Below are 230,686 nucleotides of genomic sequence, written 5' to 3' on the forward strand. Positions count from 1 at the left end.
CTTAAGGGTCGAACAAGCCCTTGAAAAGAACGCGGAAGTCATTGGTGCCAATTGCCCCTTCTGCATTACGATGTTGGAAGACGGCATCAAGGATAAAGTTGATACCGATAAGCAAACCGTACGAGTTGTTGATCCGGCAGAGCTTATCGCTAAGATGATCAGTTAATATCTCGAGACCAATTCGAATCAATTCAGTTTAAAATTAATTAAATTTATATTGGATATCCATGAACAGTAGCAGAATTAGTACAAGCAAATATGTATCTTTAGATAAAGCAACTTATGCACTATTTTTAAGCACTTGAGTAGATCTAATTTCAAGGAGGCTGCCCATGAAAGCGTGTGAAGGGACAATTCAAAGATTTACCTCAACAGGCCAAGATAGTGGTATAAAAGAACTTCAAAATCATGAGAACGCAGATTATCAATTAATCTACAATAATCTAATTGCTAAGCATATTCAAGCTTGTGGAGAAATTCCGGAAGCAATGGACATTCAAGTCATTAACAAGATCCTTACCCTTAATGGCGAGAATATAACTCCACTCGGTCTTGTTAATGTAAGTCTAGAATATTTAGCAAGAATCCTGACCTTCGCAAAAAGGCAAGGGATTCAATGGCAGATTGATAGCCGAGAACACACTGATACTAATTTTAAGAAACTGTCTCACTTCACGGTCAAGGTCGATTGTCCTCGAGATGATTTTATGACAATGGCCAAAGGCTGTGGATACAGGTATTAGATGATAACCTGAGTTAGTGTGATCCCCCTCAAATTCTGCTTATGACTAAAGGCGTCCCATTTGGGACGCCTTTAGTTATGCGCCACAAATAGGTCTATGATCGATTCATAATTATCTCATCAGCAAAAAGTTGCTGATTGACTCAATTGAGTATTTGCTTGTGCTTTTTCAAGCAGTACTTGCAGAAGTTTCAAGATTGATCTTTTCGTTAGATTATCAGCCAGCTTACCATCCTGATCAAATTTTTTGGCTGCATTTGTTATTAAGACCTTCGGAGTTCTAACTGTTTGCGAGTGAAGCTTAAAACAAACTTGTCGAAGATGATACTGGACACGAGCTCCCCCTAACATATCTGGTGAAGCACTCATAATTGCCAATGGTTTACCGCTTAATGGCAAATCATTTCCCCTGGAAGCCCAATCCAAAGCATTTTTCAAAACCGGGGGAATGGAATAATTGTACTCGGGAGTTGATATTAGAATAGCATCTGCCTCAGCAACTTTTCTTTTAAAATCCAATACTGTTTGAGGTACACCTTCCGCCTCAACATCTTCATTAAAAAACGGGATTGGAGATAAATCCACTATTTCCAAAGTGGCCCATTCGGGAAGCAGCTCAGCTGCTGCATGTAAGGCTGCCAAATTATAGGACTTTTCTCGCAGGCTTCCAGTTAACCCAATAATCTTTATCATTTTAGTCATTAAAAGCCCTCCCCTTTTAGTATTACATAATATGTAGGCATTGTTGCAAAAGTCAGTATACTTTAAACATTCAACATTTTTGGTATATTTCCTTCTCCTTAAAAAAATAATTTTGACAATTATAAATCTTTAAAATTAAAAAGTTAAGCCGAACTTAACTTGTCTGGCTTAACTTATACGAAACATCGCCTATGTTTAACATAAGAATTAAATTGTTCTCCGCCGAATTATGAAGATATCCTTCTTTCCCAATCCATACCATGGTTATATTGTACGGATTGAGCTTTTATCTTGGATCTCGCTCGCTCTCCACTCACCCTCTCTCTAGCTCGTTTATATTTATAGCTGTGTCCCAGATCCATTGCCTCCTGGGCTTCGAATGGGGATTCGACTCTTAAAGTACTGAGATAAAAGACGAGAGATCCTATAACGGCTGAGACGATCGCTAAAACATAATAAATCGTCGCAAGATATAAATTGAAACTATCGTCAAAGGTATAAATTTGTCCTGGATTAAACATCAAGTTTCTGGAATAGGCAAATCCGTAGAACATTAAAGAAGCAATATAACAAACGACTGTAACTTTGGGCATTATTACACCTCCGCCTCAATAACTGGTCTTCGCCGATCAAGGAAGGAAATACAGCGACTACACTATTAAGAACCTAGTCATTTTTCAAGATAGCAGATTCCTTTTATTCAGGGATGTGTCTATGTATTAGATAATATATTAAGAAAATAAAGAGACCTATAATACATTACACTTTAGCACAATATACTAGTACATTTATTTGGCTTTTGTTCGAACCTATGTTCTTATTATACCTCTATCTTAAATGAATAGCAACAATTTCTATCCACGTAATCCCCACAAAACTATACTATTGATATAGATATCCTCCTATCCTCCTGTCCTTTTCTTGAAACAAAATGATTTAACGGCATAATTATTCAGTGTTGAACCTTGCTTGCTGCAAATAAAAAACAAACGTCCGAAAAACCAAACGCTTTTTTAAACCTATTGAAATTCAAATGTGCAATCAGCATGGAGTAGGACTGATCGAATAAACTTATAAAAGATGCCCACGATGAAACAATAAATCCTCAGCAAAGGAAAAAGTCTATATTTTGGGGAGAAATCCAGAGAGTATATGATATATTTTCTCCCCTCTAAAATTCACACAAAATCCTCTTCCCTTTTGTGTATTTATTTGTGTATTTATTTATTTACTCTTAAAGGTGCGCCCCCCCTATCAAAAAACCCATCAAACCTTCCGTCAGAGGGAATAAAAAAATCTTAGGCCGCTCTATCAACGTTACACACTCAATGTGTGTTTCGCCGTAAAGGTGATAATTATACTCGAAAATGTTATTTTACGCAAAGGTTAGACCCCCTTAAGAAAGGGGGGCGTTTTGGTTGCGGGATAACTACTTCTCTTGCAGCAATCGGGGTAACTACTCCATTATCCACTGTTGCTATATTATTATCACCATTCATCCAGATAAGGTCCTGGTTCGTTACATTTGTCGGTTCAATAGTTGCCTTCAGTGTTCCTGTTGATCTGCCCGCTTCTAATGTCATTGGAGACTGATCGAGGGATACACCTGTTTCTTCTATATTTTATGGTGCTACTTCATTTGATGGTACTGGTTCATTCACTACCACTTTACATATTGCTGTCTTTCCGTTTTTGGTTGTTACAGTAATTACCACTTCACCTGAAGCAATCGGGGTAACAACTCCATTGTTAACTGTTGCAATCTTATCATCACTACTTGTCCATATAGGATCCTGGTTCGTTGCATTTGTCGGTTCAATAGTTGCCTTCAGTGTTCCCGTTGGTCCGCCCGCTTCTAATGTCATTACAGACTGATCGAGCAATACACCAGTTTCTTCTATGGTCGCCGATACTTCCTTTGATGGTGCTGCTTCATTTGTTGGCACTACTTCATTTGATGGCACTAATTCATTTGATGGTACTGCCTCATTTGATGGTACTGCCCCATTTGATGGTACTGCTCCATTTGATGGTACTGCTCCATTTGATGGTACTGCTCCATTTGATGGTACTGCCTCATTTACTGTTACAGTACATGTTGCTGTCTTGCCATCTTTTGTTCTTGCAGTAATAGTTGCCTTACCCGCAGAAATCCCCTTAACAACACCTTCTTCATCAACAGTTGCTACGGAACTATCCGAAGATTGGAATGTGATATTATCTTCTGCAATTATTGTGCTTGTAGCATCCGAATCTTGAAGATTTACTAAAGTATTATGAGTTTCTCCTATATTAAGATTATATGAGGTACTATCCAAGGCAATACTCTGTACTGCATTTTCCTTCAAAGTATTTGGAATACTTAAATCAATCATAAATATGTATGAATTTTCGTAATTATCTTTACTTCTTTCTAACCATACAATCTTATTTCCTGAAATACTGGGATTTTGACATTCCCTAATAGTTGAATAAAGTATATCTAATTTTGAAGTTGAAATATCGTACATACAAATATCGTTAGTTCCATCAAATTTAATATCTAACCAAGTTACTTTATCGCCATCGAGCGAAATTTTTTCTACATTTGCACTTACATCTGCAATTTTTTTCGTAGATCCATCTAACAGATTATATAAGTATATTTCTTTTCCAACTTTATTTCCCTTAAGCCATACAATAAAATTATCGCTGATAACCGGTGATGTATGATCAGAATTATCAGTTGTCAGTTGTACTTCTTTACTTGATTTAGCTGAAGAAATTTCATTCATAGAAATATTCCAATTGCTATCTTCAGCACTTTCCTTATCCTGCCATACTACTTTATTCCCACCTATTCTTGGATTTATCTGATTAGGTGAGTTACTTCGGGATACTGTTCTTATCTTTTTGGTTTGCAGGTCATATACGCGTACATAATGATTATCTTTATAAGTATACTCCCAGGCTATTTTATCACCCGAAATTACCGGATTCGATTGGAGTATGGAAGCGCCTTGTTTTAGTGAAGTAATTGGGGTTTCAATTCCTGTAGTTATATCATAATAATAAATATCTGCAGACAACCCATTTCTATAGTCCTCCCAAACTATCTTATCTTTATTAATCATAGGATTTTTTTGGTTTTCTTTATCCGATGTGATTTGTTTTTCTTCTTTTGTCCCCAAGTCATACAAATAAATATCAGCATTTCCGCTTCTATAATCTGTCCATACTATTCTATTGCATGCTATACTTGGCGTGTCCTTAATACTATTGGCTAACGCAATAGGTCTTGCCGACACAGACTCGATTGAACCATTATCTAGAGCATAGGAAGAATTTACATAATAAGAACCCGAAATTACAAGTGAACTTATAATTATCCCTAATAACTTTTTGCTTAGATTATTAAAAATACTTTTATTCATATAATTCACCCTTTCATGATTTTAATTCAAATTAAATCTATTTGTTCGCACCCCCTAAGATTCCCGAAATTAGCAAAAGAATAAAAAACGTCTGCTTGATGTCTAATAATAAATTGTAAGTTTACTTATTCGAAACATTATTAAAAGTCATCTAAGGAAAAACTAATTCTGTTATTACTAGGAAAAATATTTAGCAGATATGTTTTAGCATAATATTTGATAATTACATTTAGTGCTGTTGCCTTAGTTTTTAAACTAGCGTCTTTTTTGATTTCGGCATTATAATTAGTATTTAAATACTCTATACTATCGTTAATAACATCATTTCTTGATTTTGTGCAAACAACAGAATTATTTGTCCAGTCATATATAATATAGCTATCGTAATTTATCTGGTATATGACTTCTGTATAATTATTCCTATTTTCCGCAATAATTTTATTTTTTTTAAAGCTGGTAGGATATCCACTATCGATACTATAGGCAAATACCCCGTTTTTTAGAAGGCTCTTATAAATTGTGCCATAGTTTCCCTTTTGTTTGATATATTGATTTATTTTCAATAAATTATGAACTGGTGAATGCCTGTAATAGTCAAATAATATACTGCCAAATAACGAATTAATTGTCCAACTAAATAAAATTAAGAATGCTATACCAATAAATGAACTCGATGTGGTGAAAAAGTTCCCACTTTTTAAGATTGCTTTATTGAACAGAGAAATTATTACCGTAGAAAGAACTATTCCTAAAGGATAATAGATCGAAGGAAAAAATTGAGCTACAGTTGGAAAAAGATCAAATGACATTAATGTAAAATAAACAAAAGTGAAAAATAGTATTATTAATACATTTAGCAATATTTTAAGCCTCATATTAGGCCCCCTTAGATAACCTGTAATGATAAGTCTACCTATTCTGATAGACTTATCATTACGTCCTTTATCAATTATTAATATAATCAATAACTTTATTAATTGTTTCAATACGATGTTGATTTTGTGAATGAAAATTATTTTGAACCCAATGGCCAAATATAGTGTCAATTGTCATAGATGTTTTATTTACTGGAACAAGCCCGGTTCTTTCTTCATCAGATGGAAATCGTATGCCAAATTGACTCTGATTGTTCACGACATTATCGCCACCAATCATCGTAAAGTCAAAAACTATATCATCACGATGACCATATTTTGCATAGAATCCCTCCGCAATACTATTTCTAAAGTTTGTGAAATTACTCGAATCCAAATTCACATCAAACGACAATGTTTTATCTTTTAGATCATCTGGTAAAAATTCGGGACCAACATCATCATAGCCGGCAATAAAATAATATTTATCGCCAGGTGAATTTTCAATTTTCGTCTGATCTGTTTGATGTGTAACCGCATAATTTCCTTTTGCGTTGTAATACCACTTCTCAGAGCTTTCAAAACCCGTGCCGCCATAAATTTTAGCTGAAGGATCAAGATCAACATCACACGGAATAAATAGAGGGGTCCATTCTGAAAGATCAGCTTCTCCACTTCCCCAATGAGGTGTGTCTATAGTAATTAGTTTATTGACATTGTCTGAACCACCTAGATTTTCAATATAGTAACGAGATACTAATCCTCCCATACTGTGTGCAATTATATTAAATTTTGCATTATGAGTAAGCTGATCATTAATTGTGGGATAAATGTAGCCAGCAAGATCGTCATCAGACATATGGTTTAATAAACTTTCAATATAACCTTTGAATTTTTCTGCATTTAAATATACCATATCCTGATTGGGGTAATTGAATGCAAATAAATTCTTATTAGGTTTATAACCTTTCCATTCTAATTCATAGCCAATATTCTCTTGTAACGTTTTGCTCCCATCACTATTAACTATATTGGTTATTTCTTGTGCCTTATAATCTGTAAATGACCAAGTTCCCGAAGAGTCTAAATCACTTCCATATTCGTTATTTAAATTATGTCCATATGCGTACAGATTGGTTTGTACTCCGAAACATGCGTAAGTGTTATCAGTTCTTCCGTGCAATAGCATAACCGGTGTTTTGAATGGTATTAATGGATTTAGATCTTTACTATCATTATATCCGTCTCCATCTGTATCAGCATTGGCTGGGTTGGATTTAAATGAATAAACCTTAATAGTGGTTGGGTCTGGTAAGAAAGGCATGTCTATTACTAGATCTGTCGGTTCACATGTTAAAAGTTCTTGAGAATCTGGTATCCCATCACTATCCGAATCAGTTGATAAATCTGTCGCTTCCGGAGCTTTGAGCAATTTGACGTTTTCCAAGTTTGCTAAGCAGATCCAGTATCCATCATTTACAGTACTAGCGATTTTATCTTTTAATGTATCCAGCAAATCCGAAAAGTCGCTATAAATATCTCCGAAAATACCATTTGTATCAATATATAAGTTCTCATAATCTGCTTGATCATATGGATCACCAATTACCGATACTATGATATTATCAGACTTAAGCTTAGAAATTTCTTCATCCATTGATGGGATTCCAAAGTTATTATTCACTTTATAGTTAGCATCTGTTACAAGAATAATAAACTTTGTGGCATTTGTTCTAAAGCTCATTTGTCTGGTAGTCTCCAATGCATCAACTGCACATTCAGGGGTATCTCCGCCTCCGGAAGCTCCAAGTTTACTTAATTCATCTTTAAATTTATCAACATCCGTATACCACTCATCTTTAACATCTTTGTGAACTTTAGTAGAATCAAGACCGTCGCATGTAATGTCTTTATAATCCACCAATCCTAAATGTAGAGATACTTTGGCGCTATTTAAGTTCGTAACAAAACTTGCTATATTATTTTTAACATTTTCAATATTATCTCCCATAGAACCTGTTGTATCTACGCAAAATACTATATCAGCCTGACCGTTGACCGTACCATCATTACTACCCATGTCAGCAAATATCTTTTTTACGTTTATAACCATATACCTGCTAAAATGGGTTACTTCTGCAGAAAGTGAATTGTTTATGGGATCAATTGTCGTTTTTACTTGGTTCATTTTCCCTTCATCATCAAGCCAGAATATACTGTAATTGTTTATATAAGAATCTGACAGTTGATTTTTATCTAGAGTAAATGTAATAGTAGCATGGTCAAATTTCTTATCAAAATGTACGTCAATTGGATGTCCAACGATTGCACGATTATTAACTAACAACGGATCGTTAATATCATCATTTACGATAATGTCATTATTAATATCTCCTGCAGATGTAATTGAAATATCCGGTTTAACAGGATTATCGTCAGTTAATAGGCCTACAGAATAACGACTTAAATCTACTTTTTGCGTAGTTTTTTCTAAAGAGTCAATGGTACCATTACCATCAGTATCTTGCATTAGCGGATCAAAGCCTAGTTTGATTTCGCTACCGTCACTTAGTTGGTCACCATCAGTATCTGTCATGAGCGGATTGGTTTTATACACATTGATTTCATCATTATCACTTAATCCATCACCATCAGTATCTGATTTAAATGGGTTAGTGTTATTTAAATACTCATTTAGATTATTTAATCCATCACTATCAAAATCTTCTAATGCATCACTAGTTCCATTATCATTGCTGTCAGTTTTAGTTGGATCCGTACCTAAAACTGACACTTCATAGCCATCCGGTAGTCCATCATTGTCAGTATCCGGATTATTAGGATCAGAGGCGATTTTTTTCTCATAATCGTCAGGCAACCCATCATTATCGCTATCTGTCTGGCCTGCTGATACTATACCATCTATAACAAAACTACTAACCTCATTGGACTCTACTATTGAATTGTCATTTTTTATTGCCTGTAACTTATATTTATATACCCCTGAAGCATTCAATTGTATGTCTTTGTAAGAATTCTCAACAATATTACCGGCAATTGCTGAATAAGTGCTGCTATTTATTTTTCTTAAAACAGTATATTCCTTATAACAATCGACCTTATCCCAGCTTAGTAAAATGGATCCTCCTGATTCACTTATTGAAAGAAATGGGTTGTTTGAAGTTGGGGATGTGCTGCCTCCATAACCACCACTGCTAACACTTAATACTGTAATTTTTCTGGAAATTGTCTTCGTTACATCACCAATTTGGGCTTCAACAGTAACAGTATAGTCTCCAGCTGTATTTGGTAAAGTCCAAGTATTTGTTGCCCCACTCTTATTAGCTAATGTACCTCCAGTTGCAGACCAGGCAAATGTAACATCACTTTTGTTCGATTTAACTTCTAACGATACTTGTGTGCTCGGATTAAAATTTGATAGGGAGGATTGTGAATTATTTACCCAATTTAGAGTTAATGAATTACTATTAATATTTTTTAACGAATTGACTATATCATCCGAAACTACAGCTTTACCTCCCAGAATATAAACAGTACTAATATTATCTTTAATGGTGCATAAATAGTTTGATACATTGGAAGGTATATTTGTATCAACCAAAAGTAACGAACTGTTAGCCTGAGCTGCCATAACACCACCTGCTAAAGCATCAGGAAAATTAAGTCCTGTGGCTAAGAATAAGTGATTATTATCTGTTTTTAAACCTTGAGCTACAGCTATTGCTGTCTCGTATCGATCATTACCCCAATAACGAGTTGGATTCATATTGTATTCTTTCAAACTTTCTTCTAACCTTTCAGAGATAACCGCCTTTCCGCCAATTATATAAGTAGAAGTTACATTCAAATCTTGTAATGCTTTTAAAGTCTCTGTAGGTAATTCATTTGTTTCTGTTAGAAGGATGGGCACATCATTGTAAGCCGCCCAACTGGATACAGCTAAAGCATCTGGGAAATTTTCTCCGTAGGCTAATACTGCTTTTCCATTGCTGAAGCCTAGTTCCTGAGCTATTAATGACGCGGTGTCGTACCGATCTACTCCACCTAGTCTTTTCACATCACGACCTTTATCCTTTAATTCACTTTCTACCGTTTCGGGTATTACTACTGGCCCCCCTAAAATGTAAATCTTTTGAGGGTTAAGTCGGATAATTTCCGCCTCAGTATCCTTATTTAAACTAGTTCCATCTGTTAACAACAACGGCGCGTTGAGCTTATGCGCAAGAGGAACCCCTGCTAACGCATCTGGAAAATCATTTCCTCTTGCCAGTATTACTGTTCCTGATCCTTGAGGATACATTTGCTTTGATATTGCAATTGCTGTTTGATACCGATCATTGCCTGCTATCCTTTCAATTTTAGTTTCTTTTGTTACCGCTACATTCTTTCCATCATTTTGAACTTGATCTGCAAAAGCAGGCGAAATTGTCCACGGAATCATCAAAATGCACAAAACAACAGCGATAATTTGTTGAAAAGAACCATGAATCCCACCCTTTTTTTTAAATGTTTTACTCTTTTTTAGTACCATTCCTCTCATCCTTTCTTCTCTTGAATATCTCATTGTTTTGAGTTTTCTACTATCCAATTAATTTGAACGCAAAAAAATAAGACCGCCTAATTTAGCAGTCGAACTATCATAGCACCCAACAGTACCGTAGACTTCCAACTTTGCGTCCCAACTTTTCAGTTGGTTTGCCCAGGTTCACAGTTATTTAAATGTTCACAATTTACTCACAATCTAGGTATAACTATAATATTTAATAGCGAACATTGTCTACCATTTTTATCCAACATGTTTTTCTGAATAAATCCAATTTATTGAATTTTGAGCATGTTTCTGCACACTTTTTGTTTCTTTCGACTGCGAAATTTTTCAATTATATTAAATTAACCACAGGTCATAACTAAACCTCAAGGTATCCATTGTATGTAATCAGATCATAAAGAGCCGCGGTCAGTCCCTAAAGCATTTGAAAAAATAATTAATTTTAGGATAAATAACGCGATACGTTATTGGTTAACACCACTCCGCAAAGGTCGCGTTGGCACCAAAAACCGAAAAAGCCCCTCACAACGATTCGTAGATGATTCTGTCAATGTAGATCCCTTAAATCACAATATTGATATTCCGGTGCTTGCTCGCATTCAATTCCATGAGTGCCGACATAAAAGCCGCTCAAAAACTTGAATCTTTATTTCAACGCAAAAAGAGCATAAAAAGAACAGGCTTGAATGCCTGTTTTTCTTTCCTCCATAGGTATTGTTAAGTTTATTGGGGATTCTTTTGGTCATACGTCCCAAAATGTCCCCAAACGCCAGTTTAATACATTAACTGTATAAATCAAAAACCCGCAATTGCTTGCGGGAGTAAAGCCTATTTGGTGCGCCACCGCGGGATCGAACCGCGGACCTGCCGATTAAGAGTCGGATGCTCTACCAGCTGAGCTAGTGGCGCAATAACAACAATAATTAGTATACTCATGTTCCTAATGATAGTCAAGCTTTTTTTTAAAACTAGTTTTGTTTATCCCATACCTACCCTTTTCAATCCGCTTTCGCTTTATCTTAGCAATGCTCAGGGTCACTTGCGATATTTAAGATCGCCTGGGCATAAACTTTGGTCGTTAACAGCACGTTATTGATAGAAATATATTCATCAGCACAATGTATCACTTCAGGTTCACCTGGGAAAACAGGACCAAAAGCCACGCCCTGAGGGAGCGCTTTAGCATACGTTCCTCCGCCAATAGCAAAAGCGTATGGTTCGAGACCAGTTACATCTGCATAGGCTTTCAACAGTGATTTCACTAGTTCACTATCCTTGGGAACATGATGAGCTTTTTGATGGCTAAGAATTTCTAAAGTAAATCCCTCACCCCGAATAATTTTTTCGATCGGCTGCAAAACATCTTCTTGCTTGTATGTTACAGGATAGCGAATATCAAGAACAAAGCGCAGGTGATCCGAAGCCAATTCAAAGATTCCCAGGTTAAGAGATAATTGACCAGAGGGTTCGTCTCTGAAAGCAATGCCAAATCCTTCTCCGAAGAAGCCTTTTCCCGGATACATTAACATGAACTCAAGAATTTGTTGCTCCGCAGAAGTTAGAGGCAATTGCTGCAAATATTTCATGGCAAAGATAACGGCATTCTTTCCTTTCTCCGGAAGACTGCCATGAGCTCCTATCCCTTTAAAACTAATTATGATCTCCGAAGTTTCCTTTTGATTCTTGATTTCAGCCCCCACTCCCTCAGGGAAAACGAAGGAATTCAAGGACTGAACGATCAACTCATGATCAAGCCCTCGCAAAATAACTCCACAAAGGTCGGGAACAATATTTGCTCGTTCTCCCCCACGAATACTGACAAGATGCGGTAAAGAAGCCTCAAAGGCCTTTTTTAATTCCAGATGAAGAATTCCCTTTTCGGCGTGAATCAGAGGAAATTCAGCGTCCGGTGCAAAACCAATATAGGGAACCTCTTCTTTTTTCAAATAGTAATCCATATCTGCCCAACCTGATTCCTCATCCGTACCTAAAATTAAACGAACTCGCTTATTCAAAGGGATATTAGCATCTTTAATAGCCTTCATAGCAAATAGAGCTGCTAAAGTCGGCCCTTTATCATCCAGAGCGCCACGCCCGTAGATTTTTCCATCAACGATGGCTGCACTGTAAGGTGGAACCGACCAACCATCCCCTTCCGGTACAACGTCTAAATGTCCCAATATTCCTAAGAGATCTCCACTACCCATTTCAATATGACCCGCATATCCATCAACATTTTTAACTTCAAAGCCAAGTTCCTTTCCCAATTTCAAAGTCCAATCCAAGGCTTCTTGAATTCCAGGTCCAAAAGGAGATCCTGGGGCTGCATGAGCTGCATCCTTTACGCTCTTAATTTGAATACAATCCCGAATCGCTGAAATTATGTCTTCTTTCATTGTTTCAATTTGATGATCAAGACGCATGATTTACCATTCCTCCGTGTTTTTGCTTATTTCTCAACCATATCCTATCATACCTAAGGACACAGTTAAAATTGAAACTTAGGATGTCTTCTGGAAAAAACTAGGGCTTTAAAGGCGAAAACTTGATTTCAATTATTGTCCCTTTGTTTACTATATTGCCGGCCTGAGGATTTTGTTGAATCACGAGACCGCTCCCGGTAAAATTGAAATGCAGCCCGGATTTTGCCAGTTCATCCCCAGCTTCACGTATTGTCATTCCTGTTAAATCCGGAATAATAACTTCTCCGTTCCCCGGTGATCGTTTGGGAATTATCGGTTTTGGCAAAGGCCGGATCGGAGAATCATCCGCTGTAAAAGGTATGATGCTTGGGGTATTCTGGGCTGCAGGAATACCGTAATATTGAAGTACACCTTCAATTATTGCCTTTGCCGGAGGGCCTCCTAAAGTTCCGCCTTGATGCCCTTCCTCACCTTTTGGAGTATCAATAATAACCAAGACTGCGATTTTGGGATTCTCGGCAGGAGCAAAGGCAACAAATGAAGCTATGAAGTCTGTTGCAGAATATCCCCCGGTACTGGGATCTACTTTTTGCGCTGTTCCGGTTTTACCTGCAACCCTAATCCCGGGAATTTGAGCGAGGTGGCCAGTTCCAGCAGTTACAACTTGTTCAAGAATATTCGTCATTTGTGTCGCCGTTGTCCGAGATACCACTTGGCGTATGGGAATTGGCTTTTGCTGTTGAATTACTTCTCCCTCGGGTGTTTTAACGGCATCTACGATATACGGACGATATAAGGTTCCTCCATTGGCAACAGCCGATATTGCAGTTAATAATTGAATAGGTGTCACTAAATTAGCTTGTCCAAAAGACATAGTTGCCAATTCCAAATCTCGCACATTCTCTCGAGGAACAAGCAAACCACGTTCCTCACCTGATACATCAATTCCGGTTTTTGAGCCAAAGCCAAAGGCCTTTAAATATGTATAGAAAGTACTTTTGCTTAGTTTTAGTCCAACCTGAGCTAAGACAACATTCGAGGACAATTGCATGCCTTCAGTAAGGGTAGGATTACCATGTGGTTTTTGATCAGAATCCCAGTTCGTGATTAAACGAGGGCCTACTCGCAAATATCCCGGATCAGGAAATGTCTCATCTGTAGATATAACGCCTTCTTCTAAAGCACTGCAGCCGGTGATAATTTTAAATGTGGAACCTGGTTCATAAGACATACTAATCGCCAGGTTTCGTCGTTCTTCCGGCGATGACGTAAGGTAATTTGTAGGATCGAAGGTCGGACGTGAACCTAAGCCTAAAATACGACCGCTCATTGGATCCATGGCTAAAATCGTCACTCTGTCAGCCTTTGTACTTTGCTGCAAATGATCTAATTGTTGTTCGATCAAATATTGAATTGTTGAGTCTAAGGTAAGAACTAAACAATTGCCCGGACGAGAAGGATTATTTTGGTCAATTGTCTCAATGATAGAACGTGCTCGAGTGTCCTGCTCCAAAGACTGAAAACCAGGCATGCCAAATAAAACTTTATCATAATAAGACTCAATACCTTCGGCGCCATGTCCCCCCAAATTAACGATTCCTAGAGCTGAAGCGGCTAAGCTTCCCATGGGATAAACTCGTTTTTCTTCTTCATTCATTCCGACTCCTGGAATTTTCAAAGCCATAACTTGATTAGCTTTCTGTAGATCCACTTGATGAGCGAGGCTAACCCACGATAATTTTTTATTAAGTTTATCAAGAATGTTTTCGGCATTAAGATCTAAGATTTCCGCAAGCTCTTGAGCCACTTGTTCTTTGGTATTGCTGAATTTCTTCTGAGCTATTAGGTTCCTTAGAGTATTCGGATCTGCATAGATTTCTTTAACAGGAACGCTCTGGGCTAAAACGTTCCCCTGAGCATCATAAATTGAACCACGTTTAGGCTGAAGACGTTTATCTGCAGTTCTGCGTTCAATTCCTTTAGCTTGTAGATCGGATGCTTGTATAACTTGAAGAACAAGCAGTCTCCCTACAACCAAGACGATTAGAAGAAAAATTCCGGCATATACCCAATAATCTCGTGAAAAATAATGTCTAACATTTTTCTTCCCTTTCACCAAAAATGCTCCATCCTCCTCAACTATCTATAACCGCAATGGATATGCACTCATTATCTAAAATAACATAAGCTATATAAAACTGAAAGGAGTTATTACTATGAATAGCCCTCAAGAAATTGCAACCCGAATCACCGAGGCTTGGTTAAATGCCTTTGCCACAATAACTAAAGAATTAGGTCATGTCGACCAACATATTCCTACTCCCCAAGAAGTGAGTGAATTCTTTACTGAGATTCATCGAACCGCCCAAAAGACGAATACATAGGAATTGATTACTAACATCAAAGAGCTTACGCTTTCTTAACTAACGATGGCAATTAATTAAAGCCACCTCGCTAAGAAACCGCAAGCTCTTGATAATAGTTTGTCCTTAGATGGGTGGAAACTATGCTTGTAAGAAAGAGGTATTTTTATGAAAGTTTGGTACTCTTAGGTTGCGCGAAGGTTTTCCAGGAGAAAATGAGACCCATTAACATTCCAGTAAAAAGTCCTCCTAAATGCGCAAAATTATCAATTCCCGGCTGCCAAAAGCCAAAGCCAAGGTTTACCAAAATAACAATCACAAGGTTCATTCCCAGACCGGATTTCCACAGATACGGTCGTTTGTAAATAAAAAGCAACTGGGCTCCTAAGAGGCCCATAATTGCCCCTGAAGCGCCCGCCGAAAGAGCCGGCGAAAACAAAAAGCTCGCTAATGATCCTCCCAGACCGCTTAACATATAAATTGCAAAATACTTTCCATGCCCATAACTTTGTTCCGTCACAGGCCCTAATGCCCATAAAGCATATAAATTGAAAGCTAGATGCAGGATGCCAATATGAATAAACATCGAGGTCAATAAGCGCCACACTTGACCCGCTTGAATTAGAGAATTAACTTTAGCGCCGAAGGTGATTAAGACATCTGGATTTGTTGACCCACCTGCTAAAGTCAGAAGCAAAAAAACTATGACATTAACTCCCAACAGAACATAAGTAAAATAAGGCGTCGATAGCTTTGGAGATTGAGGTTCAACATTCAGCGTAATTGGAGTTCCGCTGGCAATTTGCTGCAACATATTGGGAATATCCCGCTTTTTCGTCGGTGGAAAAGGAAATAGATTCCCCATTTCCAGATCCCAATACCATAATTGGATACCCGGAAAACGATGTTTCTTTAACTGCGCTGAATCAAACCCTGTGGGACAAAAAACAATTGCGTCCCAGAGTGGAATATTAAATTCAGAGATCTTAATCATTATATCATCGGGCATCTCATTTATATATCCAAAGATAAGACCTCGCGGCTGAGAGTCAGAGACAGCACAAAACCAGTTTCCCGCTAGAGTGCCTACATTCCAGCCTGACCGTTTTAAACTATCAATAATTTTTTCAACCATACTATCTCCTTAGGTTTTATACTTCTCCAATTACCCCCCGAAGCAGACTTAGAATGCCATAATCATTTTTACCTGACCCATAACCCACATTCTGAATAACCATTTCCGGGAAATCACTCTGTTGAGCTAAAGCCTTCATGAGAGATGCTCCTGTTGGTGTAATAAGTTCACCCGTAATGCCAGATTCTCTGAATTTAAAGCCCCTTAGCAGCATCAGAGTCGCAGGGGCCGGCAGAGGCAGCGTTCCATGAGCACATTGAACAAAGCCTTTTGACCAAGGAAGAGTAGGAACACGAATTTCCTCAATGTCTAAAAGATCAAGAGCGATGCAGGTCCCAACGATATCGACAAGAGAGTCCACTGCCCCTACTTCATGAAAGTGAACTTTATCGAGAGTTGTCCCATGAACTCTGGCTTCTGCTTCAGCTAAAACATCAAACACTCGTAAAGCGTTTTTTTGAGAACGTTCGGATAAAGAACCTGACAAGATCATGTTCTGAATATCCGGAAGAAACCGATTATGATTGTGGTCATGAGTATGATCATGTTTATGGCAATGATCATGTTCGGGGCTATGATCGTGTTCGTGTTCGTGATTGTGATTGTGATCATGTTCGTTTTCATGACTATGATCGCTTTCGTGTTGGAGCTCGTTTAGTATTACAACATCGATGTCTGTCGCTTGAATGCCTTGAACTTGACGCGAACGGACATCCAGTCGAAATTCGTTCAAACCTATAGAATGTAATTGTTCAATAATCTTCTCCGGGTCCGCACCTAAGGCTATTAAAGACCCCAAAGCCATATCTCCGCTAATACCTGCAAATGTATCCCAAAAAAGAATTTTCAAATTGAGGCTCCTCTCAATGATTTTTGTTTACTCTGCGAATAATTGTTGACGCTAAAGAAGCCGCCCCAAAACCATTATCAATATTTACAACGCCTACTCCTGAAGCACAGCTGTTCAGCATGCTGAGTAATGCTGCCAGCCCTTGAAAATGAGCACCATACCCAACACTTGTCGGCACGGCTATCACCGGCTGCTCGACTAAACCGCCGACAACACTCGCTAAAGCACCTTCCATTCCTGCCACAACAATCAAGACATCTGCACTATCCATAGTCTCTCGTTGAGCAAGAAGGCGATGAAGCCCCGCAACACCAACATCAAAAATTGTTTCTACGTCATGACCCATATAACGGGCTGTAAGCCAAGCCTCCCGAGCTACAGGCAAATCAGCTGTACCGGCAGTCATGATAAGAATTTTTCCTGGAATTGTTGGCTCTTCCAAGGGCAGCAACAGGAGGCAGCGTGCCAGTGAATCATACTGAGCATCGGGGAAATGATGCAGTATTATATCAGCATGTTCAGGGATAAGCCGAGTTGCCAGGACATTCCGAGATTTAGCGCCTAAATGTTTCAAGATGGAAACAATTTGCTCAGGCTGCTTCCCTTGACAAAAGACAACTTCAGATTGTCCTGTTCTTAATGCTCGATGATGATCTAAGCGGGCAAACCCTAGATCCTCAAAGGGCAATTCCTTCAATTGGTTTAAAGCCTGCTCTGGGGTACAATTTCCTGATTTAACAGCTTCGAGGAGAGTTTTAAGGGTTTCCTCATCCATTTAGTTCCCCTCCTTCTGGTTATGATTTAAACTACCCGAACGAAGTCCTTCTAAATCTAGCGTTACAAATTTAAAACCTAACGTTTTAATGGCTTCTGTAATTTCAGTATAATGTTGGAAAAAAGACGCAAATTCTGGGGTCGGAATCTCAATACGCCCTATGTCTTTATGTGCCCTTACGCGACATTCGTCAAAGCCAAAGCTGACTAGAATAGCCTCAGCCTGAGCAATTCTAGATAATAATTCAACGGATATGGCATCACCGTAAGGAACTCTTGAAGCAAGGCAGGCCATTGATGGCTTGTCCCAAGTCAGTAAATTCCGTCGCCGAGATAAAGCCCGGATCTCTTCCTTAGTAAGACCAACCGCCAGCAAGGGGCTTTTAATCTTTAATTCTTTTAGAGCCTTTCTTCCAGGACGATAATCTTGGTCATCGGAAGCATTCGTTCCTTCAATTAAGTTAGAATATCCTAATTGTTTGCTTAGCGACAGGAATGTCTCAAATAATTCTTTTTTACAAAAGTAACATCGGTCCGGTGGATTATCTCGAAACGGTTGTAACTCCATAATGTCAATATCAATCACTTCGATAGGGAAGTGGTATGTTTGAGCTAACAATAGAGCGGAGTTCTGCTCTTCGCCGGAAATCATCGGGCCACGTGCAAAAACTGCTTTACAGTTTTGCCCTAAAGCCTCCTGGGTTATAGCCATGAGATAAGTAGAATCGACACCGCCCGAAAAGGCTACAAGGACGTTTTTATAGGATTTTATCAGGCTAATAAGCTTGGTTTCTTTGTTTAAAGTTTCTTTGTTGAGTGTTACTTCCATGGTTATACTCCCTTCCACTCTATTCTACCGATCGTTTAAATGACTGTCAAAGAAACTTTGAAGAAGCAAAATCTGCAAATTAAAAGGACGTTTTTGGTGGGAACCACTCCCACATGTAGAAGGGGGGATTTTCAGTTGGATAAAAATCCTGGTAAAAAAGAACAGGGGTTAACCTCCCTGCTCTTGAACCAAAACTATGTTTTAATAGTTATTGTGTTTAACCATTCTTCCAGGAAACCCCAAAACCACCTCTTGGATATTTCCAGATTATGTTGCCATAAGGGCAGCCAATGAGACATGTACCGCACTCAAGACATCCTTCATACCCTACAGAAATTCTCTTCTCCTCTTCGTCCCAATCATAAACATGAGCTGGGCAAAAGCGAGTACAAGGTTTATCTTGACATTGGTTCAGACAAACTTTTGGATCGCTGATTTTAATATGATTTAATTTATCAGTATTAAATCGCACTAAATAAAGTTTATCGTCTAATTTCATAGTAATGCCCTCCATGCCCCATAGATATCTTTAATAATACCACCTTTTGATCGTTGTTCGAAGAGCATTTGCATTATTTCCTTCTGGCGTTGTTTCTTAGGTGTCCCATCAGCCGTTAAATACATTTTGGCGGCTTTGGAAAACATTTTGGGATAAATCTTTAAAAGATGAGGGTTATTCTCAAAGAATTCACCCATATGACGATAATGGTAAAGGTCTTTTAAAACGAAAGAATCACGCAATCGAGCTTCATAAACCGCCATTGCTTGATCACTGACATCCCCCGCTTTGATCGCTTGAGCTGCAACTTCGCCGGCAATTTTCCCTGATATCATGGCAAGATTTGACCCTTCGCGGTTCAGCGAATTCATAAGCATAGCGGTGTCCCCTACTACCATAACTCCCTGACGATGTAGTCTTGGGACTTGAGTATAACCGCCCTCCGGTATCAGATGAGCAAGGTACTCCTTGGTTTCACCGCCTTGCAGAAGACGCTTAACATAGGGTTTTGCTTTTAGATTTTCCAAAAGATCATTAGGTGTCCATTGTTCACGAATCACAGATGCTAAAATTGCTCCAACTCCGATAGATATGGAATCCTTATTCGTATAGATAAATCCCACACCCATCATGCCTGCAGTGGAATCTCCGTAGAGTTCGATAGTAGCCCCTTGTCCTTCATCGAGACAGAAACGATCTTCAATCTTTTCTTTGGGCAGGGCAATAACTTCTTTAACAGTGACAGCTACGGAGGCTGGTTTCAAAGGTTTAGCCAACCCGGTTTTAACAGCAAGAAAGTTATTTACTCCTTCGGCAATAATGACGACTTTTGCTCCCAAATCCCCCTCAACTCGACCTGTCCGAACTCCTACAACGTTACCGTTTTGATATAAAAGATCTTCAACTAATGTTTCTGTAATAATCATTACACCGGCTTTTTCAGCTTGCTGAGCAAGCCAGCGGTCAAATTTAACCCGTAAGATCGAATGGGCGTTATAAGGTTCCTTCGCCCAATCCGGATCTCGATACCCCGCCAGTATCGATTCATCCCCACTTAACATAGCGAGTCTCTGTTCTATAATGGGGCGTTCTAAGGGTGCCTCTTTCCAAAACTCTGGCACTACCATATCCGTAGCCTTAGTATAAAGGATACCACCCATTACATTTTTCGTGCCGGGATAATCCCCGCGTTCAATGACTAATGTTTTCATACCTCCATTAGCAGCACTAATTGCGGCAGATAGGCCAGCAGGACCGCCTCCGACGATAATTACATCAAAGTTTTCCATGGTTGCCCCTCCTTAATTAGCCACGCCATGCTGAAGGCGTTTTTTAAATTCTGAAGTCATTGCAGGCACGATCTGGAATAAATCTCCGACAATTCCGTAGTTTGCAACTTTTAATATGGGAGCTTCGGGATCATTATTGATGGCAATGATAAAATCGGATGTTTCCATACCTACCAAATGCTGAATAGCACCGGAAATCCCAATGGCTATATATACTTTAGGACGAACAGTGACGCCTGATTGACCTACTTGCTGATCATGGCTTAGCCAACCCGCTTCCACAGCCCCGCGAGTTCCTGCCAGAGTAGCACCTAAAACTTCTGCCAATTCTTCTGCTATAACTAAATTCCGTTTGGCAGCAATCCCCAAACCTACCGAAACGATAATTTCAGCTTTATCAAGAAAAGCGCTTCTGGCATCAGCTGCTATAAACTCCAGGACTTTTGTGCGAATGTCACTTTCACTTAAGCTGAATTCTTCCCGAATTAATTCTCCTTCTCGACCTTCTACTCGCTCTGGCATTTCCATCACTCTCGGACGAACCGTCGCCATTTGCGGGCGTCTTGCGCGACAAAGAATTGTCGCCATGATATTTCCTCCGAATGCAGGCCGGGTTTGCTGCAGGAGTTTTGTCTCCGGATCGATTCCTAATACGGTACAATCGGCAGTTAAACCGGTTTGCATCTTAGTAGCAACAGCCGGGAACACATCTCGTCCCATTGATGTCGCACCCATTAAAATAATTTCTGGTTGATATTTTCGCACGAGACTCGTAATTGCCTCTGCATAAGGTTCTGTTCGATAGTCTTTAAGAACTTCATGATCTATAACATAGAGTTTTTCGGCGCCATAGGCAAACGCTGCGGGAATAACATCGTCAACTTGATAACCGGTAATTACGCCGCAAAGTTCAGACCCAAGGGAATCCGCAAGTTTTCGGCCCTCGCCCAATAACTCCCAGGATACCGGAGCAACTCTCCCATTGTTATATTCAATGATAACCCAAACCCCGCTCCAAACATCTCCCCCTGTAACCGGAGTCACTTGAGAACGGATAGTTTTTTTCTCATTTCCATGAGCATAATCGCTGACAGATTCAGGTAAAGGCTCCTTTAGATTAAACCTTGAACCAACCTCAGAAGACAGTTCGTCTTTTGAGTCCTGAGGAATAGAAAGAGATAAAGCATTCGTTGGGCAAACTTTAACACAACTACCCAAGTCTTTGCATTTATTTGGGTCCGGAGTAGCTAAACCGTCAACTAAATCAATAGCTTCAAGGGAACATTCCATAACGCAGGCTCCGCAGCCAATACACTTTGTCTTATCTACAGCAACTGTCATTAACGTTTTCCTCCCTTCATAAGGGGATTAACCATGATGACATTTTGTTGGAAAAGCTTTTGAACGACCGAAGCAGCGGTCCCCGCCGGATCGTTTTGCCCATCAATGATCTCTCCGCCAGAACGTCCCGGAGGGGCAAAAATTCGCGAAACACTCGTAGGAGATCCCTTAAGGCCCATTTGAGTTAGATCAAATGATAAAGAGTTTACATTCCATAGTTCAGGTTCATAAGCGGCGGCTTTCATCATGTTGGGTAATGTCGCATAGCGTATATCGTTCAGTTCTTTTTCGACGGTAATTAAAGCAGGAAGCTGAGCTTGAACGATTTGCCGTCCACTTTCCGTTTTTCGCTCAACCGTCACGCTCGTGTCTGTCAGTTCCCTAATTCTGATAGCATAGGTCAATTGGGGAAAACCGAGGCGTTGGGCGATACCGGGTCCTGTTTGAGCAGTATCGCCATCAATTGCTTCTTTTCCGGCAAACACCAGATCGATGGGGTCCGTCTCATGAATCGTTTTAAGAGCCGTTGAAATAATATAAGCTGTTGCCAAGGAGTCTGAACCGCCAAAAGCGCGATCACTTAGAAGAATTCCTCGATCAGCACCAAAAGACATTGCTTTTTTTAATGCTTCTTTCGCTTGGGGTGGACCCATACTGACGATAGTAACTTTTCCGCCAACTTTATCCTTCAAACGAATTGCTTCTTCCAGACCATGGGCATCGTAGGGATTGATAATTGACGGTACTCCTTCACGCATGAGGGTATTAGTATGGGGATCTATTCGAACTTCTGAGGTATCTGGTACTTGTTTTAGGCAGACGACAAAGTGCACAGCGCATTCCACCCTTATTTTTTAATAATTTCAAATTGATTAGAGTTATAAATTCTTGTCCAATTACAGCATAGTACAACCCCCATAAATTATCAAGTTTTGACTTGTTTTCTTAATTAGCCATTAGGATCATGAGCAATTAATATCAACTCTGATGTTCCGTAAGATACTTTTCAACTTCAACGGCTGCAAGAGCTCCATCTCCGACAGCTGTTGCCACTTGACGTAATGGTGTATCACGAATATCACCGACTGCATACACACCTTCAATATTTGTCTGCAGATATTGATTAGTATATATATACCCTCGTTCATTGGTTTTTATCTCACCGTTCAAAAATTGGTCATTGGGATCGGTCCCGACATAAATAAATACCCCATCAGCCTGAATTTCCTTCGTTGTTGAATCGAGAACATTACGTAGGCGCACTCCTTCAACATGATCCGAACCAAGAATCTCCTCGACAACGTAATTTAATTCAAAGCGCATTTTCGAATTGCCTCTTGCCCGGTCAATGAGGATTTGTGAAGCCCGAAAGCCCTCACGCCGATGAATAAGAATAACTTCCTCCGCAAATTTTGTCAGGTAGGCGCCTTCTTCAAGGGCCGCATCTCCCCCGCCTACAACGATAACCTTTTTGCCTCGAAAAAAAGCACCGTCACAAGTTGCACAATAAGACACGCCTCTGCCTCTAAATTGATCTTCCCCCGGAACATTCAACAATCTTGGTTTTGAACCAGCAGCGATAATTACCGACTTTGTTTCAAGAACAGAACTATCAGTATGAATCTTTTTAACCGTTTCTTTAAGGTCAAGAGTTTTGACTTCTTCATAAATAAATTCGACGCCGAAGGACAAGGCTTGCTGATGGAATGAATTCATCAGCTCATAACCATTAACCCCCTCTGGAAATCCCGGATAGTTCTCAATTTTTTCCGTTGAAGCCGCTTGTCCGCCGGGCATTGCTAATTCAACGATGGCTGCCTTAAGACCTCCTCGGGAAGCATAAATTCCTGCAGTCAGACCCGCAGGGCCGGCTCCAACTATTATTACGTCATACATTATTAAACAACTCCTCTTAATGCTCTTCAATATACCCCTCACGGGTATTATATGTTTTAGTATACCATAACAAGACTAAATTTAGAAAGACTCTAATCACAATTTATAAAAATTTTGGAAGGGATTTTTATTTCTTGGGAAGAATATATGGAATACTAGTTATAGATCTTAACGATGATGATGGGTTTTAGCCATAGTTTTAAAGGAGGAATCTTTATTGCAACGTTTCATCAAAATCCTTGTAGGGATTATCTTTATTGCGGCTTTACTAAAGGCTTCAAGCGGCTTATATGAAGATTGGTTATGGTTTAAGGATCTAGGTTATTCACAGCTTTTCTGGACGCCACTCTTAAGCAAGGTTATTTTTCAAGCTGTCAACGGAACGATTCTCTTCATTTTTATAGCTGGGACATTATTCTCCATACGCCATGCCATCGTAACATTTGTGAATGAACGTCTGCGTCTTCGTTTACGTTTAGTCCAAGATATGAATCGCCCGGTTTTAAGCTTATCCCAGCGCAGAGTAACAATTTGGCTCCTCATTATTTCAGTCGTTATAAGTTTCGGAGTAAGTTTTATTGCCGGGTTTACCGGATGGTTAGATGTTCTATCCTTTATCCATGCCACACCTTTTGGGCAAACTGATCCTATATTTGGGAAGGATTTGGCATTTTATTTTTTTCAATTGCCTTTTTTAAGAACCTTTTTTAACGCCTTCTTTGCTCCCCTATTTCTCCTCACCTTATTTACTACGATTTTCTATATCGTAACGAGAGTACTAAAACTTCATTCCCTCAAATTTTGGCGTAAGGGAGCAGTGGAAATTACTCCTGGGGCTCGCCGTCACCTTGCCATATTAATATGTATTCTTTTTGCCTTAAAAGCCTTCGGTTATTATCTTGACATTTTTCAGCTACTTTATTCTATCCACGGCCATGTTGTAGGTGCAGGCTATACAGATTTAACGGCTACCCTGCCTGCCCTTAAAATCTTAATTGTGATCAGCATAATAGGCTTTGTTCTAGCCATTGTTGCCCAAACATTTAAAGATCTTCGCTTACTAACAGTCCCGGTTGCAGGGGTTATTGCTGTTGGAATCGTAATTTACGGCATATTTCCTAATCTATTGCAGTCCTTTGTAGTAATTCCAAATGAGTTGACCAAAGAACAACCCTACATCCAAAATGAAATTGCCATGACTCGATTCGGTTATGGATTAAATCATATTTCTGAGGTTAATTATCCCGGAAACACGCCGATTACTTTAAGCAGTTTAAAGGCCGATCAAGGTACTTTGAACAATATTAGACTTAATGATACCCGCCCCTTGCTGCAAACATTTACCCAAAAACAAGGAATTCGCCTCTACTACAAATTTAACGATATCGATATCGACCGTTATACGGTTAATGGTGAGTATCGCCAGGTTATGTTAGGCCCCAGAGAAATATCCACACCGGACTTAGATCCCAAGGCTCAAACCTTTGTAAACTTACGTTTCAAATATACTCACGGTTATGGTGCTGCCGCGTCTTTTGCCAATGCTGTAGGGCCTGAGGGATTACCGTCCTTTGCAATTAGCGATATCCCCCCTGTCACTGATTTTCCTGAACTGAAGCTAAAAGAACCACGCATCTATTACGGTGAACTTACCAATGATTGGGTTGTTGCCGATACTTCGGTTAAAGAGTTTGATTATCCTCAAGGGGATACAAATTCTGAAACCTCTTATAACGGAAAAACAGGAATTCCCTTTACCCCTATTAATAAGTTTATGCTTTCCCTCAGCCATGGAACATTACGATTCTATCTTGCCAGCGAGGTAACAGCAAATAGCAAGATGCTTATTTACCGCAATATTAAAGAACGGGTTCAAAAATTAGCACCCTTTCTAACCTATGATTCCGATCCTTATATGGTCATCGATAATGGCCGTCTTAAGTGGATTATCGATGCTTATACCACATCAGATGCCTTGCCGTATTCGAATAAATACCCCGACCAAGATTTCAACTACATCCGAAACTCTGTCAAAGTCGTCATTGATGCTGACGACGGAACCGTCGATTTTTATGCTATTGATCCTCAAGATCCTATTCTAAAAACATACATGAGCATTTTCCCCGGAGTGTTCAAAGATTTTGCCAGTTTTCCGGCGTCTTTAAAAAGTCACCTGCGTTATCCTGAAACCTTATTCACTATCCAAAGTAACATGCTTAAAACATTTCATATGACAGATCCTTCCGTTTTCTACAATAAAGAAGATGCCTGGGATATTGCCAAAGAACTTTACCAAGCCAAACCTCAAAGTGTTGATCCTTATTATACGATTATGACAATTCCCGGAGAAACAAAACCTGAGTTTGTCCTTATGTTGCCCTTTACCCCGGCTTCCAGTGAATCAAATTCTCGCAACAACATGGTAGCTTGGATGGCGGCACGAATGGACGGCTCACATTATGGCCAGCTCATGCTCTTTGAACTCCCTAAGAGTATCGAAATCGACGGACCTTTGCAGATTGAATCACGCATTGATCAAGATCCGGATATTTCAAGACAATTGTCGCTTTGGGATCAAAAAGGATCCAGCGTCATTCGCGGAAACCTCTTAGCTCTGCCGATCGGCGGAAACTTCCTCTATGTTGAACCGATTTATCTGCAATCAGACAAAGGCGGAAGCATCCCTGAAATGAAACGAGTCGTTCTCGCATACGAGGATCAGTTAGTAATGACGGATAATGTGGGTTCAGCGTTAACTCAAATCTTTGGAGAGGGAGCACCTCAGCCAACTACTCCAGGACAGCAACAAAGTGCCCCTCCGCCGACCACTCCATCAGGGACTGAAACCCCGAGCAGTCAATCTCAATCAATTTCCTCGATACTAGATCAAATGAACCAAATTCGTGACTTACTTGACAATTTAGAAACTCAACTTAAAGACTTACAAAGTTCATCAAGCCCTAAGCAGTGAACTGGGCGTCTTACGATTGATATAACATAGACCTAACGTTATAAAAACATCGCTTTAGAATTACTTAAAGAAATTTAAAAGGAGCGCTCGCAGGCGCTCCTTTTGTATGATTACTAAAGTATGGACTTCTCAAAGAAAGTTTTCTTCGCCCATGAACGTGAACTCATGAACACCCGGCACCCTTGCTTCAGAGATATTTGTTTATTCTTTAGATTTAAGCGGCTGCAATACGGCCTGAGTTGAATCCCCGTTCTTGGTAAGCTGAACTAATTCCGCCCCATCAACAGAAACATAATTTTCGTCCCCTTGCAATTTAACTTCCGAGAGATTCCCTTTAGTGATAATATTAGCAGTTTGATCATTATAGACAATAACTTGTCCGTCGGCTCCAATTAAAGTCCGTACAGAATCGTCATAAGGTATGGTTCCTTCCCAAAGAGTATCAAGTGAAGGATTGCTCGTAACATGGGTAAGGTCATCGGTAGTTTTGATTTTGACAAGTCGATTGTTTTCTATTTCACCGATATAAACACTGCCATCCCTTATACCTAAAATTTGATCAGAATTATTATTAGAAATCACTACACGCTTTGAACCATCTAAGGCGATAACTTCATGCTTGGACCCAACTTTACTATCAAGGTATAGAGTCCCATAACGATCAGAAGCCGCCATATTATCGATAGTTTCACCTGATTTACTTAGTGTTTTGACGTTTTTCATAACATCAATTTCCAGCAGCAATTCAGACTGTGCACTTTTTACAGTTAGATACATCAAATTTGTGAACGTTGAAACGACGCATTCTTCGATCGTTCCACCTGCGGGAAAATTATCAATCGTTTGATTAAATCGATCGTCCGGTGCCGTCGAATCATCATCACTGTCCGGAAGGTCGAGAGAATATAACTCCGTTAATTGGGGATTGTTGTAATGTTTTACGACGTACGGCTTAGCAGGCTGCCCTTTCGTGGATTCTTTTGTGGTGCTGTTGCTGTTCGTTTTATCGCTTGACTTATCCGTAGTTTTGGAATTAGCTTTTTCATTGGGATCTTCTGTTTTAGGTTCTGTCGTCGATGGTGTCTGTACCTTTGATTGTGAAGTCTGACCTGAAGTCTTTGACTGATTTTGAGTAGGGTAAACGGTTTCTAGGGTATAGGGGTTCGGGTTTGCCTTAGCATAAAAATAGAGTAGTGTATTTCTGTCTGGCAGCCATTGATAGGTTAAAACTCCCAATGAGCTGCTGTTTCCAGAAGGAGGAGCCTTCTCGAACACAACCTTCTGCTTTTTAAGATTAAAAACCTTGAGAGTACCATCTTCGGAATATGCAATATAGTCTTTTGCGTAGGAAACCTGAACGTTTTGGAGATTCGATCCAGGGATAGTAGCTTTAAGCAGAGTAGTGATAATTTTAGGACTTTGATCTGGTGTGATTACTTGCTGTATTTTATGATTTAAATAAGAATATCCCCCATATTGCACTAATAAGGAAATTAATGTCCAAACGGCAACAGTACGTAGCTTCTTCATGAAATTTCTCCTTTACACCAGGATTGCTTATTAAGGGGTTACAACAAAAGCTGTTGGGATATAACGTTCGCCAAAAATGTCCCACAACTTGTTTTGGACTTTCCCATCATAGACGAGTTCAGAAGAAGAACCGCCATCCAGGTTAACAGCATTTACAGCATGATAATCGTTAAAGACATTCATGAGATCTCGCAGCGTTGCTCCAATGCTCCAAGTTGGTTGACGTCCATCAATTACTACGAAAATTACAGTTCCATCGGCCGTTTGTCCGATTCCTGTTCTTGGGGCTATCCCCCATCCTCCATCGCCTTGTATCACAGACTTGCCGTTGACAATCAGGTTTGGCCCAAAGGAAACAGCTTCTTGAATATGTTTTTCTTCCAATTGACTCGCAGTCATATCTCCAATAACAAAGTTACCTTGATCATCGAAGCCTACAATATTTACCTTTTGATTTCCGACATTGTTATGGACCAATTTGCCATTTTGAACAGTCAGCCCGTCGGGAAAGGCTCCATTGCCTTTACCATTGGGATCATAAAATCCTCCTGCGTTAATTCCGGCAATTGCTCCCATATCTTGAACCAAGTCACTAACCCGTTCTCCCGTTGTGCCAATTTGCTTTGTCACTGCCAGCTTAATTCGCTTGGGATCTTTAATCAACATAACTTTTCCTTTGAAACTCGGACCTTTAATATCTTCAATGGTAATTCCTGAGGTTGCGTCATTGACAACGCTGCTGCGTGATATATCTTGACTAGTCAAAACTCCATTGCCATAGCCACTTTCCATGATTTTATCTATTTCATCTTGTGACAAAAAGGCTTTGACAAACTGTGGATGACGTGAAGTATATACCGAACCTACCGCTACAGTTTTAAGGGACTGAAATGGCCCCCAGAACAGAACAAAGGGCGCAAGAATTACAGCAAGAATAAGATTATAGACTAAAAAGGCTAAAATCTTCTTGATTCTAATTGTTCGCTTTTTCTTCATAAGAATTGTTTTCCCCTTCTCCATTGATCTTAAATTAAAAAATTCTCTAAAAAACAAAGCCGCATTTTTTGCGGCCTCGAACCCTTATTTGACCTTTATGACTTATTTACCCCGCTTTTTCAATTCAGATATCAACTTCCATATAGAATAAAGAATTAAGACTAAATAAAAGTATACACTGATCTGAATTGAAGACCATTGAGAAGTTCCTTGATAAACCTCGACGAACTGAATAAGTAACCCTGACGCCATACCAACAATAATAATTGTCCACAAATAAATTGCAACACCATATTTTTTGCGTTTTGAAAAATAATACAAATAAAGCACTACGCAAAGAACAAATATACTTCTTAAAACCATTAATAATATTGACATTCTTCAGCCTCATTCGTCATTAAAATATACCCACAACGCCGTCTTAAGTATAACAAATCATATTAATTCAATCAAGGATTGTCTCCAAGATATCTATAATCAATGTGATAACTTTTGTCCTCTGCACAGCCTGACGAACGAAAAAAAGCCGATAATACGGCTCATAGAACTTATCACTTTATTCCTTACTCTGGATTCACTTCAATCCTGTATGTCAAATCTGCCGCTTTATCAATCATATTGGCAACGCTGCAGTATTTTTCCATAGAAAGCTGAACGGCCCGACGCAACTTATCCTCTGGAAGAGATTCACCCCAAAATTTATAGACAACCTCGATATCTTTAAATACTTTAGGATGATCGCTGGCCCTTTCCCCTTCTACCGTTGCCTCAAATCGCTGCGGCTTGACTTGCATTTTCTCAAGGATAGATACGATATCCATTCCGCTGCAGCCTGCTATAGCCATTAAAAGGAGCTCCATCGGATTAGAACCAAGTCCTGAACCGCCGGCAGTAACAGCTGTATCAATATGAGTCATAGCTTTTGAACTTCCTTCACCTTGAAAGTGCATACCCTTAATATGTTTCACGGTTACTTTCATAAAAAAACTCCTTTCAACTTTTTTAATCGTCAGACGGCTCCCACTTCTACAAGTGAGAGTGGTTCAGCTTAGCTGAACGAGTTCACTCGAAATTCGAAACAGGTTCGATGATCTAAAATGTAGGTGCCCAGACCCCTTTAATAACTTCTTGAGCAACCTTCCTCAGGGACTTACGCGTTGTCATCGCATGATCACGAAGAGCTTTATAAGCATCTTGTTCTGAAATACCTTGCTGCTGAATGATAGACAACATAGCTTGGAATAATAGTTTCCGCGTCTTAAGGTCTTCTTCTAAACGCTGCAGTTGCTGATAGTGTTCTGATTCACGTTGATAGCGATGCTCTGCCATTTGAATACCTGCAACTATTTCCAAAACACGCCAGGGATAAACAGCAACATGATGGGCATCAGCTTCTATGACTTCGGGAAGGACATAATGCTCTTCCTGAGTTAAGACAACCACAATAGGGCATAAATGCTGCAATACAAGATTTTGAAGGACTTCCGATGAACTTAAACCGCGAAGATTCCATCCCATAATTACAAGATCAGGTTCAAAGCGATGTATAAAACGCAAGGCCTCCATGCCGTTATCGGTTGTCGCTAGAAGTTGATAATTTGCTAAGGGCAACATAGATTTTATTTCTTGATTTAAAGCAGACTTACCTGATACTAATATAGCCCTTTTCATTCGAATTTCACCCATTTCAATCCCGAAATTAATTACCAATAATACCGCGATATGCAAAAATATTCAAGATAGTTTAATAGTTCTCCAATTCATCGACATTAATATGTAATTACCTTCTAATGAAAAAACGCTCGAAGGGAGCGTTTTTTTATATTTATTTAGCTACAGCGCCAATATGATCATCAGCTGCGCAGAACTCCGGATCTTGCTGAATTGTAGACGAATTATATTTAACGGAATTCATTCTCAGCGGGAATACAAGAACAAATAAGGCAATACCCCCAAAGGCAAAAGCCAAATGCTGTACCGTTAACAATGTAAATACAAACGGAATCAAGTTAGAAGGAGTCCCTATAGCAAAGCTAAAGGGCTGAATTAGTTTTAAATTAGCATTTTGAAGTTCATCCTGAGTTACATCAGAGATAGGTTTTTTATCCGACGGAATCCAAACCGGCTTATCCGTATTTTTAACAGATTGAATGATTTTCTGACCGACTTTATAAAAGGGATCAACTGAGGAAAAATAAATAAATCCTTTTGTGGTATAAATTTTATCGAGCTCAACAGGTGTACCCGTAATGCTTGCTTTGGTATTAGTGGTTTCTATACGTAAAATATCATTTTTATCTATATTTACAGGTCCTTGATCAGTTATCACAGTATACAAATCACCGGCAACTAATTCAATATTGGATACTTTAACATTGAGGAGCCTTATGCCAACCATTGACAGGAAGATCACTAATAAGCTCACTATGATCATAGCTCCCGCCATCCGTTCGCGATCGAACTGTCTTTCTTTATTTAACAACTTTGACACGTCCTTTTCTTATCTTCTAGAAGTACTTCTAGTTTTACCACAAAACTCATTTTACTATAAATTATTTTGTGAAACAAACTTTTTATAAATTCATCCATAAGATCAATCTATGAAAAAAGAAGGCATAGTAGCCTTCTTTTTGAAAATCCTATCATTATCACAGGCTCAGGAGCCCTAAGAAAGGAGATTGAACTTTCGGAACATAAACTTATTAAATGGTTGTAAAACGCTTTCTCCTCCGATCTTGTAAATAATCAAGCACCCGTTGAGGAGAAGTATTGAGAATCTGATCTTCTAAGATCCCAACTTCTTCAATCAATTGCAGAGATCGATCGAAAACCCCTACCCGATCCCAAAAGTGAGCATCGCTGCCAATAATAATAGGGCCTTTATATTTTGCCATATAACTCGCGAAGCGATGACAATTCTCCTGAGTCTCTTTTTTTCCGGCTGCAAGAGAGCTGTTATTAATTTCAACCGGAAGTTGTAATTGAGCTGACATATAAGCGATCTTTTCTAAGTCTAATTCAAACTCCGGTCGGCCTGGATGAACCATCATGTCGGTAAACGGGTTTTCCATGGCTTTAATATACGCTTGGGTGTTTTGTTCAATTGTTCCACCCGGATAACATTGGACATGAAGGCCGGCTAAGACAAGTTTCATTCGGGTTAAATAGTTTACGGGTACATCAAGTTCACCTTCATGGTTAATAATATTGGCCTCGACTCCCGGTAAGATCCTTACTCCGTGAAGTTCTTCGGGTAAAATTGCTAAATTTCCGAAATGATATAAAGAAGGTGCCCCTAACATAGTGGGGCCATGATCCGTCATCCCTAATAATTGTAATCCTTTCCGCGAAGCAGCTAAGGCATTTTCGGAAATCGTGCTATAGGCATGTCCACTGGAAATCGTATGCGTATGTAAATCAACTAACATCTTCATCGGATTCACCTCAGGTTTATTATACCTCCAAATTGCTGTTAAGCAAAATTCAGGCAAATGCTGAAAAGGGACTATATCCACACGTATAGCCCCTCATCTATTTCTTGCTAAGTTGTCAGTTACAGCTAGTATAATACCTATTGCTTGTTCGTTGCAGCTGGAGCCTTAACGGTTGAATCGACAATGAAACGAAAACTGGCTTCCGTGGCTTGATCTACCCCGCCGGCAGGATTGGGTTTAATTCTTACAATCATCATATGTTGCCCGGCAGTCGCATTTTTGCCAAGGGCATCACCCAAACATTTTATCTGGCGAAAAGCAACTCGTGCTTTAGTACCCGGTTCCAAAGAAGGCAATACGCCGGGAGAAATTACTTTTTTGGTTTCATCACCTGCCAGAGAGACTTGCAATTCAACGGGTATGTTTGTCATTTTTTTAGCAGTTGTATTCTGAACAGTTACAATTAGATCAAAGGTTTTACTAGTTATTACTTGCGCGCCTTTTAAAGTAACATTGCCGTAATTCAGATCTTTCACAACTGAAGCCGGTTCTACATTTACCCCCAACATTTGAATTTCAGGTGTACCAGTTACGCTTGATCCGCTCGTTTGTTTCGTCTGCCAGAATGAATACCCGGCAAGTCCAATTAGACAAATTAATAAGACACTGGTTAGCATTACGAGATATTTACGATTAAGAGCTATAATTTTAGTCAAAGCTGACAACCTCCTATACTTCAGATTTATTCTATAAAAAAACTATGCATGTCCTTTTAAAGACATGCATAGTTTTAAAAAATTTTTATGGATTTTAAATTACTGAACGTTACTTTTTAACTTCACGATCCTGATAGATCTGATGACGAATGTCTCTCTCCACAGTTAAGCGAAAAATGCGCGATGACTGAATAATTCTTGAAGTAGTACGTACCCCTAAATATTCTTCCATCTCCTCAAGGGTCAGATTCGAAGTGAAGATGGTAGGAAGTTGATCATTCATACGATAGTTAATTATGGAATAAAGTCGATTTCTTGTCCAATCAGTATAATTATGCGCGCCCAAATCGTCAAGGATTAGAACTGGTATTGTTCTCGCCGTATCAAGCAAATCCAATTCATTGACATCTGATTTGTACGTTGCTCGTAATTCATCTAAAAGATCTGGCACAACTAAAAATAAAACCTGTTTTTGCGCTTCCATAAGTTCATTGGCAATTGCAGCAGCTAGAAATGTTTTACCAGACCCAACCGGACCCGTAAACATTATTCCAAGAGCATGAGGATTTTTCCGACATTCTTCCACGAAACTTTGAGAAGCGCGCAAGGCCTTTATGGCGCTTTCATGGTGAATTTGATCTCCAACATTTGAACGATAATAATCAAACTTAAAGTTTTTAAAACGGCATTTTTTTAATTCTCGAGATATACGTGCGGTTCGAAATTGATTATCTAATTTCTTTAATTTCATACAGCTGCAAGGAAAAGCAACATCTCCTTCCAGCAAAATGCCTCTATCTTGGCAAAGAGGACATTTATACGTTTCAGAAGGTTGATGACATTCCTCCGGTTCATTAGTTTGAGTTCTTAAAGAATTCTCTTTCACCTGTGAATTCTCATATATGTTTATAGCCGTATTAGATTCTGGCGATAGTCCCTTATTGGCCAAGATATCACTGATACGTTTCATTCAATTAATACCCTCCCAACCGGCCTATTCTCTTAAAGATAAAAGTTGTCATATTTGTTTGGAGAAGTTTTAGATCCTTGTTTTTTAGGCCTTGAAGCTTTTTTCTCTTGCCGAGCTTGAAAATAAGCATCCTCAGCTTCTACTTCCGTCTTCGTCCGTAATCCTTTTTTCTCCCATTCTCGAAGTATCGAATCTAAATACCTAAAGTTTCGGATTCCTGCGCTAACTCCTCGCCTTAACGCTTCAATGATTAGTTCTTCAGAAAAATGAGTTGAAAGCCAACGATCTATGTTCTCGCATTCAATACTTGTTAGAGGTCTTCCAAGTTCTTGTTCAAAAACGCGAACTAAATTTTCCATAGACGATTTAACAGGAGTTGGGGCAGGCGTCGATTGAATTTGCCGTAAGGTTCGTTCTTCTTCTAATTGTTGAGAACGTTCAATGGCCCACAAGTCCGCAAGTTCATCAATTAAACCAACAAAACGATAACTATTTAGCCACTTTTGTTCAGTAGAATTCCAGTATCGTTCGATTGCCAGTAAATTTCGCTCTACCAAATGGCCAACACTTTCTTCGATTTCCGTTAAAGTTGCACTCATACGAGCAGCTAAGGAAGCTAAGGTCGGATATGGATTGGTCTCGGCTTCACAGAGAATCTGAATTAAGACCATAACTTCACGATCTGTTATACCAATTGATTTATAGTGAGTTAATAGATATTTAGGAACTGAAACGACTCCAGAAAAGAAAAGAGCTTGTGTAAAGCTCCCATAAACACTTGTCTTATTGTTCATGTGTAAGATCACTCCCTGTTTACATCCATGAAAGAACCATGAAAAACCAATATAAATATTCCTTGATTATTCTCGCTTTTAAACGATATTCCTGCTTAAAAGCCAAAGACTTGACTCCAGAAAAATCGAATTAGCCGATATCTAAGAGTCATTAGTGATATTGTATTTCCATATTTTAGGAGGATTTTTTCTCCCTTTGGCGTATATAGTCTCTAAAGAAACTAAGGAGGCCAACTTTATGGAGTTCCGCCAAGAACTTATTCAGATCGTCGAAAAGTCAGGCGCCCATCCCGCCTGGGGGATCAAACATTGTTTCAGGGTATATCATTTGGCAAAGGAACTATCCTCCCATCTAATGCTTGATGATGAGGTGTTATTTGCTGCAGCAATGCTTCATGATACAGGGAAATACCCTATCTATGCTATTAAAAATGTCGACCATGCATTACGCTCAAAAGGAGTGGCTGCTAACCTTTTACAACAAATGATGTTCTCTCCCGATAAATTACCTTTGATTTTAGATGCTGTTGAAAATCACATGTATTATTCCGAACCGGGGCGCTGTGACGAGGCTGTATATTTACGCGAGTCTGACATACTGGATAACCTGGGAAATATCGGCTTAATGAGATTATTTAGCTGCGTAGGGCAAGACGAATTAATCCAAACACCTGAGCAAGCTCTTGAACGGGCTCGACTCTTTGCCGACGCTTTGCCTGATAAAGTATCCACCAAATCCGGGAAACGATTGGCTATTAAGCGACGTGAAGAAACCCTCCGCTTCCTTGCCGGAATCAAACGCCAAACGGCAGAGTTTGCCTGGATCTAGTGAACTCGTTCAGCTAAAGCCGAACATCGGGGCTTCAGATATAATAATGTCAAGTGAACATTATTGCCGAGCCGCCTTCCCCAATAGGAATACTTAGCGGCGAAGGAGGACTCTACCCCACCTGAAGTTTATGAAGGACCCACCCCCACTTATAGAAGTGGGGGTCTTAAAAACTAGATAAAACAATTACCTTGATAAGAGTACATTAATTCATTCTATTTGCGCCGATTGCCCTTCTCTTGATCTTCGAGCCAACGGGTTAAGCCCTCAAGCAGTTGTATAACCCGGTCATAATTGCGAGCGCGATTACCTTCATCAAGAATCTTTTTAAGACGATGTCGAAGTCTAATGTAAGCTCTGTTAACTTGCGCTCGTGAATGATGAGATTCCAGACGGCTTGTCCGCTTCGTTGGTAAGGATACGGGCTGTGGTTTTGATTCTTTGCCAGGGTGTTCTGCAGAAAGAGCTTGATTCGCCTCTCCAGTCTTAGCCGCAGTATTCTCCGATATCCATGGTTTGTCAGGAGCATGTCGAACAAACTGATCAGATATATATTCAAATACTTCTCCTAATTGAGGGATAACTGGTGTCGTTCCGAATAGTTCCTTAATCTTCTCAGCAAACGCAGTTTGAGCCTCTAATTCTCCGTGAATCAGAACAATCTGCTCTGCCTTTTTCCCTAAAAGTGACAACCACTGAAGAAGTTCGGCTTGATCGGCATGGGCAGATAAGCCATCCATATGCCCTATGCGGGCTTTGACCGCAACTTTCTCTCCGTGAATAGTAACTGTTTCTACGCCTTCAGAAAGAAGTCTGCCAAGAGTTCCTTGGGCCTGGTAACCAACAAACAACACAGTGGCATTACTGCGCCATAAATTATGCTTTAAATGATGTTTAATTCTACCGGCATCAGCCATTCCACTGGCAGCAATTATAATAGCTCCGCCTTCTATTTCATTAAGAGCCATGGATTCTTCAGCAGTTTGGCTGAAATGTACATTTGCAAGTGTAAGGGGACTGCTTCCCTGTTTAATAAGCTCCCGAGTTTCCAAATCAAAGTGTTCTGTATTTTCCTGAAATATCTTAGTTGCAGCTATTGCTAAGGGACTATCTATATACACAGGCAGAATCGGAATTCGATGTTCATCCTGCAGTTTACGGAGATAATATAGAAGATCTTGCGTACGCTCTATAGCAAATGCCGGAATAATTAAATTTCCTCCAGCTTCATAGGTGGAGCGAATCGTTTCGGCAAGTTGTTCCGCACGATCCGTCACCTTGCCAAGTTCGTCATGAAGACGGTCCCCATAGGTCGTTTCCATAATCACGATTTCAGCATCACTTAAAATACTTGGGTCTTCGAGATAGGGTTGATTAACATTACCAATATCGCCGGAAAAAACAATGGATTTATTAAAGTCTGCTTCATTTACATGAAGTACAACATGTGCAGAACCTAAAATATGTCCCGCATCATATAGTTCAAAGGATATGGTTGGAACCAAATTGACGAGTTCGTGATAGGATATGGGCTGAAAATATGACAGGGTGTCCAAAGCATCCTGAACGGTATAAATAGGAACCAACGGCTTTAGTCCGGCTCTCTCTCGTTTTCTATTTTTTCGTTCAATCTCCATCTCTTGAATGTGACCGCTATCAGGCAACATGATAGAACACAACTTTATTGTCTCTGGGGTTGCCCATATTTTACCTTTAAATCCAGATTTAACAAGTTTCGGAAGCATACCTGAATGGTCTGTATGAGCATGGGTCAAAATAACAGCATCCAGACTGGAAGGATTATAGGGAAAGTCTCCATAGTTCAACTCTTTAAGTGCCTTTGAGCCCTGAAACATTCCACAGTCAATTAAAATTCGTGATTTATCGGATTCCACAAGATATGATGATCCAGTTACAACTTGAGCTGCACCAAAAAAATTAATCTTCATGAATAATCCTCCACTTATTAAAGTCTGAAAACTGTAATGACCTTTAACTATTTGAGTTTATTTCATCTTACCTTTTAGAGGCTTATTTAGCAATAGACTACTATTATTTTGTATTTTAATCCAGTTGAATCAATTTAAGTTTAACAGCCTTCAGTGCTGCTTGAGTCCGATCTTCCACTTCCAATTTCCTATAAATACTGGACAAATGATTTTTCACTGTCTTTTCACTTATAAACAAAGCAACCCCAATTTCTCGATTCGAAGATCCTTGAACCACATAATGAAGAATCTCTAATTCCCGATCACTAAGACCACATGTATTCTTTACCGGTGGTTGGGACAGTTGTCCCATCAACTTTCCAGTAACAGCCGGCGACAAAATCGGTTCACCGTTATATACCTTGTATATAGACTCTATCAGTGTCTTCGAGTCCACATCTTTGAGTAAATATCCTGCAACACCGATTTGCAGTACTTGAAAAACTTTATCGTCAGAATCATCAACTGTAAGGACTAAAATACCAATGTCAGGTTTCTCCCGACGAATGACTCGCCCCGCTTCTAAGCCATTAACCCCTGGCATATTCAGATCCATCAACAAAATATCGAATTCCGAAGTACGTGCAATATTTATGGCACCTTGTCCATCTCCAACTTCTGCCACGACTTTAATTCCATCTTCAAATTCCAAAATACGACGCAACCCCTCTCGCAAAAGAGGGTGATCATCTGCGATAACTATTCGTATCATGGGTTGTCCCCCCTCTCAAGCCTTGATGGAATTGAAAATTCGATAATTGTACCTTTCCCGCAACAAGATTGAATCGAAAAACGTCCATAAAACATTTCTACTCGTTCCCGCATACCTATAAGACCGAAATGCTCTCCTGGCGTCATCATTGTTGAATCAACATCAAAACCTTTACCATAATCCTGAATTCGAGCTGAGGTCCAATCGTCTTGAAAATTTAGAGCTATCTTTACTTTAGATGAGTGCGCATGTTTAGCTACATTGGTGATGCCTTCTTGGATTAATCGGAAAAGAGCCACTTCCATTGTTGGAAGAAGCCTTTTTTCAGATCCTTCAATACGCAATTCGCATTCAATTCCATAGGTCTCACTGAAATTATCCAGATATTTGGAAATTGCTGTAATCAGTCCCAAGTCATCCAGGGCCATAGGACGCAAATCAAAAATAATTCGTCGGATGTCTTGAAGGTTTGCCCGAACTAAATTTTTCAGATCCATAAGTTCTGCCTTTACACGACTGGGATCATACTCTAACAACCTTTCAGCGATCTCTAGGCGTAAAACGATATTAGCGAGGGTTTGAGCCGGTCCATCATGTATTTCTCGGGCAACACGCCGTCTTTCGTCTTCCTGCGCTTTTATAACTCGCAAACCCAGTTCTTGACGTTGTTCGTGGTTTTGAAAATTAAGGGCTCCCTCAATCCCACCTTGTAATAAACTAATCGCCATACTTACCTGGGTCATTAAGTTTTGAGCCCGTTCAATAGTCGCTTGCATCTGATTTAAGGATCGTTCCAACTCATCCCTTCGCTTACGTAATTGCGCTTCTTTTGATTGCAGAAGCTGCAATGTTACCTGGGCATCTTTTGCTTCTGCATAAGCTTCAATCATTTCCTTTTGAGTATAATTTTGAAAGGATTTATTTACTTCCATTAGTATCAAGCGTTTTTGTCTATCAACTTTTTCTTGAGCATCCACCCGAGAAATGATCTCAGAAATATCTGACTTTAGCTGAGAGAGCTCATTAGTCAACCGTAGGGTCTCATTGCGCGATGTTTCCGCTATAAAAAAAATCTCCTCTTTCCCCGATTCAATCGCGGCCAAAGTATTTTTTATAATTTCTCCCAACTTATCAGACAAAAAATAAACCTCTTTTCATAGTGTAATGTCGTATTTTTATAGTAATGTCATATTACAAAATAATATAATAATTATTCGACAAAGAAATAGTATTTCCTACTACCTGGTAATAAAAAAACCGTTATTTCACGGGTGGTTTTCCTTTCCGACGTAAAATCTGTCGTATTCCTCTCTCCACTCGGCGTGGGTATAATAGGTCTTCAAAACTGCAAATAAATGTCTTCCATCCTTGTCGATTTAATAGTTTCGCATTACAAAAATTATTGGGATCATCCAAACAAATCAGCAAATCCTCTATGTTGGCGAAAACCGGTTGATTAGCGACCTTCATATTCCATTGAATTGATTTGCCAGGATAGATTGATTTTAATACATACTCTAACCGCTCTTTTGCTTCGTCGCTTTGGGATCTGCGATCGGCAGCCTTATCATCATCCCTTTGTTGTAAGTTCATAGAATCTTGCAGAGATTCTATGACTTCTTGCGGCTCTTGATAATCCTCAACGATATTTACTAAGGCAAGAGCTGGAGCTATGTTTTCTATACATTCCTCAAAGTCCTCATCTTTGTGAATAGCTAATTCTTCAGCACTTTCAAATTCTTGATTTGAGGATGTTGATTGGCCGAAATCATGATCAGCGTCTTCACTTGGTATAGGAAACCCCGGCTCAGAAATTTCCTCGTTCCTTGCGGTTTTTATGACCTGGGAGATCCCTTCCGCTAACATACGTCCCTTTATGTCATTAAAGGAGGGAAAGTTATTTATAATCTTCTTAGCGGGGAGCTGTTGTTCGATAAGTTGCTTAACCCCCTCCTCAAGGTATTCCGGTGGAAATATAGCGATACTTTGCAGTAACATTGTAAGCTTGACAACAATTTGACATCCTTTGTCAAACTCCGTTTCAGCGTCCACACCTTTTAAAAGACAAACTGTAAAAATCTTTTCGGTAATTTGCTCAAGCCATTCATGAATTCGAGGATCATTGTGGAAATACGTTTCCAAAAGGTCCACCTCCAGATTTAGTTTCTGTAGATAGCTATGCTTGTATCTCCTTTGATATGAATAGAAATGAGTTCAAATAAAAAACTCCCCAGATTTTGAGGAGTTTTTTATTTGAACTCATTTTTTATTGAAACTTATTTGTTCTTTCGTCATTAGTTCATTCGTTAACATTTTTATGATAACTTGTAGAGAAGGCAAAGCGTTATCTAGAGCGGAAAACTTTCAAATAAGAGTCAGCGTAAATGCTCTTATTTAGCAGGATTTGAGCCGTTGCAGCCACATCAACCAGATCATCATCATTAGCATCCATAATGGCAGCATCAAGTCCGCAAGCAATAGCCATTGCCAGATATGTTCTATTAATCAAATTGCGATCAGGTGACTTTTGGGATACATTTGATAAGCCAAGAACAGTACGGGGAGCCGGATCAGCTAACATTTTCACTTGACGCAAGCTTTCTAAAACCTCAGGCGCATGTTCCTGGGCAACATTAACCGGGAGAATTAAGGGATCGATGAAAAGATCTTCCATTCTCAGCCCGTATTCATCAGCTGCCGCCACTAATTCCATGGCAAAGGCTACCCGGTTTTCCGAGTCTTTGGGAATGCCCTTTTTATCCATAGTTAAGCCAATAACACCGGCATTATACTGAATGGCCATTGGAAATACACGTTCGATTTTAACTTGCTCAGCAGGGCACGAATTGATAATTGCAGGACGTTTACAGACCTTCAAGCCTGCTTCGATAGCATTGTAATTCGTGGAATCAAGGACCAAGGGCAAATCTGATACTTCTTGGATAACATTGACCATCCACTCATAGGCTTCAACACGTTCCTCTGTCGGAATGGCTGGGCCGGAGTTAACGTCCAGATAATGAGCTCCGCCTTCTTGTTGTTTTACTGCCCAGTGCTGAATTGGTTTAGGATCTTTATTACGAAGGGCATTTCCAATGTCAGTAAACATTCCATTGATACGTTCTCCAAAAATAAGCATTAAATCACGACCTTTCATTATTATCAGACCGATATTACAGAAAGTCTAAAATTATGAGCAAACGTTGAAAAAGGTTATTTACTCATCATATCTGCTATGTTTTTCTGGACTAAACGCACCGCAGCGGGATTACGCATAATAAGAACGCTGGCACCAGCTTGGAGCATTGCCGAAGCCGTCATGGCCTCCCAAAGAACGCCTCTGTCTTGAAGATCTCCCCATCCTGGGAACTCCTCAGCCGAAGCATTCGCCTCTTTGCACCGGTTAGACTCATAGCCGACCGTACAAATCATAGGCATCGAGAGCATCTTGTCGTTAGCTAAAGAACCTAAGCGAGCACGCTCCATAATTGAATAAGCATATTCGATTCCAAAGCCAAGTCCACCAATCATTGGATCGATGACAATTTTATTGAGTGGCAAACCCATTTCATTAATTAAAATATTAAGCTGTTTGCAGATATTTATATCGAGAGGAGAACGGGCAATAATCGTATGCTTATGAACCATTGCTGCGGCAGTAATCGATTTATAGTTATCCTGCTCCGCAAGTCCGAGAAGGAGATTCTCTCCCGCAGCCGCTTCAGCAATGACAGCCATGATTTCATTATTCTTTTCATCATTTTCACACCCGACGACAATCAGAGGAACTCCAACAGCTGCCAAAACCTCTTTCACAATCCGGGCACAATCCTCAGGAGACCGATTTTCTCCATCGGGATCAGCACCGTTTAACTTTAAGTAAATTAAATCAGCGTTAAATTCTTCTACACATTTTTTAGCCCATGCAGCAGGATTATTAAGAACATCTCCAAATTGGCTCATTATTGACTCACTCCATGCAGGAACTATATCATTGACCTCCATGGCAATAACTGGACGGTTTTTCAATTCTCCTTCAAAGTGAAGAAACGGCAAAGCACTGTCTCCGCCCACAGTGACGGTTGAAGTTCGAGTTCCTCCTTGTTCAGAAGTTGCACCGAGGACAACCTCTCCGACTTTACTTGTATATCTCTCTTTTACTAATGCAACGGACATGAACTTCTCTCCTTTCTAGTTAAAGATTCCGGCACGATTCAAAATGCTTTGTACAGCCTTGACCGAGACGGCATCATCTGGTAAATCGAATAATGGCTTTCCTGCCAAGTCATATTCCACAACCATAGGATCAAGCGGAATATCCCCTAATAAGGTGAGACCTGTTTGCGCAATTTCTTCTTTGAGCAATTCTAGACTGTCAGCATTTGTCTTGGTGACAATTAAATATAAGTTTCCAACTGCAGATTTTAGGCCCTGAATAAGCTCATAGACTCTTCGAGCTGAACGGATTCCTCTTGCTGACGAATCACTGATCACAAACATGTCGTCAATATGAGGAATTGTCCGACGGCTAATGTGTTCAAGACCTGCCTCGGAATCAACAACTACATAATTATAACCTTCTCCGATATCCTCAAGATGTTTGCGCAGGATGTCGTTTGGATAACAGTAGCATCCTGCTCCCTGTGGTCCACCCATGACAAGAAGATCTATATCCTTAGTCTCTACCAGGGCCTGTTGAAGTTTATACTCGATAAAAATATTTTTGGGCATTCCTGTGGGAATTGCTTTAGGATCTTTACTTTGTTCAAGCACATCCGAAATAGTCCCTGTAACTTGTAAACCTAAAGCCTCATCCAGATTTGCATTAGGGTCGGCATCAACGGCAAGAATAGAAATTTTCTTTCTTTGTTGAACCATTTGTTTTAACAATAATGCAGTAAATGTCGTTTTCCCTACCCCGCCTTTACCTGCAACTGCTATATATTTTGCCATTTAAAAGACCTCCATTTTACCCTTAATGACAAGATGGAAATAGGGATAAGTCGGTATGAGGCAAAAACAAAGCGGATACATACTCGTCCATAAATGTTGCCCCAACCGATAGTTCAACATAAGTCATTTTACGTCCTAACTCTTCCGCTTCCCGCCAGGCAGCTTGAGATAATAAGGCCAACCTTGCTCCTTTTACAGAAGAATTTCCGATGAATTCAAACCGTTCCGGTTCAAGATCGGGCAATAAACCTATTTGTACGGAATCATGAACATTGAGGTAATTACCAAAACCGCCGGCGATCACGATACGGCCGATCATTTCAATATCGACGGCAACCATATTAAGCAAAGAACGAATCCCGGCATAAACAGCGCCTTTGGCACGAATGATGTTTTTTACATCATTTTCAGTAATGACAACGTCTTTTTTTCCACCTGCTTGGTGTGCCCAAGCTAAGACAAATTCTTTGTCATCAGCAGTCGCCCGTAAGCGTTCAGAGCCTGAGGGATGGCCCAATTGAAAGTTTCCTGCCCGGTCAATAATACCGACACTCAGTAATTTGGCCACGCAATCAACGAGTCCTGAACCGCAGATTCCGACCGGCAAACATTTTCCAATTACTTTAAGAGATACATCCAGAGTATCAGAATCTACAACGACCCGCTCGATGGCCCCAGGCATGGCTCTCATGCCAAAGGTTATCCCGCCCCCTTCAAAGCTCGGACCGGCAGAACATGCGCAAGATACAAGCCAATCCTGATTGCCGAGAACAATTTCACCGTTAGTGCCAATATCGATAAATAATGTTATGTCTTCTCCGTTGGCTAAATCGGTAATTAAGGTTCCCGCAACAATGTCTCCGCCAACATAACTTGCAACCGAAGGATAGCAGTGAACTAATGCCTCGGGTAACATATGCAGACCAGCATCACGGGCCGTAACAGAAGGTACAGTTGACATAGTCGGAATATAGGGTTCAAGTCGAATGTACTTTGGGTCAACACCTAAAAACAACTGGGTCATCGTTGTGTTCCCTGCCACCACGGCACTTGCAATATCTTTTGGACTGATTGAATGGCGGTTTAGAAGTTTATCCAGAAGGTCATTGATGGTTTCTAGAACAGCATGACGTATCGCTTGTAAGTTTTCTTCATTTTCGACGGCAAAAACGATCCGAGAAATAACATCGTCTCCGTATCGAGCTTGCTTATTGTAGGATCCCTGCTGATCAACAATCTGACCACTGGCAAGTTCTATTAAATAAACTACGACAGTAGTTGTGCCAATATCAATGGCCAGCCCAAAAAGAGGGTTATCATGACCTGCTCCAACATTTGTAACCGTAAAACCAGATTCGAGATCTGTTAAAGTGACTGAGACGTCCCAATTGGCTTGGCGCAGCGTTTCAGGCAAATGTTGAAGAACTGATAAGGGAATGTAGATTGGTTTATCTCCAGCTTTGAGAACACGCCGAAGTTCCATATGAAGCCGAGCCCAATCACTGGTATTTTCCGTCAAAGTTGGAGCCGACAGCACTATTCTTTGTTTTGTTGCCAGAGGGTGATGCCCAAACTTTTCAAGCAAATCATGTTCGCTTTCCCGTAAAAGTCCTTTTTGTGAATCTCCTAATAAGACCTGGTGTTCTTGGAGCCTGGATTCAGGAGGCACCTCAATGGTCATGTCTCCTTGAACAATCGTTTTGCAGGCTAGCCGAACTCCGTTGGAAAGTTGTTCAGGCGTGAGGTTTCCAGTCCCTATTACTTGAGGTTCCCCATTCAGAACGACTACTTTACAGGCACCGCATGTTCCTTTACCTCCGCACCCTGATTTAATAAATATTTCAGCTTGAGCTGCTGCGGTGAGCAACGATGTTCCTATTTCAACTTGAATAATGCGGTCATCGGGCATGAATTTGATTTCGGGCATCTTATTCACATCCTTAATCTACTGAAAAATCCCTTTTACAAATCGGGTACAAACTCTAAAGCAATGCTATCCGGATTTGCCATGACTGAACTAATTAATAATTAAATTGAACCCCCTTACCTAATTTCCGGACAAAATTACCCTAATTGTGATTTGGCAAAAGAAATGATGCCACTGGATTCACGAGGACCAACAACTACTTTCCAGCCGGTTAATTCCCCCAGTTTACCGGATATCACGGCGACATAACCGGGAATAATGATATTTCGATGTTTTACTTTATCGGCAATACCACTAGCTTCCATGGCCTGAGCAATTTTCTCCGGTTCAAATTTTCCTGCTGCATAAGCTGTAAGCACTGAAGTTCCATCCGTATCAATAGGAAGTATATAACTTGGAATCTTCGTTGCCTCGACTTCACCTTCCACGCTGTAATAAGTTAAGGAGAAGTTCGTCGTAATATAGAATGGAGAGTTTTCATTCACATCTCCCACGGTATGAAGCTTTGGTTCAACCTGAATGGGTTTCTGAGGATCGGTGTAAAGGTTTTGCCGTAAGGTCATTAGTGGTAAAATATGAGCTTTGGTACTTGTGTTTAAAACAATGGCGCTGGCATATTTAGCCACATAAACTGAAGCTTCCATTATTTCATCCAGGGGTTCCGGATTACTGGTATAAGCAACTACCGGATAACCAAAGGGCCGGAATTTCTTCTTGATCGCTAAACGACGAAGATGAGTCAGATTCGCCAAGGTTTCTACCGGCTTTCTCGAGCCTGGATCTAAAACGAACTCTTTATAACCTAAAGCCTGAGCTTTCTCGGCAAGATCATTCAAAGCGTCTAGGCCATCAGCTTTTAATATGACAGGGACCGAATTTTCCTTAGCAAGATTAACCATAGCTTCATAGTTTTCTGCTGTTGCCTCACCGACTAAGGGTTTGCGGGCCGCTAAAGGTACAAGGGCTGCTTTCAGCGCTGCTGGATCGCTGCTTAGCAAAAGCAAGGATTTATCAGTACCTGCAGCCACCATACCAGCTACTTTTTCAAAACGTGATGCATCTCCAGATTCATGAACAACAGCAACTCCATCGATAGAATAGTGAAGGCCGACACGATCGAATTCTAAACCGTTAATCTCTTGAACCTTCGCTTCTACATCGGCATCACTTAATGCATCTGAGACACGAATCAGCAACGTCGTGGGATGATAAAAGGTCTTGTCATGACGGAAAAGAACATTTTCGTCTCCAAGGACTGAGTCTTTGCCAAATTTGATAGCTTTAATAGGAGGGGCAGAGGCTGAATCCAAGGCCTCTTTAGCTGCTGCCGTGACATACGGGCAGGTGTCTAATGCCGCTTTGCCTGAAGCTAAAGCCATGGCAAACGCAAGACAAGTTGGTACTCCACACTCTCCGCAGTTTTTCTTTGGTAATTGCTTATAAATTTCTAAACCTGTTAGTGCCATATTTAAACCCCTTTCTTATTGAGTATGGTAGGAAGCAGACTCGAAGGCCCCTGGGCTTTAAAAACGGGGCCTTAAGTCATAGATCTTTGGCGTTACATTAATGGATCAAGATTGAAGCAGGGATGTCCATTTTCCTCGAGGAAAGGTATTATTTCCTCAGCCGTCGTTCCGACGGACTCGTCTGCAATTTTATCGATAAAGTCTGCACCTATTCCTTCATCAATTGAACGCTGCACAAAATCTTCACGTAAGAATTCCTTTAGTTCTTTAGGCATCCAGATAATACGAGCAATTCCGCCGTCTGCGGGAATAAACTTTTTACTGAGAATATAGGAACGTCCAATGCCCATAAAGCCGGGAGTCTGCATTCCTCCGCCGCAAGTTCCGGCTAACGTTGAAAAAGTCATTCCGCTGGGAGTCATTCCGGAGTGTTCGCGAGTTGTGATCATAAGGCCATTTGCCTCCGGAACAATAGCCATAATGGCTTCAAAGCAACCACAGGAAGTCATTGGCCGATCCATTAAGGTATAAAGATTAACCTCTTCCAGAGTATTATTCGAAGCTTTATATAAGTAATCGTTACAGGACTGCCACATTCCCTTTAAGTCGTCAATGGCCAGTCCCTTAGGAATTGGCTGATTAGGACCATTGGGCGCGATTTCATGAGATGCTTTAGCATCCAACCAACTCACCGCACCACAGAGACCAACCCGTTCCGGTGTAACAATACAAACGTGATTGGGGGCAAAAGACTGGCAAAGCAAACAAGAATAAAAGTCTTCAACAGATTCATCGGTCAGACTCCTCATGCGGTCGTCGCGGGCCTTATAACGTTCGCGGGCAAGAACAATGCCTTCATCGACAGCTGCCTGATCGAGCATGATGGTGACTTCAACCCGGTCAATAATAGCCGGGAATTCTTCCTTTAATTTTGCAATTAAAAGTTCTCCAAAGTGTTTCATTAAGAAACCTTTTGCCCGGGCATCTTTGGAAATCCGTACCCAACACAAATCCCGCTGTGCTACGTGCCAAACGCCTTCGCCATAATTTGCGAAATAGTGAATTCTGCGTTCAAAAACCCCTTCGAAGTCAGACTGCATCTTGCGTCCGTAAATATCAACTTTAATTCCTAAAGGAAGTTTAGATCCCTCAGGGACAGTATCAATATCTGGCCCGATCACAGTGACTCGACCGTCTTCGATATTGTCGGGACCTACCATTTGAACAAGCTCGAACGCAGTTGTTCGCCCGCCGCCAAATTCAACGTAGGTATCCCCTTTGCGAATGGTTTCACCTTCGAAGGCCGGACCGAAGTTAACCGGAATGGGCAGCTCGATATTTGTTAATTTAATGCCCCGAACTTCCAAGGCTAAAGGAACTAATTTCTCATAATCAGGCTCGGAAATATACCAATCGGGGATTTGCATATCTTCACCAAGAGTTTGATCTGTCAGAACTGGGAAGCCCATAAAAATCGCGCCCATTTCTGCAGCCACTTTTACATCATCAAGTTCTCCAAGATGCAGAACGAAAGCCCGAACCCTACGGCGCTGGTAATCACGATGATTTTCTCGTTCCCCTGCAGGAATACCACCAAAAGCAAGACCTGCCCTGAAAGCGTAATTTACTGCATGAATTACCTGTGTAAAGTTTCCTAAAGGAAAAGCAATGTAATCCTCACCGATTTTAACGTTCTCTTCCAGTAATTGCTCAATAACCTCGTCGCACAGGAAGATCATAAATCCTTTGCCCATTAAATTATCAATAATTTTCTTAGCAGCTTTTGAATCTTTAGCTCGCCCAAGGATAACCGCCACGCCCGGAATAGTCCAGTCAACCATCTTGATACCGTGTTTCCGAACGACAGGGTCACCTAAGAATCCTGTCCACGGTTTAACTTTAGGTTCATCGCCTCTAAGATAATGAATCGTCTCAATAACTTCAGCGGCATAAAGAACGGACTCACCCCAAAGTCTGGCATTTTCAAACGTAAGTTCCGTGCGAACCTGATTACGCAAGCGGTTAAGAATTGGAACTAATTCACCCAGCGTGGTCACCTTTTCACCGGAAAGACATGTGATGACTGGGAGATAATAAGCGGTATCAGGATAACCAATCAACTGAGCTTCACCATAATCTTTGATAGCACGATTAAGAAGAATTTCAGCATAGGTCATGGCAATTACAGTTCCATCATAAGCTTTGCGCAATAATTTTTTCGGTTGATTATTTGGGTCCTTAATAGCTTCTTCATATATTTGTTCCATTGACATCAGACATTCCTCCTTTCTTACCAGCCTTGAGCAATTGGGGTCTCATTTTTCTCTGCTGTTTTCTTATGGATATTAAGTTTCCACGTCCGATACTCCAAAGCATTGAGAAGTTTTTGTGCACCAATAACCGGATCTACTTCAAAAATAAAGTTTCCTCCAAAAACATCATGGGCAATTTGAGTGGTAATACCATAAACCAAATCGCTACCTTCAACAGGCGGCAAACTTCCTACATGTGTCGGCAATCCTAAAGTGACACACCATGTCCCAATAGCAACCGCTTTTTCATGCATAGCTTCGGGAGCTGAGGCCACAAAGGGCACTTTTGGTATATCAACCCCGAGTTCATTGGCCATGGCAACAGCTAAATCTGAAGCTCTGCTATTGTCAACACACGAACCGACATGGAAAACCAAGGGCAAGCCTGTCGTCAGCTGAGGATTGGCATTTTCTAACATTTTCAAGAAAGATTTAAGTCCCTCTCCTGCATAGGCATCGACTGCCAGAGGTGACATTAGACCAAACTTCGCGAAGGCTCCGGCTGAACAACCTGTTGCTATGACAAAAACGTCATTTTTCACAAGTTCCTTTAAGATAGCAACGTGAGATTCGTCTTGGGTTCGCTTCAAGTTGTTACATCCGGCCATTAAGGCAACTCCCTTAATTTGTCCGCTCAAAATTGCATCGGTGAGAACAGAGATCGGTCGTTCGGGACATACTTTAGAGAAAATGTCTGTGAGAGCTTCAATGCTGAAACCGGCAACCAGTTTATGTCGTTCATTAGGAATGGAAATTTTATTCGGATCCCGCTGTTTATAGGCTTCAATAGCGATGTTAACAAGTTTCTGAGCATCTTCCATTGCAGTTTCTGGTTTAAAGGCGAGATGTTGAGCCCCTGGAGTTTTCATAATACCTTCTGTGGTAATAACTTTAGTATGGAAACATTCCGCAGCTGTTTGGACTGACGGATAAATACATTGAATATCAACCACCATGGCGTCTAAGGCACCGGTCATGATAGCCATTTCTTGTGAAGCGGAAGAAGTTGCTAAATAGACCCCTTCTCTCATGAGCAATTCATTTCCCGTACAGCAAATTCCGACAACGTTAATTCCTTCAGCACCAACTTTTTGCGCTTCTGCCTTCATTTTTCGAGCTGCTGCAACGACCATCTCACTAAGGACTGGATTGTGGCCATGAACTGCAATATTCACCATTTTAGGATCGATTACCCCAAGATTCGCTTCAGAAACGATAGGTTCGGGAATTCCAAACAAAACATCGCTGAGAGTAGTTCCCACATATTCTCCGGCTAAATCAGCCAGAGCAGTTTTAATTCCGCCGAAAATAATATTTACAGGATCATTGTCAACACCCATTGCCGTTTGGGCAATTAATTCAGTAACGGTACCATCAATTGCTTTGGGCATAACATTGGTATGCTGAAATTTATTACGACGCCCTTGGGTCATGAAGGAATCGAGAAAAGCTAAAGGACGATCTTGGTAGCGGCCAAAATCCGCATATCCCAGTTCCACAACATCTTTAAGAATTTCTTTATCCTCTCGATCAAGAGTTGAGATCCCTAACTTTTGAGCTAATTTATGCAGTTTAGCCGTTGATTTTATTTCATAATCCGGGGCGTGACCTTCTACTAAAGCATGAGCGGTATGAAGAACATGGCGTGCGTGCTCCGAGTGAGATGCTGCTCCTCCGGCAATCAGACGTACGAGATTACGAGAAACAATGGTATAGGCAGATGCACCGCAAATTCCGCGGCTGCCAGGACCTTCTTCCTTTTTAACCCGACAAGGACCAGCGATACAAATTCTGCAGCATACACCTTTGTAACCAAAGGTGCACTGCGGTTGTTGAGCTACTACGCGGTCAAAAACTGTTTCGATGTTTTTACCTTCCAGCATTTTTAGCATTTGCAGGGTACCAGGATCTGATGTACGAACAGGATTTTTCGGATCAACAACTCTTGGTGCATCCGATGGTCGGGCAGTATGGGTTAAATCCCGATATCTAGGCATGTTACAACCTCCTCTTTAATAAGATCCTCTTCTCATACTCTTATTGCTGCTAATGAAAACTCCTGTCATCTCCCTTCATCAATAATTTTTTCATAAATTGTATTGAGCTGAACTCCCAGAGACCCTTCAGGCGATGGAATACTGCCTGTATTGATGGACATTTCCAACAGTTCGTCACTGTAAGGGATGATGCCAACCAGTTGCTCTGTAGAAAAGTGGTCTCTAAGAAACTTTTCATCGTTCACATTACGAATTTTGTTGCCTATAACAACGATACGAGGAATTCCTAGCTCATGAGCAAGTTGTTGAATTACACGGACAGTTTGCACACTCACCTTGGATGGTTCTGTAACAATTGCTAAAACATCAACACCTAAAGCTGTTCCTCGTGTTAATTGTTCTATTCCAGCACCCATATCAAGAATTACGGTATCCTTTTCTCCGAGAATAAGAGAATTAACCAAGGCCTGCAGAAAACTGTTTTCCTTGCAATAGCAAGAAGTACCGCCGCCTTTAATATTCCCCATCCGAAAAAAACGAAGTTGTCCCAGAGAGACACTGTAATCATCTAAGATATCATCGACATTAGGATTTAGTGGATAAAATGCACCAGTCCCACCCATGCGCTCTTCTATAAGTTCCTTCATATCAACAATAGCTTTCAAATTCGCCAGTACCTCATCAGGAAATCCCAATATCGTCCCCAAGCTTGCATCGGGGTCTGCGTCAACTGCTAGTACGGTAATACCCTTTTCCACTAACCAACGGGCAAAATTTGCAGTAAAGGTGGTTTTCCCAACTCCACCTTTACCGGAGATTGCGATTTTCATCTGTCTACCACTCCTTTAGCTGCTATATGCAAGCATTTCCTGGAACAAGCTTTGGGTATATAGTTATATTCTTTTTTTCTTTGTTTAATCCTGCAAACATTCTGAATTTATTTTAATATTTTTACTTTTCCATAAAGTAAGAAGTCAATATTGATTAAAATATTCTGTAAATCCACAATATTCTGTAAATAATGTACTCCTGTTTTAGTATTTGAAATACATTTTCATTTTTGCAGTTCTATGTATTTGAGTAATGATCTTAATTACTCTTTGGAGTTCCTGAAGTAAATCATGCAGACAGAGGTTTAACGTAATCATTGTATCCTTAAAACCTAAGTAAGCTGGAATTTCCAGCTCACAATAGCGGCCAAGGTTAAAAGCCAATCCAAATGCACCTGTTCCGACATGAGTTGCATGACAGCACCTGTTTCGAATAATCTTACTTCATGTTCTGGAAAGCGCGATTTAAGTTTCTCCATAAGTCCTTCTCCTCTTTTTGGAATATTGACATGCATTACACATATCCGAAAACGTATTTCACTCGATATTGCTCTCATTAATTCATCGAGAACCCGCTGCCAAGCCCTTGACAGGGAACACACTTTATCAAACACATTCGATCTGAGCCTTCTGCAACTGCACCGCCAGGTTAATTGTCATTTTGGCAGATCTTATAGTACCTCATCAAGAAAGGCTCCAACAGATGGCTAGGAAGTTGTTGATAAACTATTAATATGATTAAGCTTTTCGAAATATTGCTCATTCGATAATTCTGTTTCTGGGAATGTCTCCATGCCGATAATCTCTGAAAGAGGGACAAAAATAATGTTGACAGGAGCAAAGGGGTTTGTTATTATAGTATTCGTTCTGATAAACGAGTTACGGGGCGTAGCGCAGTTTGGTAGCGCGCTTGGTTCGGGACCAAGAGGCCGTGGGTTCGAATCCCGTCGCCCCGACCATCTGGTATTAGCGGATCTCCAGTTTTGGAGATCCTTTATTTTTGGGTCATTTGACCCTATTTTGACCCTTTCAATTTTTAAGGAAAAAAAATCCTTTTCTTTAGCAATTATTTTAATCCCTAATGGTTAATTATGTAAACACCAATTTCCTTTATTATGAAATAACAGATCTTTAACAATAAATTTCTCGCCCAATGACACATAATAGAGTTTCTTAATCTTAAAGCGATACTTCTACGAATTTTCCCAGAATCCATTTCGTACAACTCCATCTCAGATCTGGTGACATTAATAACTTGTACTAATCCCCGCTCTCTGCCAATTTTTTTCGAGTCGTATTCTCGGTTCGGCGATTTTCATGATCCTTACATTTGCGCATTGTAAAAGGAGAGCTACTGCTCTCCTTTTACCTTCTCCAAAGCTTAATGTGAAAAGAGGTCCTTCGATTAAATCAAGAAGGATATTTTTATGTGAATTACATGAAAATAGACTAAAATTGCTTTTGACTTATTATAACATTTTGTGATAAAAAGTACATTGGTAACCTAAATCCAATTTATACTTGGAAATGAGTTTTCTTGAAACATATCCGTGCTGGAATCGCAATTATGACAATTCTTTTACTCTGGACTTCAAGTATCATATGTGCTAAAACTTCTAAGGCGGATCAAGGAAATAAGTTGTTAAAAAGCGATTTATTTGTCCAAATTCGAATTGGTTAAATATTTTTCATTGTTTCAATTGAGTGCTACAATAGATGTACCAAACTTGGTGTATAAATTAGATGTACTATAATCCAAAGATAAAGTACTGAGAAGGAGCCTAATATGTTAGAGGGAAAGAAAATCAAGATTCGCCCGATTGAAGAGGATGACATCGATATTATCTACCAATGGTTAAGCGATGAGGAAATTAATTATTGGTCAAGTGGAGCTTGGCCGCTAAATACTCTTTATTCAAAAGATCAAATCATTGAAAAGTTTCTCGACGGCCCTTCTGACGTTTACCGATACGCAATTTTGAATGAAAAGAACTTATTGATTGGCACCATTGGTTTTAAAGAACTCAATGTTCCTGGTCGTTCGACAACCCTGTTTATTGTTATTGGTGACAAATCATATTGGGGCAGGGGCTACGGAACAGATGCTATTATAACCTTTGTCCGTTTTCTCTTTACTCAATGGAACTTTCATAGGATTTCATTGGATACCTGGGACGAAAACCTTCGAGCAATCAGAGCCTACGAAAAAGTTGGCTTTAAAATCGAAGGACGCCAGCGAGAGGCACGCTACGTACTTGGAAATTATCATGATGCTGTCCTTATGGGATTATTGCGTGATGAATTTTTGACCCTTCACGGAAAATTATAGGTTGCCAAATCGCTGGACCTGGGGTACACTATAATCAAATTTAATAATATACTATCCTCTGGGGTTGGGTGAAATTCCCTATCGGCGGTACAGCCCGCGAGCCTTTTTGGCAGATCCGGTTTAATTCCGGAGCCGACAGTATAGTCTGGATGAGAAGAGGAATAGATTAAAAAATGCGTCTTTTTTTACGCTTTTTTACTATGACTTTTAGCTCAACACTCGAGGATAGCGAGTGTTTTTTTATTTCCTAATTATTGGCTATGATCCTTGATGGTATTTACGATTTTTGGGGGAAACTATCTTAAAAAGTTTCAGAAAGGAATTGTATGCAACGGGAAACTTTTCAAAAATCAACAGATGAAACTTATATGTCTGAAGCTATTAAACTGGCAGCTCAGGCCTTAGGGAGAACCAGTCCGAACCCAATGGTCGGATGTGTTCTCGTCAAAAATGATCAAATCGTCGGGCGGGGCTACCACCAAAAAGCCGGAACTCCTCATGCCGAAGTCCATGCTTTGTCAGAAGCTCAGGATCAAGCCAAGGATGCTACAGTTTATGTTACTTTAGAACCTTGCTCACATTTCGGCCGAACCCCGCCCTGCTCTGACGCTCTAATTAAGGCAGGCGTCAAACGTGTTGTTGTAGCTATGCAAGATCCCAATCCTCTCGTTGCAGGTCGCGGAATTCAACGATTACGTGAAGCGGGGATTCAAGTTGACGTGGGAGTATTGCAGCATGAGGCTGCATCATTAAATGAAGCATTTTGCAAAGCAATAACCACAACTATGCCTTTCGTCCTTTACAAGACAGCCTTAACTCTAGACGGAAAAATTGCCACTGAAACCGGGGATTCCCGCTGGGTGAGCAGCGAGATCTCTCGCCAATACGTCCACCACTTACGTGATCAATACGATGTTATCCTTGTTGGCAGTGAAACAATCCTTCACGACAACCCAGCACTAACCTGCCGCTTACCCGGCGGTCGAGATCCTATTCGGCTAGTTGTTGACGGCAGATGCCGTTTAGCTGAAGACTCACAGGTTCTCACCTCCTCCGCCGAAAGCCCTTGTATTATTGCTACAACAAAGGCAGCACCAACTGAAAAGCTCAGTCGATTGCAAAAGCTTAAGAACGTTGAAATCTGGCAATATGATACGTCACGTTATGTTCCACTTAAGCAAATGCTTAAAGATCTCTTTCGCCGAGGATGGATCAGTATCTTACTAGAAGGCGGTGGTCGTTTGGCAGGTTCTCTTATTGAAAATGAGTGTGTTGACAAATTAGAATGTTTCATCGCACCTAAATTAGTAGGAGGAAATGGCCCCTCTCCCCTTTCCGGCTTGAACATCCAATTGATGAAAGATGCCATTGAGCTCTATGACCTCCAGGTAGATATGAATTTTAGAGATATTCATGTAACAGGCTATTTTAAGCCACATGACATTAGCCAGTAACAGATGCTTTGAAGGAGGATACATGTGTTTACCGGAATTGTTGAAGAACTAGGTATTGTCCGTGATCTTCGCCTCTTACCAGACTCCGGAAGGCTTACGCTGCAGGGAAAGAAAGTCCTTGAGGGAACCCAATTGGGAGACAGTATTGCTGTCAATGGAGTTTGCCTAACAGTAATACATCAAAGCAGTGAAAAATTTACCGTCGATGTGATGGCTGAAACTCTAGCTAAAACGAATCTTGGCGATTTGAAGAGCGGCAGCCGAGTAAATTTAGAAAGGGCCCTCCAACTCCAAACCCGCTTGGGAGGACATCTAGTGAGCGGACATGTTGATGGCGTTGGTTCAATTCGCAAGATAACTCCTTGGGGTATAGCTCAACTTCTCGAAATCACTGCCCCCTCCACTCTTCTTTCCTTCATTTTGCCCAAAGGATCTATTGCTATTGACGGAATTTCACTAACCGTTGTCGATGTGGAACATGATTACTTTTCAGTTTCTCTTATTCCTCACACTTCCCAAGAAACCACTTTAGGCATAAAAAAAATTGGCTCAAGCGTTAATTTGGAAACTGACCTCATAGGGAAATATGTTGCCCGTTTTATGGGACTTAACCGAGTTGGAGATACCAAAGAAGATCTTACTATGACATTTTTGGCGGAAAATGGTTTTGCTTAGAGACTAAGAATAGCGAATTTAAATTTAGAAGGAGTTGACCGTCATGCAATTTAATACCATTGAAGAAGCTATAGAAGATATCCGTCAAGGAAAAATGATCGTCATGGTCGACGATGAAGATCGGGAAAATGAAGGGGACTTAGTTATGGCTGCTGAGTTAGCAACTCCCGAAGCCATCAATTTTATGGCAACCTTCGGCCGAGGGCTGATTTGTGTTCCTATGACCAAGGAGCGTATTCAAGCCTTAGAGCTCCAACCCATGGTTACACATAATACTGACCCTCATGGAACTGCTTTTACAGTCAGTGTCGACGCCTCGGATAGTTCAACAGGAATTTCCGCCTTTGAACGTGCTCATACCGTAACAGTTCTTATGAATCCCGCCAGTACCCCTGAGGATTTGCATCGTCCCGGTCATATCTTCCCCCTTCAAGCTCGGGAAGGCGGAGTACTTGTACGGGCAGGTCATACCGAAGGTGCAGTTGATTTAGCTCGTCTTGCCGGATTGAAACCTGCAGGTGTTATCTGTGAGATCATGAACGAAAATGGAACCATGGCTCGAGTCCCTGATCTGCAAATTTTTGTGGAGAAACACAGCCTGAAAATCGTCACTCTTAAAGACCTTATCGCATATCGACGTCAATCCGAGAAGCTAATAGAACGAGGGGAAACTATTCACCTCCCCACAGATTTTGGTGATTTCCGTGCCGTCGGTTACCTGAGTGTCATCGATCAAAAAGAACATTTAGCTCTCGTTAAAGGAAACGTTGATGACGGAAAACCTGTTCTTGTCAGGGTACATTCGGAATGTCTTACGGGTGATGTATTCCATTCCCGCCGTTGTGACTGCGGCGATCAACTTGCAGCAGCATTAGAAGAAATTGAACGCGAAGGCCGCGGCGTTTTGCTTTATATGAGACAAGAAGGCCGTGGAATTGGTCTTCTTAACAAACTCAAGGCTTATAAGCTTCAAGAAGAAGGCAAAGATACCGTTGAGGCAAATCTAGCTTTAGGATTTCCTGAAGACTTACGCGATTATGGAGTTGGTGCCCAAATATTGGCAGATCTTGGCATTTCTAAAGTACGCTTAATGACAAACAATCCAAGGAAAATTGTTGGCCTTGAAGGATACGGTTTAAAGGTTGCCGAACGGGTTCCTGTTGAAATACCTTCCAAACCCGAAAATCTAAAGTATCTCTGTACAAAGAAAACGAAATTAGGCCATTATTTATCAGCTGTTCACTAACAGCTATGGTCTAAAAACTGCTTAAAAAGAAAGGATGTATAATAACATTATGAAAACCTTCGAAGGAAAACTGTTAGCTCAAGAATTGAAAGTTGGAATTGTAGCAGCTCGATTTAATGAATTTATTACGAGCAAACTGGTCAGCGGTGCTTTAGATGCTTTAAGACGTCACGGTGCTCTTGAAGAGAATATAGAATTAGCCTGGGTTCCGGGAGCCTTTGAAATTCCGCTTGTCGCCCAAACAATGGCCAATTCTAAACAATACGATGCTGTTATCTGCCTTGGCGCGGTTATTCGCGGAGCTACTCCCCATTTTGATTTAGTAAGTAACGAGGTTAGCAAAGGAATTGCACAAGTTGGTCTGCAAAGTGGAATTCCGGTTATTTTTGGAGTTTTGTCAACGGACAGCATAGAACAAGCTATTGAACGTGCAGGAACAAAAGCCGGCAACAAAGGTTTTGATGCTGCGATGACCGCAATCGAGACTGCCAATCTTCTTAAGTCTTTTAAGTGAACTTCTTCAGCTAAAGCTGAGCATCGGGGCTTCGGTGACGAAAGTGTCTCATAGACACTTTCACCGAAAGCGCCAAGCCCATAACGAATGTTATCGCGCTGCAGGATGGACTCCCCCCCACCGAAACAGGTATGGGAACCGCTCCCACTTGTGGAAGCGGGAGTCTTACGCTTGAAACGGCGGCAAATTATCTTTAGTAAGATATGGATGATCGTCCACTAAAAATTCCTTGTCAAATATGTCATTCTTAATTAAACTCAATGTGAAGCATGATGACTAGCTTTTAACAAGGAGTTGAGTGCCATGTCTTTAAAAGACAACGAGATTATAGATGAAACGTCGATGCTTGAGGCAGCGCGCTCAGGGAATAAAGAAGCATTAAATCAATTAATTGAGTACTACGAACCAGAAGTTCGTATTATCGCCTGTAAATATTTTCTGCCCAGGGCGGATTATGATGATCTCATCCAAGAGGGACGGATAGCGATATACAGAGCGGTTTTATCATATGACGACCATTTAAATATTCCTTTCCTCCATTTCTTAAGAATGGTCATAAAGCGCAAATTGATTGATAGTATTCGAAAATATACCCGTAATAAACATGTCAATCTGAACAATGCTTATTCCCTAAACAATGCTATTTCCGAATCTGAGGAAACGAGTTTTATGGCTCTTCTGCCGAATGCCGAAGACCCGGCTACGACTGTTATTGCTAACGAGGAAACTCGTTCAATTATTAACGATATAAATCGTGATCTGTCTAATCTTGAACGAATCGTCTTTGAACATTATTTTCTTCAAGGATTTAAGCAGCGAGAATTGTCCGAACAGCTGGGGCTTCATCCCAAATCTTTGGACAATGCTATCCAACGTATTAGACGAAAAACAGTTCTTTATCGTTCTCGGCAAATAGCTGGTTAAATTTCAACCATGCGGAGGAGTTTCTTGATGCTTTCCTTTTCCAGTTTCGTTTTCTCCTGTCGAATGCGTCTTGCAAAATTAAAACATCATAAATTAGCTGTTAGTTTGAGTATTTTAACCTTACTTTCAGCCACTATTTTAGGGCCGCCTCTCTATGAGGAAAGTTGGCTCGACCCTTTCTCTACACTCGGTCTATCTAATCGCGAGTTTCACCCTCATGCAATCACAATGCTTGGCATGATTTATGCAAACGATCCATATCATCCCTATTATTACACGAACCAAAAGGAAATCAGTTCGTTTATACATGACCTGCAACAAGCCACTCCCATTACCGGATCCCAGATTCCTAAAGATTTGAAGAAGCAACCTATCGAGTTTTTCACCTTACATCGTTCTCCTTCTAAATTTCATTCAGAAGAGGATTATGCACTGCAATACTACCCTCAAAAAGGAATTGTTCGTTTTGAGAATCAATTATTTCAAATTAATGATGCTACTGTTAATTTACTAACACAAATTGTCGAGGACAAGACTCCCGGTTGGTGGAAATTTTAAAGTGTCATGACAACAAACTCTTGAAATACTCTCTATTTCATAATAAAATTGGGCTGTAACAAACTGGTAAGTTTTGTTACAGCCCCTTTTACATACGCTTGTTTAGGCAATGCCACCATTTTGATTAATTAATTTACTCGCCTTACTATGTGCATTGGTGGCTTCGTTCGCTAAACGTAAGTAGATATTTCTTAAATCGCCGTGATGAGCCCGAGTTGCTAAGGTCATATAGCCCATGGCAGCACTTGCGGCATCTTTTTCATAATCATAAAGCATATCCAAATCAGTAAAGTCGCCCATTCTAATTCCCCCTTTTCTACTGGATTTCGTTAAATCCCTTCTTGAAGTACCCTATAACGTCTTCCAAACCTTTGGCCTGCTCCTTAAAAAATCCCTTTACAGCAGGATCTTTGGCCATTTCATGGTACATAAGGCACTTTTTCATGGCTGTTTCGTTTTCAATGATGCTTCGAGTCAGCATACCTTGATCTAGAAGTTTTTTCATTTCCATCTCATTGAGTTGCATTTTTTGGTCCCTCCTTCTTGGAACTTATTCCATATAACAGTTTCAGGATTTGTAAAATCACTAAAAATTATTCACAAAACCAAAACTTCTTCTTTAAATAACTGGACAAACGCCCATACCGCTGTACTTTTTCTTGAAGAGATGTTTCATTATCTAAATAGAGAGGGAGGCTTTTAAGATTTGGAAATGCCGGACTTTAAACGAGTAATCCGTGGCTATGAACCGGAAGCTGTCGATCAAGCTTGGGCTGAAACAGATCATCAGTTATCCGAAGCAAATGCTGCTAATAAAGAACTTCGTTTGCAAATTAATAACCTGCGGGAGCAAAATACAGAATGGGGAAATCGTCTTAAAAGTTATGAAACGATGGAAAGTGACTTAAGAGACGCTTTACTGAGTGCCCAGAGAGTAGCTAATCAAATTCGCGAAGAAGCCGATAAACATGCTGAAACTTTGATTAAATCGGCACGAGATGAAAGTGACGCCATCATCAGCGAAGCGAACCGTCTTGCAGAAGAAAGGAAAACAGAAATGGAGGCAGACCTCGTCGAAAAAAGGCATGAGATTATTCAATTGCAAGAAGAAATTAAAGCATTAATAACTAAAAAAGATGAACTCCAAAACCTTGTTGAACAAAGCATTCAACATTTAGAAATTGTTCAAAACTTATTAGGTAATCCTTCCCAAACTCAAACTTTATTGCAGCAGGAGAAAGGCTCTTGAACTGGTTCAAGAGCCTTTCTCATACTATAACCTTTACCTTTAGTAACTAAAGTTGTCACAACCGTAATCCATACTTATTCCAACGCTCATCAACTAATTTGATTGTAGCTTCATCGGGAAGGACTTCGCCAGGGTAATCCGGCTTCATTCGGGCATCGACTAAAATGGGCCCATGATAAATAAGGCGATGATGTCTGACTTCTGTAGAAGCATAAATATCGTGAGCTGGGTCAAAACGAGTAAAAACTTGCCATAAAAAGCCTGTAACGTCAAGGGCTAAATCAAGGTCATCAACTAAGACAAGAAAGGGCCAGTTCTTAAAAGGTTCATCTTCAAGATGAGTCAAAACATCCCTGGCCAATTCTGGTGCGTCTTTAAACGATTGGGACTCTAATATTAAACAGCCGGCACAAAATGGTCTAATGCGGGAAACGCCAGGCAGCTTTCCGGCGTCAAATTGTCGGGGCAAATCTCGTTTTGCACTTCCTAAGCCAAGCAAAATTGCTTTGCTGCCATGGTTTAGTCTACGCCCTGTATAGTCTAAAGTATCCATGGAAGTTTCGCTTAATATCATAAGATCAGATTCCGGTTCAAAGCGGGCGAGGACAGTTTCAAATAAGAGTTTAAAATTCTGCAGATCCAGTTGTACATCCGTTAGAATCAGGAATTTTGTTAAGGTTAGCTGCCCTTCCCCAAGAATTCTAAAGGCGTGAGCCAACGCTTCCCGGCGATAACTTTCTCGAACAATAGCGGCAGCCAAAGCATGAAAACCAGTCTCTGCATAAGTCCAGAGTGCCTTTACTCCAGTCATGACCATCGGAAACATTGGAGACAAGAGGGACTGTAAATATTCGCCGATAAAATAATCTTCTTGACGAGGTTTACCAACAACCGTTGCAGGATAAATGGCATCTCGTCTATGGTAGATTGCCTGAACGTTGAAAACGGGAAAATCGTGTGTTAATGAATAATAACCATAATGATCTCCAAAAGGGCCCTCAGGCCTGCGGACAAAGGGAGAAACCTTACCGCAAATGGCAAACTCAGCCTCTGCAATGAGCGGGTGAGGATGAGAAGGAATATCAACTCGAGAGAGCTTTTCTCCCATCAAAAAAGAGGCAAAAATTAACTCAGGCAGCATTTCAGGAAGCGGCGCTATAGCAGCAAGGATCAAAGCCGGCGGGCCTCCCAAAAAAAGAGTTGTAGGAAGGTCTTGTTCGAGCTGTTCTGCTTCAAAATAATGAAACCCTCCCCCTTTATGTATTTGCCAGTGGATTCCTGTCTCTTGCTGATTGTAGATCTGGATTCGATACATGCCAAGATTATGTTCTTTCGTCACAGGATGCTCAGTGTATACCAAAGGCAAGGTCACAAAAGGACCGCCATCTTCGGGCCAACTCGTCAATACAGGAAGACGAGTTAAATCAACGGACTTCTCCTGAATTTCAAGAACAGGAGCTTTTCCCGATTTCATAGAACGCAGACCGCTTTTGGCCAGAGAGATAATCCACTCCTTTTCCTGCCAAAGCAGCGACGGTTTTGGCGGAAGCAGGCGATTTAGAGCAGCTACCGCTCTTTGAACAATTTCTTCCGGCTTTGGCCCAACAGCTAAATCAACTCTTTGCCGTGTACCAAATAAATTAGTCACAACTGGAAATTTACTGCCTTTTACTCGTTTGAATAATAGGGCAGGCCCTTCTGCTTGAATAACTCGGCGGTGAATTTCAGCGAGCTCCAGGTATGGGTCAACTTCTGCCTCAATTTCTATGATTTGCTTTTCCTGTTTAAGAGTCGTGATAAACTGACGTAAATTGGAATGCATAAAACACCTTCTTCAATAGTATCATTGGAGCTATGGTTTAGTTTCAGTGAGAAGTCTCTGAAACCCCATCTGATTCCAGGAAATTCAATACAGTTCGAGTAAGATTGTTACAATTCTGTATAATTTGACCTAATTCCTGCGAATTCAAGAGATCCGAATGGATACCTGCAGTGATGGTCACAGGAAACAAAATTGCCTGTGCAAGTGCTTCGGCCATAGTTCGGGCAACTTCTACATCTTTATGCCCCGGAACCGGTGTAATATAGACATCTGAACTCCACCCCTCTCCTTGCAAACTTTGACGGGGCAGAGCAAGAACAACCCCACCAACATGAGGCTTTTCTCCTCCTGTTAAAAGACCTTGCAGTCCATTGCCTGTATCGATAAGAGTTAGCAGTACTTGACAGCGTCCCACTCCTTCTTGCCACTGATATGACATTAATTCTGAATGTTTATCAAGCATTATTGAACCTCCCCACCTCTCTGTTTAACATCTATTCCGCTTTATTATACAATTTGGTCTTAATTATAGACAAGTTTTTGCTGCATTGTTAACCATGTTTGGAGGTTATAAAGAAACCTTCGGCTCCGCCTTTCTTTGTCAAAGCGGAAGCCAAAGGTTTTTATCAATATCTGAATAGACCAACTATGGTTTTAAGTTGATAAAGCTCTAAATATATAGTCCCCTGCAGCATCAATTTCAACTACTATTTTTTGCCCATCTTTTATCTCAGCCTGTAATAATTTAAGTGCCAAGGGGTTCTGGAGATGTTGTTGAATAACACGTTTCAGCGGCCTTGCTCCATAAACAGGATCATAACCTTCGTTGGCCAGTTGCTGCAAGGCCTGATCTGTTATCTCTAAGGATATATTACGTTCATGCAAACGTTTGCGTAAATGGCCCAGTTGAATCTCAACAATTTGTCCAATGTGTGCCCGATCAAGAGGATGAAAGACGATGACTTCGTCAAGACGATTAAGGAATTCAGGGCGAAAATGCTGCCGTAATTCTTCGTTGATGGCTGAACGAACTTCTTCCTGGGGAGCATTTCTGCGGGATAGTTCCTGAATTATAGGACTGCCAATATTACTCGTTAAAATAACTACGGTATTTTTAAAGTTGACAATTCTTCCCTGACCATCGGTAAGCCGTCCGTCATCCAAGAGTTGTAACAATACATTGGTTACATCACTATGGGCCTTCTCCGTTTCATCAAATAAAATAACACTATAGGGCTTACGACGTACGGCTTCCGTTAATTGACCACCTTCCTCATAACCAACATAGCCGGGAGGAGCTCCGATCAGACGAGCTACCGTGTGCTTCTCCATATACTCCGACATGTCGATCCGCACTAATGCTTGATCATCATCAAAGAGGAACTCCGCTAGGGCTCGTGCCAATTCTGTTTTGCCCACTCCGGTAGGCCCCAAGAAAAGGAAAGAACCTAAGGGGCGATTAGGGTCCTGCAGACCGGCACGGGCTCGTCGAACGGCATCTGAAACGGCGCGTACAGCCTCATCCTGTCCAATCACTCGTTGATGAATTCGTTCCTCCATCTGGACAAGTTTCTCCATCTCGCTTTCCATCAATTTGGAAACAGGAACATGGGTCCAAGTAGCTACAATTTCGGCAATATCTTGCTCTACTACTTCTTGCTTTAACAGAGAATCTTGTTTACTCTGGAGCTTTTCTTCTTCATCCTTTAAGTTTTTCTCCAGGCTGGGAATTATCCCGTATTGTAATTCTGCTGCTTTATTATAGTCTAATTGTTGTTGAGCTTGTTCCATAAGATTTCGAGAACGATCCACTTCTTCTTTAAGCTGTTGAATCTTCGTCAGGATTTCCCGTTCGCCCTGCAGTTGAGCCTCTAGAGCTGACCGTTCCTCTTTAAGATTAGCAAGTTCTTTTTCGATTTTGCCTAAACGCTCTTTGCTTGCTTCATCTTTCTCCTTCTTGAGGGCTTCCCGTTCAATTTCCAGCTGCATAATTCGGCGTTTAATTTGGTCTAACTCATAAGGATCACTCGTTATTTCCATCCGCATCCGTGCAGCGGCCTCATCAATTAAATCAATGGCCTTGTCAGGCAGAAAACGATCACTGATATAGCGATCCGACAGTACTGCAGCCGCAATAATCGCTCCATCGGTTATGCGAACCCCGTGATGCGTTTCATAACGTTCCTTTAAACCTCTTAGAATTGAAATAGTATCTTCCACACTAGGAGCATCAACAATAATCGGCTGAAAACGACGCTCCAGAGCAGCATCTTTCTCGATATGCTTACGATATTCTGCCAGAGTAGTAGCTCCAAGCATGCTTAGTTCTCCGCGAGCTAACATAGGCTTCAGCATATTACTGGCATCCATGGCTCCTTCAGCTGCCCCCGCACCCACGACCGTGTGCAATTCATCAATAAACAAAATTACATCGTCACGATTGTGAATTTCTTTCAGGACTGCTTTTAAGCGTTCTTCAAATTCCCCGCGATATTTAGCCCCAGCAATCATCGTTCCAAGATCAAGGGCGATGACTTGTTTATCTTTAATTGCCTTGGGGACGTCACCGCGAACAATTCTTTGAGCTAGCCCCTCAACAATCGCGGTCTTTCCGACTCCTGGTTCTCCAATCAACACCGGATTGTTTTTAGTTCGTCGAGATAGAGTTTGGATCACCCGACGAATTACCTCATCCCGTCCGATGACAGGATCTAAACGTCCGCGTTTAGCCTGCTCAACTAAATTCAAACCGTATTGTTCCAAAGCAGCATAGGTCCCTTCTGGGTTTGGGCTTGTTACCCGCTGTGTTCCTCTCACTTCCCGCAAGGCTTGAAGTAGATTTTCCCGAGTTAATCCAACTTGTTTAAGAACCTTTTCGGCGGCTCCTCCGGCCTTTTCCAGAATGGATAACAGGATATGCTCAGTGCTTACATATTCATCGCCAAAGGTTGACATTTCGTCATGAGCCGCAACCAAGACTGTCCGTAAGCGGGGAGATATTGTAATTTGAAGGTTCCCGCCGCTTATGCGCGAAAATTGGTTTATTTCTTGACGCAGGGATTGAACAAGAACCCCAACTGCCAGATTCAGTTTTGCTAAGACTTGGGGAACCACGCCGTCTCCCTGTTCCAGAAGTGAAAGCAGTAAATGTTCCGGTTCAACCTGACTGTTTCCGTTCCGTTCTGTCAATGCTTGCGCCTGAGCAATTGCTTCTTGGGATTTTTGAGTAAATCGATTTGTATCAAATGCCATGGTTACACTCTCCTCTCTAAATTAAAGTTAAATAAGAATGTTTACTCGGTTATACCCCGTTTTTGAGCTAATTCACGAAGGGCATCAAGTTCTTGTGGATTCAAATTTTCCGGAAGTACGATTGATAATTCCGCTAACAGGGCTCCGTATTGGTGGGGTTGTTCTAATTTTGGCATTCCTTTTCCCTTCAAGCGAAACTTTTTCCCACTTTGAGATAAAGGTGGAATTTTAAGAAGGACTTCCCCGCCAAAGGTCGGAACGCGAACTTCCCCCCCAAGGATTGCCTTATAAAAATCGACCGGCAAAATAATTTTTAAGTCATCACCATCTCTGCTGAAACGTGGATCGTCGCTGACCGTAATATTTAGATAAAGGTTTCCTGCAGGACCCCCAGCAATCCCAGGACCGCCTTGTCCGGCCAAGCGAACCTTTGACCCCATCCTTACACCTTTGGGAATCTTAGCCTCAATTTGCTTTTCTCCAGTTCTAATAACCCTTTTAGTGCCATTGTACGCTTCCTCCAAGGTCACTTGGACATCAACGTCAAGATCTTGACCGGCACGCGATCTAACCCCTGTCGAACTGCCACCAAAGCCAAAGGATTGTCCCCCTCCGAAAAGAGTCGAGAAGAAATCCGAAAAACCATCTGCTCCATAAAAGCCCCCAGAACGAGCTGAACCCCCGAACATTTCTGCAAACTCTTCGGGAGACATGGTATAAGTCTGATGTCCGCCATCACCGGGATGTGCCTGCCATCGGCCCCAATCGAAATCACCGCGTCCGCCGCGCTTCTGCCATTGTTGATAATCCTGCTTCAATTCGTCATACTTTCGCCGTTTCTCAGGATCACTAATTGCTTGATAAGCCTCACTGACCTCTTTAAATTTAGCTTCAGCCGATTTGTCTCCCGGATTTACGTCGGGATGATACTTCTTAGCAAGCTTTTGGTAAGCTTTTTTAATCGTTTTATCATCCGCATCAGGAGAGACCCCCAGAATTTCGTAATAATCTTTAAAATCCATAGTACCACCTCAAATGATCAAACTTTCCACGTCATGATTTATGAGAACTTCCCCTATATTGTCTAAACTTAAAATGCTGCGCTTGGGATATATTGGTTTTATTTTTCCTTGACACTTAGATTATATTCTCTTTTTTGGCGAAGGTCAATAATGGTCAGATATTATCATAAGAATTATTCTTTAATAGCCAACATTATTAATAGAAAAAAGTATGCCTTGAGTAATTACCCAAAACATACCATAATTAACAAACTATTATCTTTAACGAAAACTTCTTTACCATTTAACTGATTTGATCATCCTCAGCAGACGATAATTCTGAGTGAACTCGTTCAGCTAAAGCTGAACATCGGGGCTTCAGATACAATAATGTCCAGTGGACATTATTGCCAAGCCGCCTTTCCCAATAGGAATTCTTAGCGGCGAAGGAGGACTCTACCCCACCTGAAGTTAACGAAGGTCCCACCCCCCTTATAGAAGTGGAGGTCTTAAACACTGGATAAATTGAGCCCAATCTATTTTGAGCGTATTAGAGCGATGCGGTTCATGACGTTGTCTTTGACCAAGCGCAGTAACTCCTCTGCAGACGATTGTGAATCTGCTTTTACGGAGAAATAGAACTTGATCTTAGGTTCTGTTCCAGATGGCCGAACCATAACAAACCCGCCTCCTGCAAAGGAAAATCTCAAAACATTGGAACGCGGAAGTGTTAGGGGATAGGATTGACCTGAAACAAGGTTCTTACCAATTTGTTGCTCATAATCATCGATTTTTTCAATCTGATTACCGCATATTTCACGGATTTCCTCCTGACGAAGTGAGTCCATAATCCGTACCATTTCTTCTTGGCCCCGATGGCCTTCTAAGGTCAAAGATTCCTGAGAATCAAGGTAATACCCATACATTTGGTAAATGGTTTCCAAAACTTCAAAAAGGCTGCGATGTTCCATATTTCTATAATAGAGAGCGGCTTCCGCTAAAAGGACTGAAGCGATAATTCCATCCTTGTCTCGAACGAAGTCTCCCGCAAGATAGCCATAGCTCTCTTCGAAACCGAATTGGAATTTTCCCCAACCACCATCTTCCATTTCTTTTTCCTTTTCAGCAATGAATTTAAAGCCGGTTAGCACATTTTCCACCGCGACCTTAAAATATCGCGCAACCTCATCTGCCAAATCTGTCGAAGCAATTGTTTTGATAATAGCCGCCTTTTCAGGAAGAATGCCTAAATTCTTTTTCTGTGACAGCACATAATAGGTTAACAAGACTCCGATCTGATTGCCTGAAAGCTGACGATAATCACCATTTGGGACCCTTAATACCACACCTAGGCGATCAGAATCAGGATCAGTTGCTAACAACAATTCTGCCTTAACCTTCTTCCCATACTCTCGAGCTAAATCAAAGGTCGTGGGGATTTCCGGATTAGGATAAGGAACCGTCGTGAAATTGGGATCGGGTTGTTCTTGCTCTTTTACAACAGTCACAGAACTAAACCCCAGCTCGGCTAAAGCGCTTCGCACTAGTTTATTTCCTGCTCCATTAAAAGGTGTGTAGACAATTGAAAGCTCCTTACCTCGGTGGACATCCAGCTCAGGGTGAAGGGCGAGTTCTTTCACACGAGAGAGGTAAACGTTGTCAATTTCGGCGCCGATCATCTGAAGAAGGCCTTCTCTTTTAGCTGCTTCTATGGGCATAGGCTCGATTCCCAGCCAACTTTCACGAGCTTCGATTCGAGCGAGAATTTCATCCGCTTTGGCAGGCGGTACTTGCCCGCCATCTTCCCAATAGACTTTGTACCCGTTATATACTTTGGGGTTGTGACTCGCCGTAACAACGATCCCGGCAATCGCTTGAAGTTCTCGAACCGCGAAGGAAAGCTCAGGGGTTGGCCGCAATTCGTCAAACAGGTAAGCTTTAACACCATTTTGAGCCAGGATCAAAGCAGCTTCAAGGGCAAAGTCCGCAGAAAACCAGCGCGAATCATAGGCTATGACGACACCACGTTTCTTTCCCTCAGGTCCGTGATCACAAATGTATTCCGCCAGGCCTTGAGTAACCTTCCTGATAACATACTTGTTCATTCGATTTGTACCTGCGGCCATAATTCCTCTTAAACCACCTGTACCGAATTCTAAGTCCTTATAAAAACGATCCTCAATTTCTTGCTGATCGGTAAGCTGCTTTAATTCTTGTCTTGTTTCTTCATCAAAATAGGGATTTTCTGACCATATTTGGTATCGATCTCGGAAGCTCATCTCGATAATTCCTCCTTATTGCCTTCAGACTTGGAATATGTTCCCTTTTCAGTGAGTATAACATACTCTAATCCGTTAGAACAGCTTGAACGAAACAACTCAAGTGTAAAAGCGAGCTCCTTATATCAATTAGATAATATAAGAAACTCGCTTTTAGATTCGGGTTTGGAATGTTTCAAGGCTTATTAGGTTACAATTTAGGATTAGAATCCGGGTCAAAATACCGCTCCCTTTCGTAACTGCTTATCCCTCTTTATGAACTGGCCTGCGAGTCTGCCCGGACTTAAGGGATTCTAGTCCTATTGACTCTAAGATAGCATTGATCATTAACTGCTCTTTTTGCGTCATAGAAATCTCCTTTCTAATAGAATATTAGATATTTTTTTATTATATACCAATCTCTGTAAATTTTCAAGAGACCATAGGTATAATACTATACTGTAATTTTTGGTAATGACCCCAATTCGCACCAGACCTTACTACTATATGCTTCTTTTCTCCGCATTATTCCAATCTCAAACACATTTCAATCTGCCGTGAATGAGCATATACTCCATTTATTTGAAGAAAAGCAACAATCCAATCTTCCGGTTGGTTTAATAAAGAAAATCCACGCTTACGAAATTTTAGGATCATTGAGGTTATTTCCTCTGCTCCTGCCGTATTTGAACTCCAGACATCGAGTATAGGGCCATTATTCTGTCTGAGGGTTATAATTCCTGCACTACCGTTAGCATTCATTAAAGCTTGAATATTCCGATAGCGTTTTAAATATCCTTGCCGACGCTGCCATGGTGGAATAAAATTGGCCTGCAGACGTTTCTCCAAATATTGCTCTAAGGGAATTTCTTTAAAAGGTTTTATAGTTATAGCAGATAAAGGAGCATTCTCCAGGGAAGCAGTTCGATAAACATAAAGTTGACGAATCCCCGAAAAGCCGATAGAACGATAAACTTTTTGGGCATGATTTTGAACAAGAACTTCTAAATAGACCCTTGCAAGGCCAAGACGTTGGGCCAATTCAATCTGTGCTTTCATCAACGGTTTAAAAAGGCCCTTGCCTCGATATCTTGGATCAATGCTTGTTCCCGCAACCCAGCCATCTGAATCCTTTACGGCTAACAAAGAAAACCCCACGATCTGATTATGTACCCATATGGCGATAGAGTTCGCTAACTCAACTTGCCCAAGTTCCAGCCAAAATTTCATATGCTCCGGAGTATAAGCCATATTATAATAATAACCCTGCCAGCAACGATTCCATAGTTCCACCATTTCAGGCAGCCGAATCCGTTCTAGTGTGGTCACTCTCATAGATTCCATAATGTAAAACTCACTTTGTTTTGTTATTAAAACGACTTTTTCAATGTTTCCAGCTACCACTAGATTGGTTATAAATAGTAAAATAAGAATGTATTATAATTGATAGTAATCGTTTTTCGAAAAAATATCAACGAAAAATATTATCAACTCTTTTATGAAGTAAGAAAGGCGGTCCCAGTAATGCAAGTGTCAAAGATTAGTAACGAAGAACTTCAATTTGCTCATGGTCTTCTTCAATTTATTAAAGAAAGTCCCTCTTCCTTTCATGCAGTGGAAAGCGTTAAACAGCTGTTAATGCCTCATGGCTTTAGCAGCTTAAATCTCGCGGACAAGTGGGAAATCGTACCTGGAGGCAAATATTTTGTCACACGTAACGATTCGGCAATTATTGCTTTTGTAGTCGGTGAAGGAGATCTGGAATCGACAGGTTTTCATTTAATCGGAACTCATACAGATAGTCCTAGTTTTCGTATAAAACCTATGCCTGAAATCCCAACTGAAGGATACCTTAAACTTAATGTTGAAACTTATGGCGGACCAATTCTGAATACGTGGTTAGACCGCCCTCTTTCTTTAGCAGGACGGGTAATCCTGCGCGGAACCTCTAATTTTCACCCTCAAAGCAACCTATTTCGCAGTGAACACCCCTTACTTGTTATTCCCAATATTGCTATTCATTTAAATAGAAAAGCTAACGAAGGTTTTGAATTAAATAAGCAAAAAGATTTGCTTCCGCTGCTCGCTCAAATTAAAGAAAAATTGCAGCAAGAAGGAGTACTTATTGAACATCTGGCAAATACCTTTAATTGCTCCAAAACCGATATTTTAGATTTTGATCTTTTCCTTCATGATCTTCAAGAGGGATGTTTTGTTGGTTTACAACAGGAGTTTATTTCCAGCGGGCGATTAGACGATTTAGCAATGGTACATGCGGCTGCTTCAGCCCTAACTAAGGCCAAAACAGGTTTACCAACTCAGGTTTTAGCCTGTTTTGATCATGAGGAATGTGGAAGCACGTCAAAACAAGGTGCGGCTTCACCTTTTTTAGCACATGTTCTTGAGCGAATTCTTTTAGCACAGAAAAAAGACCGGGAGGCTTTTTTCCGAGCCTTAGAACATTCCTTTTATCTCTCAGCGGACATGACTCACGCTCTTCATCCCAACGCAGGAGAACGACATGACCCTATACACCATCCGCTTCTCAATAACGGACCTGTGATAAAATATAGCGCTAACCAAAGCTACGCTACGGATGCTGAATCGGCGGCGATCTTTTCTTCACTTTGCCATAGTATCAATGTTCCCGTCCAAAAATTCGTCAATCGGTCTGATGAACGAGGCGGATCAACGATTGGTCCTATTACCAGCACTCACCTCGACATTCGATCAGTAGATATTGGGAACCCAATCTTAGCCATGCATTCAGTGCGAGAGCTTGGAGGGACAAAGGACCACTTAGCAATCAAAAATGTCTTTATTCAATTTTATGAGACTTGTTAATTTCCTTTAACAAGAATGTAAAAACGAGAGGTAACTCTGTAAAAACTCGACCGCATAGTCCCGCTGAACAACCATCACTTGATCCTTCGTGGTGCTTAGAGGAATAAAAACAGCAGTGACCTGCTCAAAATCATAAATTTTATTTCCAGTTGCTTGACATATCAAATACCCTTTGTGATTAAATAAATCCTCCAGTCGTTGTACCCCAAGAATACGCTCTGGTATTAACTCAGGATCATGGTCTTCCACATAAATCCCTCCTCAGCACCTAATATATGATAGACTAAATTCTATGCAGGGCAGTTAAATTTTAGGACATAAACAAGAAATAAAACGACCTTAGTTTTTGGATATTATACCGTATATATCCATTTTTTCCTAACTTGAATAATTTGCGGCTAATTCTGGTTGATTATTGTAAGTCTTTTAGATATAATAGAGGTGCTCGAAGTACTTGTGGATTTACACAGACCTTCTCGATTGCCTCAGGCTATGGGAAGACCTTTCTGAACTTCCCATGTCGCGGGTAATAAAAATTAATGGGGGTCTATTATGTTTAACGACAAAATCCTAACTTGTAAAGACTGTGGCCGTGACTTCGAATTTACTGCATCTGAACAAGAGTTTTATGCTGAGAAGGGATTTACAAACGAGCCTGGTCGTTGTCCAGAATGCCGTGCTGCTCGTAAAAACCAAAACAGGAACAATGGAGGATTCTCTCGACAACCTCGCGAAATGTTTCCTGCTATTTGTTCAGCATGTGGTAAAGAAACTACGGTTCCATTTCAACCGTCAGGTGATAAACCAGTTTATTGCCGAGATTGCTACCAATCACGTTCACGTAACAATTGGTAATTATTAATTCTGACGAAAAAACCTTTCTAAGCATATGCTTAGAAAGGTTTTTTGATTTATTCATACCCCGACGGTTTCTCTGTGATTTCAGAGTCAACGACAATTATGTTAACGTTGAACATCCAGTTCAAGAAGTTCATGATAAAGTTCTTTACGTCTGTCCGCAAGGAAAAAGCTATCTCTCATTGAAGCTCGGTCAAAACGACGAATTTTATTAATTCGCTCTGCAGAAAGAGTGGAGATAAATATACGTTCTTCTAATACTTCTGTGTAAGAAATCACTTCACCCTTAGGACCGATCGTTAACGTTCCGCCGCTGAACTCTTTGCCTTTACCGTTACTCCCGATCAAATTACAGGCTCCCAGATATACTGAATTATCGTAGGCTCTTGTTCCCAGGTAACGCAGCCAGATTTCCTTTCGATCACCAGCAATGACAGGAGAAGCATGAGGAGCAAAAATAACCTCTGCGCCTTTCAAAGAATAAATGGCAGTCACCTCCGGAAAATGCCAATCCCAGCATATTCCAACGGCAAACGTTGTTCCCTGTGTGTAGAATACTGGAAATTGGTTACCAGGAGTAAAATAGTCCAGCTCACTTCTCCCTAAATGAACTTTGCGATAAACCATATCCTCGTTATCCGGAGACAAAATAACATGTGAAATATAGGGCTTTTCGGCCTGATTATCTTGCTCAACCAGTCCAACCAGCAAGGTAATACCCAAATCTTCTGCGCATTCTTTCAAGCGGTTTATTACTGAACAACGAATCGTATCACCAAGCTCCGATGCATACTGCGGCGAATATCCGTCCAAGGCACATTCAGGGAAACACAAGAAGGAAACCTTCTTCTTACTTGCCACTTCAGCAAGATGTGTGATGCTCATAAAATTAGCTTCTCTTTCGCCGATATGAGATTCCATTTGAACTAAGCCTATTTGACAGTCATGTTGCATAGTTTCCTCGCTCTTCCACTCGTGACATTAGAGTATTTGATAAACACTTAAACTTGCTCTTTTATTCTATGCTGTCCAATTCATTATAATCTTTACTAAGGATTTCCGATAACAATCTATGATCATGAAGCAAATCAATTAATAGACGCTCATCTTTTGACTGAGTCGCTTGGGTATTTTGATGTGCATTTGTAAGAATGCTTAAAGGACGGTAGACCGGAGCATCCTGAATTTTTAAGGACTTAAAAATCTTTTGATCACATTCCCGACGAACAGTAAGGGAAGAAATAATCGTTATCCCTAAACCTGCTGCAACGACTTCTTTGATTGCCTGAGTGCTTCCTAACTCCATACTGATGTTTAACTGTTCTGGTTCAAGGCCTCTCTCTTTGAGAGCCATTTCCATAACCTTACGTGTTCCAGAACCATCCTCACGAGTTACCAGACGCTCATGAGGCAATTCCGCAAGAGTAATGCTCTCTCTCGCTGCCCAGGGATGAAAATAAGGAAGTACGACAACCAATTCGTCTTCCCAAAACTTTTCGACGTTAAGATCCTTATGCCGTGGAACAGGTCCTTCAATTAAACCAATATGGATCTTTTTCTCTAAAACATCCTGCGATATGGAATCTGTGTTCGCAATTTTGACCTTAAAATCAACATCAGGATGATTTCTATATAAATAAGCCAGAATATTAGGAAGAATATACTCCCCTATTGTCAATGTCGCTCCTAAATAAATAAGGCCTCTCCGCCCTTTTGATAATGCACTGATCTGTTCTTTAGCATTCATAAGAATATCCAGTACACTTCGAACATGAGTATAAAATATTTCTCCCTCTTTTGTTAGGGTTACTCCTTTATTCGTTCTATCGAAAAAACGAGCACCGTATTGATTCTCCAAGTTCTGAATCTGCAAACTAATACTAGGTTGGCTCATATGGAGTTTTTTCGCAGAGAGCGTAATGTTTTTAGTTTCTGCCACTTCTTTAAAAACAAGAAAGTGTTGTTCCATGATGGTAAATCTCCCTCCTAGATTTATATCCATAAAATATTTCGCCAATTGCTTTGGTTAGCGTCAGTCATAAAAAAACAGGTTTGGTATCGTATATATTTATAATACCATTAGAAGAAAGATTATTCCAGATGAGCAAACGTTCTTTTTCTTAAATAAAGGAAATTTAAGAACTCCGCATTAGATTATGGTTCTGCGGAGTTCTTTTTTCAGCATATCCGGGTTTCAACTATACAAGATCATAAACGTTGAAATTATATCTAATTTTGGCCGGCAGCTTTCTCAAGTAACAGCCATTTTCTTTGCTTATATTGTATGGCGAGATCAACCATACGTTCAGCCCAAACTGGACACCCTACGGCATGAAGATGATTATAAGAAGCAAATACATTCTTATAATATATTCCATCATGCTGTCCGTCAATTCCATGACCACGTTTTACTTCAAAACCAAATTTTACATCAGAAGATAAATTAATAATACGAGAATTATGAAATTCGTGTCCTTTAACTTCTATATCATCATCAAACCAAGGTTGCCCCTGGTTAACTTTCATAAGTGTATACCCATGCCCTTGGGGTTTTCGCTCCATTTGAGTATCAAAGGGGAGCAATCCTACCATATTATAACTTTTATTCGAGATACTTATGGATCGCCCTAAAAACATTAATCCCCCACATTCAGCATAGATAGGTAGACCTTTTTCGGCATAGAATTTAATATCTTCCCGGATTGATTTGTTCTTTTCAAGTTCTGCAGCGAAAATCTCCGGAAATCCTCCCCCAATATATAAACCATCGAGGTCATTAGGAAGTTTACTATCAATTAGCGATTTAATAGGAATCAGATTAGCTCCAAGTCGCTGTAAGGCCTCGATATTCTCAGGATAATAAAAACTAAAAGCAGCATCCTTAATTATTCCAATATTAGGCGAACTATTCCTTGCTTTCAGATTATCGTCTGAATTATTTAAAGTTATTCCCTGGATATTTGGAACTTTCGGGGCACTTCGAGCTAACTCCAACACTAGTTCTAAATCAACATGTTGAGAAATAACCTCTGCAAAATAATCCAATAATTGATTTGTTTCATTGAATTCATCACTCGTTACTAAGCCAAGGTGGCGATCAGGAATGGTTAAATTAAGATCTTTAGGAATTGCCCCAACGACAGGAATTTTGCAAAATTCCTCAATAGACTCACGTGCAACCTTCTCATGCCGATTACGAGCAACTTTGTTAAGAACAACACCAAGTATTCGTACTTCCGGGTCAAAATGCTGATACCCCATAACCATTGCTGCAATGCTTCGAGTCATACGGGTCGCATCAACAACCAAAAGTACTGGTGTTCGTGTTATCTTAGCTATTTCAGCTGTTGAACTGCTTCCTCGCAGGTCAGATCCATCATATAATCCCATAGCGCCTTCAATAATTGTAACATCTTTGTCGCTTGAATGATTATATACGGACTCACAAAGTTCTTGATGTGTCATAAAATAAGCATCTAAATTGCGGCTTGTTGTACGAGCAGCTACAGTATGCCAACTGGTATCAATATAATCAGGGCCCTTTTTAAAAGGTTGAACCCTAACACCCTGCCGCACAAAAGCCCTTAATAATCCTAAGGTAAAAGTGGTTTTGCCACTTCTCCCTTGAGGTGCTCCAATGACGATGCGTGGGACGCTTAGGTTACTTTGATCAAGATTCACAGTCATATTTTCTGATATAGGCAACACATCATCCACACCTTTCTTGGAGCTTTTGCTTATGACTTACGCACCTCATAACAAAATTGACCACCCAACTTCCGATCCCGGGTAATGCTTGATCGAATAATCAGCAGAAACAGGATCAGAGAAGTCGGGATGGTCAACGATTTAAAACTGATGATTAAGAGTGATCGCGTCGATCAATAATTATGAATTTGGTGTTTTTACTTTACCTTTTAGGCAAATATAAGTTGTCGTAATATAGAGGTATTCAACAAGGTCCTCAGCAGTAAGTTCTTTTACGGCATCATCAACATCGCTTTTCTTCTCGCCGATGGCAACCGCAACGTCTCTACTTTTAGCTTTTTCAACCTTAGCCAAGTACTCAAGAACTTTCTTCTTGACTTCTGGGTTCGCTGGTCCTCTACCCATTTGTCTATACCCCCTAAATTTTTAATTAGTATTTAAATCCAGCAGCTGTACGGAAAGTATCCCGTGCAAAGATATAATCGTCAATAAGCATTTCCGAGAACGGCAATCCGCTGAGGCTAAAGAATTTTTCCCAGCCAATACGCTCAATCCATTCACCAAGACGTTCACCTTTTTGTGCATTCGCAATCCAGAGTTCAATAATACTTCGGATAGCTTCTGTAACTTCAGGCCAACGCGGCGGATTGTTCGGCAGGAACGGAATTACCATGCGAGAAAAGCTCGGTGCAGTACGGGCATTGGAAACTTTACCTCCGATGAGAATGGCAATACCGTCATTTCTCGGATCATAAATTTCCATAGCCGGAGACATGGTGTAGCAGTTTCCGCAGTACATGCATTTGTCTTCATTTACGACAACACTCTTGTTCTTCGGATCTGGACGAATTGCACCAGTCGGGCAGCTTGCTACCAGTGTCGGGATTTCAGTTGTCTTACGGAGTTTTTCATGGTCGATACGAGGAGGAGTACGGTGTACACCGACAATGCCGATGTCACTGCAGTGTGTTGATCCACACATATTTAAGCAGCAGGCTAAGCCCATTTTCAATTTAGCCGGGAGCTTCATGGAATTAAAATACTCATACAGGTCATCCATAACAGCCTTAACGACACCTGAAGCATCTGTTGCAGGTGTATGGCAGTGAACCCATCCTTGAGTGTGGATGATGTTACTAATGGATGCTCCTGTACCGCCAACAGCATATCCTTGAGCAGATAATGTCTCAAGAAGGGCCTTGAGTTTTGCTTCATCGGACACTAAGAATTCTACGTTGTTACGTGTGGTGAAACGCAGATGTCCATCGCAATATTGGTCAGCAAGGTTGCAAATATCACGAATGAAATCAATACTTACTAAACGAGGAGAACCTACACGCACACTATAAAGAGCAGCACCGCTCTCAGCAACGTGTTTGAGTACACCCGGTTGTGGGATCTCATGATATTGCCATTTGCCATAGTTTTCCGTAATTATTGGAGGAAGCATCTCCTTATAATTAGGAGGTCCTTGGTCTAATTTTGCCATGATTATCCACCTCTCGTTAAACTATCTATTTTATTAGAGTTTCGAACCATCAAGAGCAGTACCTGACTTGTCAAGGTCATCTTGCTGCCAGAATACATATGGGTTAGCACGCGGACGGAAGACTTGCTGTGGTACAGCCGGAATTTCACATTCACGGAGGAATTTACCCATTCCTACGCGATAAATTAATTCTCCAAGACGCTCACGAGACTTACCGTTCTCATCCCACCAATCCCAAATGCGTCTTACGAGATCTTTAAATTCTTCAAAGTCGTTTTCCGCTTCCATCTTCATGAAAGGTACAACCACTGAAGACATAAACGCGGATTGAACGATTGTTGATTTACCACCGATCAAAATGGAAGCGCCTTTTTCCTTACCAGCTTTAATTGCTTTAGGCATCATGTTGATGCAGTGCATACAACGTGTGCAATCTTCTGCAACTATGGAAAGTTCTTGAGCTTGGCTATTATAAGTCAGGCACTTAGTCGGACATTTGTCACAAACCAGACCTTGAATATCAAAGTTTTTCGCTGCATATTCTTTAACAGCTGCTTGATCAAATTGGATGGAATCACGCCAAGTACCAATGACGGAGATATCTGAGCGGGCAATTGCACCGGTGCAGTCATTAGCACAGCCTGAGAACTTAATTTTGCTCTTATAAGGCCACATTGGACGGTGAAGCTCATCCATAAATTCATTGGTAATATTATAGCATGCTTCAAGAGTATCGTAGCAGGCAAACTCACAACGGCCAGGTCCTACGCAGCAGTTGGTTGTTCTAAGGCAGGATCCAGATCCGCCCAAGTCAAAACCAGCTTCGCTATACTCATCAAATATAGGTTGGATATCCTCTGTTTTACAGCCTAGCAAAATGACGTCCCCAGTAGAGCCATGCATGTTTGTTAAGCCGCTGCCATATTTCTCCCAAATATCACAAATTGTGCGGAGTGTTTTCGTGTTGTAGAAGAATCCTGATGGTTGATTAATACGGACTGTATGGAATTCAGCAACATTTGGATAGGTTTCAGGCTCATCAACATAACGGCCGATAACACCACCGCCGTAACCTCTAACTCCAACAATTCCACCATGTTTCCAGTGTCCTCTGTGCTCAACATAAGATCTCTCCAAAACTTGGAGCAACTCGCCAGCAGATTCACTCTTAACCGCAGCGCGTTTCATTTCCGTCACAAAACTGGGCCATTTTCCTTTTTCCAGTTCGTCCAGTAGCGGCGTTTTCTTTTCCGTCATTGCACACCCTCCATCTATTATTTTATGGGGTTTCTACATTTCAGTAATAGTGACAGCACCAGTCGGGCAAACAGAAATGCAGCTTTCGCAACCCATACATTCTGATTCGTCGCCGATTACATGTGCTTTGTCATCACTAAAGCCAAGCAGGTGAGCTGGGCATCCTTCAGTACATGAATTGCAGCCAGAGCACTGATCCTCGTCAATTGATACGATAAACACTAATTACACCTCCTTAACCTTAAAAGAGAGTATTAAAAAATGAACATTGTGAGAAATAGGAGAAATCTTCTTGTGTAAATTAACACTAGTTCATATTCTTAATTTAACACCTTGTATTCTATACGTACAATATATAATTACGATTGTACAATATGCAAAATTAATTATTATACTTATCGTTAAATATGCAGCGATACGTACGTTTTCGTTTAGTGTAAACTTCAATAGTTCTCAATTTTTAAGTCCACCATAAAAAATGCGTCTCAAATTTATAGATTCATATCAATTTTAATATGTCTATACATCCAGCTGCAAAGGCGAGTTAATCCATTTTTATGAAGGTTATAGCACCATAGCCTTGAAAACATGAATGCTCTTACCATAACATGAAATAAGCAAACAGCCGAGGAACACCTGTTCCCAAATGTTTGCTTAGATGATGGACCATTCCAGATCACTGAAATGGTCCATCAGCAAATTATATGGCTAAAACTATTCTAGGAATTCAAAGAAAGGCTTTTTCATGCTTACAAGGGCATTGACCATAAGTTCAACGAGGCCGCCATACTGCAGGTTAAACTTTTCCGTGGCTTCATAGTGCTCAAGAATTGCCCGCATAGCTCCCTTACAGTTTGAACATGGGGCACAGATATACTTAACTTGAGTGGCATCTTCCATTTTGCCTTGAAATGCGCCAAGAATTTGGTTGAACTTCATCCGGGAAGCAACGTTATCTCTAAATGACGGGAAATTTTGCGAATTCATAATGGCAAACCCGCTGCCGCCGCCACAGCAATAATTATCAACACCGTGCGGTGTCATTTCTCTAAACTGTGGGCAGATTTCCCTTAAGACATTTCTCTGGGGCTCAACAATTCCCATCTGACGAACAACATTACAAGGGTCATGGAGAGTCACTGGAAAATTATTACGGCTAGGATCCATTTTCAAGCGCTTACTCTGCACCAAATCCCAGAGAAGAGGCAAGCAGCTTTCAACATTTACTTTCGCATCTCCGTAGGCCATACGATCTCCTGCAACGATAGATGCTTTATGAGCATGACCGCATTCTCCAACGATAATACGATTAACGCCGAGTGCCTTGGCTGCCTTCATCTGTGCTAAAGCAATTTGCTTAGCTTGAAAGTCATCATACCACAATCCGTAGTTAACACTGTCATAACCCATTATTTCACTGCTTAGTGTCCAATTAAGGCCTGCTTCGTTCATTAAAATTGCAAAGGCTACTGGATTTTCCGGCCAGGCAATGAATTCTCCGGCGTTATGCAAAACGAGAATATCTGCACCTTTTTTGTCAACAGGGAACTTCAATTTGATACCAAATTTCTCTTCTGTATCTTCTTCCAGAAATTCCAAGGTATCTAAGAAAGCAGGTTTTGTTAAACCTGTGGAGGAACCCGTTTTGAGTTGCAGCATAGATCCTTTATTGTGCAGAGGGGTTGGGGCAATTCCCATTTCCTGGCTAAAGATTTTACGAATTTCTTTGGAAAGAATTGAATTATCTAAGCCCAACGGGCAAGTTTGAGCACATCGCCGGCAGAGATTACAACGGTAAGCCAACTCGCCTAAACGTGCAATCGTTTCCCAATTGACATCAATGTCCGCACCTACAAAGCCGCCTAATAGTTTACCGCTCTTCGTAAAATACTTTTTCACAATTTTACGCAGGACTTCCGAGCGGAAAATTGGACGATAGAGTTCATTGTTTCCGGCTGCCTTATAGATATGGCAAGCTTCGGAACACGTGTTGCATTTTGCGCAATATTCAAAAGACAGTAACAGAGGTTCCAATATACCATTATTGGCATCCGAGAAAATTTTCTCTAAACCACTGAGAAACTTACGAACAAATTCATCTTCCTCTTCTTTCGTTTGAGGACGGGTCAGAGTATCGAGTCCAATAAAGCCGTCTAAAGATGCACAGTATTTTTCTCTCCACGCAGGCTTGGGCTCGGAAATTGGGGGCTGCATACCCGGTTTATCATAGGGAGGCAATAATGGCATAAGATTATAGGTTTCGAGTTTAATCAACTGTTCATCCGAACGTCCCAAATCTTTCGGGCGCAAATCTTTTTGATCTAACATATATTTAGTTCTCCTCTTCTCAAAAAGTTCACTTAAGAATTTTAATCCTATTTCTTCGTGGAGCTAGGTGCCTGAATATGAGGAGCTGACCAAGTGGTAGTTGGACGATAAGAAGTAGCCGCCTTCACTTTTTGCTCAATAGCGCTTCCTCTAAGATTAGGGCTGTTGTCCCACAGAACTGTATGGAAGGTAAAGTACTTTCCTACATAATGACTCATTTTGCTGAGGGGAATATAGATTAACATAATTCCGACCAGAATAACATGTAATACCAAGAGGCCATTGGCAGCAAAAGGTGTAAAGGTAATAATGCTCGCCGTAACTTCTCGAGCAGCACCAAACGTAAAATCGCTGCTCCAGGTAATGATTCCAGTAACGACTGCCGCAAAGATAAGCAAAAGATTAAAGTATTCCTGAGGTGTCGTATATTTTTTCAAAGTAGTGTCAAACATACGACGAAGAACTAACAACCCGGAACCTAACGCAACTAAGACAAGACCAATAATCCCCGTGATATAAGTTAAATAAAATAATAAAAGTCCCCAAATGCTCGTTGTATTCGCTGCAACCACAATTCCATTAAGCATTGAAATAGCCCCGGCAACTAACAGGAATGTCCAAACAAAAATAAAATAAATTCCTAAATGAAGTGCGTAAGAAAGCCACCAAAAAGGGCGCTGATTTTCGAATAACGTTTTAATGAAGACTATTTCCTTAAACATTTCGACAATTTCCCGAACATGCGAAACTTCTCGAGGTTTTTTCCACCAAGAAATCTCCTCGTAGAATGAGCCTCCGTGCTCAAATCCTTTTTCTTTCGGTACGGGATATAGTTCCATTCGCCCGTGTAATGGTAATTTTGAAAACTGATAGGCCTTATAAGCGGACAAACCAAGAAAAAGGAGTATGGCCGCATAAGCAATTAAACTTAGAAACAAAACCCTCTACCTCCTTTGTTATTATTATCACGTTTAGTGTATTTGAGTTATTTAAGCTTGTAAAATTATCATTTTTTATCCTACCATATCATTATCTAATTGTATCTTTATGGTGCACACATCTAATTTTTTATTCAAAAAAGGCTTAATGATCTGATATTTCTTAATTATAATTACTGTTTGACAAAATATTTACATTTTTTTTAGACTCTAACCAAAAACGTAATATTTAGCTTTTATTAATTATTGTTTTCGTATAACATAAATACATCATTATTAAAAAACTGCAAGGAGGTTATTGTATGAAAGCATTAATAACGTTAACTGCCAGCGAATCTAAACGTCTTATTGCCAGAGGGGTTAAGGGAATGTCTTGTGTTCAGAATGCTTTAAACAACCATGCTGTTATCATCGCAGGAGGTACAACAAATGCTTTTGTAGCTGAAGAATTGCTAGGGGTAACCATTGAAGATAAGACAGGCTACACAATGGGCATTGTTACCAAAGGAGAGTTAGGAATCAGCCGCTCTACAAAGAAAACTGCTCCTTATGTCATTGTTGAGGGAAAGGTTATTGAGACCCCTTGGAAAGAATATCTTCCTAAGTTAAAATCCGGCGATATCTTTATCAAAGGTGGAAATGCTGTCGATCACACCGGTTTAACGGCTGTGATGGTTTCAGATGCTTCGGGCGGAACCATTGGGGCAGCACAGGGATTACTCTATGCCCGCGGAGTAAAGCTGATCGTTCCTATCGGCCTTGAAAAAATGGTGCCTGATGTGCGTCAGGCTGTAGAGTTTATGACCAAATCCAGCGTAGATGAGTCGATTGGGCATAAGGTTGGTCTTATCCCAATGTTGGGGGCAACTCCAGTCACTGAGTTAACCGCACTGGAAACTTTATATGATGTGGAAGCTCGCTGCATTGCTGCCGGAGGTGTCGATGGTTCGGAAGGATCCGTCATCATAGCCATTGAAGGCCTCGACGAGGAGGTTCAACGAGCTTTGCGAGATCTTCAAACCGTAAAAGGAGAGCCTCCCGTTTCTGTGCGTTAGATGTCCGGAAAACCGTACTTGATAAACTTAAGATATAATATTAAAAGAGGATTATTCTCCCGGCGACAAGGGAATAATCCTCTTTTGCATTTCTTGTTTACGTTCGACTAGTTTCTCGGCGGACGTGGTCCAAAAAATTGATAATAATGACATTCTAGTCGTCCATTATAAAGTTTTCTGCTTTTATCCCAGCGCCTCCCCATCAAGCGTTCGGGATATTGTTGATTCGTAATAACATGGAGAGACCAGTTTTCTAAACGGTTAAAGGTCTCACCAAGTTCAAGATAAAGCTGTTCAATTTCGTCCTTTTGACCTAATCGCTCCCCATAGGGTGGATTCGTAATAATATGACCATAATTATATCTTGATCCGACCTCCGCCACCGGCAAACGCTGAAAATGAATCAGATCACTGAGGCCGGCCTCCTGAGCATGTATCCTTGCTAAAGACAGAGCCTTAGGGTCAATATCTGAACCATAAATATGTAGGTCTTTACTGTGTTCTTGAAGATCAAGGGCCTCTTGAAAAGCTTCCTGCCAAAACTCTTTGGAAATACATTGCCACTTTTCGGCATCAAAGCTTCGCTTGAGGCCAGGCGCCTGATTAAGGGCAATCATGGCTGCTTCAATTAGGATCGTTCCCGTCCCGCAGAAAGGGTCTAATAAAGCTCGTTCTTTATGCCAATGACTCAATTGAACCATTGCTGCAGCTAGAGTCTCTTTTAGAGGTGCTTGACCCGCAAGTTTACGGTAACCGCGTTTATGCAGACCAAGTCCGGAAGTATCGATTGTCAAAGTAGCCTCGTTATTCAGAAGGGCAACCTCAATTTGATAGCGGGGCCCCGTTTCTTCGAACCAACTACGGCCATATTTCTCCTTTAACCGTTCCACAATTGCTTTTTTAACTATGGCCTGGCAGTCAGAAACACTGAATAGCTTTGATTTAATTGATTTTCCTTGGACAGGAAAGTTCGCATCTTCGGGAAGCCATTCTTCCCAAGGTAATTTTTTCGTCTCTTGAAAGAGCTCTTCAAAGGTCATAGCCTTGAAAGAACCGATTTTTAACAGGACGCGATCAGAACTTCGCAGCCAAATGTTTGAGCGGCAAATTCCCAGCTCATCAGCGACATAAGTAACCTTTCCATTTTCGACGACTTGATCGAAATACCCCAGTTCCTTCAACTCTCGGGCGACAATAGATTCTAAACCAAAGGCAGCCGTTGCTATTAACTGTAATTTAGCCATTTTGAATTCAACCCCTCAAATATTTACGACTAACCTCTTCAACTTCGGAAAAGGTCCTTGTCTACTATACGTTTAAGAGATAATAATAGCAAGTATGGAACCGTCGCAATTTTCTGTATCAAACAGAATAATCGCGAACATGCGTTCTTAATAGAGAAATCTTAACCAAATTCTGTATTATTATTGAATCATGAGGTCTGAGAAAAGATTATCATGTTTTTAATAGCTATCATTTCGCGGTGTAAATCTCAACGATCTTTATAATAACATCGACCGCTTTTTCCAGAGCAAACGTGGGAATAAATTCAAATTTTCCATGAAAATTATGTCCGCCGGTAAAAATATTTGGCGTAGGTAACCCCATAAATGATAGTCTCGCACCATCAGTTCCGCCTCTAATCGGACGGATATCCGGCACCACGCCAACTTCATTCATGGCCTTTTCCGCATTCTCAAGAATATGCTTTACAGGTTCGATCTTTTCTTTCATATTGAAGTATTGATCCTTAATCTCAATGGAAAACCTTCCAGCTCCATGTTTTTCATTAAGATCATTGATAATCTGCTGTAAATCATCTTTTCTTCGCTTGAAGGAGTTTATATCGAAATCACGTACTATATAATTAAGGATTGTCTCTTCTACGTTTCCTTGAATATCAGTCAAGTGATAAAATCCTTCATATCCTTCGGTATTGGCAGGAGTTTCATCCGTTGGCAGCTTCATAATAAATTCTTGAGCCAGCAAAATAGCATTAATCATTTTACCCTTAGCCGATCCTGGGTGAACATTTCTGCCCTGGACTTTAACCTTTGCCCCGGCCGCATTAAAATTTTCATATTCTAATTCACCGATTGCACCACCATCAACGGTATAAGCAAACTCTGCACCAAATCTCTGAACATCGAAATAGTCCGCTCCCCTGCCTACTTCCTCGTTAGGGGTAAAAGCAATGCAAATCATCCCATGTGAAATTTCCTTATGACTCTGCAGATAATCAATGGCTGTCATCACCTCCGCGATTCCTGCCTTGTCATCTGCTCCAAGTAAGGTTGTTCCGTCGGTGGTAATTAGATTTTTCCCGCGGTAATTTAATAATTCCGGAAAGTCCTTAGGTGATAAAACAATATTATTATCTCCGTTGAGGACAATATCACCGCCATCATAATTTTCAATAAGCTGAGGTTTTACATCCTTACCAGGCATATCGGGGCTTGTATCCAGATGGGCGATAAAACCAATTGGCGGAATATGTTTGGTGGTATTTGCCGGCAAATGAGCAAGGACATATCCCTTTTCATCGACGGAAGCATCGTCTAACCCCAGAGCTTTAAGTTCTTCTACGAGAGTATCAGCCAATTTAAATTGCCCTGGAGTTGTGAGGACATTGGTTTCTTCACTGGATTGTGTATCAAATTTTACATAATGTAAGAATCGTTCAATTACAGTTGTCATCTTTAAACCTCCATCTTTAGCAAAACTATTTTTACAATACATAGGTTTTTAAGCTCGGTTAACGATTAATTATACCATCAACTTACCATAAACCGCATTTACTGAATTCAAGCCTCAGCCCTAGGCTGAGGCTTGAAAACTAGAGCTCGCTATTAGGGTTTTCTTTAAGATCCTTACCTTTTTTCTGATGCTGTTTGAATTCTGCTCGCCGAGAATCATACTTGGCGCTGGCAAGACCTTTTGGGTGTTTTTGGATTTCACCTGACTTTTTCATAGTTACCTCCATACTTTTGCAAGTGAATTTCAATGTTAGTATGTTACACAGGAGAATATATCATGTAGTCAAATTCTTTAGTCACCTTTTGATTAAATAATAATATGATGCTGAAGAAACATATTTTTAACCGAAAGAGATGATTACATGAACTATAAACTTTCAGAATCAATTTATAGACATCTTGTTATGGGGACAGACATGAAGATTCCCTTATACAACGGGGAATGGGTAACGGGTATTAATTTTGATAATGCTGCGTCAACCCCCCCTTTAGTTTCTGTCATGGAGGAAATAAATCGCTTCGCACCAATGTATTCTTCAGTTCATCGCGGTACAGGGTACAAATCGCAATATTCTTCCCAGATCTACGAAGAAGCGAGATCGATCGTTCTTAATTTCGTCAATGCTGACCCCGATAACGATACGGCGATTTTTGTTAAAAATACGACGGAAGCCATTAATAAATTGTCTTATCGCCTTTGCGAAGACAATAAGAAAAGTGTAGTTTTATCCACATGGATGGAGCATCATTCCAACGATTTGCCGTGGAGAAACAAATTTCAAGTAGATTATGTAGAGGTAAACTCTCAGGGAAAACTAAACATAACGGACTTGGAAAACAAGCTAATACGCTATAAGGGGAAAGTAAAATTAGTTACAGTTACCGGAGCATCAAACGTAACCGGCTATATTAATCCCATACATAAAATAGCCGAATTAGCTCATCGTTATCGAGCTAAAATCCTTGTGGATGGTGCTCAAATGGTACCCCATACCGTTGTCAATATGAGGCCGGAAAACCCGCTTCAGCGTATCGATTATCTGGCATTTTCGGCTCACAAAATGTACGCACCCTTTGGCAGCGGAGTCCTGATCGGACCTCGTGAAACCTTCCAAAAAGGGGTCTCAGAAATGGTAGGGGGTGGAACCGCAGAGATCGTGACCCACAATTGGGTTTTTTGGAACGACTCTCCAATGAAGGATGAAGCCGGCTCTCCAAATGTTATCGGGGTTGTCGCTCTTGTCGCTGCCATAAAAACGTTGTGTGCTTTAGACCTAAAAAAAATTGATCACTATGAATATCAGCTTACCGAATATGCTTATTCGGGACTAAGATCAATTCCGGGCATTACACTGTATACTCAACTCAGCCCGGGGGAACCCCATATAGGCGTCATTCCCTTCAATATTAAAGGCATGCACCACGAACGGGTTGGTTCAATCCTCTCTCAGGAAGCCGGTATCGCCGTTCGGACGGGTTGCTTCTGTACTCAACCCTATATCCAGAAATTACTATCAATTTCTCCGAAACAAATGGAGTATTACAAAAAGAGCCGAAATTCTTCTCGCCCAGGTGTCGTCCGTATAAGTTTTGGCCTCTATAATAATTTTAACGAAATAAATATTCTCCTGCAAACCCTGGAGCAAATTGTCAGGCACCCCACAATGAGCATCTCCTAGGTTATACAATTCTAATTTTTACTTATACTAGCTTTAGAAAACAAATTCTAAGGGGTGTAAGTATTGGAGAAAAAGATGAATATTCTCATGTTCAGCGGTGACTATGATAAAGCCTTAGCAGCACTCATACTCGCCAATACTGCAAAAGAATTAGGGGTTAATGTGAGCATGTTTTTTGCTTTTTGGGGATTATTTTTGGTAAGAGATCCATCTAAGTTATCAGCAGACGATAAAACTGCCTTTGAAAAAATCTTCGGTTTGATGACACCCAAAGGACCGGAAGAACTGCCCCTTTCTCGCATGAATATGGCAGGCTTAGGAAAACAAATGCTCCTTGAGATGATGAATGATGACGAGACCCCCACACTCACCGATTTCCTTAATGGGGCCCGAAAAAAAGGAGTAACCTTTTTTGGCTGTAAGCTCTCTGTTGAGGTCATGGGCTTCAAAGAGGATGAATTACTGCCGGAGGTCCAAATTATTACTGCTAAGGAATACTTAAAAGATGCCTTAGAGTCAGATATGCAGCTCTTTATCTAATCACTTACTGCTAATTCCCAATGCCTCCTTCGCAAGCCGGTCCACGTAATCGTTAAACCGATTACCACTGTGACCGGCTACCTTTTCGAAAGTGTAGAGGCCTTGGTACTCTTTCATAAATGTTACATAGGCTTGTGTAAATTTATTCTTGGCTTTCCAGGCCCCAGTTACCCAATTGGCAATTCCTGAATAGTCGTGATAAATTCTTATCTTGGCATTCAGACTCTTAGCCTTTTTCACAGCATGTATTACCGCCGCAATTTCTCCGGCAACATTCCTCATAATGGCAGCTTCATGATTTTCTCCATCTCCATTCGCTTCAAAAATAACTTGTCCCTCTTTGACAAAAACATAGCCAAAGGAATACTTCCCATTGCGATAACTGCCATCAGTATAAACGTCATAGTCATACTCCCAATTCGCATCACATACTTTATCTTTAGAGGAGTTTGTCTTGATCTCACCCTTTTGATTTTCTCCATCATCTTTCCAGGCAAGGGCTTCAGCTTTCGTTTCGAACCCTTTAAAAACCGCTCCTTTATACCCTTTAACTGCTGCCTGACAATCAGGCCAATTATTGAAAAGCCCCTTCTTATAGCCCTCTTTTACAACATAAAAATTCTTTTTTCCCAAAGCTGCAAAACCCCTTTTGACTAAATTTGGAGCTTTTTTCTCACATACAATATTATAGTATAAGTCTTGTTATCTCGAAACAAGACTGAATAACATATTTGTTTTATGCAGAATAGTCTAAATATTATTTATAAACAGGAAGGATTAACCAATTATCCGTCGAATTCATAAGGATAACTACAGTATATACCCGTACAACCTAAGTTCAAGCCAAAAAGACATGAACTAAAAGGGGGAAAAACAATGGAAACTTACCGGGTGAAGGTCGGCGCAGAAGGAGAAATCTCATTACCCTTGGAATTGAGAAACCTCTTTGGATTAGCTCCAGGAGACACTTTAGATTTATGTGTTGATTCTGAAGGCAAAGTTTTCGTAAGAACTGCCGAGCGTTCAGTCGAACCTCTTTCCGATTTTTTTGAAGACCTGATTATCGGTGATTTACATAGCGCCGGATTTACAGGCGACGAGCTTAAGAATAGATTACTGGAACAAAAATTAAAGTTAAGCACAGTCCTTGATCGTATGGCAGAAGAAGGTTACCGGGCTCACAAAAATTTCCAATCCGTGAAATGGCGCGCCGTCCAAAGCATAAAACCATTGGAGGAGAGCATAAAATCATCTTCAACGCCTTATCAAGTTATCATAACCACCCGGGGAATTCATGACTTAGCGGTCCTCCAACCGGCAGAGCTTAAGGAAATACCCGCAGTGTTAAGCCGACTCGAAGAAGATCCCTTGGGATTCAAAAGGCTAAAAGGGCCCTATTATGAAACATACCGTGTTTCTTTCCGCTGCGGTCACAAGGAATACCGAGTCGTTTACACCGTATTTGCCCCTGAAAATCTAGTCGTCGTGTTAACCATCGGGAAAAGAAAAGCAATCTTTGAAAAACTGAACGGCATTGCCTAAAGGAGCAAGTTTTGTGATCGAAGGTTACAACTCCAGCTATTTTAAAGACTCCCCAAAATACCGATGGTTTATTTTAGCAACAGTTTCCATTGGGACTTTTATGTCAACGTTGGACAGCAGTATTGTCAGTGTAGCTTTACCGACAATCTCAGGAAAACTACAAGCAAACCTATCAACGCTGCAATGGGTAGTTACTGCCTATTTATTAACCATCTCCAGTCTGCTCCCTGTTTTTGGGCGCTTAGCTGATCTTATTGGGAGAAAACGAGTATACTCTTTTGGATTTATTATTTTCACTCTTGGTTCTGCACTTTGCGGCATGGCGACAAATATCTGGTTTCTCATCGGTATGCGTGTCTTCCAGGCAATTGGGGCATCGATCCTCATGGCAAATAGCCCTGCCATTATTACTGCAAATTTCCCTCCAAAAGAACGGGGAAAAGCTTTGGGGCTAACCGGAACTGTTGTTGCTTTGGGAAGTCTTACCGGTCCCGCCCTCGGCGGTTTATTAGTTGGGTTGTTAAACTGGCGTACTATATTTTACATCAATTTACCTATTGGAATTGTAGGATACATAGCCGCCCTCCTAATTCTTCCGTTAGACACACCCCCGCAAATCAATGAGACTTTCGACTTCATAGGTGCCTTTCTTTTTATCGGCGGCATGCTGTGCCTTTTATTTTCCCTTAGTAATGGTCAAGATTGGGGATGGAAATCTTATCCGATTAGAGGTGGCTTAATCATCGGTCTCCTCTTATTGATAGCATTTTTCTTGGCCGAAATTCGCGTTTCAAGCCCTATGATTGATCTGTCCCTATTCCGAATCCGGCCTTTTTTAGTGGGAAATATGACTGGATTTCTTTCTTTTGTTGCAATGTTTGCCAATACCATGCTGATGCCTTTTTACCTACAGCATGTTTTAAATTATGATCCCACCCAAGTTGGGTTAATAATGACCTCTTTTCCCCTGATGTTGGCAATTTCTGCACCAATCAGCGGACACATCTCGGATATAATCGGCCCACACATCCTGACCACAAGCGGTTTAATCGTCTTCGCCTCAGGCTTTTTATACTTGTCCAGTCTAACCACCTGCTCACTATCTTGGCAAATCGTACCAGGCCTTTTGCTGATAGGTTTGGGTTGTGGCCTTTTCCAATCTCCCAATAACAGCAGTGTCATGAGTTCAGTTCCAGCTATAAAATTAGGTATTGCCGGTGGAATTAACGCCCTGCTCCGAAATGTTGGCATGGTTATTGGAATCTCTTATTCAGTATCCTTATTCGAAAACAGACAGGCAATCCTGCTGAAAGGTATCGCCTCTCCGACAGCGGAACAACAAGCAAATGCTTTTGTCGGGGCTTATCAGATTGTCATGTTAACCTCAATGGGAATTGCAATTGTCGCTGGTTTACTCTCTCTTAACCGCAAAGGCTATTATCAGCCTGAAGCTTAAAATTTTATACAAAACCCCAAAAATCAATTTCTTAATATTATGATCAAATCTAAAAGCCAAACAATACCGTACCTAACCTTCAAGAAGTAAAAAATGCCTTCTGTCGTAGGATCATAACTACGATAGAAGGCTTTTAGTGTCTGAAAAATTGCAAGTCCTCGGGAAATACTGCTTCACCTTAAATTCAAGAGAGAATGTGTGGTATGGGGTCTCTCAAGCCATTATTACTAAGGTAAAGGATAAGGTTATTACATCGTTAAGTATACAGTATGAACCTGACTGTCATCCCTGAGTAGAATGACCGGTTCCTCTAAAAGCACATCGTCACAGGTAATCCGTTCAGCCCCGGTCATCTTCCCTTGAGGATTCTCAACGACAATTTCATATCGTGATGAACAGTACGTGTAGGTTAAACGGAAGCCTTTCCAATGGCTGGGTATACACGGTTTAAGAATTAACCTGTCCCCTAGTCGCTTAAAACCCAATATCCCTTCAAGCCCAGCCTGATATAACCACCCTGCCGCTCCAGTATACCAGCTCCAGCCGCCGCGGCCGACATGGGGGTGAATGGCATAAACATCCGCAGCGACAACATATGGCTCAACTTTATAGCGATTGGCCTCATGTTCCGTTCGGGCATGATTGACGGGGTTTAACATGTGAAACAATTCCATGGCTTTATCCCCTTCCCCCAGAGTTGTGTAGGCCAATACGGCCCAAATCGCCCCATGAGTATATTGTCCGCCATTTTCCCGAACTCCCGGCACATAGCCTTTAATATAACCAGGATCAGGCAAAGACTTGTCAAAAGGCGGTGTCAACAGCAGAAGAATTCCTTCGTCTTTACGCCACAAATAATGTTCCAACGCCAACATCGCATCTAAAGCACGACTAGGTTTAGCTGCACCTGAAATTACCGACCAAGACTGAGCTATAGCATCAATCTGACATTCTGTATTTCGAGTTGACCCCAAGGGAGTGCCATCATCAAAATAAGCACGACGATACCAGCCGCCATCCCAACCATGTTTTTCTAAAGATTGTTGAAGCTCTTCGGCAATCCTGCGATAGTCCTCTCCCCGTTCCTTATCTTGACGCACCAAACAAATATTTAAGAAACTCTGTAAGGTTAAATACAAAAACCATCCTAACCAAACACTTTCTCCGCTACCCTTGGGACCGATTTGACTAAATCCATCATTCCAGTCTCCGGAACCAATCAGCGGCAAGCCATGTTCACCAAAACGCATGCCCCGTTCAAGGGCTCGCAGACAATGTTCGTAGACAGTCCCAGTCTCAGCGGAAACGTTAGGAACTGAATAACGTTCATCTTCCCCTTCTTTCAACGGTTCATCCTCAAGAAAAGACGTGACTTCTTCCAGCACCCCGATATCTCCGGTACGTTCAATATAATGAGCAGTCACGAAAGGAAGCCACAGCAAATCATCCGCAAACCTTGTTCGTATACCCTTACTTTTTCCTTCATGCCACCAATGCTGCACATCACCTTCTCGAAATTGGTGGGCACAATGAAGAATAATTTGCCGCCGAGTTATCTCGGGGGACGTGTAAACCAGCGCCATAACATCCTGAAGTTGATCTCTAAAGCCATAGGCTCCTCCAGACTGATAAAATGCCGATCTCGCCCATATCCGACAAACCATGGTTTGATAAAGCAGCCAGCGATTTAAGAGCAAATTCATGGATGTATCAGGTGTTTCAACTTGAATTTTACCCAGTAAGCCATCCCAAAAGCTTTTGACATGTTCCAGTTCTTCGTTCACCTGATTTGGGTTTCTATACTTCTCGCGAATTTCTTCGGCCTCTTCTCGATTCTGAGTATCCCCTAATAAAAAGGTCACTGTTTTTTCTTCTCCCGGCGCAAGCGATAGGTTAATTTGCATTGCTGTACAAGGGTCAAGACCTGCACCTACAGAATCCGAGAATCTTTCCGTCTTTAAGCCCATGGGATCTGCCAGGCTTCCGTTTCGCCCGATAAATTCCGATCGATCCCCTGTATAACTATCAATGTCTCCGCCAATTGCTGTCAGAAACCCTTGCCTTCCGGCAAATTCTTCTTGATAGGTGTTCCGAACTAAGAAAAGCTGTTTCTCCTTATCAAATTCCGACACCAAATAAGGGGCAGTCTGTTCCCGGGCTACTCCCAAGACCCATTCAGCATAATAGACCAGACTTAAATGTATCGTCTGTTCCGACATGTTGCTCAGCATTAATTCAGTGATTTTTACAGGTTCCTCAACAGGCACGAAGAGTCTCAATGTTTGTTTTACGCCATGACTGCAGTGTTCAAAGACAGAATATCCCTGTCCATGGCGAATTGTATAAGCTCCTTTCTCCCGCCTCGGTCTGGCAGTCACGGACCAGAATTCACCTGTCTCCACATTCTTTAAGTAAAGCACTTCCCCGGGAGGATCAAGAACCGGGTCATTGGACCAAGGAGTCAGTTTATACTCTCTGCTGTTCATTGACCAGGAATAACCCGCACCTGCCTCGGAGACTTGAAAGCCAAACCTTGAGTTGGCAATAACGTTAATCCAAGGAAGCGGGGTATTCCTGCCTTCCTGAAGTTGGATTATATATTCTTTTCCATCGTCACTAAAGCCTCCATATCCATTCGGGAATGTTAAGGAACTTAAGATCTCGTCAATAGATTCAGAGGGTTTATTTTCTGGAGAAGCTTCCAAGTAGACCTTATCTGCTGCGCTGGGACTATGAGTATCGGCATCGATCCCTTCCTCAGTAATTAGTTTGCTCTTCTTACGAACTTGAAGTGTGCAAGACCCACCTTCTCCATTAAACATTATTCTTGCTACGGTATAAAGCAATCTTAAATCATCAGAGTGAACATGGCCTTTTTGTAGGATAAAAACACCACCCGGTTGATTTAAACGATCCCGAGCATGTCCCATCGAAACTAAATCCCGCAAATTATCCTGAAAAGCCTGGACATAACCGCTCTCGTCCTCGTTGAGAATTACTAAATCAGCATATAACCCTTTTAGACTCCAGTATTCATGGATCGTGAGCAAGCGGCGGACTAAATCCAGATGTTCTTCGCAATCGACTCGAACGAGTACAATTGGCAAATCGCCGGAAATGGCATAGGACCATAAAGCGGACTGCCCTTTACAATTCTTTTCAATGTATTCCGCCACATCTCTGCGACACGGGCTGAGATAGAACAGGTGCCCTCCAAGACTGAGTGCCTCATTGGCCTGCCCGGCCGTCAAATTCAGATGACGAAGTTCCATATTGCAATGCGTCCAAGCCAATTCAAAAGCTCTATTCACCGAGAGCGGATCGCGGTATTTTTCAGAAATGCGAACTATTTCCTCTTGATTATCAGCATAACCCACTGAAAAAGAGACCTTAGCTGTCTGCCCCGGACCAATTCTGACTCGCTGACGCAGGCTCATAATCGGATCAAGAACTGCACCAACGGTGTTCGACAAGGGATGATTGGCATCTACGGCTTGCGGCTTGGCAAGGCTTCTCCCCCTTCCGACAAATCGTGCTCGGTCTGTCTCATATTGCAGGGTTCCTACCTTGTCCCCTTCTGTCGCCACAGTATGCATCAACCATAAACGCCGCTGATTTTCTTTACGAGGACGCCGTGACGCAAAAAGCACTTCATTCTGATAATCCGTTTGGATAAATAAATTACCAAAGGCAGGATGGGCTAAATCATCATTTGCCCTTGCTAAAACGACTTCAAAATAACTGGTGATCTCCACAACACGCTCAAATTTGCTATGATTCGTAAGGGAAATACGTCTTATTTCCGTTTGGTCCTCAGGCGAAACAACGATTTCCGTTTTAGTCGTAAGGTTGCCGTCCTGGCGACGAAATTCTACGCGGTCCGGAGCAAAAGTTACTTTGTAGTCCTCCCCGCCAAAACCACAAGGCTGAAAAGCCGCTGACCAAACATCGCCGGAATTTAAATTTTGAATATAAAAATACATACCCCAAGCATCACGGGTTACATCTTCACGCCAACGTGAAATGCTGATTTCACGGAATCGGCTGAATCCAGCTCCTGAATTTGTTAACATCACTGAATATTGTCCATTTGAAATACAATGAGTAACGGGAATGGGGCTCATGGCAGTATTCAGGAAAATAGAATGGTTTTTTTCCGGAAGGGTATTTTTGCTGTATCGTTCCGCAACAACCTGTTCACTCTCCGGCTGAGATACCAGAGATACTGCTGAAGGCAGCCTTTCTTGAAGAAGAAGCTCCGAGGCTTGAATAAAAGGCTCCTTATGCAATCGATTTTGCATCCTGTTATCAAACAAAACATTATCTAGAGCCAGAAAGCTCATTCCCTGATGGTGAGCCATGAAACTCTTAATTAACTTATGAGATCCTCCCACAGGAATGCGATCCGCTGTATAATCAGCAGCTTCATAAAGACCGTATCGGCCGCTGAAACCCTGATGATCCATACTGGAGATATTAGATAATGCTTCCCGCGGAGCAACCATAAGTGCCAAAAAACTGGCATAAGGTGCAATTACTAAATCTTGAATTAATCCTCGTTTCAGACCCAATCCCGGAACCCCGAAGGCTTTATATTGATAGTTTAGCTGGGGATCGAAGGCGTAGAAGCCCGATTCAGAAATTCCCCAAGGCAAATTATGTTCAGCAGCATACTTGCGTTGAACTTCAACTACTGAATTATAGGTTTCATCCAATAACGTCCCTTCATAATTCCTCATGACCAATAGAGGCATTAAAAACTCAAACATTGTACCGCTCCAAGAAACGAGGCTGCGTTTTCTCTGAGCCAAAGTTAAGGTACGGCCAAGTCTAAACCAATGACTATGAGACACATCCCCTTTGGCGATGGCAATAAAACTTGCCTGGCGAGCCTCAGAGGCCAATAAATCATAATAGGACTTATCAAGCATACTGTCCCCAACCCGATAGCCAATGGAGAAAAGTTGACGTTTCTCATCGAATAAGGGACGAAAATCTGTAGCCAAAACCATCTCTTCGAGCTCATGCTGTAATTCTCTGGACTTAAGTAACAATTGCTGAGCTTTCTTTAAGGCAGGTTTGATCTTTTCTCCAAATTCTGCAGAAAACGTTCCCTGTTCTAAGCCCTGGGAATAGTACAATGCAAGACGCTCTAAAGGAGCAAACTGAAGTTCATCGGCAACCTGTTGATCAATTTGGTTTTTGAGTGCTGGATCTTTGGCCCAAGGGAAAAAGTCTTGAATCTCCTGCTCAAAGGAACCAATCATTTTCTGTAGTTGTTTATACCAATATCTTCCTTCCTCAGACCATTCCTGATCCGAGGGAACATTAGGCCAAGACAATAACAGCTGTCGCCAGCTTTCCAGACTCCAGCTCTGATCAGAGGTCTCCAGAAACTTATTAAGACTCCTTTCAAATTCGGAAAAATCGTTAAATACCTCTTCGCTGACTGCCTGCTTAAAAAGGATTAACGTATCTTGCAAGGCAGAAAGATAACCCAAATTGAGAAGTGGACTTTCCAGCGATTCGCTAATTCCAGATTTCAACGTCACCAAATACATTGCAAAATTACCGCTATCCACAGTGGATATATATCGTGGCTCCAAAGGTTCCAAACTTAACGTATCATACCAATTGTAAAGATGCCCTTGCCAATGTCCGAGCTCCTTAATCGTCTGCAGTGTACTTTCAATTCTGTTAATGGCCGTCGATAAGGAAATATAACCAAAGTCTCTTGCTGCCAAATTTGCTAGCAAGGCTAAACCAATATTCGTAGGCGATGTTCGATGAGCAATTCCATTGGGCGGATCAATTTGGACATTGTCAGGAGGCAGCCAATGCTCAGCATCACTCACAAACTCATCAAAAAAGGCCCAAATTTTCCTGGCCCAGAGACGTAACGACTGCTGTTCGGAAGCAGAAAGCAATGCCTCCTTATGTCGTTTCGGCAGGCTCACCCGATAGGAACACCAAATGGAAAGAAGCCATAAAATCACTAAGGGAGTAACCCCAATCAGCTTAGCCGGAAACAGAAACCCTATCAGAAAAAAAACAAGGACACAATAGACGATGACAGGCCGCATTGCTCCTAAATTCGCTTTAAAACTCAGGTCGATTCGTTTTTCCGTATCAGCTGCCGTCTCCCATTCCAGCATATTGCGGTGAGAAATAAGCTGCCGGTATAAGCTTCTGAAAATGGCATCAAGCATGATGTAGGATTGATAGGGCAGAAGCAAAAATTGTAGAGCAAATTGTTCGGCAAGGGTTAAGAAATCCTGAGCAACGTTAGTTTCTTCTCTTCCCTGGCATAAAAGCATATTGAAGATGCACAAGATCATGGGCCAGAGAATACCTAGTGCGGCCAGTCCGGCCCATACCCAAGGACTCCCGGGAAGAATCATGAATCCTAAGGTCAATAGCAATAATTGGGCTGTACTTTCCAAACTTCTTCTTAAGTTATCAAAGATCTTCCATTTAGAGATAAAGGGCAGAGGTTTAAAAAGCCAAGGAATAAGCTGCCAGTCTCCTCTCACCCAGCGATGTTGACGGCGCAGAAAAGCCCGATAGGTCGAAGGATAACCATCAATTAATTCAACATCTGTGACAAGGCCCGCTCGGGCATAAATCCCTTCGATGAGATCGTGACTGAGAATAGTGTTTTCTGGAAAGGTCTTTTGGGTTACTTGTTGAAATACATCAACATCGTAAATTCCTTTTCCCGTAAATATCCCTTCGTTAAATAGATCCTGATAAAGATCCGAGATGGCGTTTGTATACGGATCTACTCCAACTCTACCCGAATAGATGCGGGAAAATTCGGTGGCACCGGCACTCAAAATGGAAACTCCTACCCGGGGCTGTAGTATTCCGTAACCTTGGACGACTCTGGTTTTATCCTCATTTAACTGTGGAGAATGCAGCGGATGGGCAAGAGTTCCAATTAGCTTTTTAGCTGTTCCTTGAGGTAATTGAGTATCGGCATCAAGGGTAATTACATAGCGGATACTCGGAAGGGTCGCTAAGTTTCCAATCTGGATATCATAGCTTGTCTCCCCAGCTTGACGCAGCAAAGCATTAAACTCTAAAAGCTTTCCACGTTTGCGCTCCCAACCCATCCAGACTCCTTCAGCAGAATTGTATAAACGGTGCCGATGTAATAAATAAAATCGGTCTTGTTGATACTTTTGATTGAGATTTTCTATTTCCTCTTTCGCAGCGACGATAATTTCCTCATCATCCGGGATCGTCTGGGAGGGGGCATCTGCAAAATCTCCCAGCAAGGCAAAATATAAGTTATCATCTCTGTTGGCCAGAAAATAGACTTCCATTTCAGCGATGAGTTCCTTGACTCGGTCCACACTCGTTAGTAGAGTGGGAACGACAACCATTGTCCTAAATTCATCGGGAATCCCCTCTCGCAGCTCCAATTTCGGTAAAAAAGTAGGTGTAAACAGTTTGCAGACTAACCAGTTAAGGGTAGGTATAATTAAACCGCTGGCCCAGATAAGGAGCGTTAAAATTAAGACGATATAGCCAAGAGAGGGTGGCATGCTGCGGGCGTACGATAAAACCCAAAGTGTCAGCAAACAAATCCCAAGAATCAGGCCGCCAAAGTAATATGTTAAAGGCTTTTTTTCAACAGCTTGACGAAATTTAGAGAGAGCGCTGAAATTCGAGCCAAAGTCCTGTTTTAGCTCCTGTTCTAAACTGCTTCGGCCCAGGCCCAGCAAATCAAACCCTATATGGGAGGCCTGTGTATCCCCTTCGGCTTGTGCCTTTTCTGCCCTGGCAAGCACCTTTCGTGCTACAACAAGTTCCGAGGTTTTAAAATTTTTAGCGATCATTTCCACTTCATGACGATAGGCATCCCGAGAGTCGAAATCCATTTGTCCATAAATATGGCTAGGATCTTTTTCAAAAACACTCTCGACTAGACTGACTTCTTCGAAAAACCGTGGCCAATTTTCCGCGGCAATAAAATGCATACTCGTAATGGCATGCCCCATTGATACTTGATACATTGTCTGTCGTTGACGTTCAAGTTTTGCTAATTCCTCAATGGTCGTATCCTGTTTGGCAACGGCCCGATCAATCCAGTGCAGTAAAGGGGCTCCATCCACACCGTGTTCGCGCATCCGTCTTAAAATTTGTTCGGCATAAGCTGAAGAATATTCTTCCTCCATACTTAAAGTTTTCAGCACTTCATCCCAGTTTGTTTTATCATGTTCGGTTTCTAAAAGAGGCAGAAGCCATTGGTCAGCCCGTTCCCTTTCAGTTTGGGTGAATATAATAAGCTCCGCTAATCTCCTAATATTCTCGAGAATTACAATTCTTAGCATTGTGGGGATTGCCCATAATTCACCGCTTGTTAAAGGGATTTGAACCTGATAAGCATTGATAAACGCTTTTAAAGTGTCGCGTTGTAATTGACTGTCTGTATGCTCGATTAGTTCGACTAGCAAAGCATACACTCTGGGATATCCCATAAAGTCACCGCTGGAAATCCGGGGCAACTGCCGTTCAAATTTCAAAGGAAGACTTTTAGGGATCTCCTCTTTCAATCCTCTGAGACTATAATAATTGTCTAATAACCATTCCGTTGCCGGGATGGTATCTTTTGTTCGAGTAGCATAATCCGTAATTTCATGATAAGCCCGTTCTAAGAACTTAATATTTTGTCTGACCCTTGGCAAGAGAGTTCGCTTCGGATAATGAGCACTCTGATTCGCGGTGAAACGGGCAATTTCTTCCGCATGCTTCAACAAATCTTCTCCGTGAAGGGCAATGTCCTTATATGGTTTTTCTTTAATCATTGACCGTGCGAAAAACTTCATTGTTCGTCTCCGTTTGTCATTTTTTGAGCATCATTATTGCATTATTCCCAATCTCTCCCACTTCATTCATAAAAACAAACACCCTAGCCATTTTTCACAGCTAGGGTGCCGAAATTATTTATTAACTTAACTGTTAAGTATTAACCGAACCGCTCTAGAAATTCATCCATAGTAATAAGTACCTGTCTGGGTTTACTTCCTTCATAAGCTCCCACAACTCCCTGATCTTCAAGCATATCCATCAAGCGCGCGGCCCTGGTATATCCGAGTTTTAAGCGTCGTTGTAAGAAAGAGGTCGATGCGATACCGCTTTTAAGACAAAGTTTTCCTGCTTCAAAAAATAGCGCATCATCAGGACCATTACCTTCATCATTCTTTTCCGGAGTTTCTGCAAACAACCGTTCCGGATCAAGATATTCGGGTTTGCCAAGGTTCTTCCAATGGGCAATGATCTTTTGCACTTCTTCATCGGTCACTAAACAGCCTTGTACGCGCAACGCCTTATTAACCCCTAAGGGAGAATAAAGCATATCCCCTTTGCCCAAAAGCTTTTCGGCTCCAGTAGCATCAAGAATCGTGCGTGAATCGATTTGAGACGATACCGCGAAGGAAATTCGGCTGGGAATATTGGCCTTAATGACCCCTGTTATCACGTCAACAGATGGCCGCTGAGTTGCAATTACAAGATGAATACCTGCTGCCCTTGCCATTTGGGCTAAACGGCAGATGGCCTCCTCAACTTCACCGGGAGCTACCAGCATGAGATCTGCCAATTCATCAATGATTACCACGATGTAAGGCAGCTTTATGGACGAATCAACTTCGGACTTAAGTTTATTATAGCGGACAACGTCTCGAACTCCCGCAGCAGCAAAAAGTTCATACCTATTCTCCATTTCTTTAACGATCCATTTAAGAGCACTAGCTGCCTTCTTAGGATCAACAACTACGGGGGCAAGAAGATGAGGAATACCATTATATTGACTCAGCTCAACCATTTTAGGATCAACGAGTAAGAATTTCACTTCGGCCGGCGTTGCATTAAATAAGATTGAATTTATGATTGAAGTAATACAAACACTCTTCCCAGAACCAGTAGCTCCAGCCACCAAAAGATGGGGCATTTTAATTAAATCTGCGACGATGGGCTGATCTGCTATATCTTTTCCTAAGGCTACTTTAAGTTTCGAAGAATAGTCACGAAAACTGGGGGTCTCCAGCACTTCTCGAAAAGGGACCGAACGCGCCTGTTTATTGGGAACTTCGATGCCAATAGCAGCCTTTCCTGGAATAGGAGCCTCAATACGCACATCACGAGCCGCCAGCCCCAAAGCAATATCATCTGCCAGATTGACAATCTTACTAATTTTCACTCCCGGAGCTGGTGCTAATTCGTAACGAGTGATCACAGGTCCACTGGTAACACGAATTACTTTTGCTTTAACTCCGAAATCCAAAAGCACTTTTTCTAACAACCTGGAAGTCTCGGGGTCTTGGACAGGAGAATGCAAGGCAACGGGGTCAAGCAAGGAAAAGTCAGGAGATTCCCAAAGAGGGTGATTTTGAGGTTTATCCTCGAGATTATGTTCATGAACGTCTTCATGAATGTCTTCATGAATATTTTCTGGAACATTTTCTGGAATGTCATCAAAAGTAATGGGAACATGAGTTATAGGAGAAGGTTCCAAAGCAGATTCTAGAATTTGATCTGTCGTTATTTCTGATACTGATCTTGGATCCGATATAGGTTCCTGGATTAATTCAGCAACAAATTTCATTTTAGATTCTGTATTAAATCCCGGCTTCTTCTCCCCTCCATCAGAATCAAGAACTATGTGCGGATCACTGATCCTTTCGTCTTTTAAACTGCATTCCTTTACAGCCGTAACAGTATTAATCGTATGGTTGATCTGCAAATCAGGCTTATTCTCAGGTTTAAGGTCTACATCTTGAGGATCTGTACAACATTGTTGATCTGATGATACCTTAAAGTTCTCTTCCAAATCCCTTTGAGTTGGATTGTTATCGATTTTAAACTGCGCTAAAAACTCTGCTTGATCTGCTTGAGATTTAAAGATAGATTTAGCCTGACAGGGGTTCTCCTTCAAATTTTCCTGTACCACTGGCCGATTACTCTCTGACTTAGGAAGTGCGTTCTTCGGGGTCTCTTCATGGTCTACGTCTTCAAAATACGTTTCGATTCCCCTTAATAGAGTCAATTTCGGCGTCTTTTTCAGCAGAAATGACTCACCGGCTGCAAAATATGATGGAAAGTCTTCGCCCAATTCATTCATTTCCAGCGCTTGTTCCTGATCAACATCTTTAATTTCGACCCATTCCGGCGAGGAAAAGTAATGATTAAAGCCATGCAAATTAACAAGTTTTCCACCGGGCAAAGGTATTCCCTCTTCATTCGGTTTGGGACTTGTTAACCAAGACTTCGTGGGCTTCACCTCAGTTTGCCTTTTGCGCTGTGCTTTGGCGACTGCTTTAGAATGAACATTCCTTGTGGTCGTTTGAGATTGAGATTTGAATTGAGACCGCGATCGAAACGACTGGACTTTATCCGAATAAATCCATAAAACAATAGCAATAACCAAAAATAGGAAAAGTCCAATCCAAGCAAAATGAGCTCCAAAAATTGCTGAAATCCCCGAAAAAATCGGTCGTCCCATGAAAAATCCCCGACCGCCCATAAGACCCAATAGAGAAAACAGGAACAATAAAATACTTATTATTTTTAAAGAAATTATTTTTAAATCATACATATCTAAATTCTTTCTACTACCTCGCACCTCTTCACCCCCATGCTATACTCATTATGGTTGATAAGCTATGGGAATGTCAAAAGGTTTTTTTCGTTCTATCTCATTAGTAACTTAAAAGTACGCCTTCTTGATTAGGAAAATGATTAAAAATCTCATAGGATATTTCACCGTTTTCATTCAGGTAAACATTGCCGGTATAGAGAAAATCACCTTTCGTCCAATACCGCAGATCGACAAATTCCACCAGACATTCTCCTGAATCCGAGTCATGAGCCATCACATGATAATAAGGGGTAAATTGACAAAACATTTCCGCTAGATTTCCCTCAAGAGCATTAGAAACTGAAGGATTGTCTTTATCAAATTTCGGTAAAACTCTGCAAATTGAAGGAATCTGATTCCGAACAATACCAAACCGCACCGAATCTCCCTGGAAAAGAATAAAATTCCAGGCAAAAGGATGATACATGGCCGGAAGGACTTTAACTTCAGCACGAGATTTAATTGAATACACTTCCATAAGTTTATTACGTGTTTTCAAACGGCCAATTTGACGGTAGCCTAAATATAATAAACTGAAAAATATAGCAATTGAAGCAGAAGGTCTGGAAAAATCAGCAGAACGCAGCGAGACCATAAAAGATCCCAGAAACAAGCATGATATGATGGGATCGGTAAGCATTATCATATCGACTGTGATTTTCTTACGCGAAAACGGCCATAACAATTCTGCTCCAAAAGAATTTAATAAGTCCAAAATACTATGTGATAATGTTCCGATAAGTGTCCATAAAACCACAGTCCACCAAGACGTTGTAGGATAAATTAAATATAAGGTTGTTCCGAGTCCCAAAGACATACCGGTTAAGGCCATTAAAGAATGACTAGCACCCCGATGGTTCATCAAATAGTTTAAACGACCTTTGAGATGAGCTAAAATATCGAGATCAGGAAGCATAGCGCCCAGAGTACAGCCCAAAAATACTGGATCATTTAATTGCATCGTATGACCTGAGAAAGCACTTAAGGCAATTCCGACGAGTCCATGAGTTATAGGATCCATTATTGCCCTCCTTCACATTTTTGTCACGACCCTAACAGTTTTTATTATAGCATAAAGTTGTTGAAGCAACCCGAATTTCATACTCTGAAATGCATTTCCTGATTTTTCATCTTATTACATATAACTAGAAAACTCCGCATAACCATGCGGAGTAATCCATGACACCGATAGCAAGGGATCTAAACCTTAGTCAATTACCCTTTGCTGGAATGTGCGGCAACTTTTATTGAATTATTGACAGTATGAATCTCGGGGATGCTTTTAATCATTTCTTCAGGCAGATCACGTTCCTCTTCGGTGTAAACTTCTCCAGTCAGAAAAGCAATACCATTCTGTACAAAAGCTCGAACTTGGCCTGAATTTAAACCATGCTGTCCCAACTTTGATACCAGCTGCTCCGTCAGCCACAAGTCATCACCCTGCGACCGATGGCGAGTCATTATCTCACTGACAACAGCCTTCACACCGGGAACTTGATATGCAGTTTCAACGGCCCATTCCATCTCTTCCTGTGTATCTACAAGACCGCTTAACGTTATCAAGCCATTACGCGCACCCGTTTGAATTTCATGTGCATTAACCCAAGGTGATGCAACCAAAGCATTTTCCACGCGATTTACTAAAGTCGCGTCGTCAACGGCTTTCTCCAAAAATTGAATTTCGCTGCGAATTTCTTTTACTCCGCGTACCTGAGAGGCAAGGCGCTTGGCTAACCGTTCAGTGCTTTGGGTCTCAACATGTCCGAGCAAGGTAACAATTCCGCGACTAACCCGACACCCCAAATGAGTTATATCCTCAAAATTAGAGTTCTTAAACCGTTCAACAATTCCCTCTTCTATATCCTTATCCAGGATAATTCCGTCATTAGAAACGGTCAGAGAGTTATCTAATTCACGAACACCATCGATGCGGCCCACACGACTCCCGAAAAAATCCTTTTCCGCTAAACTATCAACCATTCCCCAGATTATTGCCCTGTCTCCTTTGACCTCTACGTGAATCCCCTGCCCGCTTTCTCCGAAATGTGTATGAATAAGTTTTTTGATATCCCGAAGAATATCTTTTTCGGATCGTGAATTATGCATAAAATCTCCCTCCAACATGAAGCTGTGTTTTCATACTCAGAGGGTATTTTATCCCAAGACTTCCTCTTTTAATCTACCCTATTTCAGCAGGCTTTAATTTTGTCAGATTCGCTGCCACTTCTTCCAAAAGATGCAATTGTTCTCTTAAACCCAACACTATGAGAAGATCACCTTCTATGATTTCCTCTTGAGCACTAGGATTACTGATAACACGATCATTACGCAAAATTGCTAAGATCATAGCACCAGTTTGCTGCTTAATCCCGCTTGTAGACAAGGTTCTTCCGATCAGGCAAGACCCTTGATCAACTTTAAGTTCCATAATTTCCATCCCAATATTTTGATCATGAATACAGGTTTCAAGATACTCAATACTAACAGGTTTCAAAATTGACATAGCCATTCTCCAGCCGCCTAATATGGCTGGAGAAATCACCTTGTCAGCTCCGGCACGCAACAATTTATTCTCGGATTCTAACCGATCCATGCGGGCAACCACCTGAATATTCGGGTTTAGCCCTTTTGCTGTCAGGGTTACAAACACGTTTAGGGAATCTTCAGGAAGTGCCGTAATTAACCCCTTTGCTCGCTCAATTCCAGCCTTTTTTAATACCTCATCTTCAGTCGCATCATTATTAAGGACTAGATATCCTTCCCCAATATACTCATGGGCCAAGTCCTCTTGTTGTTCAATGACGACACAAGGATGGCCTTCTTTCCGGAGACGGTAAAGCACTTGTTTTCCAACGCGTCCACCTCCACAGACAATAATGTGGTTTTGAAGTTCAGCGATTTTCTTATTCATCTTTCTTCTCCCATACGCCCCTGCTAATTGACCTTCGATTAAAAACGCCATCATTATTCCAACAAAATAGAGCATTACTCCGGCTCCGCCAATCATGAGGATAATGATAAAAACATGGCCGGAATCCGATTTAACTTCAATATCCCCATAACCCACCGTCGTAATGGTCTCGACCGTAAAATAAAAGGCTTGGGCCAAAGTGAGGTGTTCCGTCGTCATTAACCCAATTGTTCCGAAAAACAGCGTAAACAAAAGGGCTAAAAAGGCTAGTCCAATGCGCCTGCCCAACAAATCACTTCTTTCTTTACAAACCTCTGACTTTAAGTCAGTAGGTTTCGCAGCTTATAAACTCCTTCAAGGGGAACATCCATCTGACCCATTTGGATCCGACTAAAAGGCCCATGATAGTCGCTTCCACCCGTGGCCAAAAGGGCAAATTGAGCAGCAACCTTAGTGTAATACGAGATTAAGCTCTGTTGTTGTTCCCAATAGCCATAATACACTTCAAGCCCAATCGGTCGATAGGCCAGGAGATCAAAGACCATATCCGGTTCATGCAATAAACCGGGATGGGCCACAACAGGGAAACCTCCGGAATTAAAAATCAAATCAACAGCATCTTCAAATCTATGTTTTAGATAGGGAAGATAGGCGATTCCACCGGGGCGAAAATATGTGGCGATATCTTGCCAGCTTTTTGGATTTGAACTGCTATATCGATGATGTATGGCCCTCATAATATGGCCCTTACTTACGGCTCCAACCGAACCAACCTGGCGCTCAACATCCTTCCACTCAATGGAAAGCCCCCCTTTCTGAAGACATTTAACCATATCGTAGGCCAGAGATGTGCGCTGTTTTCGAATCTCAGTTAAACGTGTTTGCAATAATGAATTGTGAATATCTTTAAAGTAGCCTAGTAGATGAACTTCCTCCCCCTGAAAATTTGTTAATAACTCAACGCCGGGAATAATTTCAATATTTAGGTATTTGGCCAATTCTTCTGCTCTTGTGATACCTTCAGTGCTTTCATGATCTGTGATAGCAAGTATTTTAACATCATTTGAATGGGCGAGATTTAAGACCTCCTCGACAGTCTGCGAACCGTCTGATTCTTGAGTATGAACGTGTAAATCAATCCTCAAGATACCCACTCCCTCCCATTGACTTATTTTATAATGCCTATTCTGGTTTTTCTTGAAAAATCCTGCCGCCTTTATTATATTTCATTTAATTTAGTTCCATAATCATAGTTGACACATATCTTATTTTAAGCTATAATTCAATTCGTCGCCAAACCTAAAGGGGATTAGTTTAATGGTAGAACAGCGGTCTCCAAAACCGTCAGTGCGAGTTCGACTCTTGCATCCCCTGCCAATCACGTTTAAAACGCAGACTGCATAAGGGTTTCGTACATTCTTCGTGAATGTTACGAGACTCTTTTTGATTTGTCTGATTATTTAAGACCGTTGATGTGGTTTGCTCCTAATCTAAATATTAGAAAGTAAGGAATACCAATGGTTAGACAACGATTAACAGTTAATTTGATCTTTCGATGTCACGCTCATGTGTTTTTCGCCTCATTTTCGCTAAATATTTACAGGAATATTCCTTTTTTGCGTCGAAGTTGGTAGTTGTTTAGACATACCAATCAATACAGGAAAGGAGATGAAATCAATGAGTAATCCTTTGATAGGCGGCAATCTGTCCGATCCAATCGAGCAAGATAAAAAAGGAAAACATGTTTATAAACAGGATTGTCATAATATCAATATCTGCAAATCCTATGGGGAAATCAGCTTTGCATGTTTAGCAGGGGCTAACGCGAATACTAGGTGCTCATTAGGGGAAAAGATGCGGATAAGAGTATTGAATGACTCTAACCCAAACGCTACTTACAAACCCGAGAAACCAGATTAAGCCGTAAATCTAGACTGCATGATAATAAGTTCAGCACTTTTCAATAGCGAGATTGCTTCGTTGACGGTAAGTTGTTCTTGGCAGAGAACGCTTACAAATTTGAAGTGATCTCTTCTTTTATCTTGTTTATATCCTGCAGAATCCTCATACGGTTTTCATAAACTATCATGGAGTCTAGCTCTCAAAAAACCGAAATGCCTTCGAAAAATCAGACCTTTTCAGATCCCAGTAGCTCAGTACGCCGAATTGACGCTTTAAGGCCGAATAGATTTTGGAAAATAATGAGCGAATCGAGGCCAAGTTGTTGACTCCGTTAGTAATTTGTTGTCTCCCCAGTGAATCGGTGACCTCGATTAAATCTAGCTCATCCTCTTCAAGTCGTTTTATGGCATCAGTAGGATTTGAAATTTCAAGTATGTTGCAAACATCAGCTGCGCAAAAATATAGTTCGCCATTTTTAATAAACATTCTGAGTTGTTTACTCTCGTAAGAAAATTGAGTTGGTAACATATACCCCCCAAATATCTTTTTTACAATATTTAGCTAATATAATTTAGCTAACCCTTTTCCCTGTGTTTTTACCAAACCTCCTTACATACCCGACATTAATTTGCTTGGGTTTATTCTTCGGACCAGTCCCAATTTTATCTTAAGCTCTCTTTACTTTTGCCCATCAACCCTTGATTTCAAAACTTTGTAGTATTCATTCAAAACAACATCAAGCATCTGGCTTGCCGTAACAACTTCCTGATCGGTAAGTCCTTTCCCTTCTTTAAGTTTTACCATGCTACGCCGCAGTTCTTCGATCTGCTTCATAATTTCTTCAAGTTCGCGCAAACTTTTACCTCCCATTTATATTTTTATGGGAATAGTATGTACAAAAACAAAAAAATCCACCTCGCCACGGATGAGTAATTCATGCTGGGATATAGCATACGAATAACTAAGATATTCTAATGCAGTGTTCTCTAGATCTGTTACATCTTTCGCCAAAACTCCTTAAAATCACACTTTAGGGCCAACCTTCATAGTATAGATTAGAAAACAACATTATCAATATCTCTCTTTATTAATTCTTATAGGCCTTAATGGCCAAATATTTTAAGAGGAGAGATTAATTTATGGCTGGACTTGGTTTTCCCGGTGTACCATTTGGAGTGCCGCCTTTTGGACGCCCACCTATTGCAAGAATACTTTTTGACACTCTTCCAATTGGAGCACGTGTTGTCCTTGGAACTGACTCAAGCGAATGGGTTGGAAACTTTGGTGGAGTAATTGATGGTGTTGTATTTTTGACTAATGCTCGTTTATTCTCAAATATAGGAAACCCTATCGATGGCATACAGCCTGTAGTTCGAATCCCCATAATAAATGTTACTTTTGTTAGCTATTAAACAAGTTGGCCCTCGATAGACTCGAGGGCCTTTACATCTTCCACAGCATCCAATTGTCGAGCATAATCTCACCCACCACAGACATGTTTGTGGTGTATAGGATTCATCGACCTTTTGAAAGCTAGTCCCTTCTTATTGAGCATAATGAATCAAATGTGCAAGAAAAGACCTGCTTGATTTTTATATCAAGTACAGGTCTTTTACCGAATATAATCTAATAATGGTCTTTTCCAGTATAATTTTGAACGATAATTTTAAATACAGAAACGCTATTAACTGTTCCATCATCAAATGAAAAATCCTGTCCAGTCTGGTGTTTCATTAACAGCGATAGCGCTGTTTTCTTTTCTTCAATGGCATCTATAAAGACAACCCTACCCTTTCCAATAATGCTTTTAAAGTAATATCCATATTTACAGGCTATATCCGCTGTAATAAGTCTATGTTCACAATCCATTTCAAAACATACATCGCTGTTCTCTCTCAATGCACAAATTTTTCTTCCTTCCTTTGCACTATGGAAAAATAACACCAATTGACTATTTTCATACGTATAGCCGAAATTCATTGGCACAATATAAAGCCCTGCTTTATCGTGCATAGCAATTCTACAAATTTTACACTGGTCAATAATCTGCAATAATTCCTTTAGTTCTGTTACCTCCCTATCTTTTCTTCTCAAATTCATCATACTCCTTTAAATATTATTGCTACACATTTTGCGTCTTTAGCGTACCAAAGTTATTTAGCTTGTCTAATGTTAAATCCGATAATCAGATTATGTTAAAGAATCTGACGGATAATATCAGTAAATAAGCCGATATTATCCGTCATTGATTTGTACAAGTAAGCCATGTTTCCCATTAGAAACACCCTCAACAGAAAGTGCTTGTAATATAGCTAAAGTTACATGTTTTCTACAAACTGTATACTGACGCCATTGGGGTCCTCAACATAGAAAAATTTAATATGGGGATTAGGTTGAAAAGGTCCACTGTCTACTTCCAGTCCTTTTTCTTTTATAAATTTAATCTTTTCATCAACTGATTTAACTTCAAAACCTAAAGAAATACCCTCAATATTATCATTCTTTACTTTATAGCCTGGACCGCAAATAAGCTCAACTTTTGTTTCTCCGTCACCTAAAAAAGAAATCTCGACTCCTGGCTCTACAGTAAATCGTCTGCTAATCGAAAGCTCTACAATTTCTTGATAAAACTTCAACGATTCTTCCATATTCTGAACCGCAATTGTGCACCAGCAAAATTTCATAATTCCACTCCTTACCGCTTATCTCATTTAATTTAACTGCTATATTCCATTTCCAGTGCTATAAAAATTCTTAAAAAAACAAACTCTGGGCTAACGATGACGGAAACAGCCTTTAGTTTGTTGTAAGACCTCCGTCAACTGGAAAAATCCCTCCCGTAATCCATTTTGCCTGTTCTGATGCAAGAAAAACTGCCATATATGCTATGTCTTTCGGCTCCCCGATTGTTTGCAACGGATAAATGGAGGTAATCATTGCGTTGAAACGGTCTTTTGCTTCATTATCAAGCCGTTCCATATTACTCTCAACTTGAGGCGTAGCAACAGTACCGGGTGCAATCGCATTAACCCGAACGCCCTGCGGGCCTAATTCATATGCAAGGGCTTTGGTGAAAGATTCGATAGCCCCTTTTGTCATGGAATATGCTGTCGATGGTCTATCCGGCAGCATCCTTTTGGAAAAATAAGATGAAATATTAATCACATTTCCCTGAGAATCAATTAGATCATGTAGGAAAGCTTGCGTCAGTAAATAAGGAGCTTTCACATTCAAATTTAGGTGATAATCCAATGCCTGGATATCCGTATTCGAAAAAGGGATAAACCGTGCGATACCAGCATTATTTACAATAATGTTAATTTTAATGTTTTTTGAACGAACCTGTTCGACAATCTCAGAGATAGTGTCTTTGTTACTAATATCCGCCGCAAGAGTGTGAACAGTTACATCATATTGTTTTAATAACTTTTCCTTATGACCCAATTTTTCTTTATCTCTTCCAATAAGAATTAGATTTGCTCCTTGCTCGGCAAAAGCTGTAGCAGTTGCAAAACCAATTCCATCACTTCCTCCTGTTATAATAGCTGTTTTGTTGCTTAACAAATTCATACTATACTACCTCCTAAAATTATCATAAATTTCTTCTCTAGTAGGTAGTATAAAATACGGATAAATAGCTCTCATTAACATAGGTTAAAATCAATGGATTTTTTTATTCTTGATAGGGTAACATTGGTAACGCCAAGATACGAAGCCAGATGGTAATCAGGTATTCTTCCGACAAGGTCGGAATATTCAGTGCAGAAATGTCTAAACCTCTCTGTCGCCGAATTTGTAAGAAATTCATATTCTCTACGGAACTTATCCTCTACAAATAATTCAACATAAGGTAACGCAAACCTTTCCCAATAACCATGACGAGTTAACCAAGAATAAAAAGATGAAAAATTGCAAACTGAAACTGTAACAGTTTCTAAAGCAGATATGTTGAAGAGACTATTATTCTTACGGGCTGAAGGAGCAATCGGCCATAACAATTGGTTCTCCCAGAAGAAACCCTTATTATAATCCTGCCCTTCTAAATTCGTATAAAAAAGTCGAATAATACCTTTATGGATAAAGAAAACTTTATCCCATTTCTCTCCGGCTTTGACGAGCATTTCGTTGTGACTATATTCCTTTTCAACAAATAAAGTCGAAAGTTCGATCAAATCCTTTTTATCAATACTGATAATATTATAAAAAATTTTTTCTTTTAATAATTCTCCCAAAGATTTTTTTTCATAATCTATCAAATTATTCTCCCCAGTCTTAAATAGTGATAATCTTACATTACATTTTTTAAATTCAGGTAAACACTATCGAGGTCATCTTGCATCTACGCATATTCAAAGGGCTGAATAATTGAAAAGCTTTTGAATTGCCTCAATTGAAACTCCAGATTCTATGGTTCGTGCAATAATATCTTTGTCAAGGTCCATTGACTATACCAACTATTTCAAGGAAATTTACCTTAAGTTTACTCCTTGGTCCTATAACCAACATTTAGCTAAGTTCACCAAAATCTAATTCTCCATATTCACCCTAATATCCTTCTGTCAGATAATCTACCCAAGGACACACACAATAATTTTCACCAGAATATGTCTTTGTCATATTAGCATAAACTACCTTTTATATTGGATATATCTCGCAAACAAATAAACCGATCATTCCTTCATTTTTGATGCCCCTTATTTGGACGCTTTAAATATTATTCGCTTCGTTAAACTCCAACTACAGAACAGCAGTGCAAAACAAAGAACGCCCTTCAGTTAAGGCGTTCTTTGCGCATAATTCGTCTACTGTACATAAAAGACCTGCTTGATTTATATATCAAGTACAGGTCTTTTACTGAATATAATCAGAAAAATGCATTGTAACAACATTTCCCAATCAATCTTTAGATTAGTTACTTTTTTCGGCTTTGCTGCCTGCATCTTATAATGTCAAGGATGTAACTTATAGACTAACCACTTACTTTTTTACAAACCTTTAATATTTTACTTTTTGTTCGACTTTTTCTTGATTTTAAGCATATTTTTAATATCCTCTAATGGGTTATCGTCCAAAACGTTAACCATTATCCATTTGCCGTCATGGTAGGTTTGTGCTTTATCGTACAAAGATTGAATATTATCAGAGAAATTTTGTCTTTCTGTTTCAAACTTTTCTCTTTCATTTTTTCCGTAAATAACCATAAAACCAAAACTTTTCTCTTTAGCATAAAGAGTACAAAGGGTTTTACTACTTTTACGGAATTTATATTCATAAAGCCCCCCCTTACCGCCATTATTCCATTGAGAATTCATATCATAGTTTTCATTGACAAAATCGCATATTTTCTGCCAAACTTCATAAACATCCGAACCTAAAAGGACAACCAATTCTTCTTGTGTTGGTATTCTCTCTAACATTTTATCACTCCCTATATAAATTTAATTTTTCTTGGTTTTCCTCTTGTTTTCATAGAATTGCTAATTCACCAAAAGAACTTATCAAGGATAGAACTTGCATAGAATACTTAATTCAGAGAAATTGAGTATGGCAAAGCCAATGTCTGTGTTTTGAATATATTTATCAAGCGGCCCTATAATTGAGATTATTATAATAGTAGCCCCGGTGCTATCCAAAGACGGGGCACATAAACTCGTAAAGTAAATATCTTATCTAATGATAATCATTTCAGCTATATGGCATGTGATTAAACAATTTCTTTCCCAAGCATATAGTAATCAACCCCGACAGAACCAAAGTCTAACATTCGTGCTTCGAACTTGTAACGCTGTGTTATCCAAAAACAATTAGAAGCTATGTTTTCGGAGTTTGTTTTTATGTATACTTTTCGAATACCTTTGTTTATAGCGAGCTGCTCTATCTCCTTAACAAGGGACGCGCCTATTCCTTGTCTTCTCTCCTGCCGATGTACTCCTAGCCAGACTATCTCGGCAACACCATTAGCCCCTTCATAAGGTTCGAACTGTAATGTACCAAACCCCTGAATGCCTTTGTTTACGTAGACTAATGAGATATATCTTGGTAAAGTCAGGATTTCTCGGACAACTTTCTGAGCCACTTCTTTAGCTTCAGATTCGCTAATCATATTCATCAAAATATTTGTAATACCAATATCGTCCTCCTGATAAGCCAATCTTACGTTCATTTAGTCTTACTCCCAACAACTTCTTTTTGAGTTCTATAAAGACATTTTGACAAGTTTATAGAACCTAATTCCATATTTTGCGGTAAATTCCTCCCTACTCGGTTCAAAAACTCCCAACTACAGAAAAACTCGCAAAGCAAAGAACGCCCTTCGGTTAAGGCGTTCTTTGCACATAATGGGTCCAACCACAATCAAATCTCCGGCATCATCGAATACACCTGCTTTGCGAACAAAAAAAACTCCATCAGAGGTGGGGAATTTACAAATACAAAATTACATATAAATCTTGCGAAGTAAGTGGAAATTTGTCCTGAAACCGTATAAAAATCCCTCCTTTCATTAAATTATACGTATAATACGTACGTCAATAGTTTAACCCCAGATGCCTCGGCTAAAGAATGCCTTATCCTCGTCACTAATGGGTTCCCAGGGTTTGTAGTTGGTCTTCAGCTATAAGAATTCTCAAAGAAAGTACAACCCGAATCGTGTGCCAATCGGAATGTCCGGCGGAGCAGCTATGGTGTACCATTCTATTGTGTAAACGTTGTGGTTTGTTACCATCAGTTCGTAAAGGTACAGTATACCGTCAATCCTTATCTCTGTGGCTATGAGTATGTCTACGTTCAGGTGGTTTCTTGTAATAGTCGTGGTGTGAAGAAAGTACTATAAAATGAAATGAATTAATAAAATGATTATTGAAGATACAAATTAAATTAAGGAGGTGGAAAAAATGACGCAGCTTTTACAAACGATCCAACACACGACACCATTGACGCAGAGTTTTATAGGGATGGTTATAATTTTTGTTGTAATGAGTACAGCAATGGTACTTGCGTATAAGTTCAAGATACTAAGGGGAATAGGCGAATGAGAACTTAGGATCATTCACACATATTACTACACGGACTGATAGCGGATAAATTCACCCTGGGGCTTGTACATTTTACAACATAAACAAATGGCTGTTGTTACGATTACCAAGTTAATAAGATCTTCTGTATTACAAATCGTACATACTTTCTCGCCTTCCTTCGGTTCCTCCACCTCATATACCTCTGATAATGATTAAGGACGCTTTCTTGATATAACCCAAAAACTCAAAAACGGAAATTTTAATTTCATAATTCTCTATCTATTAACTCAATTCATTTTTCTTCTAAAGTCTTGGAGGGCCTATCATCGGGCTCGTCAATCGGATATTGAACATTGATAGACGTCTGGGGTATTTCATACGTATTAAATCTATTCTTTATTAAAATTTATGTATATCATTTTATCTCCGTGCTTATACTAACCCAAAGAGGAGATGATCTGGTATGAAACTGAATATAAGAAAGATGAAACAAATAAAACGGCAATCCAGAACAATAGTAAAAGCCTTAAGAAGAATAGTTTCTTTACCTTAAAAGTAACGCAAAAAAGCCCACCTCTAATTACGTGGGCTTTTTCTTCTTCTTTGGGAAAGTTTATTAACAACCCCCATAAAAATCCATGTTTAAAACGTAGAAGTATATAGATATACTCTTTAGACTTTGCGAAGCCTCCGGACGCGGAGGCTCCTTTATGGCCATGGGTACTTTGACCATAATCCGAGTTCTGATCGTTCTCATTCCTATTCCCATGTAGATTCAGGATCTTGCGACTTAGGCGACTTTGAGGAAGGATACATTGGCGGCGAGGTAGATAAAAAAAGGCCCCTCTTTAGGAGGGGGATATAGAGGTATATGGTAAATGGGTAAATGGGTAAATGGGTAAATGGGTATATGGCCGTATTGACATTTGTAATAATAATACTTACTGATTGAAAAGACAAATCACATCTTTTAAAGTTTAGTATAAGAAATACTTATACAAGAAAGCCCACTCCGATCAAGGAAGTGGGCTTTCGTCATGTGCAGCGTCCGGCAACGCTATTTATTTTATTGTGCTAGTGCTTGGGATTTTTTATGGTTTTTGCCAATAGTCAACCTTAATTGTGTTATACTAACAAATAACTAATTTCACTTAGGAGGTAATATACGTGTCTGGCATAAAGTTTAAAAGAAATCTATTAGCTGCGATTACTGTCCTATTTTGGTTTGCTCAATATGTCTACATACCATTCCTTACACCCTACCTACTATCTCTTTCGATATCGGCAACCATTGTGGGAGTTATTGTCGGGGCATACGGAGTCACCCAACTGCTTTTAAGGATTCCGTTAGGAATTATTACTGATATTGTCGGGAATCACAAAATTTTTATCATTATAGGTGCCTTCTTAGCCGGTACTTCTTCTATCATGATAATACTTTTTGGTTCACCTATTATGCTGTTTGTGGCTAATGCCCTATCGGGAGTTGCTTCGTCAACATGGATTTCTTTTACCTTGCTTTATTCTTCATACTATGACAAATCAGAAGGTACGAAAGCAATCGGCCTTATCACTTCCCTTATGAACGTCGGTATTTTAGCCGCGTTTTTACTCGGTGGAGTTTTTGAACAATTGGGCATACGCTCACTGTTTATCTTAAGTTTTGTATTCGGAATGACCGGCTTCATTCTCTCATTCTTTATCAAATCTGAGACTGCAGGCCGAACAAATGTCACTGCCGCCAGTCTTATCAAAGTAATGAAGAATAAGAAACTCTTAATAGTCTCTCTTTTAGGCGGTTTTGTTTGGTTTTTAATGTTTGGAACTGTGTACTCCTTTACAACGAGTACTGCAAAAGAGCTCGGTGCAACAGGCCTCCAACTTGGTGCTATTTATGTTTTATTTAGTATTATGAATATTATCGGCGCCTACTTCGTCAGTACAAAGGCTTCGAGTATGCTTGGCGAAAAAAGCAATATAACGTTAGGCTTTGTTTTACTTGCTGCATATTGTGCCGGAATAGCCGTCGCACCTGAGCCTATCTGGTTCTTCCCGCTCCAAATGATCGGCGGGTTTGGCGCGGGCATGCTTACGGCGATTCTTATGGCCATAGCTGTAAGAGGCTTTGATGCAGATAAGAAATCCACAGCCATGGGTTTTTATCAATCGATATATTCACTCGGTATTACCTTTGGACCAATAGTCATGGGTATTTTGATCGATCATTCGTCCAAAGCCTTCTCATTTTCTGTCATGGCTATAATTGCCTTAGCCTGTTCAGTTTTCGTGTTGACGATGTATAAGCTTAGTCCTCTATTTAAAGAAGCCTAACGGAGAGTTCCACCTATCCCCCAGCCATATCGAACTTAAGTGCCGTAAGCGTTAACGGCGCTTTTTTTATTTAATCCAATTTAATTAATTTTATAAATTATTTCATCAGTACTTTTTGTAATTAGTTTTGAGGTAATCATTGGGTCAGTTTGTAATTAAACGACTATCTAATTAAAATGATTAACTATTTAATTATTCGATTATGAATATTAGAACAATTAAAGAGGTTCTATTATATTTTTGTCGAATATAGTATTATATTTAGATTTTATATCAGTAAATATCAATCTTAGTCGTTTAATGATTGTTTTCAATATAATAGGACGGAGGTGTTTTCATGTGAAGTGTCAGTGTGATTTATGCAGAGGGCAAGAATGCTATTGTAAACATTGCTTAGATAAGAAACAATGTGGATATGCTAAAATCGACGAATGCCGCTGGGAAAAAATAAAGAACGATAAAAGAGACAAGGTAAAGCTGATTTCAAATAGAAAATAACCAATACTGCCAAACTCGAAAATCGAATTTCAGCAATTTACAGTAATGCCGCAGATGCATTTTTGGACTTCACTCATGATAGTGAAAAATAAACATCCACAAGTTAATACTTAATAATACTATAAAAAGAACTCCCATTGGTTAGTATGGGAGTCTAGTGAGGTTAAAGTGAATGCCAATACACCTTAACTAATAAAAGGCTATCATCTTTCAAGTGTCTTGTCGATAGAAAATATATATGTTCACGATAAATTTTATTTATTAAAATACCTTTTTTTAAGGGCGCTTCTCATTTTCATGATAAGCGCCCCTATGAATTCAGGAATCACCCTTTCCAGAATCCACATAAAGATTTTAACTTAGAGCATGTAAGAATTTTGCCGAATAAGGTCGTCTGAATTAAAAGACTTCTTGAAAAGATAATTTTCAACCTTTGGCGTCTCTCATCGAACAGCCTGAAATTTAGTTCTACACTTGGGACATTCCGTCATCTCACTGAAATAATCCCAGATTGAGTGACACATTTTACACTCTTTTATAAAAGGAACAAATGGAGCGATGTTCTCCGTTATGTTATTCTCGATTTGATCTGGTTCTCCAGAATATTGTTTCCTGGAATTTTCAACTTCAGACTTGCCAACAGCAATAGACACAAGACAACGTCCTTTCCTCCATAATCGAATATTATTATATATAATTATAAGAAAATGTCGACAACTCCGTCAATTAAGAAACCCCCTCGCAATTCGCACTATATTTCACTTATTTGAAGGAAATTATCTGTTTTCGGGAAGAAATTGCTCCCCTTCATTCAAAAGGTAGTTCAGACTCGATTTAAGACTATAAGAAGTTAATTATTGTAAAATAAATAGTTTATGTTCTTCGAGAACAGATTCTAATTCAAGCATATACATACTTGTAACATCTCTATTATCAGTACTCATTTCCGCTAGTTCATTGAAGCTTATTTCATTCTGGCACTTTAATAACGTACGCAGTATTCCCCGGCTGGCTAAGGGGATCATCCAAAAGGTATTGGGATGTTGTAGCGTTTCAAACCAAGATTCAATTTTGATTCTATTGGCAAATATTTTGGCAAGAATTCCATTTTCCCTCGAATCAGACATTTTTCAAACCTCCTCCTTATTGATTATATTGCAAGTAATGATTTTCACAAAAAATACATATAAACGATATATTCAACATAAAAACACATAAACCTTCTAAACTTTGAAATTAGCTTCCGATAAATCACCTTGATATAACTATAATATGAATTTTATAGTTACAAAAAGACTCTCATCATTTAATGACGAGAGTTGACGGAGGGTAAATCAAACGCCAATAAACATTATGCCCAAGGGCTTGGGCAAATACCTTCAAATGTTTGCCAAATACCACTCTATCCTGACGTTTATTACGTCATAAGGAATATCAAAAGGAACCCTAAACAAAAAACAAACCTCCGCGTCCGGAGGTTAAAGCGCAATGCCCCATTGTATATCCCGCTAAAAGATTCTGAGGGACACGGTTTTGAGAAATCTTCTTCATTCTAAAAAAATCGTGAAACTAAGGAACTAAGAGACATAAATATTTTTCTTACGACATATTATACTATAAATTTACATATTTGCGTCAAAAAGCATCCTGGTAATTTATTACATCAAATGTTTTATAAAGCGTTATGGTATGTTGGAAGACCTAAGTGCTATGTCTGTTCCGTAAGAAAAAATAATTAATTACTTTTTTGTTCCGTTTTTAGCAAATCAGTCATATTAAATGAATTAGTCGCGTTAACTCCCGGTATTTGAATTTCTATTGGAGAGTTTATTCCGGAAATATCAGAATTATAATTAAGGATCATTTCCAAACTACCTTTTGGAGTATCTGAAGCGGATGATTCTTTGCTCATGAATTGATTCAATTGATTTAAGTCAATTTTAAGGTCGATAGTTCCACTCTCTTTTATTATATAACCATTATAAATATAATATTTTAGATCGATCCCTTTATCTCCCAAAAGAGTAACATTCTTCAACCGATCCATTTGAGTATTAAACATCGTCAAAAAATCCGCTTTATTAGCATTGAATTGTTCAAAAGCCTGATTGAAGTCACTAATGCTTTTTTCCTTGTCCGGTGCTTGACTCATTTGCAACGTGGAATTAACCAAATCTTTCACAAAATCCATAGCTTCTTTATCTTGTGTAAAATTATTAACGGTATAACGTATTAAATCTTTAAATTGCTTATCATTAAGTCTAAATTCATAGCCTCGGACTAACTTATAGCCCTCATCAGTGGATATAGTTTCGGTTGAGTTAGCGACAGTGTCAAAATCCGGGTTAAATCGACTTGCATAACTTTTCAAAAAGTTAATTTCTTTTTCTTGAAAGGTTTTACTAAATTCTAAAAGTTGCTTTAGGCTATCATTATTCAAACCAGAATCTTTCGAATCCAAAGGGTTAATGACTAAGTAATCTTTACTAGCAAACTGTTGAGGCAATGAACTTTTGGCAACTAAAGGAAGTCCTATAATTTCCTTAATTGATGGGGTATCCCCCGTCAAATCCGAGTCTACCCAAACGGGGACATTAATTTTCATTCCCGGAGTAACTACGTCCATAATAACTTTGCTCTTACCGACTGTTTTCTGATCATTATATGTAGATTCTACATCAAAATTGAGCGAAGCATTATTTAACAACGTAGCAACAGAATCGATTTGTTGTTGATCCTGTGGATCAAACCCCTGGCCACTGACGTGAAAATTCATCGTTGTTTGACTATGTGATGAATTAATTGTTTGCATGTTCAAGGCAGCGTTAAAAATTTCCTGTTCATTACTGCTGCAGCCTGTTAAGACCAGAAGCAACATCATAGCCAAAGCAAACCAGATCACTATTTTTTTCCTCTTCATTCATTTCCTCCCTCTCTACTATCTTAATAGGAACTATACTATATTATAATATACTTCATCCTACATTGTATATCGGAAAATTAGAGATTAATTTTCAGGTTTAAATTATTTTGCTTTTTTAGGTAAAAATAAGCAGGGAATATTGCTTTGCGAACCTTCGTTGTTCTAGCATCCCCTGCTGCATTTTCTCACTTTATCGATTTATAGGTTATGTTTATACAATGTAAGACTCAGTCCATCCTTCAGCGCAATAGCATTTGTTATGGGCTAGGCGCTTTCGGTGAAAGTGTCCACAGGACACTTTTGTCACCGAAGATCTGATGTTCAGCTTTAGCTGAACGAGTTCACTCCGTAACCGAAAAACTTCTCAAGATTGTAAATAAAAAGCCACATGTAAGCAAGGTAATAATTAATTTCATAATCAGCATCTCTTTCAATTAGTTGATATAGGTCAGTCACCCTTGCTTATAAGATTAAACTAAAATTCTTATGATTCCATGAACATTATATTAATAAAGTATTAAATTTACAGACATTTAATTTCTTGATGAGTCATCCCTAAAAAAAGAAGTCATGGTGTTTGAATAACTTGATTAAACAATGAAACACAAAATAATCAACATTTATTATGCCAACTCAGGAAATACTGTATAGGGAATCAGCAAACTACAAGGAGGGTTCATAATGAGTAAAGATAAAGCCAGAAGAGAAGAATTAGCCGCAAAATATCCCGAAGTGGAACAACATTTTCAAAACATCAAGCAAGAAATGTATGAGCCTCAAATCGAGAGATTAGGAGAAACAAAAAAGGAACAAAAGCAACGTACTGAGGGGAATTAAGGTATTTCCTTTAAGCACCTTGAGAAGGACTGATATTCAGAGAGGTATCAGTCCTTCTTTCCCGTTCTATTTTTTAGAAGTACTAATGGTTATTGGCCACCTTAAGCTGATTTATGATGGTTTCGCTAATTCTATCCGGAACCTCTTCATACTGTAGAAATTTAAGAGTAAATGACCCTCTTCCTTGAGTAAGAGCCCTTAAATCAATGGCATAACGCATCATTTCAGCCTGAGGCACGTGTGCCTTAATGACTTGATATTTTCCGCAGGCCTCCATCCCTAATACTTTTCCCCGTTTCGTATTAAGATCTCCGATGACATCACCCATGAAGATTTCAGGTACTTTAACTTCAACTTCCACCACCGGCTCAAGCAACGTTGGTTTTGCCAATTCCACTCCCTTGCGAAAGGCAATTATGGCAGCCAGTTTAAAGGCCATTTCCGACGAATCAACGGAGTGATAAGAACCATCACAGAGAGTGACCTTGATATCGGTCACAGGATATCCAACCATAGCCCCTTCGGTCATGGCTTCCCGAATTCCTTTTTCCACTGCTGGAATATACTGTTTAGGGACCGACCCTCCGAATATTTCCTCCGAAAATTCAAAATCTTTACCATCTAAGGGTTCCAGATTAATCCAGACGTGACCATATTGTCCATGCCCGCCAGTTTGTTTTTTATGCTTTCCTTCAACTTTCACAGCTTTACGAATCGTTTCACGATATGGAACTCGCGGGACTTTGATAGCCACAGCAACTCCAAACTTGCGAGCTAATTTTTCCTGAAGAATATCAAGGTGCATTTCACCTAAACCAATTAACAATAACTCTTTTGTTTCTATGTTTTTGCTAAGTTTGATGGTAGGGTCTTCTTCGGCTAATCTTGCTAAAGAATTGCCTAGTTTATCTTCGTCGCCCTTGCTCTTTGGCTCAATGGCCATCGATAAGGTTGGAATCGGAAAATCTATATCTTCTAATTGGAGCGGATGTTCTTTAGTGCATAAGGTATCCCCTGTTTTTACACTTTGCAATTTGGCGGCAACTGCTATATCTCCCGCTGGAACAGATGCAATGGGTTCCTGGGTTTTGCCTCTCAAATATAAGGGTTGACCAATTTTTACTTCAACATCTCGATTAACATTATAGACTATGGATTCTGAGGAAAAAGTACCTCCATATACTCGAAAAAAAGACATCTTTCCAACATAAGGATCAGCAAGGGTTTTAAAAACTAAAGCAGCTTTTTGTGGTAAAACCTCGGGTGAAGGAACTAAATCGACAAAGAAATTGAGAAGATTTTTTACGCCGATATTTTTAAACGCTGAGCCGCAAAGTACAGGGATCACGAGATTTTGCTTCAATGCTAAACGTAAAGCCGTTTGCAAATCCTGACACGTTAACGATTCTCCATCGAGATATTTCATCAGGATTTCATCATCAGCTTCGGCAACCGCTTCTGTCAGCTGTTCTTGTAGCAGGTTTAATTCATCTTGATAGTCTTCAGGAACTTCCTGCACCACATACTTGCCGCTTCCGTTTGTCTCAAAATTGTACATCTTATTTTCGATAATATCGATTACTCCATGAAAATCCGCTTCCAGTCCAACCGGAATTTGTAAAGGAGCAAAGCGGGCATCTGGATATACGTCTTTCAGTTGTTCAATAATCTTATTAAAATTGGCATTCTCACGATCCAGTTTGTTAATAAATATAACTTTCGGCAGCTTCTTTTCTTCCATAAGTTCCATAGTAATTTCAGCCTGTACTTCCAGACCTGATACACCATTGAGAACAATAACCCCGCACTCTGCAACTCTCAGAGCACTTATGACTTCCCCAAAGAAATCCGAATATCCTGGAGTATCGAGAACATTGACCTTAACTCCTTGCCATTCAATAGGAATAAGACTCGTACTAATCGACACTTTGTGTTTAATTTCTTCTGGCAAAAAATCCGAGACTGTGTTTCCTTCAGTGATTTTGCCGATTCGGTTGATCACACCCGAGTTGAAGAGAAAAGCTTCCGACAGAGAAGTCTTTCCTACTCCACCATGGCCGACCAGACAGATATTGCGAAGATTTTTCGTGTCATAGTTCTTCAAGACGATCCCTCCTAGTATGTTATTAAGAAAAGGTCTTAGCCTTTTACTTGCAACAGTAATTGGGAGCTTTGATTAAAGTCTGAAGATAATAGTTTTGATTAGTTTATTGAGCCGAGCAGGTCAAGTATTCTCATTATAAAATTATTTCTTTTCGTAAGTTCCTTTTAAGATGGGTTTTTTATTCCTTACCATGTAGTTTCCTTTGGCCCAGACATCTCGAACTTGTAAAGACTCATCGAGGACTACCAGGTCAGCATCATAACCTACTCGTATCATGCCTTTATTTTTGAGAGACAGGACTCCGGCCACGTTAGATGTTATGGTACTTAAAGCCTTTTCTAAGGCTACTCCATGGTGATGTACGGCTTCTCGAACATCACGCCATAAAACTTCGACAGAGCCAACACCCATGCCAACTAAAACACCCTCTTCGTTATATTCTGGCATGCTTCCATTTCCGTCCGAAGTTACAGTAATTCGTTCATTGAGAAGATCGCGTTGTTCTAACATTGAAAGGACAGCCGGCACCTGAAGTTCAGCGGGAAAATCATCACACCCTGCTGTTAAATCAATGTGTCCTCCTGCCTGCAAGAACTGAATTCCCTGTTCTATCAAGGAATGAGTACGATTAATATGAGTTGGCATAAATTGAGTAATAGGAATCTCGGTTTGTTCAAGAATCTTCCATATATAATCGAGTCCACGCTTCCCCTCCCCAAGATGGAGATGAACGACGCCGGCTTTTCCTCCGAGCATTCCACCGACTCGGGCTTCTGAAGCTAAACGTTCAAGCTCGGCAATTTGAGGTTGAGCAGAACGGTGATCTGAAATTGCGATTTCTCCTGCACCGATTACTTTTTCAATCAGGGCCAAGTCTTGCTGAAGCGTTGGCAGAAGTGTTCTTACTGGTACTTGATAGGCACCGCTGTAGATAAAGGTGCTAATTCCCTCATCTTCAAGAGCATAGGCCTTCGTGAGAAGCTCTGGAATTGAGCGAGAAACCGAATCTGTCCCTAAGCAGCCGACAACGGTGGTTGTTCCGCTTAGAGTGAGCTGTGACAGTTGAATTTCTGGGGTTCTGGAAGCCGGGCCAGCTTCCCCGCCGCCGCCGCAGATATGTACATGAGCATCTATAAAACCAGGAGTTAGGATCAAGCCATTAAGATCAATCTCTTCTCCCTTGACAAAGTCAGGTAAATGCAGATTCCTCCCGATAACTGCAATACTCGAACCAACAATGAGAACATCTGTTTCTTCAATATATTTCGGACTATATATCTTTGCGTTCTTAAGCAGTTGCCACATTATGATTCCTCCCTTGAGGTAGAATGCCCCATTTTAAGAACCATATTCCTCCATGGAAAACTTTTCTCTATACAACAGTAAAATCCTTTTGATTTTCACAGTTCGGTAAAAAATTTCTTAAGCATTTCCTTATTTCCCTGCGCATATGGTTAGAAGTAACAATATTGCCATAGTTGTGGAGGATAAAAATGCCAAGAAGGACCTTTGTCTACGGAGCGACGATTCTCTTAGGCGCTAATTTATTGAACCGCGTATTAGGCTTTACTTACCAATATTTAATCATGGCCCATATAGGTGGAGAAGCCTACGGACTCTTTAATATGGTCTTTCCCCTATATATGCTGGCTCTGGTTTTTACGACAGCCGGAATTCCCCTTGCCGTTGCCAAAATGGTCGCCGAAGAGGTTTCCTTAGGAAGAGCTCATCAAGCTCGTTCTATCTTTCGCCTTGCCTTTTGGCTTCTTACAGTTTCGGGGGCATTAGTTTCATCAGGCCTCTATTTCCTGACACCCTACATCGCGCACAGGCTTTTTCCTGACCCTAGAGTCCTGACGATTTTTCAGATTTGTACACCCGCTATCTTCATAGTTTCTATCTCCTCAGTCTTTAGAGGTTATTTTCAAGGCTTACAAAACATGGTTCCTACAGCAGTAAGCCAAATTTGTGAACAAATTGTCCGCGTTGGTGTAGGCTATACAACAGCCATTTACCTTCTCAAAGCCGGTGTTGAATGGGCCGCGGCGGGATTAGCCTTCGGAATGCTGGCCGGAGAAGCTGTCGGTCTTTTTGTAATTATCATCCATTACCATAGGTCTCGAATACCCTTAGAAAAAGGCTCGGCCTCCCACCCTTCTACGGGCAATATTTTAAGGCAATTATGGCATCTCGCTTCTCCGGTCACCGTCGGAAGATTATTTTCTACCGGACTGTCCGCTTTAGATGCGATGCTCATCCCTCAACGTTTGCACGCTGCCGGTTACAGCGCTCGGGAAGCAACGACTTTGTTCGGACAATTAGGGGGATCTGCCTTTACCTTGCTTACCTTTCCCAGCGTCTTTACCTTTGCCTTAGCAACGTCACTAGTTCCATCTATTTCTGAAGCAGCAGCTCAGCACCAGTTCCATATTGTCCGTGCTCGAAGCGTTGAAGCAATTCGTTTAACAATCTTGATTGGTATTCCCTGTCTGATCACTCTCTTTTATTTTTCCCGCCCACTTACTGCATTTTTTAAAAGTCCTGAAATCTCGCCAATTTTGCGAATCTTAGCATTAGGCGGCATTTTTTCATACATTCAACAAACAACGACAGGGATTCTGCAAGGACTCGGAAAAGTTCAACTTCCGGTTCTTCATTCAATTATTGCAGCCATGCTGCGAATTCCCATTTTGATCTACCTTACCGGCCTTCCTCAGTGGGGTCTGCGGGGAACCGCTTGGGCTTATGTCATTGGTTTTATTATTATGGCTGGTTTGAACCTTCTAGCTATCTCACGAAGCAGCGGCATGCCTATTGACCTTCAGCGTTTTCTCCTCCAACCCTTTAGCGGAGGAATCGCCATGATTCTTGCTTTTAGCCTCTTAGACCCCATCCTAGGTGGAAATTTAGTAGGCTATAGTTTGGAATTTTCCTGCGGAGTTTTGCTTTACGGTATAGTTCTGGTTCTCAATGGTGGCATAACCTTCTCTGATTTAAGACGACTGCCTTGGCTCGGGAAATTTTTATAGCCTTAAAAAATCATCTCCACCAACGTCTAAATTGTTCTCCCCATTGCCAATAGGATAACAAAAGTAAAATACCGACAAAAAGAATAATCAGAAACTTATATATAAAGTACACTTTTATTACTTTTAATATCACTAACAATGCGCCTAAAAAAATAGGGACAACTAATAGTTTAATTACAGAGCTTGAACGTTCTTTATTTCTGAAACTTGGAAATGATAGAAGCAAAGCAAAAATAATAACGTAAACTATAAACGATCCAAATATCATGAAACTTCCTTCCTTAACAAAAAGAAATAAGATATCCAATTTTTTATCACTATAAAGCTTGAAAAAATGTAAATACTATCATTGTACGGATAAAGATAAGAGGGAGGAGATTTATATATGAGTCGTCGTAATAGAAACGCCGGTATTTTACCGCAGCCGGTTTTAGAACAATTCAAATGGGAAGTCGCGGAGGAATTAGGTCTTAGTTCTAAGATCCAAACCCAAGGCTGGGAAAACATGACCTCCCGAGAATGTGGGCATGTTGGCGGCAGAATCGGCGGAAGTATGGTAAAGACAATGATCCGACGAGCAAAAGAATCTCTGAACACCCCCGTCTAAACCGTATTCCGCAATAAAGGAGTACAGAAATTTCTGTACTCCTTTATTGCTTAGCCAATACTTCAGTCCAAAGCGGCAAACTCGCATAATCCGTCAAATCACTATGGACCGGAGTAATGGAAATGAAATCCTCCTCAATTGCCCGTAAATCCGTATCGTTTTCATTATCTGGAGTCATAGTACCACTTTGCCAATAATAAAGCCTTCCTCTGGGATCGGTTCGTTGTTCAAAAATATTTTCATAAACTGCTTTACCTAATCTTGTTACTCTCAGCCCCTGCCACTCATGGCGAGGTTTTCCGGGAAGATTTAAATTAATCAATCCCTTATGATTCAACTTGAGAAAAAGATTCAAATTCTCAGCGATATAGGCTGCCGCGGGTTCAAAATCCTGATATTCAAAGCTGGCTAAAGACACAGCGATAGAGGGAACGCCCAGTAAAACTCCTTCCATAGCTGCGGAAACCGTTCCGGAATAAAAAATATCCGTCCCCAAATTAGGACCTTGATTAATCCCCGAAATCAGAAGATCAGGTTTAGGAATAAGTTCACCTTGAATCGCAAGTTTTACACAATCGGAAGGAGTTCCGCTTATAGCAAATCCTTTAAAGGATTCTTTCAGTAGATGTTCGGCCACAAATAAAGGATTAAATAACGTAATGGAGTGACCCGTTGCTGAGCGCTGACCATCAGGTGCTACAATGCTGACATCATATCCATTATGATTGGCAAGAACCTCGTACAGCGTTTGAATTCCTGGAGCGAAATAGCCGTCATCATTAGTCAACAAAATATGCATATCGTTCCTCCTATTACTCTACTTCATAAATCGACACGACCATTTTATCCTCTTTTTTTGTTAACCCAAACATCAGTCGATAATCTTTCAAGTTTTTATTGAGGAAATCAACCACTTTATAAAGTTCTCGATTAGGGCTAACCTTCTGTGTCGCAATAAGTTCGAGTTTTCCCGGCCGCTCCGGTATAGGAGAAGTAGGTCTCTCATCCATAGGATACCTCTTTCTTAGCTTTTATGACCCTGAATTAAGGAAAAAGCCTCTGATCTCGTTATAGGATTCGTTTTAAAAATTCCCCGGACAGCAGAAGTAAGCGTTCTCGAACCTGCCTTTTTTACCCCCCGCATGGTCATACACATATGCTCTGCTTCAATAACAACAAGCACCCCTAAAGGTGAGAGTTCGGCCATAATTGCATCAGCAACCTGAGATGTCAAGCGTTCCTGAAGTTGAGGTCTGCGGGCAAAGCCCTCTACGACCCGAGCGAATTTCGACAAACCGGTGATTTTCCCTTTCCTGGGAATATAAGCAACATGAGCCTTCCCATAAAAAGGGACAAGATGATGTTCACACATGGAATAGACTGGGATATCCTTAACAATCACCATTTCTTCATGTTCTTCTGAAAACTGTACTTTCAAATGTCTGCTGGGGTCTTCATGCAGACCTGCAAATACCTCGGCGTACATCCTGGCAACACGCTTTGGTGTGTCTTGAAGTCCTTCTCTTTTAGGATCCTCCCCTATTGCTTCTAAAATCATATATACAGCCTGCTCAATTTTTTCTAAATCCATCCCCATAATCATAACTCCTTTACACGATGATCCCTCACTATTTCTATAACTGCCCCATAAAGACATGGGTTTGAGGAATAACTCGGACATTCATAAGCTTTTCTAAAAAGAATCCCTGCCAATCTAAAAGCTGGCCGGGTTTAGGACTCTCGCAACCGTTGACTTTGGTGACGGGCTGTAAAATAGTCAGCAATGACGGTTTGACGCCCGCAATTAAATCCCGTGCCTTTTGAAGATCCTCTAATTTGCTTTTCTCAGTCACAACAATTTTAATAAATACTTCTTTGGCGAGACTTTTACGCAGGAAATCTTCGTGAACATCCCAAAAGACCTCTTCTCCAAAAGGTAACTTTATATCCATACTGATAATATCAACAAGTGACAATATTTTGAGAAGTTGGGACGGTAGTGTTCCGTTGGTTTCCAGATAAATCGGAAGATTCTTCTTCTTGATTATGGGTAGAAACGACGAAAGTTCATCAGCCCAAAGAAGAGGTTCTCCGCCAGTGATGCTTAGGGAATGATGGAGAGAAAAATCGTAAGACTGAAGCAACTCTACTAGTTCGAAAATATCAATAGGATTTTTGAACTCACGAAAACTTCGCGAACCTGGGGTAGGTTCCATGCGAAAATGTTTCGGTACGATAGTCTCTGTATCACAATATGGACATTTTAAATTGCAGCGAGGAAACCTTAAGAAAATTTGACGTGTTCCGACGTACGGTCCTTCTCCTTGAATCGATGAAAAAATTTCAGTTACCGGTATCTTAATCATCACATAACCCCTCGAACTTTACAGCGGGCATGGCGCATGGACAAGACCTCAGCACAATATCGTTTGGCGACGTTTTCACCGAATTCAAAAACATTTTGGACTTGAAGATCATTTAAGCCAATCGTCGGAATAGGAGTATTATGGTTGGAAACGTTTAAGCCGCAGTGGATAAGCGTGGAAACAGGCGAAAGGGTTGCAATACTTACTGAAAGCTTTCGGTCTCCATTATAAAGGTCATCTCCAGTTCGCCTCAGAGTAGTCACCCCTATTTTTCCCAATTCTTCTTTAATAGTTGCTATTAGTAAGCGCTGCCGAATAATCGTTTTTTCTAAATCCATTTCAAAATGTTCAACAATAAAATGCAGCATGTCCTCACTATATATCCAATCTTGTGCTGCTACATCTTCCATGTCCACCATCTCATTTTGTTCAACGCGGCATGCACCTCGAAATACACACAGACTATCCCCCATTAAACCAAAGTTTTTGTAGGTAAACAGGGATTGAAGCTGACTCCCATCATAGTTGAGAGGATTATGATGAATATGATAGTTCAAGACTATTCCCTCTTTTCGCGGCCTTTAATTCTTTTTAAAATTTAAAAATATATTTTGATCCTATTAAGGAGTGTCAAACAGTTTATTTACCAAAGCCTGAGCCTCATTTGCGATTAAAGCTCGTTTCATTCTCAAACAACTTTCGCAATGTCCACAAAGCCGTTGTCCATTTTCATAACAGCTCCATAGCTTTTCAAATGGAATATTGAGTCTTAAGCCTTCTCGGACAATTTCTGATTTTGATAACGCTGCAGTAGGGCTTGCAACCGTCACCGTATTTTGGGTTGAGTATTTAAAGCAATCATTCATTGCGTTCATGAATCCTAAAGAATTATCCGGAAATGTTGCCGCCTCTTCGCGATTGAAACCCGTAATCAGGGTTACCTCTTCACCCATATTTTCAGCAAATACAGCGGCAATATTCATAAACAAACCATTTCGATTAGGTACCCAAACCTGATGAGCACTTTTAAGAGCCTCTTTTTCAATATTATCAAGTTGATCAAACTCAAGTTGGGGCAGATCTGTTGTACGATTAACCAAGGCAGTTCGAGTCTGCTCTTGAAGAAAAGGCAAAGCAATAATTTCATGGTGGATATGATAATGGTCGGCAATCTCACGAGATGCAGATATTTCCTTCTCCTTTGCCCGTTGACCATAATCAAACGTTATGGCTAAATCCAGGGTTGCTTTCTCGAGAAATAGGGCCATAGCCACTGTTGAATCTAAACCGCCCGATAGTAAAACGATACCGGCCAAAGGTCAGTCCTCCTTATAAATTGCCCAGGCATCTGGAGCTTCGAAAACTTTCACCCATACTAAGTGATTTTCACCTAGTACTAAATTCTTCTTAAATTCACAGAATAGAAATTGGGCTATCAGCTCTGCCGTAGGATTGACTCCCTCGGGCCCAAACGCCGGCAAATCATTAAGCAGGCTGTGATCTAACAAATCAAGAGTCTTTCTAATCGCCTGTTTTACGTCACTAAAATCTACCAACATTCCTAAATTGTCTAATTGACTGCCTTCGATGCAAACGACAACATTCCAACGATGCCCATGCAAATTGGAACACTTGCCGTTGTAATTGCGGATAAAATGGGCGGCATCAAAATGCGCCTGAACACATACCTGAAACATAGTTAACTCCTTATTTGAGATAATAATATCTATATTAACATTTTTAGTTACAAAAGAAAAATGAAACTTAGACAAAAGAAGAAGGGGTTTCCCTTCTTCTTAGGCTAATTTTAGTGCTTTATTATAGCAATCAATGGCCGTATCGTACTGATTCATTTGATCGTATACATTTCCCAGTAAAGCCCATCCCGCCGAATGATCGGGGTCTATTTCAATAAGTTTATTTAGAGATTCTATACACTCCTGCCAATTACCTTTACGAGTAAGACATACACTAAGGTTATAAAGAATCAACGGGTGATCGGGGCTTAACTGCAAGGCCTTTTGATAGTAGTCTGCCGCCCTTCTTGATCTTCCTTGCTGAACAAGGGTAAAGGCCAGATTGTTGAGTAAAATTGGATCTTGGGGATAAATTTTTATAGCCCGATCCAGGAGGTTTAATGCTTCCTGAGTTCGCCCCTGATTTTGATAGACTGCAGCGAGATTACTTAAAGAATCATAATGATCCGGTTCGTACTTAAGGGTGAATTTGTAATATTGTATTCCTTTTTTTATCTGACCGGTTTGAATATAACAATAGGCTAATCTTGCCGCTAAATCGGGCGTTCCGCCATAGCGAAGGGCCCGATCAAAACTAAAGCAGGCATCTGCCAATTGCTCCAATTTCAAGTGCATTTCTCCCTTTTCTTCCCAGTATCGGGATTCACGCGGTACCAATTGACAACACCCTTGAAAACAGCGCAAGGCTTCTTGATATTCTTCATGATAAGCATAAATAATCCCCAGACGATAATAGGTTTCTGCATTTTTAGGTTCTGCCCGACAGGAATTATCAAGAGCCTTAACTCCCTCCTGCCAATTTCCTTGTTCCAAATGACAATCTGCAAGGATCTCCCAGAACTTTGAGTTTTGCGGTTTTAATTTAAGCGCTTCCTCAATAGAATTTTTCGCTTGGAGAATGAGACCTTGTCCAAGATAACATTGTGCCAAGAGACCGCATATCATTCCAGACTCATCGTTGTTATTTTGCTGCAAGGATTCCAAATAATCCCTTGCTTCTTGGAATGCCTGAACTTCAATTAAGTGTTCGACTTCGCTGAGTCGAAACTTACCTTTGCATTGTTTCAATAAATCTACCCATTCCTGGGTAGCCACATCCGTTTTCCCCAGCCAAAAGTGCCATTTTGCTTGCAAAGAATTCCATATATATGTTTTCCTGAGAGATGGCCTTTTTTGTTTGACGTTTGAGACCAAAGGTACACCCATTGTCTCAGCCCCTTTTTACTTATTTTTCAATTATTTCATTCTCCTTTTTTTCTTTTAATCCTTCTACCACACCCGAGAATCGAACGCCAAAAGCCTTGGATATATGCGATTATTCATTAAACTAGATATGTTTTTCCTTTACTCTCGTCAGATTATTATAATTACTCCTTAATTTATGTCACAATAAGTATTTATTCCTATAAATCAACAGTGAACTCGGTATAGAACCAATCCCACTTGTCGAATTGGGATTCCTACGATTGGATAGATCAACAAAAAATGATTAACAGTGTCTTAGAAACTTCGTTCTGACAATAAGAAAACTCGGCTAATTGCCGAGTTTTTGTAAACAGAGGTTCTATCTTTGATGTTCCATCAAGGAAGAAGATTGGACTTATAATTTCGATTTTAAACGCAAAGGCGACGCATCATTGCGCCCCTTCGCATTTAGAACAATAGCCATAAAATTTCAAATCGTGGTCGGAAACTTTAAAATGATTACGTTTCATAATAACGGCTTCTAAAGACTCTAATAAATCATCATCAAATTCCGAAACATTTCCACAGCGTAAGCAGATAAGATGATGGTGATGATGATGTTCATCCTTACGACTAAATTCATAACGAGTTCGGCCGTCTCCAAAATCGTTCTTAATAAGAACTCCAATTTCCGCCAATATATCTAGTGTCCGATAAACAGTGGCAAGACCTATCTCCGGATTTTCGTTTTTAACGAGCATATATACTTCTTCGGCGCTTAAATGACGATCCACATGTTCCACAAACATGTGGAGAATCGTCTGTCGTTGAGGAGTTACTTTATAGGAGTGATTACGCAGCAAGTTGCAGATATTCTCAAACGTTCTGAAATTCTCCATCAATGCCCCCCCTCCATATATTTCCTATTATAAGACATTATTTTCACTTTGCAAAGTGATTTTAAGAAATATTAACGAGTGAAGACTTCGTAAATTGCGAACTTCAGATAGTCGGTTTCTTCACTTCCTAAAAGAACCGGATGATCTTTACCGGCACGGCGAAATTCTACTAAGCGCAAGATTTTATGGGCATCTGCTGCAGCTTCCTGCAACATTTTTTGAAAGCGCGCAGCACTCAAGTGGTATGAACAGGATGCTGTTATTAAAACTCCGCCATCTCGAACTAACTTCATCCCTTGAAGATTTATCTCCTTATAGCCCCGCAGCGCTCCTTCCAGAGCTTGACGACTTTTAGCAAAGGCCGGAGGATCTAAGATGACGACATCCCAAGTTTTCTTATCGTTCACTTGTTTTCTTAAAAAATCAAATGCATTTTCGGCAACAAATTGAGTACGATGAAGAAATCCATTAAGCAAAGCATTTCTGTTGGCCATCTCAATAGCTTTCTCCGAGATATCAACACAAGTAACCTTTTTAGCCCCATACAGACAGGCATGCAACATAAATGATCCTGTATGGGAAAAGCAATCTAAGACCTCAGCACCATCCCAAAACGGATTTTTAATTTCTTTTCCCTTTTTATCTCGAGGGCATCCATCAGGATCCTGGTAAATCCCATGACTAGCACCCCATCCAGTCATAATAGGCTTCAGGGAAGCACGATTTTCACGTTGGTCAAAGAAATACCCTGTTTTCTGTCCTTCAGCTACATCAACCATGATCTTTAGCCCATTTTCCTGGAGGATTATTTGGGTATCAAAAGGGGTATCCACGAAGCCAACTCTCTCTTCCAGGCCTTCCAAACGCCGAACAGAAACATCGCTTCGTTCATAAATCCCTCGCGGATTGAAAATTCTCTTTAAGGCCTGAAAAATCCATTGTCGCCGGACTTCCATACCAAGGGCAAGAATTTGAACTACAAGAACATCTTCATATTTATCAATAATTAGACCAGGCAAGAAATCCGCTTCACCATGGACGATCCGGCAGGAGGTTATATTAGATAATAACCATTGCCGACGCTTCCAGGCATTTTGAATTTTATCTAAAAAAAAGTCTTCATCAATGGGTTTTTCCGAATAGGATATCACTCGCAGAGTTAGCTGTGACACGGGGTTAAAAAATCCTTGGGCCAAGAAATGTCCGTCGTGGTTTAAAATATGTACAATATCCCCTCCCGAGGGATTCCCTTCGATTCTGCCAATTTCTCCGGGATAGATCCACGGATGCCCTTGTTCAAGCCTTCTTTTGCGATTTTTTATAAGAAACACTCTTGGTATAGACATAAAAGATCCTCGCTTTCAAAAACGTAAAGATTCATATCTTTAAAATATACCGTGAAATCAAAAGAAAGGAAAGCTTCCATTTCTCTTTCTTTCAAAGTTTCATACAATACCGCTCCATTTCATGTTAAAAAGCCATCCTTGTTCGGATGGCTTTTTAATAAACGGTTGTTCAGCTTTAGCTGAGCGTGTTTACTCTGTTAGGAAAAACGATCCCTCAGAACCTCGACGACTTCTTCAGCGCTCCGGCCAGAGGCATTAATAACCGGCAATTTCACTGGCCAATCCGGTGATAAATTATTAGTTCCATCACCCTTAACAACAACTGCCTGTATATTATACAATGCCTTTCCTTCTAAAGGAGCGGTTTTAAAGCCTGAAGCATGTAATGCTTGCACTACATTGGTGAGTCCATCTTCTACAGCGATCATTTTATACATTTATTTTTCACCCTCTCCTCGAATTAAACTTAGTTTTCCACCGATAAATGATCTTATCCCGAGAGAAATTTCCTTAAAAAGAATAGTTTTCTTTAAATAAACGCAAATAATCCACCGATAATCGTTCATCATTTATTTGCAGCTGGGGCTCCGCACAGGGAAAGATTCCTTGGATTGAACATGTTAGCAATCCCTGAGTTTCTACACTTAAATGAATGCTGTTCCTCTGTGGCGGGGTTCTTTGTAAGAGCAGAGAATACTTTCCCGTTGGCTGATGAAATCCTACCAATTGTATTTGTTTAGGCAATTTAGACATGGGAAGAAATTCATCCGTTTTAACTTCGAAAGGATGATCACTTTCCAATTCTAGTTGTACTAAATAAGGCTCTTGAAGATAATTCAATTTTATGGTTAAATTCAAAATTCTTTCAGGGTTGAGATTTTTTTCCTCAACTGTCGCCGCCACACTTAAAGGAGCTTTCTCATTGAGCAGAGGTACCTCGACGCTTTTTCCTTCTTTGACGCCTAGATCCTTCACTAATTGACTCGGTAAACGTTCATCAGAATATATATGAATTTTTCCCTCCTGCCTCCCGAGCCATTCTTCTTGAACCGTAACTTGCTGCGGGTACTTCTCGTTGAAGGAGGGGACCAAACCTAAACAAAGCACCAGCAGACTAATTCCGATTAAGGCCGGCATTTTTACATAGGCCAAAATTTTCCGAGCAAGAGGGGAGCTCTTCAGGGCAACATGACAACAGGCAAGCAAAAAGGGAACTAAAAGTAAGGCATACGTTACAAGAAAAATGACAGGGTATTTACTGATGGCTTCATTAAAACTCAACCACTGATCAGAATTCAGAAGCTCATAATGGATTGAATATAGGAAATAGGGACCTATTAGTACGAACAAGATATTGGAAAAAAAGTACTGAATGTCTAGACAAAAGAGCCAGAAAACAAAAGGAAAGGCGAGATCAATACGTATAAGAGCTAAGCTTAGACTCAAAATCAAGAGCGGGAATCCAGCTGTCAGCCAATAGAGGTTTGCATCTCGGGTCATTGGCAGCTTTTTTAGCCAACTGGCAAGAAACACTATCAGGCTGACAGAAATCCCCACACGGGCAATAAGGTATATTTCCGGATGAGCGTAATATACCTTTTGGGTATGTTTTAAGCTCTGCCAAAGGATTTCTCCGATTCCACCAGCTCCCGCGATGATCATACTTATAAGCATAATAATGCCAATACTTATAAAAACATTCTTCCAGGGTATTTTGTCCTTGCGTTTTTTCAGGTAATTAAAATAGATAATAACTGTTAAAAGCAAAACGAGAATAATAAATCCTCTCAACGCAAAACTAGGCAGTACAAAAACATTACCGCCAATCTGAAACGAAAGATACAGCTCATCCCAGATCTGAGGTCCAAGTTTATCTAGTTTCACGTTATTCACTAACAAATAAACAAAGTTGCCAACGGTTTGCATGGTTTCCAAGGAAACATGATCCAGCCGATCTTCTGGTCTATGGAAATATCCTTCCGGCCTTCCGTAGATCCCCAAGCCCAAGGCAGGAATACCCTGATCTAAAAAAGAGCTGAAATCACTTGAACCACCCTGCGAATTATCCCGGGTCATAACGGTAAAATCCCGGCTGAGATGAAAGGAAATATGGCTCTCTTTAGCCAAGGCAGAAACTTGTTTAAGCAGCTCCGGCGGGGCAGATTTATTGCCTGCTACATCAATCTCCAGAGGAGTTCCGACCATATCAACATTGATCATCCATTGTACAGCTGATAGATCAGCTTGTGAGATATAATAATTTGAACCAACAAGCCCGTTTTCTTCCGCACCAAAAAAAACCAGTTGATAGGTTTTTTGATGAGGTTCCTTGCTTAAGACTCGTGCAAGTTCAAGCAATACTCCTACCCCTGAACCATTATCTACAGCTCCGGGTACATTCATTGCTGCCGTATCATAATGAGCTCCGAGAACAACCGTATCTGGAAGTGTCCCAGGCAGCTCAGCGATGATATTTTGACTATTTATCAATTCAACACGTTTTTGAGGGTCGTTGAGGGATGGATTGCGAAGGATTACTTTACTAAATGGCTGTTCACGAACTTTCCAGCCATTTTGACTTAAAACGTAAGCAATATACTGAGCTGCCTTTATCTCACCTTTGCTCCCGGCCGGGCGAGGACCAATCTTATCCGTAAGATATTTGACATGATCAAAAGCTGAGGCTGCAGAGAAGCTTAAACCTGATCCTTGAGCAGGCAAAACAGCTTCAGCCTTACTATTCACACACCCTAGAATTACCAAAACGCTAAAAATCGTCATCACGATAATAGTCCAACGAGTTTTCATCACCCTCATAACCCCATGCCCTTTCAAAGCTTTAAACTCACCCTGCCCAATTCTTATGAAAAACTTCTTGAGGTTATGCCTTTCCAATCTTTCAACCTTTTGGACACATATGTTATAATGTAGACAAATTTTGACCTTGGGAGAAGTAAATATTATGCCTAAGCGACATAACCCCTTAGTTACAATAGTTATTCTTTTATTCTGCCTTCTGTTGTTAAGCGGATGTTCCATGAAGGTTCCTAAAATTTTTGCCAAGAAGGCACCCGTTTCCAATCTTTCTGCCGAAACACTTTTGATTGATCAAGAGGCCATCTATCAACGTACCATTACTCTGATTCAATCAGCACAATCCTCAATTTACGTAGAACAAGCTGAGTTTGACGACCCTCAACTCATCAATCTTTTGCTGTCTAAATCCCGTTCAGGTATCGAAGTTCATATCCTCTTAGATCAATGGCAAAAACAAAATTGGGCTACTCTCGACCAGTTAAAAAATCAAAATGTATCGATTCAGTATTATCCTGCTCAGAAAGGACAAAGTGACCATACTAAGTGGTTAATTGTTGACCAAAACAAAGCTTTAGTATACGGACCATCCTGGACAAGTGAAGGATTCAAAGCACATGATTTGGCCGTGGAGCTTTCTGGAAGTTATGCCTTGAAAATCGCAGCTCTCTTTTCCAAGGATTGGGAATTCACCACAACCTTCCCTTTAGATGTACCAAAAACAACGACTCTTAACAACGATAACATTACATTGGCTGTCAACGCTAACGTCAAGCAACAACTACTAGAGTATATATCCAGCAGTACAAAATCCATCTGGATAGAAAACACAGAAATCACTGAACCAGATATCGTTCAAGCCTTACTTGATGCTGCAGGAAAAGGCCGAGATATCCGCCTTATCTTAGACTCCACTGTTGCCGGCAAAACACCGGTAACTCTGGAAAAATTAAAAGCCGGCGGCATATCCATACGTTATTTTCCTAAGCAGTCACCTCTCGGACTTCATCTGGCAATTTTTGACCAGAACTCCTTTCTGACAAGCGGCTCCGAATGGACACGTTATAACTTTGTTGCAGATCACGAGTTTTCTATTACAGTCCCCTCTCCTACTGCAACCTCAAAATTAGACCAAATGTTTCAAGAGGATTGGAAGAAAAGCTCACCTTAAACAAAGATCCCGGATTCATCTAAAAACCACCCAAAGCATTTTGCCTTGGGTGGTTTTTAGATGAATCCAGGATCTAAGATCTTTGGTCAATTTTTTCTAAGTGCTGACAATCTCCAACCAACTCCGGTTTCCATCCATTACTGTCAACTTCAAAAATATTGAGGGCTGTATTATTCTGCCAAGGTGTTTTGGCCCAATCATGAATCTCAAAACCTAAAGCTCTAGTTACTAATAGTTTCAGGGTTAGACCATGGGTTACCACACAAATAGTCTCTCCTGGATGGTTGGCAAGAATCTTTTGGACATAATCCCAGGAGCGTAATAGTACCATTTCCATATTTTCACCGCCGGGAGTCGTGACTAAATGGGGGGATGTATCCCATATTTTAAATAAATCCGGATATGCTTTCCGTAATTCTCCCCAAATATGCCCTTCCCAATCGCCAAAGGAAAATTCTCGCAAGGCGGGATTGACAATCAGTTGATCCAATCCGATTTCTCGCCGAATCTCTTCAGCAGTTCCGCGCGCCCTGGGAGCGTCACTGGAATATATATATTGAATCCCCTCGTCCTTAAGTCTATTGGCCAAAGATCGAGCCTGAAGCAGCCCAGTTTCGGTAAGCGGGGAATCCAGACGCCCCTGGACACGTCCTTCAGTATTCCACAAGGTTTGGCCATGACGAGTTAAAATTATCCTTGTCATTCGTACACCTCTTATAAAAGAAACTTATTCGGCGACAAAGCATCTGTAGAAAAAGATCGCCCTGTTTCGCGTATATATAACATAAATTAAATCTTCTGATAATACAACAAGGGTAGGAAATTCTCCCTACCCTCCCCAACTTGCCGTAAGATTTCAGGTTTCTGACCCCGCTTTCGCAGGTGGGTACCTAGTCCATGCTTTCCAACTTCCCTGTTTCCACAAAGAAAGGGCATGTTGTAGTCACATGGCATTTAGTTCCCGTGTCATTAATAGGATCAAAACCATGAAAATCTCTACGCACAAGTCAGGCTATGTTTTTATTATATCACCATAATTTAAAAAAATCTCTAGCAAATGCTTGGAAATTATCGTTTTCGCAGTTTATCCTCAATTTCCGCCATTCGATCCTGCAACAAGGCAATGGACATCTCTTGATTACGTACCCGTCGACGAAGATGATCAACTAGCTGAAGAAGCTCCTGAAGATTTTCGTTAATGGTATCATTATTTTGTTGTTCGTCAACAATAGAATTTTCATCGTCCTCTTTTTCACTAGATGAAGGTTCTATACCATCAGCTGTTTGGGCCGCAAGTAGGTAACGAAACCGAGCGTATCTGGAATTTCTCCCTGGCTGAACGTCAAGTACTCCATCCTCTGCCAATGCTTGAATGGCTCGTTTTAAGGTAACACTTGCTGCTCCCGTTTCTCTCTGAATATCTGAATATGCTAATTCAAAATCTTGTCCTTGATACATATTAGAAATCTTCTCAAAAAAATCGACAAATTTCCGATGAGTTTTTTCCTTTAATCTCAAAGCTAGTCCATCCTTCCACAACACTAATTAAAACACTGAAGAATAATTAATATTATAGCAAATTTTAAACAAAAATCCATACTAAGGATTACTTTTAACATGAAGTTTGAAATACAATTTTAAAATAATCTACTTATCTCCATAAAGTTTTTGAATTACTCCATCTGCTAAACTAAAAGTATGTTCTCCGGCTGGTTCCTCGTAAATATATTTTTATCTTTATCGGAAGGTGTTGTCATACTCTTAGAAAAAGAGGCATAGGTAGTTAACAATTAAAGGAGGGATACCATGACAAAATCCTTTCAGTTAACGATGATTTTAAAAGGAATTCTTTTAGCAACCGTGTTAGCCTTATTGTTATCAGTAGTTTCCGGAATCGTACTTTCCTACACATCCGTTCCAGAATCAGACTTGTTCCTCAATATTATCTTTGGCTTTAGTGTTTTTGCGGCATCCTTTATTACTGCACATCAAGCAGGCACTAAAGGTTTATACTACGGACTTGCCATCGGCTTGGGCTTTTCACTCGTCGTTCTTATTCTATCGGCCGTTTTGTGGTCGGATGCGCCTTCATGGCTCAGGATGGGTGAAAAGGCCGTTATTGCTCTTGTATCCGGTGGGATAGGCGGAATTATTGGAGTACTTTTCCCTAACACTTAGAACAATTGAACTAGAACTCATCAAACAACGATAAATTTGAGAGAGGGAAATTCCTAAAGATTTCCCTCTAATTTCTATTTATATTAAAAAATTCCTGCAATAAAATATCACTATATTGATTAATGCGTTCATAACCCTTTTCATTTGATCCCCTAAGTTATACAATATCCTCAAAGCAATCGAAAGGGGAATAATCTATGTGTATTGAAAAAACTCCTTGGGAACAAGTGATCGATTTTCACGGCCATACTTGTCCGGAAATAGCCTTAGGTTACCGGGTTGCCCAAATTGCTATGCGCGAATTAGGTATTAAACCAACACCCAGCGCTGAGCTTATGGTGACAGCCCAGACCCATTCTTGTGCTTTAGACGCCTTTCAAATATTAAATCATGCAACCTTCGGCCGAGGGGCACTAAATGTCGAGGAGAATAAACAGCACAAATACCTCTTTGCATATTCGGGCACCTCTGTTCGTGTGGGCATCACGATACTCCCGGAAATTCTCGAGCATTTGGTCATTCCGGAAAATTTAGCCACCCGCCGCGAAATACAAAATGCAACTTTGGAAGCAATCCAGTTTATTCTCAGTTCTGATGAAACCGTGTTTTGCACAATTCAAAAAGACGAACACCAGTAAAGCATGTTCCTAAGTATTAGAAATTAAGAAGAATGACAGCTCTCCTTAAATAGAATCCTGGGGAGTATCGTTTAAGTCCTTATGGTGACGATCTTTCCAGATTCTCCACGCCAACAAACATAAGGCGATAATGACAGCTACTGCGCTGCTCCATTGTGCCGCTGTCCAATGGAACAAGAACCTTGGGCTGTCACCTCTTAGCCCTTCGAGGAAAAACCTTGAGGTGTTATAGAAAACTAAATAAAGCAGGAAAATCGTCCCTGAGGGCCATTTCTTTAGCTTAAGGATGACGAGGATTGCAAAGATAATAACGTCTGCTTGTCCTTCCCATACTTCGGCTGGCCAAAGAGGTTGGTTGCCAAAAGTATCCCGGGCAATTGTCCCTACCGGATAGAGGATGCCAAAGTTTCCTCCTGTTGGACCCCCAAAAGCATCACCATTCATTAGATTAGCGTCTCTCCCTATTGATTGAGCAAGCATCAAGCCGGGAGCAATTAAATCAGCAAGATCCCAGAAGGGAAGTTTTTTACGCCAGACATATAGTCCTCCTCCTAATAAGGCCCCGACGACTCCGCCTTGGATAGAAAGTCCTCCATGCCAGATAGCAATAATTTCACCAGGATATTGGCTATAGTAAGACCAATCGAAAAAAAACACCTGCCAAATCCTTGCACCCAGCAACCCGCAAAGAAGTAATATAGGCGCCAAATCAAGCATGGTCTCCATATATTCTTCTCGTTTGTCAGCTTTGGCAAAGTATAAAGTGACTCCTACTCCCAGAACAAAGGCTAGCGCAAAAAGCGTACCATAAGCACGTATTGGGAAATTTCCAATAAAAAACCAAAACTGATGCATTAATTTTTCCTCCACTCAAATATATCTGCCTGTTTTTTCAAGTTTTCAGTATTATAGCCAAACTTCCTTTGATTATATCCAACTATATCCAAAATTGCAATTCGGACTACGCCTAGTGCAACCAACTATTGACTTAGATGGCGCTCGAAGACACTGTCTTCGCACGTATTAACTCTTCTTGCAGTATACAACCAAAAGTAATACTTTCTGATAGTACAAAAAATAATGACAGATCCGATGCAATGTCCATCGGATCTGCCATTATTTTTTATAAAGTATTCAGTTTAGAAAAGAAACGATTATGCCGGTCCGAATCAGGAATAGAAGCCTCTCGTTCATTTTTTCCCAAAGGTTTTTGAACTGTTTGGAAATAGGTTGAATGTTTCCTTTTACCAGTTAAAGCATCTGAATAAACAGTAACTACTAAGATAGCGACAGCAATAAGAACTACTAACCATTGAAAGAGCATTATTTACACCTCCATCACCATTTTATGGCCTCTGGAAAGAATGTCAAGTGTTCTTTTGCTCAGTCTTTTTCAGTCGTTACTCGAAACTAGCCGATACGCGATCTCCGGGATGGAGGGCCGTCGTAAATTCGGCCTCCTGCCCGTTGACACGTAATTTTAGTGAAGCCCCTTTCGGCATCTCATCCGGGAACTTAACGTAAGGCAATAGATCTGAAAGAATCGGCATCTTTTTATAACCGTTGACTCTTAAATCCATTCCGTCTTCGAGTAACTCGTTATCTGAGACGGGTTTTCCATGAAATAAGATTTCAACAACTTGGGGAGGGTATTCAAATTCTTGATCATTCATCGTGAAAATCAGCGGCTTTGGTTGGATCCTCAATTCGCCAACCGTTTTCTGTTCCTGCCGAACCTCGATAGAATCTCCATCTCGGATCGGGCAGATTTCTTCAATAAGACAACCATTAACCAGTAACTGCCGTTCCAAAACAATTTTCAGCACTTCCCCATTAACTTTAATGGTTAAGGTTACTGGTGCTAAAATTGGCTCTTTAAACAGAGTTTTCTTTTGCTCTAATAAATTTTGCAGATTATCATTTGAAATATAGGTTAACTTATAGCCGTCTTGAACTTTATCGTCAATATTTAACACCTGATTATTTAAAAAAACCCGGGGCAAAAAGTCTTCTCGCCTGCCATTCCAGAAAATCCATTTCTTTTCATAGGGAGGCAGAATTTCGCCGATGGTCACCTCGGCATCTTTGCCAGGAAGACCGGGAATAAACTCAATATGGTCTCCGCTGTTCAACGTCTGATCAAATCGGCCCGGTCGTAAGTTAACCGTCAATTGGGCCGGCCTCCCCATCGTTCCCTTGATTATCCGTACTTCTTGATTCCATTCAAAGGTTAGGGCCGACCCCGGTTTCCCGACAAAGGAACGAGGAGATATTCCCGCAGCAAGAAGAGCCTCGGCTACCGTTGTCAATTGCACCTCAAAAATTGGTATCGGTATGTTGTTAACAATTACTGTGTAATACTGAAGTCCGGTTCCTTCAAGTGCGGATATACCAATCCCTATAGGAGTTATACTCTCCGGCCCCTTAAGACCTTTTTCCCCTTGAACGTCCTCTAAACGTTCGCGAATTTGAATTCCAACGCGTTTTGGAGAAATCCCTAAAACTTCTGCTAACATTTTGGGGAGCATCGGCGTTAGACTTCCTCCGCCAATAAGAATAATCCCTTGAGGGACCTTTTCATTTAGTTTTGTGATTTCCTTAGCTATATTTTGGGTCAGTTTACTGACGACAGGTTCAATCACCGTTAGTACTTCTTCCTTAGAAACAGTTACCTTGTTACCGAGAAAATCTGCAAATTTTAATCGAGACTTAGTACTTAGCTCCCTCTTGATCTTTTCACCCACTTTAAAATCAAGGAGATAATGCTCACAAATGGCTTCAGTGACCTCGTCCCCAGCCATCGGCACCATGCCATAAGCAAAAAAAGATCCTTCCTGAGTCAAGGCGATATCTGCTGTCCCCGCCCCCACATCAACAAGCGCCAGGTTTAGGCGCCGCATATTCTGAGGGATTGCTGCCTGCCCTGCCGCAATAGGTTCTAAAGTTAAGCTCATCATTTCTAAACCAACTTGGCCCAGAACCGATACTAAACCATCGACAACGGTTCTGGGCAAAAACGTAGCGATCACTTTAACTTTGGCCTTTTTTCCCCGCTGCCCGATGAGATTGGAAATCTCTTCGTCTTCATTCCAGCGGACAATAGTGCTATATCCAACACAATGATATTGATCTGAGTTATTTTCACTGGTTGATATTAATTGATGCAAAGCTTGATGGACTGCTTCTAACTCCAAAGCCAAGATCGTTTCTTGTTCCCACCGCACAGGCAACAATTCCCGTCGTTCGGCGCTGGCAATCTCTGTACGCAGGGCCCTGCCGGCTGCGGCAACAGCAACTTGTTTAAGGCTTACATCCAACGTTTTCTCCAGAGTCTCTTTAACAGCGCTGACAGCTCGTGCCACTTCATTAACATCATGAACTTGCCCATCATACATAGCACGCTGGCGATGTTCAATACAGGCACTTGCCAGAATTTCATACCCTTGATCTTGGGTTTTAGTCATCACTAATCCCATAACCATTCGAGTTCCAATATCCAAGGCAAAAATAGGTTCCATGGTTTCACCTCTTTTGGAATAAATTCGACTTTAATTGGTAAAATCCTTCTAAAAATAGACATAAAGAAACCCCCATATACCTCGAAGAAGCACACGAGAGTTTATCGAGCGTTAAGCGTTAAGATCTGCGTTAAGATTCACCTCAGCATTTACGTTAAGATACACCGTTCGCTGCCATAGGCCTCGATGGCTGATTTTTTAGCTTCATAGCCGGGGCGTCCCATTAAACCATAAGTACCATTTTTGCCTTCCTCTACCCCTGGCTGATCAAAGGCATTGATGTTGAGCAGTTCACCCATATAGGCAGTTTCCCATTCCAGAAATAGAAGTAATTGCCCAATACTATAGGGAGTTAAGGCAGAAAGGATAATTTTCAAATGTTGCCGACCCGCCAAGGTTAAGGCATATTCGGTAGCTTTTTGCTCGGCAAATAAAAGCTCCTCTAAGGTTTTCCCTCCTAAAAATCGAATATCTTCCGGTAAGGATAAATCCATAGGTATTTCTTGAGTTTCTTGGAATTTTTCCAGAGTTAAGAAGGTAATAACCTTATCATCCGGTCCCTCAGTATATAATTGAATCTGAGAGTGTTGATCCGTTACCCCCAGGGCCTTTACCGGTGTCTGCCCCAAAGTAACCTCCTTCCCGAACCGATCATAACGTTTGCCCAAACTTTCCGCCCATAACTGAGCATACCAATCAGCCATTGTTTTCAGGCCGTCCACATAGGGCATAAACACCGAGATGTTTTTTCCCTTTTGCCAGGACAAATATGACAGAGCTGTCTTCAATTGAGCAGGATTAGCAAAAACCCCCTTTGTTTCCCTAATTCGTCGGTCCATCTCTGCAGCCCCTGCTAAGAGTTGTTCGACATCGATTCCGCAGATCGCCGCCGCCAAAAGACCAACTGGGGTCAATTCAGAAAATCTGCCGCCAATACCTGAGGGAATGACAAAACGTTTAAATCCTTCCTTAAGGGCTATGGGCAAAAGATTGCCTTTTTGTTGGTCTGTAGTAACAACGAGATGATCAGCATAGCTTTCTCCGCAGGAATAACGCAAGTAATCTCGAACAATAAGAAATTGAGCCATGGTTTCTGAGGTATTTCCTGATTTGGAAATAACATTGTAGAGAGTCTTTTGCGGATCAAGAATTTGATTCAGCTCTCGGAAGCGAACCGGATCAATATTATCCAGGACATAAAAGCGAGGCCGGCCAGACCGCTTTTCCGGTGTCAATTCGTTATAGTAATAATGATTTAAGGCTTGCTGGACCGCTAAAGGCCCAAGCGCTGACCCTCCTATGCCCAAGACAACGAAGTTCTCGAATCTGGAGGCAGCTTGATCAGCATAATCACAAAGTTCGGGAACTTGGCTAAGCATTAACGGCAAAAGACGAGAAAAATCCAAGTTTCCCGATTCCCTCCGGGCATGCAGGGAATTTTGAGCCTCGTCCAATTTGGCCTGCAATCCTTGTAAATCTTCTTTGGAAAAACCTTTAGGATTTTGAGACGAATACATCATTCCTGTGTAATCGATGCAAAGTTTGGATGTTTCATTAGCCATTGCAAAACCTCATCTCCACAAATAATTTATCCAAGCGAATCATTAACTCCCACTTCTACCCATCCGTCAAATTGACAACTCATTAGCCAGATCATAAAGTTCGCGATTTAGAGGGCGACGAGGGCCATAAGCATCATCAAGCGGCCGGGAAACTACAGCTTGATTAATGTAAGCTGTCATACGATTCGTTTCATTGGCCATAAGAATTTCAACGGCCTTCCCCCCCATTGCTGCAGCAATCACGGCATCAAGAGCACTGGGATTTCCTCCGCGCTGCAAGTGCCCAAGAACTGTAATCCGGGTTTCAAAGCCTGAGCGGGTATGCAATTCTTCTCCGATTTTGTAGGCGCTTCCTACGCCTTCCGAAACAAGGATAATACTATGATTCTTACCCCGTTGATGACCTCTGAGTAATTTGTTGCTGATTTCATCCAAATCATAGGGAATCTCCGGTACCAGAATCGACTCTGCGCCACAAGCCAAACCCGCCTGGAGGGCAATATTCCCGCAGTTTCGTCCCATGACCTCAACAATAAATGTCCTGTCATGAGATGACGCCGTATCACGAATTTTGCTTACAGCATCAACGACTGTATTCACCGCAGTATCAAAGCCAATGGTTAGATCTGTTCCAGCAATATCATTGTCAATGGTGCCCGGAATTCCAACTACCTTGACTCCTTGAGCTACAAGGGTTTGGGCACCTCGAAAAGACCCATCTCCCCCTATTACAACGAGGGCATCAATCTTTCGTTCCTGCAATTGAGCTAAGGCCTTCTGTTGTCCGGCTGGAGTCTTCATTTCCTCCGAGCGGGCAGTTTTCAGGACTGTTCCTCCCCGCAGAACGATATCCGCTACGGAACCGATACTCATTTCCTGGATTTCGCCGTGAATGAGTCCCTCATACCCTCGATGAATACCAAAAATCGTTAGTCCGTGGAAAATACCTTTACGAACAACTGCTCGAACAGCAGCATTCATTCCAGGGGCATCCCCTCCGCTTGTAAGCACCCCAATCCTCTGAATCGACCCTAACATAGGATCACTCCTTTGCAATATCTTTAAACTTATTTTTTATTTCTTGATAGCGGTTAAATAATTCCTGATCCTCAAGCAACTTTTCTTCCATTTTCTTATAGGCCGTAATAATGGTAGAATGCCGCCGCTTAAAATATGAAGCGATGGCCGGATATGAGAGCTTGCAAAGGGTTCTCATCGCATAAATTGCTAATTGCCTGGCTTCGTTGACAGAAGACTTTTGAGTTGAGCTAATAATTTCCTCGAGAGTAAAACCCATGACTTGAGCCGTTGCTCGCAGGATGTTCATTGGGCTTAACTCTTGACTCTGTTTCCTGACCTCCTCTTGCCAATAGGATAGAAAGCATTGCTTACTAAGTTCATCGTTATGATATTCCGCATATTCCAAAAACCCATGAAGGACTTTTTGCGCCTCAGTGAGACTTTCTGTTCGCTGGGCAATCATTTCTGGAATTGCGGGATCCATTGAAAGCAATAAGCGATGTGAGTATTCTTCCACAAAACCTTCCACCTCATAGCCCAGAGGCTTATTGATGGGGATGACAATTCCGCTTAGTAAACGCGACGTCAAACGGTCTCCTAAAAAGTTCAGATTCAGCATATCAGTTTCCAAAACCGCTACCATTTTACCTCCTCTTTGAACGATGTTTTCATAAGTAAAAAGAATTTCTTCAATCGTCTGCTTTTTTCCGGCTAAACATTGCAAATCGTCCAAAAGCAGTAAGGATGCAGCGCGATAGTATTGGCGAAACCGGGGGAGCTTATTTTCCTGTGCAGCAAAAGCATATTGACGGGAAAAGGATGTAGAATCGATTAAAATACTCCCCTCTTTTTTCCTGTTTTGATTAAGGAAATTTAAAAGGGAGGACTTGCCAACACCCGGCGGCCCGTAAATAAGCGTCATGCTTGGCGCGGTTTCGAATTCGTAATGCTTCACGAAACGCCACGCCTTTATATTAAAATCGCTTAAAAACCAGTTCAAGCGATCCTCTCCTTTTTTATCATCGATCTTAAAATATCATTGTTAGCCTATGCTGGAAATTCAAGGTCCATTCCCGCGTTATTTAGAATCTGACCTTTGAAGGGAAAGGTAACGATAACACTCTTCGGCAATATATGATAGTGATTTATTTCGGCGGGTTAAAAGATAAAAACCACGTTCTAGACTCAAATCCTTGACAGATAATTCAACCAAACCTGATTTTTCCCCTTGTTCAATAGCATGCCTTGATAAAAATGAATAGCCCAATCCAGATCGAACAGAGTTTTTAACGCCTTCTGTGCTGCCAACTTCCAGGACGATATTGAAATCATGCAAATCAAAACCGTGTTTAGCAAGAGCCTCTTCAAAAGCACGGCGATGTCCTGATCCATTCTCTCTGATCACCATTGGATAAGATTTGAGTGTTTGAAGATCAGTGCTCTTCTTTGAATGTAACGGATGATCCCTGGAAACAAGTATGACCAGTTCATCTTTAAGCCAATATTCAGACGTTAATTTTTCAGTATCGAAGACCGCGCCTACAACAGCAAAGTCTACCTCGTGGTTTAAAACTTTCTCAGCGATCTCCAGACTATCTCCAATCGTTAATTTAAAGGTTATATCGGGATAGGACCTGCGGAAATTTGCTAAATATGTTGGCAGTAAATATTCACCTGGGACATTAGAAGCTCCGATATGTAGTTTTCCACTCATAATTCGTTCGGAATTTCCAATTTCTTCTATTAATTCTGTCCAAGATTCCAGCATATGTTTTGAATGGCGGTAAAATAGTTCTCCCTCTTGAGTTAGGACAAAGCCTTTCCCTTTGCGATTGATGAGTTTGACACCGCCTAATTTCTCTTCGAGGGCTCGCATTTGATTCGAAACAGCAGGCTGACTAATCTCTAATTTCCGAGCAACAACCGTGAAGCTCTCCTCTTCAACCACTTGAACAAATAAACGCATCAGATCGAACATAACTATCTCCTCTTAGAGGGAAAAAGAGGGCATAGCCCTCCTATTCCGCGTTATTGGTCACTTTTTTCATTCGTTGGTCTTCAAGAGGTTTATCGGCACGGTCTCTTGACACATTAACAATTCGGTCAACTTCCTCGAGGCCCTCAATAACCTTTCCAAAAGAAGCATATTGTCCGTCTAAATGACTTGAGGTCTTGACCACAATGAAGAACTGGGAACTTGCTGAATTAGGATTGGCAGTTCGAGCCATGGAAATAACACCACGTTCATGCTTTAAATCATTCCTAAATCCATTGGCCGTAAACTCCCCTCGAATGGTCTGTTTACTTCCGCCCATGCCTGTGCCATTGGGGTCTCCGCCTTGAATCATAAAACCGGGAATAACCCTATGGAAAATAAGGCCATCATAAAATCCTTGCTCTACAAGAGTTATAAAGTTCTTGACCGTTTCCGGTGCTATTTCCGGATATAGTTCGATCTTAATAGTATTACCGTTTTCCATTTCAATAGTAACCATCGGATTTTTAGTTTGTTCTAAATCTTGTGTACTTTCATTTGCCACGAGAGCAGCCTCCTTTATGTTTATCCTTTAAATTATACCACTTGAGTTAATTTTAGCCTAATCCTCAAAGAAATAACCTCAGGGGAACGATAAAAATTGACATTTCTAAGATCCTATATTACACTCCTTATTGAAACAATATTACATTAAGGAGTGGGTCCCATGTCTCCCAAACCAATCTATGTCTTTTGGACTATCGTACTTGTTTCTTTCTTATTAGTTAGTGGCTGCAGTACACAGGCTCCAACGGTTTCCACCCAGCCTAAAACGGTGGTTACTAGTATCTCTCCTATTGCGGATCTTATCAAACAGGTGGCTGGCGATAAAGTAAACGTCATTAATTTAGTGCCTGCAGGGAGCGATCCTCATGAATTCGAGCCTAAACCCTCAGACGTTCGGCAAGTTGCTGCTTCCAGCATCTTCTTCGCTAATGGTGTAGGTGAAGAAGTGTATTTAAATAAAGTGATTTCCAATGCCGGTAATCCCAACCTCCGTACAGTTGTGCTGTCAAATGGCCTAACCATCTTAGGTAAAGATCAGGGAGGAGAAGGCAATCCCCATCTCTGGCTCGATGTGCAGAATGCCAAACATTATGTTGAAACAATTCGTGATCAATTATCTCAGACTTATCCGGAAGATAAGCAGTATTTTACTCAAAACGCCGCAGCGTATCTTACGAAATTGACGGAGCTTGATCAATGGATTCGCTCTCAAGTTTCCAGTCTTCCGCCAGAATCACGAAAGATGGTCGTCTTGCATGATGCCTGGAGTTATTATGCCAAACAATACGGCTTAACCTTTGTTCAGCCTTTACTGCATACCGGCGAAGCCGAACCCTCGGCTAAAGAGTACGCTGATTTAATCCAACTTATCCATGCACAAAAGATTCATGCCGTATTCAGCGAGGCAGGTTTTAATCCGAAGTTAGCGCAGCAATTAGCCTCAGAAACCGGTGTGAAATTTATCAACAATCTTCATGATGATACATTAGGGGATACCCCGGACTCTAATTCCTATATTGCGATGATGAAAACGAATACCACAGTCATCGTTTCTGCTTTAAAATAACGTAGAGAGTAGGCCTAAAACCATGTCTGATAGTTTTGTCATAGAATTTGATCACTTTAGCCTCAAGTACGGCGATCGTCAAGTCCTTAAGGATATTCATCTGCGCATCCCTAAAGGATCCTGTATCGGAATCATTGGGCCTAATGGATCTGGGAAAACGTCTCTTATCCGCAGTATCGTTGGCCTCAACAAACCTTATCAGGGAGCAGTCCGCGTCTTTGGCGAACGACCTCAGCGCTCCTGGCGCCGCCGGCACCAAATCGGGTATGTACCCCAGCTCAAATCCATCAACAAAGAATTCCCTATTTCAGTCTATGAAGTAGTCATGTTAGGCCGTGTCGGACGTCTCGGACCTTTACACTTTCCCAGAAAAGAAGACCATCAAGTTGTTCAGGAATCCCTAAAACGCGTTAAAATGTTGGAAATTGCTGATCGTCCAATTGGCCAGCTCTCGGGGGGACAACAACAACGAGTATTTATAGCCCGTGCTCTGGCCCAAGAATCAAAACTTTTGCTATTAGACGAACCTGCAACAGGTCTGGATATTCCAACCCAGCAAAGTATTTACGAACTGCTCGAACAGCTTCACGAAGATGGAATAACAACCCTAACTACCACTCATGATCTCTTAGCTTTGGATTTTCACCACTTTGGCCGAATTCTTTGCTTAAATGAGCAAGTTATTGCCTTCGGGCCACCCGAAAAAGTCCTGACACCAGCAATATTAACCCAAACGTTTTCGGGACTTCCTTGGCCCCATCATCTCGTCGATGAGGATTCTCGTCTTTCGATTAAGGAGGATTCTATTTCATGCACTTGCTCTTAGACCCCCTTCATTATGCTTTTATGCAAAACGCTTTCATTGGAACTGTGGCAATTGGTATATTATGTGCAGTTATCGGAAGTTTTGTTGTCTTACTGCGCTTAGCTTTCATTGGCGAAGGGTTAGCCCACGGCTCTCTTGCAGGCTTGGCCATAGGTTACCTTCTGAATTGGGATCTCTACCTAGCTGCCAATTTTTATACGGTTGGCCTGGCGCTGCTCATCGGATTTGTCCATGCTAAAGCTAAGGTTACGTTAGATACAGCCATCGGCATTATTTTCTCGACCTCAATGGCTTTAGGAATTGCTTTAATAAGCAGTATGAAATTTTACACTACGGATCTTACAGGATATCTCTTTGGTTCTGTTTTGGCCATCACGCCTTTTGACTTAAGAATAATATTAGGGGCATCCGTTCTTATCCTGTTAATTATAATTCTTTTCTTTAAAGAATTTGTCTTCTATGCCTTTGACCCAGAAATGGCTGAAGTTGCAGGCTTATCGCGGGTGATCCTTCATTATTCGATGCTCATCATGATCGCAATTACTGTCGTCATTGCCTCCCAGACAGTAGGGATTATATTGGTTACTGCCCTCTTAATCATTCCTGCTGCCTCAGCACAACAATGGACTCACTCCCTAAAAACACTCCTTCTGCTTGCTATTATCTTTGGTCTAACCAGTGCCGTAATTGGCCTTTATATTTCTTACTACTTCAACGTTGCCTCGGGTGCAAGTATTGCCTTAACTGCTGCTGTAGTTTTCTTAATTAGTCTTATTTTTTCAAGGGAACGCCAACCACTTAGGCGAAGCTTTGGGCTAAAAGAAACTATAAAGAAATATTGATACTGTCTTCGCATTTATTGGTCTTTGGCGATAGCGGCAGCTTGGTTGCCCTTATGCTGAGGAAAATGTGGTTATACTTACGACAGTAAAAAAATAAGCGGCCTTAACCGCCCGAAATAGGAGATAACGATATGAACTATGAAGAAATTCTTCAATATATCCAGCAACAAGGATATCGCCTTACATCAGCTCGTAAGCACATTGTAGAAGTTCTTTGTCACAATTCCGATTATCTGGGAGCCTATGACATTCATCACATTCTGGAGCAGAACGGCAATCACATTGCAGTCGTTTCTATCTATCGTGTTTTGGAACTGTTGAACAGTATCGGTTTGCTGGAAAAAGAGGAATTTGGAAGCGGCGGAGAACGGTATTGTCTGAAAAACGCCGCCGAACAACATGGGCATCAGCTTATTTGTACCAAATGCGGCCAAAGTAAAGAGTTAGGTGACTGTCCCATTAGGCATCTTGCTCAAACTATTGAGGCTCAAAGTGGTTACCGTATTCAAAATCACTGGCTGCGCTTTTTCGGTTTATGTCCTCACTGTCAATCTGAAGAAGATATGAAACCGCCGCAATCAATCCTCTAAACTCGCTTTGCCTCGTTTCATACTATAGAGATAGATTACAAAAACTATCAGGGCAAGAACGATTCCACCTCTAACAAGATAACGATGCAAGATGAAGGTAATCTTCTCCCAATGCGCACCTAAGATCCTGCCGAGAGTAATAAAGGTAAGCGCCCAAAGAAAGGCCCCGGCTGCAGCTAACAATGAATAACGACCGTAATGCAGTTTGCTCATACCTGAAAAATATGCTGTAAAGTGCCGAAAACCCGGGAAGAAGTATCCGATAACAATTAAGCGATCACCAAAGCGCCGAAACCAATGTTCGGCGCTTTTAATCTTTTTTTCGTTAAAATGCAAAAAAGGTCCAACTTTCTGCAGAAAAGGGATTCCTAACCTTCGACCAATCCAATAGCTTAAATTCATTCCCATAAAGCTGCCGAAGGCAGCAACCAAAAGCGTCTTGGCAAAGTTCATTCGGCCTAAGATCGTTTGGAATCCACTAAAAGTCATTAAAAACTCATCGGGAACAGGAATACCAATCATACCACCCATAAGCATGATAAATAAGCCGGCATAACGATAATGAAAAATTATGCTCATTACATAGTGTTCTAATTCGTGCATGCCTTGCCCCTTCCCCAGATTATCTTAATTCTTAAGCATTATGATTGATAGCCTGTGCCCGGTCGTATTTTAAAGCTTATCGTTTTTTTAGGTGTTTCCAAACCAGCAAAATAAGGATGACGACGATTGCCCCTCCCACGACAACATCTGCGCGATGAAAATAGGGCTTAAGGGCGTTCCAATTCTCGCCTAATTTTCGACCTACATAGATCAATAAGGTACACCAAAGAAACGCTCCAATTGTCGTATAGGTTGCCATTTTGAAGGGATTCATACGGGCAATTCCCGCCGGTAAAGAAATAAATGTTCGAACGATAGGCAATACACGACCAATAAAGACTGTAATTTCACCGTTGCGTTCAAAGATCCTCTCGGTCCAGGCTAATTCTTTAGCATTGATAAAGAAATATTTGCCATAGCGTTTTAAAAAAGGACGGCCACCCCATACGCCAACATAATAGGCGACTAAGGCTCCAAAAAGATTTCCCAGGGTAGCGGCAATGGTCGCTTGCCAAAAGCTAAAATGGCCGCTAAAAACCATATATCCGGTGAAAGGAAGAATGATTTCGCTTGGCAGAGGTATACAAGCGCTTTCAATCGCCATTGCCAAAAACACTCCTGCATAGCCAAAGGAAGAAATGATATGTATGACAAACTGTCCAAGTTGAGTTATAATCGTTTCCAAATTATACCTCCTATTTACCATTAAATAAACATACCGTTGGTATTTTATCATAGACTCAAAATCTTTACCAGTTTCCTGAGAAATCATTTCCGAAAATTGACCAAAGCAGATTAAAGTTTCATCTGCTTTGGTCAGAGTATCATGTTAATTGTTGTCATTTTGTATTACTAATTATTATCGGCCTTGTTTTTTTGCCGGCGGCTGACAAGCCCATCGCTAACTTCGAAAATATAGGGTTTTCCATCAACGACTGTTTCTAGAGCTGCGGATTTCCCCCAAAGAAACTGGACTAAAGTCAGGGTCTTTTCAAGATAAACAACATCAAGATCCACGCCTTCATGGCAATGTTTAAGATAAAGTCCCCCTTTGCCCTCATAATCTCCCTCTTGCACAACAATACGCGGATTGCCGCCGTTAACAAGCTGCATGACTAAATTATCCCGCACTTTCTCCCAATCAATGTCTGTGACTTGCCAGTGGGCTCCTACTTTGCGGAAATTAAACAAATTAAGTTCTTCCACTAATTCTTTGCTCAGATGATTGCGGATAAAGGAAAGATCGTTTTCCGTCTCCCGCAGTTCGAAGAGTTCCTCCAACGATTTCTTTTTAGCAAGACTTTCCCATATTTTTACTCCTAAATAATAGGGATTAAGCCCCATACGTGAAGGCTGAACGACTTGACTGTGCATCAAGGAAAATTCCAAAGCTTCATTCTCGGTAAGCTCGAGTTCACGCATGATTTTGGCATGCCAAAAGGTTGCCCATCCTTCATTGATAATTTTGGTTTCAATTTGAGGAAAAAAGTAAAGTGACTCTTCGCGAACAATGCTAACGATGTCCCTTTGCCATTCTTCCAAACCCGGAGAAAATTCAATGAGATAATACAAAAGGTCCTCATAATCCTGTTTCGGCTGCATCTCATGTTCTTTAGCAGATAGATCTTCCCACAAATCCTCATATGGAGTCGAGTTTCTCAGTGTTCTCACCGCGGCCTTATTTGGATCCCTTGTTGAAACGTTCGGCTGCCGACAATTACCGCAACTCCCGCAAGTTCCCTTTGTAGAACAACCTTGACCTTGACAGCCCGACCCTTGGCAAGAATGTGCTCCTTCTGTTTGCTTGTTTTTTAGAGGATTGTTTGGAGTTTTGTCTTTCTTGTAATCCGGTCCGATATGAGAACGAAAGTCAACGTGTTCTTGGATAGCCAAGACTGCATCTAAGGTTGATTCCACCTTTTCCCTGCCATACAAGCCTTCATATTCACGAATTTTTTCCGCGTGGGCAGCCATTCTTTCCACCATGTCTTTTGGTGTATGGGAAAAATAATGGTTATTCTTAAAAAAATCTACATGAGCATAGACGTGACCTATTACAAGTTTGTTCTGGGTTAAATGATTACCCTCCAGCAAGAACGCATAGGCAGGATTTGTATTGATGACCAGCTCATAGATCCTACTTAAGTTCAAATCGTACTGAGTTTTCATGCGATAAAATGCTTTGCCAAAGCTCCAGTGAGCAAATCGCACGGGCATGCCATAGGCTCCAAAGGTATACAAGGCCTCGGCAGGAACAATCTCAAAATTCACCGGATAGAAATCAAGTCCCATGCCTCGTGCCACTTGAGCGATATTCTGCGCTATGGTCGTTAACTTTATCATCTCTGTATCCATGCCTTCCCCCCTTATGATATCTCTAAAACGCGAAATCGAAGTCAAGGCAGGCTGATCTTCTGGGACCTAAGAGAAAACGGTCTTTAAGGCATCATAAACTTCGTTGCGATCGCGAATCGTTACTAAGCGAAGCTTTGGATCAGTAATTCGTTTTAATGTCGACATCAACGTACTGGAATAATGGGTCCTCAGAATCTCACCATATCCAACCACCTGACTTACCTCGACGAGGTTTTTCATCAGTGTTAAAGCCCGAGAATTATCCGACCCTATATTATCTCCGTCCGTGAAATGAACTGGATAGATATTGTAATGGGCTGGTGGATAGTCGCTTTCAATTAAATCCAAAGCGTATTTATACACTGAAGAACAGCGCGTTCCGCCGCTTTCTCCCCGAGTAAAGAATTCCTCTTCGGTGACTTCTTTGGCCTCCGTGTGATGGGCTAAAAATCGAATTTCCACATTTTCATATTTCAGACGTAAAAACCTGACCATCCAAAAGAAGAAGGTACGTGAAATATACTTTTCAAATTGTCCCATGGAACCTGACGTATCCATCATCGCTAAAATGACAGCATTCGTCTCGAAATTCGGACGAGTCTCCCAGGTCTTAAATCGTAAATCCTCAGGAGTAATCTTAAGCCGTTGGTCTTTATCCTTTTTTTCTTGTAAAGCCTGTCTTTTGATACTTTCCAGAAGCGTACGTTTTTTATCAACATTAGCCATAAGCCCTTTTTTGCGGACATCATTAAATTCAGGCCGATCATGAGCAATCAACGGACGTTTCTTATCGTCCAGATTGGGAAGCTTTAATTCAGCAAAGAGGATGTTGGCTAAATCTTCATAAGTGACTTCAGCTTCATAAATATCCTCCCCAGGGCTTTCACCAGCTCCGCTTCCCGAGGAACCTTTTCCTTTGCCTTGTTCACGCCCTAGAATATCGCCTGGGGACATTTTTTTATTTCCCTGACCCGTATGATTCTTTTTATTAAGATCATATTTAAAGCGAAACTCTTCTAAAGATCGCATAGGAATCTTTGTGCTTTTTTTACCATCGGATAAGATGATACTTTCATCAACAATTAAATCGCCGAGTTGTTGTTTTATGACTTCTTCAACTTTTTCCTTGTGTCGCCTTTGATCCAAATACCCTTTACGATGCAAACCCCAGTCATCATGGTTTACAATAATGTCCTCAGCCATGTTATCCCTCCTCTGATTTATTTCTAGCGGTTCAGGAGGGCCCCGACATATTTTACAATTTGATTAGCACAAATTGGACAGTATCCATGCTCATTGATAAGACGATCCATGACATTATTAATTCTCTTCAGCTGTTCCTGGTCAGGATGATCTACTGAGGTTGTGATTTTTACAATATCCTTGAGATCAGCAAAAAGTTTCTTTTCGATGGCCTCTTTTAAACGCTCGTGAGACTCATAGTTAAACGGTTTTCCTTTACGGGCGTACATGGAAATTCGAATTAAGATTTCTTCACGGAAGGTCTTCTTGGCATTTTCTGTGACACCGATTTGCTCTTCAATACTCCGCATTAACTGCTCATCAGGAGGTAATTCTTCACCTGTTATAGGATCCATTAATTTCGTAGAATTACAAAATGCTTCTACATTATCGAGATAATTGTTTAACAGGGATTTTGCCGATTCCTCATAGGCAAAGACAAAGGCTTTCTGAACCTCTTTCTTAGCCATTTCGTCATATTCGCGTCGTGCAACTGAAATTAAATTCAAGAGATTTTCTTTCTCTTCTTTCATAATTGACGTATGCTGGGATAACCCGTCCTTCAATGCTCTGAGAATGTCCAAAGCATTAATGCAGGCACGTTCATCTCGGATCAGGGCCGTTGAGATGCGATTAATGACATAGCGCGGATCAACGCCGCTCATTCCTTCTCCTTGTTCCTCTCCTTCCAGCATGAGTTCCTTAATATCCTTTTGATTGAATCCTTCAACATCTTCACCATCATAGATTCTCATTTTTTTAACGAGATCCATTCCCTGTTTTTTAGAAGGCTTCAGTCGGGACAGAACTCCGAAGACAGAGGTGGCCCAGAGACTATGGGGGGCAATGTGGACATTTTTAATATCGCTCTGGCTGATTAATTTTTCATATATTTTAATTTCGTCACTCACTCTGAGGTTATAGGGAATTTGCATAACAATGATTCTGGATTGTAAGGCTTCATTTTTCTTATTAGCGACAAACGTTCGATACTCGTTCTCGTTAGTATGAGCAACTACCAGCTCATCAGCTGATATTAAGGCAAATCTCCCGGCTTTGAAATTCCCTTCCTGCGATAAACTTAAAAGATTCCAAAGAAACTTCTCGTCCGATTTCAGCATCTCTTGGAATTCCATTAAACCCCTGTTGGCTTTATTCAATTCTCCGTCAAAACGATAGGCTCGAGGATCGGATTCCGATCCATACTCTGTAATCGAAGAAAAATCAATGCTGCCGGTTAAGTCAGCAATGTCTTGCGACTTGGGGTCTGAAGGAGTAAAGGTGCCAATTCCCACTCTCTGTTCTTCAGAAAAGAGAATCCTCTTGACAGGAAAACGTTCCACTTCTCCCTTAAATTCTTCGTCCAAACGCAAACGACAAACGGGACAGAGATTTCCTTCAATCCGGATGCCATACTTCTCTTCAAATTGAGATCTTAATGATAAGGGCAACAAATGCAAAGGGTCTTCGTGCATAGGGCAGCCATCAATGGCATAAACTGCACCTTCTTCAGTTCTCGTGAATTCTTCAATGCCCCGTTTCAATAAACTTACAATCGTTGACTTGCCACCACTTACAGGGCCCATAAGCAATAAAATCCGTTTCCGTACGTCCAAACGTTTGGCAGCACTATGAAAATATTCCTCAATAAGGCGTTCCAATGTCTTATCTAACCCAAAGAGTTCTTTGTCAAAAAAATGATATTTCTTTAGATCCCCCTTTGTTTCCACACCTGCGGCTTTGATCATCGCATATATTCGCGCATGCGCATGCATCGCTAAATTTGGATTTTTAACAACCATTTGCAAGTAATCCGCAAAGGTTCCCTTCCATTCCAATGAAGCCTCTATCTCTCGATATTCACGTAACCAATTAATAACTTCCATTATTTGCCCTCCCTTCTCCAATCAATCAGTGACGGATATATATAAGTATATGCCTTGTCGCCCTAGATAAGGCATATACTTTTAAACTTCTTTTATAAAGAAAACTAAGAACACCCAAAAAGCGGTGTTCTTCCTTCATTGAGCAATATAACTTTTAATTGATTTTCTCCAAATCCCAAGGATCATAAGCAAACTCACCCGGCAGAATATCTAAACGCGCTACTACATACTCTCCGATCTCGTCACAATCGATCCGAACAACAGTCCCTAGGCAGCGATTGCTTGTTGTAACTCGATCTCCAACTTTAAACTTACGTTGGGTTCGAAAAGAAGAGCGGGATACCGAATCATTATTTATTGAAAACACATCGTTGTCCTCCTTCTTAAATCGCACTATGTTACTTAATATTATCAAGTGAAAAGCAGAAGTTCCGGGATGCAATTTAGAATATTTGAAATTGTACTTTGTGATTTATTTAATAAAGTATATGCTCATACGTTAAATCATTTTCATGACATTATTATTTTGTTTTTTGATTAAGAAGGCCTCTGGCAAGACGGCAGGTTAGTTGCACTATATAGGAAAGTACAACTGAAGGGCAACTTTACGGATTGCATAAAAAAAAATCCGCATCAAGTGCGGATCTTTTTAGGCAATCATTTCTTAATATAAGGCTAAATAACGATCTAATTCCCATTGAGATACTGTGACTCGAAAACTGTCCCATTCTTCCATCTTCGCTTCATAAAAACGATGGTAGATATGACTTCCTAAAGCTTCTTGCATAACTGACGCTTGAGCCAATTCATCCAAAGCCTCTTTCAAACTGCCTGGCAAGGAACCAATATTGAGATTGGCGCGTTCTTCATTTGTCATGGCGAAAATATTCATATCTACAGCAGGAGGTGGAGTAAGTTTGTTTTTTATTCCGTCCAGTCCGGCTTTTAATTGAACAGCGAGTGCTAAGTAAGGGTTGCAGGAAGGATCGGGACTTCTTAATTCAATGCGGGTCGAAGCTCCTCTTTTCGCGGGGATCCGGATCAAAGGACTTCTGTTCCGTCCGGACCAGGCTATATAACAAGGGGCCTCATAGCCGGGAACAAGTCGTTTATATGAATTAACCGTCGGGTTCGTTATGGCAGTAAAGGAGCGGGCATGTTTCATCAGTCCGGCAACATATTGATAGGCAATTTCGGAAAGTTCAAGGGGATCATTAGGATCGTAAAAGGCATTTTTTCCGTCTTTGAATAAGGATTGATTACTGTGCATCCCTGAACCATTGATCCCAAAAATGGGTTTGGGCATAAAGGTAGCATGTAAGCCATGGTGTTGGGCTATTGTACGAACTACAAAGCGAAAGGTCGCAATCTTGTCAGCAATATCCAAGGCATCCGCATACTTGAAATCAATTTCATGTTGTCCGGGGGCAACTTCATGATGAGAAGCTTCAATTTCATAACCCATCTGTTCTAAGGTCAGAACCATATCCCGCCGAGCATTTTCCCCTAAATCAACGGGTGTTAAGTCAAAATATCCCGCCTTGTCATGAGTAACCGTTGTCGGCCGCCCTTCCGGATCTGTATGGAAAAGAAAAAACTCCAACTCCGGACCCACATTTAAGGTATAACCAAGATCAGCCGCCTCCTTTAAAGCCTTTTTAAGAGCGCTTCTCGGGCAGCCTCCGAAAGAAGTTCCGTCCGGATTATAGACGTCGCAGATAAGACGAGCAACTGCTCCTTCTTTAGGGCGCCAAGGAAATACGACAAAGGTATTAGGATCAGGCCGTAAATACATATCAGATTCTTCAATCCGTGCAAATCCTTCAATCGAAGACCCATCAAACATCAGTTGTCCATCTAGCGCTTTCTCCAATTGTTCTATGGTAATAGCCACATTTTTAAGAATTCCAAAGATATCCGTAAATTGTAAGCGAATAAACTTGACCCCTTTTTCCTGAGCTTCACGAAGGACATCATCATTAGTCATGATCATAGTGGATCTCTCCTTTCAAGTTTCCCAAACGATAAACGTCCATGCTCTAACCCTATTTGGTTTTGCATGGACGGCTTTGTCCTACACTTATTTTCTAGTATACTCAGTGTTTCCTTTATTTACAATGCCCGACAACTTTAAAATTCAATCCCCTTGCGAGCCATTATTCCTTGGTCAAACGGATGCTTCTTTTGAACCATTTCAGTTACCAGGTCCGCCCTGGCAATTAAACGTTCTGAAGCATTACGGCCGGTCAAAACTAACTCTACATGATCCGGTTTAGAATTCAAAACATCGAGAACATCCTGTTCCGCTAAGAGGTCAAACCATACGGCATTAATGATCTCATCGAGAATAACAATATCCCACTCCCCTGAAGAAACAACTTCCTGAGCTCGCTTAAATGCTTTTTGGGCCTCTTGCACATGTTCTTCCCCGGGAGTATCTTTGTATACCCACCCCTTTCCGCCAAAGTGTTCCAGTTGACATTCAGGATACAGACGGCTTAGTCCTTTCAATTCTCCGTAGTCATCGTTTCCTTTCATAAATTGAATAATATATACATTGAAACCGTGTCCCACGGCTCGGACTGCCAGCCCAAAAGCGGCAGTCGTTTTTCCCTTGCCGTTTCCCGTGTATATTTGAATTAATCCTTTCTCTATAGCTGACATCATTGCACCTTCCGAATCCACTTTTCTAGTTGAGGATGTACGTAGACAACATTGGGCGATCTCAAGATTTCCGGAAATCTTTCCAGGGTTTGTTGGTTGAACGGGATAGAGAAAAACAGTTTTATCGCTGATTTTTCATCATTCGCCCTTAACTCTACTTTATCAGGGTAGAGGTAGTAAGAATAGTTCCCATCGCGCCATCGAACCTCAAGTTCCCCAAGCTTAAGGAGAATTATACCAAACTCCTCAATTTTCACAGACTCAACGCTGGAAAAAGGCTGTCGTAAATATTCTGCTTCTAAAGCGACTTGTCCGACTTTAAACTGCAATTCCAAAAGTTGTTCAATGATCAATCGTGCTGGTATGGATATATCTTCAAAGGCCCTGCGCTCGCTAATCAACTCCTCAAGAAGAAGCTCAAATTTTCTCACATGGACAGACCGTACTTTTTGTACTTTCTTTAATGCCCTTTCAAAGCTATGATAAACATCTTCAATACATTCAAGGAGCATTGTATCTTCCTCACGCATAGATTCCCCTCCTATCCATATCGCTATACCAGAAAGTGCTTATCTCTATTTTATCTGAACTGACTTAAATTATAAAGCTCTTTTGCGAAATTTTGGGAGGATTAAATAGTTCGTCTGTGACGAATTTTCTTTGATATTTTTTGAACCCTTATTTCAATCCAGCCTGTGGCAATTTCAGCATTCCGTCCCATTTCTAAGGCCTTCCAATAACATTCTAAAGCTTCTCTGTAATTGCGCCTCTCTTCATAAAACTCCGCTAATCGAATCATTGCATCTAAGGGGAACCCTCCTTGCATTTTTGTCTTAGCATCAGGAGCATCTGATTTACCTCCGTGGTCGTCTCCTTGTTCCTGAGTTTCTTTAAGAAGTGTCAGCGCTTCACAAACCTCTCCTATATGTGATTGCTCTCCCAAAGTTTCAAAGAGGCTTAAGGATTTCAGATAGTATTGTTCTGCCCTTGAATAATCCATAGTTAAATGGAGCAGATTGGCTAAGTTTTGATAGCGAAGGGCCATTTCGAAGTCTTGCTCCGGATAATGGCGGATAGAAAGATCCAGATAATATTTTGCCTCCTCCAGCAAATTTATGGATTGTTCGATTTTACTTAAGAAAAAACAGCTTTCACTAAAAATCTGTTTCGTGTCAAATTTTAAGCAAAGAGCAACAGCTCTTTGTTGGCATTCAAAAGCAGAGCGCATTTCATTTTGTTCGAAATATAATAATGCTAAGTATTGAAGGGCGTTCGTTAAAGCCACCACGTCGAGAATTTGGATAAAGACCCAACAAGCATGCTTTAGGTTTTGTGTTGCTTCCTCCCGTTTCTTTTGACGGAAACATAATTCTCCAATCAAAATATCCAATTCACCCTCACCTTTAAGGAAACCATTAGCACGGCAAATTTCCTGAGCCTGTTCATAAGCCTTCTTCGCTTTGTGCCAATCGGCAAGTGTGGCGTAAACTTGACCAAGGTCTGCATACAGCATCCCGAGTCTCAAAGGAGGCGAAGTCTTTGGATAAATTGCTATAGCCTTTTCATAGTCTTGACAAGCGGCCTGAAACTTTCCCCTTTTAACAGCAACGCTGGCTAAGCCGGCCCAAGCTTCAGAGATACCTTTGGCGTTTTGTAGTTCTTGGCAAATACGGAGTGCAGATTGAAACCCTTCTTCGGCTAGTTCATAAAAACCCAAACGAACTCTTGCCGTCGCTAAGAGTCGCAATGTAAAGGCAACAATCTCAGGAACTGACAATTGATCCGCCAGGATGAGCGCTTGGGAATAATAGTTTTCTGCTTTAGCATATTGTTCCTCTCCTAGGCACTGTGTACCACCCTCCATTAAGTTCCTCCAGACTGTTAATTCCACTTCGTACATATTATCCCCTCCATGTATGTTTCATAATATGCACAATTAAATTTATTGGGTATTGTAAAATCAGAAGATTTAAGGGACCTGAGGAACATTAGAGAGAACAAGCATGCAACCTAGACATAAAAGTCGAAATATGATAATCTTTTTCTAGAAGGGGGGGTTTAGACCTTGAATACTTATCGCCCATCTCAATCTTCTAATATTTGGATGACTGCAGTCAAACTACTTATACTCATTCTAGGTCTTTATGTTTCAGCTGTAGTATTGGGTAAAGTTTTTACCTGGCTATTCGCCATCACTTTTTTCCTAATACGTTTTATAGTGATTGTAGCAGCCTCTTTTTTGGTTCTTCACTTATTACTTAAGTTATTATTCAAAGTTGATTTAATTGAACAGGTGTTCGGCCGAAAAATTTTTAAACATTTTTAAGAAAATCAACTCTTAATAAATCGACGCCCTTATAGGGCGTTTTTTTGTTTTTTACCTCATGATCTGCTGTTTAAACGAATATCTTTATCCCAAAGGAGGAATGCCAACGTGAGATTTATCATTTTTAAAAAACCATCCTGGCGTAACCTTGCTCTTTGGGGGATCTTATTGCTCGTTTTGATCACTTACCGAGAGAATGTGACCTCAGTTTTTTCCGGAAAACTGAAACCCATTTATTCGGCAACAGTCAATACCCCGTCTATAGGCCTAACCTTTGATATCAGTTGGGGAGAAAAAACCCCAGAACCAATTCTGGATATTTTGAAACAGGAAGGAGTTCACGCTACATTTTTTCTATCAAGTCCTTGGGCTGAAAAGCATCAGGCCTTAGTCCAGCGTATGGTCGCGGACGGCCACGAAATTGGGTCCCACGGAAACCGCCATATTGATCTTAACACCTTAGGATCTGGCGAAATTGAACAGGAGATATCCTCCGCTCAAGAAGTTCTAGAACGAATCTCCGATCAAAAAGTGCGGCTTATTCGCGCTCCGAATGGAGCTTATGATAATAAAGTAATTGCTGTCGCCCATAAACTCGGCTACCGAGTGATTCAATGGAGCGTTGATTCTCTCGACTGGAAGCGCCCCGGACCATCAGCAGTAATTAATAACGTTCTCAATGGTATACGCTCAGGTGGAGGAGCTAAAGCGGGCGATATTATTTTATTCCATGCTTCAGACTCTGCGCCTGATACCATTCAAGCCTTGCCCACAGTCATAGAACAGTTAAAGCATAAGGGTTACACCCTTATGCCTGTAGGAAAACTATTGTCAGAAGCAAGTGGAACTTGGCCTCCTGAAAGTAAATTAGATAATGAACCATCCCAAAAATAAGTATCATTGTGATTCCCTGGTTAAAGATTTTAAGAGCGGGTCAACCTCTTGCCGTTTAGTTGCTTGTTGAAGAGCTTGAAGTGCGTCTGCTTTAACACTGCCTTCCAGATCTCCTTGGAGGGCGATTTTCAAAAAGTTATGTCCTTCCTGGGTCCTTCCTTGTCCTAGAGCCTGGATTCCCTTAAGGTAATTAACGACGGCCTCTCCATGAGGGAGCCTTTTTAAAGCATAAAGACTTTTAGCAAAGCCCTCTTGATGATTCACCCTTAGGGCTAACAAAGCCATTTCAGTCTCGAATAATGTTGTTTCGGCTCTCCAAGTTTGATTCTGAATTGATTTTCCAGCTTCATAGGCTCTTGACCATTGTTCCTCCTGCAGCGCTAAATTAAACTCTATGGATTGAACTGCCGGATTGAAAGGCTGTAAGTTCCGAACCACTGTAAGTTCTTCATGAGCTGTCACAAAATCATCCCTATTAAGGGACGCTTGGGCTAAGGCTAAGTGCCTTAAAACCCGCTCTTGTCGAGGAATAGCCGACCAATCCCTTGTCCTTTCGCTTAATAAGACCTGGGTGCCCTCAAAATTTCCCTTTGCTAATTCCCAAACACTTTGAGCCAGGTCTTTTTGAGTGGGGTTTCCGATTCTAGTCATGATATTCTCGGCCTCAACGTTATTACCCTGCTGTAAATCGTATAAAAAAAGCCAAAAAAGATGTTTGTCGTCATTATATCTTGATAATTGAGCTATTATATCTTGATTATTTAGGTTAAGGGCCAGCCACAACTTAGCATCTTGGACAAAACCTAACGAGAAAAGAAACTTTCCAAAGACTCCAGGGCTATTCAATTCCGATCTTAATCCTAAGACATCATAATTATCCATGGCTTGTTTCATGCGTCCAATTTTCCATAGAGGAGGGATAACCAGTATGGTTAAAACAATAATAACAACGATTACTCTACTCCTGCGGCAGCGACACCATAGCTGCCGTTGATGGTTTGACAAAAATGATCTCTCCCCTATCGATGGTAGATTCTTAATGTCCCTTCCATGATGAAAAGCCTTCACCTACGACTTCAGGAACCTCAGAAATAGCCACGAAAGCCACCGGATCTTGTTCGCGAACAATCTCTTTTAATTGGGACAACTCAGTACGATTAATTACACAATAGACAACCTGCTTAGATTCTCCCGAAAAAGCACCTGTCGCTTGAAATAGTGTGACGCCGCGTTCCAGTTTGGACATAATTTCATTGGCAATCTCTTGGGGATAAGAGGTTACCACCATTACTGACTTAGAATGGCTGAGACCTTCCTGAACTAAGTCAACTACCCGGGTCGCAATGAACATATATATCATGGCATACATAGCCATTTCTGGTTTAAATAAAATTGCCGTCATCAAAAAAATTACCGCATCAATTGCCAGTAAAATCTGACCGACACTGAAAGGCGTCGTTCTCGCAAATAAAACAGCCAAAATATCTGTCCCCCCCAGAGAACCACGCGAGCGAAAAATAATCCCCATGCCGATGCCGGAAACGACTCCACCGGAGATCGCGGCCAACAGCGTATCATGCGTTAAAGGGGGTAATTGAGTTGTCATAGAGAGAGTCAGTGACAAAACAGCAACACCCAACACACTTAAAAGCAAGAATCTTCGTCCGACTAATTTAAGTCCTACGATAAAAAGAGGTATATTTAAGACCAATACAATCCAGCTCACAGGCCATTTAAACAAATAATGCAAAATAATCGCAATACCAGTAACCCCACCATCCGCTATGCGGTTAGGAATGATCAACGTATTAATACTTGCACTCACTATTGTGGCACCGAGAATTATTCCTAAGAGGTGCTTCAATAATTGCCAAGAAAAGATTTCTTTTATCTGTTTCCAGTGCAATGGAATTCCTCATTTCTTGAATCAAATCAGTTATTTTCCTGGTAGCATTATACAGCAGACTCCTTGAGGAGACAACTTCCAGACCAAATCCCTAGCATCCAATCTTGACAAATCAGGACTAATTGGGTAAACTAAAGAAGTTTCCTCGTATGCGCTCGTAGCTCAGTGGATAGAGTGACGGTTTCCGAAGCCGGAGGTCGCAGGTTCAAATCCCGCCGGGCGCACCATAATGTATTTAAAGCCACAACCTGAGAGTTGTGGCTTTGCTTTTTTTTGCCTTCATATTTATTTCCTAACCCAGCAACTGTTTGACAGTTATGTATATATCGTTATGAATCTCTTCAATACTTCTCAGTTGATCGTTCGAGACACAATCAATTCTCTTCCATTCGTAATCAGCGCCTATTTCACAAGCTGTTTTATAGGAATGCACCAAATACTCGTAATTACTCTCATGGATATCCTTATTCTTTCCGCCAAATTTATTTTGGCGATTATTCATTAATGTTCGACTGAAATGAGGGGGCATGTCGAGGAAAATTACACAATCCGGAACAGGCAGTTTGAATTTCTGAAACTCCAAATCCTCTAACCAATCAAGATAAACTTTCCTCTCCTCTTTATCCAATAATTTAGAAGCCTGATGAACCATATTCGAGGTGGTATAGCGGTCAGCCAATATAATGCCGCCTCCTAAGTAGAACTCTTCCCATTCTTTCTTATAGGATGCATACCTGTCAACTGTATAAAAAGCAGAAGCGGCATAAGGGTTCACATCGTTAGGATTCCTGCCGAACTCCCCTTTTAAGTACATCTTAATCAGGGCTGAGGAATCGCTCTGATAATTAGGAAATTCTACTTTTTTTATGTTATAATTTTCTGCTTTAAGCCGCTCAAATAATAATTTTGTTTGCGTTGCTTTACCTGAACCATCGCCAGCTTCAATAACAATCAGCTTTCCCTTCAAAAGAAGTTCCTCCTTAGCGTTTTTCGAACATTTGGCTTTTGGCCAAATAAATTAATTACATTTTATAGCAGACTATGAATACAATTACTGGATCAATTGACATCCCTGTTAGCATATTTCGTTAGGGTATCGCCAGTGAACTCGTTCAGCTAAGGCTGAAGACTATTCTACTCGTTTGGTAAATGGAATCAATGCCGGAACTTTGTTCTGATAGATTATGTACGATAAGCCAAATTGTTTAACTAGTTTCTTTTCCTCTAACTTAATACCAATTAGTATATAAATGGTTAGAATTGTATGAACTATAATGTCTATCTTTGTCGAATTCAAACTCCACATGAGTATGATCGTGGCTAGATACATGGGATGACGAACAATGCCCAATAGTCCCTTCTCAGTAATGGCCTTAGGGAGAGTGCTTTTCTCCCCTTTCTCCTTTATCTGACGAACCCCAATAAACTCCAAGGGATCATAACTTAGAAAGGCCCATAAAATTACCAGGCATGAGAGGATAATTAAACCAAATTGTAAAATCGTCAATGGGGTCACAAATTTTATGACGAATCTTTTGTCTAAGGATTTGGTGTATTTTTGTAACGTCATAAATAGGAGAATAGAAAGCAGATTATAAAAAATCCGGTAATACGCAGAGTACCTTCCCAACAATCGACTTGCCCAATCAGAAAATCGCAAATCAATTAAGAGGCTATGAATACAGGCAAATCCAACCCACATCATAATGACAATAATATACATGATTTTCTGATTCCCCCACTGATAGACAAAGTGCCAATATAAAAGGCTGACAAAAAATCTTGTCAACCTTTGCTGACGGTCTAAATTAATGTTTTGGCCCAAACATTGTCCATGAAGTATGAAGTATCAAACTTCCTTACTTGATTATAAACAATTTAATTGTCTTTGCAAACCACGAGGAAAATAATCAATGCATGGTAAAATATTAAGCAAAAATGAACGCCCTTAGACGTGCGAAAGCATGTTTAAAGACGTTCATTATTCTAGATAATAATAGAAAAATCCAATAACTATACATCAATTGTATAGACCACATGCACCTTTATTCCAGGCTTTTACTAAAAATGAAGTTCATATATTGCTTAATTTATCTTCAATAATAAGAATAATGAAATTTTAACCAGTAGCCTTATTCAAATCTATTATTTAAGCAACTAAAATAGTTCTAAGCTCAATATTCAGTTGCTTTGTAAAAAATCAGCCCATCCTTGAAAAGAAGGAAGCCATTACATTGTAACGTAATAAATTTTGGATGACTAAATTTAAATATAGATAATTCAAAAAGCAATAAAGCACTTTTAGAAATTCAATTTTAGTTAATTGTATACTATTTTTATTTAAGTAGACCTTTACTCACAATTAATTGGATATACTTCATCTCAATATGGCATACATTTGCAGCAGTTAGCTAACCTTACTCATCACTCTTAATTTGTCGGCTAAGAGGGCAATGAACTCTGAGTTCGTTGGTTTCTGACGTTCTATGTTCATCGAATAACCAAATATTCGTTTTAAGGTATCCGTATGTCCTCGTTCCCAAGCTAATTCAATCGCATGACGAATTCCGCGTTCCACTCTACTCGGCGCCGTATCAAACTTTTTAGCTATTCCTGGGTAGAGCTCTTTAGTAACTGCCCCTAACAGAGAAACATCTTCAACCACCATAAGAATAGCATCACGTATATATTGATATCCTTTGACATGAGCAGGAATACCAATTTGATGCATCATTGTAGTAACTTCCACACTTAAATTTACTCCACTGCCAACTGTTGTGACTGTTGGAGCAGATGTTGTAAACTGAGTTGGGGCAGTTGCCGGCAAATCTTGCGTTAAGGAGCGAATTCGTTTATTTAATATTTCCAAATCAAAAGGTTTGAGAATGAAATAATCCACTCCCAGCAACATTGCCTGATGAGTGAGAGACTCCTGTCCAAAAGCAGTAAGCATTATTACCTTTGGACGCGGCATCGTAGTACGGCTATTGACACGTTCTAAGACCCCTAATCCATCTAAATTCGGCATAACCAAGTCAAGAATAATTAAATCCGGTTCTTGAGTTTGAATGAGTTCCCAAGCTTCCAAACCATTATTAGCTACGCCAACAACGATTAAATCTTCTTGTCCCTGGAGGTAGTTCTGTAGCATTTGACATAAATTACGATTGTCATCCGCCACAATTATTTTGATTTTCTTACCCATTCGACCATCATCCCGCCTTAATCGTATTCCGGTAGACCATTTCTCGTTTTGAAACTCCGGTGCCCTTATTATACGTTAAGGGCAATGTCGAAATCGCAAATAATAAGGAAACTAGGTAAAGCTGTTTAAAGAGCTGTAAAGCTGATGGGTTAAGGGTTATGGATAAAAATGGAAATAATTTTTGACGCAAAATCTTCCTGTATTTTCCATATGGGTGAGAGAACTTTCTATTGAGAATGAAATAATGAGAACAAAATCGAGATTAATCAAAATGAATTATCCGAAATCCCGCTAATATTACAAATCATCTTTTGAACCACGATAACATCGAGCCATTGACCAAATTTAATACCAACTTCACGATAATGACCCACCCGTTCGAAGCCATTTTTTTCTGCTAACCTTAAACTGGCTACGTTCGTACCTGTTATCAGACCGATTAACGAGTGATAAACTAAGGCTTCAGCGCAGCCACAAAGATGTTTAAGAAGCCTATCTCCCAATTTCTTTCCCTGATATTCTGGAGCAATATAAATAGAGAATTCACCAGTCGGGCGATAGGCTGCTCTGGGATGAAAAGGAGATATGCTCCCCCAGCCAATGACCCTGTTTTGAGTAACAGCAACATATAAGGGATACCTTCCCTGATGTTCCTTAAACCAATGTTCATTTTGCTCAATTGAACGTTCCTCGAGGTCAAAGGTCGCAACAGAGTTCAGTACTGCCCAGTTATAAATCTCCCGTATTCGTTCCATATCGTCCTTTTCTGCTTTACGAATAATAACATTCATAGCCTCTTCCGCCTCACTCACCAAAAACTAACTTATTAGCTCAGAAAAATTCTATTTATATAACAGTAATATGAATAGACTACTTTGACAAGGGAAGAATATCATTAGATTTGGTGAAGGAGGGTACATAATGATTGCCGAAGTTGACAAAGATACGTGCATAGGGTGTGGAGCCTGCCCTGAATTTTGCCCTGAAGTCTTCAAGATGGATGACGATGGCTTAGCAACGGCTTATACCAACCCTGTTCCCAGCGATGTAGAAGACACTGCCAAAGAAGCAGAAGAAGGCTGCCCTGTTGATGCCATTACTGTAAACTAATACAGAATAATCCTTATAGTTAAAGGAACCTCCTGAGCAGCTGAACAACTAAAGCCGTTTAGCAGCTTCAACCCTGGAAAAGGAAGCAGACGCGGATATAAACATCCGCGTCTGCTTCCTTAATTTATTTCACTGGATTTGTTTTTCCGCAAAATCATGAAGACCTTCAATGCCTATGCGGTCAATAAGCCGGCCTATTCGTTCCTGAGGTTTTGCATTCTCTTTATAGTAGGTAATTACCGCATCCACAGCAGGCAGTACTTGATCCTTCTGGAGGTTTTCAAAAAGAATGTTACCTTGTCTGGGCTTAACTCCGCCATTTCCTCCGACATAAAGATGATACCCTTTGCTGGTTCCCATTAAGCCAAGATCCACCGAAGCGGCATCAGTACATTTATTCGGACAGCCGGCAACACCAATTTTAAATTTCGAAGGTAATTCTAAACCGTGATATTGTTTGTCAATCTCCATACCTAACGCCAATGTTTCTTGAAGTCCGCGTTTGCAGAAGGTATCGCCCGGACAGACCTTGACGCTTCGTACGCACAAACCAACGGCATGCCCTGGATCCATTCCTAATTCTTCCCATATTTTAGGCACATCTTCCGGTTGTAACCCCACAATAGCGATTCGCTGAGCTGAAGTTACTTTCAGAGCTTGAGCCTTATACTTCTCCGCAACATCAGCGATTTTGCGTAAGATCTCCGGGGTTACAACACCAGCCGGAATATGGGGGGCAATTGAATAGGTTTTCTTATCCATCTGGAGTATAGAACCTGGAGGCTGTGCCTTGGCTGCTGCTTCGGGAGATAGTTCACCTTGTTCAACCGCATTTACTTTTTCCAGTAAAAGGCTGGGGTCTAAATGGTGCATTTGCGCCGCATTGGCTAAGGTTTCATTGACCGAAAATGCACACCCGAGACAATGTAATCCTAATTCCTGCATTGCCTCTGCTGTCTTCGGGTTTGCCGCCATAATATCTTTTAACTTCATATCAAGTGTAAAGCGCATATCAGTCTCCTATCCATGAATGAGCATTGGCAGACAATGCGTACATACATGTTTTTCTTCACCTTGGTGAACATATGTCAAAATAGGTGTCAATTCGCTAGTTGTTCCACATTGATCACACTCAAGTTCTGGGGCTTCTTTTTTAACATTTGCCATAGTAGTTTACCTCCTTCTTTATAGTCGTAGTCTAGCACGTTAACTTTTGGCAAAGTGTGACTTAACACACGTTTTTGTGTGCTTTTACGCACCCTTCTTAGCTTGGTCAATCTAAGTTTAAACGATTCATTACGAAACTATACTACACAAGTTATTGCACTGCAGCGTACTTAAAGTCGAAGAAATCCAAGGGGGAAACAATGACCCCTTTAATGTTATCTTTAAGGATATAGTTCTGAACATAGTAATAAACAGGAATAATCGGCATCTCTTGCATAAGTATTTTTTCGGCTTTATGCATAGCTTCCATACGAACCCTTTGATCAGAGCTTTTTTGAGCCGTTTCAATATCCTTGTCATATGTTCCGTTCGTCCAACCGGTTTCGTTATTACCGCTGTTTGACTGAAATATAGCCAAAAAGGTCATGGGATCAACATAATCACCAATCCAACAAGCTCGAGCGATGTCATAGCCCAACCCTTGTTGATTTTGTTGATAATCATCCCACTCTTGGCCTTGCAGCTTCACATTGATACCCAAGTTACTTTTCCAGCGATCTTGGATTGCTTGAGGGGATAATTGTTGTTTACCATTAGTATTATAGAGAATCGTTAAAACGGGAAAATCTCTGCCCTCAGGATAACCGGCCTCAGCCAGAAGTTGTTTAGCCTTGGCAATATCTTCATTGATTAAATTTCCACCCATTTTACGGAAGTCCTTGTCTGGAACGGCATCAGGAATTGTTCCGGGAACGAAAGCATAAGCTGGAATTTCACCCCCTATTACATTCCCCAGAAGTTCTTGACGATTTAGGGCAATGGATAAAGCTTGACGCACCCTTAGATCATTGAGTGGCTTCTTAGTCGTATTTAAGCGATAAAAATCCGTCCCTAACATCGGAGCCGCCTTTAAATTGCCATCCCTTTTTAAACGAAAGATATCTTCCGTTACGAGGTTATTAAGTCCATCTAATTTTCCAGCTTCAAAGGCTGTTGTCGCTTTCTTTCCATCTTGCACTAGATAAAAGTCGAGTTCCTTCAATTTAACATTCACAGCATCATAATAATTTGGGTTTTTCACGAGGATCATTTTATCATTATGACTCCAGCTTTTAATCATAAAGGGGCCGTTGCCAACAAATACTGTACCATCTGCATACCAATTCTTATGTGCTTGAGCGTTCTGTTGATCCACTGGAAAATACGTGGGGAGCGCTAAGAGAGATTTGAAGAAGGGGCAAGGAGTTTCTAAAGTTACTTCCAGAGTTCTGTCATCCATCACCTTAATCCCGACATCCTCTGCTTTAGCACTGCGTGAGTAGTAAGCTTCTGCATTCTTAATATAGAATAATGGGTAGGCATACGCTGCTTTGGCCTCGGAATTAAGGGCATGCATCCAGGATGCTTTAAAATCGTATGCAGTTAGAGGGTCTCCATTGCTAAATTCAGTACTCTTTAATATAATCCTATAGTTCAGCCCGTCAGGAGAAACTTCAACGCTGTTGGCAACTGCCAACTGCGGGACGTTGTTCTTGTCCAGGCGCGTAATACCTTCAAACAAAGCCATTTCAATTATAGCTTCGGGAATACCGCTATACAGCTGTGGATCAAGAGTCTTTGGTTCACCGCCCGGGGCAAAACGTATTTTCATTTCCATTGAAGTACTACAGACTGTTAGAAGAAATCCAAAGATAAGCGTAACAGCAATGACTGCCAAAAGACGATTATTTCTCTTCACGTTTTTTCTTTGCCCTCCTTTGTTATGCTCAATGACGACAGTCAACGTTCAATATTAACAGTATGTATAAAAAAGAGAACGCAGTTTTGTGGTTTCAAGTCTGCGTTCTTATATTCGTTCTTATAATCTTTGTCCCAAATTTCCTTAGTCAGGAAATGAGGACTATTATGAAAGAGCCTTTATCCGCTTAAATTGTTGGATTCGCCAACCACTTACAGTCTGTCTTAAACCCATTGAAAAGGTAGCACTTTCAACGTTTTGGATTGGTGATACCCAGGAAACTCGAACAACGACCCCCTGGGTATTGTTTGGCTCAGAATTCAAAAACTCAATCTTTTGCAGTGATACCAGCGGATCTTTATTGAGTAATGCCACCCATGCTTTAAAGTCTTGTTCATCCATAGATCCTTCCGGCAAAAGTAAAAGTTCTTGAGCCAAGTCAGTTTGACGCCTATCCATGAGAGACCAGAAATGTTGAACAGTTGTTTTGGGATCACTTTGATAATGAGGATCTGCCATTGTTGAAATTACTGTTTGAGGTGTTTGAAACATAAAAATGGTAACTAAACAGACGATAGATAAACCTAAAATCCATACATAGCGACTCTGCCGCATTGTTTTCCCCCCTTGCTTGTCTCTATTATCATTTTAGGAGGGAAATGTGATTTTCATTCCACTTTAGCCAAAAACTTTTCGTAAAACATTAAGTACGAACTCAGGTAATCGTACATAGTAGATACGCATCGAAATTCCTCCTTTGCCTCGGATTAATTACTACCTAGAGGTAATGTATGCTTTCGAAGTTCTGAATTCCAAATTACACAGCCTGGTAATTTTTAACTGCTTGCTCAAGCTGGGCAACAAGCTGACGTTCCTCTTCTGAATTGGCGGTAAAGTATAGGCGGCCGATAATACCTGTAATTATTTTAATAACGTCTTCCAAAACTAATGACTCTTTCATCGCTAATTGAGCACTTGTTTCGATAAGGGCAATCCCAAACTGATGACCTACTCCCTCTTTAACCATTCGTGTACAGCTTTTTCCTAACAATCGCATAACCAGAGAAGCTTCTTGAACATCAAGCTGGCGTACGACATCAATTGTTGTCGTCAGACCTTGAACCATCCTTAATCCTACGTTATTCCAACTAACTTGCTGATTATCCATAAAATGCTTCCTCCTTAGTGTTCACAGTCTTGTGCCATACTATATGCCGGAGCTCCTTCAAGGGTGAAAAAACGAGCAGGAATCTATTATTCCTGCTCGTTACAGAAGACAATTCAAAGTAAATTATAAAATAATTTCGATCAGCATTTTCCTATTTACCAAGCTTCGGAACCTTAAAGGTTGAAACCATTAAAAATGCGAGAATAACCATACTGAAAGGGTAAATATACCAAGGCAACATGTGTCGTATAAACATTAATAAAGCCATCAGACCACCGGCAAAAGTAATGGGTACTCCTACGAAATAAGTTGTGATATTCAGCATATTAAAACGTGCCAAACGAACCGCACCACACAAGGCAAAAACTACAGCGATCCCTAAACCAATATATCTGGTATAGCCAAATTGAAGGGGTTGGAGAATGCCCTGATAGGTCAATATAGCAGGTGCAACACCAAAGGATACTAAATCACTCAATGAATCAAGCTCTTTTCCAAAATCCGAACTAACCGAAAGTCGGCGAGCTACTTTACCGTCCAAACTATCCATAAGCACAGAGAGCAGAATCATGGTCGATGCTAAATCAAAATTCGCTTCTAATACCCACACCAAGGCAAGAAAACCAAATAGAAGATTGGCAAGAGTAAATATGCTCGGAATCATTCGAGCCGGGATTGGCCTTCCACTCATTATCTAACACTCTCCCTATTCCATTGATTCCGAATCACCTTATAGTCTTTACGAACGCGTACATAGAAATTTACGGGCAAAAAGAGTTCTTCTCCAACAAGATGAACCCAATCATTACACGATAGGGGATATTGTTTCACCTAAAAAGTAACCTCCTCTCGATTTTCTTTAGTTTACCATTTTTGTGATGATTATTAAAGCTCCTCCTGGTTAAATACCTAAAAGCCATTCGTCAATTTTCTCATAAAGCAGATTGTTATCTCCTCTAAAATGAGTCTTAATGGGTAAAGAGTTCAAAAAATATCTCCCGTAATATTTATTTATTATACGGTCATCCAGCAATATTACGAAACCTCGATCCTCTTTGGAGCGTATTAAACGCCCAAACCCCTGCTTAAACCGAATCACTGCTTCCGGGAGTAGTAGTTCGCGAAAAGGATCTTGGCCTTGTGATTTTAAGAATTCCGACCGTGCCTCGATTAAGGGCAGTGAGGGAGGCCAAAAAGGCAATTTAACTAAAATCACACAGGATAACGTCTCTCCCGGAATATCAATTCCCTCCCAGAAACTATTAGCCCCCAATAAAACACTTTTAGAATTTCTTTTAAACGTTTCCAATAATGTTGTCCGTTCACCGTGAACTCCCTGTGCTAACGTGTTGATTTTAATTCGTTTTAATCTTGGTTGTAATACTTCATACGTTTCTTGGAGCAATTTGTGAGCTGTAAACAAGACTAAGGTACGTCCCTGCATTCGTTTTGCAACTTCAAGGATTATCTCCGTGAGACTTGCAAGTTTTTCTTGATCGGATGCTTGGGACATCAAAGAATTTTTTAGAATATAAAAATTCATTTGTTTATCAAAATCGAATGGAGAATCAACTACTGCGGTTTTTGTTGTTAACGATAGGCCAACATCTTGCAAAAAATGATTAAAAGAATTGGCAATGCTTAAGGTAGCTGACGTTAAAATGACAGTATCAAGGCGATCAAATATTTTTTCCTTGAGAATTTCGTCCACTCTAATGGGAGAGGTTTTTAAATATAGCCTTGAACTTCGTTCCAGCCAAGTCACTTGTTCCGGATCACGGACATTGATTGCCAAAGCCAAGGTCTCCTGGATTTCTTGCAGTTCCCGTAAATGAGTGGCGAGTACATACCTCAGTTCCTCAATTTCATCGGACTCTTCACCGTTTAAGATACTCGTAAGATTTTGAAAAACTGTCGCTAAAGATTTAATTCGTCCTGATAAATTTTCTATTTGAATTAAGAGCAATTCCCACCACGAAAGGCTCGTATGATTAGGGACAAACCGGAAAGTGCGGTTGGGTCCTAAAATATCTTCAAACAATTGGAATAAGTCTTTAGCTTGTTCTGTAATTCTAAGGCTTAACTCAGGGATATTATCCAAATGTTTCTCAAAGCTATCCCAAGCCACAATAGGTACTCTTTCAGTGATTGTCAGCCAACGTTGTTTCATAGATCCGTAAAAATTCGGACCCGCCTTACGGAAAATGGCCTCCGCCGTCCGAAAAATCGTCTCCTGACTTAGTTCAGAGCCCAAATTTTGCAGGGCGGTTTGATAAATTTGATGAGCCTCATCAATGACTAACTGATGATATTCCGGTAAAACATTATAATCAGTCTTTAGATCGGAAAATAGCAAAGAATGGTTGACGATTAATAAATCAGCTTCTTCGGCCTTTTTTCTTGCCCGAAGTAAAAAACAAACCCCTGCTTTAGAACATTTGCTTGGGTTGCACATTTCATGATCAGCATTTAAAGTCGGCCAGAGAGTAATCAGACCCGGAACCTTAGCAAGTTCCTGGATATCCCCTGTCAGCGTTTCTCGCAGCCAAACCAGTGTGCTCAATATCGCTAATTTTTGATCCCGACCTGTGACTTCATTTGGATTGCTCAGACAACTTAACCACTTTTTAAGGCAACAATAATTTCCTTTTCCTTTTAATACTGAGGTTCGAAAGGAAAAAGGCAGAACCTTTTCTAGCATGGGAATATCTTTTTTCTGAAGCTGCTCCTGAAGAGGTATTGTGTGAGTCGCTATGACAACTTTACGGCCTGTCTTTCTTGCGAACCATAAACTTGGAAGCAAATAGGCGAAGGACTTACCCGTTCCGGTACCAGCTTCAACAACGACATGATGAGCTGAAGAGAGTCCTTCCGCAATAAGTTTTGCCATTTTCCTTTGGCCAAGGCGGCATTCATAACCCGGCAAGGATTGTTCGAAAATTCCATTCTGGGAGAAGCACTCTATAACCCAATTCATTGAATCCGGTATTTTCTGATTATGGCTTTGATTTTGAGAAAATAGCCCTTCAGGCATGGGCGCCAGAACCAGATCAGTCTGAATCCGGCGGTCAGAAAATTGAGCCGTAATCTCTCGCCTTAAATCATCAAAAAAGCTCTTTCCTGACCACCCTTCTAAAAAAATTTGCGCTTGATCAAAGAAACTCAGATCGTATTCCCGACCTTTTTTCCGGCAAGCCTCTAAAAGTTTCCACGTTAAAAAAGCCTTCCTCTCAGCTGAAGAAGTGCTTAGCTCCTCTTCTTTGGCAAGCTGAAGTATTTCCGCCAGATAGAACAACTGGTAATCCTGCAGGATCGGGAAAAAAATCCGGGCCAAGTCGAGGGTATCCCAATAAACTTGTTCGAAATATACGTTTAATGTCCTTTCCAAATTCCGCAAGCAAGATGTTCCCTGATGGCTGACTAAAACCGTATCTGCAAAGAATTCTATGATTTCTTGACGATGGTCAGACAACGAAGCTGTACCAAAGGGACCTTCTTCAACCGATTGCCCAAATAACAACGATTTCTGAACCTGTCCATCATGAATTCGCAGGGCTGCAAACTCGAGAATTTCTTCGTTCATGCCCTCTTGAAACGCCGTCTCTATATAAAAAACAACGATGTCGTAATGCACACTCTTGACCCCTCTCTTGAGCCATTGTACCCAATCTTTCCTTAGGAAGCAATGAAAAAGCAGGATTTGAAGTTTAGGTATCGAATATACACTATTGAAAAATTGAAAAGGCGACAAATGTAAACAATCTTGTTTAAGGAAGAAGGCTAACCCATTGTTGTTGAGACGAAAATTTTCAGCATTGGCACTGAGCATATCTATTTTATTCTCAATACTATTCCTGGGCGGTTGCTCTGAAAAACCTTATTTAACACAAGACGGCTCCTACGTTATTCTTACCGTTTCTCCCTCTGGAATGACCCAATCAGAAGTCATTCAATTACCTTGGAACGCAAATATGGCAGTGATGCAAAAATTGCTTGTAGAATGCTCTTTTGTTTTAAGTGATTTACATACTCCCGGCTCCCAAGAATTGGCAAAATCCGATCCGACGACAACAGTTAGTTTACAAGCCACTTATCCCCAACCAAAGAGAATGTCTTTTGTCGTGGATAAGCGACCCGTTGCCTTAGATGTCGAATCTCTCCAGATTGAGGTTGAGGGAGCAAATGTCGGCCGCGTAACCATTAATCGCACTCTGGTCCTCCAAGGAATTGATAATCCTAACCTCCTGCCGGCCTTTGAAGACCTGGAAAAAATGCTGCATGATCAGAACAGTTAACTATAATTCATAGATAGTTCGGAGCCACGCAAGGCAAATCTTTAAGGGGAATTATATCATGATATTTATGTTGGACAACTTCGATTCTTTCACCTACAACCTTTATCAATACTTTGGTGAGCTAGGGGAAGAAATTGTTGTTAAGCGCCAAGATACCTGTACCTTATCAGAAATTGAAGTTTTAAAACCCGACCTTATTGTGATCTCTCCCGGTCCTTGTACTCCCTCCGAATCCCCATTTTCCTTAACTCTAATTGATTATTTCAAGGGGAAAATCCCCATCTTAGGTGTGTGCCTTGGCCATCAAGCAATCGGGCAGTTTTTTGGCGGAAAAGTAGTAAGGGCCAGACAGCCAATTCACGGTAAAACAGATTCTATTCATCATGACGGCAGCGGCTTATTTACGGGATTGCCTAATCCTTTAGAAGTAACCCGTTACCATTCCCTGATCATTGAACGATCTTCACTTCCGGAGGAATTGACCATTAGTGCGGAAACTAAAGATGGGGAAATTATGGGACTACGTCATATACACCTTCCTATCGAAGGAATTCAATTTCATCCTGAAGCGATCCTTACCCAAGCGGGCCGCCAACTTTTGCAAAATGCCCTGGAAAATGCCTTGAGATGGAAAACCTTGCATCAGCCTTCGGATTGGGCAATTAAACCTTTTGCTTGTCAGTTCCCCCCTAATATCATGTTTCAAGCACTCAAAAATGAGCCTTTTCCCTTTTTTCTTGACAGCGGCGACAGTTACCAAAAACTTGGCTGCTATTCTTTCCTAGGTGCAGCCCCTTTTTTAGAAGCAACGGCCTATCCTGATAAACTTGAAATTACCAGGCCTAATCGTTTGCAGAAAACAACAACTCCGGTACAATCGCCTGGCAGTTTTGACTTTCTCGACAATACCATCCGTAAATATCACATTTCAAATTCTCCCTTTCCCTTTTCCGGAGGCGCAGTAGGCTTTATTAGCTATGACCTGAAAGACGAAATCGAACACCTTCCGCAGCACTCCATCAATGACCTGGAGCTGCCTCTCTGGAGATTCGCGTGGTACGATGGAATTATCGTCTACGATCATATTCGAAAAAGCTATTGGTTGGTCGCCTGCGGGATAGATGAAGATGGAATTTGCCGACTTGACATAGCGAAGGCTCGTATCCGGTATTTGGAACACCTTTTAAATTCTTATAACCCTTCAACACCGAGTCCTGCGGAATCTCCTCAAAATTTGGTCAAAATCGAGTCAACGGTCACTAAAGAAAGCTATCTCCGGGATTTGAGACACGTTATTGAATATATTTACGCTGGTGATATCTACCAAGCCAACCTGACCCAGCGTTTTTCTCTGCCTTGGTCCGGAGATCCTTGGTCATTATATTCCGAACTACATCTGCAAAATCCTGCACCATTTGCTGCTTTTCTTCCTTACCCTGACTTTCAAATCCTTTGCAGTTCGCCTGAGCGATTTATACGCATCACAAAGAACGGCCAAATCGAAACTCGTCCCATTAAGGGAACACGACCGCGACACGAATCACCACCTGAGGATGATGCTCAGGCCCAATCACTGCTATCAAGTAAGAAAGACCGTGCAGAATTAACTATGATCATTGATCTGGAACGTAACGACTTGGGCCGAATCTGTCAATTCGGCAGTGTGAAAGTTGCTGACCTGATCTCCCTGGAAAAATATCCGACCGTTTGGCATCTCGTTTCGACCATAACCGGACAACTCCAAAAAGGCCTCCAGCCTAGTGAGATTTTTCAAGCAATTTTTCCCGGCGGCTCGATTACTGGAGCTCCGAAGATACGGGCTATGGAAATTATCGATGAATTAGAACCCTTTCAGCGAGGGATTTACACTGGAAGTATTGGATATATTGGTTTTGATGGCGCTTGGGACCTGAATATCGTTATTCGCACGATCCTGTTGAAAAACGGAAAAGCCCATATTCATGCTGGAGGAGGTATTGTTGCTGATTCTATACCCGCCGATGAATACCAAGAGACCCTTGATAAAGCAAAAGCCCTGTTCAGGGTTTTGAAAGGACAACTACATGACTCCCACTAATGTTATTTCCTCTCAAGATCGGTTAGTCTTATTTGGTCTTGGGCTTTTCGAAACCCTTCTCATCTCTGAATCAGGCCCCCTTTTTTCAGACCTGCACTGGAATCGTATGAAAAAAGGGGCTTCCTTTCTTAACCTTAAGTTTCCGGATCAAAGTGAATGGACAAGATTAATACAGGAATTTATCCGTCTTAATCCCGCCTCTTTTCCTTTTGCCTTGCGCATAACTCTTAGCGGCGGATCACCCGGGACTGATCTTCCAGCACAACTCTTCTTTAATGTAAGACCCCTGCCCTATAGACCAGAGCAATATCTTAGAGGGATAAAACTCCACCTTTTATCTGCACCGCGTAACGAACATTCACCCTTAGTATCTATTAAGTCGACGAACTATTTAGAAAACTTGTTGGCTAAAGAAACCGCAGTGCGCTATGGTGCTGACGAAGGCATATGGCTCAACACCAAAGGGTACCTTTGTGAAGGCACTATGAGCAATTTATTCTTTATCAAAGATAATAAACTTTTCACCCCATCGCTGGCCAGCGGGTGTTTACCTGGTACACGGCGTTATACAATTTTAGAGCTGGCTGATATCCTCAATATCCCAACAGAAGAAGGTTTATATACAGTTGAAGAACTATTGGCGTCGGACGAACTATTCGTTACAAATGCTCTGATGGGACTGATGCCAGTCTGTTGCGTGAATGATGTATCATTTACTGTTTCACCTCCAGCCGCCAAAGATTCCCTTCTGCGACGTCTGGAATCCGCTTATAAACAAAAAATGTCAGGTTATCCCTGACATTCTGTGTCAATATTTACCTATTAATATTTCTCTTCGATAACTTCAAATATTTGCGGCGTTGAGGACTTAAAAGCATTGTTTTCTCCAATAGTGCTGGCCCAATTTTCGAAGGCGCGGCGATCTTCCCATTTTGAAAAGAGCATAATTTCCGAGGTGTCCTGCTGTTGATTTACTGAGGCAAATTTGAAACCATCGATGTTTTCGCAAGTACGAATTCCGGTTTTAACTTGTCCTAATAAGCGATCGAGATCTGGACCATCAAAGGTATGAATTACAGTAAGCATTGACTATACCTCCAACATTAAACTTCTATTTCCGGATTAGTTTACCCGGAACTATCGTCCTGCATACTTAATCCCATGAACCTTCAACCCGGCATTAGCATACTTTAAGATGCATAGTTTTAAATCAATCATAAGAATTTCTTAGTTTTGAGCTTTGACGTGTAAATATTTTGAATTTCATGCTATACTTAATTTAGTTAAAGGCTCAACTGGAAGTGCACAAAGGGGGATTAAATGGATGAAGCTTACTTATGTACGTACAGATTTCCCTAATGGCCGTTCACACATATTAATGCGTGATTCCGAATCGCCAAATCCTGAGCTTGTACATTTTTTGCTTGTTCTAAGTAATAAAGGTACTGTATGGGTCGATGTTTTCTGGCCTTTTGATGAAGAATCTGAAAGATTTACCCGAAGAATCCCGGAGCAACAGTTTTGGCAAACTTTCCGCGAATGGAGATTACAGGGAATTAAGCTTGGAGACAATGGTAAGGTCGCGGATATGTTAGCCCGAAAACAGCTATTAACCCGAAAACGTCGAGAAAAAGATGCCTAATAATCTAACCTAATAATCTACAAAGCGGATTTAAACCGCTTTTTTTTATTGCTCTTTTTTACTGATAGAATAAGCCTTCTTTAAGCTTTTGCAATTGTTTTAAATGGTCATGCTCGTCAGCAAATATAGGCTGCAGTAGTTCTTTTTCGGCGCCGCTTAAATTTCGTTCCGAATACTGAACTGCTCGGGCAAGTCCTTTGTCCTCACCGGAGTAAAGGTGATCCAGCATTTGTTCGGATTTGACCTTCCCCAAATTACGAATTCTATTTTTCCAATTTTCGATATTCCCAACCAGTCCAACACCTTCCCTGACTTTTCCTCCGTTCATTTGAATATAATAGGCCAGCCTTGTAGCATGATTTTTATGATCCGTAAGGATACTTGTAAGATGGTTTCTGAGCGGTCCATCAGAAAGTGCATCAACACATGATTGATATTCTTCAATTGCCATATGTTCGCCTTCCAAAATTGAATTTAATACTTCGAAGGATCTATCCATAATGTAAACCTCCTATTCTTGATAATAGTTTGTTTCATAGACTCCAAATTATGTGACATTAAGACGAAATCCTAGATTGTTTAGCTTTTTCCAGACGATAAATAAAGGCCAATATCTCGGCAACAGCACGATAAAGCTGCGGCGGTATTTCTTTAGTCAGTTCAATTTGGATTAATGCCTCAACCAGAGCATCGTTTTTCTGAATCAGTATCCCTTCCGCCTCAGCGACTTCAATCATTTTACGTGCCACCTCACCTCGTCCCTTGGCAACGACACGTGGTGCTCCCGTCTGATCGTATCGTAAGGCAGCCGCAATTTCAGATTTATTTTGCTTAATAGTCATCCTGCAACATCAACTCCACGTCTTCTCTGTCCGAGAAGAAAGTCTTTAAACTCAAAATTCTGTTCTAAATCCTCTGTGTCAACCTTCGAAATCTGAAATCCCAGTTTTGCGAACTGAGATTTTGTTTCCGGCAAAACCTCTTCAACTAATTCAGGTAGTTCTGGATCGCTTCCTAAAACATCCAGAGTCAAAGAATCTTGACTAAAATAGGCATCGACACCTATAAGGCCCAACGTTTCAGTTTCCATTTGAATTGCTATACGGCAATGATTTTCATCCATTTTCGATCCTTTTCGAGCGCTTTCAATTCCAATTTTTACAGGTATACATTGTTCTCGGTTCATTATGGGAAGATGAAGCAAGACATACCCATTATTCAACGTTCCCGTTTTAAGCCACAATTGCTGTCCGGTTATGGTATCTAAAAGGTCAGTGAGGGACTTCTCAGAGTGGCCTTCCTCCATTTGGTCATTAATCTCCTTAAGGATGGCATACTTCAAGGTGCTTTTTAAACTTCCTTTTTCTTGCTCCTTAGCTCTGGGATTAAGTTTAAGCATTTGCCAAAGACGTTGTTCATAATCGATCCCCAGCTTTCGCAGACAGTTTATAATTTGCTCTGCACCATTGTCTTCTAAGAGAGTTTCCCATTGGGGGAAAGATTTTTTAATCGTATCCAGAAATTCCTGTGAAAAAAGTCCCTGCAAGTTATCCAAAAAAGGAACCCCGCTAGTAAAGGTCGTAAAATTTCTTATTAGGCTGACAAAATCTTGTTTCAGCGGCATTCCCCTTTCCGTCAACACCATAAATTCCTGCGAATTGACCGGAATGTCCTGAGAGTTTTCTGAATAAGGCTCTCTAAGTAAGAGGCAAACTCCATCTTCCACATCTCCGACATTCACCCAAAATTTATCGCCTGCTTCAGCAGAGGTCTCAAGAATTGCACGCAGGACTTGCCCTTTCACCCGGATAATTCCATAATCCTCCCCGTCTTTTTTAAGAACTTCCACCAACATATGTTCCCCAGGTTGCCCTACCTCTAATTTCTTTTTCTCGATCGACTGCACGGCAGACAAAGGATTTACTTCCATCTTCTCCACCCCTTAAGAACAATATGGTTTGCTTTTCAACTTGTCAAAACAGCTTAGGATACTTCCTAAGCTGTTTGTTTAATTCCACAAACATATAGTCTCTTTCTAATGTCTTGCAAAATCTTAAGTGAGCTGCAGAAACTCTTACCACATTTTTAATATCGTCGAATTTTGTATCATTTTATCTTATTATCTTACCTTAAAAATAGATATGTTTCGCATTAATACGGCCATCTTGTAATACCATCCAGCCAAACGAATATTGAGGTTCACGACGTTTATCCGTTGGTGAACCAGGGTTAAACATAAGTACCCCATGCTGCCACTTCAGAGTGGGAATATGGCTATGTCCAAAAACGACAATATCAACAGGATTTGACAGAAAAGCATTATAAGCACGTTCCATAGTTGTTTGACCCTTGCCTTGGTGTCCATGTACTATGCCGATTCTTAAGGAATCACACTCAACCCATTCTTGACTGGGAAGATTTACATCCCAGTCATCGCAATTCCCACATACTGCCTTAACAGGTGCTAAGAGATTTAGTTCATCAAGGATTTCCTTGTGAACTAAATCTCCGGCATGAATAATAAGATCCGCCTCAGCTAAATGCTCCCATACAAAACCTGGTAATGTTTTCCCTAATCTTAAATGGGTATCAGATAAAACAGCAATTTTCATCAGATTTACCTCATTTATTTTTTAAAATTTATACAAATTCGAACCTTGAATTTCCTTAGATAAATCTTGTTTTATGTTGATACATTATAACATAATTCTTGAATTTGGAGAAAAGCTAAGAGTAAGAAAGGATTGCTAGGTTTTCCCTGCAATCCTTCAGGAATCAATGAAAATAGTTTAAAGAATGACGCTGCCTTTTCATGGCTTTCCTAACTTCATTGGCAACGCGCCAGGTCTCTGGCAGGTGAGGCGTGATTAGCTCTAATTTCCCGGTTCGTTTGTCTATTAAAATATCGACAGTTGGTTTTCGGCCTTGTTCTTTCTCTCCTGGGTGTAAAATATCAATTCCTATTTTATGTTCATCATATTGCGGAGGAACAAGGTAATTTAAAACCTCTTCAGTTGCATCCATCAACTCTACAACTTGATCTTGTGGGTATCCTTCTCGCAAGAGAATATCCCTTACTTGGGTTAGAGGATGGTCAAGGGTCAATAACATCTGGGCGCGTTGAATCAAGTTATAATCGATATCCATGACGCACCTCCACTTTATTTTGATATCTTCATTTTTCCCTTAACCCATGTAATGAATACTGATTAGATGTTTACGAATCTGGCGATATCTTACAGTCATATTAAGGAGGTAACAATGTTAAAATTTCTGTCATTGCCTTTTGTTATAGCCGGGATTTCGGGAATTACTATGGCTGTTCAAGGCACATTAAATTCTTTATTAAGCGAAAAGACCTCTTTGTTATCAGCGACCTTTATCGTTCATATTATTGGAACAGTTATTGCGTTGTTCGCTCTTTTAGTCTGCAAAATACCAATTTTCAAACATGATTGGGCAGCAATTCCTTGGTTTCTTTACCTTGGAGGCTTATTAAGTGTTCTTATAGTCGGACTTGTTGCGGTCAGTATTCCTAAGATTGGTGTCTGCAATGCAACGACAGCCATTATTATTGGCCAGGTGAGCACAGCCGTTCTGATCGACCATTTTGGATGGTTTGGCATTCAGCGGTTTCCCTGGAATCCATGGCAGTTTCTTGGCATTGTTTTATTTGCGGCGGGTGCAAAGCTTCTTTTCCGATGATTAACTTAAGTATTAGTACGTGCACCAATAATGCCCAAATTCTTGATAATGGAATAGATTTCATCGCTTATGACAAATTTCTGAATCTGTCCGTTAGAGGCAAAAATAACCGAAGTTTTTCCCGTTGTTTTTTGATCACTTTCAATCAGTCTAAACAAGAAGGCATAAGCATCACTGCTTACAGGAAGTTGATTAAATTCTCCATCAGCAACAAATATAATCCAATAACCCGAGGAAATCTCACTTTTGCCATTATAAAGGGCATTAGAAATATCAGAGTAATCTTGGCCTAAGACGTTTTGCGAGTTCGCAGCAGCACCATAACTTTTATTTGCAGCGCTATTTAAGGTGTAATTGTCATTAAGAGTACTAGTTTGAGTGACGGGGTCTGATAAACGAGTATAGATATCTTTGAAAAAATTAGGAAAGAGTACATACCCTACTACTCCTATGATAAGAATCCAAAGGGCCAAGGCCTGTAAATCCTGCCATAACTCACTGCGTGGCGGTCTACCCCAGGTATTTGGCATAACCTCTCCCCCATTTATCATAATTGAGTATACTTACAGCATATATACGTTTGAATATGCGTAGATATGTGCGGAGCACTTGCATCTTGCTGACCCGAGTTCTAAAATAAGAACAGAGGTGGTATAAGTGGATCTGCTTCGACAAAAACTGAGCCTGTTGCCTCCCAAACCGGGGGTCTACCTGATGAAAGACTACCGGGGACAAATTATTTATGTCGGCAAAGCAAAACAATTAAAGAATAGAGTTAAATCTTATTTTACCGGGTCTCATGATGGGAAAACAGCTCGTTTAGTGAGCCATATCATAGATTTTGAATATATCCTAACGGATTCAGAAGTCGAAGCCCTCGTATTGGAATGCAATTTAATTAAAAAATATAATCCCAAGTACAATATCCTCTTACGTGACGACAAAACTTACCCTTATCTAATGATCACTCATGAAAGGCACCCGCGTATTATTGTCACGCGTCAAATTAAAAAGGGCTCTGGGAAATATTTTGGTCCCTATCCTAATGCCACAGCCGCACAAGAAGCCGCCCGACTGCTAAACCGGCTTTTCCCTTTTAGAAAATGCCGCCAAATTCCAACCCGTTCTTGTCTATACTTTCATCTGGATCAATGCCTGGCACCCTGTACTCGTGATGTTTCTCCCAATGACTATGAAGAAATATCCAAGAATGCCACAACATTTCTTAATGGTGACCAAAGTGAAGTATTGAATCTCCTAAGTGCTAAAATGCAAACAGCAGCAGGATCTCTCCAATTCGAAAGAGCCAAAGAATACCGGGATCTTATCGAGGATTTAAAACGACTTGGAGAAAAACAAAACATAACCCTCAATGATTTTGTTGACAGGGATGTTATTGGCTATGCCAAAACCACAGATCAATTATGTATTCAGGTCTTTTATCTGCGGCAGGGGAAGTTACTGGCAAGGGATAATTTTATTTTTCCTTATTACGATGATCCGGAAGATGCATTTATTTCCTTCATTGCTCAATTCTATCTGGAGCGTAAAATCTGGCCAAAGGAAATTTTAATACCTTCTCTGGAATCGCAGGCCTTATTGAGTTTATTTCCTATTTCAATTCCCCAAAAAGGGAAGAAAAGAGATCTGGTTCTGATGGCCATGTCAAATGCCCAAACAACGCTCCACGATCAGATTACTCTGGAAATACGCCAACAATCGGATAATAACCAAGCTCTGTCAACACTTGGAGAACTCTTGAAGATACCTTGTCCTCACCGAATTGAGGCCTTTGATATATCCAATACGGCTGGAACTCATTCTGTTGCAGGTATGGTTCAATTTATTGATGGTAAACCTCAACGCAAGGGGTATCGTAAATATAAAATACAACCAATGGAGACATCAGATGATACAGCTTCTATGAGTCAGGTTATACGCCGCCGGTACCTTCGTCTTGTTTCCGAAAATGAACCTTTGCCTGACCTAATACTGGTTGACGGAGGCAAAGGCCAAATCAACGCAGCCTTAAAAGAGTTAGAGGAACTTCAACTCAAGATTCCTGTGGCAGGCATGGTAAAAAACGATCACCATCAAACGAATGAGCTGATGGATTGGGAGGGAAACTCCATCTCTTTAGCGAGGAATCATCCAACATTTTTATTATTGGGGCGAATTCAAAATGAAGTCCATCGTTTTGCCATCACATTTCACCGTCAACAGCGCACCAAGAATATGACCTTGTCTGTTCTTGACGGAATATCAGGAATAGGCCCTAAACGCAAGCAACATCTCTTACAGCATTTTTCTTCCCTTGCTGAAATACAACAGGCTTCTGTGGAAGAACTTCAGTCTACAGGGCTCCCCGAAGGAATTGCCCTCTCTATTTTTAATTACTTTCACCCTACAGGTAACCATGACCTTTTACCTAAGGAGAAATCTATTCCATGATTTTGAATTACAGAGTAGAATTATGCCGAAAATGTTACTACAAACGCACACATCAATGTAATATATCTGATAACTATATAAGCAATATTAATGCTTCTTTGACAAAATCAAGCGGGGAGTGTCTCCAATACAGACCCGTTCCCTGGATTCCCCGTTGTTAGATTGATCATAAAAACAACAGCGATCTCTCGCTGTTGTTTTTATGAATCCTTGATAACATAGTCTAATTGACTCGACGGGCACCCAAATAACGGTTTGCGTAATAGTTATCACTCAGATTTGTAACACGAATCCCTTTATTCGAAGCATGAACAAAGCGTCCCCCTCCAATATAAATACCCACGTGAGAAGCGCCCGAAGCGTAGGTGGAGAAAAATACTAAGTCACCTGCCTGTAGCTGTCCTCGACTGATAACGGTTCCAATTCTAAATTGCTCTGCGGCAGTTCTCGGCAATGAAGTATTCGAGGCTCGATAGACATATTGAGTAAACCCTGAACAATCAAAGCCGTTTCGACTTGTTCCCCCAAAACGATAGGGAACACCCTGCAAGCTTAGAGCATTATTGATTAATTGAGAGGTAACCGAACGCGATACTTGTTTCTGAGACTCAGCAGCGACTTGAATTGATTTTGATCGTGCCGCTGGCTCCGGGACAACTCTTGATTGAAGTTTATCTGCTGATTCTGTTACGTTATTTGGTGTACTTGAAGCCGATGAAACGGGTTTCGAAACAGGTGTTGAATCCTTACCCTCCTGGAAAGTAAGAGAAGCAGTTTGCCACTGCAACTGAGTGCGGACGATGTTAGTATAGGGCGCAGTTGGAATGGAAATTAACGTTGTCTTGGCTGCGATTTTACCCGCTGCTGGAACCGATACTGATAAACTGCTCGCCAACATTAAACCAGCCAGAACTGTGCTTCCTAACCACATCCGTCCGGATGAGGAAATTAGCAATGAGAGTCCACCTTTCATTTGCTTACGAGGTTAGTTGACGGATTCGGGCTAAAGGTGTAAGCCCTACACGAGAATTCGTGATTCACCCCAATAAAATCCCCCGCTCCAAACATAAGTTTGGATTCAGCATTTTATATTAGTCTATTCGCCTATGTTAGGCTATTCGCCAGTATGTCTAAAAATCCCTGCAATAATTCATGGAAATATGCACCATAATAACCAATAGTAAAACAAATAAAAACCGCCTCTCAAATTGAGAGACGGACTTTATTTGGACAATAGGAGGCTAAAGAGTCAATATTGAGGCTTAGGTCAAGTAGGTTTTCCCGCTGAGTTCCTTCGGTTTCCCTAAAGGCGATTTCTCCTTTTCCCCAGCCTGGGATGTCGCCATCACCAGAACTTGATCACCACTTAGTCCTCACTTCAATCCTCTTAAGTTAACGTTCTAGAAGTTTCCTTAACACTCCTAGACAATCTAGCCTCTTTTGCAGAAAAGCATTTCCGGCAGTTTGAAAAGCATCGGCCAACGCCCTCCAAACCTCTTAAAGCCTTCCCAACTTTTCCACCTCAAGGCAGGCTACACTGCACTAAGTTCCTTCCTAATGCAGGTTCTACCCTAAGCCGTAGCTATAAAAGCCACGCACTTAGGCCTCCACGGAAAAGGGTAGCGCCCGCATGCCATTGCGGATCCCCCTCATTCCTTAACTCCCAGCAACAACCCTCGACTGGGCGTCGAAAGCCACCACCAGGAACTTCATCGGTATGCCCTCGGCGGATTATTAGGCCCGCCTTCGATTGCCAATCGTGCACTAGAATAACGCTCCATAGCCCAAAGCAAAATTAGTTGTTGTGATTACATTGCCTATTGTACCTGATTATCATAACTTTGTAAAAAACCTTTTAGCCATTTATACCTTCGATTAATAAAGTATAAAGATAATTACGGATTCTTTTTGTCATCTAAACTAAGTTTTTCAGATAAAATCAGTTATTTAGACACTAAAAAAGCAAATCTATTAGTTGGATAAACTTGTAATTGGAGCGGGAATCCGACCGCCGCGATTAATAAAGGTTTTCGAGGAAAACGGATGAACATTCATGACCGGAGCTCCGCCCAATAGGCCTCCAAATTCCACACGTTCCCCAGCCTTTTTACCGATAGCAGGAATGATTCTGACAGCAGTTGTTTTTTTATTAATCATGCCAATAGCAGCTTCGTCAGCGATAATTGCAGAGATGGTTTCAGAACTCACATCCCCTGGCACGGCAATCATGTCTAGTCCAACAGAACAGACACAGGTCATGGCTTCCAATTTATCCAGATCCAAAGCCCCAACCTCCACAGCCTTAACCATTCCGGCATCCTCTGAGACAGGGATAAATGCACCACTTAAGCCTCCCACATGAGAAGAAGCCATGGCACCGCCCTTTTTAACCGCATCATTTAATAAGGCTAAAGCAGCCGTCGTACCATGCGTTCCACAACGTTCAAGACCCATATTTTCTAGAATCTCAGCAACACTATCCCCAATAGCCGGTGTTGGAGCCAAGGACAAATCGACAATTCCAAAGGGAACTTGTAAAGCCTTCGATGCTGCTCGGCCAATCAGTTCACCCATTCGTGTAATTTTAAAGGCAGTCTGTTTTATGAGATTGGAGAGTTCCCCAAAATCTGCATCAGGAAATTCTTTCACAACTTTTGCTACAACCCCCGGACCGCTTACCCCAACATTAATCACACAATCTGGTTCTCCAACACCATGGAATGCACCCGCCATGAAAGGATTATCTTCTGGAGCATTACAGAAAACAACAAGTTTCGCTGCACCAATTCCATCTTGAGCAGAAGTTTTTTGAGCGCAATTTAAGATAACTTCTCCCATTCGTTTGACTGCATCCATATTTATTCCAGCTTTAGTCGTTCCGATATTTACTGATGAACAAACAAAATTTGTTTCACTCAGGGCCTGAGGAATAGCATCAATTAAAGCTAAATCTCCCTCCGTAAATCCCTTCTGCACTAGAGCAGAAAACCCGCCAATAAAATTTATGCCCAACTCATTGGCAGCTCGATCTAAGGCCTTTGCAATTCTTACCATTCCTTCTGAAGATAAATGAGCTGCTGCGATAGCAATCGGTGTGACTGAAACACGTTTGTTGATTATGGGAATTCCATAACGAGATGAAATTTGTTCTCCTACCGTCACTAAGTGACTTGCTTTTTTTACGACCTTATCATATATTTTTCGTTCTAAACTATTTAGATCCTCTGTGACACAATCCAATAAACTGATTCCCATAGTAATGGTTCTAATATCAAGATTTTCTTCATGAATCATCTTAATAGTTTGTTGAATTTCTTCACGGGCAAATGTAATCGTCATAAACGATTTCCCTCCACAATTACCTTCTTTAAATTCTTTTGTTCTAAATGCGATGCATATAGGTAAATATATCCTCATGCTGAACTTTTACTTGTAACCCTTTATTGAGTCCCTCTTGTTCAAGGGTATTAGCTAATTCTACCAATCCCAACGTCGATGACTTCAAATCGACCACCATGATCATCGTAAAAAATTCCTTGAGGATTGTCTGACTGATATCCAAAATATTTACGTTATATTCGGCAAGTTTCGTCGCAACCCAAGCGATAATACCAATCTGATCCCTACCGATAACCGTAATTATAGCACGTCCAGACTCTTCGCGAATCATTGTCATAAGTTTTCCTCCTTAGCTTACTTATATAAACAATCGTTCATCAATATCCTGAATAATTTTATGTGGGAACCAATAATGATAAAAGAGAGCCCCCGAGAGCTCTCTTTGAAAATTACTTATCAGGAACAACCGCCACCGCAGCTTCCACAACCGTCACTGCTAGGGTTCGCTGTGCGGATTTCAAATCCTCCGCCTTGCTTAGAATCAATGAAATCAATTGTAGCACCCTCTAAATAAGAGGAAAGCTTCTTATCGGTGAGTATTGATACGCCGTAACCTTCATCAAGTATGTCATCTGTTGTCTTTGACTCATCCAGAGTCATGCCGAAATTCGGCCCACCTCAACCAACGCCCACTAAATAAAGTCTAAGAAATGCATTTTCTTTATTTTGACTTTTAAGCACTTCTTTAACTTTTTGAGCTGCGAGTTCTGTAATCTCTACCATAAATCTCACTCCTTTTTTTCTCGCTAGTCCTAAATATACCATATTTTTAGAGTTTGACCAAGGGAAATTAAAATAAAACCGAAAAGCTTAAGCTGCAATCTCAAAGCTAGACTTCTTCCCCGCTTCCTGACGCACGAAAATCTTTTAAAAATTGTCGAACTTCGACTTCCAAACTTTCTGGAAGGTCCTGCGTAATAGTTTGCCAATGTTTTACTTCAAAGTTTATTTTCTGAGCCCAATCTCCTTCAGGCCAAGAAATAAATGTTTTTGGTTCTGAGAACGTGTAAGTTTTCAGAAAAACTATAAACCCTATGAGAAGTAAAACACGCCAAAACCAACGCATTCAAATCAATCCTTCCAAATAAGCTAATAACTATAGCTTACCCAAAAGAAATGATTTAAATCATTTCTCCATGTAATTTATGCCAAAATTCTTCCATATAGGAAAATAATGGTTTAAAATAATTTAGAGCCGACTTGGTAAACAAATGCTCATGATAACTTCGAATTTTCTCTTGATAGAAGGATTCGCAGGAATTTTCTCCCACAAGGGGCCAACCTTGTACTCCACCTAAGGTAAATAGGCGACCCAAACCAATTGTGCCTACAAAATCCAATTTATCCGCATCATATAATATTTTGGCCTCAAGGGTTTTGGGCTCATACCCTTCTTCGCGAGAATGAGCAATAATGGCTTCTTTTACTCTTAAAATAACATTCTCAGGATATCCTGCTTTGTGAAGAATGTTAACTGCAAGTCCTGCGCTGCTTTGGGCATGGGTTTTTTCTACAGCACCTGATCTTCCAATATCATGTAATAGAGCCGCAAGTTCTATAACTGTTACATCTGCGCCTTCTGCTAGGGCTAACTTTTTACCCCACTCTCTGACTCTTAGGGCATGGTCTAAGTCATGGGCCCGATCTTTGCGCGCATAAAAACCTTTGGCAATTTGGACAACCTGTTCAAAATTTCCTTGACTTGTTTGAAACTCCATGTTGTCCACCCCCATTCAGCGTTCAATACCTCTGATGTGTACTATTGCCAATAATATTACTCCTCAAAATCTTGCCTTGTCAAGTAAGGAGACCCTCTAAACGGCCAATGAGTTCTTCAAAAACTAACAGGGCTTCGCGAACCGGCTGCGGCGTCTCCATATCAACACCGGCTCCACGCAGCAATTCTATGGGATAGTCTGAACCGCCGCTGCTTAAAAACTTAAGATATTTAGCTACAGCTGATTCACCTTCCTTTAAAATTGCCCGTGCAAAGGCTATTGCTGCTGAAAAACCAGTCGCGTATTTATATACGTAAAAGGAATTATAGAAATGGGGAATGCGAGCCCACTCAAGGGCAATTTCCTCGTCTAAAATTATATCTTCGCCATAATAAGCCGCATTTAAGTCGCGATAGATTTCAGAAAACTGATCTGCAGTCAAAGCTCCTCCTCCTTCGACAATCGCATGAGTCTTCTTTTCAAATTCGGCGAACATCGTTTGTCGGAAAATTGTACCTCTGAATTGCTCAAGATAATGGTTTACTAAGTAGGCAAGAAGTTTTGTGTCTTTAGTCGTATTCAGAAGATGCTCCATTACGAGAGCTTCATTCAGCGTCGAGGCTACTTCAGCAACGAATATTTTATAACCTGCGTAGAGATGAGGTTGAGCATGATTGGATAAATAGGTATGCAGCGAATGCCCCATTTCGTGAGCTATAGTGAACATAGAATCGAGAGTATCCTGATGATTCAATAAAACATAGGGATGCGAACGGTAGGTGCCCCAAGAATATGCTCCACTCGTCTTACCTTCATTCTCATAAACATCAATCCACCGATTGTCAAATCCCTCTAGCAAAACCTTGAGATAATCTTCTCCAAGAGGTTTTAAACCCTTAAAAACCATTGATTTAGCCTCTTCGTAGGAAATCTTCATGGTCGTTTCAGGTACGATAGGAACATAAATATCGTACATATGTAATTCTGTGAGATTCAAGGCTTTCTTACGCAGTCGAATATATCGATGCATTTGGGGAAGAAAATCATGAACAGTCTCAATTAGAGAATCGTAGACTTTTAAAGGAACACGATCATCGTCTAAGGATGCCTCTATTGCCGAAGGATATTTACGCGCTTTGGCAAAAAATGCATCAGACTTGATGTTGGAATTTAGAGTTGCTGCCCAAGTATTACGCTGCTTTCCGTAGGTTTTATAGAGAGTTTCAAAAGCAGCTTTCCGTACACTTCTCTTTGAACTCTCCATAAAATGAATGAAATTCCCCTTCGTCAACTCAACCATTTGACCTGTTTCGTCTTCTATTGAAGGAAATTTCAAATCAGCATTATTAGCCATCGTAAATATTGCGCTCGGTGCTTCGGCTAATTCGCCAACACCGGCTAATAATTTCTCTTCACTTGAACTCAGTATATGGTCTTTCTTACGCAGGATATCTTCCAGAGCATGCTGATAGAGTTTCAGCGTTTCCGATTCAGAGCGAAATTCGTTCAGCCTTCCCTCGGGAATTGTTAACAATTCAGGAACAACAAAAGCAGTTGCACTGCTTACCTTTACAGCAAGTGCTCCTGCGCGGTCCGTCATTGCTTGATAATTTGCCTGGCGATTATCCTCATCTCTGCGCATTCGGGCATACGAGTAGACCTCTTCAAGTCGTAAACTGAGATCATCCATCCACTCAAAACAAGAAACTAAAACACTTGAAGAATCTCCGAGGTGGCCTTCGAATTTTTTACCTTCATCTAAGAGCCTCTCGATATTGGCATACTCCTGTTCCCATAAGTCATTCGTCTTGAATATATCTTCCAATCGCCATTTCGAGGTCTCAGGAAGTTCTTCTCTGAGCTTAAGTCGTTGATGTTCCACAAAATTCCCTCCTTGTTGTTCGTCACACTTATTATATACATACCCAACAGAAATACCATTTTTCTATTAAGTTTATATAAATGCTGTAACCGCTATCTGAATTATCTAATCTGCCACGTCGTATATGGTCTTCTAGCCAAGTTAATGTTAAAGTATGCTGAATCATGGGTAATGTCCCGTTCCCAGTTAACCCACTTTGGAAACGTCAGGAAATATCCTACTTCCGGTATTTCAACGTCAACCGTTATTAAGCCCCGGTTTTCCATTTGATATACATCGACTTCCCAGATCAGGCCCCCATAAGGCAGCTCATACCTGATTTTTTCTATAGGAGGTGCAAGAGATATCCGTTTGAGAGCATCTTGTTCCTCTTGAGTTGAAGACGGATTCAATGTTTCAATCTCCTGACGGCTGCCATCAGGCCGTAATTCTTTAACGGTTATTTTAATTGAATCCCCAAGGAGACGGTAGCGTATTGACGGTACTTCTGATAAATATCCTTGTATTATGTATTGACCTCCGTGTAATTCCGGCAAGTTCTCTTGTTTCACCAAAAACTTCCGTTCAATTTCCAAAGCCAACGTTGCATCTCTCCATATTCTAGAATAATTTATTCAGTATTACCTGTGTTAACTCGTTCAGCTAAGAACTGAACATTGACCCTACCCCCACCCCGAAGCAAGGTATGGGAGCCACTCCAACTTGTAGAAGCGGAAATCTAATGATCAAGTGAATAAAAGTGAAGCAGGCAGCGTACGTTCCACTGCCTGCTTCTTCACCTTGTCCACTGATCCCCTAGAAGGTTCCCCAACCTTCTACTTCAATTTTACTAAATTCTTTCTCACTGCGCAAGTATCTTCTTAAGCAAAGTGAATATTAAAATACTTTTATTGAACGACTTGCTGGCATGGTATATCTGTATTATGATAAGAGATAATTAGGATATTCTCCAAGTCTGTTTCATCTGCTAGAGAGAGGGAACAGATCATTTTTTATAGTGGAAGGAGACAACATCATGTCTACGATGGGTTATCTGGGCCCAAAAGGAAGTTTTTCTGAAGAGGCAATCCATCTTTTTTTACTGGACCATTCTGAATTTAACCTATCCCCGCCGCAGTTGATCCCCTTTCCCACCATACCACGCCTGCTTCTGGCTTGTGATGAAAAAAAGATAGACTGGGCTTTTATTCCTTTAGAAAATTCGACAGAAGGACAAGTTGGCGTAACCATGGATATCCTTGGCCAAACAGAGCATCTCTTTATCAGCTATGAATTTGTCCAACCCATTGACCAATGCCTATTAACTCACGAGCCGATGCCTTTGCAACAAATTGAACGCATTTACTCTCACGAACAGGCAATTGGTCAATGTCGGGATTTTTTGGAAACGCATCTTCCTCAGGTTGAACAAGTTACTTGTCTTAGCACAGCGGAAGCTGCACAAAGAATCTCTTCAATTCGGGAAAATTGGGCTGCTATTGGTCCGCGGCGAGCTGCCAGCCTTTATAATCTCCATATTCTCGCGGAGCGTATTCAGGATGTCGTACTTAATCCTACCAGATTCGTTCTCATAGGCCACCGTCTGGCAGATATGTCTGATGGAAATGATAAAACTTCCTTGCTCATTGTTGCCAATAATACCCCGGGATCCTTATATTCAATCCTGGGCGAATTCTCTAAGCGCCGCATTAACCTTACTAGAATCGAGTCTCGACCTTCTAAACGAAAACTTGGTGAGTATGTCTTCTTTATTGATGTGGATGGCTATGTGTTTGCTCCCCCCATCCAAGAAGTTCTCTGGGCCCTGCGAGAAGAAAATATCTCTGTTAAATTGTTGGGTTCCTATCCCAAAGCCCTCCCTGAGGAAACCATTTTTTAGATATCTTAGCTTTCTTAACCTGCAAAGAGCCTTTTAGTATGATAATGATACTAAAAGGCTCTTTATTCTTCAAATCTTCACTCCACAAATAATCCTAGTAACATTTCTTCAATCTTCTCCGGTTGACAGGAATCAACGATCTTAGCTTCCTTTTTATCCAAACCTTGTAACCCTTGAGGAATTTCCCAATTTGTTAATTGACTCAAATCTCTCAAGGCCTGCCATTCATCGTTCTGCTTCCCTTGAGTTTTCTCTAAGGCAATTTGAACATTAGATGCAAATTTAAACGGACTGGCAGTTGAGGCGATGACAGTGAAAGTCGAGTCATGACTCGAAGCGCAATAGTCTTCATAGACTTTCATACCCACGGCAGTATGAGGATCAAAAACATATCGATAAGCTTTAAAACTCTGGGAAATCGTGGCTAACGTTTCATCTTCATCTGCCCAGCCGGCAAAGACAATTTCCTGGCAACTTTTGAGAGTTTGGGGATCAACCTTAAAGGATCCCTGGTTTTTCTGATCATACCAGCTGCTAATCAAGTCAGCGTTTCGCCCGTTCATCTCATACAAGAAACGTTCAAAATTACTGGAAATTAAAATATCCATAGATGGAGAAATTGTTTGATAAAATTGACGTTGGCTTTGATATTCGCCCGTTGCAAAAAAATTAGTTAAAACGTTGTTTTTATTGGATGCACAAATAATTTTGGCAATAGGCAAACCCATTCTCCGAGCATAGTACGCTGCCAGGAGGTTCCCAAAGTTTCCGGTTGGTACAACTACATTGATTACTCCGCCGGGAGCGACTTTTTGCTGTTCAACCGCCTGTAAATAGGCCCAAAAATAATAAACTATCTGTGGCAAGAGCCTCCCCCAGTTAATGGAGTTAGCCGAAGAAAACACTAATTTGTTTTCCCAAAGCTTTGCTTTCAGAGTTTCCGAGGCGAACATTTGTTTAACCGCGGTCTGGCATTGATCGAAATTACCCTTGACAGCTATTACATGGGTATTAGATCCTTCAGTAGTGGTCATCTGCCGCTCCTGCACCGGACTTACTCCGCCTTGAGGATAAAATACGGCAATATGCATACCTTCACGGTTTTTAAAACCTTCCAAGGCTGCTTTTCCCGTGTCTCCCGAAGTCGCAACTAATATTAATACTTCCGCATCAAGGCCAATGTGTTTTAGACTAACGTTTAATAAGTCAGGCAATACTTGTAAAGCCATATCCTTGAAAGCTGAAGTCGGACCATGCCAAAGCTCAAGCACTCCAAAATTACCCACTGAAGCGAGAGGGGCTGGATTTTGCCCGTCAAAGGTCCCGTCACTGTAAACATTAACGATTTTCTCGAGAGTTTCTTCAGGAAAATCCGGTAAATAATCTGCCATGACTCGTTTGGCCACTTCACGATAGGATAATCCCTGAAGTTCTTGCCATTTTAAGGCGGGAAACGTGGAAGGAACAAATAGACCTCCTTTGGGTACCATACCTAATGCTATTGCCTGGGAAGCACTTTGCCCCGATAAATTACCCCGAGTGCTTTCATACATTTCATTTCCCTCCTTGGCTTTAATTTTGTTATTTATGTACCATCTATTCGCTGTATATTCGCGGTAAGTGGCCAAATTCCTTCTGAATTGACAAGTCCATCCGGGTTACTATTATTATAGGAAATTCTCTGCTAATTTCCTAAAGGAAAGTTGAGATAATATGTTGAATATTATGTGGGATATCAGAATGACAACTTCATCACTTGAAAGGCGGTGCCAGAATGTCTGATTATTCAATGCGCAGATATCGCCAGAGTTTGATCCTGGGCCTTATCGGAGTTACAAAAAAGCTCTTTCCGGGTGAGCAGCTTAAAATCTCTCACTCTATCCTTGATGGAGTCTATTGTGAACTTGAAGAATCATTAATGTCAGAAAGGGAAGTCATTAAACTTGAGGAAGCTTTAAAAAGCTGGGTTTTAGCGGATCAGCCCATCTCTTTTGAGTCAAATCAAGATCACTCATATCATTGCCGCTTGGACGATCTTGAAATTAAAACCCTTTATCCTCCTCTTAATCGTTCAGGTTCCTTAGAGTACTTCCAATTGATTCATTTCTCTCCGGGTTTTATTTTGCTCTTTCCCAATGCTAACCATCCGGAAACCTTGGCTCCCTTTGTGCCACCGGAAAAGTTATCATCGACCTTTTCAGAAAGTCAGCGTTGGCTGGAAAATTTACATCTCACCAAAGTTGACGATGTCAACTCTATTATATCTGCAGATGGTTCTAATGATCTCATATGCTTGGCGGAAGCCCTGCATGAAAAGAAGATATCGTCTATTGCCGACCGAATTTATGAGCATCGGAGTAATGTCCGTATCATTCTCATATCCGGTCCTTCTTCTTCCGGGAAAACAACGTTTGCTCAACGATTGTCAACACAACTGCGTGTCAGTGGCTTACGGCCAATCGCTCTCTCTTTAGATAATTACTTTCTTTCGCGAGAAGAAACTCCTCGTGACGCTAATGGACAATATGATTTCGAATCGTTAAGAGCTTTAGATTTACCTCTCCTTGCAGCCCATATTAATGCTCTGATTCATGGTGAACATGTCGAAACCCCCATCTTTGATTTTGTCAGCGGTCATAGGTCTCCGGTGGGCAAGCCAATGCACCTTAGTCCTGACGAAATTCTCGTTATCGAAGGAATTCACGCTCTCAATCCAAGTTTAATACCCTCGCTGGACAGAAACCAAATGTTTAAGATCTATATCAGTGCCTTATTCCAGTTAAATATTGATGACTATACCAGAGTCCCTACGACAGAAGTAAGACTTATCCGCCGTATCGTGCGAGACAATCAGTTCCGCGCTATTAATCCTGAACGAACATTAGCACAATGGGAAAGTGTTCGGCGCGGGGAAAACCATAATATTTTCCCCTATCAGGAAGAGGCAGATGTTATGTTTAACTCCAGCCTTCTCTATGAATTAAATGCCCTTCGTCCCTATGCGGAACAACTTCTGCATTCGATAGCTCCCAATTCTCCCTACTACCGAACGGCAGCCCATCTCTTGACCTTGCTTTCTTTTTTTAGTCCCCTGGATGTTTCTTCAATTCCTTTTATCTCGATTCTCCGGGAATTTTTAGGTGGAAGCATCTATAACGTCTAACGCATATTCTAAAACAACAAGTCGACTCTCATTATTTCTTAAATGAGCTTTTACACATTCCGGCAAGAAAACTCCGCAGACATTCTGGCGGAGTTTTTTAATGACACAACCCAATTCGTTTCTTCAAAGCATTTGACTAGATTTAACCTGCTGTTCTTCTAAACAAAGTTTTACATAGGCCATTAATATCTCCGCACTTTTTCGATTCGTCGCCAAGGGAACATTGTGTACATCACATACTCTTAACAAAGCCGCAATGTCCGGCTCGTGGGCCTGAGCCGTTAAAGGATCACGCAAGAATATAATCATATCCAGATTCTGTGTCGCAACGAGACTGCCAATCTGCTGGTCTCCTCCGATCGGACCTGACAGCAGCGCTTGCACAGGCAAGCCCACATGTTGTTGAATTAATTTACCCGTTGTCCCGGTACCTGTTAATTGACATTGAGCCAAAAGATCCTTATACGTTTTGGTGAATTCTATCATTTCTGCTTTCTTTTCATCATGGGCGATTAAGGCAATTTTCAAAATGTCCACCTCATTCTTGGTAAATAGGTTTAAACCCCTTTTCTTCAGTCAGAGCTAACCATTGATTTGATGTAGTTCTTTTGTCGCGGTTGAAATGCAGAAAGTCAACTTTCGCCTTTCAGCAATACGACAAATTTCCCAAGGTTCTTTAATTAGGCGAAGTTTTTCCGCTCGATCACACCGTTTAATAGCATACTCCAAACGCAGAGCATTTCCCCAAGAGTTAACTTCCCAAGCCTGAACCAAGGATACAGGGCCATGAGATGCAGTATATTTTGCTCCTTGTCTTCCAGAACCCTCCCGGTTATGTTCACGCGCTCTCCGTTTGAGATCCGTCGTTGCACCAGTATAGATTGTATCATCTCCACATCGAGCAAGATACACCCAGTACCCCATATACACTATTCCTCCGGCCAACGCTCAATAATTGGACGGCTGGGAAGTAATTCTTCCTCGTAACAGAGATCCAAATATTGATGCAGCCCGGACAATAATCCAGGGTCTAAATCATAATGAAACTGAGTAAAGTAATCCTTCCAAAAATCACTAGTTCCACCGAGCATCACCTGACAAGCCTGAACGACATCCTCCATTCGATTCAAGGCCTTAGATTTTGCCTCCAAGAGCAGATGATAAACATTCTTGATTTCTTCAGCCTGCTGAGGCAGCAGCTTTTTAGGAAAAGCCCAGACAGCATACGTCATAGAATGACCTGTTTGTTTTAACCATTCAGCTCCCAAATCATAAATCAAACAATTCGGCTTTGCTTGTGCTGCCCGAATAGCAGAATCGGCTATCAAGAGAGCCGCGTCTGCTTGCCGGAACATATCGTCTAAATTCGAAGGCAAGGTTACATACTTTGGAAAGACCCCATAAAAGCGATGGAGTAAGATCTTTGTCAGATTAACTGAGGTTGCTGACATATCTGTTAGTGCAACGGTTAGGCCATCCAAATTCTCTAAAGGAACTTTAGAAAACAAAAGAATAGATCCAACTCGCCCCTTCGTGGAAACTGAAAGATTAGGCAGAATAAGATAATCTTGCCAATGCTCGCCATAAGAAAATGCACTGATCGGCGCCATATCGATTTGACCTTTGGCCAACATAGCATTATGCCCAGTAGGTTCTGCTGTTACTGAGGTCAGATGGGGATGTTCCTTAGGCAAGAAATGAAACATCGGCAACATGTTTGTATTTGGATTATGTCCAATTCGGATCATGAAATTACCCCCATATAGGTTCTACCTTTGAGCAATAAATACGTTTTTATTAGTGAGTGAACTCGCTTACGCTAAAGCTGAACATCGGGACTTCAGATACAATAATGTCCAGTGGACATTATTGCCGAGCCGCCTTTCCCAATAGGAATACTTAGCGGCGAAGGAGGACTCTACCCCACCTGAAGTTAACGAAGGACCCACCCCCACATATAAGAGTGGGGGTCTTAAAAACTGTATAAAAGATTTCTAACGTTCAGCAATTATTCTATTGTGTAATTCACCGATCGCAGGAATTTTAACGACAACCTCATCCCCGGGCTGCATCGGTCCAACACCTTCTGGAGTACCAGTAAGTACAACATCTCCTGGAAACAAGGTCATAACTTGAGATATAAAGCTTACAAGCTTAGGTACAGAGGCCATAAAATACTTTGTATTGGAAGATTGCTTGGTTTCTCCATTCAGGGAAAGCTGAATATCCAGGCTGCTTGGGTCAACATCTGTAACAACCCAGGGACCAAGGGGGCAAAATGTGTCGAAGGATTTTCCGCGAGTCCACTGACCATCTTTTTGCTGTAAATCCCTTGCCGTTACATCATTAGCACAGGTATATCCTAAAATGGAATCAAAGGCTTCTTCCTCAGTTACTCCTTTAATGGTTTTTCCAATTACTACAGCCAACTCGGCTTCGAAATCTACTCTTTGACTGATTTTGGGATATATAATATTGTCTTCGGGACCTATTACACAGGTTTGAGGTTTTAAAAAAATAACAGGGTCGTTGGGTGCCGAAGAATCCTTTTCTTTAAGATGTAATGATTGCTTTATTTCTTCGACATGCAATGAATAATTTAAACCAACACATACTACTTTACAAGGTTCAACTGGTGCTAAGATGCGAACTTCGTTTAATTCAGCCCATTGATCAGTCAACTGTCTTTGGGAATCCAGGAACGTTCGATCAAGTACTTGAATTCTTGTCCCTTCTATAACTCCAAATTTAATATCGTTCTTCTGATCCAAAAAGCGTACAAATTTCATGTTTTCAACCCTTTCTATGTTCAGATGAATTTATTTTCTTATTTCTTTCCCGCTGCAAACCACTTTTTGTACCCTAATTCCTATCTAATAGTAAGTTTCCTTCCAAAACACATCTTTGTGTTTAGAAATATATTCTAACATGAAAGGCCTTTAAAAAGAAGATTAATGAATTTTGTCGTATTAGAGTTTAATACTCTTGAACATTTTACAAACTGATGGGAGAGGACACTCTGGACAATTTGGTTTTCGAGCAATACAGATGCGTCTGCCTAAGAAAATAAATAAATGATGCAGATCCGACCAACGTTCACGCGGAAATACGTTCATTAATTCTTTTTCCACTTTTTCTGGAGTATTACCCTCTGCTAACCCTAACCGATGAGCTACTCTAAACACATGAGTATCCACCGCTAAGGCAGGAACTCCATAGGCGTTACTTGCAACAACATTTGCTGTTTTACGTCCTACGCCAGGAAGCTTTTGCAATAAATCAATAGTTTCTGGAACTACCCCTGAGTATTTTTCAACTAATAGTTGTGAAGCGGCAAGAATGTTTTTGGCCTTATTGTGATATAAGCCCAAAGAACGAATTTCACGTTCAAGATCATTTAATCCTAAAGCAAGAACCCCTTCAGGGGTATTGGCAGTCTGGAATAACGATGCTGTAACTTGATTCACCCTCTCATCTGTGCATTGAGCCGACAAAATCGTTGCGATCAGCAGTTCATAGGGTGTATGAAATTCAAGCTCGCAGCGAGCATCAGGGAACTCTTTTTGCAGGGCAGTAAAAATAAACTCCAAATCAGAAGCTTCCATTATGTTATCCATTATTTTTCCTTTCTTACCTTTACCCAACGTCATGAGACAATTCCATAATCCGCAGAGTTATCTTCCTTATAAGCATTACAAGACTTCACTTACTCTCGTCAGTAAACCCACAATGTGACAGCCCACGTGCCAAAAAGTGAGCCTCCCCTCCCTTCAACTCCAATTAAAAGTGTTGGTAGGTAGTGGATAAAATATGATGACGAAAAGTCTCTCTAGCAGTATACTAAAGAAGCCTTCGGCAAATTGGTTAAAGAGAGGTATCTATATGTGGCTTAATCTTCTAATTATCAGCGTACTGGGCTTTTTTGCTGCAGCAGTTGATGCTATCGCTGGGGGCGGAGGACTCATTAGCCTTCCCGCACTATTAGTAATTGGAGTCCCTCCTCATCTTGCCCTCGGAACTAATAAATTTGCTGCCTGCACCGCTTCTTTGAACAGCTCCATAACCTTCGCACGTTCAGGGAAAGTACATGTTCCTTTGGTTAAATGGCAGATCCCTTTTACCTTTATTGGGGCTTTACTGGGAGTCTGGGCCGTTCTCAGCGTTAGCTCTCAATTTCTTAATAAAGCTGTTTTAGTCTTAGTCCTGATTGTCGGTATTTATACGATACTCCATAAAAACCTAGGTATGGAGAACAAATTTCAAAAATTAATACCCTCTAAACTTATAGCTGGTTGTTTCTTTGCTTTAGCTTTAGGTTTTTATGATGGTTTCTTCGGACCAGGAACCGGATCCTTCTTAATCTTCTCTTTCATAGCTCTCTTCGGTTTTGATTTTGTTGTTGCATCAGCAAACTCAAAGGTATTGAATTTTGTCAGTAATTTTGCCTCGCTGATACTATTTGCTTGGAATGGAAAAATCCTCTTCCTCTACGGAATTCCAATGGCAATCTCCATGATTCTCGGTTCATTCTTAGGGACAAAACTTGCAATTCGTCGAGGTGCAGCTCTTGTAAAACCCATCTTTATCACAATGTCACTTTTAGTTGCTGTTAAATTAATAGCTCAATATCTCTGAGAATGTGAATAACGATCTAGATTTTCTTAACTTTACATAGTACGAGGAGAAAATAGATGCTCCCTAGTCAAGGTCTTGACCCTCTATTGACTAGGGAGCTTTCTATTATCCCTCAATTGTCTTGAAGGGTATAAAGACTATTTGAAATCTTCGTTAAAAACATCAGGACGAACTGGATAGCCATCTGCTTGTTGAACAGGATGATTAGGGTCCGCCACTCCAAATAGTCGTATTCTTAACCAGTTATTACCGGTAAGTGCACTGACAAGAAGATAATCCTTCGTATCATTTTGAAAACGGAAATCAAGCAAACCATAGGCAACTGTTGCGTCTTGACCTTTAGCGACATAGGATACCGGCAAAGAATGATTGTGCCTTTCCAGCACTTTTAGATTTGCCTCACGAACAGCTTGAAATAAGGTACTGGAGTCTTGACATACGCCTCCTCCGTCCCCCTTAATCTCTTCCTGACCCACAAAAATGTATGCCGGAAGATATCCTGCCGTCTCGGTACGTTCTCCAACAACTTTATTATAGGAAAAAACCTTGCCTGGAGCAATCAAGTAGTTATTTATGGCATTAGCTGCTAATCTTACATTTTGAGTTCGAGAAGCATCTTGAGGGCTGAAATAGGTTGTATAATCTCCTAAAACATCTCTGATCTTGTCGATTTCGATTGGAGCAGGTTGGACAGGGATTTCTTGAACCACAGCATCAACTTGTTTGTTTATATGGTCATTGGTAATTTTATTAAAAGTCGCATCAATATTTAAAGCTTGACCATTTTGGCCTGAAGTTTTTTCGAAATGACGATTCATATAAGATATAGATGCCGGAATCATAGGTTTATCAATTTGAGCACCAATAGCTTTCAATTGAGAAACAATATCGGCTCGATCTAATTCAAGAACTGAATTCAAAACAGGTTTATGTGTTAAGCTTTGCAATACATCCAAGTACCATACTCCAGAAACGGGCGGGAATATTTGGTTAAGCCAGTTGTCAATTTTAGCGTATGAGCGTTCTAATTTTAAAGGGAAACTCTTCCCTTGATAGATTATAGCATTTGGTATATCCTTTTTTAATTCAGAAGCTATTTCAGCTCGATTCAAACCAGAAAAATTCCGGCCCCAAATTATTAAACCTGAGGGAGCGCGATCATGTGTACTCGCGTAAGTTGCAACGCTCCCCAGACTTAAAGTTACGCATAATTGAACGAGTAACACGGTAAGAATGAACCCAGCCCTTTTCATTGTTTTTCAGTTCCTTAATTTTTCTGTAAATGAGATGTAATTTCCATCAGAGTGCTGCGTGAAGTTATAAAAGATATCATCTCCGGAGTAATCCGTTCGCCCGCTCGCAAGACATTTCCGTTATCCAAAGCAATATCTTTCTCTACCATTTTGCCGATAAAATATTGTAGTTGGCGTTGTTCAAAAAGGTTAAATCCCTTATCCTCTTCAACTACAGGAGATACCTCTTGTGCAGTTGTAGATTCAGTCACACTGTTGACTATAGGATCAACGTTGCTGAGTTGTTGCTTTTCCTTTTCCTCTTCTGCAGAAAATCCTTCAATAATGAGTAACTCTTTTCCTAAAGTTATAACGTTCTCAGCTCCGATTTCATGGACCTGTCCATTAGACTCGAAGATACAAGCAGAAATCTGTCCCGTTTCTTCATCAAGGAGAATTTCCGTTACTTCTCCAATCAACTGTCCTTTTTTGGTTAATACTTTTGTACCTATAACCCGAGTATCAAGATTTAATAATTTTTGAGCCTCCGTATTTTGAGCAACATCTTGAATAACACCAGGGTTAGGAATTGTCATTGCAAATTCGCCTATGCCTAGAATATCTTTAAAGGCAATAATTTTCGCTCCCAAATAATCTGTAGGCTGATCAACGATCACAAAGTCTAATGTTTTTTCTTGAGGATTAAGGACGATATCCTTTACGGCCCCTGCTTGAGTACCATCGGCAATACTGATAATCCTTAATCCAATAATTTCTTTCGTAGGTTTCATTTTAAAAACCAGCCCCCTATTATTTATAAATATTTCTCGAGGTCTTCTTTCTTTAGCCAGACCTCAAATTGAAATTGTAAATCCAAACTAAATTGTGGTCTATATTTTTGGGCATAACCCATAATCCTAGAAATTGCATAATCAGATTCCCCAATATTTTTCCAGAGCCAATAACAATCCAGAATTAAATAAAAAGCTAAATCGGGCTTAGGTTCCAGAGATAACGCTTGAAGAAAATAAACAGCTGCCTGAGCAAAATTTCCAGCAAATTTTTCGTTAAAACCTAAGTCAAGAAGCTCATCTAAATTTGCTTCTATCATAACGGATTCTTCAGGTACCTCGGTTTCCTCTATCGGTTCATCCAATTCCTTGGTTTCCTCTATCGGTTCATCCAATTCCTTGGCTTCCTCTATCAGTTCGTCCGATACCTCGTCTTCCTCTATCGGTTCGTCCGCTACCTCGTCTTCCATTATCGGTTCGTCCGGTTCCTTGGCTTCCTCTATCGGTTCGTCCAATTCCTTGGCTACCTCTATCAGTTCTTCCGGCACCTTGGCTTCCTCTATCGGTTCGTCCGGTTCCTTGGCTTCCTCTATCGGTTTGTCCGGCACCTCGGCTTCCTCTATCGGTTCGTCCAATTCCTTGGCTACCTCTATCAGTTCTTCCGGCACCTTGGCTTCCTCTATCGGTTCGTCCAATTCCTTGGCTTCCTCTATCAGTTCTTCCGGCACCTCGGCTTCCTCTATCGGTTCTTCCGGCACCTCGGCTTCCTCTATCGGTTCTTCCGGCACCTCGGCTTCCTCTATCGGTTCGTCTGGTACCTCGGCTTCCATTATCGGTTCGTCCGGTACCTCGGCTTCCATTATCGGTTCGTCCGGTACCTCGGCTTCCATTATCGGTTCGTCCGGTACCTCGGCTTCCATTATCGGTTCGTCCGGTACCACCTCGGCTTCCTCTGCCGATTTTATTTCCTTCGACACATCGATCAATTCTATCCTTGAAATCTCGATACTATCGGTACTTCCAAAGGCGATGAATTCGGAAGGTTTTTGAGCTTGTTGAAAACTTCTTTCCTCCCTACTACCTTCTGATTCGCTAAAACCTAAATAATTATAACAAGGTTCTTTATCATCGCGAGGCTCAGCGTTATTATTGATTTTAAGCCCTTTTAAATAAGTACTTTGGTCTAGTAAATTCATAGGATTGAGATTAATTTGTTCATTTCTGTTGTCTCTATTCACTGTTTCAGCATAGATGTCTTCTTGGGAATTCGGATTCTGCTTTCTCATAACTTTCATAATACTCGGCCAAGCAGCGCCCGCGAATATGAGAATCATGGTTAAAATTAGCCATAACCCTGTTCCTCCAGACTGAAGAGCAAAAGGGAAAGCCATTACATCTCCACACAATAAGAAGGCTATAAGAATAGCACTCCTTTTGGTCAATCCCCAAGTATTTGCTCGTAAAGTGATAAAGGCTATAAATGGAACACTTCCCAAAAAAACAATAACTTCATATGCCAGAAGCGGGTCCCCCCTCCATCTGTACAATCTTTAATTAGATTCGACAGAAAATTACTTTCTCCTTCTTCGATCAGCTATAGTTTGCAAGCATTCCAAGATAATGGCGAATTAGTGTATTTATTTAAGATTTAGAAAGAAAAAAACCCCGCTGCTTAAGAATGCGGAGTTTTGGATTCATTCATTCTCTTATATTCTACTTTAAATTGCCATAATTACCCGTATCAGGCTTCTTGAGTTCGTGACACAAAACCACCATCAATAGGAACTTTACGGATGGATCTTAAAATTTGTACGCCAGATGTTACAATTACTGCAGTACAGCTTAAAAGAAAAGAACCGATCATTACTGTTCCTACCCAAGTTAACATACACACACGCTCCTATTATTATGTTTAATAGTGCCATATTTCACTTTAATAATAACAGATTACACAGAAAAAGGAAAGTGATTGTATTCACTTTCCCAAAGTTTAATTCTTTAAAATAGTTCATCAAATTCGACTCTTCAAAATAGTAGATATTTTGAAAAATAATAGTCTATTCCCACACAATTCCTTTATCTTGATATGTAACTTGATTTCTGGTGAAATCAGCTAACCATTTCAAGAATAAATCCGTCTGATTTTCCGGAACGGAGATTATAAAACGAATAACCTCCAAGAATTCTTCATCACGGATACGCCAATTTCGTTGCTCAAATTGATACTTTAATGATGAATACCATTCATAAGTTAGAGACAATTGATATTGATGAAAAAGGGTCAATCGAACTAATTGAACCCCCTCAAAAACCAGTTTAGCAGTGCTGCCGTATGCTCTGGTTAGACCTCCCGTACCGAGAAGAACTCCCCCAAAATACCTAACAACAACCAGTAAAATGTTCCAAAGGTTCTGATGTTTAAGAATGTCTAATACTGGGCGCCCACCAGTTCCCTGTGGCTCTCCGTCATCAGACGCTTTCTCTAAATTACCCTCGTGTAAACGGTAAGCATAAACATAGTGTCGGGCATTCGGATAATCCTGTCGAATTCCCTCCATAGCCTGGTTAATTTGCTCAAGTGAATGAACAGGAGTTCCGATACCTATGAAACGTGATTTGTCGATAGTTTGCTCAGATATTGTCTTTTGGGAAAGTGTATAAAAACCTTCCATTATTATATCCTCTGATTTCGCTTTTGCGCCTTACTCAGAAAAGATTCTGCTTCAATGACAAAACGTTCATGTTTGCCAGAACCAATCTGTCCAGCTTCGTCACTGGCTTCCACTGTAAAAACTAACCGTCTGCGATCAATTTCAATCAGCTCGGCCGTTGCGGTAATTCTACCGCCTATAGGAGTGGCAGCAGAATGGGTGATTATTAAAGACGTCCCTACACTTGATTGCCCTTCAGGCAATTCAAGGGCATTTACTGCAGCCTGCTCCATAAGGGCTACCATGGCAGGTGTGGCAAATACCTCCAAACCCCCGCTTCCCATTGTCTTCGCAGTATTTGCTAAGGTTACAGTTGTTTCTGCTTGTCCTAGTGCTCCGATATTAATTGTCACTTGTCATAACATCCTTTCCTCGGCAATTTACGTTTATTTTATCATAAAATAAAGTAGTGTGTGAACTTGTCACAACACTACTTTAGGCAGTGATTACATTTTAGCTAACCAATAGCCAATGTATCCTACGACTACAATTCCAACCACATGTAATACCCACCAACCCGTACGAAACGCCCCCCAAGTCCCTAAATCCATTCGATCACGCAAATCGGCCATTTACGCTTCATCCTTTCCGTTTAGTTCAAATTCTGACGGGCGCCTTGAGAAATATCACTTAGGGCATCTCCAGCTTCATTGATGTGGATTCTTTCAACAGCCAGGTCCCCAATAGCTAAAATACCTACTAATTTATCTTGATCCACAACTGGGAGTCTTCTGATTTGATATTGAGACATTAAATCAGCTGCTTCATGAACATCCTGATTGGAGGAAACACTAACAACGTTCTTGCTCATAGCATCTTGGGCTAAAGCAGTATTATAATCTTTGCCAACTGCTATTACATTCATAACGATATCCCGGTCTGTGATCATACCAATCACCTTATTGTTATCACAAATTGGAATTGATCCAACATCATCTTTTTTCATTAGACGTGCAACTTCTGAAACCGTAGTTTTTGGTCCTACCCAATCAACAGCGCTTGTCATAACGTCACGTACTTTCATAGTTATGCCCCTCCTAAAATTATTATTCAAACGCATTTAGTATGTTCATTCTCATTAAAACCATGCCCAATTATCAAGATAAATTTTTTTTTACTAAAAATAAAAAGAGCCGCGAAACACAGCTCTGTTAAGATCCACTTTTTGTTCACTGAGGAAGAAGATTTGATTTTCAGGTATCCCTGTGACATACTCCCACCACCTACGCTAACGCTTAGAGGTGGAGGACTTCTTGTCGCACGAGGTTAAACTATTAAATAATTCCTTAAGCTTAAAGTCCAAAGTACAGTTTACAATCATGGTTTTGTTCCTACTATAATTGCCACAACGCCGCCAACCAAATTGATGTACTTAGTATCTCTCAAACCACATTCGGAGAAAATTCCTGCAAGTTCTTGCTGGGCAGGAAATTCTACTGCAGAGTCATGTAAATATTGATAAGCACTTGCTTTCTTGGCCCAAATTTGCCCCATCAGCGGAACTAACTTATCAAAATATAGCCAATAAACTTGTTTAAAACCAGGGAATGTTGGCTTAGCCATATCTAAGGAAACAACCTTCCCGCCAGGCTTAACGACCCGGATCATTTCTTGGATGCCTTTTCTTAGATTTGGTAAATTTCGCAGCCCCCACCCTACCGTAACCCCGTCGAAAGTACTTTCTGGAAAAGGAAGTTCCATGGCATCTCCCTGAATAAATTTAATTCGTCCTTTTTCCTTAGATTGAGCAAGAGTCTGTTGGGCTACATCAAGCATTTTTTGCGAGAAATCTAAGCCAATCACCTTACCTTCTCTTCCTACTGCTTTACCCAATTCCAAAGAAAATTGTCCAGTTCCGCAACAAACATCAAGAATACTCATGCCTGGTTTAGCGCCGACTTGCTGAACAGCAATCCGCCGCCAACGTTTGTCCATTCCCAAGCTCATTAAGCTATTCATCAAATCATAATGCCCGGCAATCGAATTAAATGTCTCTCGAACATAAGCAGCTTTATCTTTACCTGAAAAATCCATATACTTACTCCCATTCTTAACTTCATACTCTCCATAGTATTAGATATTCCTATAAATAATACGCGATGGAAAAGTTGTTGTCTAGCTGTCCAGGTTTTAGCAGTTGCAATTGGAGAACAAAGTGAACTCGTTCAGCTAAAGCTGAACATCGGGGCTTCGCTGGGGGTAGCATCCATCCTTCAGCGCGATAGGATTTGTTATGCGATGGGCACTTTCAGCGAAGCAAGGTATGGGAACCGCTCTCACTTGTTAAAGCGGGAGTCTGACAATTGGATCAAAATCCGTTTTCTTACGAAAAAAGAAGGATTTGCTTAGGCATTTCCTTCTTGAAACTTCTAATGCATTTATAGACGAAATAAACGCCTTAATTGACATCTCGGATTCTGAAAGCTCCGCATATAAGATGGAAAGCAACGTCTTCCAAACCTTCCAAGGATCTTGGCTTTTTAGAGATAACCCAATCACTCACCATAGCATCCAGAGTCCCAAAAAGCATTTGGCGCCCGACCTTGATGTCAGGTACCATAAATTCTCCATTATTAACTCCTTCAATCAAAACCCGCTCGATACTCTGAAAATATTCACGCAAAGGGCCGGAAATTGCTTCTCTAATCTTTGGATTCGATTGCCTCAACTCAATTTGAGTAAACATAGCCAAGGATCGATTTTCCTGCATATATCGCAAATGGGTCTTGATAATACGTAATAATCGTTCCTTTGCGGAACGACACTCTTCAATTTCTTGACAGATCTCGTTTATAAATTGCCCCATTCGTTCTGTAAATAGGCTAACAAGAATATCCTCTTTATTCTTAAAATAGAGGTAGATCGTTCCATCGGCAACTCCGGCCAGTTTAGCAATTTTAGATATCTGACTATTGAAAAAGCCATATTCCGCAAAGACCTCAGTAGCTGCATCCAGAATGGCTTGATATTTTTCTTCACGGGGTCTACTCATCAGGAACTAAGCTCCCTTCAATCAGTAGTAAACTCTCCAGCCAATAGTTAGATCATACCATATTTCTTAATATTCGTGAATAAATAACTTCATGATAACTTAGCCTTGGCTTAAAGATTTACCCCGTTCAGTAAGTACCCAGAAGGAGTAAGTTTCAGGAGAAGCAAAGCCGCATCCTTCGCAATGACTGCTGCACTCGTTGGAACTGCAGCCTGCACCGCAAGCCTGTCCACAGATTTCCTTGCGAATATAGCCCATATGTTCCATTTGTTCCAGGGCGCTTTCAAGTTCTCTCGGCGAAGAATTTAATTCTTGAGCCAGCTGCGTCATTGATAACGATTCTTTACGGGCTAAGATATTTAAAATTCCGGTTAGCAACGAGACCACCTCCAGAGAGAAATATTAAAGCAAGGTATGGGAAACACTCCCACTTGTAGAAGATGGAGTCTGACGATTTGATCAATTATTGAAAACCCAACGCTTGACCTCCGTGAAAGATAATCCATCCTATAATAAAGCTTAATATCAAATTATAGGCAATACCGAAAGCAGTCCAGCGCAGACTACCCGATTCTTTATAGGTTGTCACTACTGAGGCTAAACAGGGAATATAAAGCATATAGACAACTAGAAAAGTATAAGCCTTTAAAGGAGACATAGCCCCCGTCATTGCCTGAGCAATTGATTGTGAGGCATCAGCTGCCACCCCATATAAAATTCCGAGAGTTGATAAGGTCGTTTCTTTAGCCGTAAAGCCAAAGACAATGGCCACCATAATCTTCCAGTCAAAACCTAAAGGTTTGCCGATAAATTCCAGCCATTCTCCCATTTTTCCGGCCCAAGTTGAGTCCATAGACACTCCTTGAGGGAAAGAACTTAACAGCCAGACTACTACGGAAGCAGCTAAAATAAACGTCCAAGCCCTCTTAAGGAAAGTATAGGTCTTATGCCAAGTCGGCCATAGAACATTCCGTAAGGTAGGAAGATGATATAAAGGCAATTCCATGACGAAGGCCGACCGTTCCCTCTGATCTACGACTCTTCTCATAAAGAGAGCGGAAATCATCACTAGGAGCATACTTATCAACAAGAGACTTAACATAATCATTGCCCCTCGGGTTCCTGGAAAAAACGCCGCAACGACAGCGCTCATAACCCCCAAACGCGGAACACACGGTATCAAAGGGTTCAGCAACATCGTAATCAATCGATCCTTAGGATCTTCAAGAGTTCTTGTGGCCATAATTCCTGGTACATTACATCCGAAACTGGATACTAAGGAGAAGAATGATTTACCATGTAAGCCCATCAATTGCATGAGACGGTCACCTAAAAAAGCTGCCCTCGCTAAATATCCACTGTCTTGCAAGAAGGAAAAGAAAGCAAAAAAGATTGCTATTTGCGGTACAAAAGCCAGAACCGCGCCAACTCCCGCAAAGATTCCATCTCTTACCAAGCTCATTAGGAAAGTCGGTGCATGAAACCACTGTAAAAGGTTCACTAAAAAATCAGCCGCCAAGGCCATACCCTGAGAAACGGCCTCTCCTAAAGGGGCGCTGGCAATGAAAGAAGCCCAAAACACAAGGGCAAGTACTAGGATCATGATGGGGTAACCCCAAATCGGAGAAAGAATCCAACGATCTAAGGAATCTGTGAGAGAAGGCTTTCTGAGATCTTCTTGGGTTAAAAACCTAGGTAAAATTTGAGATATATAATTATATTTAGCATCAGCGAAAGCCATTTCAAAGTGGTCCCTGGTCCACCCATCTTCCTCATAAGATCGCAGCAAATCATTCCCTGGAAGCTCGATGATCTTCTTAAGTTTATAGTTTAAAGCATCACCCGAATCGCAGCACGATTCGCGTTTCTTATCTTTTGAAGATTCCGGAGCAGATTCCGACTGCCATTCTTGTCCAATCTCAGGATCTCTTTCCAGTCGTTTAAGAGCTAACCATCTTAAGGGGTATAGAGAAGCCCAAGATGTATCCTTTAATAAATTCTCCATAGTTCGAATTTTTTCTTCGAGCTCAGAAGGATAGGGTACTTGGTGAACCAAAGGGTCCTTCTGCAAAAGTCCGACTCTAACAGCCTCTGATAAAAACTTGTCAATGCCTATCCCTTTTGCGGCTACAATCTCAACAACTGATACATTTAGGGCTTTTGCCAACTCAGCAGCATTTAAAATAATTCCTGAAGACTTTGCCAAGTCCATCATATTAAGTCCAATAACAACCCGAGGCGCTAACTCAAGAATCTGTAGAACGAGATAGAGATTCCTTTCGATATTGGAAGCATCCACCATCGCCATCACTACATCCGGTTTTTCACGAAGAATGTATTGACGTGTAACAATCTCTTCCTGTGTATAGGCCGTTAAACTATATGTCCCCGGTAGGTCAACCAATTCAATTTCCAGATTATCTCTGCGTATAATACCTGTCTTGCGTTCAACGGTTTTACCTGCCCAATTTCCGACCTGCTGATTGGAGCCTGTCAGGGCATTAAAAACCGTACTTTTCCCAACATTGGGATTGCCAACAAGAGCAATTTTCATGGCATAGCCGCCCTCCTTTAATAAGCATTGTTCACTATGTCAAAGCGGCAAAATCCACTAGCGACTAGCTAAGGTATGTTTAATAGCTACATGTTGCTCCCCGGAGACAACTATTTTAGCACATTCTCCGCGACGCATTGCCAGATAATAACCCTTAAGGCGTATCTGAAGGGGACCCCCCATAGGAGCACAACGAACAACCTCCAGTTCGACTCCTGGTACAATTCCCATATCCATCATCCGACGACGCAAAGCACCTCCACCATTGATACGTGCGACACAAGCCCGTTCACCGGGTTTTAATTCCCCAAGACTGCGTTCCATTGTTGATCCCTCCTCCGCAACTGATAATCATTCTCATTAGAAGACGCTACCTCAATTGAGAATCTCTCTCATTTATTTATAGCATACTCTTCTTTTTTTGCCTTGTCAATATGAATAGAGGTTCTAAACCATTCAACTAAACTATATCACTTATTCATAAAATTGATAGCTCCGGCTGCAAGCATTTCTTTTAAAGTCTTCAGCGCCACACCTTGCCCTAAGGCAATGCTTACGAACAAACGTACTTTTTCTGTCGATAAATCGTCCGCAAACCAGGCCCCGATGCGTTCCAGATCTGCTCCTCCGCCAGAATACCCGTAAACGGGAGAAGTCCGGCCAAACAAACAACGTGAGGTTATCACAACAGGAATGCCGTTGTTGATAATCTCCGAGATTTCCGGAACGAGATGAGGCGGTAAATTGCCTCGTCCAAATGCTTCAATAACCAAAGCATCTGTTTTATCATGAGTCATCAAGCGCAAAATATCCTTAGGCATTCCTGTATAAACTTTACAAATAGCAACCTTCGCCAATTTTTCGGGAACACCTAGTTTTATAGTATGTTCTGGCTTACGGTGCCAGAGGACATCTCCGGTATCGATGGTCCCTAAGTTTCCCTTTTCCCCGGAATTAAAAGCATCAACATGATTTGTATGAAGTTTTCTGACATCTCGGGCAGCATGAATTTCTTCATTAAGTGCGATCAGAACTCCGCGGTCCCTGGCCCGAGAATCCAGCGCGATTCGCATAGCATTCGTCAGATTACGAGGACCGTCCGAATCTGTTTCCGAAGCATCTCTCTGTGAAGCTGTTAAGATTACTGGGCGGGGATCTCTAATCGTAATATCCAAAAAATAAGCCGTCTCTTCGAGAGTATCTGTCCCATGAGTAACCACGATTCCTTTTAAGTCGGAATCGGTTAAAAAGCGTTGTTCTATTGCATAAGCCAGATTTCTCATTTGCTTTAAATCCATATTGCAGCTCGCCATATTGCTGAAGTCTAAGACATCCCATCTGGCATGCTTCGTCAATTCCGGGATACTTTCCAACAGTTCATGTCCGCTGACAGCAGGCACTGCTTTCCCCGCTTTATCTTTGCGCATGGCAATAGTTCCGCCCGTAGCAATAAGAAGAACCTTATCCAAAACTTATCCCTCCTTAGATGGCTCTATATTCAGCTCACAGAGAGCTCGTTGTAGTCTGGCAACATGATATTTCTTGGATATATCGTCTCCATACCAATAGCAATCCAAAATATCAGCATCTTTTACAAGTTCCTCCAGGGGAGATCCAACATCTTCCTTTTTCGAATGATTAATAATTGCTTGAACAATAGACTCCTGAGTTATTGAGGAAAGATTTTGTTCCCGAAGGAAACGACGAGCAAGTTCTTCCCCTTGGGGGGCATGGTTCTCTTGACGTCCGGTAACCCAACGCCCGCAATCATGTAAGGCACATGCTAAAGCAGCTTGTTCGCTGTCAACGTGACGTTTTTGAGCTAACAACCTGCCAATCTGAGCACAACTCGTGGAATGTATCCTCTCCCAAATAATTGGATAATCCCTCTCCATTTTTCGAAGCTCCATCTGATCTAAGAGATTATAAATTTCTTGCAGCGCTTTAATGAATTCAATATTCACGGCAACTTTTCACCTTCCTTAAATTTACAGATAAAAAAGTAAGATTAATTTTCTAATTTCTCATATCTTATCCTAGGAGTGTGCATATAAAGGAGGAGGGTATCTTTGAATTGGACACCAACTGCACGTCGGCTCATGGATAATCGAATGTGGGTCCTTGGCTATGTTTCCGACGATTATCCTGGGGATTTACGAGCGATTGATTCCATACGCCAACAGGGATCACACATTGATGTATATGCTGATTTTGCCTTTCAGCTTCAGCAAAATGGTTACTTCTCAGGCCAGATTAATAATCTCGCCTTACAGGAAAGTTTGGCACGAAACATTGCTCCTCTTATACTTTTTCATAATTTTAATGGAAGCATTTTTGATCCAATGCCTATCCATACAGTTCTTTCGTCAACAACGATGCAAAAGAATTGTATTCAGCAGATGCTCAATTTACTTCCGTCCTCCGCAGCAGGTGTACATGTTGATTTTGAGGGAATCGAAGCTTCCTACCGTATTCCCTTTTTAACTTTTCTTGAATCTCTAAGAGCGGCGTTACATGATAGAGGCCTACTATTAACGATTGCTATTCCAGCTAAACGTTCAGAATGGGAAGCCCCCGGGTATGACTTTGCCGGGATAGGAAAGCTATGCGATGTAATTACCCTGATGACCTATGACGAGCACTACGCAGGAGGATCTCCCGGCCCTGTTGCCAGTTTACCATGGATGAACCAAGCTCTCGATTACGCGATTCGTTACCTTCCTCAGGAAAAAATATTATTAGGTATACCGGTCTATGGTTACGATTGGTCCAATGAAGCCACTCAGATGGTGCCGATGCGTGACATTCCAAATTTAGCTGCCAAAACCAATGCTCACATGCTTTGGTCTGATACAGCTGTAGAACCATATTTCTACTATTGGCTGGGTAGAGCACGACATAGTGTTTGGTTCGAAAATGAAATTTCTGCAAAAATCCGACTTGGATTTGTTAAAAGTTATCGTTTAAGAGGTATTGCCATTTGGCGCCTCGGGTATGAGACCAGTCGATTTTGGCAAGGAGTGACCAGTAAACTAAAAAAATAGTAATTTTTTCCAATAGAATAGGCATCCTCGAAGGGATGCACTTTTTCTGCTTGTTCTTTTGTCGAATTGGCCTTATTATTGAAATAATTAATCAATAATAAGGAGATAACAGTAATGTATGCAATAAAAAATCATCTCGAAGTCGTCGTCCAACAAATGCTTGAAGATTATTTGCACGACAATCCAATCGATTGTTCATGTGAAAAGTGTCAAGCAGATATTATGGCCTTAGCTTTAAACCAACTTCCAGCGCGCTATTGCGTATCCCTGCGCGGGCAAATATTAACAGAATTTGAATCTCACACTCTTCCAGGCCAAGCTCGTATCATGGCCGAGATAGTCCGAGCAGCCCAACAAGTAAATGCTTCCCCTTCACATGGGTAATAACTACGATACACTTAAAACCTATAGAACGGTTGATTAAGTCCAGAATTACATAGTGGATAATCAGACAGAATTAATGATAATGATTACGGCAATAAAGAAAACCATAAATATGGTGACAACTCTAAAAGGAGAATTAACCACTGATTGAATACGAACTGATTCAATTCCGAGCATACCCTTACCCCCTTTTTAATAGTGTATGCCCTTACCTTGAAACAGTTTATTTTCAAATCCACGAGTAATTATAACATTAAACTAGACTTAAGTGAACTCGTTCGGTTAAAGCCGGACTTCAGGGCTTCGGTGGCGAAAAAGTGTCTTAGAGACACTTTCGATGAAAGCGCCTAGCCCATGACAAATGCTATTACGCTGAAGGATTGACTCCGCCCTCACCGTAACAAGGTATGGAAATACTCCCACTTGTATAAGAGGGAATCTTACGATTTGATACAAATTATTGTCAAGGGGAGATAGGGGGGCTTATCATGCTAACAGTAAATGAACTTATTCGTTTTTCTTTGTTCTCATCCCTAACAGCCGAAGACGTTTTCCCACTTCTTCCCCATCTCCAAGAACGTCATTATCGTCGAGGCCAGCTGCTATTTGTTGAAGGGGAAATTGGTACCTGCGTATATTTTGTACATTCCGGACAAGTTAAACTCACCAAGAGAACTCCAGAAGGCGATGAACAGATTCTTGACTGGTATGGCCCATATGATAGTTTTGCCGAGATTTTACTCTTAGAGGCCGGTCCATATCCTGCAACTGCTGAAGTTCTTCAAGATAGTGTCCTCTTTGTTCTAAATAATGAAATAATGCCTCAAATTCTTGATATTAGTCCTTCTCTTTCCTTAGCCCTGATTCGAACGTTAAGCCGCAGATTGAGATTAGCTCAAGAGTTTATTCGTATCTTAACCAATCGATCTACCTCAGGAATTTTGGCTGCCCTTTTTATGCGACTGGCACAGCCTGCAACAACTCCGGGAAGCCCCATTTTTATCGACGCTTCTATCACCCATCGTGATCTTGCCAACATGATTGGTACCAGTCGAGAATATGTTAACCGAGCTATCAACGGCTGGAAAAAGGCAGGAATACTTAAACTGGTTGACGATCGTTTGGAAATTATCAAGCCTCATGAATTAGCAGAATGGCCCTAATTGATTTCCAAATCATGGGCACTCTCGGACTCAAATTGACTAACAATATGCCAACATTCTGCCCAACTGATATTTAAATGACGACGCCAAAATATCATTGCTGCTCGTGTCTTTTCGCAGACGCGATCATTCAGCATCGTCTGATTGGGTATCTTTCCACCCCAGGCTTTTACCCATTCAAGATATCCATGAGCCAGTTCGGCCGACTGGCGTTTTAAATAGCGGATGGTATAAAGGGTTGTAAGCCAGTTGGTAGCTTCCTCTTCAACTCCTCTGGCAAAAACTTGTCCGTCAAGGTCCTCACCGGCAATAATCAAGAGCAGACAGAGAAAGTGAACCCGGACTGCCTGGCGCAATGAATCAGGATTAATCTGATTAATTTCGGCAAACCTTCCTAAAGGTTTGAGATAAAGTTTAACACTCGGTTCCCGATAGGAACAGACTCCAAATGCTGATAACGAAACAGGAAAGATATCTTCCAATCCGCTCTCTTGCAATTGCCCTAATAAATCCCGCCCGGCTTGCACCAAGCGTTGTTCTTTAACCAGCAACTGATCGGTGGTTTCTTTCAAAAAGGCCTCGGCATCTTTCGGCCGTTCCGGAAGAGCATCCGACCATTCCCGTAACCGAGAGCGCCTGGGCATCAAGAGTTCAATCATCGAACCTGTTTCCTGATGCAATCGTTTGAACCCTTGCCGAACACGCTCAGGATCTCGGTACAACCCTCGCATCAATGCTTCAGCTGCACGGGGAATTTCCAAGGATTCCTCAAACTTAACCAACGCTGCTCCGTTTTTTTCGGGAAATTTGAGCCCCATAGACTGCTCTATCTCTAATCTTAGCGAAGACACTACCAAATCCCTCCTTAGCCTTGTCTCTTGTTTCATCATATGGATACAAACGCTGATTCAGACCAAAGCTTACTAAAGTTGACCATCATTAGCCCTTTTGTTAAAATAAGTAAACAAATTTACTTCAGAAACGAGCTGACATATATGTCTGAGCGTAAATATCACGAATACAACCTCGACCCCTTTCAGGAACAGGCCTTAGAAGCTATTGACGCCGGAAAATCAGTCATTGTGGCTGCTCCGACCGGCACCGGTAAAACGCTGGTAGCTGATTATTTAATCGAAAAAGCCATGAATGAACATTTGCGAGTTATCTACACGGCGCCAATTAAGGCTTTAAGCAATCAAAAATATCGGGATTTTAAAGAACAATTTGGTGAAAATGCTGTTGGTATTATGACTGGAGATGTTGTTCTAAACCCAACAGCTCCTCTTCTCATTATGACGACGGAGGTTTTCCGCAACCAAGTAATCACCGAAGATCCAAATCTTGAATTTGTGTCTCACATTGTCTTTGATGAAATTCACTGGCTCAACGATGAAGAACGAGGGACGGTCTGGGAAGAGTCAATCATTCTTGCTCCGGCTAAGATGAAGATTCTGGGGCTTAGTGCTACCATAGCCAATGCTCGGCAGCTTGTAAACTGGATTGAATCAATCCGCCATGAAGAGGTCGCCTTAATTGAGGAGTCCAAACGGATTGTTCCTCTTGAATATTATTATTTCACCAAAGATACAGGACTCGTCGATTATAATCACCTATGGAAATTTTATCGTCAAAAACTTAAACAAAACAAAAGTGAGGAAAATCCCTTCAGCCCCACAACTCATTTAGACCTAATTCGCACGATACAACGTGACCACCTCCCGGCCCTTTTTTTCGTCTTTAGCCGAAAGCAATGTGCACTTAAAGCCATGGAATTAGCTGCCATTGCCAATTATCTTAAATCTTCGGAGCGCAGAATCGTCGAAGAAAAATTTTTTCAGTACTTTGGCCAGGAAAACGATTGGTCGTCATCGACGCGACAGTTAAAACGCTTGTGCTCTAAAGGGATTGCCTATCATCATGCCGGATTGCTCCCTTCCCAGAAGGTAGTTGTCGAAGAACTCTTCTTAGAACGACTAATTAAGGTTCTTTATTGCACGGAAACATTTAGCGTCGGCATTAACTATCCCGTAAAATCGGTCTGTTTCGATTCCCTTAATAAATACGATGGCCGCAATTTCCGGCCGTTGGCTAACCATGAATTTTTTCAAATGTCAGGACGTGCCGGTCGGAGGGGAATCGATAAAAAGGGGTATTCTTTTGCCATGGTTGATTTAGCCTATATGGAAAAAAGCCCTCCTCCCAGATTTCAATTAAATAAACTGGAGCCTTTAACAAGTCAATTCCGCTTAACTTATAATACTGTTCTAAATCTCACGGCAACTCTTACACCCGAACAAATCGGAACCTATTTTCAGAAGAGTTTCGCAGCCTTTAGTTATCGCTTGAACTCAGACCACTTTCATTCGGAGTTGACCAAAATAGAAAAAGAACTTGAAGAATCCAAGAGGAACTTGTGTGAAGAGGTTGAATCCTTCAAGTGCCCGATAAAACATCGCCCGAAACAGAAGGAGTTAGAACGGCTGCGCAAAGCCTATAAGGCACTTGGACCCCGTAAACAGAACCGTGCCTATGGACGGGAAATGGCCCGAAAGATTCGTTCTTGGGAAAAAATATTAGCACACCCTCCCCAAAATTGTCCTTCCGAGCAACGAGACAGTTGTGAAAATCACAGTAAGTCCTTCCTTATGTTAAAACAAAAACAAAAAGAGCTTCTGAATGCCCTCGAAACTCTTCCAGAGGAGAACGCCTTTCTAAGGGAATATGAGTATAAAAAAAATCACCTCCGTCAAATTGGATATTTACGCGGCGATGAGCTGTTGCCTCGTGGAATTTGCGCAAGTAGAATTTATGTCCAAGAACTCCTGGTCACCGAATTAATTTATTCCGATATTTTTCACCAGCTTGATGATGACCAAATTAATGCTTTACTTTCTAGCATTGATTTTGAAGCTCGCAAAAATGATGTTTTTCAGCGGGGTATTGTCTTTGATTCAACACCTGTTAAGGATATCATCACCTACATTCAGAGCATTTGCGGGCAAGAATCTGTACGCTATGACCCCCGTGTAGCTGTCATAACGTATGCTTGGAGTCAAGGGCAATCATTTAGTGAAGTACAAACCATGTGTAATCTCGATGAAGGGGATATCATTAGCGTTTTTCGGCGTACCATTGATTTATTACGCCAAATGCGTGATGCTGTAAATGATGCCAATTTGAGATCACGTTTTAAAATTTGCATGGATAAACTTGATCGAGATGAGGCAGCAGTTATGGAACTATAGATCGGCGACAATCAAACAAACTTAACGATAAAATCGCTCTTTCTCAACACCGCAAGTGGACATGCTTTAAATTATTAGCTTAGGATCTTGTTTAGAGAAATGTTGTAAGTTCTTAACACGTAATCCATAAATTCCTCAGCACAATGACAGGGCTCACGATGATCACAAAACCCCACCTCAACTTTACCAACTAAGTGATGCTGCAAAACATGTACGTTGACATATAAATGACTTACCTTTCGGTTAATAGCTATGTAACATTTAACAGCTATGTAAAATGATAACAGCAAGCATAAACTTAAGGTCATTCCGAAATTAGGTAATAACCACGGAATACTTAAGATGCTTCCTCCAACAATCAGCAACAAAAGTATAATGATCATTTCCTTGAGTTGTGCACTTTTCCATTCATAATAACGTCTTAAAAACTCAGAAAATAATTCAGCAATGCGTGCAGATGTTACCGGAAGATCTATCGGGCCCGTTGTTTTGGGTAATATGAAAAGGTCATATATTCCCAAGATTATCACCCCTCTAAACTACTTATCTGTAGAAATAATTGCTTACCTAACCTTATTATAACCCTTAATATTCTTTCTTTTCCAAAGAAATTCCTTCAGGTAATAGTTATGTTCCTTCACTTATAATCATGATTTTAACTATTTCTATTGAAGAAGTCAGCTGTTAGATCATGTATAATGGGGGTAAAAGAAAGCCTCTGAGTTGTTTCTCAGAGGCTTCATCATTTCTCAGCGCTTGCAACGAACCACTCCGCTTTACAGAGGTGCATTGACTGAGACATCCCTTCTTGGTGCTGCAGCACTTTTTAAGAAAAGGAACATTCTTTGGCAGCTAAGATAACGGGAACTTTCGTCTTCCTTGTCCTTTCGATTCCATTTTTGAGGCTTAATATCCAGCCTGCGTTATACCGGACAAAGAATTCATTTCCCTATATAACTATTCGAACTGAAGGTAAGAAAATCCTTGCACGAAAACTATCATCTTTTCGCAAATTTTGTTAAAGGCAATAACATCTTAGCTCTTTTTTGAAGTTTTCTTACGCTTATCAAATAAGAGTTCAGCTGTATGAACAACTTTTATATTGGGGTTTCTTTTATCTAATCCCCCCGAAATTTGCATCAAACATCCCGGACAGTCCACAGCAACAACCTTTGCCCCAGTTGCTTCAATATTATTAAGCTTGCGTTCCAAAATCGGTTCGGATAGCTCTGGGAATTTGATTGAATAGGAACCTGCAAATCCACAGCAGCGATCAGACTCTTTCATTTCTATAAGTTCTACTCCAGTTGTATCACTTAGAAGCTTTCTCTGCTCAGCATAAACTCCCATTTTTCGTTTTAAATGACAGGAATCATGATAAGTAACTTTAAGAGGCACCCCGTCTCCCCCCGGCTCTAAACCACCAAGATCTGAGAGCAATTTAGAAAAGTCAAAGGATTTACGGCTTAATTCTGCGGCACGGGCAGCTAGAGACGGATCATCCTTAACAAGATCCTGGAAACTGTCTTTAAGGGCATGAGTACAAGTAGGGCAAGCACTGACCACATAATCAACGCTTTCTGCATTTAAAGCTTCTATATTCATGATGGCCAATTTTCGAGCATTATTGCGATCACCCATATAAGTCGCCGGAGCTCCGCAGCAAGATTGTCCCTCTGGGAATACCACTTCATATCCCTTTTCATTAAGAGCGCTGATAACGCCTTCACCGATTCGCGGATAGACAAAGTCAATTAAACAGCCTGAGTAAAAGGCAATCTTTCCTTTCGGTCTCTTAATATCCTGTTTGATTGTTTTAAACACATCGCGAAATGGTATATCAGCAACTGCCGGTAAGCTCTTTTTCTCAGTCATTCCCGCCAGAAAGAGCGGCAAGTGACGGATAACCGGCTGTCCTTTCGTAAAAGGTTTTTGAGCCTTAGAAGCAACACGTAATAAGGAATGAAATAGTCGTCTATTGGAAACAACATCTAAAGCAAACTTTTGAGTGAAAGGGAGACCTTGCTTTTCTCCCATCCGGTTGCGTAACTCTAAAATCATCTCAGGAATATCTAAATTTCCCGGACATACTTCAGCGCATTTCCCGCATTGAAGACATAGATTCTGAGGATTTTTGGCATCGTTTTCCGAGTTTAAGAAATTCGTTAAAATTGTTCCAATTCCACCTGTATAAATATGACCGTAAACATGGCCGCCTACAAGTTGGAAGGCAGGGCAAACATTCAGACAAGAGGCACAGCGAATACATTGGAACGTCTTTTTAAACTTAGGATCGTTATACATCTTACGCCGTCCATTATCCATTAGGATAATATGAAACTCCTTATCCTTGACGGAACCATCTTCATAATAGGCAGGAGTTGGGCCAGTAACCATTGTTACATAGCTTGTTATCTGCTGGGCAGTCGCACTTCTGGGTAAGGCTTGCAAAATATGTGTAGCATCTTCAAAGTTAGGAACAAGTTTTTCGATTCCCACCAGAAAAACATGAACTCGAGGTAAAGTAGAGGTAAGTCGGGCGTTCCCTTCATTGGTAACGACCATCAACGTGCCTGTTTCTGCAATGGCCATGTTCGCTCCTGAAATCCCCATGTCTGCTTCCAGGAATTTTTTGCGCAGTTCTGCACGAGCTGTTTTAACCAACTCTGTAATAACGGGTTGGCTCACTCTTTGCAAGTGTCCCGAAAAAATATCGGCAACTTCTTCCTTAGTCATATGGATCGCCGGCATAACCATATGCGATGGATGCTGTCCGGCGAGCTGAAGAATCCATTCACCCAAGTCTGTTTCTTGAACATCCATTCCTTCAGCCATTAAAGCTTTGTTGAGCAGAATTTCTTCTGAGGCCATCGATTTTGATTTGACAATACGCTTTACACCTTGCTGTTTTGCTAACTCACTAATATATTTTTTGGCGTCCTCTCCTGTAGCTGCCCGGAAAACTTTTGCTCCTCTGGCAGTAGCTGCTTTTTCAAATTGATCGATCATCTCATCCAAATGACTTGCGGCATAGGACTTAACTTTGACAATATTTTCACGAATCGAGGGGAAATCATAGCCTTCATAGGCCTTTTCCCGTGCTGTAATATAAGTATCTCCAAAGCGTCCTAGTGCACCACGTAATACGTCATTATCCAAGGCGTCTGAAATTTTCTTTTTAAATTGTTTATCTGCCATTTAGGCCACTTCCTCTCCCTGTTAATCCACAAAGACAACAATAAGTTGTTTAGGACCATGGACTCCAATCGTCAAAACTCGTTCAATATCGGAAGTTCTGCTTGGGCCAGTAATAAAACCCACAAATCCAGGTATTCGAGGGAGTCGATGGATTGTTGACATGGTTTCTGCCAGATTCGGTAAGAGCGTTTCAGTCCTTACGACAGCAACGTGAATCGGAACGAGAGTTGAACATAGCCGTTGGTCGACATTGGCATCATCATCAGCCTGGACTAAAGTACCTAATTCGGCAATAGCGTAAGAAACCTGTGTAATCCCGGCTTGAGCGTCTGGCGTAACTTTTCGGAAGTTATCACTCATAACGTCTATGTTCATGGATTCTAACTGTTGAGCAAAATTGCCCCTTTTTGCTACTTCTCCTTCTAAAAGAGCAACATTCTGAACACCTTTGTCCTTGAGAACCGTTCCTATCAATTTCCCGGCTTCCTCTTCAGTGTCCACTCGATAACATTCCCCTGATACGGCTTCCAGTTTTGCTTTAAATCTTTCATATAATTCAGCAGAACGAGCATTTGCCATAGAGGCATCCTCCTCAAAGTAATATTCTCATACGATATTCTGGCTAGCTTCCAAGATTTAGTATATGCTGGTCAGACCATCATACCATTTAATTTTATTTTAAAATAGATTTCGCTAAAAAACAATACCTAGTTCGAAAATTTCAAATAATTATGATTAACTTCTTCAGAGTTAGTGTATGTATTTCTTCACTAAATAAATAAAGAACGAGTATTGATTACATACTGTTGGTATTTTGCACCTTAATGAAGAAATTCGCCTATAATGATCCTCAAATAACAAAATCTACAATAAATTACACATTGATTTTCGACAAAATATGCGTTATGTTAAGATGAGTAAGTCTAGTAGACTTCACTCTCTAGACCTTGCGCAGATGAGGGTTTCCGGACGCGGAAATCCTCTGAGCCATTTCAATTGAGGCAGACTATTTCACCTAAATTGCATCGTTAAACTACTTGCAATTTTATTTTTTTGGCATATAATTAGGTGTTGTTGGGGGTATAGCTCAGCTGGGAGAGCGCTAGATTCGCATTTTAGAGGCCAGCGGTTCGATCCCGCTTACCTCCACCATAATGAAAGTGTCAGAACCCTTGGTATCCAAGGGTTCTTTCTTTTTTTCTTTTGTTTAAATAAGGCTCATTATGTTCGGCCATATTTTAGCTGGGGACAAATTGGGGATAAGATAATCCCTTCCTATTAAAAATTGCCCCAGGAGTTACTCTTAATTCAAAACGTGGGGCTACCGTAGGCATTCCGGGCACAGGGATTAGTTATAATACTGGCGGCAGAAAATTAGCAGGCCGTAAGAATCAGTATCAAAATAATCCGGATCAAACCTCCAACCCTTCAATGCTCTCGAATGAGTATACCGTTGGCTGGAGAGCGTATACTGGTGGATACAGTAAAAAAGCTATGATTGCTGCCGTGGGCATTTGTCTATTGCTATGCGTAACTCCTCTGTGGCCTTTACCGTTATTGCACCCTCATCTCCGCGATTATATTCCCAATTCTGAATCTGGTCATCATCTACTTTGTGATTAGATTAGCCTTCAAAAGCGGAGTCCAAGAGGATAATCGAAAAGTGTACGGTTCACTTGAACGGATTGGAACAGCGCTTTCCCACTTGATCCGGCAATATTATCTCACCGACGACAATGATTCCCTATGGATTGCCTTTGTAATGAGTTCTGGGAAACGATGCGTAACTCCATTGTTATGGCGAATATAGAATTTTACCTCGTCAACAGTTGAATATACAAAGCGAATTCCGTCTAGCTTTAACTATCTCCATAATATTGTACATTACTTTTCTTGTACAGAATTATATTTACATATTCGATGCATAAAGGAAACGAGATGCTTTTCTCAAAAGATCATTGTACAAAAATCAATAAGCTGATATTATGGAAAACATAGTGTATCAGCTTATTAATATCTTCACAATATTGTACATTAATCTCTTTTGGAGGACAAATGGTCAATTCGTATACATCAAAAAAAGGAACTCTTCAAAAATATAAATTTATTATGATTCCTGTATGGATTGATTGGCGTAAATTAAGCGACGGGAAAGTTATTAAAAAGCAGTTCGCGGTGATCGGATTAAAAAAGCTTAATACGGATACTCATATCATCCATCCGGTAACAGATTTCATTTTACATAACTGGCAGTCAAGGAAGTTTAACACTCAAAAAAAACATGCGTTAAACATCGCGAAATT

The 230,686-nt window shown here is 40.8% G+C and carries 213 protein-coding genes, 5 tRNA genes, 1 other RNA gene and 3 riboswitches (1 of these 222 cut by a window edge); of the genes, 52 read left to right on the top strand and 167 right to left on the bottom strand.

Annotation, left to right across the window (positions count from 1 at the left end):
* Window positions 1-332 precede the first annotated feature (332 nt).
* On the top strand, window positions 333-743 hold the full coding sequence (locus ACPUYX_RS11955) for a hypothetical protein (protein WP_426379894.1): 411 nt from the start codon (window positions 333-335) through the stop codon (window positions 741-743).
* A 119-nt stretch (window positions 744-862) separates the two neighbouring features.
* Here the strand turns inward: ACPUYX_RS11955 and ACPUYX_RS11960 are convergent, their stop codons facing one another.
* The 8 genes from ACPUYX_RS11960 to ACPUYX_RS11995 all read right to left on the bottom strand — a co-directional run bounded on the left by ACPUYX_RS11960 (window position 863) and on the right by ACPUYX_RS11995 (window position 14,820).
* Window positions 863-1,444, bottom strand: coding sequence for an NADPH-dependent FMN reductase (locus tag ACPUYX_RS11960; protein ID WP_426379895.1), 582 nt, complete (start codon window positions 1,442-1,444; stop codon window positions 863-865).
* 227 nt (window positions 1,445-1,671) lie between these two features.
* Window positions 1,672-2,037, bottom strand: a complete 366-nt coding sequence (locus ACPUYX_RS11965) for a hypothetical protein (RefSeq protein ID WP_426379896.1) — start codon at window positions 2,035-2,037, stop codon at window positions 1,672-1,674.
* Between the two features lie 1,029 nt (window positions 2,038-3,066).
* Window positions 3,067-4,857 carry an Ig-like domain-containing protein gene (locus ACPUYX_RS11970; protein WP_426379897.1) on the bottom strand — a complete coding sequence of 597 codons (1,791 nt, stop codon included), beginning with the start codon at window positions 4,855-4,857 and terminating at the stop codon, window positions 3,067-3,069.
* Between the two features lie 140 nt (window positions 4,858-4,997).
* A complete protein-coding gene (locus ACPUYX_RS11975; RefSeq protein ID WP_426379898.1) occupies window positions 4,998-5,732 on the bottom strand; it encodes a hypothetical protein in 735 nt (244 codons plus the stop codon).
* Window positions 5,733-5,802: 70 nt separating this feature from the next.
* On the bottom strand, window positions 5,803-10,272 hold the full coding sequence (locus ACPUYX_RS11980) for an alpha/beta fold hydrolase (protein WP_426379899.1): 4,470 nt from the start codon (window positions 10,270-10,272) through the stop codon (window positions 5,803-5,805).
* A gap of 81 nt (window positions 10,273-10,353) precedes the next feature.
* Window positions 10,354-10,442: riboswitch (cyclic di-GMP riboswitch) on the bottom strand.
* 672 nt (window positions 10,443-11,114) lie between these two features.
* Window positions 11,115-11,190, bottom strand: a tRNA-Lys gene (locus ACPUYX_RS11985).
* Between the two features lie 110 nt (window positions 11,191-11,300).
* Window positions 11,301-12,704 (bottom strand): dipeptidase PepV, encoded by a 1,404-nt coding sequence (gene pepV / locus ACPUYX_RS11990; RefSeq protein ID WP_426379900.1) that lies wholly within the window; start codon window positions 12,702-12,704, stop codon window positions 11,301-11,303.
* A 100-nt stretch (window positions 12,705-12,804) separates the two neighbouring features.
* Window positions 12,805-14,820, bottom strand: a complete 2,016-nt coding sequence (locus ACPUYX_RS11995) for a penicillin-binding protein (protein ID WP_426379901.1) — start codon at window positions 14,818-14,820, stop codon at window positions 12,805-12,807.
* Window positions 14,821-14,920: 100 nt separating this feature from the next.
* On the opposite strand from ACPUYX_RS11995, the gene ACPUYX_RS12000 reads away from it, so the two are divergent.
* Window positions 14,921-15,088, top strand: coding sequence for a hypothetical protein (locus tag ACPUYX_RS12000; RefSeq protein WP_426379902.1), 168 nt, complete (start codon window positions 14,921-14,923; stop codon window positions 15,086-15,088).
* Window positions 15,089-15,233: 145 nt separating this feature from the next.
* On the opposite strand, the gene ACPUYX_RS12005 is transcribed toward ACPUYX_RS12000, so the two are convergent.
* The 9 genes from ACPUYX_RS12005 to trxB all read right to left on the bottom strand — a co-directional run bounded on the left by ACPUYX_RS12005 (window position 15,234) and on the right by trxB (window position 23,680).
* The gene (locus ACPUYX_RS12005) at window positions 15,234-16,202 is read right to left on the bottom strand and encodes a rhomboid family intramembrane serine protease (protein WP_426379903.1); all 969 of its coding nucleotides are present in this window, start codon (window positions 16,200-16,202) and stop codon (window positions 15,234-15,236) included.
* A gap of 16 nt (window positions 16,203-16,218) precedes the next feature.
* Window positions 16,219-17,052: a LarC family nickel insertion protein gene (locus ACPUYX_RS12010; protein ID WP_426379904.1), complete on the bottom strand. Its 834-nt coding sequence runs from the start codon at window positions 17,050-17,052 to the stop codon at window positions 16,219-16,221.
* Window positions 17,053-17,065: 13 nt separating this feature from the next.
* Window positions 17,066-17,827, bottom strand: a complete 762-nt coding sequence (gene larB / locus ACPUYX_RS12015) for a nickel pincer cofactor biosynthesis protein LarB (protein WP_426379905.1) — start codon at window positions 17,825-17,827, stop codon at window positions 17,066-17,068.
* Complete coding sequence (gene larE / locus ACPUYX_RS12020) at window positions 17,828-18,655, bottom strand: ATP-dependent sacrificial sulfur transferase LarE (protein WP_426379906.1); 828 nt, start codon at window positions 18,653-18,655, stop codon at window positions 17,828-17,830.
* A 217-nt stretch (window positions 18,656-18,872) separates the two neighbouring features.
* Window positions 18,873-19,154: a ferredoxin family protein gene (locus ACPUYX_RS12025; RefSeq protein WP_047808118.1), complete on the bottom strand. Its 282-nt coding sequence runs from the start codon at window positions 19,152-19,154 to the stop codon at window positions 18,873-18,875.
* Window positions 19,151-20,443, bottom strand: coding sequence for an FAD-dependent oxidoreductase (locus tag ACPUYX_RS12030; RefSeq protein ID WP_426379907.1), 1,293 nt, complete (start codon window positions 20,441-20,443; stop codon window positions 19,151-19,153). Before ACPUYX_RS12030 ends, ACPUYX_RS12025 begins: the two co-directional genes overlap by 4 nt.
* Window positions 20,444-20,455: 12 nt before the next feature.
* Window positions 20,456-21,784: an FAD-binding protein gene (locus ACPUYX_RS12035; protein WP_426379908.1), complete on the bottom strand. Its 1,329-nt coding sequence runs from the start codon at window positions 21,782-21,784 to the stop codon at window positions 20,456-20,458.
* Window positions 21,784-22,617: an electron transfer flavoprotein subunit beta/FixA family protein gene (locus ACPUYX_RS12040; RefSeq protein ID WP_426379909.1), complete on the bottom strand. Its 834-nt coding sequence runs from the start codon at window positions 22,615-22,617 to the stop codon at window positions 21,784-21,786. Before ACPUYX_RS12040 ends, ACPUYX_RS12035 begins: the two co-directional genes overlap by 1 nt.
* Window positions 22,618-22,762: 145 nt before the next feature.
* The gene (gene trxB / locus ACPUYX_RS12045) at window positions 22,763-23,680 is read right to left on the bottom strand and encodes a thioredoxin-disulfide reductase (RefSeq protein WP_426379910.1); all 918 of its coding nucleotides are present in this window, start codon (window positions 23,678-23,680) and stop codon (window positions 22,763-22,765) included.
* Window positions 23,681-23,897: 217 nt separating this feature from the next.
* Here trxB and ACPUYX_RS12050 point away from each other — a divergent pair, with 217 nt between their 5' ends.
* Window positions 23,898-26,651, top strand: a complete 2,754-nt coding sequence (locus ACPUYX_RS12050; RefSeq protein ID WP_426379911.1) for a UPF0182 family protein — start codon at window positions 23,898-23,900, stop codon at window positions 26,649-26,651.
* Between the two features lie 201 nt (window positions 26,652-26,852).
* Here the strand turns inward: ACPUYX_RS12050 and ACPUYX_RS12055 are convergent, their stop codons facing one another.
* The 9 genes from ACPUYX_RS12055 to ACPUYX_RS12095 form a co-directional block, all read right to left on the bottom strand.
* Window positions 26,853-28,181, bottom strand: coding sequence for a hypothetical protein (locus tag ACPUYX_RS12055; RefSeq protein WP_426379912.1), 1,329 nt, complete (start codon window positions 28,179-28,181; stop codon window positions 26,853-26,855).
* Window positions 28,182-28,211: 30 nt separating this feature from the next.
* Complete coding sequence (locus ACPUYX_RS12060) at window positions 28,212-29,177, bottom strand: phosphodiester glycosidase family protein (protein ID WP_426379913.1); 966 nt, start codon at window positions 29,175-29,177, stop codon at window positions 28,212-28,214.
* A gap of 563 nt (window positions 29,178-29,740) precedes the next feature.
* Window positions 29,741-30,157, bottom strand: a complete 417-nt coding sequence (locus ACPUYX_RS12065) for an OsmC family protein (protein ID WP_426379914.1) — start codon at window positions 30,155-30,157, stop codon at window positions 29,741-29,743.
* A 112-nt stretch (window positions 30,158-30,269) separates the two neighbouring features.
* Window positions 30,270-30,848: an ANTAR domain-containing response regulator gene (locus ACPUYX_RS12070; protein ID WP_426379915.1), complete on the bottom strand. Its 579-nt coding sequence runs from the start codon at window positions 30,846-30,848 to the stop codon at window positions 30,270-30,272.
* Between the two features lie 154 nt (window positions 30,849-31,002).
* Window positions 31,003-31,659 carry a hypothetical protein gene (locus ACPUYX_RS12075; protein ID WP_426379916.1) on the bottom strand — a complete coding sequence of 219 codons (657 nt, stop codon included), beginning with the start codon at window positions 31,657-31,659 and terminating at the stop codon, window positions 31,003-31,005.
* A 220-nt stretch (window positions 31,660-31,879) separates the two neighbouring features.
* Entirely contained in the window at window positions 31,880-32,611 is a 732-nt protein-coding gene (locus ACPUYX_RS12080) for a phosphatase (protein WP_426380123.1), read from the bottom strand.
* 137 nt (window positions 32,612-32,748) lie between these two features.
* On the bottom strand, window positions 32,749-33,327 hold the full coding sequence (locus ACPUYX_RS12085) for a hypothetical protein (protein ID WP_426379917.1): 579 nt from the start codon (window positions 33,325-33,327) through the stop codon (window positions 32,749-32,751).
* 109 nt (window positions 33,328-33,436) lie between these two features.
* Window positions 33,437-34,297 (bottom strand): ATP-binding protein, encoded by an 861-nt coding sequence (locus tag ACPUYX_RS12090; protein WP_426379918.1) that lies wholly within the window; start codon window positions 34,295-34,297, stop codon window positions 33,437-33,439.
* Window positions 34,298-34,329: 32 nt separating this feature from the next.
* Window positions 34,330-35,091 carry a DnaD domain-containing protein gene (locus ACPUYX_RS12095; RefSeq protein WP_426379919.1) on the bottom strand — a complete coding sequence of 254 codons (762 nt, stop codon included), beginning with the start codon at window positions 35,089-35,091 and terminating at the stop codon, window positions 34,330-34,332.
* A gap of 238 nt (window positions 35,092-35,329) precedes the next feature.
* Between ACPUYX_RS12095 and ACPUYX_RS12100 the strand changes: the two genes are divergently transcribed.
* Window positions 35,330-35,920, top strand: a complete 591-nt coding sequence (locus ACPUYX_RS12100; RefSeq protein WP_426379920.1) for an HD domain-containing protein — start codon at window positions 35,330-35,332, stop codon at window positions 35,918-35,920.
* A gap of 215 nt (window positions 35,921-36,135) precedes the next feature.
* Here ACPUYX_RS12100 and ACPUYX_RS12105 read toward each other — a convergent pair whose 3' ends face one another.
* The 13 genes from ACPUYX_RS12105 to ACPUYX_RS12165 form a co-directional block, all read right to left on the bottom strand.
* The gene (locus ACPUYX_RS12105) at window positions 36,136-37,869 is read right to left on the bottom strand and encodes an MBL fold metallo-hydrolase RNA specificity domain-containing protein (RefSeq protein WP_426379921.1); all 1,734 of its coding nucleotides are present in this window, start codon (window positions 37,867-37,869) and stop codon (window positions 36,136-36,138) included.
* A gap of 115 nt (window positions 37,870-37,984) precedes the next feature.
* Complete coding sequence (locus ACPUYX_RS12110) at window positions 37,985-38,620, bottom strand: response regulator (RefSeq protein ID WP_426379922.1); 636 nt, start codon at window positions 38,618-38,620, stop codon at window positions 37,985-37,987.
* Window positions 38,617-39,759, bottom strand: a complete 1,143-nt coding sequence (locus ACPUYX_RS12115) for a sensor histidine kinase (protein ID WP_426379923.1) — start codon at window positions 39,757-39,759, stop codon at window positions 38,617-38,619. The genes ACPUYX_RS12110 and ACPUYX_RS12115 overlap by 4 nt, the downstream gene beginning before the upstream one ends.
* 121 nt (window positions 39,760-39,880) lie before the next feature.
* Complete coding sequence (locus ACPUYX_RS12120) at window positions 39,881-40,762, bottom strand: hypothetical protein (protein ID WP_426379924.1); 882 nt, start codon at window positions 40,760-40,762, stop codon at window positions 39,881-39,883.
* A gap of 202 nt (window positions 40,763-40,964) precedes the next feature.
* Window positions 40,965-41,759: a methyltetrahydrofolate cobalamin methyltransferase gene (locus tag ACPUYX_RS12125; protein WP_088227721.1), complete on the bottom strand. Its 795-nt coding sequence runs from the start codon at window positions 41,757-41,759 to the stop codon at window positions 40,965-40,967.
* A 74-nt stretch (window positions 41,760-41,833) separates the two neighbouring features.
* Complete coding sequence (locus tag ACPUYX_RS12130; protein WP_426379925.1) at window positions 41,834-42,796, bottom strand: acetyl-CoA decarbonylase/synthase complex subunit delta; 963 nt, start codon at window positions 42,794-42,796, stop codon at window positions 41,834-41,836.
* 15 nt (window positions 42,797-42,811) lie between these two features.
* The gene (locus ACPUYX_RS12135; protein WP_426379926.1) at window positions 42,812-43,573 is read right to left on the bottom strand and encodes an AAA family ATPase; all 762 of its coding nucleotides are present in this window, start codon (window positions 43,571-43,573) and stop codon (window positions 42,812-42,814) included.
* A gap of 22 nt (window positions 43,574-43,595) precedes the next feature.
* Entirely contained in the window at window positions 43,596-45,500 is a 1,905-nt protein-coding gene (locus ACPUYX_RS12140) for an ASKHA domain-containing protein (RefSeq protein ID WP_426379927.1), read from the bottom strand.
* A 137-nt stretch (window positions 45,501-45,637) separates the two neighbouring features.
* Entirely contained in the window at window positions 45,638-46,966 is a 1,329-nt protein-coding gene (gene acsC / locus ACPUYX_RS12145) for an acetyl-CoA decarbonylase/synthase complex subunit gamma (RefSeq protein ID WP_426379928.1), read from the bottom strand.
* A 92-nt stretch (window positions 46,967-47,058) separates the two neighbouring features.
* Window positions 47,059-49,239 (bottom strand): acetyl-CoA decarbonylase/synthase complex subunit alpha/beta, encoded by a 2,181-nt coding sequence (gene acsB / locus ACPUYX_RS12150; RefSeq protein ID WP_426379929.1) that lies wholly within the window; start codon window positions 49,237-49,239, stop codon window positions 47,059-47,061.
* A gap of 17 nt (window positions 49,240-49,256) precedes the next feature.
* Entirely contained in the window at window positions 49,257-51,275 is a 2,019-nt protein-coding gene (cooS, locus tag ACPUYX_RS12155) for an anaerobic carbon-monoxide dehydrogenase catalytic subunit (RefSeq protein ID WP_426379930.1), read from the bottom strand.
* Window positions 51,276-51,340: 65 nt separating this feature from the next.
* Window positions 51,341-52,105, bottom strand: coding sequence for a P-loop NTPase (locus ACPUYX_RS12160; RefSeq protein WP_426379931.1), 765 nt, complete (start codon window positions 52,103-52,105; stop codon window positions 51,341-51,343).
* Between the two features lie 332 nt (window positions 52,106-52,437).
* Window positions 52,438-52,719: a hypothetical protein gene (locus tag ACPUYX_RS12165; RefSeq protein WP_426379932.1), complete on the bottom strand. Its 282-nt coding sequence runs from the start codon at window positions 52,717-52,719 to the stop codon at window positions 52,438-52,440.
* Window positions 52,720-52,987: 268 nt separating this feature from the next.
* Between ACPUYX_RS12165 and ACPUYX_RS12170 the strand changes: the two genes are divergently transcribed.
* The 8 genes from ACPUYX_RS12170 to ACPUYX_RS12205 all read left to right on the top strand — a co-directional run bounded on the left by ACPUYX_RS12170 (window position 52,988) and on the right by ACPUYX_RS12205 (window position 59,805).
* Window positions 52,988-53,064 (top strand) — tRNA-Pro (locus ACPUYX_RS12170).
* An 827-nt stretch (window positions 53,065-53,891) separates the two neighbouring features.
* The gene (locus ACPUYX_RS12175; protein ID WP_426379933.1) at window positions 53,892-54,434 is read left to right on the top strand and encodes a GNAT family N-acetyltransferase; all 543 of its coding nucleotides are present in this window, start codon (window positions 53,892-53,894) and stop codon (window positions 54,432-54,434) included.
* A gap of 50 nt (window positions 54,435-54,484) precedes the next feature.
* Window positions 54,485-54,599: riboswitch (FMN riboswitch) on the top strand.
* A 161-nt stretch (window positions 54,600-54,760) separates the two neighbouring features.
* Window positions 54,761-55,888, top strand: a complete 1,128-nt coding sequence (ribD, locus tag ACPUYX_RS12180; RefSeq protein WP_426379934.1) for a bifunctional diaminohydroxyphosphoribosylaminopyrimidine deaminase/5-amino-6-(5-phosphoribosylamino)uracil reductase RibD — start codon at window positions 54,761-54,763, stop codon at window positions 55,886-55,888.
* Between the two features lie 24 nt (window positions 55,889-55,912).
* A complete protein-coding gene (locus tag ACPUYX_RS12185; protein WP_426379935.1) occupies window positions 55,913-56,563 on the top strand; it encodes a riboflavin synthase in 651 nt (216 codons plus the stop codon).
* 43 nt (window positions 56,564-56,606) lie between these two features.
* On the top strand, window positions 56,607-57,809 hold the full coding sequence (locus ACPUYX_RS12190) for a bifunctional 3,4-dihydroxy-2-butanone-4-phosphate synthase/GTP cyclohydrolase II (protein WP_426379936.1): 1,203 nt from the start codon (window positions 56,607-56,609) through the stop codon (window positions 57,807-57,809).
* Window positions 57,810-57,858: 49 nt separating this feature from the next.
* Entirely contained in the window at window positions 57,859-58,323 is a 465-nt protein-coding gene (gene ribH, locus ACPUYX_RS12195) for a 6,7-dimethyl-8-ribityllumazine synthase (protein WP_088227733.1), read from the top strand.
* 303 nt (window positions 58,324-58,626) lie between these two features.
* On the top strand, window positions 58,627-59,247 hold the full coding sequence (locus tag ACPUYX_RS12200) for a sigma-70 family RNA polymerase sigma factor (protein ID WP_426379938.1): 621 nt from the start codon (window positions 58,627-58,629) through the stop codon (window positions 59,245-59,247).
* Window positions 59,248-59,274: 27 nt separating this feature from the next.
* Complete coding sequence (locus ACPUYX_RS12205; protein WP_426380124.1) at window positions 59,275-59,805, top strand: hypothetical protein; 531 nt, start codon at window positions 59,275-59,277, stop codon at window positions 59,803-59,805.
* A gap of 102 nt (window positions 59,806-59,907) precedes the next feature.
* Here the strand turns inward: ACPUYX_RS12205 and ACPUYX_RS12210 are convergent, their stop codons facing one another.
* Both ACPUYX_RS12210 and ACPUYX_RS12215 read right to left on the bottom strand, forming a co-directional pair.
* Window positions 59,908-60,105 carry a spore coat protein gene (locus tag ACPUYX_RS12210; RefSeq protein ID WP_426379939.1) on the bottom strand — a complete coding sequence of 66 codons (198 nt, stop codon included), beginning with the start codon at window positions 60,103-60,105 and terminating at the stop codon, window positions 59,908-59,910.
* 16 nt (window positions 60,106-60,121) lie between these two features.
* Window positions 60,122-60,331, bottom strand: a complete 210-nt coding sequence (locus tag ACPUYX_RS12215; protein WP_426379940.1) for a hypothetical protein — start codon at window positions 60,329-60,331, stop codon at window positions 60,122-60,124.
* A 186-nt stretch (window positions 60,332-60,517) separates the two neighbouring features.
* Here ACPUYX_RS12215 and ACPUYX_RS12220 point away from each other — a divergent pair, with 186 nt between their 5' ends.
* The gene (locus ACPUYX_RS12220) at window positions 60,518-61,054 is read left to right on the top strand and encodes a DivIVA domain-containing protein (RefSeq protein ID WP_426380125.1); all 537 of its coding nucleotides are present in this window, start codon (window positions 60,518-60,520) and stop codon (window positions 61,052-61,054) included.
* Window positions 61,055-61,109: 55 nt separating this feature from the next.
* Here the strand turns inward: ACPUYX_RS12220 and ACPUYX_RS12225 are convergent, their stop codons facing one another.
* From ACPUYX_RS12225 to ACPUYX_RS12255, 7 genes are all read right to left on the bottom strand, one after another.
* The gene (locus ACPUYX_RS12225) at window positions 61,110-62,876 is read right to left on the bottom strand and encodes a UbiD family decarboxylase (RefSeq protein ID WP_426379941.1); all 1,767 of its coding nucleotides are present in this window, start codon (window positions 62,874-62,876) and stop codon (window positions 61,110-61,112) included.
* Window positions 62,877-62,919: 43 nt separating this feature from the next.
* Window positions 62,920-63,339 carry a hypothetical protein gene (locus ACPUYX_RS12230; protein ID WP_426379942.1) on the bottom strand — a complete coding sequence of 140 codons (420 nt, stop codon included), beginning with the start codon at window positions 63,337-63,339 and terminating at the stop codon, window positions 62,920-62,922.
* A 191-nt stretch (window positions 63,340-63,530) separates the two neighbouring features.
* On the bottom strand, window positions 63,531-66,128 hold the full coding sequence (clpB, locus tag ACPUYX_RS12235; protein ID WP_426379943.1) for an ATP-dependent chaperone ClpB: 2,598 nt from the start codon (window positions 66,126-66,128) through the stop codon (window positions 63,531-63,533).
* 41 nt (window positions 66,129-66,169) lie between these two features.
* On the bottom strand, window positions 66,170-67,150 hold the full coding sequence (locus ACPUYX_RS12240; protein ID WP_426379944.1) for a DnaJ C-terminal domain-containing protein: 981 nt from the start codon (window positions 67,148-67,150) through the stop codon (window positions 66,170-66,172).
* A gap of 283 nt (window positions 67,151-67,433) precedes the next feature.
* Window positions 67,434-67,616 (bottom strand): hypothetical protein, encoded by a 183-nt coding sequence (locus ACPUYX_RS12245; RefSeq protein WP_426379945.1) that lies wholly within the window; start codon window positions 67,614-67,616, stop codon window positions 67,434-67,436.
* Between the two features lie 49 nt (window positions 67,617-67,665).
* Window positions 67,666-69,408, bottom strand: a complete 1,743-nt coding sequence (locus ACPUYX_RS12250; RefSeq protein ID WP_426379946.1) for a phospho-sugar mutase — start codon at window positions 69,406-69,408, stop codon at window positions 67,666-67,668.
* 504 nt (window positions 69,409-69,912) lie between these two features.
* The gene (locus tag ACPUYX_RS12255; protein WP_426379947.1) at window positions 69,913-70,731 is read right to left on the bottom strand and encodes a GNAT family N-acetyltransferase; all 819 of its coding nucleotides are present in this window, start codon (window positions 70,729-70,731) and stop codon (window positions 69,913-69,915) included.
* 180 nt (window positions 70,732-70,911) lie between these two features.
* Between ACPUYX_RS12255 and ACPUYX_RS12260 the strand changes: the two genes are divergently transcribed.
* Window positions 70,912-72,231, top strand: coding sequence for a M18 family aminopeptidase (locus tag ACPUYX_RS12260; RefSeq protein ID WP_426379948.1), 1,320 nt, complete (start codon window positions 70,912-70,914; stop codon window positions 72,229-72,231).
* Window positions 72,232-72,237: 6 nt separating this feature from the next.
* On the opposite strand, the gene ACPUYX_RS12265 is transcribed toward ACPUYX_RS12260, so the two are convergent.
* On the bottom strand, window positions 72,238-72,480 hold the full coding sequence (locus tag ACPUYX_RS12265) for a hypothetical protein (RefSeq protein ID WP_426379949.1): 243 nt from the start codon (window positions 72,478-72,480) through the stop codon (window positions 72,238-72,240).
* A gap of 303 nt (window positions 72,481-72,783) precedes the next feature.
* On the opposite strand from ACPUYX_RS12265, the gene ACPUYX_RS12270 reads away from it, so the two are divergent.
* The gene (locus tag ACPUYX_RS12270) at window positions 72,784-73,086 is read left to right on the top strand and encodes a zinc-ribbon domain containing protein (RefSeq protein ID WP_088227747.1); all 303 of its coding nucleotides are present in this window, start codon (window positions 72,784-72,786) and stop codon (window positions 73,084-73,086) included.
* A gap of 108 nt (window positions 73,087-73,194) precedes the next feature.
* Here the strand turns inward: ACPUYX_RS12270 and ACPUYX_RS12275 are convergent, their stop codons facing one another.
* The 9 genes from ACPUYX_RS12275 to ACPUYX_RS12315 form a co-directional block, all read right to left on the bottom strand.
* Window positions 73,195-74,043, bottom strand: a complete 849-nt coding sequence (locus ACPUYX_RS12275) for a nitrilase-related carbon-nitrogen hydrolase (RefSeq protein WP_426379950.1) — start codon at window positions 74,041-74,043, stop codon at window positions 73,195-73,197.
* 61 nt (window positions 74,044-74,104) lie between these two features.
* The gene (locus ACPUYX_RS12280; RefSeq protein ID WP_170932732.1) at window positions 74,105-75,058 is read right to left on the bottom strand and encodes a LysR family transcriptional regulator; all 954 of its coding nucleotides are present in this window, start codon (window positions 75,056-75,058) and stop codon (window positions 74,105-74,107) included.
* Between the two features lie 260 nt (window positions 75,059-75,318).
* Entirely contained in the window at window positions 75,319-76,776 is a 1,458-nt protein-coding gene (locus ACPUYX_RS12285; RefSeq protein WP_426380126.1) for a cobyrinate a,c-diamide synthase, read from the bottom strand.
* Between the two features lie 201 nt (window positions 76,777-76,977).
* Entirely contained in the window at window positions 76,978-77,202 is a 225-nt protein-coding gene (locus ACPUYX_RS12290; protein ID WP_047808164.1) for a hypothetical protein, read from the bottom strand.
* A gap of 25 nt (window positions 77,203-77,227) precedes the next feature.
* Entirely contained in the window at window positions 77,228-78,286 is a 1,059-nt protein-coding gene (dsrB, locus tag ACPUYX_RS12295; RefSeq protein ID WP_426379951.1) for a dissimilatory-type sulfite reductase subunit beta, read from the bottom strand.
* A gap of 33 nt (window positions 78,287-78,319) precedes the next feature.
* Window positions 78,320-79,543 (bottom strand): dissimilatory-type sulfite reductase subunit alpha, encoded by a 1,224-nt coding sequence (dsrA, locus tag ACPUYX_RS12300; protein WP_426379952.1) that lies wholly within the window; start codon window positions 79,541-79,543, stop codon window positions 78,320-78,322.
* A gap of 33 nt (window positions 79,544-79,576) precedes the next feature.
* Window positions 79,577-79,765, bottom strand: coding sequence for an ATP-binding protein (locus ACPUYX_RS12305; RefSeq protein ID WP_047808167.1), 189 nt, complete (start codon window positions 79,763-79,765; stop codon window positions 79,577-79,579).
* Between the two features lie 492 nt (window positions 79,766-80,257).
* Window positions 80,258-81,871: a (Fe-S)-binding protein gene (locus ACPUYX_RS12310; RefSeq protein WP_426379953.1), complete on the bottom strand. Its 1,614-nt coding sequence runs from the start codon at window positions 81,869-81,871 to the stop codon at window positions 80,258-80,260.
* Window positions 81,872-81,918: 47 nt separating this feature from the next.
* Window positions 81,919-82,809: a respiratory nitrate reductase subunit gamma gene (locus tag ACPUYX_RS12315; protein ID WP_426379954.1), complete on the bottom strand. Its 891-nt coding sequence runs from the start codon at window positions 82,807-82,809 to the stop codon at window positions 81,919-81,921.
* 302 nt (window positions 82,810-83,111) lie between these two features.
* On the opposite strand from ACPUYX_RS12315, the gene ACPUYX_RS12320 reads away from it, so the two are divergent.
* Window positions 83,112-83,864, top strand: coding sequence for a hypothetical protein (locus ACPUYX_RS12320; RefSeq protein ID WP_426379955.1), 753 nt, complete (start codon window positions 83,112-83,114; stop codon window positions 83,862-83,864).
* Window positions 83,865-83,971: 107 nt separating this feature from the next.
* Here the strand turns inward: ACPUYX_RS12320 and ACPUYX_RS12325 are convergent, their stop codons facing one another.
* The 3 genes from ACPUYX_RS12325 to ACPUYX_RS12335 form a co-directional block, all read right to left on the bottom strand.
* Entirely contained in the window at window positions 83,972-85,108 is a 1,137-nt protein-coding gene (locus ACPUYX_RS12325; protein WP_426379956.1) for a THUMP domain-containing class I SAM-dependent RNA methyltransferase, read from the bottom strand.
* A gap of 229 nt (window positions 85,109-85,337) precedes the next feature.
* Window positions 85,338-86,561, bottom strand: a complete 1,224-nt coding sequence (pepT, locus tag ACPUYX_RS12330; RefSeq protein ID WP_426379957.1) for a peptidase T — start codon at window positions 86,559-86,561, stop codon at window positions 85,338-85,340.
* A 139-nt stretch (window positions 86,562-86,700) separates the two neighbouring features.
* Entirely contained in the window at window positions 86,701-86,835 is a 135-nt protein-coding gene (locus ACPUYX_RS12335) for a hypothetical protein (protein WP_282433362.1), read from the bottom strand.
* Window positions 86,836-86,982: 147 nt separating this feature from the next.
* Between ACPUYX_RS12335 and ACPUYX_RS12340 the strand changes: the two genes are divergently transcribed.
* Both ACPUYX_RS12340 and ACPUYX_RS12345 read left to right on the top strand, forming a co-directional pair.
* Window positions 86,983-88,299, top strand: a complete 1,317-nt coding sequence (locus ACPUYX_RS12340; protein WP_426379958.1) for an aminotransferase class V-fold PLP-dependent enzyme — start codon at window positions 86,983-86,985, stop codon at window positions 88,297-88,299.
* A 63-nt stretch (window positions 88,300-88,362) separates the two neighbouring features.
* Window positions 88,363-88,839 carry a DsrE/DsrF/DrsH-like family protein gene (locus tag ACPUYX_RS12345; protein ID WP_426379959.1) on the top strand — a complete coding sequence of 159 codons (477 nt, stop codon included), beginning with the start codon at window positions 88,363-88,365 and terminating at the stop codon, window positions 88,837-88,839.
* Here ACPUYX_RS12345 and ACPUYX_RS12350 read toward each other — a convergent pair whose 3' ends face one another.
* On the bottom strand, window positions 88,840-89,472 hold the full coding sequence (locus ACPUYX_RS12350; protein ID WP_426379960.1) for a viroplasmin family protein: 633 nt from the start codon (window positions 89,470-89,472) through the stop codon (window positions 88,840-88,842).
* 243 nt (window positions 89,473-89,715) lie between these two features.
* Between ACPUYX_RS12350 and ACPUYX_RS12355 the strand changes: the two genes are divergently transcribed.
* Window positions 89,716-90,381 carry an AbrB family transcriptional regulator gene (locus ACPUYX_RS12355; protein WP_426379961.1) on the top strand — a complete coding sequence of 222 codons (666 nt, stop codon included), beginning with the start codon at window positions 89,716-89,718 and terminating at the stop codon, window positions 90,379-90,381.
* Between the two features lie 13 nt (window positions 90,382-90,394).
* The gene (locus tag ACPUYX_RS12360) at window positions 90,395-91,837 is read left to right on the top strand and encodes an MFS transporter (protein WP_426379962.1); all 1,443 of its coding nucleotides are present in this window, start codon (window positions 90,395-90,397) and stop codon (window positions 91,835-91,837) included.
* Between the two features lie 248 nt (window positions 91,838-92,085).
* Here the strand turns inward: ACPUYX_RS12360 and ACPUYX_RS12365 are convergent, their stop codons facing one another.
* The 6 genes from ACPUYX_RS12365 to ACPUYX_RS12390 all read right to left on the bottom strand — a co-directional run bounded on the left by ACPUYX_RS12365 (window position 92,086) and on the right by ACPUYX_RS12390 (window position 107,537).
* The gene (locus ACPUYX_RS12365; protein ID WP_426379963.1) at window positions 92,086-100,671 is read right to left on the bottom strand and encodes a GH36-type glycosyl hydrolase domain-containing protein; all 8,586 of its coding nucleotides are present in this window, start codon (window positions 100,669-100,671) and stop codon (window positions 92,086-92,088) included.
* A gap of 140 nt (window positions 100,672-100,811) precedes the next feature.
* Entirely contained in the window at window positions 100,812-103,466 is a 2,655-nt protein-coding gene (locus ACPUYX_RS12370) for a DNA translocase FtsK (RefSeq protein WP_426379964.1), read from the bottom strand.
* Window positions 103,467-103,542: 76 nt separating this feature from the next.
* Window positions 103,543-104,502: a metal-dependent hydrolase gene (locus tag ACPUYX_RS12375; protein ID WP_426379965.1), complete on the bottom strand. Its 960-nt coding sequence runs from the start codon at window positions 104,500-104,502 to the stop codon at window positions 103,543-103,545.
* Window positions 104,503-104,696: 194 nt separating this feature from the next.
* Window positions 104,697-105,587, bottom strand: coding sequence for a BON domain-containing protein (locus ACPUYX_RS12380; protein WP_426379966.1), 891 nt, complete (start codon window positions 105,585-105,587; stop codon window positions 104,697-104,699).
* Window positions 105,588-105,660: 73 nt separating this feature from the next.
* Window positions 105,661-106,680, bottom strand: a complete 1,020-nt coding sequence (locus ACPUYX_RS12385; protein ID WP_426379967.1) for a potassium channel family protein — start codon at window positions 106,678-106,680, stop codon at window positions 105,661-105,663.
* Between the two features lie 32 nt (window positions 106,681-106,712).
* A complete protein-coding gene (locus ACPUYX_RS12390) occupies window positions 106,713-107,537 on the bottom strand; it encodes a PHP domain-containing protein (RefSeq protein WP_426379968.1) in 825 nt (274 codons plus the stop codon).
* Window positions 107,538-107,695: 158 nt separating this feature from the next.
* Here ACPUYX_RS12390 and ACPUYX_RS12395 point away from each other — a divergent pair.
* Both ACPUYX_RS12395 and ACPUYX_RS12400 read left to right on the top strand, forming a co-directional pair.
* Window positions 107,696-107,769 (top strand) — tRNA-Trp (locus ACPUYX_RS12395).
* Between the two features lie 300 nt (window positions 107,770-108,069).
* Entirely contained in the window at window positions 108,070-108,312 is a 243-nt protein-coding gene (locus ACPUYX_RS12400; protein ID WP_426379969.1) for a hypothetical protein, read from the top strand.
* A 174-nt stretch (window positions 108,313-108,486) separates the two neighbouring features.
* Here the strand turns inward: ACPUYX_RS12400 and ACPUYX_RS12405 are convergent, their stop codons facing one another.
* Both ACPUYX_RS12405 and ACPUYX_RS12410 read right to left on the bottom strand, forming a co-directional pair.
* Window positions 108,487-108,822 carry a BRO family protein gene (locus ACPUYX_RS12405; RefSeq protein ID WP_426379970.1) on the bottom strand — a complete coding sequence of 112 codons (336 nt, stop codon included), beginning with the start codon at window positions 108,820-108,822 and terminating at the stop codon, window positions 108,487-108,489.
* A gap of 150 nt (window positions 108,823-108,972) precedes the next feature.
* Window positions 108,973-109,149, bottom strand: coding sequence for an aspartyl-phosphate phosphatase Spo0E family protein (locus ACPUYX_RS12410; protein WP_088227764.1), 177 nt, complete (start codon window positions 109,147-109,149; stop codon window positions 108,973-108,975).
* Window positions 109,150-109,433: 284 nt separating this feature from the next.
* Here ACPUYX_RS12410 and ACPUYX_RS12415 point away from each other — a divergent pair, with 284 nt between their 5' ends.
* Window positions 109,434-109,706 carry a hypothetical protein gene (locus ACPUYX_RS12415; protein WP_426379971.1) on the top strand — a complete coding sequence of 91 codons (273 nt, stop codon included), beginning with the start codon at window positions 109,434-109,436 and terminating at the stop codon, window positions 109,704-109,706.
* Between the two features lie 214 nt (window positions 109,707-109,920).
* Here ACPUYX_RS12415 and ACPUYX_RS12420 read toward each other — a convergent pair whose 3' ends face one another.
* The 6 genes from ACPUYX_RS12420 to ACPUYX_RS12445 all read right to left on the bottom strand — a co-directional run bounded on the left by ACPUYX_RS12420 (window position 109,921) and on the right by ACPUYX_RS12445 (window position 114,457).
* A complete protein-coding gene (locus tag ACPUYX_RS12420; protein WP_426380127.1) occupies window positions 109,921-110,394 on the bottom strand; it encodes a pyridoxamine 5'-phosphate oxidase family protein in 474 nt (157 codons plus the stop codon).
* A 218-nt stretch (window positions 110,395-110,612) separates the two neighbouring features.
* Window positions 110,613-110,978 carry a VOC family protein gene (locus ACPUYX_RS12425; protein ID WP_426379972.1) on the bottom strand — a complete coding sequence of 122 codons (366 nt, stop codon included), beginning with the start codon at window positions 110,976-110,978 and terminating at the stop codon, window positions 110,613-110,615.
* A gap of 112 nt (window positions 110,979-111,090) precedes the next feature.
* Window positions 111,091-111,864 carry an SDR family NAD(P)-dependent oxidoreductase gene (locus tag ACPUYX_RS12430; protein WP_426379973.1) on the bottom strand — a complete coding sequence of 258 codons (774 nt, stop codon included), beginning with the start codon at window positions 111,862-111,864 and terminating at the stop codon, window positions 111,091-111,093.
* A gap of 74 nt (window positions 111,865-111,938) precedes the next feature.
* Complete coding sequence (locus ACPUYX_RS12435; RefSeq protein ID WP_426379974.1) at window positions 111,939-112,550, bottom strand: Crp/Fnr family transcriptional regulator; 612 nt, start codon at window positions 112,548-112,550, stop codon at window positions 111,939-111,941.
* Window positions 112,551-113,297: 747 nt separating this feature from the next.
* Complete coding sequence (locus tag ACPUYX_RS12440) at window positions 113,298-113,711, bottom strand: DUF3788 domain-containing protein (protein ID WP_426379975.1); 414 nt, start codon at window positions 113,709-113,711, stop codon at window positions 113,298-113,300.
* A gap of 287 nt (window positions 113,712-113,998) precedes the next feature.
* On the bottom strand, window positions 113,999-114,457 hold the full coding sequence (locus tag ACPUYX_RS12445) for a GNAT family N-acetyltransferase (protein ID WP_426379976.1): 459 nt from the start codon (window positions 114,455-114,457) through the stop codon (window positions 113,999-114,001).
* 2,020 nt (window positions 114,458-116,477) lie between these two features.
* Between ACPUYX_RS12445 and ACPUYX_RS12450 the strand changes: the two genes are divergently transcribed.
* Window positions 116,478-117,641, top strand: a complete 1,164-nt coding sequence (locus tag ACPUYX_RS12450; RefSeq protein ID WP_426379977.1) for an MFS transporter — start codon at window positions 116,478-116,480, stop codon at window positions 117,639-117,641.
* A gap of 1,352 nt (window positions 117,642-118,993) precedes the next feature.
* Here ACPUYX_RS12450 and ACPUYX_RS12455 read toward each other — a convergent pair.
* Window positions 118,994-119,266, bottom strand: coding sequence for a hypothetical protein (locus ACPUYX_RS12455; protein WP_426379978.1), 273 nt, complete (start codon window positions 119,264-119,266; stop codon window positions 118,994-118,996).
* Window positions 119,267-119,874: 608 nt separating this feature from the next.
* On the bottom strand, window positions 119,875-121,059 hold the full coding sequence (locus tag ACPUYX_RS12460; protein ID WP_426379979.1) for a hypothetical protein: 1,185 nt from the start codon (window positions 121,057-121,059) through the stop codon (window positions 119,875-119,877).
* A gap of 684 nt (window positions 121,060-121,743) precedes the next feature.
* Here ACPUYX_RS12460 and ACPUYX_RS12465 point away from each other — a divergent pair.
* Window positions 121,744-121,899 carry a hypothetical protein gene (locus ACPUYX_RS12465; RefSeq protein ID WP_426379980.1) on the top strand — a complete coding sequence of 52 codons (156 nt, stop codon included), beginning with the start codon at window positions 121,744-121,746 and terminating at the stop codon, window positions 121,897-121,899.
* 82 nt (window positions 121,900-121,981) lie between these two features.
* Here ACPUYX_RS12465 and fusA read toward each other — a convergent pair whose 3' ends face one another.
* A complete protein-coding gene (fusA, locus tag ACPUYX_RS12470; protein WP_426379981.1) occupies window positions 121,982-124,003 on the bottom strand; it encodes an elongation factor G in 2,022 nt (673 codons plus the stop codon).
* Window positions 124,004-124,144: 141 nt separating this feature from the next.
* The gene (gene iadA / locus ACPUYX_RS12475) at window positions 124,145-125,308 is read right to left on the bottom strand and encodes a beta-aspartyl-peptidase (protein ID WP_426379982.1); all 1,164 of its coding nucleotides are present in this window, start codon (window positions 125,306-125,308) and stop codon (window positions 124,145-124,147) included.
* 188 nt (window positions 125,309-125,496) lie between these two features.
* Between iadA and ACPUYX_RS12480 the strand changes: the two genes are divergently transcribed.
* Together ACPUYX_RS12480 and ACPUYX_RS12485 are read left to right on the top strand one after the other, a co-directional pair.
* Window positions 125,497-127,032, top strand: coding sequence for a putative polysaccharide biosynthesis protein (locus ACPUYX_RS12480; protein ID WP_426379983.1), 1,536 nt, complete (start codon window positions 125,497-125,499; stop codon window positions 127,030-127,032).
* A gap of 385 nt (window positions 127,033-127,417) precedes the next feature.
* On the top strand, window positions 127,418-127,639 hold the full coding sequence (locus tag ACPUYX_RS12485) for an alpha/beta-type small acid-soluble spore protein (protein WP_047808207.1): 222 nt from the start codon (window positions 127,418-127,420) through the stop codon (window positions 127,637-127,639).
* 43 nt (window positions 127,640-127,682) lie between these two features.
* On the opposite strand, the gene surE is transcribed toward ACPUYX_RS12485, so the two are convergent.
* The 12 genes from surE to ACPUYX_RS12545 all read right to left on the bottom strand — a co-directional run bounded on the left by surE (window position 127,683) and on the right by ACPUYX_RS12545 (window position 138,000).
* A complete protein-coding gene (gene surE, locus ACPUYX_RS12490) occupies window positions 127,683-128,438 on the bottom strand; it encodes a 5'/3'-nucleotidase SurE (RefSeq protein WP_426379984.1) in 756 nt (251 codons plus the stop codon).
* Window positions 128,439-128,451: 13 nt separating this feature from the next.
* Entirely contained in the window at window positions 128,452-128,649 is a 198-nt protein-coding gene (locus ACPUYX_RS12495; RefSeq protein WP_088227877.1) for a YpmA family protein, read from the bottom strand.
* 14 nt (window positions 128,650-128,663) lie between these two features.
* Entirely contained in the window at window positions 128,664-129,236 is a 573-nt protein-coding gene (folE, locus tag ACPUYX_RS12500) for a GTP cyclohydrolase I FolE (RefSeq protein WP_426379985.1), read from the bottom strand.
* A 37-nt stretch (window positions 129,237-129,273) separates the two neighbouring features.
* On the bottom strand, window positions 129,274-130,005 hold the full coding sequence (locus ACPUYX_RS12505; protein WP_426379986.1) for a 7-carboxy-7-deazaguanine synthase QueE: 732 nt from the start codon (window positions 130,003-130,005) through the stop codon (window positions 129,274-129,276).
* On the bottom strand, window positions 130,005-130,562 hold the full coding sequence (locus ACPUYX_RS12510; protein ID WP_426379987.1) for a DUF366 family protein: 558 nt from the start codon (window positions 130,560-130,562) through the stop codon (window positions 130,005-130,007). Before ACPUYX_RS12510 ends, ACPUYX_RS12505 begins: the two co-directional genes overlap by 1 nt.
* A gap of 63 nt (window positions 130,563-130,625) precedes the next feature.
* Window positions 130,626-131,321 carry a 7-cyano-7-deazaguanine synthase QueC gene (gene queC, locus ACPUYX_RS12515; protein WP_426379988.1) on the bottom strand — a complete coding sequence of 232 codons (696 nt, stop codon included), beginning with the start codon at window positions 131,319-131,321 and terminating at the stop codon, window positions 130,626-130,628.
* 3 nt (window positions 131,322-131,324) lie between these two features.
* Window positions 131,325-131,702 (bottom strand): 6-carboxytetrahydropterin synthase QueD, encoded by a 378-nt coding sequence (gene queD, locus ACPUYX_RS12520; protein WP_426379989.1) that lies wholly within the window; start codon window positions 131,700-131,702, stop codon window positions 131,325-131,327.
* A 99-nt stretch (window positions 131,703-131,801) separates the two neighbouring features.
* The gene (locus tag ACPUYX_RS12525) at window positions 131,802-132,968 is read right to left on the bottom strand and encodes a tetratricopeptide repeat protein (RefSeq protein ID WP_426379990.1); all 1,167 of its coding nucleotides are present in this window, start codon (window positions 132,966-132,968) and stop codon (window positions 131,802-131,804) included.
* 428 nt (window positions 132,969-133,396) lie between these two features.
* Window positions 133,397-133,846, bottom strand: coding sequence for a Fur family transcriptional regulator (locus ACPUYX_RS12530; protein ID WP_047808213.1), 450 nt, complete (start codon window positions 133,844-133,846; stop codon window positions 133,397-133,399).
* Between the two features lie 71 nt (window positions 133,847-133,917).
* Window positions 133,918-135,192, bottom strand: a complete 1,275-nt coding sequence (locus ACPUYX_RS12535) for a class I SAM-dependent rRNA methyltransferase (protein ID WP_426379991.1) — start codon at window positions 135,190-135,192, stop codon at window positions 133,918-133,920.
* Window positions 135,193-135,389: 197 nt separating this feature from the next.
* On the bottom strand, window positions 135,390-135,629 hold the full coding sequence (locus ACPUYX_RS12540) for a YkuS family protein (protein ID WP_088227884.1): 240 nt from the start codon (window positions 135,627-135,629) through the stop codon (window positions 135,390-135,392).
* A 73-nt stretch (window positions 135,630-135,702) separates the two neighbouring features.
* Window positions 135,703-138,000, bottom strand: a complete 2,298-nt coding sequence (locus ACPUYX_RS12545) for a M28 family metallopeptidase (RefSeq protein ID WP_426379992.1) — start codon at window positions 137,998-138,000, stop codon at window positions 135,703-135,705.
* A gap of 154 nt (window positions 138,001-138,154) precedes the next feature.
* Between ACPUYX_RS12545 and ACPUYX_RS12550 the strand changes: the two genes are divergently transcribed.
* The gene (locus ACPUYX_RS12550; RefSeq protein WP_426379993.1) at window positions 138,155-139,177 is read left to right on the top strand and encodes a phospholipase D-like domain-containing protein; all 1,023 of its coding nucleotides are present in this window, start codon (window positions 138,155-138,157) and stop codon (window positions 139,175-139,177) included.
* 73 nt (window positions 139,178-139,250) lie between these two features.
* Here the strand turns inward: ACPUYX_RS12550 and ACPUYX_RS12555 are convergent, their stop codons facing one another.
* The 3 genes from ACPUYX_RS12555 to ACPUYX_RS12565 all read right to left on the bottom strand — a co-directional run bounded on the left by ACPUYX_RS12555 (window position 139,251) and on the right by ACPUYX_RS12565 (window position 140,695).
* Window positions 139,251-139,880, bottom strand: coding sequence for a histidine phosphatase family protein (locus ACPUYX_RS12555; protein WP_426379994.1), 630 nt, complete (start codon window positions 139,878-139,880; stop codon window positions 139,251-139,253).
* A gap of 128 nt (window positions 139,881-140,008) precedes the next feature.
* A non-coding RNA gene (gene ssrS, locus ACPUYX_RS12560) (6S RNA) lies at window positions 140,009-140,194 on the bottom strand.
* A gap of 51 nt (window positions 140,195-140,245) precedes the next feature.
* The gene (locus tag ACPUYX_RS12565) at window positions 140,246-140,695 is read right to left on the bottom strand and encodes an IclR family transcriptional regulator (protein WP_426379995.1); all 450 of its coding nucleotides are present in this window, start codon (window positions 140,693-140,695) and stop codon (window positions 140,246-140,248) included.
* Window positions 140,696-140,983: 288 nt separating this feature from the next.
* On the opposite strand from ACPUYX_RS12565, the gene ACPUYX_RS12570 reads away from it, so the two are divergent.
* Together ACPUYX_RS12570 and ACPUYX_RS12575 are read left to right on the top strand one after the other, a co-directional pair.
* On the top strand, window positions 140,984-141,355 hold the full coding sequence (locus tag ACPUYX_RS12570) for a TIGR04086 family membrane protein (protein ID WP_426379996.1): 372 nt from the start codon (window positions 140,984-140,986) through the stop codon (window positions 141,353-141,355).
* 197 nt (window positions 141,356-141,552) lie between these two features.
* Window positions 141,553-141,993: an FmdE family protein gene (locus ACPUYX_RS12575; RefSeq protein ID WP_426379997.1), complete on the top strand. Its 441-nt coding sequence runs from the start codon at window positions 141,553-141,555 to the stop codon at window positions 141,991-141,993.
* Between the two features lie 45 nt (window positions 141,994-142,038).
* On the opposite strand, the gene lgt is transcribed toward ACPUYX_RS12575, so the two are convergent.
* The 8 genes from lgt to ACPUYX_RS12615 all read right to left on the bottom strand — a co-directional run bounded on the left by lgt (window position 142,039) and on the right by ACPUYX_RS12615 (window position 150,633).
* Window positions 142,039-142,848, bottom strand: a complete 810-nt coding sequence (lgt, locus tag ACPUYX_RS12580) for a prolipoprotein diacylglyceryl transferase (RefSeq protein WP_426379998.1) — start codon at window positions 142,846-142,848, stop codon at window positions 142,039-142,041.
* Window positions 142,849-143,116: 268 nt separating this feature from the next.
* A complete protein-coding gene (locus ACPUYX_RS12585) occupies window positions 143,117-143,317 on the bottom strand; it encodes a hypothetical protein (RefSeq protein WP_426379999.1) in 201 nt (66 codons plus the stop codon).
* A gap of 76 nt (window positions 143,318-143,393) precedes the next feature.
* Entirely contained in the window at window positions 143,394-145,511 is a 2,118-nt protein-coding gene (locus tag ACPUYX_RS12590) for a cell division protein FtsA (protein ID WP_426380000.1), read from the bottom strand.
* Between the two features lie 149 nt (window positions 145,512-145,660).
* Window positions 145,661-147,073 carry a glucose-6-phosphate isomerase gene (locus ACPUYX_RS12595; protein ID WP_426380001.1) on the bottom strand — a complete coding sequence of 471 codons (1,413 nt, stop codon included), beginning with the start codon at window positions 147,071-147,073 and terminating at the stop codon, window positions 145,661-145,663.
* 66 nt (window positions 147,074-147,139) lie between these two features.
* The gene (gene pfkA / locus ACPUYX_RS12600; RefSeq protein ID WP_426380002.1) at window positions 147,140-148,111 is read right to left on the bottom strand and encodes a 6-phosphofructokinase; all 972 of its coding nucleotides are present in this window, start codon (window positions 148,109-148,111) and stop codon (window positions 147,140-147,142) included.
* Between the two features lie 4 nt (window positions 148,112-148,115).
* Window positions 148,116-149,093: a helix-turn-helix domain-containing protein gene (locus ACPUYX_RS12605; RefSeq protein ID WP_426380003.1), complete on the bottom strand. Its 978-nt coding sequence runs from the start codon at window positions 149,091-149,093 to the stop codon at window positions 148,116-148,118.
* A gap of 78 nt (window positions 149,094-149,171) precedes the next feature.
* Complete coding sequence (locus ACPUYX_RS12610) at window positions 149,172-150,071, bottom strand: selenium metabolism-associated LysR family transcriptional regulator (protein WP_426380004.1); 900 nt, start codon at window positions 150,069-150,071, stop codon at window positions 149,172-149,174.
* A gap of 40 nt (window positions 150,072-150,111) precedes the next feature.
* Window positions 150,112-150,633: a peptidylprolyl isomerase gene (locus ACPUYX_RS12615; protein ID WP_426380005.1), complete on the bottom strand. Its 522-nt coding sequence runs from the start codon at window positions 150,631-150,633 to the stop codon at window positions 150,112-150,114.
* A gap of 162 nt (window positions 150,634-150,795) precedes the next feature.
* Between ACPUYX_RS12615 and ACPUYX_RS12620 the strand changes: the two genes are divergently transcribed.
* The 4 genes from ACPUYX_RS12620 to ACPUYX_RS12635 all read left to right on the top strand — a co-directional run bounded on the left by ACPUYX_RS12620 (window position 150,796) and on the right by ACPUYX_RS12635 (window position 153,959).
* Complete coding sequence (locus ACPUYX_RS12620; RefSeq protein ID WP_426380006.1) at window positions 150,796-151,701, top strand: metal ABC transporter substrate-binding protein; 906 nt, start codon at window positions 150,796-150,798, stop codon at window positions 151,699-151,701.
* A 22-nt stretch (window positions 151,702-151,723) separates the two neighbouring features.
* Complete coding sequence (locus tag ACPUYX_RS12625; protein ID WP_426380007.1) at window positions 151,724-152,527, top strand: metal ABC transporter ATP-binding protein; 804 nt, start codon at window positions 151,724-151,726, stop codon at window positions 152,525-152,527.
* Entirely contained in the window at window positions 152,512-153,369 is an 858-nt protein-coding gene (locus ACPUYX_RS12630; protein ID WP_426380008.1) for a metal ABC transporter permease, read from the top strand. Before ACPUYX_RS12625 ends, ACPUYX_RS12630 begins: the two co-directional genes overlap by 16 nt.
* Window positions 153,370-153,500: 131 nt before the next feature.
* Entirely contained in the window at window positions 153,501-153,959 is a 459-nt protein-coding gene (locus tag ACPUYX_RS12635; RefSeq protein ID WP_426380009.1) for a Fur family transcriptional regulator, read from the top strand.
* Here ACPUYX_RS12635 and ACPUYX_RS12640 read toward each other — a convergent pair.
* The 10 genes from ACPUYX_RS12640 to ACPUYX_RS12685 form a co-directional block, all read right to left on the bottom strand.
* Window positions 153,948-154,562: a DedA family protein gene (locus tag ACPUYX_RS12640; RefSeq protein WP_426380010.1), complete on the bottom strand. Its 615-nt coding sequence runs from the start codon at window positions 154,560-154,562 to the stop codon at window positions 153,948-153,950. The genes ACPUYX_RS12635 and ACPUYX_RS12640 overlap by 12 nt on opposite strands.
* A 76-nt stretch (window positions 154,563-154,638) precedes the next feature.
* The gene (locus ACPUYX_RS12645) at window positions 154,639-155,247 is read right to left on the bottom strand and encodes a DedA family protein (RefSeq protein ID WP_426380011.1); all 609 of its coding nucleotides are present in this window, start codon (window positions 155,245-155,247) and stop codon (window positions 154,639-154,641) included.
* A gap of 167 nt (window positions 155,248-155,414) precedes the next feature.
* Complete coding sequence (locus ACPUYX_RS12650) at window positions 155,415-156,917, bottom strand: SpoVR family protein (RefSeq protein WP_426380012.1); 1,503 nt, start codon at window positions 156,915-156,917, stop codon at window positions 155,415-155,417.
* A gap of 66 nt (window positions 156,918-156,983) precedes the next feature.
* The gene (yhbH, locus tag ACPUYX_RS12655; protein ID WP_426380013.1) at window positions 156,984-158,120 is read right to left on the bottom strand and encodes a sporulation protein YhbH; all 1,137 of its coding nucleotides are present in this window, start codon (window positions 158,118-158,120) and stop codon (window positions 156,984-156,986) included.
* A gap of 23 nt (window positions 158,121-158,143) precedes the next feature.
* A complete protein-coding gene (locus ACPUYX_RS12660; protein WP_426380014.1) occupies window positions 158,144-160,045 on the bottom strand; it encodes a PrkA family serine protein kinase in 1,902 nt (633 codons plus the stop codon).
* Window positions 160,046-160,199: 154 nt separating this feature from the next.
* A complete protein-coding gene (locus tag ACPUYX_RS12665; protein WP_426380015.1) occupies window positions 160,200-160,412 on the bottom strand; it encodes a hypothetical protein in 213 nt (70 codons plus the stop codon).
* A 297-nt stretch (window positions 160,413-160,709) separates the two neighbouring features.
* Window positions 160,710-162,038, bottom strand: coding sequence for a type I glutamate--ammonia ligase (gene glnA, locus ACPUYX_RS12670; protein WP_426380016.1), 1,329 nt, complete (start codon window positions 162,036-162,038; stop codon window positions 160,710-160,712).
* 137 nt (window positions 162,039-162,175) lie between these two features.
* Entirely contained in the window at window positions 162,176-162,709 is a 534-nt protein-coding gene (gene cobO, locus ACPUYX_RS12675; RefSeq protein ID WP_426380128.1) for a cob(I)yrinic acid a,c-diamide adenosyltransferase, read from the bottom strand.
* A complete protein-coding gene (locus ACPUYX_RS12680) occupies window positions 162,709-163,239 on the bottom strand; it encodes a hypothetical protein (RefSeq protein WP_426380017.1) in 531 nt (176 codons plus the stop codon). Before ACPUYX_RS12680 ends, cobO begins: the two co-directional genes overlap by 1 nt.
* Before the next feature lie 101 nt (window positions 163,240-163,340).
* Window positions 163,341-164,609, bottom strand: a complete 1,269-nt coding sequence (locus ACPUYX_RS12685) for a tetratricopeptide repeat protein (RefSeq protein ID WP_426380018.1) — start codon at window positions 164,607-164,609, stop codon at window positions 163,341-163,343.
* A gap of 534 nt (window positions 164,610-165,143) precedes the next feature.
* Between ACPUYX_RS12685 and ACPUYX_RS12690 the strand changes: the two genes are divergently transcribed.
* Window positions 165,144-165,929 (top strand): polysaccharide deacetylase family protein, encoded by a 786-nt coding sequence (locus tag ACPUYX_RS12690; protein WP_426380019.1) that lies wholly within the window; start codon window positions 165,144-165,146, stop codon window positions 165,927-165,929.
* A 3-nt stretch (window positions 165,930-165,932) separates the two neighbouring features.
* Here ACPUYX_RS12690 and ACPUYX_RS12695 read toward each other — a convergent pair whose 3' ends face one another.
* Both ACPUYX_RS12695 and ACPUYX_RS12700 read right to left on the bottom strand, forming a co-directional pair.
* On the bottom strand, window positions 165,933-166,934 hold the full coding sequence (locus tag ACPUYX_RS12695; protein ID WP_426380020.1) for a hypothetical protein: 1,002 nt from the start codon (window positions 166,932-166,934) through the stop codon (window positions 165,933-165,935).
* Between the two features lie 31 nt (window positions 166,935-166,965).
* Entirely contained in the window at window positions 166,966-167,835 is an 870-nt protein-coding gene (locus ACPUYX_RS12700) for a YitT family protein (RefSeq protein WP_426380021.1), read from the bottom strand.
* A gap of 151 nt (window positions 167,836-167,986) precedes the next feature.
* Between ACPUYX_RS12700 and ACPUYX_RS12705 the strand changes: the two genes are divergently transcribed.
* Window positions 167,987-168,062 (top strand) — tRNA-Arg (locus ACPUYX_RS12705).
* A gap of 65 nt (window positions 168,063-168,127) precedes the next feature.
* On the opposite strand, the gene ACPUYX_RS12710 is transcribed toward ACPUYX_RS12705, so the two are convergent.
* The 4 genes from ACPUYX_RS12710 to ACPUYX_RS12725 form a co-directional block, all read right to left on the bottom strand.
* Window positions 168,128-168,802, bottom strand: coding sequence for a dTMP kinase (locus ACPUYX_RS12710; protein WP_426380022.1), 675 nt, complete (start codon window positions 168,800-168,802; stop codon window positions 168,128-168,130).
* A gap of 162 nt (window positions 168,803-168,964) precedes the next feature.
* Window positions 168,965-169,558 (bottom strand): methyltransferase family protein, encoded by a 594-nt coding sequence (locus ACPUYX_RS12715; protein ID WP_426380023.1) that lies wholly within the window; start codon window positions 169,556-169,558, stop codon window positions 168,965-168,967.
* A gap of 684 nt (window positions 169,559-170,242) precedes the next feature.
* Window positions 170,243-171,040 (bottom strand): sporulation transcription factor Spo0A, encoded by a 798-nt coding sequence (gene spo0A, locus ACPUYX_RS12720; RefSeq protein ID WP_426380024.1) that lies wholly within the window; start codon window positions 171,038-171,040, stop codon window positions 170,243-170,245.
* Between the two features lie 266 nt (window positions 171,041-171,306).
* A complete protein-coding gene (locus tag ACPUYX_RS12725; RefSeq protein ID WP_426380025.1) occupies window positions 171,307-171,831 on the bottom strand; it encodes an N-acetyltransferase family protein in 525 nt (174 codons plus the stop codon).
* Between the two features lie 130 nt (window positions 171,832-171,961).
* On the opposite strand from ACPUYX_RS12725, the gene ACPUYX_RS12730 reads away from it, so the two are divergent.
* A complete protein-coding gene (locus tag ACPUYX_RS12730; protein WP_047808246.1) occupies window positions 171,962-172,150 on the top strand; it encodes a ferredoxin in 189 nt (62 codons plus the stop codon).
* A gap of 129 nt (window positions 172,151-172,279) precedes the next feature.
* On the opposite strand, the gene ACPUYX_RS12735 is transcribed toward ACPUYX_RS12730, so the two are convergent.
* The 8 genes from ACPUYX_RS12735 to ACPUYX_RS12770 form a co-directional block, all read right to left on the bottom strand.
* Window positions 172,280-173,161, bottom strand: coding sequence for a DUF1858 domain-containing protein (locus ACPUYX_RS12735; RefSeq protein ID WP_426380026.1), 882 nt, complete (start codon window positions 173,159-173,161; stop codon window positions 172,280-172,282).
* 9 nt (window positions 173,162-173,170) lie between these two features.
* Window positions 173,171-173,317: a hypothetical protein gene (locus ACPUYX_RS12740; protein WP_170932579.1), complete on the bottom strand. Its 147-nt coding sequence runs from the start codon at window positions 173,315-173,317 to the stop codon at window positions 173,171-173,173.
* Window positions 173,318-173,468: 151 nt separating this feature from the next.
* Window positions 173,469-175,055: a peptide ABC transporter substrate-binding protein gene (locus ACPUYX_RS12745; protein ID WP_426380027.1), complete on the bottom strand. Its 1,587-nt coding sequence runs from the start codon at window positions 175,053-175,055 to the stop codon at window positions 173,469-173,471.
* A gap of 165 nt (window positions 175,056-175,220) precedes the next feature.
* Window positions 175,221-175,670: a hypothetical protein gene (locus ACPUYX_RS12750; protein WP_426380028.1), complete on the bottom strand. Its 450-nt coding sequence runs from the start codon at window positions 175,668-175,670 to the stop codon at window positions 175,221-175,223.
* Window positions 175,671-175,872: 202 nt separating this feature from the next.
* A complete protein-coding gene (locus tag ACPUYX_RS12755; protein ID WP_088225288.1) occupies window positions 175,873-176,223 on the bottom strand; it encodes a recombinase in 351 nt (116 codons plus the stop codon).
* 151 nt (window positions 176,224-176,374) lie between these two features.
* Window positions 176,375-176,914, bottom strand: a complete 540-nt coding sequence (pssA, locus tag ACPUYX_RS12760; protein ID WP_088225289.1) for a CDP-diacylglycerol--serine O-phosphatidyltransferase — start codon at window positions 176,912-176,914, stop codon at window positions 176,375-176,377.
* Entirely contained in the window at window positions 176,914-177,054 is a 141-nt protein-coding gene (locus tag ACPUYX_RS12765) for a hypothetical protein (protein ID WP_426380029.1), read from the bottom strand. Before ACPUYX_RS12765 ends, pssA begins: the two co-directional genes overlap by 1 nt.
* A gap of 70 nt (window positions 177,055-177,124) precedes the next feature.
* Complete coding sequence (locus tag ACPUYX_RS12770) at window positions 177,125-179,857, bottom strand: helicase C-terminal domain-containing protein (protein WP_426380030.1); 2,733 nt, start codon at window positions 179,855-179,857, stop codon at window positions 177,125-177,127.
* Between the two features lie 154 nt (window positions 179,858-180,011).
* On the opposite strand from ACPUYX_RS12770, the gene ACPUYX_RS12775 reads away from it, so the two are divergent.
* Genes ACPUYX_RS12775 through ACPUYX_RS12785 form a run of 3 tightly spaced genes read left to right on the top strand, consistent with a single transcriptional unit; the run spans window position 180,012 to window position 183,394 of the window.
* Window positions 180,012-180,518 (top strand): hypothetical protein, encoded by a 507-nt coding sequence (locus ACPUYX_RS12775; protein ID WP_426380031.1) that lies wholly within the window; start codon window positions 180,012-180,014, stop codon window positions 180,516-180,518.
* Window positions 180,519-180,576: 58 nt separating this feature from the next.
* Window positions 180,577-182,595, top strand: coding sequence for an aminodeoxychorismate synthase component I (gene pabB / locus ACPUYX_RS12780; protein ID WP_426380032.1), 2,019 nt, complete (start codon window positions 180,577-180,579; stop codon window positions 182,593-182,595).
* On the top strand, window positions 182,582-183,394 hold the full coding sequence (locus tag ACPUYX_RS12785) for an aminotransferase class IV (RefSeq protein ID WP_426380033.1): 813 nt from the start codon (window positions 182,582-182,584) through the stop codon (window positions 183,392-183,394). Before pabB ends, ACPUYX_RS12785 begins: the two co-directional genes overlap by 14 nt.
* A gap of 23 nt (window positions 183,395-183,417) precedes the next feature.
* Here ACPUYX_RS12785 and ACPUYX_RS12790 read toward each other — a convergent pair whose 3' ends face one another.
* Window positions 183,418-183,681 carry an antibiotic biosynthesis monooxygenase gene (locus ACPUYX_RS12790; RefSeq protein ID WP_088225294.1) on the bottom strand — a complete coding sequence of 88 codons (264 nt, stop codon included), beginning with the start codon at window positions 183,679-183,681 and terminating at the stop codon, window positions 183,418-183,420.
* A 238-nt stretch (window positions 183,682-183,919) separates the two neighbouring features.
* On the opposite strand from ACPUYX_RS12790, the gene ACPUYX_RS12795 reads away from it, so the two are divergent.
* The gene (locus ACPUYX_RS12795; protein ID WP_426380034.1) at window positions 183,920-184,237 is read left to right on the top strand and encodes a hypothetical protein; all 318 of its coding nucleotides are present in this window, start codon (window positions 183,920-183,922) and stop codon (window positions 184,235-184,237) included.
* Between the two features lie 58 nt (window positions 184,238-184,295).
* On the opposite strand, the gene ACPUYX_RS12800 is transcribed toward ACPUYX_RS12795, so the two are convergent.
* The 5 genes from ACPUYX_RS12800 to ACPUYX_RS12820 all read right to left on the bottom strand — a co-directional run bounded on the left by ACPUYX_RS12800 (window position 184,296) and on the right by ACPUYX_RS12820 (window position 187,384).
* Window positions 184,296-184,736 carry a DUF2383 domain-containing protein gene (locus ACPUYX_RS12800; RefSeq protein ID WP_088225296.1) on the bottom strand — a complete coding sequence of 147 codons (441 nt, stop codon included), beginning with the start codon at window positions 184,734-184,736 and terminating at the stop codon, window positions 184,296-184,298.
* A gap of 58 nt (window positions 184,737-184,794) precedes the next feature.
* Window positions 184,795-185,079, bottom strand: coding sequence for an EscU/YscU/HrcU family type III secretion system export apparatus switch protein (locus ACPUYX_RS12805; RefSeq protein WP_426380035.1), 285 nt, complete (start codon window positions 185,077-185,079; stop codon window positions 184,795-184,797).
* Window positions 185,076-186,167 carry a hypothetical protein gene (locus tag ACPUYX_RS12810; protein WP_426380036.1) on the bottom strand — a complete coding sequence of 364 codons (1,092 nt, stop codon included), beginning with the start codon at window positions 186,165-186,167 and terminating at the stop codon, window positions 185,076-185,078. Before ACPUYX_RS12810 ends, ACPUYX_RS12805 begins: the two co-directional genes overlap by 4 nt.
* Window positions 186,168-186,366: 199 nt before the next feature.
* Window positions 186,367-186,849: a metallophosphoesterase family protein gene (locus ACPUYX_RS12815; RefSeq protein WP_426380037.1), complete on the bottom strand. Its 483-nt coding sequence runs from the start codon at window positions 186,847-186,849 to the stop codon at window positions 186,367-186,369.
* 163 nt (window positions 186,850-187,012) lie between these two features.
* On the bottom strand, window positions 187,013-187,384 hold the full coding sequence (locus ACPUYX_RS12820; RefSeq protein ID WP_088225300.1) for a hypothetical protein: 372 nt from the start codon (window positions 187,382-187,384) through the stop codon (window positions 187,013-187,015).
* A 114-nt stretch (window positions 187,385-187,498) separates the two neighbouring features.
* On the opposite strand from ACPUYX_RS12820, the gene ACPUYX_RS12825 reads away from it, so the two are divergent.
* Window positions 187,499-187,942 (top strand): DMT family transporter, encoded by a 444-nt coding sequence (locus tag ACPUYX_RS12825; RefSeq protein ID WP_426380039.1) that lies wholly within the window; start codon window positions 187,499-187,501, stop codon window positions 187,940-187,942.
* 5 nt (window positions 187,943-187,947) lie between these two features.
* On the opposite strand, the gene ACPUYX_RS12830 is transcribed toward ACPUYX_RS12825, so the two are convergent.
* A complete protein-coding gene (locus tag ACPUYX_RS12830; RefSeq protein ID WP_426380040.1) occupies window positions 187,948-188,472 on the bottom strand; it encodes a hypothetical protein in 525 nt (174 codons plus the stop codon).
* A gap of 184 nt (window positions 188,473-188,656) precedes the next feature.
* Here ACPUYX_RS12830 and uvrC point away from each other — a divergent pair, with 184 nt between their 5' ends.
* On the top strand, window positions 188,657-190,393 hold the full coding sequence (gene uvrC / locus ACPUYX_RS12835; protein ID WP_426380041.1) for an excinuclease ABC subunit UvrC: 1,737 nt from the start codon (window positions 188,657-188,659) through the stop codon (window positions 190,391-190,393).
* Between the two features lie 223 nt (window positions 190,394-190,616).
* Here the strand turns inward: uvrC and ACPUYX_RS12840 are convergent, their stop codons facing one another.
* The 8 genes from ACPUYX_RS12840 to ACPUYX_RS12875 form a co-directional block, all read right to left on the bottom strand.
* Window positions 190,617-191,348, bottom strand: coding sequence for a C40 family peptidase (locus tag ACPUYX_RS12840; RefSeq protein WP_426380042.1), 732 nt, complete (start codon window positions 191,346-191,348; stop codon window positions 190,617-190,619).
* Window positions 191,349-191,351: 3 nt separating this feature from the next.
* Window positions 191,352-191,487: riboswitch (cyclic di-AMP (ydaO/yuaA leader) on the bottom strand.
* Between the two features lie 877 nt (window positions 191,488-192,364).
* The gene (locus ACPUYX_RS12845; protein ID WP_426380043.1) at window positions 192,365-193,732 is read right to left on the bottom strand and encodes a PFL family protein; all 1,368 of its coding nucleotides are present in this window, start codon (window positions 193,730-193,732) and stop codon (window positions 192,365-192,367) included.
* A gap of 43 nt (window positions 193,733-193,775) precedes the next feature.
* Window positions 193,776-194,069 carry an ACT domain-containing protein gene (locus ACPUYX_RS12850; protein ID WP_426380044.1) on the bottom strand — a complete coding sequence of 98 codons (294 nt, stop codon included), beginning with the start codon at window positions 194,067-194,069 and terminating at the stop codon, window positions 193,776-193,778.
* Between the two features lie 119 nt (window positions 194,070-194,188).
* On the bottom strand, window positions 194,189-194,515 hold the full coding sequence (locus tag ACPUYX_RS12855) for a HesB/IscA family protein (protein ID WP_088225307.1): 327 nt from the start codon (window positions 194,513-194,515) through the stop codon (window positions 194,189-194,191).
* A gap of 106 nt (window positions 194,516-194,621) precedes the next feature.
* A complete protein-coding gene (locus tag ACPUYX_RS12860; RefSeq protein WP_088225308.1) occupies window positions 194,622-194,858 on the bottom strand; it encodes a hypothetical protein in 237 nt (78 codons plus the stop codon).
* 55 nt (window positions 194,859-194,913) lie between these two features.
* Window positions 194,914-195,510, bottom strand: coding sequence for an HD domain-containing protein (locus tag ACPUYX_RS12865; protein ID WP_426380045.1), 597 nt, complete (start codon window positions 195,508-195,510; stop codon window positions 194,914-194,916).
* Window positions 195,511-195,589: 79 nt separating this feature from the next.
* Window positions 195,590-197,392, bottom strand: a complete 1,803-nt coding sequence (gene pepF, locus ACPUYX_RS12870; protein WP_426380046.1) for an oligoendopeptidase F — start codon at window positions 197,390-197,392, stop codon at window positions 195,590-195,592.
* Window positions 197,393-197,493: 101 nt separating this feature from the next.
* The gene (locus ACPUYX_RS12875) at window positions 197,494-197,973 is read right to left on the bottom strand and encodes an adenylate cyclase (RefSeq protein WP_426380047.1); all 480 of its coding nucleotides are present in this window, start codon (window positions 197,971-197,973) and stop codon (window positions 197,494-197,496) included.
* A gap of 434 nt (window positions 197,974-198,407) precedes the next feature.
* Between ACPUYX_RS12875 and pheA the strand changes: the two genes are divergently transcribed.
* Window positions 198,408-199,271 carry a prephenate dehydratase gene (pheA, locus tag ACPUYX_RS12880; RefSeq protein WP_426380048.1) on the top strand — a complete coding sequence of 288 codons (864 nt, stop codon included), beginning with the start codon at window positions 198,408-198,410 and terminating at the stop codon, window positions 199,269-199,271.
* A 77-nt stretch (window positions 199,272-199,348) separates the two neighbouring features.
* On the opposite strand, the gene thrC is transcribed toward pheA, so the two are convergent.
* Window positions 199,349-200,824, bottom strand: a complete 1,476-nt coding sequence (gene thrC / locus ACPUYX_RS12885; RefSeq protein ID WP_426380049.1) for a threonine synthase — start codon at window positions 200,822-200,824, stop codon at window positions 199,349-199,351.
* Between the two features lie 221 nt (window positions 200,825-201,045).
* Here thrC and ACPUYX_RS12890 point away from each other — a divergent pair, with 221 nt between their 5' ends.
* Window positions 201,046-202,434, top strand: a complete 1,389-nt coding sequence (locus tag ACPUYX_RS12890; protein ID WP_426380050.1) for a uridine kinase family protein — start codon at window positions 201,046-201,048, stop codon at window positions 202,432-202,434.
* Between the two features lie 123 nt (window positions 202,435-202,557).
* Here ACPUYX_RS12890 and ACPUYX_RS12895 read toward each other — a convergent pair whose 3' ends face one another.
* From ACPUYX_RS12895 to nth, 5 genes are all read right to left on the bottom strand, one after another.
* Window positions 202,558-202,962, bottom strand: coding sequence for a methylglyoxal synthase (locus ACPUYX_RS12895; RefSeq protein ID WP_426380051.1), 405 nt, complete (start codon window positions 202,960-202,962; stop codon window positions 202,558-202,560).
* A 54-nt stretch (window positions 202,963-203,016) separates the two neighbouring features.
* Window positions 203,017-203,358 carry a GIY-YIG nuclease family protein gene (locus ACPUYX_RS12900; protein WP_426380052.1) on the bottom strand — a complete coding sequence of 114 codons (342 nt, stop codon included), beginning with the start codon at window positions 203,356-203,358 and terminating at the stop codon, window positions 203,017-203,019.
* 5 nt (window positions 203,359-203,363) lie between these two features.
* Complete coding sequence (locus tag ACPUYX_RS12905; protein WP_426380053.1) at window positions 203,364-204,182, bottom strand: menaquinone biosynthesis protein; 819 nt, start codon at window positions 204,180-204,182, stop codon at window positions 203,364-203,366.
* Window positions 204,183-204,428: 246 nt separating this feature from the next.
* On the bottom strand, window positions 204,429-205,223 hold the full coding sequence (locus ACPUYX_RS12910) for a fumarylacetoacetate hydrolase family protein (RefSeq protein ID WP_426380054.1): 795 nt from the start codon (window positions 205,221-205,223) through the stop codon (window positions 204,429-204,431).
* A 180-nt stretch (window positions 205,224-205,403) separates the two neighbouring features.
* Entirely contained in the window at window positions 205,404-206,051 is a 648-nt protein-coding gene (nth, locus tag ACPUYX_RS12915) for an endonuclease III (protein WP_426380055.1), read from the bottom strand.
* Between the two features lie 265 nt (window positions 206,052-206,316).
* On the opposite strand from nth, the gene ACPUYX_RS12920 reads away from it, so the two are divergent.
* A complete protein-coding gene (locus tag ACPUYX_RS12920; protein ID WP_426380056.1) occupies window positions 206,317-207,069 on the top strand; it encodes a TSUP family transporter in 753 nt (250 codons plus the stop codon).
* A 137-nt stretch (window positions 207,070-207,206) separates the two neighbouring features.
* Here the strand turns inward: ACPUYX_RS12920 and ACPUYX_RS12925 are convergent, their stop codons facing one another.
* The 15 genes from ACPUYX_RS12925 to ACPUYX_RS12995 form a co-directional block, all read right to left on the bottom strand.
* Window positions 207,207-208,025 (bottom strand): VanW family protein, encoded by an 819-nt coding sequence (locus ACPUYX_RS12925; protein ID WP_426380057.1) that lies wholly within the window; start codon window positions 208,023-208,025, stop codon window positions 207,207-207,209.
* A gap of 311 nt (window positions 208,026-208,336) precedes the next feature.
* Window positions 208,337-209,092, bottom strand: coding sequence for a PRC-barrel domain-containing protein (locus ACPUYX_RS12930; protein WP_426380058.1), 756 nt, complete (start codon window positions 209,090-209,092; stop codon window positions 208,337-208,339).
* A gap of 23 nt (window positions 209,093-209,115) precedes the next feature.
* The gene (locus ACPUYX_RS12935) at window positions 209,116-210,483 is read right to left on the bottom strand and encodes a hypothetical protein (RefSeq protein ID WP_426380059.1); all 1,368 of its coding nucleotides are present in this window, start codon (window positions 210,481-210,483) and stop codon (window positions 209,116-209,118) included.
* A 350-nt stretch (window positions 210,484-210,833) separates the two neighbouring features.
* Window positions 210,834-210,980, bottom strand: coding sequence for a hypothetical protein (locus ACPUYX_RS12940; RefSeq protein ID WP_170932581.1), 147 nt, complete (start codon window positions 210,978-210,980; stop codon window positions 210,834-210,836).
* Between the two features lie 169 nt (window positions 210,981-211,149).
* On the bottom strand, window positions 211,150-211,764 hold the full coding sequence (locus ACPUYX_RS12945) for a YigZ family protein (protein WP_426380060.1): 615 nt from the start codon (window positions 211,762-211,764) through the stop codon (window positions 211,150-211,152).
* 2 nt (window positions 211,765-211,766) lie between these two features.
* On the bottom strand, window positions 211,767-212,156 hold the full coding sequence (locus tag ACPUYX_RS12950; RefSeq protein ID WP_426380061.1) for a thioesterase family protein: 390 nt from the start codon (window positions 212,154-212,156) through the stop codon (window positions 211,767-211,769).
* Window positions 212,157-212,249: 93 nt separating this feature from the next.
* Complete coding sequence (locus ACPUYX_RS12955; RefSeq protein ID WP_282432753.1) at window positions 212,250-212,375, bottom strand: hypothetical protein; 126 nt, start codon at window positions 212,373-212,375, stop codon at window positions 212,250-212,252.
* A gap of 20 nt (window positions 212,376-212,395) precedes the next feature.
* Complete coding sequence (locus ACPUYX_RS12960) at window positions 212,396-212,827, bottom strand: CBS domain-containing protein (protein WP_426380062.1); 432 nt, start codon at window positions 212,825-212,827, stop codon at window positions 212,396-212,398.
* A gap of 293 nt (window positions 212,828-213,120) precedes the next feature.
* Complete coding sequence (locus ACPUYX_RS12965; RefSeq protein ID WP_426380063.1) at window positions 213,121-213,837, bottom strand: demethylmenaquinone methyltransferase; 717 nt, start codon at window positions 213,835-213,837, stop codon at window positions 213,121-213,123.
* 364 nt (window positions 213,838-214,201) lie between these two features.
* A complete protein-coding gene (locus ACPUYX_RS12970) occupies window positions 214,202-214,795 on the bottom strand; it encodes a TetR/AcrR family transcriptional regulator (protein WP_426380064.1) in 594 nt (197 codons plus the stop codon).
* Window positions 214,796-214,894: 99 nt separating this feature from the next.
* A complete protein-coding gene (locus ACPUYX_RS12975) occupies window positions 214,895-215,173 on the bottom strand; it encodes a FeoC-like transcriptional regulator (RefSeq protein ID WP_426380065.1) in 279 nt (92 codons plus the stop codon).
* An 85-nt stretch (window positions 215,174-215,258) separates the two neighbouring features.
* Window positions 215,259-217,349: a ferrous iron transport protein B gene (gene feoB / locus ACPUYX_RS12980; RefSeq protein ID WP_426380066.1), complete on the bottom strand. Its 2,091-nt coding sequence runs from the start codon at window positions 217,347-217,349 to the stop codon at window positions 215,259-215,261.
* A 57-nt stretch (window positions 217,350-217,406) separates the two neighbouring features.
* Window positions 217,407-217,673, bottom strand: a complete 267-nt coding sequence (locus ACPUYX_RS12985; RefSeq protein WP_426380067.1) for a FeoA family protein — start codon at window positions 217,671-217,673, stop codon at window positions 217,407-217,409.
* Between the two features lie 146 nt (window positions 217,674-217,819).
* Entirely contained in the window at window positions 217,820-218,818 is a 999-nt protein-coding gene (locus ACPUYX_RS12990) for an asparaginase (protein ID WP_426380068.1), read from the bottom strand.
* A 3-nt stretch (window positions 218,819-218,821) separates the two neighbouring features.
* Window positions 218,822-219,313 carry an HD domain-containing protein gene (locus ACPUYX_RS12995; RefSeq protein ID WP_426380069.1) on the bottom strand — a complete coding sequence of 164 codons (492 nt, stop codon included), beginning with the start codon at window positions 219,311-219,313 and terminating at the stop codon, window positions 218,822-218,824.
* A gap of 105 nt (window positions 219,314-219,418) precedes the next feature.
* Between ACPUYX_RS12995 and ACPUYX_RS13000 the strand changes: the two genes are divergently transcribed.
* From ACPUYX_RS13000 to ACPUYX_RS13010, 3 genes are all read left to right on the top strand, one after another.
* Entirely contained in the window at window positions 219,419-220,393 is a 975-nt protein-coding gene (locus tag ACPUYX_RS13000; protein WP_426380070.1) for a glycosyl hydrolase family 18 protein, read from the top strand.
* A gap of 114 nt (window positions 220,394-220,507) precedes the next feature.
* Complete coding sequence (locus ACPUYX_RS13005; RefSeq protein WP_426380071.1) at window positions 220,508-220,777, top strand: late competence development ComFB family protein; 270 nt, start codon at window positions 220,508-220,510, stop codon at window positions 220,775-220,777.
* 488 nt (window positions 220,778-221,265) lie between these two features.
* Complete coding sequence (locus tag ACPUYX_RS13010) at window positions 221,266-221,940, top strand: Crp/Fnr family transcriptional regulator (RefSeq protein ID WP_426380072.1); 675 nt, start codon at window positions 221,266-221,268, stop codon at window positions 221,938-221,940.
* On the opposite strand, the gene ACPUYX_RS13015 is transcribed toward ACPUYX_RS13010, so the two are convergent.
* The gene (locus ACPUYX_RS13015) at window positions 221,937-222,791 is read right to left on the bottom strand and encodes a hypothetical protein (RefSeq protein ID WP_426380073.1); all 855 of its coding nucleotides are present in this window, start codon (window positions 222,789-222,791) and stop codon (window positions 221,937-221,939) included. The genes ACPUYX_RS13010 and ACPUYX_RS13015 overlap by 4 nt on opposite strands.
* A gap of 144 nt (window positions 222,792-222,935) precedes the next feature.
* Here ACPUYX_RS13015 and ACPUYX_RS13020 point away from each other — a divergent pair, with 144 nt between their 5' ends.
* On the top strand, window positions 222,936-225,185 hold the full coding sequence (locus ACPUYX_RS13020; protein WP_426380074.1) for a DEAD/DEAH box helicase: 2,250 nt from the start codon (window positions 222,936-222,938) through the stop codon (window positions 225,183-225,185).
* Window positions 225,186-225,259: 74 nt separating this feature from the next.
* Here ACPUYX_RS13020 and ACPUYX_RS13025 read toward each other — a convergent pair whose 3' ends face one another.
* The 3 genes from ACPUYX_RS13025 to ACPUYX_RS13035 all read right to left on the bottom strand — a co-directional run bounded on the left by ACPUYX_RS13025 (window position 225,260) and on the right by ACPUYX_RS13035 (window position 228,962).
* Window positions 225,260-225,706, bottom strand: coding sequence for a hypothetical protein (locus tag ACPUYX_RS13025; protein ID WP_426380075.1), 447 nt, complete (start codon window positions 225,704-225,706; stop codon window positions 225,260-225,262).
* Between the two features lie 514 nt (window positions 225,707-226,220).
* On the bottom strand, window positions 226,221-228,383 hold the full coding sequence (gene ldhH / locus ACPUYX_RS13030) for an L-lactate dehydrogenase (quinone) large subunit LdhH (RefSeq protein ID WP_426380076.1): 2,163 nt from the start codon (window positions 228,381-228,383) through the stop codon (window positions 226,221-226,223).
* A gap of 21 nt (window positions 228,384-228,404) precedes the next feature.
* A complete protein-coding gene (locus ACPUYX_RS13035; RefSeq protein WP_426380077.1) occupies window positions 228,405-228,962 on the bottom strand; it encodes a LutC/YkgG family protein in 558 nt (185 codons plus the stop codon).
* Between the two features lie 497 nt (window positions 228,963-229,459).
* On the opposite strand from ACPUYX_RS13035, the gene ACPUYX_RS13040 reads away from it, so the two are divergent.
* Together ACPUYX_RS13040 and ACPUYX_RS13045 are read left to right on the top strand one after the other, a co-directional pair.
* Window positions 229,460-229,535 (top strand) — tRNA-Ala (locus ACPUYX_RS13040).
* Window positions 229,536-230,438: 903 nt separating this feature from the next.
* Window positions 230,439-230,686 carry the start of a hypothetical protein gene (locus tag ACPUYX_RS13045; protein WP_426380078.1) on the top strand. 1,003 nt of this gene lie beyond the right edge of the window, so 248 of the gene's 1,251 nt are visible here — the first part of the coding sequence; the start codon lies at window positions 230,439-230,441; its stop codon lies beyond the right edge, outside the window.

The sequence above is a fragment of the Desulfosporosinus sp. SYSU MS00001 genome (assembly GCF_049943955.1).
In the GTDB taxonomy this organism is placed as follows: domain Bacteria; phylum Bacillota; class Desulfitobacteriia; order Desulfitobacteriales; family Desulfitobacteriaceae; genus Desulfosporosinus.

Excerpts from the sequence above, each read along its gene's own strand:
- ACPUYX_RS13035 (WP_426380077.1), bottom strand. The coding sequence starts at position 228,962 with ATGGCAAATGCTCGTTCTGCTGAATTATATGAAAGATTTAAAGCAAAA.
- ribH (WP_088227733.1), top strand. The coding sequence starts at position 57,859 with ATGAAAACCTTCGAAGGAAAACTGTTAGCTCAAGAATTGAAAGTTGGA.
- ACPUYX_RS12160 (WP_426379931.1), bottom strand. The coding sequence starts at position 52,105 with ATGAAAATCGCAATCTCCGGTAAAGGTGGAGTTGGGAAAACCACCTTT.
- queD (WP_426379989.1), bottom strand. The coding sequence starts at position 131,702 with ATGTTTCAGGTATGTGTTCAGGCGCATTTTGATGCCGCCCATTTTATC.
- ACPUYX_RS12095 (WP_426379919.1), bottom strand. The coding sequence starts at position 35,091 with ATGAACAATAAGACAAGTGTTTATGGGAGCTTTACACAAGCTCTTTTC.
- ACPUYX_RS12090 (WP_426379918.1), bottom strand. The coding sequence starts at position 34,297 with ATGAAACGTATCAGTGATATCTTGGCCAATAAGGGACTATCGCCAGAA.
- ACPUYX_RS12110 (WP_426379922.1), bottom strand. The coding sequence starts at position 38,620 with ATGATACGAATAGTTATCGCAGATGATCACCCTCTTTTGCGAGAGGGG.
- ACPUYX_RS12815 (WP_426380037.1), bottom strand. The coding sequence starts at position 186,849 with ATGAAAATTGCTGTTTTATCTGATACCCATTTAAGATTAGGGAAAACA.
- ACPUYX_RS12545 (WP_426379992.1), bottom strand. The coding sequence starts at position 138,000 with ATGAAAACTCGTTGGACTATTATCGTGATGACGATTTTTAGCGTTTTG.
- ACPUYX_RS12320 (WP_426379955.1), top strand. The coding sequence starts at position 83,112 with ATGAAAGCATTAATAACGTTAACTGCCAGCGAATCTAAACGTCTTATT.
- ACPUYX_RS12725 (WP_426380025.1), bottom strand. The coding sequence starts at position 171,831 with ATGAATGTTATTATTCGTAAAGCAGAAAAGGACGATATGGAACGAATA.
- ACPUYX_RS12610 (WP_426380004.1), bottom strand. The coding sequence starts at position 150,071 with ATGTTCGATCTGATGCGTTTATTTGTTCAAGTGGTTGAAGAGGAGAGC.
- ACPUYX_RS12230 (WP_426379942.1), bottom strand. The coding sequence starts at position 63,339 with ATGCTTGATAAACATTCAGAATTAATGTCATATCAGTGGCAAGAAGGA.
- ACPUYX_RS12440 (WP_426379975.1), bottom strand. The coding sequence starts at position 113,711 with ATGTTAGAGAGAATACCAACACAAGAAGAATTGGTTGTCCTTTTAGGT.
- ACPUYX_RS12540 (WP_088227884.1), bottom strand. The coding sequence starts at position 135,629 with ATGTATAAAATGATCGCTGTAGAAGATGGACTCACCAATGTAGTGCAA.
- pheA (WP_426380048.1), top strand. The coding sequence starts at position 198,408 with ATGTCTACGATGGGTTATCTGGGCCCAAAAGGAAGTTTTTCTGAAGAG.
- ACPUYX_RS12845 (WP_426380043.1), bottom strand. The coding sequence starts at position 193,732 with ATGACGATTACATTTGCCCGTGAAGAAATTCAACAAACTATTAAGATG.
- ACPUYX_RS12485 (WP_047808207.1), top strand. The coding sequence starts at position 127,418 with ATGAGTCGTCGTAATAGAAACGCCGGTATTTTACCGCAGCCGGTTTTA.
- glnA (WP_426380016.1), bottom strand. The coding sequence starts at position 162,038 with ATGATCATGACTAATGATGATGTCCTTCGTGAAGCTCAGGAAAAAGGG.
- ACPUYX_RS12555 (WP_426379994.1), bottom strand. The coding sequence starts at position 139,880 with ATGACAAGGATAATTTTAACTCGTCATGGCCAAACCTTGTGGAATACT.
- dsrA (WP_426379952.1), bottom strand. The coding sequence starts at position 79,543 with ATGACGGAAAAGAAAACGCCGCTACTGGACGAACTGGAAAAAGGAAAA.
- ACPUYX_RS12730 (WP_047808246.1), top strand. The coding sequence starts at position 171,962 with ATGATTGCCGAAGTTGACAAAGATACGTGCATAGGGTGTGGAGCCTGC.
- ACPUYX_RS12660 (WP_426380014.1), bottom strand. The coding sequence starts at position 160,045 with ATGGAAGTTATTAATTGGTTACGTGAATATCGAGAGATAGAGGCTTCA.
- pabB (WP_426380032.1), top strand. The coding sequence starts at position 180,577 with ATGATATTTATGTTGGACAACTTCGATTCTTTCACCTACAACCTTTAT.
- ribD (WP_426379934.1), top strand. The coding sequence starts at position 54,761 with ATGCAACGGGAAACTTTTCAAAAATCAACAGATGAAACTTATATGTCT.
- ACPUYX_RS11965 (WP_426379896.1), bottom strand. The coding sequence starts at position 2,037 with ATGCCCAAAGTTACAGTCGTTTGTTATATTGCTTCTTTAATGTTCTAC.
- feoB (WP_426380066.1), bottom strand. The coding sequence starts at position 217,349 with ATGAAAATTGCTCTTGTTGGCAATCCCAATGTTGGGAAAAGTACGGTT.
- ACPUYX_RS12505 (WP_426379986.1), bottom strand. The coding sequence starts at position 130,005 with ATGATTAAGATACCGGTAACTGAAATTTTTTCATCGATTCAAGGAGAA.
- ACPUYX_RS12060 (WP_426379913.1), bottom strand. The coding sequence starts at position 29,177 with ATGAAGAAAAAGCGAACAATTAGAATCAAGAAGATTTTAGCCTTTTTA.
- ACPUYX_RS12900 (WP_426380052.1), bottom strand. The coding sequence starts at position 203,358 with ATGGGGTACTGGGTGTATCTTGCTCGATGTGGAGATGATACAATCTAT.
- ACPUYX_RS12035 (WP_426379908.1), bottom strand. The coding sequence starts at position 21,784 with ATGACAGTTGCTGTAGATAAGACAAAGTGTATTGGCTGCGGAGCCTGC.
- ACPUYX_RS12620 (WP_426380006.1), top strand. The coding sequence starts at position 150,796 with ATGTCTCCCAAACCAATCTATGTCTTTTGGACTATCGTACTTGTTTCT.
- ACPUYX_RS12930 (WP_426380058.1), bottom strand. The coding sequence starts at position 209,092 with ATGAAACCTACGAAAGAAATTATTGGATTAAGGATTATCAGTATTGCC.
- ACPUYX_RS12795 (WP_426380034.1), top strand. The coding sequence starts at position 183,920 with ATGAAGCTTACTTATGTACGTACAGATTTCCCTAATGGCCGTTCACAC.
- ACPUYX_RS13020 (WP_426380074.1), top strand. The coding sequence starts at position 222,936 with ATGTCTGAGCGTAAATATCACGAATACAACCTCGACCCCTTTCAGGAA.
- lgt (WP_426379998.1), bottom strand. The coding sequence starts at position 142,848 with ATGCATCAGTTTTGGTTTTTTATTGGAAATTTCCCAATACGTGCTTAT.
- ACPUYX_RS12070 (WP_426379915.1), bottom strand. The coding sequence starts at position 30,848 with ATGAAAAGGGCTATATTAGTATCAGGTAAGTCTGCTTTAAATCAAGAA.
- ACPUYX_RS12535 (WP_426379991.1), bottom strand. The coding sequence starts at position 135,192 with ATGTCTATACCAAGAGTGTTTCTTATAAAAAATCGCAAAAGAAGGCTT.
- ACPUYX_RS12955 (WP_282432753.1), bottom strand. The coding sequence starts at position 212,375 with ATGGCCGATTTGCGTGATCGAATGGATTTAGGGACTTGGGGGGCGTTT.
- ACPUYX_RS12940 (WP_170932581.1), bottom strand. The coding sequence starts at position 210,980 with ATGTTAACTTGGGTAGGAACAGTAATGATCGGTTCTTTTCTTTTAAGC.
- ACPUYX_RS12100 (WP_426379920.1), top strand. The coding sequence starts at position 35,330 with ATGGAGTTCCGCCAAGAACTTATTCAGATCGTCGAAAAGTCAGGCGCC.
- ACPUYX_RS12740 (WP_170932579.1), bottom strand. The coding sequence starts at position 173,317 with ATGGCAAATGTTAAAAAAGAAGCCCCAGAACTTGAGTGTGATCAATGT.
- ACPUYX_RS12820 (WP_088225300.1), bottom strand. The coding sequence starts at position 187,384 with ATGGATATCGATTATAACTTGATTCAACGCGCCCAGATGTTATTGACC.
- ACPUYX_RS12750 (WP_426380028.1), bottom strand. The coding sequence starts at position 175,670 with ATGCGGCAGAGTCGCTATGTATGGATTTTAGGTTTATCTATCGTCTGT.
- ACPUYX_RS12005 (WP_426379903.1), bottom strand. The coding sequence starts at position 16,202 with ATGGTTGAAAAAATTATTGATAGTTTAAAACGGTCAGGCTGGAATGTA.
- ACPUYX_RS12000 (WP_426379902.1), top strand. The coding sequence starts at position 14,921 with ATGAATAGCCCTCAAGAAATTGCAACCCGAATCACCGAGGCTTGGTTA.
- ACPUYX_RS12985 (WP_426380067.1), bottom strand. The coding sequence starts at position 217,673 with ATGGAACGCAGTCTTGGGGAATTAAAACCCGGTGAACGGGCTTGTGTC.
- ACPUYX_RS11975 (WP_426379898.1), bottom strand. The coding sequence starts at position 5,732 with ATGAGGCTTAAAATATTGCTAAATGTATTAATAATACTATTTTTCACT.
- ACPUYX_RS12140 (WP_426379927.1), bottom strand. The coding sequence starts at position 45,500 with ATGCCCGAAATCAAATTCATGCCCGATGACCGCATTATTCAAGTTGAA.
- ACPUYX_RS12625 (WP_426380007.1), top strand. The coding sequence starts at position 151,724 with ATGTCTGATAGTTTTGTCATAGAATTTGATCACTTTAGCCTCAAGTAC.
- pepT (WP_426379957.1), bottom strand. The coding sequence starts at position 86,561 with ATGACAACTGTAATTGAACGATTCTTACATTATGTAAAATTTGATACA.
- ACPUYX_RS12375 (WP_426379965.1), bottom strand. The coding sequence starts at position 104,502 with ATGGATCCTATAACTCATGGACTCGTCGGAATTGCCTTAAGTGCTTTC.
- ACPUYX_RS12325 (WP_426379956.1), bottom strand. The coding sequence starts at position 85,108 with ATGGCTAAATTACAGTTAATAGCAACGGCTGCCTTTGGTTTAGAATCT.
- pepV (WP_426379900.1), bottom strand. The coding sequence starts at position 12,704 with ATGCGTCTTGATCATCAAATTGAAACAATGAAAGAAGACATAATTTCA.
- ACPUYX_RS12065 (WP_426379914.1), bottom strand. The coding sequence starts at position 30,157 with ATGAAAGTAACCGTGAAACATATTAAGGGTATGCACTTTCAAGGTGAA.
- ACPUYX_RS12420 (WP_426380127.1), bottom strand. The coding sequence starts at position 110,394 with ATGAATTTGAGAAGAAAAGATAGGGAGGTAACAGAACTAAAGGAATTA.
- ACPUYX_RS12465 (WP_426379980.1), top strand. The coding sequence starts at position 121,744 with ATGAGTAAAGATAAAGCCAGAAGAGAAGAATTAGCCGCAAAATATCCC.
- ACPUYX_RS12575 (WP_426379997.1), top strand. The coding sequence starts at position 141,553 with ATGTGTATTGAAAAAACTCCTTGGGAACAAGTGATCGATTTTCACGGC.
- ACPUYX_RS12400 (WP_426379969.1), top strand. The coding sequence starts at position 108,070 with ATGAGTAATCCTTTGATAGGCGGCAATCTGTCCGATCCAATCGAGCAA.
- ACPUYX_RS12225 (WP_426379941.1), bottom strand. The coding sequence starts at position 62,876 with ATGCATTCCAATTTACGTCAGTTTATCACGACTCTTAAACAGGAAAAG.
- ACPUYX_RS12585 (WP_426379999.1), bottom strand. The coding sequence starts at position 143,317 with ATGCTCTTTCAATGGTTAGTAGTTCTTATTGCTGTCGCTATCTTAGTA.
- ACPUYX_RS12290 (WP_047808164.1), bottom strand. The coding sequence starts at position 77,202 with ATGGGTAGAGGACCAGCGAACCCAGAAGTCAAGAAGAAAGTTCTTGAG.
- ACPUYX_RS12830 (WP_426380040.1), bottom strand. The coding sequence starts at position 188,472 with ATGCCAAATACCTGGGGTAGACCGCCACGCAGTGAGTTATGGCAGGAT.
- ACPUYX_RS12210 (WP_426379939.1), bottom strand. The coding sequence starts at position 60,105 with ATGGGCGACTTTACTGATTTGGATATGCTTTATGATTATGAAAAAGAT.
- ACPUYX_RS12335 (WP_282433362.1), bottom strand. The coding sequence starts at position 86,835 with ATGAAAAAGTCAGGTGAAATCCAAAAACACCCAAAAGGTCTTGCCAGC.
- ACPUYX_RS12920 (WP_426380056.1), top strand. The coding sequence starts at position 206,317 with ATGTGGCTTAATCTTCTAATTATCAGCGTACTGGGCTTTTTTGCTGCA.
- ACPUYX_RS12785 (WP_426380033.1), top strand. The coding sequence starts at position 182,582 with ATGACTCCCACTAATGTTATTTCCTCTCAAGATCGGTTAGTCTTATTT.
- ACPUYX_RS12640 (WP_426380010.1), bottom strand. The coding sequence starts at position 154,562 with ATGCACGAATTAGAACACTATGTAATGAGCATAATTTTTCATTATCGT.
- ACPUYX_RS12220 (WP_426380125.1), top strand. The coding sequence starts at position 60,518 with ATGCCGGACTTTAAACGAGTAATCCGTGGCTATGAACCGGAAGCTGTC.
- ACPUYX_RS12890 (WP_426380050.1), top strand. The coding sequence starts at position 201,046 with ATGTCTGATTATTCAATGCGCAGATATCGCCAGAGTTTGATCCTGGGC.
- ACPUYX_RS12525 (WP_426379990.1), bottom strand. The coding sequence starts at position 132,968 with ATGGGTGTACCTTTGGTCTCAAACGTCAAACAAAAAAGGCCATCTCTC.
- yhbH (WP_426380013.1), bottom strand. The coding sequence starts at position 158,120 with ATGGCTGAGGACATTATTGTAAACCATGATGACTGGGGTTTGCATCGT.
- ACPUYX_RS12755 (WP_088225288.1), bottom strand. The coding sequence starts at position 176,223 with ATGGATAATCAGCAAGTTAGTTGGAATAACGTAGGATTAAGGATGGTT.
- ACPUYX_RS11960 (WP_426379895.1), bottom strand. The coding sequence starts at position 1,444 with ATGACTAAAATGATAAAGATTATTGGGTTAACTGGAAGCCTGCGAGAA.
- ACPUYX_RS12865 (WP_426380045.1), bottom strand. The coding sequence starts at position 195,510 with ATGGAGTTTCAAACAAGTCAAGGAAATTTTGAACAGGTTGTCCAAATT.
- ACPUYX_RS12970 (WP_426380064.1), bottom strand. The coding sequence starts at position 214,795 with ATGAGTAGACCCCGTGAAGAAAAATATCAAGCCATTCTGGATGCAGCT.
- pfkA (WP_426380002.1), bottom strand. The coding sequence starts at position 148,111 with ATGTTAGGGTCGATTCAGAGGATTGGGGTGCTTACAAGCGGAGGGGAT.
- ACPUYX_RS12340 (WP_426379958.1), top strand. The coding sequence starts at position 86,983 with ATGAACTATAAACTTTCAGAATCAATTTATAGACATCTTGTTATGGGG.
- ACPUYX_RS12905 (WP_426380053.1), bottom strand. The coding sequence starts at position 204,182 with ATGATCCGAATTGGACATAATCCAAATACAAACATGTTGCCGATGTTT.
- ACPUYX_RS12425 (WP_426379972.1), bottom strand. The coding sequence starts at position 110,978 with ATGAAATTTTGCTGGTGCACAATTGCGGTTCAGAATATGGAAGAATCG.
- ACPUYX_RS12790 (WP_088225294.1), bottom strand. The coding sequence starts at position 183,681 with ATGCTTACTGTAATTCATACCTTTGATGGTCCAGATCTCGATCGCTTA.
- ACPUYX_RS12030 (WP_426379907.1), bottom strand. The coding sequence starts at position 20,443 with ATGGAAAACTTTGATGTAATTATCGTCGGAGGCGGTCCTGCTGGCCTA.
- ACPUYX_RS12570 (WP_426379996.1), top strand. The coding sequence starts at position 140,984 with ATGACAAAATCCTTTCAGTTAACGATGATTTTAAAAGGAATTCTTTTA.
- ACPUYX_RS12910 (WP_426380054.1), bottom strand. The coding sequence starts at position 205,223 with ATGAAATTTGTACGCTTTTTGGATCAGAAGAACGATATTAAATTTGGA.
- ACPUYX_RS12255 (WP_426379947.1), bottom strand. The coding sequence starts at position 70,731 with ATGGAATCTATGAGAGTGACCACACTAGAACGGATTCGGCTGCCTGAA.
- ACPUYX_RS12800 (WP_088225296.1), bottom strand. The coding sequence starts at position 184,736 with ATGGATAGATCCTTCGAAGTATTAAATTCAATTTTGGAAGGCGAACAT.
- ACPUYX_RS12280 (WP_170932732.1), bottom strand. The coding sequence starts at position 75,058 with ATGGAACAACACTTTCTTGTTTTTAAAGAAGTGGCAGAAACTAAAAAC.
- uvrC (WP_426380041.1), top strand. The coding sequence starts at position 188,657 with ATGAAAGACTACCGGGGACAAATTATTTATGTCGGCAAAGCAAAACAA.
- ldhH (WP_426380076.1), bottom strand. The coding sequence starts at position 228,383 with ATGGCAGATAAACAATTTAAAAAGAAAATTTCAGACGCCTTGGATAAT.
- ACPUYX_RS12415 (WP_426379971.1), top strand. The coding sequence starts at position 109,434 with ATGGCTGGACTTGGTTTTCCCGGTGTACCATTTGGAGTGCCGCCTTTT.
- ACPUYX_RS12275 (WP_426379950.1), bottom strand. The coding sequence starts at position 74,043 with ATGCAACATGACTGTCAAATAGGCTTAGTTCAAATGGAATCTCATATC.
- ACPUYX_RS12860 (WP_088225308.1), bottom strand. The coding sequence starts at position 194,858 with ATGCGTTGGTTTTGGCGTGTTTTACTTCTCATAGGGTTTATAGTTTTT.
- nth (WP_426380055.1), bottom strand. The coding sequence starts at position 206,051 with ATGGATAACATAATGGAAGCTTCTGATTTGGAGTTTATTTTTACTGCC.
- ACPUYX_RS12240 (WP_426379944.1), bottom strand. The coding sequence starts at position 67,150 with ATGGATTTTAAAGATTATTACGAAATTCTGGGGGTCTCTCCTGATGCG.
- ACPUYX_RS12635 (WP_426380009.1), top strand. The coding sequence starts at position 153,501 with ATGAACTATGAAGAAATTCTTCAATATATCCAGCAACAAGGATATCGC.
- dsrB (WP_426379951.1), bottom strand. The coding sequence starts at position 78,286 with ATGGCAAAATTAGACCAAGGACCTCCTAATTATAAGGAGATGCTTCCT.
- ACPUYX_RS12365 (WP_426379963.1), bottom strand. The coding sequence starts at position 100,671 with ATGAAGTTTTTCGCACGGTCAATGATTAAAGAAAAACCATATAAGGAC.
- ACPUYX_RS12630 (WP_426380008.1), top strand. The coding sequence starts at position 152,512 with ATGCACTTGCTCTTAGACCCCCTTCATTATGCTTTTATGCAAAACGCT.
- ACPUYX_RS12680 (WP_426380017.1), bottom strand. The coding sequence starts at position 163,239 with ATGCGTGAGGAAGATACAATGCTCCTTGAATGTATTGAAGATGTTTAT.
- ACPUYX_RS12250 (WP_426379946.1), bottom strand. The coding sequence starts at position 69,408 with ATGAGCTTCCGAGATCGATACCAAATATGGTCAGAAAATCCCTATTTT.
- ACPUYX_RS12405 (WP_426379970.1), bottom strand. The coding sequence starts at position 108,822 with ATGTTACCAACTCAATTTTCTTACGAGAGTAAACAACTCAGAATGTTT.
- ACPUYX_RS12310 (WP_426379953.1), bottom strand. The coding sequence starts at position 81,871 with ATGTTAGATCAAAAAGATTTGCGCCCGAAAGATTTGGGACGTTCGGAT.
- ACPUYX_RS12270 (WP_088227747.1), top strand. The coding sequence starts at position 72,784 with ATGTTTAACGACAAAATCCTAACTTGTAAAGACTGTGGCCGTGACTTC.
- ACPUYX_RS12460 (WP_426379979.1), bottom strand. The coding sequence starts at position 121,059 with ATGAAGAGGAAAAAAATAGTGATCTGGTTTGCTTTGGCTATGATGTTG.
- ACPUYX_RS12590 (WP_426380000.1), bottom strand. The coding sequence starts at position 145,511 with ATGGAACCTATTTTTGCCTTGGATATTGGAACTCGAATGGTTATGGGA.
- ACPUYX_RS12355 (WP_426379961.1), top strand. The coding sequence starts at position 89,716 with ATGGAAACTTACCGGGTGAAGGTCGGCGCAGAAGGAGAAATCTCATTA.
- ACPUYX_RS12595 (WP_426380001.1), bottom strand. The coding sequence starts at position 147,073 with ATGGCTAATGAAACATCCAAACTTTGCATCGATTACACAGGAATGATG.
- ACPUYX_RS12055 (WP_426379912.1), bottom strand. The coding sequence starts at position 28,181 with ATGAAGAAGCTACGTACTGTTGCCGTTTGGACATTAATTTCCTTATTA.
- ACPUYX_RS12650 (WP_426380012.1), bottom strand. The coding sequence starts at position 156,917 with ATGGATACAGAGATGATAAAGTTAACGACCATAGCGCAGAATATCGCT.
- ACPUYX_RS12215 (WP_426379940.1), bottom strand. The coding sequence starts at position 60,331 with ATGCAACTCAATGAGATGGAAATGAAAAAACTTCTAGATCAAGGTATG.
- ACPUYX_RS12430 (WP_426379973.1), bottom strand. The coding sequence starts at position 111,864 with ATGAATTTGTTAAGCAACAAAACAGCTATTATAACAGGAGGAAGTGAT.
- ACPUYX_RS12445 (WP_426379976.1), bottom strand. The coding sequence starts at position 114,457 with ATGAACGTAAGATTGGCTTATCAGGAGGACGATATTGGTATTACAAAT.
- spo0A (WP_426380024.1), bottom strand. The coding sequence starts at position 171,040 with ATGGGTAAGAAAATCAAAATAATTGTGGCGGATGACAATCGTAATTTA.
- ACPUYX_RS12945 (WP_426380060.1), bottom strand. The coding sequence starts at position 211,764 with ATGGAAGGTTTTTATACACTTTCCCAAAAGACAATATCTGAGCAAACT.
- ACPUYX_RS12125 (WP_088227721.1), bottom strand. The coding sequence starts at position 41,759 with ATGCTTATTTTTGGAGAACGTATCAATGGAATGTTTACTGACATTGGA.
- ACPUYX_RS13005 (WP_426380071.1), top strand. The coding sequence starts at position 220,508 with ATGTATGCAATAAAAAATCATCTCGAAGTCGTCGTCCAACAAATGCTT.
- acsB (WP_426379929.1), bottom strand. The coding sequence starts at position 49,239 with ATGTCAATGGAACAAATATATGAAGAAGCTATTAAGGACCCAAATAAT.
- pssA (WP_088225289.1), bottom strand. The coding sequence starts at position 176,914 with ATGAGTGGAAGGCCAATCCCGGCTCGAATGATTCCGAGCATATTTACT.
- ACPUYX_RS12810 (WP_426380036.1), bottom strand. The coding sequence starts at position 186,167 with ATGGAAGTAAATCCTTTGTCTGCCGTGCAGTCGATCGAGAAAAAGAAA.
- ACPUYX_RS12080 (WP_426380123.1), bottom strand. The coding sequence starts at position 32,611 with ATGAAGATGTTAGTTGATTTACATACGCATACGATTTCCAGTGGACAT.
- ACPUYX_RS12805 (WP_426380035.1), bottom strand. The coding sequence starts at position 185,079 with ATGACTATTAAGCAAAATAAATCTGAAATTGCGGCTGCCTTACGATAC.
- ACPUYX_RS12455 (WP_426379978.1), bottom strand. The coding sequence starts at position 119,266 with ATGTCTGATTCGAGGGAAAATGGAATTCTTGCCAAAATATTTGCCAAT.
- ACPUYX_RS12205 (WP_426380124.1), top strand. The coding sequence starts at position 59,275 with ATGCTTTCCTTTTCCAGTTTCGTTTTCTCCTGTCGAATGCGTCTTGCA.
- ACPUYX_RS12260 (WP_426379948.1), top strand. The coding sequence starts at position 70,912 with ATGCAAGTGTCAAAGATTAGTAACGAAGAACTTCAATTTGCTCATGGT.
- acsC (WP_426379928.1), bottom strand. The coding sequence starts at position 46,966 with ATGGCACTAACAGGTTTAGAAATTTATAAGCAATTACCAAAGAAAAAC.
- trxB (WP_426379910.1), bottom strand. The coding sequence starts at position 23,680 with ATGTATGACGTAATAATAGTTGGAGCCGGCCCTGCGGGTCTGACTGCA.
- ACPUYX_RS11955 (WP_426379894.1), top strand. The coding sequence starts at position 333 with ATGAAAGCGTGTGAAGGGACAATTCAAAGATTTACCTCAACAGGCCAA.
- ACPUYX_RS12530 (WP_047808213.1), bottom strand. The coding sequence starts at position 133,846 with ATGGAGAATTTCAGAACGTTTGAGAATATCTGCAACTTGCTGCGTAAT.
- ACPUYX_RS12135 (WP_426379926.1), bottom strand. The coding sequence starts at position 43,573 with ATGGCAAAATATATAGCAGTTGCAGGTAAAGGCGGGGTAGGGAAAACG.
- ACPUYX_RS12105 (WP_426379921.1), bottom strand. The coding sequence starts at position 37,869 with ATGAAGATTAATTTTTTTGGTGCAGCTCAAGTTGTAACTGGATCATCA.
- ACPUYX_RS12285 (WP_426380126.1), bottom strand. The coding sequence starts at position 76,776 with ATGACTGTGAATCTTGATCAAAGTAACCTAAGCGTCCCACGCATCGTC.
- ACPUYX_RS12175 (WP_426379933.1), top strand. The coding sequence starts at position 53,892 with ATGTTAGAGGGAAAGAAAATCAAGATTCGCCCGATTGAAGAGGATGAC.
- ACPUYX_RS12025 (WP_047808118.1), bottom strand. The coding sequence starts at position 19,154 with ATGAAATTAGACGATAAACTTTATTTAGTGCGATTTAATACTGATAAA.
- larB (WP_426379905.1), bottom strand. The coding sequence starts at position 17,827 with ATGGATGAGGAAACCCTTAAAACTCTCCTCGAAGCTGTTAAATCAGGA.
- iadA (WP_426379982.1), bottom strand. The coding sequence starts at position 125,308 with ATGTGGCAACTGCTTAAGAACGCAAAGATATATAGTCCGAAATATATT.
- ACPUYX_RS12715 (WP_426380023.1), bottom strand. The coding sequence starts at position 169,558 with ATGTATATTATTGTCATTATGATGTGGGTTGGATTTGCCTGTATTCAT.
- clpB (WP_426379943.1), bottom strand. The coding sequence starts at position 66,128 with ATGGCATTTGATACAAATCGATTTACTCAAAAATCCCAAGAAGCAATT.
- ACPUYX_RS12850 (WP_426380044.1), bottom strand. The coding sequence starts at position 194,069 with ATGACAATGATTCGCGAAGAGTCTGGACGTGCTATAATTACGGTTATC.
- larE (WP_426379906.1), bottom strand. The coding sequence starts at position 18,655 with ATGGAAGTAACACTCAACAAAGAAACTTTAAACAAAGAAACCAAGCTT.
- ACPUYX_RS12935 (WP_426380059.1), bottom strand. The coding sequence starts at position 210,483 with ATGGCTTTCCCTTTTGCTCTTCAGTCTGGAGGAACAGGGTTATGGCTA.
- ACPUYX_RS12130 (WP_426379925.1), bottom strand. The coding sequence starts at position 42,796 with ATGTCCGTTGCATTAGTAAAAGAGAGATATACAAGTAAAGTCGGAGAG.
- thrC (WP_426380049.1), bottom strand. The coding sequence starts at position 200,824 with ATGTATGAAAGCACTCGGGGTAATTTATCGGGGCAAAGTGCTTCCCAG.
- ACPUYX_RS12960 (WP_426380062.1), bottom strand. The coding sequence starts at position 212,827 with ATGAAAGTACGTGACGTTATGACAAGCGCTGTTGATTGGGTAGGACCA.
- surE (WP_426379984.1), bottom strand. The coding sequence starts at position 128,438 with ATGCATATTTTGTTGACTAATGATGACGGCTATTTCGCTCCAGGAATT.
- cobO (WP_426380128.1), bottom strand. The coding sequence starts at position 162,709 with ATGTCAGCTATAGAGAAAGGATTAATTCAAATATACACGGGAAACGGC.
- ACPUYX_RS11980 (WP_426379899.1), bottom strand. The coding sequence starts at position 10,272 with ATGAGAGGAATGGTACTAAAAAAGAGTAAAACATTTAAAAAAAAGGGT.
- ACPUYX_RS12685 (WP_426380018.1), bottom strand. The coding sequence starts at position 164,609 with ATGTACGAAGTGGAATTAACAGTCTGGAGGAACTTAATGGAGGGTGGT.
- ACPUYX_RS12735 (WP_426380026.1), bottom strand. The coding sequence starts at position 173,161 with ATGCGCTTTACACTTGATATGAAGTTAAAAGATATTATGGCGGCAAAC.
- ACPUYX_RS12495 (WP_088227877.1), bottom strand. The coding sequence starts at position 128,649 with ATGGATGAGAGACCTACTTCTCCTATACCGGAGCGGCCGGGAAAACTC.
- ACPUYX_RS12825 (WP_426380039.1), top strand. The coding sequence starts at position 187,499 with ATGTTAAAATTTCTGTCATTGCCTTTTGTTATAGCCGGGATTTCGGGA.
- ACPUYX_RS12480 (WP_426379983.1), top strand. The coding sequence starts at position 125,497 with ATGCCAAGAAGGACCTTTGTCTACGGAGCGACGATTCTCTTAGGCGCT.
- ACPUYX_RS11970 (WP_426379897.1), bottom strand. The coding sequence starts at position 4,857 with ATGAATAAAAGTATTTTTAATAATCTAAGCAAAAAGTTATTAGGGATA.
- ACPUYX_RS12190 (WP_426379936.1), top strand. The coding sequence starts at position 56,607 with ATGCAATTTAATACCATTGAAGAAGCTATAGAAGATATCCGTCAAGGA.
- ACPUYX_RS12550 (WP_426379993.1), top strand. The coding sequence starts at position 138,155 with ATGCCTAAGCGACATAACCCCTTAGTTACAATAGTTATTCTTTTATTC.
- ACPUYX_RS12200 (WP_426379938.1), top strand. The coding sequence starts at position 58,627 with ATGTCTTTAAAAGACAACGAGATTATAGATGAAACGTCGATGCTTGAG.
- ACPUYX_RS13010 (WP_426380072.1), top strand. The coding sequence starts at position 221,266 with ATGCTAACAGTAAATGAACTTATTCGTTTTTCTTTGTTCTCATCCCTA.
- ACPUYX_RS12380 (WP_426379966.1), bottom strand. The coding sequence starts at position 105,587 with ATGCATAATTCACGATCCGAAAAAGATATTCTTCGGGATATCAAAAAA.
- cooS (WP_426379930.1), bottom strand. The coding sequence starts at position 51,275 with ATGCCTAGATATCGGGATTTAACCCATACTGCCCGACCATCGGATGCA.
- ACPUYX_RS12965 (WP_426380063.1), bottom strand. The coding sequence starts at position 213,837 with ATGGATTTTTCAGGTAAAGATAAAGCTGCTTATGTTCGAGAGACATTT.
- folE (WP_426379985.1), bottom strand. The coding sequence starts at position 129,236 with ATGGGGATGGATTTAGAAAAAATTGAGCAGGCTGTATATATGATTTTA.